Genomic DNA, 205196 nt, shown 5'->3' on the forward strand with positions numbered 1-205196 from the left:
GTAGCTTTCGATAGCCGTTTTTACTTCCTGAGGATTGGCAAAATCTGCCAGCAAAACTTCATGCCGTTGACCAAGACTGACGTCCAATTCAGCCAATACGGCCTCAAGCTTTGCCTGATTGCGGGAGAAAAGCGTCACATTGGCACCCAGCGAGGCCAATTCGATAGCGCAGGCTTTACCAATGCCTTGGCTGGCGCCGCACACCAGCGCCCGCTTGCCCTTGAGAGATAAATCCATGGAGATAACTTCCTGAAAATTGTTGTCTTTTGCTGACGATGCAGTCGCCAGGTTGTTAACAACATTGCAGAAGTTTTAACAAATGATCAACAGGTCATCTGCCCAGATCCGGTAATCCGAATCACCGAAAAATATCGCTCCTGTTCATTCAGCTTGACGCTATTGTGTCATGGGTGCCGAGCGAGGTAATCTTAGCGTGCAACTAAAGCCTTTTCCTTCTGCACTCTGGATATCGATTTGCCCACCCAACAGTTGCGTGGTGAGGTTATACACCAAGTGCATCCCCAAACCTGAGCCACCTTCTCCGCGTTTAGTGGTAAAGAAGGGTTCGAAGATTTTGTTCAGGGTCTCCTGGCCCATGCCCTTACCGTTATCTTTATAGACAAAGGTGATTAAATCGGTTCCTTGCGTCACTTCCAGCGACATTTCACCGGGTGGGTGAATATCAAAACCGTGCATCACCGAGTTGCTTATCAGATTGCTGAAGATTTGAAACAGGGCGCCGGGATAAGTGTTCATTTCGATGCCCACAGGACAGCTCCAGACAAACTTATGTTTGCCCTTGCGGTATAACGGCTCCAAAGCGTAGGAAACTTCCTGGAGGAAATCATGAACTTGAATTTCACGCCGTTGCTCACTGCTTTGATCAACCGCCAGTTGTTTAAAACTGCTAATCAGGTTTTTGGCACGTTCCAAACTACCGAGAATTAGTCGATTTGATTCGGTCACATTGCTGGCATAAGTCTGCAGACTCGATTTGGTCAGCTTGTTATTGGCCACTTTATTCAGCAGTTGCTGGGTGGCGGTATCCATGGTTGAAGCCGCTGTCACTGCAATCCCGATTGGGGTATTGATTTCATGGGCAATACCGGCGACCAGATTGCCCAAGGATGCCATTTTTTCTTGTTCTATCAAGCTCTGCTGAGTTTGTTGCAACTCTTCGGTACGCTCGGATACCAAAGAAGCCAGCTGATCGGCGCGTTTGGCAATTATGCGGGTGCGGATTTTAATCAGGGTAATTATTGAGACGACGGCAACAATGAGCAAAATGCCCAAGAACCAAGAGGTCTGCCAATACTGAGGCATGACGCGCAACATAAGGCCGAACTCCTGCTCGTTCCATTGCCCTAATCTGTTGGTTGCTTTCAGTCGAAACCGGTAGTCTCCTGGCCACAAGTTACTGTAGGAGGCAACCCGGCGCTCGGCATCGGTGCTTATCCAGTCGTCATCGAAGCCATCGAGTCGGTATTGATACTTAACCCGCTCCGGGGCAGAGTACTCCTGCGCCGCAAACTCGATACTGATGCTTTTGTTGCCAGCCTCGATGACCACTAGTTTTTCATTATCTTGCAGTGGGTGGAAAGCGCCGTCTATACGCAGATCAGTCAGCACTATTTTGGGTTGTCGCCGCCAGGGCTCAAATTTATCCGGTTCAACAAAAAGCAGGCCGCTACTGCCACCGAACAACATGATGCCATCCTGGGTTTGGCTGTGGGAGCGATACCAATTGGTACCCAGGGCCACCCCATCAGCCTGTTGCAGCGGTGTCATGGTATTATTGGCAGGATCATAGACATGTTGTGGGGTCCAGATCCTGCCTCTGCTGTCCTGCAGCAAATTTGCCCCCATAGGGCGACCGTTCAATTTGAATTTTCTGCTGATGTTAACGGCGGTGGCATCACCCTTTTCATCAAATTGGACTTTATGTAACCCTTCTGTGGTATCCAGCCACAAAAAATCGTCGGCTCCGAGCATGCCGACAATGCTCATGGTCGGCAGCGGTTGGCCACTATCGCTTTGCCCGTCCACCTGAACCAGGCCCCTGGCGCCTGCATCCAGCCGGTAAAGGCCTGTGGCGCCGGTCGCTACCCACAGCGTTCCTCGATTGTCTTCGTGCAGTGCATTGATGCCATCTTCCATGGGACTGCCGATAGCCATACCATACTTGCTGATACGATCTTCGGCCGCCGACCACTTTTGCAACCCCCTGTTGGTACCAATCCAAACGTCACCGTTACGGGAAACCCAAAGGCAACGGATATTGGCATTTTGGAAACCCTTGTCTTGGTCGTAAAGCTCAAATATTTGCTCACTTTGACGATAGCGATATAACAGGCCCGGATTGGCTCCCACCCAAATATCGCCCTGTGGACGCTGTACCATGGCAGTTATCCAGCCTCCTGCTAGCTGTCCATCCTTACCAGCATCGGGATGATAATGATCGATCACGCCCTGTTCCGGCTTAAAAACATCTATGCCATTGCCTCGCGTGCCCAGCCACAGGGTGCCGTCCTGAAGGGCCAAGGTACTGCTGATATTGGGATCAGAGAGGGAATTGGGGACGATCAAGCTATGCCTGAACATATGCAGTCCACGACTATCATCTAACTTGCGTTGCAAGCCGCCGCCAAAACCGGCAACCCAGATCAGGCCACTTTGGTCTTTTAAAATATCGCGAATATCACTGTTCGCCAGGCTGAAGGGATTGGAAGGATCGTGGATTTCCCGGCTTATCCATTGACCATTATCGAAGTTGGCGCGATCTATCCCGCCGATGCGGGCCACCCAGATTTCGTTATCGGAAATTTCCCTGAAAGCATAGATAGGGGCCGAATTCAGCTGACTATCAATACCTTCCAGCATGGGGGTAAAAGCTTTGGTATCCGGATCCAGGCGCAGTGCACCATTGTATTCTGTACCAATCCAAAGCTTGCCAAGGCTGTCCTTATACAAGGTTCTGACAAAAAGACTGTCTCCAGAGCTATCATCAGGATAGGGCACGGCAATAAAATCATCACTTCCGGGCCTATATAGGTTCAAACCGCCACGGCTGCCAACCCATAAACGTCCGGCGTTATCGGTGACCAATGATCTTATATCGCCATGTAACAGGCCCCGACTGAATCCCGGATACAGGCGATAGCTGCCATCGGCAAGCATTCTTACCAAGCCATTCCCTGTTCCCAGCCACATATCGCCATTATCTGCTTCGGCAATAGCCGAAACAGAGGCAAGCTGAGGCGCGACTTCGATATCGGCGTTGCTGAAAGGACGTTCAAAACTATCTGTCTGTGGGCGGTAAATGGAGAGACCGCCGGGTTCTGTACCTACCCAAATACTGCCATCTTTGCGCGCAACCAAGGCTCGCACAAAATTGCCGCCAAGGGACTGGGGGTCGTCCTCATCGTGTATATATAACTTAAAGCGATAGCCGTCATAGCGCACCAGACCGGCAGCGGCTCCAACCCAAATGAAGCCATTACTGCCTTGGGCCAGTGAACTGACCACATTCTCGGGGATCTGTCTGGCATCACCAACGCTGACAAATTGCGGTTGGCTCGGAGGAAACTGGGCCTGCGCCTGCCAACTGGCGGAGATCAGCGCGTTTAGCAGAACGCTATACAGGGTGATTTTGCGCCAATACTTCATCCGGATGACCTCTGAGGAAACACAACGGCGAAACAAGATATTCATCAATACCAATATAGCGAGTATTTATTGATCAAAGAACGACTAATGTGAGGAAATTTTGTGCTGATGCAAAGAAAAAAGCGCCGAGAGTCAGTCGCTTGGAAGCATTTTGCCTGCAAGCGACTGTTATAAGAACGAGACTGACCTTAATGCTGAAATACAGATTCACCGGCCAGCCAGGTTTGTAGCACCTGGGTTTGCCAAAGCGTACTGGCATCGATATTAAAGATGTCCCGGTCAATCAGGATAAAGTCAGCCCATTTGCCTGCTTCAAGATTACCCAGGATATTCTCCTGATGCGCGGCATAGGCTGCATCCAGGGTAAAAGCGCGAAACGCCTGTTCCAGCGTGAGTTTCTCTTCAGGTAGCCAGCCGCCTGGCGGTTCGCCTGCGTGGTTTTGTCGTGTTACCGCGGAATACAGGCCATGGAAGGGATTGGCCAATTCCACTGGGAAATCTGAACCTGCAGCCACCACAGTGCCCTGCTTTAAAAAGCTTTGCCAGGCATAGGCGCCTTGAAGGCGTTCTTCACCCAAGCGATCGCCGGCCATATTCATATCGCTGGTGGCATGTACCGGCTGCATGGAGGCGATAATATCCAGGGTTTTGAAGCGCGGAATATCTTCAGGCGAGACGATTTGCGCATGTTCTACGCGATTACGTAGTTCACGCCCACCGACCTTTTTATACGCCGCTGAAAAGTTGTCCATGGCCAGGCGATTGGCGCGATCGCCAATGGCGTGATAGTTAAGCTGAAAGCCGGCGCCCAATACTTTTTCAAATAGCGGGGCCAGATCCTTTTCGGCAGTCACCAGTAAACCACGGTTATCCTTATCATCGGAGTAGGGTGCCAGCAGGGCTGCGCCACGACTGCCCAAAGCCCCGTCACCAAAGGCTTTAACACTTTGGATCCATAGGCGATCGTCCTGCAGATGCTGATGACCTTTTTCCAGCATCTTATCCAATATAGGGTCGGCGGCCGAAATCATGGCGTAGATGCGTACACCCAAAGCATTGGCCTTGGCCTGATCCAGATAGAAATGGTAGGTCTCATGATCGATACCGGCATCATGCATACTGGTGATCCCCAAGGATAGCAGGTGCCCGGTAGCCGCCTTTAATGCGCGCGCTCTGGCGGCATCGTCGATTTTTGGTAAGTGTTTTCCCACTAACGGCATGGCATTGTCGATAAGCACACCGGTGGCATTGCCTTGTGCGTCTCGAACTATCTGTCCACCCGCAGGATCTTTGGTGTTTTTGTCGATGCCGGCCAAGGCTAAGGCCTTGCTGTTTACCCAGGCGGCGTGGCCGTCTACCCGTTCAAGCCAGACCGGCTTATCGGCGATTAATGTGTCGATCTGCGCGGCGGTGGGGAATTGCTTACCCGGCCATAAGACCTGGTTCCAACCCCGGCCCACGATCCAAGGCAAATCAGGATTGGCTTTGGCATATTCGGCGACTTTGGCTACAGCATCCTTCGCACTTTTAGCCTCGCGTAGCTCAACTTGCAGCAGATTATCCCCCAGGCCCAGCAGGTGCCCGTGGGCATCAATCAGTCCTGGCAGCAGGGTCTTTCCCTGGCCATCAATGCGCTTGGCATCGGGATACTTAGCCAGCAAAGAGGCATCGCCTGTGGCCAGTACTTTGCCATCTTCAAAGGCCAGGGCGGAGAAGGTGACAAGGCCTTTATCGGGCAGAATATGGTAGCCCTGGACATTCTCGATCAGGGTCGGCGCGGCACTTAGGGTGATGCTGGTCACGAGGGAAAATAGCGAAATAAATCTTATGGTTAAACGCTTCATTTTGGATGCACTATTGCAAGAAGATGCTAGTGTGATAACACAGAATAAGGCGAGTGCCAAATGCAGAGCGGTTCGTTCGCCGCTACCCGGCGTTGATAAGTAATAACTTAATTGTATTTACAGGAGAAAGTATGTGGCGTAGCCAGCAACAAAAGAACCTGGATGCCCTGAATCGTTTGATCGAAGGCACCGAAGATGCAGCTTTACTTATGGATAAGGGGAATCGGATTCTGCAGGCCAACAGTGCCGCTGCCGAGTTGTTTGCAGTGCAACAGGAGCAGCTCAGCGGTCAGACTATTGGCCAGTTAACGCAGCCCTTTCATCCCTCAATTAGGGGCACAAAGTCGGCTGAACCGGATGTGCTCACCATCAAAAGTAATCACACCTCCGTTTCTGTTATCAGTTCTTTTGTGCGTCTGGGAGATGACCAATGGCAACTGGCTTTGTTAAAGCCATGGCAACCTGATCCGCAGCAACAACTGCTTGAGCAAGTCTTGTCAAAATCAGACCAGGGCCTGCTGCTGGTGGATGACAATCATGAGGTTGTTTTTATCAATGATATGGCAGCCAGTACCTTGGCTAAAGAGAAGATAAAGGTCGGCCAGGCGCTGCCCAAGTCGGCAATGATCAGTGCACTGTTCAACATGGGCGAGGGGGAGAGCCTCTCTGAGATTGAAAAGGGTTGGCCTCAGTTATCGGTCAGGCAACACTCGCTCAACTTTGACGGACGCGCTCTTACTTTGCTCAGTTTAACGCGACTCCATCAGGGACAAGACCGATCCGATGATGCTGAAATGCTAAGTCGCGTTGTCAGTAACACCAGTACGTCGGTGTTGATTACGGATGTGAATGGCTTGGTGGAATATGTGAATCCCGGCTTTGAAAGGTTGACCGGTTACACCCTGGCTGAGGTCAAGGGTCAAAAGCCGGGTAAGTTGCTGCAAGGACCCCATACCAATAAAGACACCGTTGCCCGTATTTCCAAGAAATTGAAACAGCGTGAGCCCTTCTATGAAGAGCTGCTTAACTATGACAGAAACGGCGTGCCTTACTGGATAGTGCTGGCGGTTAATCCCACCTTTGACAAACAGGGGCGGCATACCGGCTTTGTGGGAGTTAGTTCCGATATTCGCGACCTCAAGAAAGCCGTACTTGAACAGCTGAGTCAAAAAGAAGCCATCAGTGCGCAATCAGCCGTTATGGAATTTGATTTGGATGGCAATCTTCGCAGCTCCAACAATTATGCCCTTGAAAAACTGGGGTTACAGAGCAATGAGCAGTTTGCCAAATTAGTGGGTAAGCTTTTTGATCATTTGGATGAGAAAGACAAAGACAGGGTACGAAATGGCCAATCTGCGAAGCTGACCATAAAACTCAGTGGCGAAGCAGGGCGGCAAGCGGTATTCGAATGTGTGGCCCAACCGGTGAATGACTTTACCGGCAAAGCACAAAAGTTAGTGGTGTTTGGAAATGATGTCTCCAAGCGTAATCAAGTGATTGAAAACACCCATAATGCCATGTCTCAAGTGCTGGATAGAATTCAAAGCATTGTGACCACCATCAATTCGGTGTCTGACCAGACCAACTTGCTGGCCCTCAACGCAGCTATTGAAGCGGCACGTGCAGGTGAAGCCGGAAGAGGCTTTGCGGTTGTCGCCGACGAAGTGCGGACCTTGGCGCAAAGCTCCAATAAAGCAGCATCGGAAATTGGCCAGCTGATTGTGGAAACCAAATCCCATGTGGACGATCTGTCCAAGTTTTTGGGTTAGTTCAGCAAGTTGTGCACAGAAACCCCGGTACTCTTGCGGGGATTCTTTATTGCTTGGCGAATACAGCCTGGCAGCGGTTTGACAGTATCCCGAAAGCGATATGAACGCCTTCTCAACATTGCGCTTGGTTAAGAGTCTGCATACGCTGATTTGGGCACTATTTGCCGGCGCCATCATTGCTATTCCCTTCCTGGCTCTGGCCGAAAACTTTACTCTCGCCTGGGTGCTTATTGTTTTTGTGCTATTGGAAGTGCTGTTATTAGTGGCCAACCGTATGCGATGTCCACTCACTGAAATCGCTGCACGTTATACAGATGAAAGGCAGGATAATTTTGACATTTACCTGCCGCTTTGGCTGGCCCGCTATAACAAACATATCTTTGGCGGGTTATTTATTATCGGGCTGCTCCTTACCTGCTGGCTGTCGATGTCGAGCTGAATCTGCAAGCCTTTTCATAGTGCCTCCTTAGCCTTTCAGGCCGAGCTTTGCGATTGGCTCTGTGAATCGCCCTCATGCAAAAAATACTGTTCTGCCAACTGGCTGTGGATATCTGCTAAATCTATCTGTAACTCATCGATATAATCGTGCAGCACCTTGCCTTTGAGGCTGTCCACGTCCTGCTTCTGCAGTTCATTAATGCTGTGGTCGATTCTGTCCAGCATCAGGGCGTTATTAGGGGCATCTTGCATCAGGTACTTCAATTTACTCAGACAGAATGTGACTGAACGGGGGAAGGTGCGGCTTTTAAGCAAAAATTGCAGCACATCTTCCGGGCGAATCCGTACGCCCATTTCGCGGCGATACATCTGATAGGCGCTTAAAGACCGTAATACACTCATCCACTGAATGTTTTCAAAGGGCTTGGTGCTGGGCATATCCAGTAAATTGGCCGAGCGCACATCTAATATCCTCGAGGTCATATCGGCGCGCTCCAGCAAGGAACCAAAGCGGATAAAGTCATAACCCAGGTCATGGCTGATGGTGGCATCCAGGGTGCCGAATATCTCATGTACCGATTCGATCACTTTCTCCAAGAAGCCAAAGCGCCCGCGCTTACTTAAGGCATCGGCGGCATTCTCTTTAATATAGTAATTGAGGCTATTAACCGCTTCGAAAACCTGGCGTGGCATCACTTCACGTACGGTGCGGGTGTTTTCCCGGGCGTTACGCATGGAATTGAGAATGGAGGAGGGATTGCGCTCATCCACAGTCAGGAATTTGAGAATGGACTTTTCACTAAAGTCACCCCCTACCTGCAGATAGACCTCACGTACGCCGATGATATCAATCAGCGGCTCCCAACCGGCGGAGGCGCCTTTGGGCAAATCCATCAACAACAGGTTATTGACATTAATCAGTCTGGCCACATTTTCGGCGCGCTCAACATAACGGGCCAACCAATACAGGGTTTCTGCTACTCGGGATAACATCTTAGCGCTCCTCCTCGTCCACTATCCAGGTGTCTTTACTGCCCCCTCCCTGAGAGGAGTTTACCACCAGGCTGCCTTTGACCAGCGCCACCCGGGTTAAACCGCCGGTGGTGACATAGGTACTGTCACCAGAGGACAGGATAAAAGGCCGCAGATCCACATGTCGCCCTTCAACATCTTTACCATCCAATGTCGGCACAGTAGAGAGGCTTAAGGTGGGTTGGGCAATAAAGTTGCGGGGATCGGCTTTAATCCGCTCGATGCATTCCTTCTGCTCTTTTTTGGTGGATTTAGGGCCGATTAAAAGCCCGTAACCGCCCGATTCATTGGCCGGCTTGACCACCAGTTCGCTGATATGCTCCACCACATATTTAAAATCGTCGGGCTCGTAGCAGCGATAGGTGTGCACATTGGGAATCTTGGCGTCTTCATCCAGATAATACTTAATCATCTCAGGCACATAGGCATAGACCACCTTATCGTCTGCCACACCAGCGCCAGGCGCATTAACCAGGGCCACATTACCGGCACGCCAGGCGCGCAACAGACCCGCCACACCCAATTGTGAATCGGGATTAAAGGCTTCAGGATCCAGAAACAAATCGTCGATACGCCGGTAAATGACATCCACCCGGCGCAGGCCGGCGACGGTTTTCATATACACAATGTCATCATCGCCCACAACCAAATCCCGGCCTTCCACCAACTCACAACCCATTTCCTGGGCCAGATAGCAATGTTCAAAGTAGGCCGAGTTAAAGATACCCGGGGTGAGCACCACCACTTCGGGCGTATCGCCACTTCGTGGAGACATGGCACAGAGCATATCGAACAGTTGCGAGGGGTAATCGTTGACCGGCAGTACCTGAATCTGCTCGAAAATCTCCGGAAAGACCCGCTTCATCACCGAGCGGTTTTCCAGCATATAGGAGACGCCGGACGGTACCCTAAGATTGTCTTCCAGCACGTAGATAGTGCCGTCTTTGTCACGCACCAGATCTGAGCCGCAAATATGCGCCCAGATCCCTTTAGGCGGTGAGATCCCCACGCATTGGGGGCGGAAATTCACCGACTTACCCAGCAAATCGGCAGGGAACACGCCGTCTTTGATGATCTTCTGGTCGTGATAGAGGTCGTCAATAAACAAGTTAAGGGCTTCAACCCGTTGCTTTAGACCGGCTTCTACCTGTTGCCACTCTTTCTTGGCAATAATGCGCGGAATGATGTCGATGGGCCAGGCCCGGTCAATAGAACTGCCCTCGCCATACACGGTAAAGGTAATACCCATTTCCCTGATGGCATATTCTGCCACGGATCTGGCATTGCTCATTTCTTGAGGACTGAGATTGGACAGGTACTTTACCAATGCCTCACCATGGGGGCGGGGTAGTCCCTGTTCGTCAATCAGCTCATCGAAGAAGCCTTTGTTCTGATAATTTCGCCAGTCACTTGCCATGGGTATTTGTCCCTCATTGCCTGTTGATTTTATTTACCCTTATAAAAAAGATAGTCGTGAATCTCTCTATTAATCCAACCTGTTCATATCCACCGCCACCGCCAAAGTGTGGCTGCCGCCACCAAACATTACGCCCTTGAGGGGGGTGATATCGGCAAAATCTCTGCCGCTGGCCAAGGTGACATGCTGCGAGCCCGGTACCAGGTTGTTGGTTGGATCAAAATCCTGCCAGCCCAGCCCTGGCATATACACGGAAAACCAGGCATGGGTAGCGTCGGCGCCTTCCAGTTTAGGTTGCCCCGGGGGCGGCAAGGTTTCGATATAGCCACTCACATACCGAGCCGCCAAGCCCAGGCTGCGAATACAGGCCAGGGCAAAATGGGAGAAGTCCTGACAGACGCCACGCTTATGGGCAAAAACTTCACTGACTGGGGTATTGATGGTGGAGAAGCCGGCATCAAACTGAAATTCATTGAAAATCCGCGCCATTAGATCTTCACAGGCACCCAGCATCGGCCGACCCGGTGTAAAAGACTGCAAGGCATACTGCCGGATATCCTCATTGGCCTTTGTGAACTGCGTCGGTAAACAATACTCGGCTGCCAGTAGGGAGGAGGGGTCGAAGGGGGCACGCAAACGGTCACGTACGGCTTCCCAAGGCAGTTGTTGATCGAACAGACCTTGCTGCGGACGGGACAAGACTTCCACTTCGCTGATGGCCGTGACCACCATCTTGTCGTGCAGGGTGGGCACTTCAAAAACCGACACCTGGTTGCCGAAGTAATCGCGGTAATCGGTAAGATAATCCGGTGGTGGCTCGACGCTGATCTGACAACTGATGCAGCGCTGATACTCGTCTTGCTGAGGGATCAGCCGGGCCTGATTTTGCGACAGGCTGACCTTTTCCTGATACTGATAAGTGGTGGTATGTTTGATTCGGTATCTCATGCCGGCGCTCCCTGGCTCGACCAATCCAGTTTTTTGGCCTGCTTGGTGTGCGAGAAGTACTGCACTTGCAGAGTTTCCTGAAATTCTTCCAGATGCGCGCGCGCTGCTTGCAATAGCTTTTGCAAATGTGGCCGGTGTCCATCCACCACAGCTCCCAGTTGCTCCCGCTCATTCAGGCTGCAGTCGGTCTTCAAGCGCAGCAACGCTTTGTCGGTGGCGCTTAAAAAGCCGGGGCTGGTCTTGGCAGGCAAGCGCTTGCACAGGTCAATGAGTTGATTAATTTGAAAGGCCAGAGAGCGTGGATATTCGCCATCCAGTAGCAACAACTCCAGACCAGTATCCACACTTTGATACATGCGGTAGCGGCGTCTGTGGGTGATAGAACTGACATGGGTGGTTAGTACGGCTTCCAACAAGCCGTGCTGCTCGGCTTCGGGCAATTCCTCGGTGAGCAGGCTGGCGCAGATACTCACCAGTTGCATGCTGCGCTCTACACGACGACCAATGCCCAGCATAAACCAACCGTTACTATTAGACATGCTGTCTACCACGGAGCCATTGAAGGCCATGACCTGGCCGATAATCTTATCGAGGGTGGTTTGCAGCACGTGGGTGGCCACATTGCCGCTGCTTTTCTCCAGACGGCGCTTTTCGGTTTCCAGATTCTCAATAATGCGCAAGCTGTCATACGAGAGCAGTTCGCGCACTTGCATGGCACTGGACAACAGCGCACCCAGCACGCTGACCAGGGTACCGGGTAGTAGCTTATCGGTCATGGCACTTTGCACGGTTTTCTTGCATTGGGCACTCTGACTGGCCAAATTGTCTTTTTGCATGGGGTTGAAAGGATACAGCAGTGACTGGCGATCCAATCCTGCTTTCAGCCAGGCCACCGCACTATGGCTGCGGATATCCGGATACATAGCCAACTCGGTAAACCTGTCGATAAATAAACGCAGCAGGCGACAGGCGCTCTCACAGCGCTCCAGGTAGCAGCCGAGCCAGAACAGATTTTCAGCCGTGCGACTGGGAATTAAGCCTTCTACTAAGGCCAAATCGGCGGTTCGGCGACTGGCTTTAGGTAAGGAGAATGCCTGTTCTACGGGCTCTGCGGTCAGTACCCAGGTATCTTTAATCCACTGTGGGCTGCCGCCCACCATCGGATCTCTGGCCAGACACAAGGCCGAAGGTAAAATATGCACCACCCCGTTACGCCATAGTGCAAAGAAGCGATAAGTTACCGGCCGGTTTATCAATTGCTTCTTATGCCAGAACGGGGCTTGGCTAAGTTGGGGCTTTTGTATGAAGTACAGATCATCGGTGTTTTGCCTGATTGCCTGGGCGATGGCGTTGGCGATGGCTTCTTGATCCTTGTCGCCATCAAGCAGGAAACCCGGATCCACCTGGCTTCGCAATTCTTGGCCCGCCCAGCTGCCGTTAGCCATCTGGTTCGCCGCAGCGGTGGGCATTTGCGACAGGCGCAGTGGCTCACCTAACAGCCGGCGGCAGATGGCATCCATTTGATTGCGTACCGCCGGTGCGCGTAAAACGCCGCTGCCAAAAGGATTCAGCAGCCTCACTGAACCGCTGCGGATAGCTTGCAATAGGCCGGGTACACCCAGCATCGAGTAATCTGCCTGCTCCAGGGAATCGAGGTAGCGGTCTTCCACCCAGCGTAGCAGTACATCCACTTTACGCAGGCCATCCAGCGCTTTGAGCCACAGTTTGCCTTTGCGTACCGTAAGATCGGCACTTCGCACCAGGGTATAACCCATATAGGTGGCCAGATAAGCATGCTCGGAATAATGATGATCCTCTGATCCTGCAGTGAGGATCACTACCCTTGGATCGCGCAGCCCGGTGGAGGCTTCGTTAATGGCCTGTTGTACCTGCTGGAAGAACCCGGCAATGCGCTGTACGCCACATTCGGCAAACTCTTCACTCATCACCCGTCTGGCGATGATTCGGTTTTCAAGCAACATTCCCAGTCCTTTGGGGAACTGACAATGTTCATCCAACAGATGAAATTGGCCATTATCATCGCGGCCGATATCCAGTGCTACCATGCACAGCCCGCGCTGTTCCGGGGGCAAACTATAGCTTTCCCGTAAAAAAGAGGGGTGACGTAGCAATTGCCTGGTATTGATCAGTCCACAAGTCATCAAGGTGCGTTCACCACACAGATCTTTTAGCACCAGGTCCAACAGCTGCATGCGCTGCAATATTCCCTGCTGAATGCTGTGCCAGTCTTCTTCACCCAACAGTTGCGGCAGGGCATCCAATTGCCAGCGACGGTTGTCGCTGGACTCTACAAAGCCACTGTTTCGCAGCAGCCGGCGGATCTCTGTAGTGCGATTGTAAATGTCTTCGCCGTTTAAATGATAAAGGTGCTCAAACAGCGCCTGAGTCGGCTCAGAGAGAGTCTCGCCCGCAGGAAGTCCCTGCAGGTATTGAGCTATCCAATCAGGTTGAACACCGGTGTTGGGGATCTGCATACTGCGCTTAAGCTCCCGATGGACGACGTAAGTCCAGCGTATTGGGGTAATCGTTATTAACCGGCTCTTTAGGCGGTACTGAAACAAAGGTACTGCCGTTATGGCTCACTACCGCCCTGGAATATGCCACCGCAGATTCTTGCTGCATGGTGGGGGTGAGTTCGGGAGTATGACCATGGTCCCAAAAGCGTGCAATACGCCGACCTTCTGCCTCAAAAGCATTAACCGGCATGGACGCGAAGTTGCGCCCCCCGGGATGGCTGACATGGTAGGTAAAGCCGCCTATAGAGCGGTTTGACCAGGTGTCAAAGAGATCAAACACCAGGGGGGTATGTACGCCAACGGTGGGATGCAAGGCCGAAGGCGGATGCCAGGCGCGAAAACGTACACCAGCCACATATTCGCCTTTACGGGCAGAGCGATGCAGCGGCACCCGGCGACCGTTGCAGGTCACCAGATAGCGATTTTCCGGCATATTGGTGATCCGCAGTTGCACCCGTTCCAAGGACGAGTCCACATAACGTGCGGTGCCACTGCCGGTCGCTTCTTCCCCCAGCACATGCCAGGGTTCGATGGCTGTCCTGAGCTCAAGCTTGACTTGCCCGAGCTGGCGTTCACCACACAAAGGAAAACGAAAGGCAAAGAAGGGTTCAAACCAGTGGCTTTGAATGGCAAATCCGGCACTATGCAGATCCCGACACACCTCTTCCATGTCTTCACGCACGAAATGAGGCAGCATAAATTTATCATGCAACTCTGTGCCCCAGCGCACCAGTGGCTTGTGATAAGGGGTTTTCCAAAACCAGGCCAGCAGGGTGCGCAAAAGCAACATCTGCATCAGGCACATGCGGGCATGGGGTGGCATTTCGAAACCGCGGAATTCCACCAGACCCAGCCGGCCAGTGGGCGAATCCGGGGAATAGAGTTTATCGATGCAAAATTCGGCTCTGTGAGTATTACCGGTCAGGTCCACCAACAGATTTCGCAAAAGCCTGTCAACCAGCCAGGGTTGTGGCACTTCGCCGGCGGGCATGTGTGAGAAGGCGATTTCCAATTCATATAACAGCTCATCTCGTGCTTCATCCACCCGCGGCGCCTGGCTGGTGGGACCGATAAAGAGCCCTGAGAACAAATAGGATAAGCCGGGGTGGTGCTGCCAGTAAGTAATAAAACTGCGTAGCACGTCGGGGCGACGCAAAAACGGGCTGTCGGTCACAGTGGCACCACCCATGGTGACATGATTGCCACCACCGGTGCCGGTATGTCGACCATCTAGCATAAACTTGTCGGTACCCAGACGGCTTTCACGCGCCAGGGCATACAGCTGTTGCATATTGTCCACCAACTGTGACCAGCTTGTGGCCGGGTGGATATTGACCTCGATAACGCCGGGGTCCGGGGTGACCGCAAACTTGTCAATACGGCTGTCAAAGGGTGGGGTGTAGCCTTCCAGCACAAGTGGAATGGCCAAATCTTCAGCCACAGCCTCGGCGGCCTGCAGCACCAACATGTAGTGTTCAAAGTATTGCAGCGGTGGCATAAACAGATGAATGCGGCCATCGCGTTCTTCCACCGCCAGCGCCGTTTTGATCAGTTGCTGGCCCATACGGCCTTTTTGTGTTTTGGGTAAAGCAGAGAACTGTTCCGGAATCGCAAAGGGATCGCGCTCCGGCGGCATTTCCGTGCTTTCCAAACTGGACAGGGGTAAACGATAGCCAAGCGGTGAGTCACCGGGCATCAAAAAACAATGACCCCGCCGAAACTCCCAGACGCAGCTTTGCCAGCCATTAAAGCCAAAGTCCCATTGCAGGGGCAGGACAAACCCCACAGGCTTATCCAATCCGCGCTCAAGCTTGGCCAAAAGGCCCTTGCGGGTCATGGCTTGCAACAGCTCCGGCTGATTAGGTGACAGGGTTTCAGGTAGGGTGCCTTCCTGCCACAGATGATAAAGAGTGTCCTCGTAGGCGGGAATGACAGCTTTTGCCATCAGTCCCAGCTTTTCAGCCAGCTTATTGGCCAGGTTTTGCGCATCATCGACGCTGAATTCATAAGTCTTACTGACATCGGCAAGCAGGCTGGGATTGTGCCAAAGGGGTTTGCCGTCTTTGCGCCAATAGCAGGCATATTGCCAGCGTGGAAGAGGCTCACCGGGATACCATTTGCCCTGGCCGTAATGACGAATTCCTCCTTTGCCAAAGGCATCCTGCATCTTCAGAAACAGGCTATGAGCCAGGCGGCGTTTATCCTTGCCGTCGGCGGCAGTGTTCCATTGTTCACTTTCCATATCATCAATGGAGATAAATGTCGGCTCCCCACCCATGGTCAGGCGAATATCATGGCTTTGCAGTTCCTTGTCTACTTCATCGCCCAACGCCAGAATTTGTTGCCACTCCTCTTCCGCATAGGGTTTGGTGACTCTTGGGGTTTCTTTGATTCGGGTGACCTTGTTTTGATAGATCATCTGGGATTCGCACTCATCCAGTACCCCGGTTACCGGAGCGGCTGAGGCTGGCTCCGGTGTGCAGGCCAGTGGAATATGGCCCTCTCCGGCGAATAACCCTGAAGTGGGATCCAATCCAATCCAACCGGCCCCTGGCACATAGACTTCCGCCCAGGCATGCAGGTCGGTAAAGTCCTGCTCAGGCCCGCTGGGACCATCCAGTGACTTCTCATCGGCTGTTAATTGCACCAGATAGCCGGACACAAAACGTGCCGCCAATCCCAGATGGCGAAACAGTTGTACCAACAGCCAGGAGGAATCACGGCAGGAGCCTGAGCGTTTACTCAGGGTTTCATCTATTGTTTGCACCCCCGGTTCCAGGCGAATGCCGTACTCAATCATCTCCTGGATATGCTGATTAACCGAGACCAGAAAATCCACGGTAGGGGTGGGTTTTTGTGGCTTTACCCTTTCTATCAGGCTGCTGAAGGCGTCACTAGGATCTTCAGTTTCCAGATAAGGCGCCAGATCCTGCTTAACACGTTTCTCATAATCAAAGGGGACCTTCTCGGCGTAACTTTCCAGGAAAAAATCGAAGGGATTGATGACCGTCATCTCGGCGACCAGATCCACAGTAAACCAGAAAGAGGTGGTTTTCTCCGGGAACACCACGCGGGCCAGATAGTTGCCGAAGGGATCCTGCTGCCAATTGATAAAGTGCTCTTTGGGATGGATCTTTAGTGAATAGCTTTTTATTGGTGTGCGACTGTGAGGAGCCGGGCGCAGTCTGAATACGTGGGGACCCAGATTGATAGCCTTGTCATACTGATATTCCGTGTGGTGGCTGATGGCTACCTGAATCGTCATGGTCGCTCTCCAAGGCTTGCACGATGCCCATACTCACGATGGCACCGTATGAAATGTATTCAGCAATGACGATAGTGTGATGACTAAGCCTTTGCAAGTGAATAACTTATTGCAAGCTAGGACCTGGAAGTGGCCCCATAAGAGACGGAGAACTAAAGCATAGGCGGTTGCGTCAGGTAGTCTGTTTGCCAGATACGCTGCATCATCGCCTGATCAATATTGCCGCCTGAGAGGATCACCAGCACCCGTTTAGCGCTTTCCTGCTCGGCCAGATAACCGGCTACGGCCGCCATACTCATGGCACTGGTTGGCTCTACATGGATTTTCAACAGGTGCTGTAGCCATTGGGTCCAATAGGCGATTTGCACTTCATCCACCTCGTAAAAATCATCCAGTTGCTGAATAAATGGGAAAGTGAGCTCGCCCACGCAGGGAGTTGCCGCACCATCGGCCAGAGTTTGTGGCGTCTCAGTCAATTTCACTATCTTGCCTTCCCGTAGCGACACAGCGGCGTCATTGGCATTCAAAGGCTCGGCGCCAATCACTTTGGCGTTAGGGCATAAGCCGCGAACGGCCAGCAGGGTGCCTGATATCAGCCCACCGCCGCCCACCGGCGCAACAGCGGCATCCACTTCACCAATGTCTTGAATCGCTTCAAATGCCGCGGTGCCCTGACCGGCAATAATATGGGGGTGATTAAAGGGCGGTACCCACAACACGCCTGACCGGGTAGCGGCTTCCTTTACCGCCTCATCGGCCTGCTCGCGGGTGTCAAATTGCAGGATATCGGCGCCGTAGTATTCCGTGGCCGCAGCTTTGACTTTGGACACCGAGGTGGTAGTGAAAATTGTGGCTGGCAAACCAAATTCCTGACAGGCATAAGCAATGGCCTGAGCATGATTTCCTGAGCTATTGGCTACCACATGGGTCGGCATTTCGCCTTGCTCTGCGAGTGCGGCCAGCACATTGCTGGCGCCGCGCAATTTAAAGGCACCGGTGCGTTGCATGCACTCGGCCTTAAAGAATATACGATGACCTGCGCCTTCTATGCCTTCTGGCGTCAGCCAACTGTCGAGCAGACTGGAATTGAGAATCTGCGTGCGACTGACCAATGGCTTAATGCGCTCGGCGGCCAAAAGGACATCTTCAAAACGAGGCGAAGGGAAGTGTGACATGACATTAAGAATATAGTGGCGCTGGTGAATAGAACATATCACGTCGCCCCTTGGGCAGGAAGCGCCTGTGCTTGCTCAAAATCTGCTGGAATCGACGTCAAGTTACGTCAGAACAAACTACACTTAAGGCTTGGTAAAAGGAGATCACTATGCAATGTTTTGCTAAACAAGGTGCATTTTCCCGGTCGTCCGCTTATCCACCACCCCAGTTTCAAGAGCAGCATGCCAAAGTCCGGGCTGCCCTGTCTCGGGGGAAAGGCCAACAGGCAGCCCAATTCGAGTCTCCCCCAAAAATCAACGTTAGCCGCTTTGCTATGGCGCCGCCTGCCATTCAGCCATGGGCACCACAGATTCAGGATGGGGACAAAAGTACATCTGAAACCCTGGGCGATCAGGACCAAAGTGCCGACGTCAAAAAGTTGAACAAGACAGCCAGAGGCGTTTCCATCGAAGTGGACCCACAAGGCGCCTATTCCTCACCTGAGTACCCGGATGGTTTTCGCTGGACCCAGACCATTGTGACGAACACCAAACGCGGCGGCAGTATTTTGGCTACTCCTGTCAGCTATGTGGATCCGACCCCCAATGACGACAGCAAGCCTTTTTACTGGACAGATGCAGAGCATGCCACCCACTCAGGGGTGTTCAAAGACAGTCCTTCCAGAAATCCGCGCCCAGGTGGCACAGTGCATTGGGACGCCACACTCTCACTCAACGGCGTGAATGCTAAGGATTGCGATCGCTTCGACAGCATCAGCTATGGCTTTAGTGTTACCAGCGCTGGCGATGTGAGTAAACGTGGACCCTCCGCCCCGGCCAGTATTGCCGATCACCTGTCCACATTACGCAGTGCCTTCTCAGATTGGACCTTTAACTGACTGAGACTTCACTGCTCGTCAGACTCGGTAAAAGACTTATTTCCCAACCAAATGACATTTCAATCAGGGCCGCAGATGCGGTCCTTTTCTCACTGGGCTTAACTCGGCAAACAGACAAAAAATGTACGAGTTGTGGCAGAAACTGTCATAGCTAGTGCCCTAGCAATACCTGTACATTTGCGCCCTCGGTCTCAGATTCGGCCATAACAGCCCTGTCTGTGAACATAGCCAAAGATGCCAAGTTAACAGGCTTTTTGGGTACTGGCACAAGCAGACCGTTTCCGAATAGCGTCAATTGCACAACATCTCGGTTTATTCCTTGGTGAAAAACGTTAGGAAGTGCATGGCGCTGATTCGGTAGTTACCTTCGTTTTTTAATTTTGGAGCAATAAAACAATGAAGTCTGCTGTCATCGCCCTGCTTGCCTTAGGATGTGCTCTTCTGAGCTATTCTACCTCTGCCAACCTGATTATTAATGGTGGCTTTGAGGACAATAACGTCAAAACCAATACCTGGGCCTGGTTTACCGCCGATAAAGTACCTGGTTGGGAAGGCAGCAACATTGAAATCTGGGATACTTACCAGAAATTCCAAGCCTTTGATGGGACTCAGCATGCTGAGCTTAATGCCCATGGTGGTAACGGCACCTACAGCATTTTCCAGACCTTCGCCACTGAGATTGGCGGTTTATACGAGCTAAGCTTCGCCTATGCGGCCAGAAGCAAAATCTCTGAGTCGTTCAGAGTGGATTTGAGTTCAGGAAAAGATACTTTCTGGTCCCAAGTTTTTACCTACAAGCAGGTAAAAAGCTGGGCTACTTTCGATTACCAGTTTAAAGCCTTGAGTGCGTTTACCACTTTGCAATTCACTGCTTTAACCAAAGGTACTGTGGGTAATTTTCTGGATGCGGTATCCGTTTTTCAGATCAAACCACCAGTGACTCAACAAACCTCTTCTACAAATAGTGCTACAGCAGTTCCTGAGCCTTTCAGCCTGTCTGTATTTTTAATTGGTCTGATGGCGCTGGCTTTTGCCCTATTCAGGAATAACCCCCCGGCAGTTCGCTTTTCCTAAACATTCGCGAAATGTTTTAAAGGGCAGCTAACGACTGCCCTTTTTTATTGCTACATGAACCGTCTTTGTCTTCTTCGGTTAGCCAATGCAATCCTATGCAAATGGTACGTTGCTAAAGCCTTTGCTAGGATGCTGCCTATCAGAACAACAGAGTCGATCCCATGCAAAGAGTCGAATTAGTGCCAGGTGAGTTAAGCTTTTCCCGATTTATTCAGGGCTATTGGCGTTTACCTGATTGGCAGCTTAGCCCACAGCAGTTGGTGGCCTTTATCGAACAGGGGCTGGAACTCGGTATTACCACCACAGATCACGCCGATGTATACGGTGCTTTTACGGAAGAAAGGCTCTTTGGCCAAGCGTTAAAACTGGCCCCGCACCTTCGCGACAAAATTGAGGTCGTCAGCAAATGCAATATTCTGTTCCCCTGTGAACAGCAGCCCTCGGTGGCAGTAAAGCATTACAACTCTGATCGTGACTATATCGTTGCTGCTGCAGAACGCTCTTTGCGGGAAATGGGTATCGACACCCTGGATGTGCTGCTTATCCACCGCCCTGATCCATTGATGGATGCCGATGCAGTGGCCGACGCTTTCCAAAGTTTAAAGGCAGACGGCAAGGTAAGGCATTTCGGGGTATCTAACTTCAGCAATGCACAATTTTCTTTGTTGCAGTCTCGTCTTCCCTTTGAACTGGTCACCAATCAGCTGGAAATCAGTGCCACCAGCAGTCAATACTTGTTTGACGGTACCCTGGATTATCTGCAGCAACAGCGGGTGAAGCCTATGGCCTGGTCTTGCCTGGGCGGCGGCGATATTTTCCAGGCCTATGAGTTTAAAGAATTACGCGACTGTGCGGCTAAGATGGAAGACGCTATGGGAGCAAGCCTGGATCAAATTTTACTGGCCTTTGTGCTCGCTTTGCCCAGCCAGGCCATGCCGATCATCGGTAGTGGCAACATAGAGCGGATTCGCCGTCAGATTGGGGCTGCGGATATAAAACTGGATCGCCAGCAATGGTTTGCCTTACTGGAGGCGGCGCGGGGGATTCCGGTGCCTTAGTCATGTGCCTGGCTTATGTACCCGATGTTAATTAATTTCACTGTTGTTTCAGCAATGGATTTGCTACTAATTACTCATCAAACATGGCTGTATCGAAGATGAGATTTCCGGCAGTTATTTTTAGTATCTTTTTGAGTATCACAGTCAGTGCTCAGGAAATCCTATGGCTGAGGCCAGACTTCCCGCCTGCGACCTTTGTCCGCGGACCGTTGAAAGATCAGGGCTATAACGATTTAAGCCGGCAGTTTATTGTGAAGCGCTTGCCACATTACAAACACCTGTTGGTGGAAGCAGGCTACGAACGTATTGTGCTTTTTATGCGTGAGCACAACGCCTGTATGGTCGGTCTGTATAAATCGCCAGAGCGCGAGGTCGATCTGGTGTATTCAGTCCCAAGGATGCTGGTGTTGTCCAACGGACTGATTGTCAGAACCCGCGATCTGGAACATTTCTCCCCTTACATGAAAGACGACAGCATCGATCTTTTCGCCCTTTCCCGAGATCCGGCATTAATCGGTGGAGCCGCCGATGGCCGTTTATACAAAGGCAGTATTGACCAGGTTATCAAGCAACACCGCAGCGACCCCAATATGCTGATGCGAAGCGGCCAAGATGTATTTAAGGGCTTGTTGAAGATGCTGGATAAAGGCCGAATTGACTATACCTTCGGCTTTCCGGTTGAGCTGACTTTTCAGCAGCATAGCGGCGAATTGCAACAAAGCATGACGTACCTGGCCGTTGAGGGTATGCCGCCCGCTATTCCCAGCTACGTTGCCTGTAGTCGCAACAACTGGGGGCAGGAGGTGATTCAGCAAATTGACCAAATATTGTTGGCTAACCGTTCCAGCGACGAATTTTTGGGGTTTTACCAGAGTTGGTTGGATGAAAGCAGCAAGCGTTATCACCGCAAAGTTACCTTGGAAAATTTCGGCCTACACTAATGCTCAGGGTCCATGGTTTACACTTTGAGTTTATGTTGCCTGAAAGTGGCCAGTTATAACACGAGAAGGATGTGGCAAAGGTGAAGACTCCGGTAACGTCAAGATCTGCTATTAAGACAGCATTTTGGATCTCGCTGGTTTACATTGTCTTCGGTGCAGGGTGGATCCTGTTCTCTGATCTGGCGTTGGAAAGTACCATCACCGACAGCGTCAAGCTTACCCGTTACCAGACCTATAAGGGATGGTTCTATGTCGGGATAACGGCGACCTTGTTGTTTTTTCTTATTTACCGTGCGCAAATGCATGTTCAGGGACTGTATCGGCGCGATCCGGTGACCAACCTGTCCCGTCATTACCAATTTGCCGCTTATCTGGGGCAAATGCTTGCCCAAGCCAAGGAGCAGGGCAAATGCGTGCAGTTGATGTATTTGGATATCGACAACTTTAAAGCCATCAACAGCAAGTTAGGCTTTGAGGGCGCTGATGGTTTTTTACGTACTTTCGCCGAGCGCCTCAAGGCCAGCTATTTGGCTGAAGTGCTGACTGCCAGGCTGGGTACCGATCAGTTTGCAGTGGCTGTGATGTCAAACCAAAGCACCTTGCAACAGGAACGCGAAACACAGCATTTGCGGGAATGTTTTCATGATGCTGCCGCCCGGCAAAACCTGGATGTTACTTGTTGTATTGGCGTTGCCATTGCTCCCAATGATGCCAGCAGTGGGCCAGAGCTGATAAATGCGGCGCAATCTGCATTAAAAGCTGCCCGCCAGACAGGTAAGGGCAAAGTACACCTGTTTAACCGCGCACTGTCCAAAGAAGAAAATGACCGTCAGGCCTTATTGGAAGATTTGCGTGCCACTATTGCCAGTCGCAGTTTGTCGTTGGTATATCAACCACAATTTGATATTGCCGGGGCCAGGCTGACAGGGGTTGAAGTGTTGGTGCGCTGGCACCATCCGCGCCGGGGAATGGTGCCGCCGGATAAGTTTATCCCGTTGGCCGAGGCCGATAACCTGATCTCTTATATCTCCGAGTTTGTGGTACGTCGTGCTGCGCAAGAATTATCAGAGGCAGGGCTTTTAGGAACGCTTATTCAGCGTGTGTCAGTAAACGTGTCGGCCAAAGAATTCAATACGCCGCAGCTGATGCAACTACTGACCGATAGCTTACGTAATGCCCATCAGCTAGCCCCTTATTTGCAATTAGAGATCACCGAAACAGCAGCCCTCAGCAATTTGCCAAGTAGCGTGGTACGCATGACAAAGCTCAAAGAACACGGGATCCGCTTTTCCATCGATGACTTTGGTACGGGCTTTACATCACTGGCGATGCTCAAAAATCTGCCCATCGATGAGGTGAAAATCGACAGATTGTTCGTCAAAGACATGCAGGAACATCCCAAATCTCAGAGTATTGTTGCTGCTATCAGCCGTATGGCCTCAGATTTTGGCATATCTGTGGTGGCTGAAGGGGTAGAAACGCAAAGCCAGCTTGAGCAGCTGGCGTTATGCGGTTGCCAGGAGGTACAAGGCTATCTGCTGGCCAAACCCATGGCCGTGCAGGATCTCAAAGTCTTCGTGCAAGCTCTACCCCAGCAACCGCCGCAGGAGAGTGCCTACAGCAGTTATCTGGGGTAATCATCATAGATTGCGGTCGAAGAAGCGGGTGATGGTCTGGTACAGGTGAATACTGGTTTCTTTGCCACGTAAACCGTGTTTTTTACCCGGGTAATCCATCATCTGGAAAGGGATCATATTATCTTGCAGCAGTTTATACAGACGGGTGCTGTGGCTAAACAGTACGTTATCGTCAGCCATGCCGTGATAAATCAGTAGCTCGCCTTTCAGATCCTTGGCATATGGGAACACAGCAGAGGCGGTATAACCTTCCGCATTGTCTTTGGGATGATCCAGATAACGCTCGGTATAATGGGTGTCATACAGCGCCCAATCAGTCACCGGTGCGCCCGACACGCCGGCTTTAAAATAGTCCCCTGCTTTGAACATGCTCATCAGCGCCATGTAGCCACCGTAGCTATGCCCATAGACACCGATACGTTGTCCATCCACATAGGGCAGAGTGCGCAGGAATCTGACCCCTTGCACCTGGTCGCTGACTTCCAGCTCGCCAAGCTTGCGATAAATCGCATCTTCAAAGGCCTTACCACGATAGTCAGAGCCACGGTTGTCCAGGGTAAAGACCACATAGCCTTTGTTGACCCAATGTTGGATCACCAGACCTCGGGGTCCACCCCAGCTATTGGTGACAAGCTGCGCACCGGGACCGCCGTAAAGATAAACTATCGCCGGATGTTTGCCACTGACTTGTTTGGGTGTGTAGAGGCGATAGTGCAGTGGCGTGCCGTCTTCGGCAGCAATGGTGCCAAATTCAGGCTGTACCCATTGTGCACGGTAAGGCCCCAGCGGATGTTGTTCATTCACCGCATTTTCTTCCAGGTAAGCCAGGCGGGTACCGTCAGCCTTGTGCAGGCTCACTTGCGGCGGTGTATTGACGCTGGAGAAGCGGTCTACATAGACACTGGCTTTCTTATCGAAACTGACCGCGTGGGTGCCTTTCAGCTGGCTGATACGTTTAATTTCCCCATCCGCCAGACTCAGACGATACAGATGGCGCTCAATGGGGCTGTCCTTACGTCCGGTGAAATAGACCAGATTCTTGGCCTCATCGATGGCATTGATTTCATCCACCACCCAGTCACCGCTGGTCAGCTGCTTCAGCAACTCGCCATTGGTGTCATAAAGATAAAGATGCTTAAAGCCGGCACGCTCTGAAGCCCAGATAAACTGAGGACGAGCGCGGAAAAAGCGCAAATCGTCATGCAGGTTTATCCAGGTATGGCTGGTTTCTGCCAGCAGCACCTTTTCGATGCCAGTGGCCACTTCTACCTTGCGCAGTTCCAGGCGTTTCTGATTGCGACTTTGCCACTGATAGGTCAGGTTGCGACTCCCTGGCAGCCAATTGACCCGTGCCAGATAGATATCTTTGTCATCGCCCATGTCCAGCCACTTGGTTTCGCCGCTGTCCAAATTGATCACGCCAAGCTCAATCAACACATTTGCCTTACCTGCAGCGGGGTAGCGTTGGGTAATGACATCCACTTTGTCGGCATAAATTTCACTGCGGGTGACTTCTTCCACCGGCGATTCATCCACCCGGGTCAGGGCGATGTTGGCTTCATCGGCCGCCCACCAATAGCCGGTCATACGGCCCATTTCTTCCTGGGCCACAAATTCGGCCATACCGTATTTAATGTTGCCGCCGCCGTCATTGGTCAGACGCTTTTCCTGACCGGTGGCAATATCCATTACATACAGGTTTTGCTCACGGATATAGCTGATGTAATTGCCCTTTGGCGAAAAACGGATATCGGTCTCAAACTCAGGGGTTTGTAGCAATGGGCGGACTTTCTGTTCGGACAGATTGTAGTAATAGGCGTCGCCAGCTAGCGGGAACAGCAACGCTGAGCCATCCTCGGACCAGAAATAATCGACGATGCCGCTGCCATGCAGGCGTAAACGTTCGCGTCTGGCCTTTTCTTCCTCTGAGAGATCCTCCGGGCCGCTATGCAGGCTGTCGGCATCTACCAACAAACGGGTTTGGCCGCTTTCAATATGGTACTCCCACAGGTCATAGCGTTCGTAATCGCTGGTTTTGCCTTTAAGAAAACTGATACGCTCTCCATCGGGCGAGACCTTCAGTTTCATTGGCGCCTCACCTTCCAATGAAGGCGAAGAGAAGATACGCTCGATGCTCAGTGGCTCTGACGCCATCGCCGACATTGGCAACAAGGATAAAAACGCCAATAACTGATTGAACTTAAACTTCATTCACGGATATCCAAAGACAAAATTTCCTTATTCTAAGGGGCCTTAACATCTATGACAAATCAAGCCGGTTTATCGGCCTTGGTACTGGGTGCCAGCGGTTTGGTGGGCAAGGCACTTATTTCCAAACTGCTCGATGACAATCGTTATGCAAGCGTGCGCTGCCTGTTGCGACGGCCTATGGCTGCCAATCACGCGAAGCTTGAGCCCGTGGTTATCGATTTCGAGCGCCTACAGGAATACGAAGGCTATTTTAAGGTCGATCATCTGTATATCTGCCTTGGCACCACAATTAATGAAGCCGGCAGTAAAGCGGCCTTTCGCAAAGTGGATTTTGACTATGTGCATATTGCCGCCCAACTGGCTCGGGCACAGCGAGTCAAAAGCCTGGTTTGGATTTCCTCAGTGGGGGCCGACCCCAAAAGCAACAATTTTTACCTTCGCACCAAGGGCGAATTGGAATCCGCTATTTTTTCCATGCCCGGGCTCATGGACGCCAGCGCAGTCAGACCCTCATTGTTGGTGGGAGAGAGAACCAAGCACAGAAGGATGGAGTCCATGGCTATCGCCTTACTGCAACCGCTGTCCTGGTTGATGCTTGGGCCGCTGCAAAAGTACCGGCCGGTGAAAGCCGAAGAGGTGGCTGACAAGATGATTAGCCTGCAGAAGTTCTAGCCAGATGGTGCCAGGTTTTCAGTTCAAACAATTTTTCGTTGCCCATGGCGATTGTGCCATGAAGGTTGGCACGGACGGCATTTTGCTGGGTAGTTGGGTGGAAACTGGGGCCGCCGAACAGATCCTGGATATCGGCACCGGCAGCGGCCTATTGGCATTGATGCTGGCACAAAAAAGTCGCTCCTCAAGCCGGATTACCGCGGTGGAAATTGATAACAAGGCGGCGCAACAGGCCCAGGACAATGTAAAGCGTTCTCCCTGGTCGGACAAAATACGCATTCTCTGTCAGCCGGTACAGGCAATGGATAGTCAGTCGCAGTTTGATCTGATTGTCAGTAATCCTCCCTATTACAAAGCGGGGCAGCAATTTGACCCGGCCAGAGAAACCGCTCGCCATGATGGTGCGTTGACATTGCCGCAATTGGCGCAACGGGTAAGCCAGTTGTTAACGCCAAACGGGCGATTTTGTTGCGTACTGCCCGTCGACGGGGCCGAGGTGCTATCAAAGGTCTTTAAAGGTTTTGGTATTTGGCCGGATCGCCAATGCCTGGTCTCTACGGTGGAAGGGAAACCGCCATCACGAGTGCTGCTGCAATTTGCTCGCGGACAACAACACATGGCATCGGAGTTTCTGTTTATTCGCGATCAGCAGGGTTGTTACAGCGACCTATATCGCCAACTTTGTCAGGCCTACTACTTGAATTTCTAGGTAATTTTCCGATAAATAATAAGAAGGCATTGACGACGGCGCCAACAAGGCTGCTATAGTCATAGGGCAACGCGTTTTTTCAGGTAGGATTTTTAGCGAAAGTTTAAAGCAACAAAACACAACGTCACTTTAGGGGGAGCTATGCGTACCACCAGGTTACCCGAGAGTATCGCTTCATTGTTCGACAACCTGCTACTAGTGGAGTTGGAATGGCAACAACGCTGTGTGCAGATCCCCAAATTCGCCGTCTACGCCATCCTTGATGAGCCCGTCTTTGACAGTTATCTGTACCGTGATAACCGTCGTATGGGCATTATCCAGCAGGGACGTTACCAAATCCCTATCCTCGATCCCTTTAAAGGCAGTCTGCACAAAGAGCCTAATCATGTGGTGATTATCTGCCACAGCAAAGGCAATCAATTCGGCCTGTTCGGCTACCCCGCCGACAAAGTGCGCGACAGGGTGAAAATCCCTGTTCAACATCGAATGGTGAATAACATTGTTAAGGCGTTTTGTTAGGGGGGCATTTTAAATAGGAAAAGATTATTTCGCTATCCAACGGCGTCACCGCGACTAGGCGTTGTTTATCAATGCACTGCTTAGGTGCTTAAGCTAAAGTGTCTCATTGGAATGGCAAACAGTTACTTCTTTGGTATAATCCGTACCCGGAATTGTAGGGATAGTGCAACTTAAAGGGATTTCCTACCTGTTTTTGTGGCTCCTTCCTCATCTTAATTTGATTTTTCTTTTGTTATAGCCGTGCTAAACCAGGGATAGACTTTTCGCAGTGTCTCAAGGTGGATAGCCGAGTACAGATAAATACTATGCCCACAGAAGGGCAGTTAGTGGTGATAGTTAAAAGAGCTATGTTTGGTAGCGTCGAACACAAAGCCAAATTTGTTTAGATCTTAATTGAAGGGATTCAAATTGAATCAGTGCTTTAGCAAACGGTGCCGTTGGTACCTTATCCTGTTTAAGAGCTTACTTTTGCTTGCCTCTTATTCGGTCGCCGCTGCACCAGCGGCCCCCTCTTGTATTTATGCACCGTCCTCCGCAACGGAGAATGTGGCGTATAATATCAGTTGGTGTGCAGTCAGTGGCGCTACGTACTACACCCTGGTGGGTGAGCAAAGCGGAGCGTTACTCACCACCAGTAGCACCAGCGCCAGCCGAAGTAAAACCGCAGGTACTTACTATTACAAGGTATCAGCTTGTAATAGCAGCGGTTGCGGCGGTTACAGCAGCACTACCTCCGGCACCACCGTTGTCAGACCTACGCCTCCCCCTTCGGTACCCGGTTGTATCAGCGCCCCTTCTTCAGCCTATGCCGGGCAAAACTACAGCGTCAGCTGGTGTTCGGCCAGCGGTAGTGTGTCGCATTACGAATTGGTTGGAGAGCAAAGTAGTACTATTTATTCTGGCGGTGGTTTGTCGACAACCCGAAACAAACCTGCGGGGACTTACTATTATAAGGTTCGCGCTTGTGGCACTGGCGGTTGCAGTGACTACAGTGCTACTACATCCGGCACCACAGTGGCCAATCTGCCTGTGCCGGGCACCCCGGGAATTCCTTCCGCCAGCAGTTATGTGCCGGTGAATACCAGCTATACGGTCTCCTGGAATACTGTGCCTGGCACGGTAAGCCGTTACGAACTATATGAAAACGATGTACTGAAATATTCAGGTTCTGGTACCACCCAAAGTTTTAGTCATTCAGCCTATGGCAGCCGAATCTATAAGGTAAGGGCCTGCAATAGCTCCGGATGTGGCAATTACAGCGGTAACCGTAACGTCTATGTATATACGGCACCGGGTACACCGGGTAACTTTTCCGCTTCGCCATCCAGTGTTATTCAAGGGGCAAGCACCACCCTTAGCTGGACTCAGCCTGGTGGTGCAGTGCCTGGGCTAATCTACAAACTTTATGGTACCTCGCCTGGTGGCAGCGAATCCTTTCTGGGGGATCTATCCACTACCAGCTCCGTTCGCACCTTGTCCTATGCTGGTATTTACAATTACAGGGTCAGGGCTTGTAACCCCAATAGCCTCTGTGGCGGCTCAACCAGCATAAATATAACTTCATATCCCCCAGCACCTGGAAAAGTAGGCGATATCAGTGGCCCATCAAGCGTGGCCCTGAATCAATTGGTGGCATTGAGCTGGCCCGTGGCCAGCGGCACAGTGGTTAACTACGAGCTCTATTTAGGTTCGACGTTGTTGTACCGTGGAAGCGGCCGCAGTTACAACCACACGTCAACACAAACCGGCAATCTCAGCTTTAAGGTCAGGGCTTGTAATACGGGTGGTTGCGGTACCGATAGCAATACTAAAATTGTTTCGGTTTATGGTCAGCCCGCTGCAGTGACCTCGCTGTCTGCCACACCCAATCCGCTAATAATGGATCAGAACCTGTCGCTAAGTTGGAATGCGCCAAGCGGTGCAGCATCCGGGATCACCTACAATCTGTACGCCACGCAACCTGGCGGCAGTGAAACCCTGCTGGAATCGGGGGTGACGGTGCGCCAGTCAACCCGCACGCCCTCCCTTCAGGGCACATATCAGTACGCGGTTGAAGCGTGCAATCCGGGATTACCCTGTGGCGTGAAGAGCAGTGTAGCGGTCACGGTCAATGCCCCCAGCATAGGTGTACCCGGTGTACCCTCAAGCAGCAGTGCTGAAGTAAAGGTAGGCGGCAGCTATACCCTGAGCTGGAATGCTGCAACAGGGGCCGCTAACAGCTATGAACTATACGAAGATGGCAAGTCCGTGTATTCAGGCACGGTACGAAGTTATCAGGTAACAGCGGCAATTGCCGGACAACACAAATACAAAGTCAGGGCCTGCTATAAAGCCGGGGTATGCAGTGCCTTTAGTGCCGAATCCTCTATGACGGTGTATTCCACGCCGGGTGCTGTAGTCGCTCTTTTGGCCACACCCAATCCACTGATAATGGACCAGAACCTGTCGCTAAGTTGGAATGCGCCAAGCGGGGCGGCATCCGGCATCACTTACAATCTGTACGCCACCCAGCCTGGTGGGTCACAAGCCCTGCTGGAATCGGGGTTGACGGTGCGCCAGTCAACCCGCAATCCCTCACTTCAGGGCACTTACTATTACGCCGTAGAAGCCTGTAACCCTGGTCTGCCCTGTGGTGTGAAAAGCAGCGTTCCGGTCACGGTTAATGCGCCCAGTATCGGCGTGCCCGGTGTACCCTCAAGCAGCAGTGCTGAAGTAAAGGCGGGCGGCAGCTATACCCTGAGCTGGAATGCTGCAACAGGTGCTGCTAACAGCTATGAACTATATGAAGACGGAAAGTCCATTTATTCGGGCACGGTGCGCAGCTACCAGGTATCAACGGCAATTGCCGGACAACATAAATACAAAGTCAGGGCCTGCTATAAAGCCGGGGTATGCAGTGCCTTTAGTACTGAAACCACGGTCAGCGTCTCTGCCAATCCGCAAGCTGTGGTTAATTTTGTGGCGACGCCAAACAGCATTCGCCAGGGTGACAGCGTTACCCTGAGCTGGTCCGCTCCGCAGGGCTTGCAAGCCGGCGGATTCTATAAGCTCTATGGCACAGCGCCGGCAACCGCTGAGAGCTTCTTAGGCAATCTGACGACGACCAGCTCCGTTCGCACACCGGCCCATGTGGGTACTTATCAATACCGGATTCAGGCCTGTAACGATGAGCAAAGCTGCGGTGACAGCCAATCTGTGACAGTGCAGGTGACGGCCCCGGTTCAGGTCAGGGTAAACCGCTTTGAATGGTCACCGCAGTCGGTGAAAGTCGGCCAGCCTACGGCCTTTTACTGGGACTTAGACAATATCAAAGAGTGTTTTGCCGAAACGGCCGGACAAGGTGCACCCACCAGCCGTGCCCCCAAGGGCAACACACCGGAATATCGCTATTACGAAGTCGGTGAGCATCAAACCCAGTGGTATTGCATCGACATTGAAAACCGCCGTTACCCCGCCACCAGTTACCTGGAAGCCACCAGGTCAGTGACGGCGCTGGAAGCCCCAACGAATTTTGATAAAGCACACAATGAATAATTTAAATAAGCAAGGAGAGGGAATGTCCGCTCTAAATCACAGATTTTCAGTGAAGCCTAGGTTGTACTCACTAAATGGCCAAAAAATTAAAAACCTTGTTTTAACATGCGCCACTTTCAGTGTTTTCGCTCTGCAGGCAGCAGAGGTTTCACTGGTTTGGGATAGCGTTGAAGGGGCAACCACATACAAGCTGGTGCGCGCTGATGGCAGCATTGCCCAAAACAACAGTTTTGATACGGCATTCTTTATTGATAATGGACAGTCCTATGTGGATAGCTCAATTGAAGATGGCAAAACTTACACCTACAAAGTGATTGGTTGCGTCTACAATCCGACGGATCTCACCACCCTGTGTGAAACGGTAGCGGAATTCAGTAATAGCTTAGAGGTGCTTGGCGGCGCCGATACTGCCGTGACATTAACCTATCAATATGATGCGTTGGGACGACTTATAAAAGTGATAGACCCTTACAATGGCGATCGGGATTATGAATATGATGCCGCTGGAAACAGGAAATCCGTTGTCGCGACCGGAGTAAATCAATGAGACTTACAACTACATTAGCAGTGTCATTTTTTGTCTTGCCTTTAGCATCAAACACGGCGGCAAATGAATATTTCAAAATTCCTGAATATGTGGTGAATGATTACAACCATGTTAATTATGGCAGTGGGTCAATTTACCACACGCAGCCCGATGTTAGCATAGGCGGTAAGCTTGGTATTCAGCACTCTGTTTCAAACGGCGCGATAGATAGTTTTTTTGGTATTTTGAAAGATACCCACATGGGACAGGGGAGTTCTTTAAAAACCTTCTTACAAATCTCGGGGCCGGTAAGCGCCAAATTCACGGTTGAAAGTGACGGCAGCCTGACGCCACATGATGCAGCAAGCAAACTGGAGTTTGTGCAAAATGTTGGCTACGTGCTAACTACTGCTAATGGCACAATTGCCACCTTTGGCCTAACCACTGCCAATACAGAGCCAAAGCCTTTTGGAAATGGACCTTACCGAAACAGTGACTTTAAATACGCACTGCTTACTGAAGTCCTTTATCCCAATGGCTTCAAAGTAAATATTGAGCACAAAAACCGTGACGCCGGTGCTGAATACACTATGTTCGGCTATATCACCAATGTATCCACCAACACCAATTTCCAGCTTAAATATAATTACAATATTCAATCGGGATATCAGTGGTCAAAGATGATGCCAACCAGTGTTGTCGGCATTAATTCAGCGGTGGAGTATTGCGACGCCGATGCGGTTACCTGTGAACTGGTTAATGAGTGGCCGCAGGCAAAGTATAGCTGGCCTCAAGGCATGCCAAATGTAATGCTCACCGGTCCCACAACCTATCGAATGACTAATCCACAAGGCGGGAATGTGGAATATTATTTCGATTTAAGGCAATCCAATACCTATGAAGATTGCGGTATGTTGGAGCCAATAACAGATGTCAAGCTGGTGGGGATAAAGGAGCTGACAAGTACGGTCCAAAACATTACCTATACCTACCGAGATGACCCCGGTAACAGATCTTGTGCTGAACGAAGCGCTCATTTTATTAAGTTAAACACCTCGGTCAGTGATCAAGGCACCCTTGGCTATGATTTCAACGAACCCATTAGCAACGCACACGCTACCATCGGCACAGGAAACTTTGGCGGTGGCGATTATCAGCAAATCGATCAAGTACTTTTTAACGGCTCTACAGGTGTGATAGACAAAGTCAGTAGCTGGAAGCAGTTAACTATTCTCGAACAGTCCTTCAGAAACAAGGTAAAGTCTGTTAGCGATAATCTGACAAAAGACTATTCCGAATATTCTTATGATGCTCGCGGTAACCTGACAAAAATCGAAACCTGGGCACACAACGGCACTTCCAGGGCAACGGTTTCCACCGTAAGAGAAGCAGGCTACCCCGTTACTTGCGACAATATCAAAGTCTGTAATCAACCCTCCTGGACATCTGACGCCAAGGGCAATGTAACGGATTACACCTATCATACGGAGTCCGGCCAGGTCGCCACCATCAAAAAACCAGCGAATGAGCATGGTATTCGTCCGCATACCCGTTATAGCTATGAACAAAAATTTGCTGCGGGTTCATCGGACGGCATTTATCTGTTAGCCACCGAAAAATACTGTATTAACAGCAATTACAACGGTACTGCCTGTGTTGCAAACGATGAAGTGGTTGTTTCTTATGAATATGAAAACAATAACCTCTTTATGATTGGCAAGGTTGTCACCGGCCCTGGCGGTGCGTCGCTAAGAACCTGCTATCGCTATGATATTTACGGGAATCTGATTGGTGAAACCAAACCTAAAGCCAATCTTGCTTCTTGCGCTTACTAAAAGGATTTTTTCATGATTCATTTTAAATTAATGAAAACTGCCCTGGTGGCGCAGGCACTGGCACTGGCCCTGGCTGTGGTTTCATGGTCGGCACAAGCGGCGCAGTCTGCTGCGGATTACACGGAAGCCAAAAGATACAACCTGGCGGGTCAGGTGACCGGAGTGATTTCGCCGGATCCCGATGGCCAGGGGGTACTTACCCATTTAGCCACAAGAAACACCTACAATGCCCGCGGGCTGTTAACGCTGGTTGAAAGCGGCTATCTCACCACCTGGCAGGACGAGAGCATAAAGCCCAAAAACTGGTCGGGCTTTGTCGTTCGAAGCAGACAGGCCTTTACCTATGATGCCCAAGGGCGTAAATCCACGGTAGCCAGTCAAAATGCCTACGGCGACAGTCAGGCGTTAACCCATTACAGTTATGATGCACATGGGCGGGTAAGGTGCAAAACGGTGCGGATGAACCCCGCCGCTTATGCTGCACTGCCAGCGTCGGCTTGTGATTTAGGCACCGAAGATGTGTACGGCTCGGATCGCATTACCCGCTATACATATAACGGGTTTGACCTTGTCTTAACCGAAGAGCGCGCAGTGGGCACCGGTATCGCACAAACATACCGGGATAATACCTATGATGGCGCCCGGCTGACCCACACCAAGGATGCCAACGGTAATTTAACCCACTATAAATACAATAATTACGGCCTGCTGGAATACTTACATTTCCCCAGCAAAGAAGTGGCCGGTGCCGGTACCTATAGTTCGTCCGATTTTGAGAAATACGGTTATGATTTAAACGGCAACCGTACCTCGCTGCGTAAACGTGATGGTAGTGTGATTACCTATGTTTATGACAACCTGAATCAGCAAATTGTTAAGGATATCCCCGGCTCGACAGACAAAGACGTCTACTATGATTACGACCTAAGGGGCTTGCAGCTGCATGCACGCTTTGGTGCCGATTCGGGGCAAGGCGTTGTTTATAAATTTGACGATTTTGGTCGTTTGGATAGCGTGACCGATAACTCTTTTGGCGTGTCGAGAAAGCTAAGCTATCAACATGATAAAAATGGTAATCGCGAAAAAATCACCTTCCCCGATAATCAGGCATTTGATTACGGGTACGATCAGCTAGACAGATTGTCCGGCATTCGCAAAGGAACAACGCAACTCGTCTCCCAAAAATACTATGAGGATGGTGCGCTAGAATCTCTTGCCAGGCAGGGGGAGAGCAATAATACCGCTTATCAATATGACGAAATCGGTCGTTTACAGGGGTTAAGCCAGAATATTAACTTGGCTAAGGTGGATTTTACCTTTACCTATAACCCCGCCAGTCAGGTCGCCACCAAAGAGATCAGCAATTCCCTCTACACCTATAAGGGCAATGAAAATATTACCGGTACTTACATCCCTAATGGGTTAAACCAGTATACGGAAATAAACGGCCAGGCTGTAACCCATGATGATAACGGCAATATGCTGACTTATGCCGGCTTGACCTATGGGTACGACGTAGAAAACAGGCTGGTGTCGGTGACGGGACCAACTGCAGCCACACTGAAATATGATCCCTTGGGACGATTAGCTCAGTTGATCGCCGGTGGCAAGACCATCAGCTTCCTTTACGACGGCGATGCACTGGTGGGCGAATACAACGGCACCACCATGTTAAAGCGCTATCTGCATGGTGCGGGGATTGATGATCCACTAATAGAGTACGCGGGTAGCAGCGTGACCAACAGCGCATTGCGTTATCTGCATGCGGATTACCAGCAATCTATTGTGGCTGCAACGCTTAGCAACGGCACAATGGATGCGATTAACACCTATGACGCATACGGTATTCCCTCCATCCTCAATCAGGGCCGCTTTGGTTATACCGGCCAGCTATGGCTGGACGATATTGGCCTCTATTACTACAAAGCACGGATTTATCATCCAAAGCTAGGGCGATTCCTGCAAACCGACCCTGTGGGCTATGTGGCAGACACGAATATGTACGCCTACGTTGGCAATGATCCCATGAACTATACGGATCCAAGTGGCGAGATTCCGCTAGTTGTTGTTGCGATTTGGATTCTAAAAGAAGTTGGCGGAGAGGTTTTCGAACAAACAACCGGTATCCCAGCTCCAACGGCCAAAAATATAGCCAAGTATGGCTTGAAGAAGGCCATGCGTTTTTCGATAAAAGATAGAACGAAGATTTCAGGTACTTATCGGTTTAAAGAAGGTAACCAAGACTATGTTGGTCAGTCTGAAGACGTTATGAAACGCCTGCAGCAACACGCATCAAAAAACAAGTTTAAAGAAGGGAAGGCTGGTACCCTGTCGACGAATAAGGTTGACGGAAATAAGCGTGATAGGGAAATTGCTGAACAATCTGAAATTGATACTATTACAAATGGCGTCGGTGCAAAGTCAGATTTAGTTTCAAATAAGATTAATCCAGTAAAGAGAAGTGACAATGGAATGAGTGGTGTTGTTTGGAAAGTATGCTCTGGAATGGGGGCTCAAAAAGGCGGTTGTAACTGATGGAGAGTTGATTTGGATATGAATCACAAGAAGTACGCAATCTGTAATGATGAATACTTTGGGAAAAGGTTGAATTTATATGCGCCATTTGATGATGAGATTTTATCAGTGATAAAGCAGAATGATATTAAGTCTGTTTTACTAAACTGTAGTTTCGGATGGCCAGCAGGTTCGATAGATTTTCTAGAAGAGATAAAGGGTGTTAAGGGGATATATTTATACGATAATTTGATTCAGGACTTGACGCCCTTGGAGTATTTGAGTGATCTCGAGGTGGTTTATCTTGAATGTCCCAAGGTAAAAAAATCTTGCCGGTTTGATTTTTTTGATAATTTAAAAGACCTGAGGGTTGATTGGAGGGCGTGTTTTTCATCTTTGTTTAATTGTAGTCATTTGGAGACCTTGGTTGTAAATAACTTCGCTGCAGAAGATTTAGGTCAGTTTTGTGTAAGCGAGTCGTTAACACGCTTGGATATTATTAAGTCAAAAATAATTAGTGTTGATGGTATTGGTAACTTGAGAAAATTAAAATCGCTTTGTTTGTACGGATGTTCTAAGTTGCTAGATATTAGTGCTGTATCTCAATTGGATTTGGAGAGGATAGAGATAAAATCCTGTAAAAAGGTTGAAAAACTGGATCCTATTTTCTCCATTTCCAGCATTGAGGAAGTTGACTTAGATGGTTGCGGAGCTTTTAGTTCCGATCGAAATCTAAAAAACCTTCGGTCTCTAAAATTGTTAAATTTGGGTGACGTTTATTTCGAAGATGGAGAGCTACATGAACTTCCTAGGTTGGATGGTGTAGATGTATGGCTTAAGAATAAAAAACATTACAGCCATAGTTTTAACCAATTAACAAGAAACTTTTTGAAAAAGTAACAAAAAGCAACTAAGTAAGTTAATAAGACACCCATGTTAACGGGCAGTATCACCTAATTGGTCTACACTTAAAGCAAGACTAAGCGACAAGAGGGTGGTATATGCCTAAGGCCAGAAAAGCGCAGGTAAGTTTGGAGGATACCCCCTATTACCACTGCGTATCTCGCTGTGTTCGCCGTGCTTATCTGTGTGGCGAAGATAAGCATTCGGGCAAGAGTTATGAGCATCGCCGCCAATGGGTGGAAGATGAACTTCTGCGGTTAGGACAGGTGTTTGCGATAGATATCTGTGCTTATGCGGTGATGTCCAATCATACTCATGTGGTGCTGTTTGTGGACAAAGCAATGGCCTTATCCTGGTCTGTCGAAGAAGTACTAAACCGCTGGCATAGCTTACATAAAGGCACCTTGCTGACCCGCCGTTTTATGGATAAAGATTCGCGCGAGGCGATGAGTCAATCCGAGCTGATGGCTGTGCAGGACACCGCCGAAGTCTACCGTCAGCGATTGTATGATATCAGTTGGTTTATGCGCCAATTGAATGAGAGCATTGCCCGCAGGGCCAACAAGGAAGACGGCTGTACAGGGCGTTTCTGGGAAGGGCGTTTTAAATCCCAGGCCCTACTGGATGAAGCGGCCTTGGCGGCTTGTATGGCCTATGTGGATTTAAATCCGCTACGGGCCAAGATGGCAGATACACCGGAAGCCTCAGCCCACACCAGCATTTGTCAGCGTGCGGTGCGTGCAAAACAACGCAAAGCCCAGCCCCAAGAGCTCGCCCATTTTGTCGGTAACCCCAGGCAAGTTATGCCCAAAGGCCTGCCGTTTCGATTACGAGACTATCTGGAACTCGTTGACCAAACCGGGCGATGTATTCGCGAGAATAAACGCGGCTATATCGAAGGATCGCAAAGCCCCATATTACAGCGCTTGGGGCTGGACGCCGAGCATTGGCTGACCCTGGCGCGCCAATTTGAACAGCAGTTCTGTTTTGCCGCCGGTACGGCAAAGCATATGCAGGAATACAAAGCCCATATTGGTCAAGAGCGCATTAGGGGGATGAGTGCCTCTCGAATGATGGGATAAGTTCCGCTTCCTGGCTATCTCTTGGATAAAGATTAAAGGGAAAGAACAAAATTAAACACTGAACGGGTATAAAAGTGATCTACAGGGCCTGGTGCTGGGTAACGAACGATTTGTTGAACAAGGTGAGAGCTTAACGGACCAACGGCTACATGAAGAAGAACGCGGAAGACGGATCGATTTAATTTTTTCCTGATTCCTGTGTGGGCCACTTTGCTTGACTTGGATCGTTTCTCAGTAGCGCTGGAATAAAGCTTATCGCCAAATGCCCAATGCAAAGGAAGCTCCACCGGAACAATCCTTGGGCACTAATCTGCAGGTTGTCGGCAGGCGCTTGAATCAGTGTTGAGACAGCCCGGCATCTGTTGTCCGAATAAATAAAACATCTTTCAGATTAATGGTTCCCTTTGCGAGAGACTGTTTTACAAACAGTTAATGCTAAAAAACTTTGCCATTGCAATTCGCGCTGCTAGAATTCCAGCCTATTTTTTCCGCTAAGAACTGTTAAAAGGGATTTTACGTTATGCGTGAGTTTTACGCCGCATTGGTTGTGCTTATTTCTGCATGCCAAATACGAGGGATATTCGCACAGCTATTGGCTGGCAACATTTCTCTGGTCCATGTCGCTCCAGCCTTACCCGGTACTCCCAGAGCCACTCCAAATGGCAACGTGCAAACACGGACATTAAACACTCCGATATTTTGGGATAGGGATAGTGCTAAGTGGTTCTGTACTGAGCTAGACGCCTTAAATCTCTCGTTGCGCACTCATGCATACAGTCTGCTTAGAGGACTGCACCTTAATTTTCCAGCGTGATTGCAAGGACTGCTCTATGCAAAACATTTTACTACCGCCATTTTCTTCTTTTTCCGCTAATTCATTTTTTCACACTAATGTGAAAAAAGGGCTGATAGCCCTATTGGGTCTCTTATTTTCTTTTCCTGCACTAGCGATGAATCCTCCTGTTGCTAGTGTCAACGGCACATCGGTGACTCTCACGTGGGAAAAGCCAACCTATTCCAACCCTTGGAACTACATGCTGCAGTACCGAGACGGTGATGGTGCTTGGCAGACCTCTGGTACCAAGTATTGGGGTACCAGTTACACTTGGTATGGCATTACCAGCCTTAATCAGCGTTCTTACCGAATGGCTCCTTGTAGTGATTCACAGCGCTGCTCTTCATCTTGGACTGGTCCCTCTAACGCCATTTCAATCTCGCCCATACCACCGGCGCCGTCCTTTGTGAGTGCCAGCTTGTCTGGCAATAATCTAACGCTAAGCTGGGGGGCGGCGAGTGGGGCGACTTACTACAAGTTGCAATACCGGGATGGCAGCGGCTCATGGAACACATCAGGTGGCACGTACTATGGCACCAGTAATTATTGGTCCAATGTGCCGCCATTGTCTCTGCGTAGTTATCGCATGGCTGGGTGCAACGGCTCTGGTTGTTCCGGTTGGTCTGCTGCCTCCAACGCCATTTCTATAGACCCTGTCCCTAGAACGATGAGCGCACCAACAAGCTCACTTAACGGCAATGACCACACTTTGAGCTGGTCTGCGGTAGCTTATTCAGACTATTACCAACTTGAGTATCGGGATGGCGCTGGCGCTTGGAATTTGTCTGGCGGTACTTACACCGGCACGAGTAAGCTGTGGGTTGATAGCGCGCCTGTGCATCAACGAAGTTACCGTATGCGGGCTTGTAATGAATCAGGCTGCGGAGCCTGGTCGGCGGCGTCTAACGCCATTACCATTGATCCGGTGCCTGGCACTGTGGCAACCCCCGCCGCAGGCCTGAGCGGCAACAATATCAGCTTGAGTTGGTCAACGGTGACCTACAGCGACTACTACCAGATACAGAAAAAAGACGGCAGTGGCAGTTGGGCGATGGTGGTTAATTCTATTAGTTCAACCAGTACCACGTGGAACAATGTCGCACCTGTTACTTCAAGGGTGTTCCAGGTTAGGGCTTGCAATGAATCAGGCTGCGGAGCCTGGTCAGGGGCGTCCAGTGCCGTCACTATCGATCCGGTCCCGGGCGCCATGGCCACTCCCAGCGTTTCACTCAGCGGTAACGATATCACCCTGAGCTGGGCGGCAGTGACCTATGCCGACAATTACCAATTAGAGTATAGAAACGGCAGCGGCGCCTGGACACCGGTATCTGGCACGTATACCGGCACCAGCAAGCAGTGGTTAGATGTGACACCGGTCTCGGCGAGGTCATACCGTATGCGGGCTTGTAACGAGTCAGGTTGTGGTTCATGGTCGGCGGCGTCTAACACCATTACCATTGATCCGGTGCCTGGCACTGTGGCAACCCCCGCCGCAGGCCTGAGCGGCAATAATATCAGCTTGAGTTGGTCAACGGTGACCTACAGCGACTACTACCAGATACAGAAAAAAGACGGCAGTGGCAGTTGGGCGATGGTGGTTAATTCTATTAGTTCAACCAGTACCACGTGGAACAATGTCGCACCTGTTACTTCAAGGGTGTTCCAGGTTAGGGCTTGCAATGAATCAGGCTGCGGAGCCTGGTCAGGGGCATCCAATGCGGTCACTATCGATCCGATACCGGGTGCAATGAGCGCGCCGAAAAGCTCGTTAGACGGTAATGACCACACTCTGAGTTGGACGGCGGTGACCTATGCGGATTATTACCAGCTAGAGTACCGAGATGGATCGGGTACCTGGAATTTGGCCGGTACCAATTACACTGGCACGAGTAAGCTTTGGGTTGATAGCGCGCCTGTGAATCAACGAAGCTACCGGATGCGGGCTTGCAATGAATCAGGCTGCGGAGCCTGGTCCGGTGCATCCAACGCCGTTAGCATTATCGCCATGATGCAAGCACCGACGGCCACGCTGTCGCACAACGATCTGACCCTGGCATGGACACCCCTTGAAGGGGCAGTCCACTATCTGTTGCAATTCAGGGATGGCCAGGGCGATTGGAAGAATGCAGGCACAACTTATAGCGGAGACAATAAGGAGTGGCTCAATGTCACGCCATTATTCGCACGTAGCTATCGCATGAAGGCTTGTATCGCCCAGGATGTTTGTTCCTGGGAATGGTCGGCAGCCTCCAATGCTGTCACTGTTTATGCGGCCATCGGCGCCCCCCAGGCCAAACTTGAGGGTAACGACCTTATCCTGAGCTGGACGGCAGTAAGCGGTATGGATCATTACCGTCTTGAATTTAGAGATGGTCAAGGCGATTGGCGTCTGGCAACCCAGCAGTTTTATGGTAGCAGCCAGCGCTGGGTCAATGTGGAACCCTTAAGCGACAGATCCTACCGTATGCGAGCCTGTGATACTGCCGGTCAATGCCCATCACCTTGGTCTGCGCCTTCAAATGCGGTGACGGTGGGTGCCGCCAATATCATCAAGACATTTGAATGGACACCCGCCACCGTTACGGTGGGGCAGGCGGCCACACTAAATTGGGATATTGCCGGAATGCAAGTTTGTTACGAACAGCAAGCCGATTTAAGCTGGTCTGAAATCAACCTAATGAGCGGCGCCAGGGAAGGTGAGAAGCACTACACCCCTTCCACAGTGGAAACAAAATGGTATTGCACCGATACCAGCGGTGTACGTTATCCCAGAAATGTTGGTGAGTTTATAAAGGCCAATCTGGAAGTCACGCCACTGTCGGCGCCGGGCCAGCTTAGACAGGTTAAATAGTTTTAAACGCATTGGAGCACTGGCTTTTTTGCAGGGAAGCCCCCTCCAAGGTTTTTATTCATTGGCTGCAGCGGTACAGAATGCCGCGGCAGCCTGTGCAGTATTTAAGTTTTGTCGCCTCAACAGCAGGTGGCGCCGGTTTTCGTGTAATCGCAACGGTTATTGGAATATTAGGGAATAAAAGATGCGGTCAGTAGAAAAAAGCAGAAAGACAATAAGCAACGGGCAGGGAGCACGCCGTGTTTCGTCCAATGGACTAAGAGGCGCCCTGTTCACCCTATTGGCCGCAATGCAGGGCAGCGCCCTGGCGATGCAAAACACCGTTACACTGACCTGGGGCGAAGTGGAAGGCGCACAGCAATACCGTCTGGAAGAACGGGTTAAAGACGCCACTGCATGGCCGCAGGCGGGGGAAAGCATCCGCACCACTAGCGAAACCCGCATCGAGATAAGCAAAGAAACCGGCGAATTCGAATACCGGGTGATTGGCTGCGTCATCAACCCGGCCCAGCCCGATACCCCTTTGTGTGACGAAGTGGCGGAATACAGTAATACGCTGGCGGTGGATTTTGATGCTGCTGACTTGCCCGCTGAAGTAGAGATACCCAGTGTTCCTGTTGTCGCGTCAGCACCGACATTGACAGATAACAATATAGAAACCGGCGCTATCGAAGGAAATCTTGTAGTTGATACCAGTGGCGGTGCCACTTGGTCTACCGATCTATTTGTACCAGCGGGAATTGGTGGATTTCAGCCGCAGGTATCTATCAGCTATTCCAGTCTTTCCGGAAATGGCACATTGGGGGTGGGTTGGTCTTTCTCTGCCGGGTCGGAAATTCGCCGTTGCCGCCAATATTTTGAGCAGGACGGGCAATACCGGGAAATCCAGTTCAACAATGAAGATGAACTCTGTTTAGACGGTCAGCGGTTGATCCCCGTCACCACGGCACACTTTACTAACTATGCCGAATATCGCCCACAATTCGACCCTTCTACCAAAGTACTTTACTTATCTGCAGGCGGAGGGCAGTTCGAAGTCCATCGCGCGAGCGGTGAAACTTGGTATTACGGTGCAACCACCGACAGTGTCAGCAAAGATGTCGCCAGCAATGAGGTTTACAGCTGGTTGCTGAGCCAAAAGCAGGATACGTCCGGCAACACAATCGACTATGTCTATGCCGGCAGTGATACCAATCAGCGCCTACTGGATGAGATTAACTATTCGGGCAACAAAGTAGATTTTGTTTATGCCACAAGAACCGATAGTGCCAAGCATTATTTTCAGGGGAATGGGATCATCAGCGACAAGATCCTGGACAATATTGTTATTTACAATCACAACAACCTGGCCATCAATTCTTATCACTTTGCCCATGAGCAAAGTGCCGTATCCAATCGCAGCTTGCTTAAAAGTATCACCCGATGTAATGGCAGTGAAAGTGGTTACTGTTTACAACCTACCACCTTTGAGTATGAAGAAGATATCCAACTAGGGCTGGCTCAGAATAAACTGGTCATCCCGCTAAGTGACTTTATGGCAACGGAAGGTGAGCGCTCTTCAAAATTCTGTGACGGTCATGTCAGTATTGGTGACTACTACTATTGTCTAGGCAAAGATTTAAAGCTGATAGATTCCGATGGCGACGGCATACAAGAAGTTTTTGTGGTCAACAGTGTTGGCACAAAATACTACTACCAGAATTTACATATCACAGCTGACGGTTATCAATTGGGGACTGTGCATGGCAATGCAGACCTGGTCGCCTGGAATTTTTCTGTTGGTGATGGTTACTCGCAGACGGGGTATAGCATTCAAAGCCTGATAAATGACAAAAACGGGGACGGCATTGACGAAGTTGAATTTGTGCATAATTTCCCCTCTTCTGGACTTAGTCGCGCTACTCCAAATCTTTATGCTGATTTAACTGGTGATGGATTAGTCGAGCTGGCAGGAGAGCCCAGTAATGCAGCAATTGATGATGCCTTTGATAGATGTCCGTTTGAATCTGTTAAGGAATGCAACTATGACTCAACAACTTTTGACTTTGAAATTAGCGGCTCAGTTGTCGATGTGTTTGATTTTAACGGCGATGGTTTAGTTGACCGTTTTTATAATCTAGAGGGCTTTCTTGTTGATATTTATGATGAACGTCCTAACTCGATCGGGGAGGTCTACTATTTACTAAAAAATACAACAATAGGTAGCACTTTTTCTGAAGAACCTATATTTCTCGGAGAACTAGGCGACTATGGATTGGGGCTAAAAGGGGACTTCAATGGCGACGGGTATTTGGACTTTTCTGAAGTTGGTTGCACCACTGGAAAAGGTTTTGTGTCGTGCTTGCCTGAGCACGTGGATGCCCCCCTGCAAAATACCAGACTTCGCTCAGTAGTAGATGCCAACAATGATGGCTTAGATGATTTCATCTATCTCAATGATGCTGATGGGCGATTCAAAGCAAAAACCTCTTCATACAATGCGGCAAATAGGCAGTTATTAGACTTTGGCTCAAAAGGAGCAGATGTCACAGATGTTCCTTTTAGTTCAGGAAAGTATCTTTGGGTAGATTTAGACGGCGACGGGCTGCCTGCACTAGTCTATTTCGATACCGGCACCTCCAGCCTGCATATCTACCACGATGCTAATCTAGACAATAAACCCACAGATTTACTGAGGTCAGTTAATAACGGCATGGGGCTCTCGGCCAGCTTTGAATATGAGTCGCTGGTGCACAGTGATCATTATTCCAAGTATGCCGATGCCCATACACTTAACTGGGGCTCATCGCCGGTATTCGACTCCAAAGGCTCCTTGTATGTGGTGACTGAATTTACTCAGGCCACAGCGGTTGATACCAATGGCTCTGTACTTTCAAAAACCCTGCAGTACGAATATGAGGGCTTGCGCTATCAAGCCGGTGGTCGTGGCTCATTGGGCTTTGCCAAAATTACTGAAACCGATCTGAGTACTTATCAAAGAACCGTTACCAGCTACCGGCAGGATTTCCCCTATACGGGCAAAATCAGCCAACAGCAAAAACAGGCCTTAAATGGCAACAGTGAATATGTCACTTTGTATGAGATGACTGTGACCGATTGGGCACACCCAAGTTTCCTGAATGACAAAGTAAGGCAGGTAGAGCCTAAATCGGTCAACGAGCAACGCTATACCTTAAACGGCGCTAATGGCGATCTTGGCAGTATACGCACGGCCATGAACACTGCCGTGACTACCCGTGACTGGCTGAATAAAGCCGACCATTATGCCGTGCTCGACAGTCTTAGCATCACCAAGACAGATCATCGTTCCGGTGATGTTTTGCAAGAGTCGACGGATTACGCTTACGAGCAGGAAGATACGTCAACGTGGCGCATTCAACGGCCGACGTCAGTTGCGACCACAAGAACGCTGACGTACGCCGACGCCACCAGCGACACCAAGAGTCAAACTAAGACCATCACTTACAATAGCAGTGGTCAGGTTGGTAGTGAGACCCTAGGCGCCGCCGGCAATGAGGCAGAGTACCTAAAAACTGAATACGGTTATGACGGCGTTGGAAACCTTATCCGCACCACGCAGTGTAGCAACCACTTTGCCGGTGACTGTGGCACCAGGGTAGTGCCGTCGGTGACGGAGCTGCAAACCAATAAATACAAGGTATTCAGGCGTAATATCAATAACTTTGATACTGAAGGACGCTTCTTAAGTTCAACCACTAATGGTTTGTTTACCATTGCCACTTTCAGTGATTACAACGCATTGGGTTTGCCGGGAACAGTTACGGATGCAAACGGCTTGGCTCAGTATCACTACTATGATGCTTTCGGACGTAAATATTTTACCGCCGCCGAGGACGGCAGCTACAGCCAAACCTTGCTGGATGATTGCTCCACGGGCTGCCCGGCAAATGCCACATACAGTGTGACGGTATCGACCCCCAATGCACCCGACAGCCGCAGCTATTTTGATATTCTCGGTCGTGAGGTGGCCAAGCGAACCCAGATGCTGACCGGAAACTGGTCGCAAGTGGACAGCGAATATAATGAGCATGGCCAATTGGTTGCTCAGACTAAACCCTATCTGGTGACTCCCGGCTTTACCCATACATCCAGGCTTTACTACGATGCTCTGGGGCGTAAATGGAAGGAGTCGGCCGCCGATGGCACGGAAAAATATCTAAGCTGGGAAGGTTATGCCGAATCTGAACGGGTGGTAAGTACTTATATCAGTAGCGCCGGAAGCCGGGTTAGTACCGCCAACATTGACCAAACCAATGAAAAAACACTCAATGGCTTTGGTCAAGTGGTAGTCAGTGAAGACGCCAACAGCCAACGAACCACTTACCAGTACGGGGCGCTGGGCACGCTTGTCAAAGCCACCAACCTGGACACCAGCGTGGTGACCGTGGCTTACGATAATTACGGCCGCAAGACGTCCATGACAGATCCGGACAAAGGCTATCTCATCTACAGATACAATGCGTTGGGCGAGATGGTAGAGCGTGTGGCGCCAGGTAATGTCTCCCAAGTAACTTACTACGATGCTGCTGGGCGTACGACAAAAGTAAAATCCGGTAGCTCGCATCAGGGACAATTTATCTATGTGGGCGCCTTGCTGGAAAGTGAAACCAGTACAGATAGCAGTGACACGTTAACGCGTGCCTATCGCTATGATGGCTGGGGACGTATTAACGGAACAACACACAGTGTTGGTGATAAAGAATGGTTAACCAGCACCACTTATGACCAATATGGCAGGGTATTCCAGCAGTTTGACGCCTCTGGCGACAGCCGAGGTACCCAATATGACTATCAGTATGGTTATGCCAAGGGCTTGAAAGAGGCCCGCAATCCCGAGCGGGTCTACTTCCAGGCAAACGGTATGGATGCTTTTGGCAATATTACCTTCTGGGAACTGGGCAATGGCCATTCAGGTCAGGCCGCCTATGATCCTCTGACCGGCTTCATTCAGAGCATTTTCAGCAGTAGTGGCAGTGTCGCCTTACAGGATCAACTATATGAATATGACGGCCTTGGCAATTTGCGGGCACGCACCGATAAAAGCGGTGACTTGGCCAGCAGCCAATTGCAGGAAATTTTTGCTTATGACGAGCTCAATCGCCTGACCAGTGTCAATTTCAATGGCCTGAACACCTTAGCTGTTGACTACTACGACAATGGCAATATCCGCAGTAAGTCAGATGTGGGCAATAATGGTGACTACGGTTACGGTACTAAACCCAGTCAATGCCAGGTAACTCCTGGAACGCATGCACTGAGCAGCATTGGCAGCACCCATAAGTACTGCTATGACAACCGCGGTAACCAGACTCACACTTACTTAAACGGCGCGCTAAGCCGTGAGGTGACCTATACGGCGTATGATAAGCCGTCGCGGATCTGGTCGGCTAAGGCCGAAACCCGCTTCAACTATGATGCCAAGTTCAGTCGCTACAAGCGTGTGGATAACGACACCGACGGGAAAACCAGCACCACCTATTATATCGAAGATAACGAAGTGGTGATCCACGAGGATGGCCTGACCGAGTACAAGCGTTATATCGGTGAATCCGTGCTGGATGTGGTGCGTAGCAACGGCAATAATCAGACGCACTATCTGCATCGCGACCATATCGGCTCGGTGGTGGCGATTGCCGATGAAAACGGCGACCTGGTCGCACGTATGAGCTACGATGCTTTCGGTAAACGCCGTGAAGGTAGTAGCTGGAATGCGCTGCAAAGCGCTTTTGCACAGCCCAGCATTAAAGCGGCGCTGGATATTACCGAGCGCGGCTTTACCGGCCATGAGCATGTGGATCATGCGGATATTATCCATATGAATGGCCGGATCTATGATTCGGTCACCGGGCGCTTCGTACAGGCCGACCCCATAGTACAGGCGCCGGAAAACGGTCAGAGCCTGAACCGTTATTCCTATGTCTTTAACAACCCTTTGAGCTATACGGATCCGACGGGCTATGTGGCGGTGTGCAAGCAAGCCGATCCGCGTGGCGGACCAACCCGCTGCACCGAGAGTGACAATGAACAGAAGGACAGCGCCGAACAAGGGATGCAGTCCCGGCAAGAAAGCCTGTCACCCGGCGAGACCAGTAAAATCCGTGGTAATGCTAATTCGCAGAATGGGCAGGTTTCTGATGGGGCTTTTGATACCAATGGTAAAAATGGAAGTAATAACCCTGAGAAAGATAAAGGTTGGGGATTCTGGGATACAGTCCAAACGGGCCTGACGGCAATTGGATTTGTACCTGTAGTTGGTGAATTAGCCGATTTGGCCAACGTAGGTATATCATTAGCCAGAGGTGATATGGAAGGGGCTGCATTATCTGCTGCCGCGATGGTGCCTTTTGTTGGCAACGCTGCCGGTATGGCAAGAATGGGCAAGGCTGCAGAAAGGTTGGCCGATAGTAGTAAGGTTACAAAGAGGGGACCGCTTCCAAACGGTGGCAATGCGAAGCCTCATGGAAACGCCAACCATAATAGTGCTATTGATAATCGCGTAGGTGAGTTGAAGCAAGATCCGTCGGTTTCGAATATTCGCAAAAACCAACAGCAGGTTGATGTGAACGGCAATAAAGTTGGTACTAATAGGCCGGATATTCAGTATGACCAAGGTGGGTGTCATCACTGTGTTGAGTATGATCATGTGCCTAGAAACAGCACTCGACACGGTGACCAAATAAGAGCCAATGACCCCAATGCAAAAGTTGAGTTAAACCTTTTGTGATAGGATATGAGATGGCAGAACCAATAAATGCACCAGAGCTATTAAATGATCTTGATGGCTCTGGCTCAGATAAAGAATTTTGCGCAATTAATGAACTTAGGAAGCTTGGAAACGAGCTTCCTAAATTGTTGTTAGAGAAATACAGGACTGCTAGAAAATGGCAAGTTCGAAGCTCTTGTGTTTATCACTCAATTCGCTATGCAAGATCATCAAGTGAAGCCGTTGAGTTAGGTGTGATAGCTCTTGTGGATAAATCACATGCAGTTCGTTATAGGGCTTGTATGCTGCTGGCTTATTCGCTTGATAAGAGCGTTTTATCAAGTTTAAAGCAACTGGAAAACAGTACCTCGCATGAAGAAACCCTACTTGATGTCCGTGCAGCTATTGATGCTATTGAAAATCAGAACAGTGATTATTTTGTTGATCGAGATCACTCAGGAAATATGACATTAAGAGTCAACTAAGCCCAAAATTAACAAGACACCCATGTTAACAAAATAAAAATTAAAACAATTAACAAGACACCCATGTTAAGGGACAGTACCACCTAGTTTGTCTACACTTAAAGCAAGACTAAGCGACAAACGGTGGGATATGCCAAAGGCCAGAAAAGCGCAGGTAAGTTTGGTGGATACACCTTACTTTATAAATTACGTCCTGTAATTTACTTCTGCGAAGCCAGCCTTTGGCTGTTCAAATTATATTTCCCAATTAATTTGTCACTGTGTATCCCGCTGTGTGCGCCGTGCTTATCTGTGTGGCGAAGATAAGCTTTCGGGCAAGAGTTATGAGCATCGTCGCCAATGGGTGGAAGATGAACTTCTGCGGTTAGGGCAGGTGTTTGCAATGGATATCTGTGCTTATGCGGTGATGTCCAATCATACTCATGTTGTGCTGTTTGTGGATAAGGCAATGGCCTTGTCCTGGTCTGTCGAAGAAGTACTAAACCGCTGGCATAGCTTACATAAAGGCACCTTGCTGACCCGCCGTTTTATGGATAAAGATGCGCGCGAGGCAATGAGCCAATCTGAGTTGATGGCTGTGCATGACACCACCGAAGTCTATCGCCAACGTTTGTATGATATCAGTTGGTTTATGCGCCAATTGAATGAGAGCATTGCCCGCAGGGCCAACAAGGAAGACGGCTGTACAGGGCGTTTCTGGGAAGGGCGTTTTAAATCCCAAGCCTTACTGGATGAAGCCGCCTTGGCAGCTTGTATGACCTATGTGGATTTAAATCCGCTTCGGGCGAAGATGGCGGATACACCGGAAACCTCCAGCCACACCAGCATTTGTCAGCGTGCGGTGCGTGCTAAGCAACGCAAGTCCCAGCCCCAAGACCTCGCCTATTTTGTCGGCAAACCCAGGCAAGTTATGCCCAAAGGCCTGCCATTCCGGTTACGCGACTATCTGGAGTTGGTGGACCAAACCGGGCGATGCATTTGCGAGAATAAACGCGGCTATATCGAAGAATCGCAAAGCCCCATATTACTTCGATTAGGACTGGATACTGAGCATTGGCTGACCCTAACGCGCCAATTTGAACGGCAATTTTGTTTTGCTGCCGGAAGCGCAAGGCATATGCAGGCATGCAAAGCCCATATCGGCCAGCAGCGTATTAGGGGAATGCGCGCCTCTCGCATGATGGGATAAGTTCTGCTTTCTGAGTATCTCTTGATGAAAGACAAAAGGGATAAGAGAAAATAAACACTAAACCGGTATAGAAGTCGTCCATAGGGCTTGTACCTATGCCAAGAAAGCCCCGTGTTTCCTTACCAGGTGTGCCTGAGTATATTATCCAGCGGGGCAACAACCGTCAGGTTATCTTTGCCAGTAACGGCGATATAAAAGCTCACGTCACTTGGTTAGGGGATTATGCCCGGCAGTTTGATGTGGCTATTCATGCCTGGGTGTTGATGAGCAATCATGTGCATCTATTATGTACGCCAACGGGCAGTGCCACCACCAGTTCGCAAATGATGCAGTCTGTGGGCAGACTGCTACATGAAGAGAAGCTCGGCAGACGGATTGGATGGCGGAAAAATAAAGATTGATTTAATTTTGTCTTGACCCTTTTTATCACTTTTTATCCCCGGTTCCAATTGGCGGATGGGCATATAGGCGATAATAAAAAGGGCTGACGCACCTAATGCTCAGCCTTCTTTAATAATGCAAGGGGAACGACCACACAGCGGATGTTCGTATTCCAGGTCTAGGTCGTAAAGCGCTCCCCAAATAGGTGTTGTATTGGAACACTCGCCGGTTTCGGTTTTTAACAATGATTGACGGTTTACATTGCGCCCATTAGTTGTCGTATTGAATAACTTTCCACCGTTAAAATTCTCGGAGAAGAAAGGGGTGCTGCTGTTATGAGTAAGTAGTTTTGCCGTCCCTTTGCAATCGGTTTGCTCGAAGTAAAGGTAGGGATTGATGGCAGGAGGATTGTAGCCGAGAAAGCGATAAGGATTATTGGGAGACAGATACAAGTATTGCCATGATTCGGTATTCACTATCCTGCCCAAATAAGTTTCACCATCCCCTTTATACAATTGCAATGGCTTTGCCGCACCTTGCGTGTCTGCGTTTGTTTGAGTTAAGGACAGGGTTTCAGGGCGTTCTATCCCGTCAGCGTCGGCACAATCCTGGGCACTTGTCACATCAATGGGGAGTTTACCGGACAGCGCGGTTATCAATAGGGCGTAAACGGCGCGGCCAGCTTCGGACTGAAGAGACACGGCCCACTTGTCTTGCTGGGCGCTGACCACACAGGCCGGGCTCGGGGGCAATTTACTTTCATCAGTGGAAAAGACCACCGTATTGCCCTGGATATTGAGGTAGTTCACCTGCCCACCTGCTTGGCAAGCGGCACAATATACTGAGAGGGCAAATACGCCCGTTAACCATATTTTCATTTTTTCACCAATAGAATAAAAAGCCTGGGCAATCTTAGTTATGTCCAAGAAGATGGATAGGATATCTGTTTTCTAGCTTGTCTCAAGGATCTTCCTTATTACCAAATAAAAACTAAAAGCCTCACCGAAGAATGCTGAGAACAAGGCGACGCTGTGCGAGGTATGGGCACGGTAGAAAGGTTTCAAGTAACGACGAAATTGGGCGCAATTACCCTTTCCCCTTAGCACTCCATTTGGGTAAAATCTGCGTGTTAAAAGCGCAGGGCTGATCTCGGTGTTTTCGCTAGATTTCAACCTGAGAAACCTCGCCACGTCGGACATGGACGGAGGCTTGTGCTTTTACCTACGTTAATAGATTTAAATGCTCCAGGCTTACCCCCTTTATTGTGACGGCGTGCTGGGAATGCAGTAATTAAAGGAATAGATAATGACTACGCTTAATCGATTGGGCCGGCAAGTTCTGCGGCACTCTGGTTTATTGGTTCTGTTGGCCGGTGCATTTAACGCTTATGCGGCGGCGCCTACCTTAAACTTTACGTGGAATCCGAGCACTATCTACTCGGGGGACGTTACTTATCGTACCTGGAGTTCAACTAACGCCCACACGTGTATTGGCAACAACGGCAGTTCGGTGGGCACCTCTGGCTCCAGTGTGCCTCGGTCGCAAACGTCAAGTATGTCGGTAACCATGACCTGTTATGGCACCGGCGGTTCGGTGAGTAAAACTGCAACCCTTACCGTCCTTCCTAGGCCCCCGGCGCCAACGGTATCGGTATGGTGGAGCCCCAGCGTGATTACCGAGGGTGATTACACCAGCGTTAGTCATAGCAGTACCAATGCCACCTCTTGTGTGGGGACCAATGGTAATGCGGTGCCAACTAATAAAACCGGTCCGATGATGCAGCAGAGCGCTTCTAAAACCGTGACTATCACTTGTACCGGTCCGGGCGGCACGGGCAGTGGTTCGGCTACGTTGACGGTGTTACCCAGAATTCCGGCCACACCTTCAACACCTTCGGTGCCCTCAATAGTTAACCAAAGCCAATCCTTTACGGTCAGTTGGAACGGTGTTGCTGATGCCAGTAAATACGAGCTTTACAGAGACGGCGTCAAAGTTCAGACGGTTACCGGGACCAGTGCGACCGAGTCACTGTCGTCTTTTGCCGAATATAGCTATCAGGTCAGGGCTTGTAACAGCAGCAATCAATGCAGCAGCCAAAGTGGAAGCAACAAGGTCAGGGTTAGCCGAATCAACGGCTATATCGATGGCGTTTCGCAAAGCGGCGGCGATGCCTTTATCAGCGGTTGGGCTTGTCAGATGTGGGACACGCGCTCGGTAGATGTGCAGGTGTGGGCGGGTGGTTCTTCAGCCTCAGGTACCCGCGTGGCCATTGCCAAAGCCAATAGCGCCTCATCTGCTGCGGTGGCCAGTGAGTGCCGAACCTCTGGCAGTAACTACCGATTTTCGGTATTGATCCCGAGAAGTGAGCGTGTATTACATGGCGGCAAGACACTCTATGTGCACGGTGTATCCCTGATCGGCGGCACTCACAACACTTTGGGCAATTCCGGCGCCCATACCTTGCCCGGCATTTCTGCTCCTGACAAGCCTGCATACCTGAACGGGCCATCCGAGGCGATGGAATCGCAATCTTTCACACTAACGCGACCCTCTGAAAGCTATGTCACTTATAAGTTGTATCGTAATGGCCAGTTAATCAATTCGAATATGCCCCAACAGGTTACCGAGACATTAGCGGCAGGTACTTACAACTATGAACTGGAAGCCTGCAATGAGGCCGGGTGCCAGGCGCAGCGGGCAACGCTGACGGTGATGGTCAAGGTACCCTCGGTGGTGAAAGGTCGGGTGGGCTGGTTGTCGCAGTCCGGCGATTTGCACTACGTCCACGGCTGGGCTTGCCAAACCTATGATAACGGCTCAATCAATGTGCAAGTTTGGGCCGGTGGGGCGTCGGCGCCTCAGGGCAGCTTGATTGCGCAGGGAGTGGCGAGTGAACCTTCGGAAGATGCGGTGGAGCAGGAATGCCATACCAGCAGCGCTGTGCATAGATTCAAGATATGGCTACCTGATGAGCAACGAAAGCTCTATGGTGAAAAGGCCCTGTATCTGCGCGGTGTCTCCTCTCAAGGGACGGGTGATGTGGTGTTGGATAACTCAGGTACTCTGATGCTTCCGGCCATTCCGTTGGCACAACCGGCTGCGCCAAGCGGGGCGGAAACGGTCGCCACCGGTGTCAGCTTTACCCTGTCCTGGACAGCTGACCCGAATGCAACCAGCTACAAGGTCTACCAGAATGGCGTTTTGCTGGATAGTGTTGCAGGGAATTCCTTTAGCCACGGTCTGGATCAAGCCGGGGAGTATGCCTTTCAAATCGAGAGTTGTAATACGGCTTGCAGCGTTAAAAGCCCGGAACTGACCATCACGGCTATACAGTCCATTGTTCGGGGGATTGCCGATGGATTGACCGAGGAGTCAGGCACTTATTATATGAATGGCTGGGCTTGTCAGATGTTTGATACCAATCCGATCAATGTGAAACTCTTCACTAATGGTGGGACACAAATCGGCTTTGGCAAGGCAGACATGGCATCGGAAAAAGCGGTAGATGACCTCTGCTATACCCAAGGCTCCCATCGTTTCAAGATCCCCTTGGACGCGGCCTTAATTACTCAACTTGCCGGTCTTCCTATCCATATACAGGGGCAATCCAATAATGGCAGTGGCTCGGTATATTTGTTTAACTCCGGCCAGATTTATATACCGACAGCCGGGGGGATCACCGGTTGGGACAGTGAAAACGTACGCGTAGGCGAAACCTTCAATTTGATCAATGCGCCGGCGGGTATCACGGCCTGTCAATTGGATAGCCAACCCGATTTTGTCATCTCTGTGTCCGATGGTGTAGCTATTTCCTATTCAGCATTGACTGAAACGGGCCATGCCTGGACTTGCCTGGATGGTAGCGGCCAGGAAGTGCTGAAAATGACATCGCCGTTGACTATTGGCCTATTGCAAGCTCCGACCTTGGAGAAGGAGTAGGTGCCTTTACTAGTTTTATTTACCCAGAAAGGATGCTTTGGGGAAAGGCCTAATGCAAAGCTAAACTGCGCCAGGTGATAGCAAATAATTGCTGGGGCGCTTTTAAAGCATTGGCATCAAATATATCCCCCCCAATGAGTCAGGGACCAATTGGGGGGAGGTCAGCTTATTGCTGCTTCTGTAATACCGGCGCCTGCAAGGGCACCACTTCCACCAATCGGCTTTCCGTTACGAGGGGTTTGTCAGTGTTATCGACACACTCCCAGACCAGTTGCTGTTCACCGGCTGAATAGAAAACAATACTGGTGCTGCCAGATTCGTCCAGCAGCCTATCATCCCCCTCAATCCGGCAATGTTTTGCACCCGGCACATTCCAATTTAACTCAAGTGCTTGCCCGACCAGCACTTGAGCGGGGATATCGAATTGGTAAATCAGGTTGTCTATAGACAGGTTTATCTTTGACCTGTCCCCCAGATTGTAGCTGGAGGCGTGGGTTTGGGGTATGGAACGACCGTCAGTGTGGCGTTGACTGTATTTGATGTGCCACCCGGCCCCGTGCAATAAAGAGGCACGGTTTGAGTTTGCGTTCTATTGGTGCCAACCCAGCTGCCCGAGGCCGCTTTAGTCGCCCCATTAAACAGACAAGAAGTAGCATTGGTGGAGTTCCAATTCAGGGTTGCAGATTGTCCAACGTACACTTTGTTGGGGGGCCAGCTGATTTGGGCGGTGGGCTTGGGGTGCACCAAAATGCTAATAGGGCCGACCGTTTTATAAGGCGAGCCCGGGGCGTTGCCGCTTGGCTCAATATTCACGGCATAGAGCATCAATGAGTGGGTTTGACCATCATGATATTGGGCCGGGATATTGTAGGTAAAATTGCCTCCCGAGGCGTAAATGGTACCTGTGGATTTGCCGTCTACCCAGGTACCAATGTGCACCGTATTGGTGTGGTCCGGGTCAACGGCCGTGCCTGTTACCACGGACTGCCGCTGCTGTATTGGTGGGTTACGTTGGGCAGGCTGTCTGCCATAGCCGCTAAACTGGGGGCTTGAAGGGCTAGCCCTATTATTAGGTTATCTAGTCTCCTTCTTTATCAGTAGTCTCAAGTCAGCCTTGCAAAGCTGTTGCAGGACTTTGTTGTACAGCCTTGGCAAATACCAAGGCACAACTTTCTATTACTTCTTGTTTAAAACAGGTGCTCCGAGGCCTTCGACTGTGCGAGTTGCCTCCAGATAACCACTGGCGGGATATCGGTTGCCGCTTTGGTCGGTACAATACCACTTACTGGTATGTGAGCCCGTCTCGAAGTATACCCAAGGTCCAGATTCACCTGTCGCCTGCCTTTCGGGATTGGCACCGTTGCCTGCGGTAGTGGCCGTACATCCGTTTACATTCAGAATGTTCCAATAAAAGGTGGTGGGTTGGCCTACTTTGACCTTGGCTGGAATCCACTCGAATTGCTCCACGCTAGGCATGCCTTGCGGATAGGTAAAGTATCCCCCTGGCGTAAAGGTGGAACATCTTGTACCACTTTCCAACAAGCAGGTAGCCACCAAGAATTGATAGGTGCCTTGTTGTTCAACTTTGTGCGTGATCTTGGTATCAAAGGTTTGAGTCAATAACTGACTCTGTCCACCATTAAAAGCAATGTTTACCTGATAGCGTACCTGTGCAGCTTGCCCATAAGGGGACTTTGGCCAACTGATGTGAAAGGTATCTCCATCTTGAGTCACATCAACAGCCTCAGGCGGAGTTACCGGCCCCTGGAGATCTAACACTTTATAAGTAATGGTGCCTTGTTCCGATTGCAGTCCATGCTCATCGGTTACCCAGAAATTGACGATATCCAACCCGACATAATCGGTGTCCGGCTGATAGCTAAATACTCCATGGGGCATATTGGTAACCTGCGAGATTTGGCCGTGCGCGGTCCTGCCGTCAGAGACTCCTTGTTGAGTGACAAACTGGTAACTGAATTGATCCAGTAGTGAGCCATCCTGTTTGGCATCCGGGTCGTACATCATGCCAGTGCGAAAGTGCACAGCAGATGAGGGTTGATTTCGTTCAACCGTCAGTGTGTAGTCAAAGACTTGCGGAGGATCATTGATATTGTTAACCGTGATGACTGCGCCAAATTCGGGAGACCAGTTTTTGCCGTCAAATACACGCACCGGTACGCTAAGTTGGCCGAAGAAGTCTTTCTTGGCGGTAATTTGGTTTCCTTGCGCCGAGTAATTGGTTCCTTGTGGGTTTACCGATAGGGTGAAGCTGCTGCTGTCCGGGTCAAGGATCTGAAAATCACTTACCTGTAAGGTTAAGCTGGCCTCTTCGTCCATTTGTAAGCTTCTCTGCCCCTGAATTTTCGGTGCTTGCCCCTGTACCGCGTTGACATCAAATATTAGATCGCCGCGAGTGGAACGAGCCCCCAGTTCGTCATACACAAAGAAGAAGATGGCGTCAGAGCCGACAAATCCAGGATCCGGCTTATAGGTAAACCAACCATGATCTCTGCCCACTGCCGGCAGCAGGGTGCCGTGAGCTGTCCGTCCATTGACCAGTGGCACAAATGAGGTATCCATCAACTGGTAAGTAAAGTCTTCCAGTAATTCAGGGTTCGCCTGTGCCTCTGGATCGTAGAACATGGCTCTAAAATTCAATGTTGTGCTGGCATCCTCATCTACCGGCCAACGCATCTGAGCAGGATCCCGGGGGGCATCATTGCTGGCTTCAAAGGTAATACTGGCATAATAGACCTGGGATTGATGTAAGCCGTCGGAGACGCTGACCGGGACAAGTACAGTCCCAAAGTAATCCTTGCTCGGTTGCACTTTGCCGTTAACGATACGGTAGTTTGGCCCGCTTTCAGCCATTAATGTCACGTTGAATGCTGTACTATCAGGATCTTCAATTGAGAGATGCTCAACATTGATGGTAAAGGCAATATCTTCCTGCCCGAAGATATCTTGCTGGCCAATGATCTTGGGGCCTTCATTGTTAACCGGGGTTAAGGATATATTTACCGTGCCAGCTGTGCTTAGGTCACCATCGCTGATGCTATAGCTAATGGTATCGACACCGCGGTAAGCGGAACCCAAGCGATACAACAATTTATTGTCAGTGCTGATGCTCACCTCGCCTAAGGTGGCTTGGGCTGCTGTAATATGCAGCGAGTCGCCGTCGATATCACTGTCGTTAGCCAACACATCCAAGGTATGGAGCGTGCCGCTACTGGCAAGTTCGAAGCTATCGGGCTGGGCGACTGGGGCATCGTTAACCGGGGTGACGGTAATTGTTACCTGAGCTTCTTGAGTGCCTCCTTTACCATCCGTTGCACGGTAGATAACTAACTCTTGCCCGGAGAAATTCTCAGGGGGCTGATATTGGATTTGATTGTCAGAAGTAATCTGCGCCGTGCCAATCTGTGCACCAAGCCATACCAACTTCAGGGAGTCGCCTTGCGGATCCTGATCATTGGCAAGCACATCAAGCAAGGTTGACTGGTCTTCAAAGACATCAAACGCGTCATCACTCAATTGCGGTGCTTGATTTATATTACCGTTTTCGAGTAGGTAATAAGTCAAAGGTGGTAGCCACGAGGATGTGTTGGCTACTGCTGATGAACAGGGGAAGCCTGCCAAAATCAGGCCTGTAACTATGCGAGTCAGGCAATATCCACCACTGGTAGCCGAATAAGACATTCTCATGGTTGGGATTCCCCAGTGAAATACAGGCTCAGGGCTTGCTCAACAGCCATTCCTGGCAGGCAGGCTCCAGTGGTGATGACTTCCACAGGAAGTTGTGAACTGACTGCACTTAACAAGAGTATGTAAGCTGCTCTTCCTTGAGGTTGAGTGAGATCAAAGCCCCATAGCTCTTCGTTACCTTGCTCAACACAATCCGGTGTGGTGTCGCTTTTACTTTCATCCATTGTGAACAGCAGAATAGGCCCATCAATTTGAATTGCTGTAACTTTGGCTGCCGCAAAACAATAGGGGGTTACTAATATCAATAACGCAGATAAAACTGCACACTTGAGGTTTAACATCCGGCCTCCAAGGCATTTATTCTTCTTTTATTACGCAGGGGGCAGCGCCACATGTATTGTCTTCGTAGTAGCTAAAGTCCACTTTAAAAAGATACTGGTCTTTTGGGGTGATATTTTCGCAAATATCTGGACTGGTTCGAGACGAATGAAAAGTATTTAATTGGTTGCTACCTTCGGTCCTAAAGTATCGGCTATCATTGAATCCAGGAGTGTAAAATACTTGCATCCCCCCAAAAGTATAAGGTGTTCCTAAACAATCAGGCTGAAGATAATATAATGTGGGAGATACGGCAGGAGGCTTATAAAAGCTGACATTGTAGTTTTCGCCTGGAGGTAGATAAACAAGGGTGAAATTTTTATCGTTGAAGTCTATTACTCTTCCAACAAGGGTTTCGCCATCATTTTTATATAGCTGAATATTTTTTACTACACTACTGCTTGGTATATTTAGTTGAGTTAAAACTACACTGCTTGGCCTCTCAATACCATCACTGTCGGCGCAATCCTGAGCGCTGATTACGTCGATAGGTAATTTCCCTGCCATGGCTGTGATTAGTAGCGAATATACAGCCCTTCCATTTTCCGATTGCAGAGACACTGCCCAGTTATCCTGATGTTCTACTGCAACACAACTAGGACTTGTAGTGTTTTTGGATGCGTTTGTTGAGAAAATTACTGTATTACCAAAAACATTTAAATAATCAATGTGACCCGCTGCAAAGCCTGGGGTAATCATTCCCAATAAAGCAAAAGCACCTGTTATTCGTTTATACATGCTGGCAATCCATGTTTGTTTTGAATCTTGCTGAAAATATTTTGCATTGACTAATGTGAGTGATTTTAAATGTATGAATAATCTCTTTTTATGAAATTAATTTATGTCAATCTTTGTCTTATTTGAGTTTGTTGTATAAGCGCTGACGGTGCGTTGCTAATCTTCGCGAAGAACGCAAAGTCCAAAACCATAGAAATTACAGTGCTGGATAGCAATAAGGCGAAAGCGAGCATAGACCTGTAACGCATCATTCATCCTGAAAGATATTGATTGGATTTTTTAGAACAGGCCACAAGTGGTTTAAAGTGAAGCTGCGGCAACAGTCCTTGTTTGTTGCAAATAGTAGCGCGCAATTGGGGAAGTTGTCACTATTCAGTCGAAAGCGAGGAACAAACAACTTCGGACTCGCAACTACCCCGCCTTATCGAAATACTTCATTAACGGAAGTGCGCGGATACGTTGTCCGGTTAAATCAAATACAGCATTGGCCAGGGCCGGTGCCATGACCGTCACTGCAGGTTCGCCAAGGCCGGTAGGGTCAATCTCGGACTCCACAAAACGAATGTGTAGTCTGGGTATCTGCGCCATTCTGGCAACCTGATACTGATGAAAATTTTGTTGCTCGATGACACCATTTTTCATGGTCAGCTCTTCAAACAGCGCTGTGGATAGTCCCCAAATCAGCGAACCTTCTATTTGGGCACGAGCACCATCAGGGTTGATCACCCGGCCGCAATCAATCACACAGTAGACATCTGTTACCTGCAGTTCTCCCGCATTGATCTTGACATCAACATACGCAGCCACGTAGCTAAACATGGCCCTCTGCAAGGCAAATCCTCTGCCATGATTGTTGGGTTTGGGGGAGGCAAAAGACTCCAACGTACTCATCACGCCCTGAAGCCGCTCAGGCTTGAATACCAGATGTTCAGGCAATGTGGTGTGCCAATCGGCAAAATCCAGTCGGGGTTTTCGTGACAGCAACTCTTGATGCAGTTCTATGGTTGTTACATTAAGTTTGCGTGCGACTTCATCTAAAAAGCTGTTGATGGCGAATGCGTTGGTCGGATAAAAGACGGCCCGGTGGGCCGTTGTGTCCATATCACCGGGTATGGCATTAAACTCGCAGGAGATATTCTCAATTTCATAGGGCAGTGGAACCTGACCATGCTCCGCCTGCCAGGCGTCGGCTGTTGGCGTGGTGACGCTTGTTGATGCTTGCACCATACGATGCAACCAGTCACTTATTCGGTTCTTATTATCCAATCGGGCTGCCAGCAAATGAGCACAGGGTATTTGTGGCCCACCACATTGCATGTCATCTTCACGGGTCCATTGCACCTGAACCGGGGTGCCGGGATATTTTAGGGCTATTGCCACACACTCAATCACAAAGTCATCACAATACTTGCGCCCGAATGATCCTCCCATGCGTATGGGATGCACCAGCACATTTGCCTCTGAAATCCCCAGAAATGTCGCCACCGATTTTTGCATAAATTGCGGCCACTGAATCGGTGCCCATACCGTGCATTGTTGTTTGTTCCCACTTATCAGCACCGTACTGGTCATGGGTTCAAGTTGTGCCTGGTATTGCATGGGGGTGTAGTAAGTTGCCACCAGATCCGCCTCATTTGGCGAGAGGGTACGATTCAGGTTGCGCACCTGAACGCCAGCCTGAGTGGTTTTCTCTATTAGTGCCTGTTGCTGCTGCAAGGAGTCCTGAAAATGCACCTCCCCGCTATGCCATTTTACCTGAAGAGCCTTTTTAGCCTTTAGCAGAGGCCATAGATGTGGCCCAGTCAACACCACCGCTTCTCGTGTTTGTGGCATTTCTTCCGTTAAGGGCTGTGGCGATTGAATGTAGGAGTCAATCGCTTCTGTCAAAACATTCGGGTTTAAGATCTTATCCACTGTCCCCATTAGCGTAGGACTTCTCAGCAATACCGCATATCTCATTCCTGGCAATTTGACATCAGCACCGAAGTGGATTTTTCCACTGACGATTTGCTCTGCGTCCAGGTTTCCGATTGAGTGACCGATATACCGAAACGCTTTCGAAGATTTCAAAGGAGGGTCCTCGGGGACTGGCAAGCCCGCGGCAACAGCCACTAAATCACCATAGCCAAGCGATTCTTCTGTTCCCTCTAACCAGATCTTGCCATTTCGTGCCTCACAGCGAGCAACATCCACCTGCCATGCTAATGCGGCCGCTTGCCGTAACATGAGTTTTGCCGCGGCTCCGGCTTTTCTCATCGGCATCCAACTGCGTCTTATTGCCCCGCTTCCGCCTGTCAGTTGCGTGCCAAAGTGTCCTGCACTCGCGTGAGCCTGTATCAAGGTGACCTGCTCTGGAGGATAATCCAGTTCCTCACACAGCAATTGGGCAATGCTGGTCCGAACTCCCTGTCCCATTTCCTGCTGATTGATAAAGAGTGAGACTTCACCCGACGCTGCAATTTGAATAAATGATGTGAGGTTGCCCCGGGGCTGGCTCTCAAGCAGGGAAGTGTCAATTGCCTCTGCGGCACTTAGCTTTCCCCAGGGGCGGAGCGTTGGAAGTGCAATCGCGGCGGTGCAGGTAAAGTAGATTTTAAGAAAACGACGTCGATCCATAGCAGACCCCACAAACAACGAAAGTGTTGTTTGTACCTGAATCCTCGGGCCAGCTCGTCACATATCAGGATGTGAGACAAATATTTATTAAGCGGGACGCCACTGTGATGGTGTTGAACCTGTCACTTTTCTGAATGCACGGTTGAACGCGGCTTTACTGCCAAAGCCGGCATCGAAGGCGATATCAATAAGGTTTCCGCGCTGTTGCATCTGTAAACAGGCCAACGCATAACCAATTCGATACTCATTTATCCAGTGCTGAAAAGACTGGTTGGTTTCCTTATTTATGGTTTCTGACAATAAATGCTCACCGATACCCATTTTGTTGGCGACATCTGAAATTTTCAGTCCCGATTGGCGGTACAGTTTTTCCTGCTCCATCAGCTGTTTCAAATCTTCAAGCAGAAGAATACGTGCCGATTTATCCAGACGCTGATTCTCAGAGGCCGGCATAGGAGGTGAGGTTAGTTCTGATGAAGTGTTGTCTTGCTCACCAGCCCAATTGGCTGAAAAGGCTATGAGCTTTGAGTTGCCCACCAGCGAAATAAAAAATAGCAACTGGGCAATGGCGTACACTGCTGGAACATATATCCGCCAAATATCGTCCAGTACCGATAGGGTTATTAGTCCATGCAGCAGAACACAAACAATATTCAACATAATGAATAACAACAGGCTCGATATCAGTCCTTTATGGGCCGGGCAAGTGATCAATACCTGTTTTAACCCGTGGGCTAAATAGCCGGTCAGCACCAACATAGGTATTGGGGCTGACAAGGTATTCAAGATTCCCGCAGTAATTTCATCAGTGGCATCCAGGAAAGTGGCTAGCAGCGCGACACATACCCCCATCGCAATAGACAAGAGCAGGTGAATATTGAGCTTATTATTTTCTGCTTGATTAGGGGCTATAACGCCTTTTATGGTGCCCCACAGTAAAGGACCGAAGAGATAAAAACTGCCATACATCAGCAGTTGCAGGCCATTCACCCAGGCCGTAGTGGATGGAACTAGCATCAAAGCAAAGTCGATTGCTTGCATTGACGCCACCAGCAATGCGCCTAAATATGCCTTTTCCAGGCGATACAATTTATAAAAAATGACGGCGAAAAGTACGCTTATCAATACGCCGGTTGCGACTATGTATTGCATCAACATGTTTAGTACTCACCGCCCACTTTGCTCGAAATCGCATTGACCAATTTACCCAGCGCGGTTCTTTTTGCCCAGGTTGGTTGTCTGAAAAAAGATAGGGCTAATCGAATATCACGGCATGACTGGTAAACCTTTTTGGTAGTTGTTGCTTCCCTGATGATTGGCTAGATTTTCGCAGCCAAACGTTGACACCAAGGTGAATTCCCGCAGACTAGCCTCAGATTTCAACCTGTCGTTTACTGTTGATGCCCATTGCCGTAGCTACCAAGTACCTGATTATCGTTAATCCACTGGCCAGCGATAAGAAGAATCACTATCTGCGCCGACTAACTGAGCAGCTTCAAGCGCGCGACATTGCCTTTGATATTTTCGAAACCGATGCCAATGAACTGGCTAATCAGCGCCATTTGCAGCAATGCGTCAGCGACTATTCGGATTGGGTGATGCTGGGGGGCGACGGCACCATCAATCTGATGGTGAATATGCTGGCCGGCTCTGATGTCCGTTTGGGGATTTTGCCCTGCGGCAGCGGCAATGACTTTGCCAGAAACCTCTATGCTAAAGGCGATGATCCCCTGGCCGTGGTGCTTGGCGATAAGGTGCAGCGTATCGATCTGGGGCGTTGCAATGAGCGCTATTTTGCCAATGTACTGGGTATCGGCTTTGACGGCGATATTGTCGCCCAACTTTATGACCAGCAGCCCCGGCGGTTTCGCCAAATGCGTTATCTGCTGGCGGCCTTAAGAAATCTGTTTCGCTATCAAGAGCAGATGGTTGAACTGCAATCCGCCACCCAACACCGGCGCTCCGAGGCCTTTATGCTGACTTTTGCCAATGGTCGCTATTTTGGCGGTGGTATGCAGATTGCGCCTAAGGCCGATATCGGCGATGGGCTTTTGGATTGCTGCTGGGTGGGTAAAACCAGCCTGCTGACCAAACTCTATTACCTTGGCAAAATCTTCAAAGGTAAACACTTGGCAGCAGAAGCGGTGGAATATTGGCAGGACAGCTGCTTTGACATTCCCACCGCGGATTTACCCATCGAAGCCGACGGCGAGTTTTTCGGCACCACCCCTGCGCTGGTAGAGATAGTGCCGCAAGCGCTTAATTTAAAAGTCCCCGTCTAATCTGCCTGATGCTCTTCACAACGGCGAATAAAGGCCTGCGGGTCGTCCAGCCCTAAATGGATGCGTGTCACTTGTTTGCTAATACCGGCCAAAAGCGACACTTTCTGTGCAGACTTAAGGCGAACTTCCAGGTTCACATGACCGAGCATATAGGCTCTGAGTAAATCAGGGGCCTTTTCTTCACAGCCCATGGCCACGCGAGAAACACTGTCTATCTGCTGCCAGGGGATCTGGCAATCGAACAGCAAACCGCAACGCAGAAGCATACCCTCATCGCTAAGTTGAATATGCCGGTGTTTAATAGCCATGGCTTGGGAGAGGGTTAAGAACATGGTGTATAAATGCCCTGCGGTCAGTAACCAGGCGATAAGGGGCGATATGTGATGGAAAATAATATGGCTGAAAATAATACCGGGAATATGGAACAAGGAGCTACCGATGAGCAGGCCAACGGCGCCACTTTTCACGTGGTAGCTGAAGCTGGTCTGATTATCGGCTGAGGTCTTCAGTCCCCAGCCACGAAGGGCATAGTAAAACGCCAGCCACTCTGACTGCAGCCAGGTCGTCAGGCCGAAACGACCGCCTACCGCTTCAGCCAGATAGGCCACTCTGGGCTCACCACTCAGGGCCTGACTACGATGCCAGGCAAGGGTAAAGGTAAAGAGAGTATAGGTTGCCGCCAAACTCGCTAATCCCGCCAGCACATAGGGGTAGCTACTTTTTACCGGCTCCAGGAAACTGCCTGGTGGCGTCATCCATAAGCAACAGAGTACACCAGCCATGACCAGGGGACGCATTAACAGCGCAGGCGCCAAACGCTGACGCATCAGCAAAAAGTAGTAGAGCAGGGGGACCCAAACCACCAAATCCAGCAGCATGGAGAGCGCTATCCAATCCACTTTGAGGTTACTGGGTTGAATCAGATGCAGGTTACCGAAATAAATCAGACTGCTTAGCGCAATAAAAACCGACCAACGAACAGATTTGACGGACATGTTTTTGCTCCCTACTTCACACTCCTATCCTACTGATAACTGCGGATCAAACCAACTACTTGAGCATGATTTGATCGTACTGTTCACGGATAATGTCCAGGCCTTCAGATTGTTGCCAGGCCTCAATGATGCTGCGATAAGCCTGCGACGAAACATTCTTTGCAAGGATAGTGTCGATGAGCCCAATCACCTCTTCTCCCCACTTCGAATGAGGGCATAGGATCCTGCCGATACCGATAGGGCCGGACTCGGCAAAGGGGAGGGCGACAAGTTCCTCCAGCTTGCCTTCTTCCATGGCCATATAAAAACCCGGTAAGCGCTTCTCCACCAAAAAGTCGATGCGTCCCGCCAGTAACATTTGTATGCCTTGTGCCGGATCGCCATAGGCATATAGCGAAGGGGCGCCAGCCAGCACCTTATCAATATTTTCACCATAGGCCGCCTGGCGAAGTGTGCTGGTGGTGAAGACTTTCTCGTTCAATAGGCTGGCTAGAGAAATGGGGTCGCCTGACAGACTTAATTGCTCTGCTTTGTCGCGGCGAACGAGAATGCTATGTGGCAAGTGAAACATCACCGGGCGCGACATCAAACCGATTTCACGGCGCTGTGGGTTATCGAAAAAACTCACCGTACACCATGGCTTGCCCTGGTGGATTTCCTGCAGCACCCTTGGCAAAGGGGCGACGACCTCGGCATGTTCATAGCCGCTCATGCGCTCTTGTAAAAAGGCTCTCACCCTGTCGTTGACACCTTCGCCAGCGTAGGGCCCATGGGTAATATCAAAAGGTGGGTAATTGACCACGCCCCAGGTCAATGTGTCGCCCCACGAAGGCATTGCTATCAGCGCCCAGCAGGTCATCAATAGCACCAAGGGGGTACTTATCTCTTTGGGTTGTTTGCTGGTTAGCCTTGGCATGGTTGGCGGGCGGTCCATCTGTTGCTTGCTATCCTGAGCTTATGCGTTACGGCGCACTTTGCCAGGCATATTTCACACAATCGACACCGAGATAATCTATGCGTCCTTCATACACAAGTCCAAGCTTTTTCAGCAGATGGATAGAGCCGGCATTGTCCGGCATGGCAATCCCGATAATGCGCTTAAGCCCCAACTCTTGTTTGCCAAATGCCATTACCGCTTCACCACCCTCGGCGGCTAATCCCTGGCCCCAATATTCGGGCAGCAGACGATAACCCACATCCACTTCATCCAACTCGGGCAGATATTTAAGGCCACAAAAACCGATGAGCTCGCCGCTAGCCTTGTGAATACAGGCATGGCGACCAAAGCCGTGCTTTTGATAGTCGGCCAACGGCCCTTTTTGCAAATAAGCAGCAGTAGCTGCTGCGTCTTCCTCTACCTTGCCGATATACCGCATCACATCGGGATTGCGATTTACCCGGTTCAGCGCGGCCGCATCCTCCAAGGTAAAGGGGCGCAATAACAAGCGGTTGGTTTCAATAACCTTCATAGTCCTTACTCTTTTATTTTTTCGCGAACATAAGGCAAATCACGTCACTGAGGAAATTTTTCTTGTTAGATTTTATGTGGAGATATATGCTTCTGGACGTCTAAATGTCCAAAAGGTATTTCCCCTTGTCTTCAGTTTCTTCGATGCGCGGCTTATTGGCGCTTCTGCCCCTATTGGTTTTCCTCAGTTTCTTCCTTGGCGCCGGTCTCTATTTTCAATGGCAAGGGGTGGACTATGCGTTTTATCAGTTGCCCGCACCTGTTGCCGCCCTGCCCGCCATTGTGCTGGCGGTGTGGCTGAGTCGGGCACCGCTGAATAAAGCCATTGAACAATTTATTGAAGGGGCAGGCCACAGCAATATCATCACCATGTGCATGATCTATCTGCTGGCCGGTGCTTTTTCCTCGGTGGCTAAGGCTACCGGTGGTGTCGACGCGACCGTAGCATTGGGTCTGCAATTGATCCCTGGCCAGTTCCTGTTACCCGGATTATTTATTCTCAGTGCCTTTGTGGCCACCGCCATGGGTACCTCTATGGGCACATTGGCAGCCATGGCGCCAATCGGCCTTGGCGTGGCGCAGGCCAGCGGTATCGAGCCGGCGCTGGTGGCCGGCGCGCTCATGAGTGGCGCCATCTTTGGAGACAACCTCTCGATTATTTCCGACACCACTATTGCTGCCACCCGCACCCAGGGCTGTCAGATGCGTGATAAGTTTTGGGAAAACCTGCGTTTTGCCCTGCCTGCAGCACTGATTGCCCTGGTGCTGTTTGCCCAGGCCGGTGCGCCCACCGCTGAGCTGCCGGTAGCTGCAGGCAATCCTTGGTTAGCCTTGCCTTATTTATTGGTACTGGGGCTGGCAATAAGCGGGCTCAATGTGTTTGTGGTACTTAGCCTTGGCATGCTGGCCACGGTGTTGGTGGGCTTTTGGCAGGCCGGCTATGCGGTCTCTGGCCTGGCACAGGATATCTACACCGGCTTTGGCCAGATGCAGGAGATTTTTATTCTGTCGATGCTGATTGGCGGGCTGTCTGAGTTGATGCGTCGTCAGGGCGGCTTGGATTATCTGGTGCGCGGTGTCACCAAAGTGGCCAAGGCACTGTCCAGGCAAAACCAGGCCGGGCACAGCCTGGCCATTGCCGGGCTTATCAGCCTGACCAACCTGTGTGTGGCCAATAACACCGTCTCCATTATTGTCGCCGGTGAGGCCGCCAAGCAACTGGCCGAGCATGGCGGAATTAATCCCAAACGCAGTGCCAGCCTGTTGGATATCTTCTCTTGTATCGTACAGGGACTCATCCCTTATGGTGCCCAGGCGTTGCTGCTGGGAGCGAGCTTTGGCCTGTCACCGCTGGTGATTATCCCCAATGTGTTTTATTGCTTTGTGCTGGCGCTGGTGGCCATCGCGGTAGTAACGGCCAACTTACTCTGGGTTGCCAGGACCCCAGCCAACGATTTGCGTCAGCCTTAGAAGCGGTAACGCAGGCCCGCCAGCCACTGGCTGCCTTGCTCATAGTAAGGCAGGGTATTGACCTGGCGGCGCGTGGTTTCTGGCTGCCACCACAGCTGATCTAAGGCATTTTCAACGGAAATCCACCACTGCAGGTGCTCATTCACACTGTAAGTCAGTTGAGCGCGCAAGTTGTCCAGTTGTCCGGGAGAAGGATTACGCGCGGTGGCGCCTTCAGGCTCGCTCCAAGCCGTCGCCAGCAAGTAATGCACTCCCAAAGACAGATTGTGATCCCACTGATAGTTGATGCCGGCTTTGAATAAGTGCCTTGGCATATTGCTGATATTGTCACCATCCATCCCGGCCTGGCTGTTTTGCTGGTAGCTCCATGACCCTTCCAGACGCAGGCCGCTGTCAGCAAGATTCCAAATGTTTTCCCACTCAAAGCCTTTGAAGGTCTGGCTACCGAGGTTGAAATAGCTGGCCGTCTGCCTTGGTGCAGCAGCACGGGTAATTAAATCGTCAGTCTTGCTATGAAACAGGGTGATGGCAGAGAAAACATCTTTACGCTGATATCCCAGTTGTAAGTCCCAGGTCTCAATAGTTTCGGGCTCGAGATTGGGGTTGCCGATGACTACACCCTGCAAGGCGATATCGCGTTCCAATTGCGACGGCGCACGATAAGCCTCGGCAAACTGCAATTTCACAAACCAATGGGGATCCAGCTTGTAATTGGCCGACAGCCTGGCGGAATAATGTCCGTCTGATTTCTCTGGTTTGTTCCACTGGATGCCGCCAACCAGGGTCAAATCGGCGTGCCATTGGTGAGTCAGCTCGAGGAAGGCGCGGCTATGTGTTGCGTCATATTCAGGCACGATAGTAACGGCACCATTGCGCACATGCACACCAGCGGAATCACCGCTGTTTTGTTGCCACTCCAAGCCCGCTATCAGCTGGGTTTGCTCAGTCAATTGACGTTGCCAACTGGCTTCCAGCTGCCAGTCATCGCTGTCCATATAGCTGGGCTGTGGGCCGGGATTAACGTATTGGTTGTGCATACCGTTGTAAGTCAGTGCCAACGTCATCTCCCCCTGCCACAAAGGCACATGGCCACCCACATTAAACCAGTGGCGCTCGGCTTCAATGCTGGCATCATCACTGAACAACCTGGCAAGTGGCAAGGTACCAAGATGACCTGATTCATTCCTTGTATAGAGGTAGGCAAGCTGCCAATGCTGCCACTGCAACTTGGCATGAAGCCCCAGATTCTGTTGGTCGAATTGGCGGGTGAAGCTGTTACCAGCCTCATCGGTGGCGGTTAACGGCTTCTGGTCATCGGCGAAATATTGTAAGCCAAGTTGGGCTGACCAATTGGCACCTTGATCACCAGCCGATAAACGCAACAAGCCGGCACCTTCATTGCCCTTGGCCAGAGCCAGGCTATTGGAAGCTCCCTGACCTTGCGTGGTAATAATATTGATCACCCCGGCAAAGGCATTGGTGCCATATTGCACTGAACCAGGGCCGCGGATAAATTCCACCCGTTGGATTTGGTGAATGGGGAAGGCTCTGAGCACCGCCAGGTCGGCACCGCCGTTTTGCATTTCGCGAAGTGGATAACCATCCAGCAGGATCAGCACATGGGTGTTGTATTGTCCTGGCATGTTGCCGCGCACAGAGACCGCATCCACCGGAAACATATAGGTACCGGTGGTTAAGGTTGCGGGGGCAAGCTCAATCACATCGGCCAGATCAGTAACGCCATAGGCCTGGATTTGTTCACGGGTCACCACTGACAAAATGCCAGGCGCGTCGGCTAATACCTGTTCCCGCCGACTTGAGGTAACCACCTGAATATCAAGCAGATCTTCAAGAGAAAGATCAAAAAGCTCGGTCGGCGTCTTCTGATGAGCGGTACATAACGGGCTTAACAAGCCTGCGAGTAATCCCAAAGAACCACAAATTGTTTTCAAGGAAAACCTTCTCTACTTACAGGAAGATAGGCATTTTGAAGCGGCATGTCTGTTGCAGCGGCTTCACCAAACCTTACAAGAGGAATGGTCTGTGCTTCAAAAGATAGCCAGCTTTGCGTTATACGACAATCACAACTTGGCTTCAGGGACCTAAATTATCTGACAAATTTCTCAGGCAATAAGATAGCCCAGGCGCGAACGGATAAACTCCGCCAACTTGCCGCTGGCCTGACGATGTTTACCGGGCTGAATGTAGAGGTTGATGCCTACCTGTCCGAGTGTCGGCAGGGACTTGTGTTTAAGCACCGCGAGTTCGGCCGGTAGGGTACTGCGGGCAAGGACGGTCACCCCGAGGCCTTCCTTCAGTGCGGCCGTTATCCCGCCAATATCGGCATTGGTATAGCTGATGCGCCAGGAGCGCCCGGCCGATTGTAATCTTTCCAGGGCGCGTTTGCGGTAGATACAGCCGGTGGGCGCCACCACCAGGGCTAATTTGTCTTCTTCCGGGCGGTAGTTTGGGTTGGCTACCCACACCAGCTCATCACTTAACAGCATCTCGGGTTGGTCTTGGCGGGGCTCATCGGACAGCGCCAGAATCAAATCGAATTGCTTACGTCGCTCTGCTTGCAGTAAATGCTTACTTAACTCACAGGTGACTTCCAGGGTCACATCCGGATAGGCTTTATTAAAGTCACCAATAATGCTGGGTAACAGCCTGGTGGCAAATTCGCTGGGCAAGCCCAAACGCAGCTGGCCGCTTAAGGGGGTTTGCTCAAACTGGCGGAAAATATCGTCGTTCAGGGACAGTATCTGCACAGCATGTTGATAAAGTGCCAGACCATCGGCGTTGACCAACTGACGCTGCCCGGCCTTATTAAACAGCTTTTTGCCCAACTGCTCTTCCAGGCGTTTTATCTGCAAACTGATCGCCGGTTGCGAGCGACCCAAATAGTCGCCGGCCTTGGCGTAACCGCCAAGATCCACCACCGCCACAAAGGCTCTTAAGTTATCCAGTGAGAGTTGTTTCATTTTTTAGTTTCGAGTGACGAGCCCGCTTCGCTTCGAGTTGCGAGCAGATCACAGTAATACAGTAAAGAAATTGCATATATCAAAAGACCTCCATACTCTGCGTAGCTCGTAGCTCGTAGCTCGTAGCTCGTAGCTCGTAGCTCGTAGCTCGTAGCTCGTAGCTCGTAGCTCGTAGCTCGTAGCTCGTAGCTCCATCAGCATCCTTAATCTACCCGTCAAAATACATAACAAAATGTAATCTATCCATTTATATTTCCAATTTGTTGCAGTCTTGTGCTGCTCCTATAATTTGGGCCACTTATTCTTGCCAAGGGCTAACCATGACCAACAAGACAGTGCTCCACGCCAAACACCTCGAAGCCGGTGCCAAGATGGTGGATTTCCACGGCTGGGAGATGCCCATCAATTACGGCTCCCAAATTGAAGAACACCACGCGGTGCGCCGCGATGCCGGTATGTTCGACGTATCCCATATGACCATCGTCGATGTCAAAGGCAAAGGTGCCAAAGGCTATTTGCGCCATTTACTGGCCAATGATGTGGATAAGCTCAAGGTCAAGGGCAAGGCCCTGTACAGCGGCATGCTTAACGAGCAGGGCGGTGTGGTTGACGACCTTATCGTGTATTTCTTCGCCGATGACGACTACCGCCTGGTGGTGAATTCCGCCACCCGTGAAAAAGACATGAATTGGTTGATGAGCCACACAGCGGGCTTTGAGGTGACCATCACAGAACAGCCTGATCTGGCCATGATCGCCGTGCAAGGCCCCAACGCCAAAGAAAAGGTTGCCACCTTATTAAGCGACGAGCAGCTTGCTGCCGTAGCCGATATGAAGCCGTTTTTCGGTGTACAGGCCGGCGATTTGTTTATTGCCACCACCGGCTACACCGGTGAAGCGGGTTACGAGATTATGGTGCCTGCCGAGCAAGCCCCGGGTTTCTGGGATCGTCTCAAGCAGTGCGATATTCAGCCCTGTGGTCTGGGTGCCCGCGATACCCTGCGCTTAGAAGCCGGTATGAACCTGTACGGCCAGGATATGGATGAGAATACCTCTCCTCTGGCGGCCAATATGGGTTGGACCATCAGCTGGTTGCCTGAAGATCGTGATTTTGTCGGCCGCGCAGCGGTAGAAGAATATAATCGCAGCGGCAAAGAGAAGCTGGTTGGTCTGGTAATGGAAGAGAAGGGCGTGCTGCGCTCAGGTTTGACCGTCAAGACCTCAGCTGGCGAGGGCGTGATTACCTCAGGTACCTTCTCACCGACTCTTGGTTACAGCATTGCCATGGCCCGCGTCCCCGCTGGCACGGGCGATACCGCCGAAGTGGAAATGCGCAAAAAGTGGGTTACAGTAAAAGTGGTCAAACCCAGCTTCGTGCGTAACGGTAAGAAAGTCGAACAGTAAAAAAAATGGGGTCAGAGTCAGGGGTAACCTTTCAGATTCTGATCCCTGAAAAAGTAAATGGGGTCAGGATCTAAATAGATTTACTCCATAGTAAAAAATATCAATGGGGTGCATAAATCCATACTGACCCCATTTATAAAGAGGATTCCCAATGAGCAACATCCCAGCTGAATTGCGTTACACCAACTCCCATGAGTGGGTTCGTCCCGAAGGTAACGGCGTTTTCACTATCGGTATTACCGAGCACGCCCAGGAACTGCTGGGTGATATGGTGTTTGTTGAACTGCCTGAAGTGGGCAGTGCGGTCAGCGCCGGTGACGACGTGGCGGTGGCCGAATCGGTTAAAGCTGCATCTGATGTGTATACCCCCATCACTGGCGAAGTGGTAGGTGTCAACGAAGAGCTGGAAGATTCCCCGGAGCAGGTTAACAGCGACCCTTACGGTGACGGCTGGCTGTTCAAGGTTAAGGCCGAAGATCCGGCCGAGTTCGATGAGCTGATGACCGCCGAAGAGTACGAGAACAGCATCGAAGAAGATTAATGGCACGAAAAGGGGCCGGGCTAACACCCCGCCCCTTTTTTGCATCTGAAATCACACCCTGAGCCTGACTTCTCAGGGTTTCTTTTTTCAACCGAGAATTTACGCATTATGTCTGAGACCAATCTTTCCTTGTCACAACTGGAACAAAAGCAGGACTTTGTTCGTCGTCATATCGGACCGGGTGAAGGCGAAATCGCCGCCATGTTGCAGGAAGTGGGCGCCACCTCTTTGGATGACCTGATTCAGCAGACCGTGCCGGCCGGTATTCGCCTGGCCGAGCCGCTGAAAACCGGAGAGAGCCAGACAGAAGCACAGGCCCTGGCTAATTTGAAGGCCGTGGCCAGCAAAAACCAGATTTTCCGTACCCATATCGGTATGGGCTACCACGATACCCTGACGCCCAATGTGATCCTGCGTAACGTGATGGAAAATCCCGGCTGGTATACCGCCTATACCCCTTATCAGCCGGAAATTGCCCAGGGCCGCCTTGAAGCCCTGCTGAATTTCCAGCAAATGACCCTGGATCTGACCGGCCTGCAACTGGCTTCTGCCTCCTTGCTGGATGAAGGTACTGCCGCCGCCGAAGCCATGGCCCTGGCCAAGCGTGTGTCCAAGAACAAGAAGAGCAACCTGTTCTTTATTGCCGATGACGTGCATCCGCAGACTATCGATGTGGTCAAGACCCGCGCTGAAATGTTCGGCTTTGAGATTGCCGTAGGTCCGGCCATGGACGCCGACAAGCACGATGTATTCGGTGCCCTGCTGCAATACCCCGGCACCACCGGCGCTATCACCGATTTGTCGACCCTGATTGCCAACCTGCAAGGCAGCAAAGCCATTGTCGCCGTGGCCGCCGATATTATGAGCCTGGTGCTGCTCAAATCCCCTGGTGAAATGGGCGCCGATGTGGTGCTCGGTAGCGCCCAGCGCTTTGGCGTACCCATGGGCTACGGCGGTCCGCACGCCGCGTTTTTTGCCACCCGTGATGAGCATAAGCGTTCCTTGCCTGGCCGTATTATCGGCGTATCTCAGGATACCCGCGGCAAGCCTGCATTGCGTATGGCCCTGCAAACCCGTGAGCAGCATATCCGCCGCGAAAAGGCCAACTCCAATATCTGTACCGCGCAGGTACTGTTAGCCAATATGGCCTCTTTCTATGCGGTGTACCACGGTCCCAAGGGCCTGAAAACCATCGCCAGCCGTATTCACCGTTTGGCCGACATCCTGGCCTTAGGTCTTAAGCAAAAAGGCCTGGGCCTGGCCAACGCCACCTGGTTTGACACCATCACCGTCAAAGTGGATAACAAAGACGCCATCGTGCAGCGCGCCCTGGCCAAGGGCATTAACCTGCGGGTGGATCTCGACGGTATGCTGGGCGTGGCACTGGATGAAACCACTACCCGCTGTCATGTGCTCGACTTGTTTGATGTGTTTTTGGGTGAAGGCCATAAGCTGGATATCGACGCCCTGGATGCCACAGTGACCACCGAAGGCAGCCAGTCTATTCCGGCCGAGTTGGTACGTACCTCAGAGATCCTGACCCACAAGGTGTTTAACAGCTATCACTCAGAAACCGAGATGCTGCGTTATATCAAGTCTTTGGAAGACAAAGACCTGGCCCTTAACCACAGCATGATCTCTTTGGGTAGCTGCACCATGAAACTTAACGCCACTGCCGAGATGATCCCGGTGACCTGGCCCGAGTTTGGTAAGTTGCACCCCTTCGCCCCTGTGGATCAGGCCCAGGGCTATGCGCAGATGATCAACGAGCTAAGCGAAGCCCTGATTGAAATCACCGGTTACGATGCGCTGTCTATGCAGCCTAACTCCGGTGCCCAGGGTGAATACGCCGGTTTGATTGCCATTCGTAAGTACCACGAAAGCCGCAATGAAGGTCACCGTAACGTGTGTTTGATCCCAAGCTCCGCCCACGGTACCAACCCGGCCTCGGCGCAGATGATCAACTATAAAGTGGTTGTAGTGGATTGCGATAAGCTGGGCAATATCGACCTGGAAGATCTGAAGAAAAAGGCCGAGGAAGTGTCCGACAACCTGGCCTGTATTATGGTGACTTACCCGTCTACCCACGGCGTGTACGAAGAAACCATCCGTCAGGTCTGTGACATCGTGCACCAGCACGGCGGCCAGGTGTATATGGACGGCGCCAATATGAACGCCCAGGTTGGCCTGACCAGCCCAGGCTCCATCGGCTCTGACGTGTCGCACCTGAACCTGCACAAAACCTTCTGTATCCCCCACGGCGGTGGCGGCCCCGGCATGGGCCCTATCGGCGTAAAAGCCCATTTGGCGCCTTTTTTGCCTAACCATCCTGTAGTGGCGATTGACGGCACCGGCCGTAACAACGGTGCGGTATCTGCCGCCCAGTTCGGCAGCGCCAGCATCCTGCCTATCAGCTATATGTATATCAAGATGATGGGCGGCGAAGGCCTGAAGAAAGCCACCGAAGTGGCCATTCTTAACGCCAACTATATCGCCAAGCGCCTGTCCGGCCATTTCCCGGTGCTGTACCGTGGCCGTAATGACCGTGTGGCCCACGAGTGCATTATCGATCTGCGTGATATCAAGGAAGCCTCAGGAGTGACCGAGATGGACGTGGCCAAGCGTTTGAACGACTACGGCTTCCACGCGCCGACCATGAGCTTCCCGGTAGCCGGTACGCTGATGATTGAGCCCACGGAGTCCGAAGCCAAGGCCGAGCTGGACAGATTCTGCGACGCCATGATCAGCATCCGCGAAGAGATCGCCAAGGTAGAAAGCGGCGAGTGGAACGACACTGACAACCCACTGCATAACGCCCCGCATACCCTGGACGATATCCTCGACGACAACTGGAACCGCAGCTACAGCCGCAATCTGGCCGCCTACCCGGCCGAAGCGGTGAAGCGCAATAAGTTCTGGCCCAGCGTTAATCGTATTGATGATGTGTTTGGGGATCGGAATTTGGTTTGTTCTTGCCCGGCTACGGACACCTACCGATAGCCTAAAAAGTCAGTTTTTTTTAGTAATATAGTTACCTGGATAAGCTTAGACTATAACGGTAGAATTGACGTGAAATGCCCTCTTAATCGAGGGCATTTTTGTTTGTGTTGTCTGCTGGGTTGGGCGGGTATAACCGTCATCTCGAAACACCCAACCGTCATCCCGAACTCGTTTCGGGATCTCTATCAGAAAACACCACAACCCGTCGCCCTTAACTGAAACCGTCATCCTGAGTTCATCTCAGGATCTCTTAACCGCTTAGCAAAGCGTCTTGGCATACCAGCCAAATAAACAAGCCAAAAGGCAGCGCCAGATTGGCCTTCGCAGACACGACGCAAGTACTTCCATGTAGTCTCTGCCACAGCATCCATGCTGTGGAAGGTCTGCGAAGGCCAACCCGACACTGCCTCCCGCCCTTTTCTCTATCTGTAAGTAAAAGGTTTCCAGACGGACCATCTGCTTCACAGATGGCCGCTGAAACTTGGATAGGCGTAACTGAGCTAACACGGGCTATAGACTTTGCTATCTTGCAAGGTAATCTATCTTTCAAGGATAGTGAACTTGCGCGGCAGCATTAATAATGCTGTTAGGTTTTAAGGATGTTTTGTGCCTAGAAAACAGAGGTCATTAAACCAGGTAAAAGAAGACATCTCTATCAGGGTTTTGCGGGAGAAACTGCCACTAGAATGGGTTGTTCACAGTTATGGGGCTGACTACGGCATTGATTGTGTAATTGAGCTTTTTGACTTTATTGATGAAGAAAAAAAGACTGCAGAAACGCTTGGTGAAAACTTCTTTGTTCAGCTGAAGTCCTCTGATTGTATTGAGTACGCGACCAGAAAAGTGTACAGCCGGGGAAATGTAGCGAAGGGTAAATTAAACGAGGACAAGGAGGATTACACGGAAATCGAGGTTGCTAAGTTTCAGCTTGATATGTCTGATATTTTGACAATTCAATCAATGGGTATCGCAATTCCAGTTTTATTGATTTTAGTTGATACGAACTCTGAAAGGGCTTTTTTTGTTTGTCTCAACGATTACATAGACAAGGTGCTCATACCTGAGGATCCAGATTATGCATCCAAAGGAACAAAAACGATCTTCATCCCAATGGCTAATGAGATTATGAATCATGAAGATGCGCTTGTATCTTTGAGAGTCTATGGAAAACGATCAAAAATGTATGGCGCATTCTCGTTATTTAACTATCAGCTGAAAGAAATTTTGCGTATGCAAGGTAAGGCTGCGATGCCCAATATTATACCTCTTGAATACGCAATCAACATGCTCAAGAACTTTGTTGATATAGCATTAAGACAAGATATATGGTCTGGTCATGAATTTTGGAAGCCAATGGAATGGAGCCATACAGAGCTTATAGCACTTAAGGAAAAACTGCATCGAGGCATTAAAGAAGAGGATTCTGAAAAGTTTATAACATATTGCTCTGACTACATCTGGCATAGGCTGACTAATCTATCAAATATGTACGAAGAACTGGTCAGGGAGTGGTTTTTGCCTACATATCTTGCAAAGTTGACCTCTTATCCGCCCAAAGCGGACACTGATACAGCATAGAGAATCTAACGAGAGCATGTTGTAGGACTTGTTTTCGCTGTGCTCCAAACCAGCCAAAAAATGCTGGATTATCTAAAGAGAGGAACCGAACAGTGATTGAAGTTTCTGAAAGATATCTTGTTTTTGGGAAAAACAGTTTCTTAAAGGAAGTGGCTATTCCAGTCGGCGATTTGATTGGAGAAATTGCGAAGGAGTATCCGTGTACAAATGATTCCACTATAGCGATAAATCTCCGCCCTACTGCCTTTCTTACAGGGTTAGATGCCTTAATAGGAATAGCAGTATTCTTAGGGGGCTGGGCCAGCACTAAGTTCCTTGATGAAATCTATGCTGCGAAGTTGGGGCCCGCAATTAAGGGATATTTACTGCCATATGTTGAAAAGAGTGGGATTGATAAAAAGTATTCGATTTCCATTTTGGCGCGAAAGAACGGTGCTAGAGGTGCTGTCCTAATATGCTGTGTTGGTTCTTCTATTGAGGAAATTGAATCGTCAGAAAGGCATATTCCCGCTGCTCTGAGTATTGCTGAGGAATTATTGAATTATTCATTGGATGATTTCGTATACCTATATGTAATCGAAAAAGGAAAAGTCAACCTGGAACCAGTCGCCTTTGATGGCTATGAAAGTGCCATTGAAGGGCTGAAGAAGATGTATCCTGCACGATTGCCAAACCACATTAAGTCAGATTACAAGCAAAGCTGAGCACTTGATACATGCCTGATAGAGTGATCAAGGCCTAGAAGCCGTTAAAGTCAGATCTCGAACCAATTCAAACACAAGGGCGCATTTGCAGCCCCTCTTTGTTTATAACAGTTGCAAAGTAGTGGAATCGGTCGATAATTATGTAGTTATGTATCTACATTGGGGCGAGCGCCATGCGTACCTTTACCAGCAGGGAATTCAATCAGGATCCCACTTCGGCCAAACGGGCCGCCTTAAGCGGGCCGGTGCAGATTACCGAGCGGGGCAGGGTATCCCATATCTTATTGTCCATTGACCAGTATCAGCAGATGACCCATAGCGGGCAGTCCATAGTGGATCTGCTTGCCATGCCTGATGATCTGATCGATTTTGAGCCGGATAAGCTCAGTGGCAGCGGGATCACTGCAGCGGATCTGGATTGATGTTTCTGCTTGATACCAATGTGGTGTCCGAATTGCGTAAGGCCAGGTCGAAGTCGGCCAATCCAGCCGTGGTCGCATGGGCGAGCCGCCAGGCCATCCCCAGTTTATTTATCTCTGCCATCACCGTTATGGAAATCGAAATGGGGATTCTGCAAAAGGCCAGAAAGGACGCCCGGCAGGCGGCAGTGCTAAGGACCTGGTTCGAATCTCATGTGTTAACCGCCTTTTCCGGCCGTATCCTTCCCGTAGACACCAGCGTCGCCCTGCAATGCGCCAAGCTACATATCCCCAATCCCAAATCCGAACGGGACGCCATGATCGCCGCCACCGCACTGGTCCATGGCCTGACCCTGGTGACCCGCAATCTCCAGGATTTCCAGCATATTGAGGTACGGGTTTTGGATCCTTGGGGTTAAGTAGTGACAGATCGCATGTTCCAAAAATTATCCGCAAAAGAAGTACAAATCGAATGAAACTGTTATTTTCCGCCACCAATGCGCTCAATAAATGGTTGAGGGCAGATCTCCCACGGCTACCTGCCGAGCAAGGTAAGCAAGCTGGGGTGAACAGCCTGTCATCCGATGCCAACATCTTTAGTTGGCAGGTGCATATTATCGACAACCGTTATCGGTCTTTTGAAAAGACCATTGTTGCCTGTGAAGCCAATAGTCGCTTTACGTTTTTCCTGCCTGTGCAGGAGCCTTTATCGCTACAAGAACTCACGCCGATATTGCAAATGCAATGGCAGGCAGTAATGGCGGAGACGCTGGAAGAATTTCGTTTGCTGCCTACCAGTGAGATAGCGTTGTTGCTAAGTGATCTTTCAGATATCCAGTTAGAAGCTGAGTGGGTGAGGAATACGGACCTTAGTATCAATGCTCATATCAGCGATGCCGGATATTGGGTAACCGATACCTTGAGCGATCGAAAACTTTCACGAGTAACGCCGGACTTGGCATTAGAACTGGCTATTTTCCTGAACACCCAAATCAGACGGCAAAAACAACGTAAAGAGCAGTTTATTCCGCTACAGCGGTTGTTTGAGTATTGCGTAGCGTTGATTGCTGACAATCATAGTGAGCAAGGTGTCGGTGGCGAAAATGTGATTAACCTGAGGGATTACAGAGGCAGGTAGAAAGACGCTAATATGTTCACCGTTACTGATAGACCAATATTACGGAAGTGCCAGGCCAATGTGTGCATCGTATGTGAAATATGATTGTGTATAGTTTTTTTAGGCCTTGGGGGTCAGATGCCCTTATCTAGCAGCCAATCGTCGGAGCCGAAAAAGCGTACCGACCTTTCGATCAGCGAAGCAGTATTGCTTGAGGCTAAGGCTTTGGGCATCAATCTGTCGCAATCCGCTGAAGTAGGTATTCGACAAGCCATCACCAGTGCCAAGCGCGAGCAGTGGCTGGCCGAGAATGAGAGTGCTATCAATAGTTCCAATGCCTTTGTAGAACAAAGCGGGATGCCTTTGGCGCAGTATCGTTATTTCTAATTTCACCCAGTAGAGAAATATCAGCCGCGAAATTGGTTAAATGTTTCTTAAAAATCAACAACCTGCCTGATTATATCGGCTAGTGGTTGCAGGTTTCCATTGTATCCGGCGATATAAGCCGAGACCCATACGTCCTTCGAGATTTTGGGCCAGGTGATGTCGTGACCTAGGGTAAAGAGCAGTTGTTCAAAGAAAAATCGTTGGGTTGCGGTGAAGGCCGCTTCGGCCTGTGCCAATTCCTTATCATTATGCAAATCAAGGAGATTGATAAGGATGGTGGTACCGGGATAACAATAAGGATCTTGTTCGGCGCCGTACTTATCGCGCATATTTGCGACGAAGCTCGGCAATAGACTTATTGCGATCCTCTTGTTTTAAGGCCATGCCCTCGTAAGCCAAACTGGTTTCATAGTTTTCCATTTTGGGGATGAACTTAGCGCCGTCTTTTTTTGGGGTTTTAGCGGCTGGATGTGCCATGGATAACTCCAAGTGGCAATTTGTCATTTGTTACGACAATTTTACCCTACTTTTCAAGCCTCCCAAAAAAGATTTAGTTTGGACCATGCGATCATGGGGTAAGAGTTGTTGAATCGAACGGACAACTGGCAGGGAATCAAAAACTCAGAGTCACTGAAGCAGCAACCTTGATTCAAATCCCATACGCTACTCGGGTCTTGTAATGGCAAAACCAGCCAATCATTCAAGCTGCGTCCCGCAGTGGCAGGCTCCCATCGAGGCTTTATTGGCGGCCGCTTGATTACGACCGTTCTTTTTTGATTCATACAGGGCGATATCAGCGCTTGCCGGCTTCTTTGCTGAATGGCGTTACCCCCCCATTAATGAATGAGCTCAATCTGTTGTTTGATGCCTTCTTCAAAGGAGTACATGAAGCCGTAACGCCCGGAAATGGTCAGTTCAATATTTCTGGCTATCAACGGGCCGTCAGCCACTAAAGGTTCATACCAGGTATCAATCACAAAACGTTTGATTGTTGCCAGCGTACTTGGGTGAAAAGGGTCCAGATTCGTAAAGCTCATTCTGCAGAAGCGGTTTGTGTGCTTATCAATTCGCACAAAGGCAACGAGATACTCGTCAAAGTTACTGTCCGGTTCTTCATCGTCATTGCGCTTTTCATCGTTAGCGGCTGAAGTGTAGAGGTCCATATCGCCCTTAAATACCCAGTAGTCTGCCTCCTCTTCATAGAAGCTTAACTTTAAGGTATCGATTATGGCGGGTGTCAGCACAAAGGGACTGGGTAAGTTGACGTCGGCCAATGATTTGCCGGAGACCGACACAACACGCCAGCGTGTATCCGCCGGCTGAGCAGGGTCAAAACGCATATGGGTTTGATTACCTTCTGTGTCTGATAGTGTTTTGTCGTAGGCCGTATTCTCGAGACTCTGACTCAGCGCTTGTCTGCTGATGAGGTCTTGTTTGGCAGTCTGCAATGCCGCCATCGTCTGAATTTCGTTTGCAGTGTGCGGGGCGTTTTCCGCCTGCGCCAATGATGCACAAGTCAGGCAGCAAAGCACCCAAGTCACACACAATCTGAAAGAGCGTCCAGGGAATAATAAAGAGTTCAAACTACTTGCTCCTTTGTAAACGCGGATAAGCGAAGCGATAGATAATGGTGAGCACAAACACCGTGATAATAGGCATCAACAGTACCGGTGGGGTGCGTAAGCTATCCGGCAGGACGTGATTGTTTCCAAGAAAAAAAACCGTCGTGGCGATTAACATCGACGAGCCCATTCTGGTGAGATGACGTGTAACTCGTAATCTGTTGGTTAATCTTCCCTGTCTAATTTGTTTAATGTCGCCGAAGATAAACAATAAGGCGCACACACCGATAAAGGCATAGCCCGCATAGGGCGGTTCTGTCGCAGGGTAGGGCCAGTTAAGCATGGTGCCCAAAACAGCTAACGCGAAACAAGTGGTGCACAGCAACCCACTCATGGCCAGCTCTAACTTGGCCCTGATCTGTGTTGCGGGTAGCGTAGGTCTGGCGGCGAGCCCGCCTGTTATGACTAAATAAAGCGCAAAGGCAGACAGCACGAAGGTAAACTGAAGCTCGCGCACATAAGATAAGTAAAAGCCGCTCAGGCAAAGCAGTAACATGGATGCGATGTAAACCACACCGGCTTGTTTATGGATGCGGCTTCCCTTGGTTACAAACAGTGCGGTGAATCCCGCAAAGACTGCACAACAACCGACGGCAAAGTGCAGCAATGCAACTATGTTCATTGCTTATTCCCGGCAGGCGTCTTCAGCAAGGCAAAGCCCATGCAGATAAACCACAAAATCTGAGATAAACCAAAGGCATCTTTGAGTTCGGGAAGTGCCTGAATAAGCGTTAGTACGCCAACTAAACCAACCACTACACCGAATAGGTTAAGCAACTTTGAAAGCTGTGCTGTTTTCAATCCGTAAACGCTTAACATCAATACCCACATGCCGCCGACTAATTCGATACCGCCACCCAGGCCGTTCACCACAGTGGTATAAACGTAAAACACGGTTTCGGCATGAGGGCTTCCTTGTGAAAACAAGTTAACCATGGTGTTTAAGCCAACCAGCGCCATCATCCCTGAGCACATCATTAACACCACCCAAATCAGGCCGAATGCAGTGGCAAAGTTAAGCAAGTACGACGATGTACTTTTTAGACGGGCGTGGGTGGCCTGCACCGACACTAGCAGTAAAATGCCGAATATCAGATAGCCGATGATGTTAGCGAGGCTGAGCATGGATTGTTGTGCGGCAATGTAGGCGATTTTATTGCTGACGGTGCCTGATTGAGGTATGGACAAGAGCACCCCGTAGATCAAAAACATCGCAACGTAGCAAAGCGGCATGGCAAAGTAAGCGCTTGCTCCCCATCGAAGGATTGAATGAATTGACGTATTTGGGTAAGTCGCCTCGGGATACATGGTTATCGATTCCTTATTGCTAAATTGACAATGGATGAACAGGATATGGATAACTATGTCTCAATTCGTCTTTTCCATTTAACGAGGACAATTTTTTTGTTTCTGACATGAGCGTGATTTGTGTGTTTTTTTGCACAATGTCATCTGTCAGGCTGAATGTCTGTCCGCAATACGTAGGGAAGACAAAACATCACGCCATTATGCTAATTTAACGCCATGCAGAGTCAGGATGGTTTTTATGCCTCAGGTTTTTTTGGCAATCGCTGCCATGGCAGTGGCAAGCTTTACGTTGTTAGTACTGCTGTTTCAAGGGCCGTCCCAGTCTAAAAGCCCTTTAATGCTGGTGTTGCTGTGTTTGTTTTGTGTATCAACCGGGCCAGTGGTGTTTACGTTCTTTCCATCGCTCAAGCAGCTTTATATCAGCGCACTTCCCCTGCTGTTCTTCACCTTGCTACCCGGTATATGGTTTTATCATGAAGCGCTAACGGCGCAGGGGCAGTGGGGCTGGAAGTGGGATATGTGGGAGCACATTGCGCCACTGCCGGTAGCCGGTTTGCTGGGGATCGCCCTAATATTGCTTCCCAGCGCTGCGTTTAACGCCATGTTTTTCGCTGAGTACCCCGGTGATGACAGTTGGATAACCATTCTTTCCATGGCCTTTTTTGCTGCTGTTGTCATCTGGTGCGTATTGAGCTGCTTCTATCTCATCAAGCTGAATTTGCGGAGCGCAGATTACAGAAGACGGCTAAAAGATGTGTACTCAAATGAGCAGGGAAAAAGCCTCAAATGGTTAAGCGGTATCTCCTTACTTATCGTCCTTGCCTGGGTGTATGCGCTGGTTGTACTGGCTTTTGAGGACAGATTGGCGTTTATCGGCCTGTCCGAAACTGGTGTGCTGGTGCTATTGGTGGTAATTGTGTGGGTAATCTCTGCGAATGGATTACGGCAGCGTCCGGGCTTTGAGGAGGCGTCCCTACCTGAAAAGGCGGTATCGCCACAAAAGAGCAAGAAAACTTATGAGCGCTCAGCATTAACGAGTGACGATTTATCACATATCGCCGCCAAGTTAACTGCCGCCATTCAAGGTGCAAATGCCCACCTTGATCCTGACTTAACCCTGGCGAAACTTTCCGCATTAACCGGCGAGCCACCACAATATGTTTCGCAGACGTTGTCCCAACACCTCAACACAACGTTTTTCGACTTTATTAATTTCGCCAGAATTGACCATGCCAAGCGCTTACTGGTTGAAAGCAACCAGTCGGTTCTGGATATTGCCCTGGCCACGGGGTTTAATTCCCGGTCATCCTTCTATAAAGCGTTTAAGCAATATACGGGGTTAACACCGAGTCAGTATCGTAGCGCGCAAAAAACATAATCACTGTTTCACAGGGGGCCGCCGAAACCGGGCTATGGATGCTACGTCATTTGACGACTCGGGTTTATCTTGGCAAAAACCGGCCGCGTTTTAAGCCAGGGCCTGCATTTGCAGAACCCTAGTCTTTATAGACGGTTGCCTGATTGCGGCCGTTCTTTTTCGATTCATACAAGGCGATTTTCGCTGGGTAAATTAGGGATCGACCCTAAACACATCACTATTTGTTACAGATTGTCATCAAACTGGTAAAACCTTGGCTCTACCACGTGCAGTATAGTTTCAAGAAATCCTGTTCCCTGGTGCACCCAATGCGCAAGACTCAATTGCTGTTCTTCTCCTTTCTCTTTGTTTCTGGTGGGATATTGGCTGACGCGATATCAAAGGTTCCCACAGGGAAAGTATTTCTCTATACAAAATCAAACATGGATGGAACTAACGAAGGAAATATTGCGGTTTACTATCGTGATGCCTACGAAATTGAGTCATTTAAATGGCACGACGGTAATCATTCGGCAACTGTTGTCAGGGCGCTGATTAATCCTGATACCTTAAATGTCAGGCAGTTCGAAGCATATCGGCTGAAGGCCGACGGAACCAAACAACCCGGTGCTGAGCTAACTGAAGTTAATGATAATGAACTTAAAGGCATGATTGGAAATCAAGCTTTGCAGCTTAATGTTGAAGGCCGTGCTTGGCATAGTTATGACTTTGATTTTTCCAGTCTCGCATATGCCTATCGTTTTTTGGATGATAAACAAGACGGCCTCATATTCGACATTATAGATATCGATTTCAGTGGGGAAGCTGCACAACTGAAAGTCTTTGGCAAAGTACAAATGGAGTATGCTGGCAAAATAACCCGAGATGGGAAGTCTTTGCTTGAGTTCAACATTGATGGTCCCGGTCTCGATAACCGTGGCGGCCAAATCTGGTTCAATGAGAAAACAGCAGAGATGTACGGCCTGACCATTGAGAAGCCAGACGAGTCAAGCTACAACTCAAACCTAATGCGTTTACGAATGCAAATGGATGCCAACGAAGAGCAATGGCAAGCCTATAAATTAAAACAATTGAACCCCTGACAGGACGACAGCTAATGGTACTGCCAAGCGCATGTAAGCTATCGGATCGGCGGTTGTATTTATTGCCGCTTGGGTTGGGGAAATAAAAAGGCGAGCATCCTGCTCGCCTTCTTCTGTTCGAGAATATGTCTAAGGGTGTTGGGCAGGCCTTTCTTTTACCCCCATCACCAGCAGCCACAGGCAGGTGCCAATTTCTCCCAGTGAGGCGGGTTTACTGATAAAACCGGGCAGCGAAACATCAGGGAAGAGCAGGGTGCCGAGGAACAGGGTCAGGTAGCCGAAGCAGCCCACCATCAGCAGAATGCCTAAGATTTTGGGCATACAGCCGGATTTAAAAATCAGAAAACCTAAGGGAAACAACCAAAGCCCCCAGAAGATTTGCACCACCTTTATGCCGTTGTTGTAAGAGTGCAGTAACAGCATCACTTGTGCTTGTATTTGTTCGGCACTGAGTGCACTTAGATAAGGCGCCCCGCTTAACAGGGTTAATACATCGACTTTATTGATCATATTAAATAGTGAGATGGGCGCACTGACGGCCGCCAATATCACCATTAAGATTGCCGCAGTGCGGTTAACCTCTTTGAACAGCGCAAACATGAGAAAGGGCAGTATCAAGAAAAAGATATAGCTAAACACACCGGCAACGATGCCCGAACGGTACAAAAGCTCGGATGACATAATGTTGCTGACCGTAGTGGCTGCATCCCCCCAAGCAATGAGTTGAGAGGGAACATAGAGCAGATTAAATATTCCGGTTAAAACAACGAGCAGGTAGACAACACCTGCTAATCGGGCTGTGCTTTTCTTGGTCATGCTTTGTCTCTTTAAATCTTCAAGGTTTCCACGCTGCCCACAGTAATTTCATGGGCTCAGACCGAAAGAGTGACATAACAAAAGCTGAAAAAAGCGTCGAATTCGGAATTCGACGCACATTTCTGGTGACTTTTATCCGGATTTAATACCAGCAGCCGTACATGGAGCTAGGCAGGAGCACGAGTTTTTGTGGGTAGAGCCTTTCACCACCATTTCACCAGCCCCTTTATAGACTGCGTCCCATCTTGTTAAAGACGGGAATAAACATGGCCATTGCACTGAATGTTTCGGGACTGACCCACCGCATTGATATCGGTAAGGCGCAGCCATTGGCGCTGCTGGAAAACCTGAGCCTGGAAATTAGCGCCGCTTCACAGGTGGCCATTGTCGGCGCGTCGGGCTGTGGCAAAACCACTTTGCTGAGTTTACTGGCGGGACTGGAGCCGCTGCAAAGGGGTGAGCTGCGCTTTACTTTTAATCATCAGCCACTGAGTGTTGGCGACCTTGCCCGCCATAGCGGTTTTGTATTCCAGCAGTTTCATTTAATTCCTGAGCTCGATGCCCTTAACAATGTGGCGCTGCCCCTTAAACTTCGCGGCGACCGGCAGGCGCTGGATAAAGCCGGCCATTGGCTGGAGCGGGTGGGGCTTTGGGAGCGGCGGACGTTCACTGTGGCCAAGCTAAGTGGCGGCGAGCAGCAGCGGGTAGCCATTGCCCGGGCGCTGGTGACCCGGCCCGGCATCGTCTTTGCTGATGAGCCGACCGGCAATCTGGATGAGCAAACGGCGGCGCAGGTGAGCCGCTTGATGCAGGACTGTTGCCGTGAACAGCAATCCAGCCTGGTGATGATCACCCATAACCCGGCACTGGCCGCGCAGTTGGATAGGGTCTATCGCCTGCAAAACGGGAGATTAACGCCATGTCGTTAGCACAGATGGAGTCGGGCCAAGCCACCCAAACATCGCCATCCGCCAATCAGGGGGTAAAGCGCCAGCTGCTTGGCCTGACCCTGGCCTTTTTAATCCGCCAGACCCGGCAAAAACAGAATCTGGTGCAGCTGCTGACGTTGGCGCTGCTGTTCTTTTACCTGAGTTTTATCACTTTGGTGGGTAGCGGCGCCCAGCAATTTTTACAGGCTAATCTTCAGGAGCTGCTGGGGGCGGACTCGGTGCTGCATAGCTTTCGGCCCTTGCCACAGGAGTCCCTTAGCAAGCTGCAAGCAAACGTCACCAAGCTCAGTGAAACCCGAAGTATTGAGCTAAGCCTGACCCACAAGCCGGCCGGTTCGGCGGACAAGCCCTTGGCCCAATGGACCCAGCTTAAGCTGGTGGATAACCATTATCCGGTGCATGGACAGGTGCAGATCAGTACCAGTCGCTCTTTGCTGGCGAAGCCCATTGCCAGTGGCCCCGCGCTTGGGGAAATCTGGCTGGAGCCCAGGCTGGCCTCGGCCCTTGGCATAAATCTGGGGGATACGCTGATGCTTGGTGATAGCAGGCTACGCTTTTCGGCCTTGCTGCTGGGCGAACCCGACCGTTTACTGGAAGGCCATTCCAGTGAAATGCGCGCTATGGTGACGAGGGCCAGTCTCGAGGGATTTCTGCAGGTTAAGGCCCTTAAGGCAAAAGACCATCGCTATTTAATTGCCCATGACCCTCAAGCCCTGGAAGCCCTTAAAGCCGTCACCCGGCAGCACAGCGATTTTTCCCTGATCAGCCAGGCCCTGGGCAATCATCCCCTGGCCGGGCTTTGGCAGCGGGTGGAGAAATTTACCGGGTTGGTTACCGTGCTGTTAGTGGTACTGGGCGCCATTATTCTTACCCTTAGCAACCAGAGCGTGATGGCGCCCATAAGGCGTTTTTGCGCCATTTGCCTGGCCAATGGCATGGCCAGGCGTCACTGCTATTTACTGGCCGTTACCGGCAGTGCTTTTATGTTGCTGATTAGCCTGGTGCCCAGTGTGCTGTTAGCGGTGATGGCGGCAGAGGTTAGCGAGTCACTGCTAGGTGCATTGGGCGTGGATCTTCGCCTTGACTGGCAGGTGGGCGCCTTGTTAAAGGCCTTACTGATGGCCGGATTGCTGTTTCTGTGTCTGACCCTGCCGGCCTGGCTACGGGTGGCGCTAACGCCAACCCGAAGCCTGTTAAATCTGTCTCACCAGCCCAAGGGGCTTGGGGCGCTGTCCATCGCTTTGCCGCTTGTGGCGGTAGCCGCTTTGGTACTGTGGTATTCCGACAACTGGTCCTTGACCACCTTTTTGCTTACCACCCTTGTGGCTTGTTTGGCACTTTTGGTGCTTTTAACCTGGGTCGTACTCGGTCTTGGCAAATGGACCTTAACCAGCCGCGCCCATTTGCTGGGCTTTGCGCTGTACCTGATGCAAAAACGTATCTGGGTGAAAGGCGCGCAGATAATTGCCCTGGGCCTGAGTTTGACCCTGCTATTACTATGCGCGCGCATCAGCCAGGATGTCACCGATGTGCTGGAGCAACTGTCTTATCGCGATCAGGGCAACCTTATCGTCAGCCGGGTGGACGAGGTACAAAAGCAGGCTCTGACAGAACTTGCACAGCGTCACCAGGGGAAGGTCAATCCGCTGTTTGCCTATCAATACGCCCAGCTTACCCATATCAATGCCGTCCCCTTGAAGGATACCGGCCTGTCGCCCAGTGAATCGTTGTCGCACGTGGCAAGGCCTGTCCGGTTGCACTGGCGCGATAAGGTGCCAGGCAATAACCGTCTGCAATCGGGCCAGTGGCAAGCCGGGGGCAATAACACCGACAGCGCCAAGAGCTGGCCGGTCTCGGTGGAGCAGGAAGTCTTTGAAGACCTGGGACTTCATCTTGGCGATACCCTGAGCATGCAGTTAGGCGAACAACAAGTGCAGCTGCAAGTGGCCTCTACCCATAACTTTGTGGCGGGAGGGAGTTTGGTAACCTTCTGGTTTGTGCGCCAGGCCGACTCCCCCGTTAAAGGGGCCGATGTCTGGTATATGGGCGATATGGACCTTAGCGAAGCGGCCCTGGCGTCATTGGGTGAGCTATGGCAAAGCCATCCAGGTATGCGCCTGGTGCCGGTAGAGACCTTGCTCAGCAAAACCCGTTTGTACCTGAATATACTGGTGGGGCTGGTGCTTACTCTTAGCCTGTTTATGGCGTTACTTAGCAACCTGCTGATGGCCGCCGCCATCCAGTTGCATATGCAGCAAGATGCCACCCGCAATGCCCTGATTCTAAGCTTTGGCCTGGCCAATAAAGCACGGTTGAAATTGATTGCCTATGAATGGGGCATTATCACCTTGCTGCCGGCCATCGCCGCCACCGCCTGTGTGTATTTCTCCATGCAGGCCTTCTATACCCATGAGCTGGGTATGCCCTATCAGGCCAATTTCTGGATATTGAGCCTGGAGGCGACATTGATGGCCCTGGGTATTGCTTCTGCAGGTATGTGGATGACCAGACGCCAGCTTAAGCAGCCGGTACGACAATTATTCAGCGAACAATAGGACAAACAATGAAGTGGTTATGGAAGGGATTGCTAGGTGTTGGCGGCTGCGTGCTGGTGTCTTGTGCAAGCGCCAACATGCTGGTCAGCGCCAAGCCCCTGGTGTGGGTACAGGAAAATCAGCAAAGCCGGTTGCTACTGCCCGAGAAGGAGCAGTTATTGATACTGGATCAGACGATGCATGGCTTTACCCCTGTTAGCAGCATCAACACCCGGGACAAGGGTATTGTCGCCATGGCAATGGCCCGGCTGGGGCCGGTTTCTAAGCCAGTGTTTGTGGCTGAACGGGGGATTTTAACCTTAAAGAATGGCATTCCTGAGGTATTGGTTGCCATCGAGCACCTCTATCAGGGGCTTGCCGACTATGGCTTGGGCACCTCAATGCAGCACATCGAGTTTGTTTTTGAGCTAAACGGAGATGGCTTGAGTGACTTTATCCTGCCCGGCTTTGGCACCCTTAAGCTGGCGCTGCAAAAGCCCGGAGGCCAATTTACAATACAGGAGCTGGCCTTGTCGCAACACCGTCAATTAGCGTTGCTGCGCAATGAAAGTCCGAGCCTGACTCTCTCACTGCCCCATGGGTTTACTCCTTTGGGTGCCGATGGCGGATTCCTGTTTGCCTATGGCGGGCAACTCTGGACGTTGACGGCAAAGGCAAATAAGGACGGGCAGTCCTGGCAGGTTGAGCCTTTTCCATCTGTGTTAGATGGCCCCGGTAAGCATAACCGCTTTGCCAGGTTGGCCGATATGAACGGCGATGGGCTGACGGACTTGTTGGTGCAAGTCAGCGCAGAAGGGGAAAACGACAGTAAAGGTTTGCATCTTTATCTTGGACAGCGAGACAGCCTGGGGCAATTTGGTTTGGCGCCAAAGCCCGGCGGCGCTATCTCTGCCGAGGGCGAACTGGTGGACTTTGATCTTGGCGATTTTAACGGCGACGGCAAATTGGATCTGTATACCCTTAGCGCCGATCTGGGAATAGGCAGTGTGTTATCGGTGCTGGGCGGCAGTGGTATGGATATGCAGATCCAGATCTACCTGCAAGGCCAACAGGGGCAATTCACGCCGGCGACATCGGCCAGCCAATCCACCGAGTTTGCCTTTGATACGCAGAATATGCATTTTGGCACCCGGATCGTCGCCGCGCCATTTCGAGACGTTGGCCAGGCTGATCTGCTGTATCTGTCCGACGGCCAGACCCTGAAGTTGGCCCATGGAGACCGCAAAAATGGCCTCAGGGGTAAGGGCCAGAAGGTGGCAAGTAGCCAGGCCAAGCAGGGCGACTGGTTTGTGGCCCTGGACGCTGATCAAGACGGCGTTTGGGAGTTGTATATCAAAGCTTATGAGGATGGTCGGCTGCAACGTCTCAGACAAATCACAAGCCAATAAGCTGGTGTCCGCCACTGGCTAGCAGCTCAATGCATCCATGTTTTATTAGTCTAACCGGCGCTGGCCCTTTTCCTTATGAGCCTTTTGCAGCGCCTGCAACTGCACAAGCTGCCCGGCACTTAGCTGGATGCGCGTGAGCATATCTTGCAGGCTGTTGTATGGCCCGTTCTGTTGTCTGTCTTCCAGCAAGTGGTTGATGTTTTTCTCTGAGAAGATCCCAAGTAACGTCAGTTCGGCGGCGTTGGCGCTATTGAGGTTGACCGCGAGGGAATGCTTGTTACCGCCCCAGGGGGCTGAAGCGATGGCGGTCTTCTCCTGCAATAGCCAAAGGGGCGCGCCCAGCCCAGCATGCAGTGTGACCTTGGCCGCTGTCAGTGCTTCGGACTGGCGTTTTAAGGCCTCATCTGCCTGACGATAAAGGGGAATATAAGCTTCTATATCGCCGCTGGCGCCTGCGGACAGCATGGACTCAAACAGGGATTGGTATTCGTTAGTGATGGTTGTGCCATAGGTGGTGGCTACAAAAGAATGCTGGGCTGCCTGGCCATAAGCAGCATCTGTGTCTGCCAGGCGCTGCAACAGTGCAAGATATTCACTGTCAGCGCCGTCACCTGACCATTTCAATCCTTGAAGTGCCTTAAACAGCAAGCTGAAATGGGCTTTGGCTTTGGGCAGCCAGTTAGGATCGCTCGGGTCCAAGGCAGATAATTCGGGACTGACAGCGAGACGGTAGAATAAGGTGGCAAGCACCCCTTCGGATGAGAGCATGGCCTGGCCGTTTTTAAGCTTGGACGGATAAAATTGGGAAGAGAGAATTTGCTGCCAATAAGCCTGCTTGTCATCGCTGGCTAAGGGGCTGTGTTTTTCATGCACAAACACGTTGTGCTGCACGCCCCAAAGGCGGTAGCGGCCGTCTATCCTTGAGAACCAATGATTGGCAAGGGTGGGTGTTAATCGTCCCTGATTACGTGCCTGAAATTGAGGCTGCTGCATCAATACCGATGCCAGGGTTTGCAGGTGAATAGCAAAACCCTCATCAAAGGCGGTGGCATAATCGGTTACTGCAAACACATTGTGAAATGTGGCCGAAGGGGATAGCGGGTAGCCATTCATCAGTCTGCGCAGGAAAACATGTCCCATTTCATGGGCAAATATCTCCAAAAAGGCACCTTGCTCGATGTCTTTTGTGGAGACGGTCATATCTACAAAATGCAGCTTACAAAAACTAGCCTCGCCAGAGTCGCTTTGCAGCCAAAAGCCATAACGGGCATATCCGCCATCTTCCTCAGACAGATAAAGCAAGCTGGCAGATGAGAGCCCGCCACAAGTGCGGCTGTCACCGGTCATTTGTGCAGATAGCGCATCCAGCTCCAGAATCAGCTCGGCAAAGGGTTGGCGCAGATTATCCTGGATCTGCGCTGTCAGCGCAGAGGGTGGGGCAACCTGCAGCACCGGATACTGGCCCTTTCCGTCAGGGCCGCTGCGAGCTTCCCCTGCGTTAGCCAGTATCACCAAAGGGTGGGCGGAACCAGCAAATGCGCCAAGAGAAAGTACAGAAAGTAAGGTTAAGGTTATGAATTTCAGCAACATATTAAAATTTACCGGGCCGCAATTTGGCTACTCTAAACCTGTGTCCAGCGCTCACGCCAGTAGCAAGCTGCAACTATTTGCAACCAGACATTACATCCAATAGGTTCGCTTTCGGAGGATTAGGGCACTACCTTATGTAAGCGCTAACAATTTATATTTATCAGAGGTTTAACGGCTTATGAGATGGGCAAAAATCAGTTGGATGTTGGCAATTTTGGGGCTGCTTGGTGTGCAGTACCCTGTTTTGGCCGGTGAATCCATTGGCAGTAAGCAATCGGTTATCCCGGCAAAGCTCGTTAAAACAGATAATGCCTGGACTATCCTACGCAACGGCGAGCCCTACTTTATCAAAGGGGCTGGTGGTAGCCGATATTTGCAGAAGCTGGCGCAAAGTGGTGCCAATTCAGTGCGCACCTGGAGCACGGATGATGCACAGCGCATTTTGGATGAAGCCCATCAATATGGCTTAACGGTGATGCTGGGATTACGTATGGGCAAGGAAAGGCACGGCTTTGATTACAGCGACAAAGAGGCCGTGGCCGCCCAAAAGGCACAGATCCGTGAGCAGGTATTAAAGTACAAAGACCATCCGGCCCTCCTCGTATGGGGCATAGGTAATGAGCTGGATCTTTTCTATACCAACACAAACGTCTGGTATGCAGTGGAAGAGATCGCCGCCATGATCAAGACCCTCGACCCACATCATCTGGTCACCACCGTAACAGCCGGCATCAACAAAGAGAAGGCTGCGTTGATTACCGAGCGGGTGCCGAGCATCGATTATCTGAGTATCAATATTTACGGCGGGTTGGAGAACTTGCCTGCTGATCTGCTGGAGATAGGTTATCAAGGGCCTTATGTCGTCACAGAGTGGGGACCTACAGGTCATTGGGAAATCGCCAAAACCGATTGGGGTGCTCCGATTGAGCAAAGCAGTACCGAAAAGGCCGCCATTTACCGCAAGCGCTATGAACAGGGCATTTTAGCGGCGCCCAAGCGGGCCTTGGGCTCTTACGCATTTTTATGGGGGCAGAAGCAGGAAACCACGCCCACCTGGTACGGTGTCTTTACCGAAGCGGGTAAGCCCACTGAAGTGGTGGATACCTTGTCTTATCTTTGGCGAGGTCAATGGCCAACGCAGCGTGCGCCCTCCATCTCGGCTTATACCCTGGGGGGTAAGTCAGCAACGCAAAGCCTGCGTGTTAAGCCTGGCCAATTGGTTAGTGTGGAATTGTCTTATACCACTGGCGATAAAGAAGAGGTTGCCATCCAGTGGGAAATTTTGCCGGAAAGCACAGATATTAAGGCCGGCGGCGATCCGGAACGTCGCCCCAAGGCCAGGGATATTGAGTTTGTCAGTGGCCATCAACCTGGCCATATGCAGTTTAAGGTGCCAGTACAGCCAGGTCCTTATCGCCTCTTTGTGTACGTGGAAAATGCTGCAGGTAAAGTAGCTAACGCCAATTTCCCATTTTTTGTGGAGCAGGCCATGGAGTAGGCCATAAAAAAGAACGCAAAATCGCTCTGCACAGTAGAACTGGTAGTTTTTTCTGACTTATGAAAAACTGGTAAGACCACCTTGTTGCTATCAACAACTATTTCAAGGATCTGCCATGACCCAACGGGTACTGCTGGAAAAACGCGATGCTATTGCCTATGTCACCCTAAATCGTCCGGACAAACATAATGGTCTCGATGAGGCCATGTTTGTGGAGCTGCTCGATGTCGCCAAACGCATTAAAAAGGACCGTTCCATTCGCTGCGTTATCCTGCAAGGGGCGGGCCCGTCTTTTTGCGCCGGGCTGGATTTCGCCTCGGTGTCCAAAAAGCCTGGCATGATTGTGCGTTTCTTCTTAAAGCTACCCTGGTCCAAGGATAACAGCTTCCAGCGCCTGGCCCATTGCTGGCGTGATTTACCTATGCCGGTGATTGCGGTGGTGCACGGCAACTGCTTTGGTGGCGGTATGCAGATAGCCCTGGGTTGTGATTACCGCATCGCCACGCCCGATGCCGCCCTCTCTATTATGGAAGCCAAGTGGGGCATTATTCCGGATATGAGCGCGACGGTGACCTTATCCCGATTGACTAGGGTGGATATCGCCCAGGAGCTGACCATGACCGGGCGCATTTTCAGTGGAGAGGAAGGTGCACAGTATGGGCTTATCAGCAAAACGAGTGAGCAGCCGTTGGCGGCAGCCGAAGAACTGGCCAAGACCCTTTGCCAGAAAAGCCCCGATGCCGTGGCAGCGGCCAAATACCTGTTTAAGAAAACCTGGAAAATGGATACCCGTGGAGCGCTGTTATGGGAGCGATTGGTGCAACTTCGCCTGTTGGGCCGCAAAAACCAACGTATTGCTATGCAAAATGGTTTGTCAAAAGGCAAAGATCCTAAGTCCTTTATCGACCGCACTTCTTTTTGATTCCCGCTTAAAGCATGCGGGGATAATTCTGTTTACGACTTACTGGAGTGACGGACCTCTGTATCTCCGGTTTAATTCCAGAGAAAGGGGCCGCACCTTGTCATTCCCGTGCGTAGTAAACGGGAACACACTCGAATGTTTTTATCGGGGACCAATCTGTCTTGTAAGGCAGACATTTTGCAGCTAAAAACATAAGGCGGAAAACTTTCGAAGAGCAGTAAATACTATTATGCAGGCCCGTACGTCATGGACGGCACACACCTTTACCTCGTCTAACCTTCTGTTTTGTTTAGGGATTGCTCTTCTTTATATCGTTACTGCGCGGATTAGCCAGGTATTTGCTATTGAGCCGGGCAATGTTACGCCGGTTTGGATCCCCTCCGGGCTGATGCTGGCCTTGGCATTGAAATATGGTCCAAGGATTTGGCCCGGTGTGTTTGTCGGCGCTTTTTTGGGCAATATCTGGGCTTATATCTCATTGGATACGGCAATAGGTGCAGCCAGTGCTGTTGCTTCTGCAACCCTTAATGGTATCGGTGATGTTATTGCAGTTGTGGTGTTTGCTCAGGTTATCAAAAAGCAAACCGGCTCCGATATGCCATTTCGAACCCTGCCTAATTTCATGCTGTTTGGTCTGTGGGGGGTATTTATTGGCCCGTTAACCAGTGCTTTGTTCGGTGTAACGGGGTTGACCCTCTTCGGTTTTGTTCAGGCTGAGCAATATCTGTTTGCCCTGACTAACTGGTGGGTGGGGGACGGGGTCGGTGTGGTGCTCTTCGCACCATTGCTGCTGTCCTGGCTGAACAAGTCGACATTGAAAACCAAGTATTTCTCTATTTCCTTGCTTTTCAGCATCGCCATTTTTTCTGTGTTCACCTTGTCTGTATTTGAACTGATTCATTTGCCGCGCTGGATGGTGATGGCCTGCGTCATCATGCTGCCTGTGGGCTTTGCGTTGATGCTGCAACAAGGACAGCGCGCGGTTTATACCGCTCAGGTAGTGGTTGCCTCTATTGCGGTGTTCGCTACTTTTAAACAGCTTGGCCCTTTTATTGAGAATGAGCTGTTACCGCCACTGATTGGCTTGCAATTGTTTATTGGCGCCTTCTCCAGCGTTATTTTCTGCATTGCTGTGATGCTTTATCAACGCCAGTTGATGACACTGAAATTACAAAAGCAGCAACGCAAAATGGAAAGCCTTTATCAGCATGATCCCCTTACCGGTCTTTGGAACCGCTATCGCATTGAGGAATTCTTGCAATTTGAGCTGAATCGTTCGAAGCGTCTGAATGAGACTTTCGCGGTGTTTATGATTGATATTGATGATTTCAAGCAGATTAATGATCAGTATGGTCACCTGGAGGGGGACAGGATCCTGGTAGAATTTGCCAAAGCCATTAACTCCCATATTCGCGATGTGGATCTATTCGGACGCTGGGGCGGTGAGGAGTTTCTGATTATTACCGTCGAACAGACCCAGGAAAATGCACAGCAGTTTGCCGACAAAATGGTAAAGGTAATATCCGAACACGATTTTTCGCTTGAGGAGCCGGTGACCATCAGTATCGGTTATACCCTCAGTCTTGAAGGTGACAACAAAGCCAGCATCCTGGAGCGTGCAGACGAAGCCCTCTATACCGCCAAAAAGGGCGGCAAAGACCAAGCCTTTCTGGCTTGGCCCAGGAAAGCCAGCTAGCACTTTTCCTAAATGGGGTCAGGTCTTGAAATTTGCAGAGTTCTGCAAATTTCAAGACCTGACCCCCACAGATTAAGGCATATTGACGCAACTTTTCCTGCCTTTACACCACCTTTACATTTGCCAAAGCGGCCCTGTGCTAGGGTTGCTATAGGTTGTAATTTCGCGGAGAAGAGTATGGCAAGTCCCAACTTTTATGAAGCCAGGCATCTGGCATTCCGTACCCACTTACATGTGTCTGACTCATTGTTGGACATGCTTCAACAATCCTCCAGTTTGGACAGTGCGGTGGCGGGGCTACTTGCAGCGCCGGTCGATCAAATTGAGCTACCAGATTGGCATCTGCAAGCGCCCAGGCGTCCCGGCCCAGAAGCCATCGATGCCATGCGTCGGGAGCTCATCTTGTGGTGGTTTAAGCAGCTGGCAAACTGTGAGAATCAGCTCAATGAGATGATGGTGCTGTTTTGGCACAACCACTTTGTCTCGGCGCTATCCAAAGTTAAATGGCCGCCTTTTATGCTGCGCCAGAATGTGATGTTTCGTAGTCACGCCTTAGGGAATTTCAGAACGCTGCTGGCCGAGGTATTGGCCGATCCGGCCATGCTGATTTACCTGGATAATGCCACTAGTCAAAGCGAATCCCCAAATGAGAATCTGGCCCGAGAACTGATGGAACTCTTTACCCTCGGCGAGGGTAATTACAGTGAGCAAGATGTCAAGGAGATGGCGCGCACCTTAACCGGCGCCAGTGTGTCCCGTCTGACCGGCGATTATGTATTCCGTCGGCGTTGGCATGACGCTGGTACCAAGTCATTACTGGGACAAACCGGTACTTTTGGTCCACAAGATGTGCCAGAACTGATCCTGGCCCAAAAGGCTTGTGCTGAGTTTATTGTCGCTAAGCTTTGGCACTATTTTAGCGGTGTTCAGGCAGATACTGCGCTGACTGAGGAGTTGGCGGCTACTTTCAGACAGGCTGACTATGAGCTTAAGCCGTTGGTGAGAGCCATATTGCTTCATCCTGATTTCTATAATTATGCAGGCAATCAGGTTAAGTCTCCGGTGGAGCTGGGCATTGGTTTGTTGCGCTTTTTGCCGGCAAATGATGCCCTCAATGCCGCCGTGGCCAGGGCCACCCGCGATATGGGCCAGCAGCTGTTTAACCCGCCCAATGTCAAAGGCTGGCCCGGTGGCCGCGCCTGGTACGCCGCCGGTTTTATTCCGGCAAGGGAGCAGTTGTGCTTGCGTGCTTATCGCTTTATGCACTCACTTTCTTCGCCACCTGACTGGCAGGCTGAGTTGCTGGCCGTTAGCCCTGTAGGCAAGTCTGAGATTGAGGCGTCTTCCAATCCTTTGTTGCTGGCGCTGCAAGACCCCGCCATGCAAGTGAAATAAGGAGCCAACATGCAACGTCGAACCTTCTTAAAAAGCTTAGGTGCCTTGTCGGTACTGACTTATATGCCCAGGAGCTGGGGACAGGAACAGAATGCTGACCAACAAGGCCGTTTGATATTGGTGCAATTGGGCGGCGGTAATGACAGCTTGAATACCTTTGTTCCATTTACCGATGCCTCCTACTACCAGGCGCGGCCCAATCTGGCCATCGCCAAAGAGCAGGTGCTGGCAATCACCAATAGTCTGGGACTTCATCCGGCAATGGCGCCACTGATGCAGCATTGGCAAAGTGGCGAGATGGCGTTGGTTGAAGGGTTAGGTTATGCAAATCCTAATCGCTCCCATTTTCGGGGCTATGATATCTGGCATACCGCCTCCGATGCCGAGGAGATATTGAGTGAAGGATGGCTTGCACAGGTGATGGACCTTTTGCCCATGTCACTCGATGCATTGGTGTTGAGCGGCAGCCCGGGGGCTTTTGCCGGTGGTGCCGACTTGTTTAACCTGGCAGGGCAAACTGACATCGCATCGTTTTCCCCTGCTTTTATGCCAAGCGGCAGCAGTGATATCAGCAGCCTGCAATTTATCCTCGATAGCCGAGCTCAATACAACGCTTCATTAGAAAGCCTGGAGAGCGTGCTCGCCCAAGCTCCTGAGCCAACAGTGACCTTCCCGAATACTGCCTTTGGACAGCAATGTGAGTTGATTTCGAGACTGATTACCGGTGGCTTGGATGCTCCCTTATGGCATCTGTCGCTGGGGAGTTTCGACACTCATGCCAATCAGGCCGATGAACATGCTGCTCTATTAACTGAATTGGCCGAGGGGCTGGCCGCTTTGTGTGCCGCTCTTAAAGCCGACGAACAGTGGTCAGATACCACTATCGCAAGTTACAGCGAATTTGGCCGGCGGGTAGGGGAAAACGCCAGTTTGGGCACCGACCACGGCACTGCTGCCAGCCACTTCGTACTTGGTGGAAATGTGCAGGGGGGGTTGTTCGGCCAACGCCCTTCGTTGACCGAGTTAGACGCGGGCGATCTGATTTTTACTACCGATTTTCGCCATTACTACAAGTCTTTGCTGCAAAAGGCGGGGTTGCCGATATCTGCACAATTACAGGAATATGTTTCCCTCGGTTTTTAACCAGTATCCGTTCGGGGTCAGGTCTTGAAATTTGCATAAATCTGCAAAATTCAAGACCTGACCCCCATTGTTAAGTGGCAGTCCTGAAATCCTTGATTAGACTCTGAAAAGCTAAACAAGGAGCAACCTTATGAAAAACTATTTTGTCTCGTTGATTGGGGCATCGGTACTGTCTGCTTTCTGCGGTTCTGCTTTGGCGCAGGATGGCAAAATCCAGGCCGCCGATATGGTGGCGTTATTTGAGAAGATGTCCGGCCAGCATCCTGGCCATCGTAAGGCCCATGCCAGGGGGCTTTGCGCTACGGGCGTCTTTATCCCTTCCCCGAATGACCTGTTTAAGGGGGCGCCTCTTTTACATAATGGTGAGCTGCCAGTAGTAATGCGCTTTTCACTCGGCGGCGGCGATCCCGACGCCGATGAGCGGGTGGCCGGTGTGCGCGGTGTCGGCATCCAGATAAAGTTGCCGGATGGCAGCATTCATCATTTTACCGGCAATAATTTCCCGGTCTTTGCGGGTAAGGACCCCGATACATTCCATGGCTTTCTGTCGACCATGCTACCCGATGAAAGCGGCAAGTCTGATCCGGCCAAAACCCTGGCTTATGCCGAAGAGCATCCCAGTGTCAAAGCCCATATGGCCTGGGCGCAGAACGCGCAAGCTCCTGCTTCCTTTGCCAATGTGGAATATTATGGCCTGCATACGTTTTACTACGAAAGCGCGGACAAGGAGCGCACCAAGTTTCGCTGGCGCTTGAGTCCGGACTTGGGCATCAAAAACCTGACTGCCGACGAGATCATGTCCAAACCGTCCGATTTCCTGGCCGATGCTTTGGCTGAGCAACTGCAGGAGGGACCGGTGAGCTTTACGCTGATTGCCAGTATTGGGCAGGAGGAAGACAGTACTAACGATCCTTCTGTGCAGTGGCCAGCTGTCAGAGAAAAAGTGGAGTTAGGGGCAATACGTCTGACGGACTCGGGGGGGGAGCAGTGTAAACCGCTGAATTTTGATCCCAACGTATTCTCCGCCGGTTTCTCGCCCAGCGACGATCCGGTATTGAGAATGCGCTCCGCAGCCTATGCCATTTCCTTTGGTAAACGCTTGAGTGGTCAGTAGTTGCGGATGAGAGTGGTGGCACATGCCTTTACGTTGAGCCGTCAACGCTCGCTGTGATTGGGTGCTCAAGGTTAAAGCGATTTTTGATGCTACCCTGTTAGACCAACGTAATTGTCTGCTCATTGTTATTCAGGAGACAGCCCTACAGAAGCTGTCTCCTGACACTTTTTTGCTCAATATGTTATCAATCCTACATAACCTGATATGCTGAAAATGGAATTCATTGGCAGAGTCATTTATGCATTATGTAATGCTCCTGCTGCTGATTTTCGGAAGTGCAGACGTTTACGCCAGGGATAGCTTAAAAGTAGCTTTGCTATCTGAAGATCCGTCGCAAATTGAAGCAACCCAAAAGCTGGCTGCGTTATTCGAAGCCGAGCATCCGCAAATTCATATTCAGGTTAAGTCTCTGAGTTCTCAGGCTTATTCTCGTTCTGTAGAAGATGCGCTGGAAAGTGGCGACTTGGATATCATTTACACTCAAACCGGCGCACGTTTAAAGCGCCTGGTCGATGAAGGACTGATTGCCCCGCTTGACAGCATGGTCGAGCGCACCATGCTTGAACAGCGCATTGCCTCAAAGTCCTTATCCCGGGTTAAATATAACGACTTTGTTTATGCCTTGCCTTTCGCACAATATCCCTGGGGCTTTTACTACAACAAAGCCTTGTTCGCTGAGCTTGGCGTGGCCATTCCGCAAACCTGGGCTGAATTTTTGACGTTGTGTGCCAGTTTAATGGAGAGTGGTATCAAGCCTTTGGTCCAGCCCAATGCTCAGCAATGGGAGTCGCTGGCCTGGTTCGATTACCTGAGTGTATTGGCCGGCGATGAGCGGTTACATGATCGGCTGGCGTCAGGCCCGTTGTCAGACGAGTCCGATTTAGCGCCCTTACTGGCCGCATTTGAACCCTTAATCAGCCAATCTTTTTTCTTTGCCCCCGAACACCATTGGAGCTGGCAGCAATCGATGGTGCTGCTTAAACGTAAGCAGGCGGCAATGGTTCTGTTAGGGCAATTTGCTGAGGAATTACCCGCATTGCAACAAGATGAGGAGATTGGCTATTTTGCCTTTCCCCACGCCGAAACTGGCACCGCGGTGGTGCCGGTAGGGGTATTTGCGGTGCCGACTGCCATCCCCTCGAAAGTCAATGCGGGACTGTTTTTACAGTTTATTGCTCGCGAAGATATTCAGCGTTCTTTCGCGCTGGCCCTTGGATGGTTACCGATGGAGGTCAATCAGTCCCAACAGCAGGTGATCAATACAAGGCGCAAGGCCGGGATAGAGCAAATTGCCAGCGCGTCGAGGCATATAAATTTCTTTGACAGGGAAGCCGAGTCAGATTGGGCAGTAATCCTCAACAATGCACTGACCGGTGCCATCATTAAGCAGGATATCGGTGTGCTTGCTGAGGGTCTCAAAGGCACATCAACCGACCTAAGCGCATCAACTTTTGCTGAGAATCAGGACAAGCAGCTGCATTTTTCGTCGATTGTGGGGCACAAGGGCACCTTTCTGGTCTCTCAGTTAGTCAGTGAGATATATACAGAGTTGGGATACGACATTACCGTTACCCGTTTTCCAACCATCGATGCAGCGCTCAAAGCACAGCAGTTGGGGATGGATGGCGAACTGGTGCGTACAGCTGCTTTTGCGGCACAGTCCGAAGATCTTTTGAAAATTCCAGAACCACTGGCAACGGTAGATTCCTATCTTATCAGTCGCTCAGTCGGCTGCCTGAGCGATCCTTTACCTGACTCCGTAGGCGTTGCCTCGCAAGCACTGTATTTTGGGCAATGGGCCAAGCAGCATCATGTTGAACTCGTCCGTTTCGATAATGGTTATGATATGCGCCGTGCTCTGCAGGAAGGCAAAGTCAAAGGCGTACTGTTGTTTGAGCCGGAAATAGCAGAAAGCCAAGAGACCCTGGGTAATATTTGCTTGCGGCGTATAGAAACGGTGGAGTTCTACCACTATCTCAATAAACGTCACCAGGCATTAGCAGGCCCCTTTAACGATGCGCTGAAAAGATTCAAAGCCAGCGCCGAATACCAACGCTTAATGCAACGCTACGGGGTCCATACTCAGTAGTTAGTGGCTTGCACTGGTTGCTGATGTATCGCTGATCCCCTCCGCCCGGGCCACCGGATAACCAAGGTTCATCCAGCCAAAGATGCCTTCATAAAGCACGGCGGTATTTTTAAATCCGCGAGCCCTTAGCTGATAAACCACATGGTCGGCGGCAGCGCGGGGACAGGAACAATAAGCCACTATCTGAACGTCTTTGGGTAGGTCCTTCACTGCTTTATCAATATCGGTGTAGTAGGGGAAGGGCACCGCCCCTTCAATATGTGCCCGTTGCCATACCGAAGGCACACGGGTATCTATCAGCATCATACGCTTTTTAGCCTGGACTGCCTTGTGCAGATCGGCCGAGGACACGTAAATGCCGTCCCTGAGGTTGAAATCCGGACCGCTGTTTTGTGGATTGATCACGTAGTCCTTAGGTTCAGGCAGGGCTTGAAGCAGCGGCTTGTCGTCTTGCCAATCTTTTTCTTTGCTGCGCAGATAAGCCGTAACGTTATTGATGTCTTCCATTAACAACTTTTCGTAAAAGGCCGGCATGGGGGTTCCGTCGCGGCCATTAACAATGGCATAGCGGATAAACTCGTCCTTGCTATGGGCCAAAAACGATGGGTTGGCCAGTGCCGGGGCGCTGGTCCCTTCGCCGTTTGCACCGTGGCAACTGGCGCACTCTTTTTTGTAGATCTCTTCGCCCTTGGCGATATCGCCCGGTACCGGATTTTCACTCAGCTTGACGCGCTGTGCGCCTGATTGCCAATAAAGCCAGTAGGTCAGATCCCAGATCTCATCCAATGTCATGGGGCCGCCCACTTCATCCAGATAGCCGCCCATGGCGGTGCCGGCCCGCCCGTATGAAAGGGGACGCAATACGCCGTGGGGAATGCCCGATTCCATCAGACTGAGACTGCGTAGTGAAGGCGCATGGTCGTTTTTATGGCCTTCGCGGTTCTCGCCATGGCATAACACGCAGTATTTTTTGTAGTTGGCCTGGGCGCGCTCGGCCTGGACGGCGGTCAGTTTTCTGGGGGGATTGTCTTTTTCATAGACCGGTTTGGCCAATAGAGGCAGTGTGAAGGTGAGTCCGGTCAGGAATAATATCAGGAGTTCATTCAATCGTTTCATATCGCCAGTCCTTGAGCCCTTGCCAAAAAGGCATAGCGGCCTTATCCGAAGGCCGCCATTTTTCCACCCTCACCGGTCATTAACAACCTGGATAAGACCATCTCCCAATCAGCGGCGATGACTGCCGCGGAATTAGTTGCTTTTCTTTGGCAGAGCATGAGCTGCCATGGTTTTTAGCTGCTTAAGATAAGCGTCGGATTCATAGCGAAGTGTTGCTTGCTGGGCATTTTCGGGTAATTCTAGGGTTATCAGGGTGTTACCTTCGCGGTAGGCCGCTTTGCGAGCGTTGCCGTCCGTGTCATTTAATGCAACGGGTTTATATTTCCTGGCCAGGGATGCCTCAATGTCGTTATAGACAAAGCTGAGTGTTCTGGCGTTGATGGCAACCAGCAGTCCATTTGGATCGAAGACAAAACTAATGGCAGTGAGCCCGTCGAAGTTAACCTCCATTACATCCACTTGCACCTCTTTCCATGCAGACGCAGGATCTTCCTCACTGGCACCGACACCATGCCTGGCATAAAAGTCGTCGTAGGTACTCTGTTCCAAAGTAAATCCAAAGGCCTTGGGATTGGCATGAGCGACCAGGGGGGAAAACATCAGGCAAGCGAGCAGCGCAACTTTGTTCATGACGCGTACTTATGGGTGAGCAGTGTTGCATTATTTCATAGCAAAAAGCGGCTGTATTGCTAGTCGTACAATATTTTTTACGGTGCTGTTTCGAACACCCATTTTAGTCCTTGCCTGAAAGCCTCCGGATTGGCAGACAGGTGATTGTGGCCAGGTAAGTCTGCTATCCGGCGCTGCCAATCCGGTTGACGCCGATGCCAATGGGCCCGCCAGGCTGCCATGGGGACTCTGAACTCCACGTTATCCTCCCCGGCCAATGACAGGAAGGTTTTCGGGCGATCCGCAGGTGATAGAACGGGGGCCAGAAACTCACCCGGATTTCTATGCAGGGCGGGATTACTTGCAATCACAGCATAGAAGGGGGTTTGACCATACATGCTGGTATATAGAGCAAACTGTCCTCCCAGGGATTGGCCAAACAGAATGCGTCTATCGGGCGCCATAGCGTAATCCTGTTCCAGTCGGGGGAACAGCCTATCTCGCAACTGTGCTTCGAAATGGGCGGCGCCCCCCCAGAACTCCCGCTCCTCTGAGGGTAGGGTAAAATCCTGACTGCGGTTGTTTCCCTCTCGCCAATCATCACTGCCGTAGGCTATTCCCACCAGGATCAGCGGCGGGATTTCGTTCATCAGCCGCAACAGCCGGTAATAGCTGGCCAGTAGCGGGAAATTCAGGCCTCCATCAAGCAGATACACTGTGGGGTAGTGTTGCGTTTGGCCAGCTTCATATTCCTCAGGCAGGCGAATAAAAATATGATAATCCTGCAAAGAGCCGTCGAGTTTATGGGTGGACCAAAGGCGATAGTCAACCTGGCCAAGGCCTTGCAGTTTTGACCAGGGAATATTCTGTGTAGGGGCGCCGGCACAGCCCATCAACATCAGGCAGCCGGCAAGGAGTAAGATAAAACTTTTCATTTTTTGAGTATTGACCGCTCTGCCTTGTCTTCCTAACTGAATGCGGCCAACTTCCCAATTATCTGGTTACCTTACAGAAATGCTTCCAGCGACTGGACATAGTCTGGCGGTAAAATATGCCCGCCAGGAAATTGCAGGCGCTGCTTTTGGGGGCTGGTTATAGCGGAAAACAGGCTGTCATTGTCTGCTATTGAGGCATTTTCATCGTCGTCGGCGGTAACCAGCAAGACCGGTTTATCCTCAATCAAATTCACCAGGTTTTTAGGTGCCACCATTGCTACCTTGTCGTCCAGGTAGGGCGGCACGATGGCGATGATATTATCGACTCGGTTATCCAGTGCACCCAGCAGCAGGCTAATTTGTCCACCCATGCTATACCCGGCCACAGTCACAGAACTGTTGGCAAACTGAGGCTGTTGCTTCAGATAGTCCAGCAGCACCCGATAGTCCATGGCCGTTTTTCGCACCATGTCCTCATACAGGTTTTTCTCTCCCCATAGATACAGATCCAGCATGATGCTTTTTAGTGATTTTTGTGGATCTTTGCGCTTGCCATGAAAGCGTGCATCCAGGGCGACCACCACATAGCCTTTTTGACTGGCCACTTCACCGATACGATGGACCTGGGTGACGGTGGGATTGCCATTTAACGAATCCAGCCACCATCTCGGGTAACTTCTGCCCATGGCATGCACCCCCAATAGCAGTGGATAGCTGTCTTGCACCTGTTGCGGGTACCCGAGTTGGCCAAATACCTCGGCACCGTCAAAAGAGGTAAATCGGAATTCAAGCAGGTTGTTCTCCTGTTTCAGTACCTCAAACTGGATATCGGCGGATGGCTCGTATTGGTAGGCCCGGACAATATCCTGCTGCGCCATTGGCGCGGGCTTTAAGGCAAACAGGGCATACCATAACGCTGCGCCAATAAGGGTAATGGCGGTCAGGGATAGGAAGCATTTCTTTAGCATGGTCTTACTCATAAGTTGACTATGTCATCAAGGCTAACCATGGACAGGTGAAATGGCGGTGAAATTCGTAGATCCACTGATATAACCAAATTTGTTTTTGCAATCCTATACTTAGCCAATAAGCAGGAATAAGTGAGGTGGTGCTTTGCCAATCAAAGTAGTGCTATTGGCTGCCTGGGTTGGGGCAATGTACCTGTGGCTTATGCGCCACTTTGAATATGCCTTGTCGGACGGACTATTTAATATTCCCGGGTTAAGCCTGGCCGGACTTGTCATGTTTGCCGGTGTTTTTTCACGTATTTATGCCTGGATAAGTGGTGATAGCGTGCAGGAGCGCTCTCAATCCGCGCTCAGACAATGGTTAAACAAGTCTTTGTCTTATCCTGCTCTTGGTTTGCTTTATGTACTTGCGTTTACCTTGATGCTGGGCTTGGGGACGCTAACCATATTGCCGGAAAAGTTCGGTAAATCAGCAACCTTGATGGTTAGCCCATTGTTAGTGGGGGCGCAGGATCGTACACAAATTCATAGCGTAGATGGTCGGTTGGATTTGCATTTTTTTGTTAATCCTTTCGCCAGTGAATATCGCGTCAGCCTGCAAGGATACCTGCCAGAGGTGATCCGAATACGGCCGGTCTTTGGCACGACGCTGCTTCCTCAACGAGACTTGCGACCTATCCCCACCGTGCTTTTGAGACCTTCACTGGGCAGTAAACGACTGCTGGTAAACAGCGGTCACCTGCATGTACTGCGCCAAAACGCAGATGGACAATTTATGTTGTTACGTGAACTAGCGGGCGCCAGTGCCTGGTATAGCGGTCCTGAGCGAACAATACCGGCATCGTTACTGGAAAAGTGGCGACTGGAGACTATAGTCCGGGAACTAACACAAAATGCGGCGGCGGATATGCTGCTGACATGGCGCTCGCCGAAGGCGGTGGCTGAAAATATCAGTTTGCTACCGGGTGAAACGATTTGTCTGTTAATCACCAACAAAGACCAAAAAAAGTATTTCGCCGGGGCGCTGCACCTTGTGTCGCAAGTAGCTTATCAGGATGTGTATATCGAGGATTTTGATGATGGGCAATTACAACAACCTGAAAACAGCCTGGATGCTGATAGGGTTTGTCATCAGCTCATGCAACGTGCTGGCCTCCCCTAAAACCCTCATTGGTGTTGAGGTTAGCTTGGGCGAGCACTTTGCCAGCCTGCTTGGCGAAGCGGACAGCCAGGCGGCGGTGACCCTGGCAGAGCATCAGTTGAGTGAGGTCCTTAACGACCGTATTCGTTATTTTGACTTCACCGATGAAAACGACAACAGTGGCTACCGTCTGCAATTTGTTATCGATAATCCCGCAGCTTCCGGGCAGGGCATCAATATCCATGACTATTATGTCTTTTTAAATTTGCAGGAACAGGGGCAGCCACTGGAGCCCCGGCTGACTTGGTTATTCCGAGATGCGGCGTCCAGTCTGGCCGATGCCGAATCCCCACAATCCATCGCCGATTCGCTGAGTTGGCAGGTACGTAACGATAAGCACAGGTTGATCGTGAGTCAGCTATTGCCGGTGGTCAGTTTTACCCGGGAGGCATCCTTACAGCCTCTGGGCTCAAAGGGTGGCTGGTTGATTCTGCACTCAGCCAAAGATCTTTGTTTGCGCCCTCAAAGTAAAGTTATTGTGCGCAGTGAGGTACCGGGGTTTGGCTTTATAGATGACTACAACGCCGAGGTGAAAGAGCACGAGAACGATGACAAGGTCACCTTTACCCTGGCCACCGAGGATGTCAGTTTGTTGCTGCAAGATCCGGCGCATGCGGTGGTGGTAGGCGTACGTGTGCTCGAGTACCGGCGCAGGTGTGAATCTGAGCAGGCTATCGCGCAGTCTTCCCCCAGCAGCGTCTCATTTTCAGGAGACGAGCCATGAAGGTCCTGCTATTGCTGCTTATTCTGGGGCTGGGGGGCAACGCCTACGCGCAAAGTATTGAAGCGCTGGTAGCCAATGGAGATTGGCGCTCTGCGTCGGGCTTACTGGAGCAACAACGCGCCGATTGTGCACAGAAGAAAGCTGAAGACCCCTGTCACTTACAGCTGCGTTTTACCTCTGCCTGGTTGATGACGGAACGAGCCGCCCGCCTCGTAAAAGGCGATCGGCAACGGGCCTTGCTTGAGCTGGCAAAAGCCGACTATGAGGCGATTTTGCAGGCCAGGCCTGATCATCGTGCCAGTCAGGACAATCTGATATTGGTACTTCAGGAATTAGGCGACAGTAATGGCTTACTGCGGCAGATGCGAAGCATTGATGATCCTAAGCGGTTTGCTGAGCTGGCGCAGTTGACCGCTCAGCTGTTATTGCAATCGGGAGAAGTAGATCAAGCCTTCAACCTGATGACGCGGGCTTTTGCGCAACGGGCAACAGACGAGAGTCTGACCCTGTTGTTAGATGCCTTTGGCCAAGGACCTGACGATAACAAAGCCCAAACCTTATTAAGGCTGGCTGCACGGCAACAGAACATCGCATCGGATCAATTGAGCCGGTTGTTAATGGCCATTATTGAGCAGTCCTCCAAACTCGAAACAGAAACCTGGGTAGAGGCTATGCTGGAATGGGTGGAAGCGGAAGCTTGGGAACGACAGCTAACCCAGCAAAGCGTGCAAAAGGCCAGACAAGCTGGCGACAACACTATGTGGACGGAACTTTCTCAGCGCCTGGCCGATGCCCATTTAGGAGCGCCATCCGATGAGGTTCGCTTGGGACACTGGATATTGGAATCGGGAACCGCTCAAGGGGGCTGGTGGACACAGAATGTTGTCAGAGCCCAGGTTTTGGCTGCTGCAGGCTGGAGCCAAGGCCATCATCTGTTAATTGAGGGCGATATCGCCGGCGCCGACGCCATGTGGCGCGGAGCACTTTACTATGCGCCAAATCCACAAGTCTACTGGTCTGAGTTGAAAGGTAAGCGTGCTATTCCGCTGGAGATCCTTACCGACTTAGCGCGGATTAATCATCTTTACAAAGAGCAACTTGACCCGAATGGAGAGCATTTCAGACAACTGGAAAGCCTGTTGTTTGCAAGTAAGTCCCGCGCATATGAGGTCAACGACCTAGTGGCGATTCAACGCCATCACAGTTTACTGGGAAAGCTGTACGCCGATATGGGCCGTTTTGAAAGTGGTGTAATGGGGGCAAAGTTTCAGCTGACTCATGCGATTCGCACCAGCGAAAAAATCGCCGAACGCACCGGCCACCCCGATCCGCAACCTTCTATGGCAAAGCTGTTGGCTGATGGCTACAACTGCACTTTGCCCAATCAATCGGGTTGCAATTCCGATAAGGAGCTGGCGCAGCATTGGTACATTCAGGCCACCATGGCCTATTTAGATGTGGATGCTGTGGACAGAGCAGAAATGACCATGCAGCAGGTGATCAAAATCAATCCGCAGCTTAACACCAGTCAGATGGCGCTCGAGCAGGTCATTAAAACCCGCAAGGCCGTGGCCGGCGGTGGCATGGCGGACAACGTCCAATGGTTGGAACAGCAGAACCAACAGTTGCCTCAGGCCTTTGTTGATCGTCAACGATTTAAAGTGATGTCAGACCTAACCTTGCAAGGTCAGGGGAATCAGGCCGAGAAAGCATTGGAACTTTTTGATGTTCAGAAGCAAGCAACACTGCCAACAGATTTGATTCGTATCCAGCAATTGAAGTTAAATCAAAGCAAACAGCAATAGTGAAAACGGCCTACGAGAAGCTGATGGGGCACAGCTTCTCTGCTTTAATCCAAGGCTTATATACTTGCCTAATGAATCTCTTTTTGCGTCATCTCTTCTACGGTTTGGGAAACCGCCATCGCGCCTTGATAAATCTGTTCGATGATCGCTTCCACATCCTTGATTTTGGCCAGCCCCTGCTCAGCAATATGATTAATCGAAGCAATATCTTGAGTAACTTGTTGGGTCATGCTCCGGTTTTGCGCCACCATATTTTCTATTTCAGTGGTGGAAGTAGATGTGCGTGAGGCCAAGTGTCGAACCTCATCCGCTACCACAGCAAAGCCCCTGCCCATTTCACCAGCCCGGGCGGCTTCAATAGCGGCGTTTAAGGCCAGTAAATTGGTTTGGTCGGCAATGCCCTTAATCGTGGTCACAATTTTGAAGATGTTTTCTGATTCTTTGTTCAGCTTTTCGGTTAGGGCGGTGGTTTCACTTACCTGATGAGCCATCTTACCGGAAGTATGGGTAGCTTCGTTCAGCAAGGTTTTGGCATTGCCGGTCATTTGGGTGACGTCCCCCAGGGTTTCGTATATCTCATTGGCACCACGTTGTATGGCATTCTGAAAACTCATGGCATTGGTGATGTCAGTGGCAAACTTCACCACTTTGCTGACTTTCCCGAAAGCGTCGTAAATTGGGTTATAGGTTGCTTCCAGCCATATCCTGCGCCCAGAGGCTGTTTTTCTCTCAAATCGTCCTGTTTTCAAATCGCCTTTGGCCAACTCGGACCAAAAATTGGGGTACTGCTGATAAAAGCCTTCCTCACAAAACATTTTATGGTGCTTGCCTTTGATTTCCTCAAAACGATAGCCCATGGCATCTAGGAAGTTTTTATTGGCTTTAAGAATATGGCCATCCGGCGTGAATTCGATGATGGCTTGTGAGCGGTCAAGTGCCTTGTACATGGCCTTTTGTTCAGCGAGATCATTTATCTCGTCGCTGGCGTCAGAAGCAATTTTTACAATCTTCTCAACCACTCCATGGCTGTTTTTCACCGGGAAATAGGTGGCTTTAAGCCACAATGTTTCTCCTTTGTTATTAACTCGCTCGAAGATCCCTTGCTTGCCGACACCATTCCCCAATTCAGCCCAAAAATCACGATACTGGGAAGATTCTGCGTAGCTTTTGGTGCAGAAAATGCGATGGTGTTTACCAATCAGCTGCGCTTTGGAGTAGCCCATTGCCTCTTCAAATAACTTATTTACCTCAAGAATCTCTGCTTTTGGGTTAAATTCGATATAGGCCACATTGGCTTTAATAGCAGAAAAAAGTGCTTGATAGTCCTGAATCTGATTTTGAGTATCAAGAAGCTGTTCTTTAAGCTTGGTATTGAACATCGAAAAGCCCTTTGGATTGATGAAAAAAAGCCCCGTAGGGCTGATTATTAAATACAAGTATATACGTAACTCATACTGTCTTAGCTCATAGCAATGCGCAAATGTAGGGATAATTCTTTAACGGGTATTTATCCACTAACGGAGAGCGCGTGTATATGTTGATAAGTAAGAGCTGGATATACATTTAAGGTTAGGTTGATATTGCACGATGAACTATCTCGCCCACCTCTTTCTGGCTCAGCCGTCGGCAGACTCCTACTTTGGCAACCTGTTAGGCGATTTTAGCCGGGGTATTGATGCTTCGAGCTATTCTGAGGCGGTGCAGGCGGGGCTGGCTAATCACCGCCTGGTGGACAGGTTCACCGATACCCATCCTATTGTCAGGGATGCCAGACAACACTTCAGTCCTAAGCGACGCCGCTTTGCCGGGATAGCCATGGATGTATTGTTCGATCATTTTTTGATTTGCCATTGGCAGGATTTCTCTGATCAGCTCTTTGAAAGCTTTTGCCAGCAAACCTACAGTTACCTGGGAATACGCCTGCAAGAGATGCCGCCACGCATGCAGCATGTGGTGGGCAACATGATTGAGCACCATTGGTTTGCTCAGTACCAAAGCCTGCACGGGGTTGGTCGGGCATTGGACAATATTGCCCGGCGTATTCGCTTTGAAAATGATTTTTCCGGCTGTCTTGATGAGATTGAGCGCTACCATGAGGAATTGGAAAGTTGTTTTTTGCAGTTTTTTCCCGAACTGATTCAACATGTTAAGCAACAAGGTCTGGAAGAATGGAGGTAATACACAACTATGTTGGAGGTGATATCGACTTAGTCACCACAACCCACTTTTCCAGATCCCAAGATGAAACGCTGTCTTACCTTACTTTCGTTACTCACTGCTCCCGCACTTAGCGCCGACGCTCTGCAACAGGTTTTGGAAACGCATCAAAGCAGCTTGGGGGAAGTAACGGCTTGGCAAGCTACCCAGAATATCAGTCTTAAGCTGTCCATTAAGGAGCCTGGATTTGAGGTGGAAGGCATCTACCGCGCCAGTAAGGACGGTAAAATGCGTATCGATATCTTCTCGGAGGGTAAGCCGGTTTTTACCGAGGCCTATAACGGCAAACAGGGGGGCAATGGTGGCCGGAACTACCCGAATCTAAGATTATTGGCGGCGAGAAGGCTGCCGCTTTGTGGCTCGGTGTGGAGCTTCCCGGCAACCTCTTTACCTTGCTGGATATGCCGGAAAGAGGGAATCAGTTGGAACTGCTGGGGGAAGAAATCAGAGAGGGCAAACCCGCTTATCTGTTAAAAGTGATATTAAAAGATGACCATCATAAATTCTATCTACTGGATAAAGCCGATGGCACCATCTTGGCTTCTCGTGATCTGCGGGCGTTTCATCCTGATCTGGATAACAGAGAGGTGCTGGTGGAAACTCGCTACAGCGACTTTCGGCCTGTGAAGGGTATGATCCGCCCCTTCCTCAGCGACAACTATGATCTCACCAATAAACGGTGGCTGGGCACCAGTCAAATCCTGGATATACGCACAAATATGGATTTTGGCGAGGCAATGTTTGCACCAGAAACCCTGGTCGCCACTGAATGGCCGGTCGAGAGGGATGTTTTACCGGCTAAAACTACTCAAAAGTAGTCCACATCACCGCTTTCTACTTCCTGCTCTTTGGCGATGCCCTGTTTTACCATGTCTTCGAAGAAGGTAATCCGGTTGCGGCCATTGCGCTTGCTGTAATAAAGGGCCTGGTCGGCATAATCAACCAATGTCGCGTGGAACACGTTCAGATCGAGTTCCACTACACCCATGCTAACGGAAACCATGGGCACCTTGGCGAATTTGGTATTGCAGATTTGCTGTCTGAGTCTTTCTAATACGGCTTCACAATGATCGCGGCTAAGACTGCGCAGGATAATCACAAACTCCTCTCCGCCGAAGCGGAAGAGTAAGTCTTCACTTCGAAAACTTTGTTTGAGCAAGCGGGAGAGCAGAATTAATACCTCATCGCCATAAAGATGACCGTATTGATCATTGATGTTTTTAAAATGGTCCACATCAATAATCACCAGCCAATTGTTGGAAAACTTGTAGTGCCGCTTGTCATTCTCGAAATCTTCGTCGGCAACGGAATGGCCTTGATTGCACAATTTGGCCACCGACTCTTCGAAGGTCTTTCGATTCATCAAGCCTGTCAGTTCATCGGTCTGCGCTTCTATCAACAAAGAGGTAAAGTTGCTGTAAATACTCAGCATGCCTTTTATCACGTAAAGCTGAGGCTTTTCCAAAGGCTGTCGTAGGGTGAGCACCAGGAACTGAGTAGATTGCCTGTGTTGCTTGAGCAGGTGAATACTCAAAAACAACTCATCATAAGAGCGGGTGAACTCGGTTAGGGATGCCTGATTCATGTCATTCAAGGAATCGAGAATGCTCTGGTCAATGATGATATTGCTGTAGCGGCATTGGCATTTTTTGCCTACCAGGCTGATTTCTTCGGTGGGATTACTGCGGTGGTCCAGGCTGATAATGGTGGCCTTGTCAGGTGACAACATGCTGCCGATACTCTTTAGCAGGCTAAATGCCAGTAATTCTCGGTCTCGCTGTGCAGTAAAATTTTCAATGTGACGTAAAATATTGGCCGATATACTCATCTAACCTCGCCTTGCTGACAGAACGGTTTAAGCAAGTTTGCATCCAAGAATGGCCAAACGCCGGGACATGCAAAACATCTGTTTATGCACCTAAGCATAGTGTGCGAATCGATTTTTGGTAGAAAAGACCGGGCAAAGAAAAATTGAGCAGCGCCAGGCTGATTAGTCTGCGTCTGATACTAAATGGCGTTATAATCTCGGCCTTTAGTATTTTGGGGAATAGCATGCGAGTTTGTGGCGTAGAATTAAAAGGCAATGATGCCAATATTTGTTTATTGTCTCTGTCTGACGGGGTGTTCCAAATCCCCGACTGCCGCGCCCGTCGCCTGAGTCTCGCCGGACATGACGGGGCCGGCCTTAAGCATTTCCAATCTACCTTTGCCAAGCTGATGCTGGATTACAAAGTGGATACAGTGATAATTCGTGAACGCCCCATGAAAGGGAAATTTGCCGGGGGTGCCATCGGTTTTAAAATGGAAGCGGCGCTTGAGTTAATGGACAACCTGGATGTGCAGACCATTAGCCAGACGGCGGTTAAGGAAGCGATCAACCGCCATCCGCTGACCATCGATTTCAGTGGCACAGGATTAAAAGCCTTTCAGGAACCTGCATTTCAAACAGCCTATGCCTATTTAATGACGCCCAAAGTTTAGTGAGCGCTCATTTTCAGCTGGTTTAACCGAGTTTCAATTTCCACCTGTTGATAGTAATTGTGCTGGCCTGTTTTCAGCGTCTCCAGGGCCATTAAATAGGCCCTGTCTAAAGCCTCTGACGCCGGAACGGCAATATCTGGTGTAATTCCGACCCCTTCCCAATTGGTCTTGGTAATAGGATTGATGGCTTTGGCGAAGGGGATCGCAGCGCGAAATCCGTTTCCAAGTTCAACATAGTGCCAGGGATTTGCCCCGCCTTTGCTGGTTTCACCCACTATGATGGCTTTCTGCAGTTGCTTAAAGTTATAGGTAAACTCCTCAGCGGCAGAGAAAGTGTAATCACTGATGAGAATGTAAATTGGCAGTTTTTCAGGGAACTTGGGACCTACACCATCGAACGTCCAGTACTCGATGGTTCTGCCGGATAGTCTGGAATAAAGGCTATTTAAATGGGTACGTTTGGCAAAGAAATAGCTGCTTATCAGCTGCACCATCTCCGCACTACCGCCGCCATTTTGGCGAAGATCAATAATTAAAGCGTCGACGTGTGACAAAAAGCCCAATGCATGGCTGACGGTCATCCTTGATGTTTCGCTGACATCGGCAAAGCCCCAAAAATCCACATAGCCGACATTGCCCTCAAGAATTTCGACGTGGTTAAAACCTGAGTTTTTGCGTGCCATTTTGCTGGACCAGCTTTCTTTGACTGCGGTGGCGTTTCCTTGCTCGAGGTTGGCGCGCCAAGATACCGAAAAATGGTGATCGAATTTGTCCAGTTCAGTAGACAGCATCTTAGCTATTTGTGAGGCATCACTCTCGCTGTGAAAGATCTGGCTTTGGGAAAGAGCACTAATGGATTGATGGATCGCATCGATATTTTCCGTTAGCACATATTGTTCGCTGATTGCCTCACTAAGTGCCTCAATAAGTTGGGCTTTGTGCTTCTGAGTAAGACTCTCTGCTTGTGCGAGTAACGGTAGAAGTAGCAATAGGGCAAAACTCTTCAGCTTCATTGAAAATTCTCATTCCATGCCAAAGTGGGTGTTTGAGTTACTGTACTCTTGTGACGCGCAACCAAGCTCTTAGAAACGATGGATGGACGGGTGGGCAGGACAGGATGATAGTGGCTGGGGTGATAAATAGCTCAAGTACTGTAAGAAAAAGATGAATGGGGAGACTACTAAGGGGAAGGTAAAACTATTCTTGATATTAGGAGTAACTCAATGAGCGACTTTATTAACCAATTCAGCCAGGCCTGGCAGCAAGCCGACGCACCGTTCCTGGTCGTATTCGTCCTGCTTTTTCTGCTGGTGTATTTCTTGCCAGCATTGTTGGCAGTGTTTTTTAATCGCCGCCATCTGGCCAAAATCGCTGTACTGAATATTCCGGCCGGTTTTTCTCTGATCGCTTGGGGAGCGTTAATGGTGTGGGCCGTCACGGGTAAAGCGGGGGAGTATATCCAGCAAAAACTGGCTCAGCGCGGCACTACAGCGTAGGAAGGATAAGTCTGAGTGATTGGAGAGCCCTGGGCACAGCGCACCAGGGCAAATTGAATTGAATTAGTCTTTTTCGTTACCGAAGAGGCAGTGTTTGGTGAAGTCTTTGGCTTCATTGGCCGTCCACTCGCCTTTTGGCTTTTCTTTTAGCGCTTCACACCATTCTTTGGTACCTACTTCCGGTGCACAGGCAGCAAGCAGCATGGCACTTGCCAGCAGTAATCCGATCTTCTTCATGTTGTTGTCTCCCAATTAAGTTTGCAAGCCAGACAGCAATACTCCGCCATCTGCACGGTTTTTGTGTGCTAAAACCAGCTTATGATAACCGAAATTGCTGTTGGTTCGAATGAGGAGAAGGTGGGGTTCTTCTCAGTCTATATCCTCTTCTTTTTTCTCCTTCAGTGCCTTCTTGGCTTTCTTAGCCTCCTCCTTTAAGCGTGCCTTTTCTTCTTTCAGTTGCTTCTTTTCCTCTTTGGCACGCTCTTTTTCGGCTTTCATGGCCTCTTTCTCGCGCTTGTGCCCTTCTTTACGACCTTCCCGTTCTTTTTCTTCGCGTGCTTTTTTCTCACCTCGCAACCGCTCCTCAGTCCATTTGTGCTCATCTTTGTCCATGTCATCCTTGTCTTTTCCGGTTTCATAGCGTTTTTCCTCAGCCCGTTTCAAGGCTTCCAGCTTCTTTTCCTCAGCTTGCTGGAGGGCATCCTTCGCTTGTTCTGCGCGATGCTCTTCCGCTTTTTCTGTTTGGGCTTGAGCGAGGTTTGACCCTGTCAATGAAGCTGACAGGGTGACAAGGGCGATAAAAGTGATTTTTCTCATCTATGGATTCTCCGGTTAACGCTATAGCTTATAAGCGTCCTTGGATTTGGGATTGGCCGAAGCAAACATCTTGGGTGACGGCGCTAACATTGTATTGAGCCTAGACCGACAACCTTATCGTTCGCAAGAAGAGCAACCGATGCTGCTTCGCACCACAATTTCGAGGTTGCTTGACATTTAGTTGGTGTGCCCCTGAGCATTCCAATATATTAAACACCGGCCTACAATTTTTACACACGGATGAAACATCATGTTTGACCCAAACGCTATAAAAGAAGCCGAAGAATTTCTTAAAGCGCACCCTGGCCTTACCGGAATTGACTGCTTTGTGTGCGATACCAACGGCGTGCCCCGCGGAAAACGTATAGATCGGGACAGTTTACTCAAGGTTTACAAGTCTGGCATTGCGCTGCCTGGCTCTATTTTTTCGTTAGACATCACCGGCGATACCATTGAAGACGCGGGTCTTGGTTTTGACACCGGCGACGCCGATCAAATGTGCTGGCCCGTTCCTGGAACACTAAAAATTTCTCCGTGGCAAAAGCGCTCAATGGCGCAACTGCAAATCACCATGGTAGACGCCAACAACAAGCCTTACTTTGCTGACCCACGTGCGGTGCTTAGCGGTGTCCTGGACCGATTCAAAGAACTGCAACTGACGCCGGTAGTAGCGGTGGAGCTTGAGTTTTATGTGATTGATCGACAGCGTATAAACACCTACACGCCACAACCTCCTATATCCCCATTTACAGGATTACGGGAAGAGTCAACCCAAGTTTACGCCATTCAAGATCTCGATGATTTTGATGAGCTGTTGGAGGATCTGGCGGACGCCATTGAGATCCAGGATTTGCCAGCAGACACCGCCGTTGCGGAGTACGCGCCTGGTCAATATGAAATCAACCTCGAACATCGTGCCGATGCATTGCGAGCCTGTGACGATGCGTTTTTGCTTAAACGGTTAATCAAAGGCGTTACCCTCAACCATAATTTTGAAGCGACTTTCATGGCCAAGCCCTACGACGAGCGCGCAGGGTCCGGCATGCATATCCATGTGAGCCTGGTGGATAGCAATGGTATCAATGTCTTTGCCACAAAAGACGGAAGCGTGAATGCGTTGTTGAGAAACGCCCTCGGCGGCTTGATGGAAACCATGAAAGAATCGATGGCGATATTTGCGCCAAATGCCAATAGCTATCGACGCTTTCGAACAAACTCATTTGTCCCTAATTGCCCTGCGTGGGGAGTCAATAATCGTTCTGTTTCATTACGAATCCCCGCGGGTTCCAATGATGCGTTACGTGTAGAACATCGCGTAGCCGGTGCTGATGCAAACCCTTATTTGGCGGTGGCTGCTGTTCTTGCAGGTATGCATTATGGGATCACCGAAAAATTAGACTGTGGTCCGGAAACCGTTGGCAATGCCTATGCACAACACAAGCCCACCCTACCCAACGTTTGGTCTCATGCTCTGGATATCTTTGAAAAGGGTGAAATTGTGCCTCGTTATTTAGGAAAAGATTTTTGCCGCGTTTATCTTGCCTGCAAACGCGCTGAGAATAATGAGTTTAATTTCCATGTGTCGCCACTGGAGTATCAGTGGTACTTAAGAACCGTGTAGCGGGACGTGCCATAAAAAATCAGATATGGCCTGGCCTACTTTTGTAAAATTGTCATTGAAACGCCCAGGCAAGACCTGGGCGTTTTGGTTTACAACCTATTATTCGGCGAAGTACTCTTTGGCTAGCAGACGCTTATCCTGCTCGGACTTGGCATCACAAAGTGCGAATACTGTGCCAATCGCCTCTTTGGCCGGCTTGCCTTGTGCCTTTTGGGCAAGCAGAGCGGTGACTAACTCATTGGTTCGGGGCCCGGGATTGGCCGCAACATTGACACGCCACTCTTCTTCATCTGCCTCATAAGCGCTAAGTAAACTGAGCATCAAACCACCGCATGCAGTTTTGTAGCCTTCGGTGTCCTCGTTTTCATAGAAATGCACTTGTTCTTCATCAAGAAGGGATGCAGGCATTGCCTGACAGCGGTTATTGATGCTGGCGACTATCTGCGTTTCGCTGTGGCCCTGCTCCAACCCTGAATAGGCCAATTGGAACAACTGATAATCGGCACTGCCTTTTATCAGCTGCATACCATCGCTCGCCAGATTGAAAGGGAAGTTGGTGTCATTAAAGGTTTTTGCTGAAAAATACAGATTATTGGCGCGCATTTCACAATCCAGCCCGGGCACTTGTGCCCAGGCCGAAGTTCCTGCCATCAGGATTAATAAGGAAAATATTCTTCTTACCATTGCAGTCCTCTCCCAAATAAAAAAATTCCATTGCCCTTATGCTGCGTCAGCAATGGACGCTAGCGTTGCCTAAATAATACACAGAGGTTGAGAGAAGAAAATGGCCTGGGGAAGAATTAGTTTCAAATCTGCTGCACCATTGGATGAATGGCCTGCAACCGGCTGTTGTCCTGTATGACATTGGCGAGAAGCGTGATATCCAATCTGTGATCATGATTTGGCTTTGCCGCATTTTGTCATACACTCACTCCCCGTTTTTTACTGAGTGACCAAGCCTTGAATAAAACCATTAAAAAGCTAGATGACAATGTGGTTAAGGCCCTGACTTTGGCCTGTGAAGCGGCCAAGGGCTATGCACCGGGTTTTACATGGTTGACCCATACCGCCAGCTATGAACGATTTCCCGGCTCGTTAGTGGTGACCTGCGTGTTTGATACCCAGGCCCAGTTGCAGGAAGCGATAGAAGAGGGATTGGATAAAAAGCTACGCCAGGAGATTCAGGGCCGCTTGCTACGCGCCGGCATTCGCCTTAAAGACGCCAGGCAGAATGTGCGCTTGGACAGCGAAGAGGCTTGTGCAGCAATGGATGGAGGCAATTGGATCAAACGGCTAAAACGCTTTGAAGGTTAGTCGCCGCCCAGCAGTTTACGTAGCTTTTGTTCGGCTATTTCGGCAGGTGTGAGCGGGCGCTCACTTTCTTCTTTCTTGCTGTTTTTGTCTTCAGGCGGTGCATCGCCAAATAATGCGGCCAGTTTGTCTTTAGCTGCCTGTGATTTATCTTTATAACCGCCGCCATAGGCATTGGCTTTTGGCTTAAAGTAATCGCAGAAATTAGCTTTTTCTTTATCTGTTGGCGGCTCGGCACGCTGCTCTGTGCAGTAACGACCATCGAAATGCTCACATAGCTTACAGACATGCTGGTCGGCACCACAGTGGGCACATTCTTCCCGGCGCGACATGGGCAAAATCAGCCCCTCAAGCAGCTTTCCGCATTGCCAGCAGACTATTGCTTCATTCACGATTATTTCAACGTTCTCAAAATCTTCCACAAAGCTTAGCGAAGATTGACAATGGGGAAAACGATTTTGAAGTTGTCATGAACAATAAAAAAGGCGAGTTATACTCGCCTTGATGCTATTTCTTCAAGCTCTCACAGGGAAACTCTAAGGCTCAAGGTTCGATATTGATTGTATATATCCGTGTCATACCAGCTCTCGGCTTTTGAGGCCTCGGCCGTTTTTTTCAGCACTTCAGCATAAGATATTGGCGAACCATATCCTCGCAAGGTGGTAGTAATACTCTTCGGCTCGCTGCTTTCCAGTCTGCTTTCCAGCTCTTCAGGTAAACGCAGATCCGGAATATTGCCTTTTGTGGGAGCATGAATATACCAGCCTATTTCGCCACCAGTACTGTGTATGGCTCGATACCAGATATTGAGCTTGCCAAGATCTTCATAAGCGCCAGAGAAGTCATACTCCGAGAATCCCCCCTCGGAAATTCCTTGGCCCAATTGGAACAGACTATCACTTAAAGTCTGATTGGGGGTAATGGGAAGAAATTCGCCGGCATCGCCGTTTGCATCCGTTCTTTTGATGGTGTTGGTATTAACTCTTACAGAAACATCTTCTACCATGAACCAGCCACTAGAGTAAAAACGCAAAAAGGTTTTATCGGATAGCGCAGGAAATACATGGATACCATCAGGCGATACACCGTTATAACTGTATTGTCTCCATTGCATCCTGTCCGACTCGTGAGTAATGCTGTCCCACATCGCGTACTCAATATATTCGGGTTCTTCGCCCAACCAGGCATTTACCGGCACGCCAGTTGCCGTGAAATCTTCAGGCTTAAGGGAAATCCTGGTCTGTCCCTCTACACTCACTTTACCAGCCAGGACTTCAATGCCTGTTGGTGATTTCAGTAAAACATCGACTTCTTGCTCGGCACCACAAACCTCCCGGACAAGCTCGCTGACATTCGATACTCCGACTTCCCGACCATCAGAAAGCACTTTGTATTCGTTATAGATGCCAACGAGGTTTTCGGTGGTCAGTGTGACTTCATGGCAATTACAGCCCGTGCTGTCATCAAAGTTGGGATAACGCTGGATACCCAAATCGACCGCTCCGGTATTCAATACGGTATTTATATCTGTGGTTTCTTCGGAGTTATAGATGAACTTACCGACCGTGGTCACATGGGCTGCATTTGCCGGCCAGTCTGTGGCCAATTTACCCTGGCTATCTGTCTTCAGGGTCTTAATAATTGCACCTTGTGCATCATGTATCACCACGTCAACATCCGCGAGGGGCGATTCAATGTCGCAGCTATTATATTGCACCGTTTCCAGAATCAGCTGCGGGGCCGGGGGCGGCGTTGTTGCTCCTCCTCCACCGCTAACCGGCGCATTAGCGGCAGTCTCGCCACCGCCACCACCACAGGCAACCAATACCGTCAGGCTGCCAAATAACGCAATATGTTTCAGTTCCATTTCCCTTTACCTCTTATTTATTCCACTTCCCGTTTTGAAGCGCGCGAATTATAACGAGGCTTTGTTTCCCGGCACAGTGTTTGGGAGCGAGGACACTGCATTTCAGATTGCGTCGCGTACCGGATGTTTTTGAGAATCGGACAGGGAGGTTATTCAGGGTTGCAACAACTGCAATTGCCAGCCTTGCGCCAACCGCAGGTACTTTTCCCGCAGGTGCAGGCGATTTTCCTGAAAGGTTAAAAACTCGATGGTTTGTGGGGCAATACAATAGCCTCCCCAGTTTTGTGGTTTTTCCACACCTTTGTCTCTGAATGCTTCGCTGATGGCCTCGAAACGGCTTTTTAGATCGGCCTGGGAGTCCAGGGGGCGGCTTTGGGCAAAGGCATGGGTGGTCAGCTGGGCGTCGCGGCCACGGGTTTGCCAGTAGGATTGCGCTTTAACGTCGTCAATGGCATTGGCCTGGCCGGTCACCCGCACCTGATAGCCCATATGATCCCACCAGGCGGTCAGCGCAACCTTGGGGTTATTGACTATATCCCGGCCCTTATCCGAGTCCAGGTAAGTGCAAAAGACAAAGCCTTCTTTATCCACCGCCTTAAGATCCACATAACGGCCGCTGGGAAAGCCGTCCTTATTGATGGTGGAAATGCAGACCGCGCTTTTTTGCCTAAGGGGCGAGTCCTTAACTGCGGCTTGCCACCACTGATTAAACTGCTGTATCGGGTCTTGCAAGGCTGTATGACTCCTTTTGCTCACTTGATGCGGTCGAAGCATATCAGTTCGAGGTAAAAAGATAAGGATTGCTGTCGCATCCTTATCCTCTTCGCCAGTGTTTGGCGTCGCGATTCGATTAGATATTTTTCAGTAAAAGTACGGCCTCATCAAATAAGCTGCGATTATCAATGGCTTGCTGCCGTAATTGCGTTAATTCAGCTTGGTTTAGCCATTTACCCTGTGTAATCACTGCGTTTGGATGACTCAGCACTTTTAAATCTGCCGTAGGATCTGCTTGGGTGTAGATCATATCGGCAACTTTCCCGGCATGTATCTCCCCTGCTTGCGATGCCAGCCCTAAAGCCTTTGCTGGATTGAGAGTGGCCGTTTGCAACACGTCAAAGACTGGCAGGCCGGCTTTATGTAACAGTGCCAATTCTTCATGCAGGGCGAGGCCATGAGGAGAGAGCAACACACCGGCGTCAGAGCCCGCCAGGATGGGGACACCGGCATCAAACAACCGCTTGGTGATTGTCAGCAGATAATCCAGGGTTGCTTGGTTATGGGCTGCCAACTGCTTGTCGGCATCCAGCCAGCGCTTGACCTGATCTTCACCATCAAACCAAGCTATCAAGGGAGAGATATAGTCCTGGGGCAGGGTGGTCAGAAAGTCATGCTTTTCGGCACTGATTCTGGTCAGTTGCTGATAGATATTAAGTGTCGGCGTCACCGGCACCTTGAGCTCGGCCAGCTTGGCCACGGTGCTAGCCAGTTTCCTTGGATCCTGACGATGGTTAAGCGGCCCCTGGAAGATGTCTTCCACATGTTCAAGGGATTGCAATCCTCTGAGTTGGGCCCAGTCATCTTTGGGCGGATGAGGACCGTGTTTGGCAATAGGTAGATTGGCTTGTTGCGCGAATTCTTGTATCCAGGCAAAGGCCTCGGCACTCAAACTGCCATAAACCTTCAGCACGTCATAGCCCAGCTCGGCGGCTTGCGCTACTGCATCTTTGGCTTGCGCCTCAGTGCCGATATATTGGTGCAGAGGGGCATTCTGATAACCCGACAGGATAGGGCTGCTGACTATGATGGTGCTGCCAATCAGTTGCTGATTGGCTAATGCTTGGCGCCAAATCAGGTGCTCAGGCACACCGTTCATAATACGCACGTGGGTCACGCCATGGGAGAGATTGATGGCAAAGGCCGCCGGATCCCAGGCGTGAATATGCATATCTATCAGTCCAGGGGTTAAATAGCCCTGTTTGCCGTCAATTTCTTTGACAGCTTGGCGTATCGGGCTGTCATCGGATTCGATAAGTGTGATTTCCTGCCCCTGAACCCACACTCGCTGATTTTCCAGCAAGCGTTTGTTGGCAACATCGACCACATTGATATGTCGGATCACGTAGCTTGTAAGATCACCTGTTTCATCGGCCAACGCGACACTGGCGAAGATGGCGTTCAGTAACAGGCACAATAAGAGTAATAAGGTTTTCATCTGCTTTTCTCCCGATATGAGTTGCAGATGATGTTGACTCTCAGATAAAGCGCTGGCGTTCAAGATCCTGATCTTGAACGTTCAGGATCACGGCTCCAGGCTGTTTTTATACTGACTAGGGGTCATGCCCTGGTGTTTTTTAAATGCCGTATTAAAGCTGGACTTGGCGTTAAAACCTGCGTCTAAGGCCAAAGTCAGCAGATTTTGTTGTTGATTGCCAGCGATGGCCTGCTTCACGTCTTCAACCCGCAAACGGTTGATGTAGTCATTGAAATTCAGCCCAGTGCACAGATTGACGGCACGTGAAATGTCGCGACTTTGCAAGCCACTGAGTTGGCTGAGTTGATTCAGGTTGAGTCGGGGTTGGCGGTACCAACGCTCTCGGATGAGCTGGGCTTCGAGGGCTTCGAAGATAACCTTGTAGGTGTCTGTATCCTCTGTTTGCAAAGGTTTTGGGGGGCTTTCGACCTGCAGCTGGCAACTCTCATCAAACAGGTGCATCAGCTGTTGGCTGTATTTTTGTGCCTGGTAAATCAAAATAGAGAACAACAGCAAGGTCAGGCCAGTATCGGCAGTTTGCCCCAGCACATTGGTTGTGTGACTGATATAGGGCTGCAGATTTAGCCGGATCAGATCCAGTATGCCAATCAGCGCAAATGCACCCACCAGCCAACCCAGCCAATTCAGGGAGAACTCTTCGGCATCAGAGCGATAGGATTGGAGCTTTCGGTGAAAAAGGCGGATGAGGTTAAGGGAGAAGCCGGAATATATAAGCCTTGAGAGCGTGCCGACAGCAATCACCCACTGGCTATGTTGGGTGAAGGGCAGGGCAAGCAGCATGGGGACAAAATGCAAAGCACTGAGAAGATTGATGGGTTTGCCGGTTAACTGCCTGATGCTCAGATAAATAGCCGGCCCCATGGCCAGTAAAAATATGGGTGTGACCAAATGGTACTGACGCAGACTGCCCACTTCTTCCAGCAGATTAAACAGCATGGATATAGCTACCAGCGCAAACAGCCCCTGAAGCATGCGATAGGCTCGCTGATGCCAGGTGAGTGCAATGGCAAAGAGGGTCAGGGTCAGGAGCCCGAATTGTAGAAAGTTAACAAATTGGATGGTCATATAGGTAGGTACAGGTCTGCTAAGGCTATGTCTTTTGTCTTTGTATAAAGCGGCACATGCCCTTGCCAAGGGCCTCGCCATCCCGCTCCAGATAGCCGTAACGGCGGTAGAAGGCTTCTTTGCCCTTGGCGGCAAGCAGGCCCACTGTGGCACCTGGTTTGGCTGCCCTGGCCAGATAGCTTTCAATCTTGTCCATTAGCATCTTGCCGATACCCAGGCTCTGATAGTCGGGGTCAACCACCACATCCTGGATATAAAAGTACAGATAACCATCGCCCACCACCCGGGCCATGCCAATCAATTTTTGTTGGTCTCTGACCACCACATGGAAGAGGGGGTGGGCCAGGCTGGCTTTGGCCAATGCCGGGTCAACACTGTCCCAGCCGACCTTTTCTCTTAAGGCGTTAAACTCGTCGGGCGTTGGCGGCTGTTCGGCAACGATGTAAATGGATGACATGCGCTAGTCGGCCCCATATTCAAAATAGCCTTTACTTTTAAAGGGATACTACAGACCACCTGGCGTGATGACTAGCCCAGTGCCTCTGCCAACAGGTCAAACACCAGTCGCAAGCGACGACTGGTGCTGAGTTCACGGTGGACCACCAAAAAATGTTCGATTTCCAGGGCCGGATAATTGGGTAGGGCTCTTTCCACCTGTGGCTCCATATCGCCGATTTGCTCGAGCATAAAGCCGATCCCCAGTCCCTGTTTGACCAATTGCCACTGCACCAGATGGTGATCCACATACAGAGGGATACTTCTATCGGTTAACCCAAAACCCAATTTATTCAGCTCTGGCAGCATGGCGTCCCCTTCACGAAAACCAAGGAACTGGGCCCCCTTTAAATCCTGCGGTGTCTCGCGGCGTAAAAATCGGCGCATATAGGCCTTTTCGCCGTACAAGTGAGCCGGGATGGGCGTTAAGCGCCGGGAAATTAAATCGGCCTGGGTCGGGCGAAAGGCGCGAATAGCAATATCGGCCTCGCGGGCCAGCAAGTCGCTGGCGCTGTTGCTGGCAATCAGCTCAATTTGAATGCCAGGTGCCTGACTGTGCAGGGAAGCGAGAATGGGCGGCAATACAAAAGCGGCCATGACTTCGGTGGCGCTGATACAGACCTGGCCTTCCAACTCTTCAGCGCGGCTACTGGCCAGCAGGGAAAAGCGCCCGGCAGCTTCTGCCATGGATTTGACTTGCTCCAGCAGTTCATGACCGCTGGCGGTAAGGCTTAACCCTCTGGCGGTGCGCTCAAACAAAGATACTCCCAGCTCTTGCTCCAGGGCGCTGACCTGCCGGCCCAAAGTAGGCTGGGTCATGTTCAGTGCTCGGGCGGCGGCAGAGAAGGAGCCTTCTTCGGCAGTGACCAAAAAGGCTCTGGCTCTGTTCCAATCGAAATTGATGCTACGCCAAGTCATAAAAATACGTATAGCTGAGGTGCAATTATCGCCATTGTAGCTAAATAATTGCATGGGTAGGATGTTTATCAAATTCACCGAGGGGGAATAAGATGGCCGCTACCGCCAAATTTTGGGATCGCATCGCCGACAAGTATTCAAGACAACCTATTGCCAATATGCCGGCTTATGAGCATAAGCTGGCGAAAACCAGGGCGTATTTCCGTCCCGACAGTCAGGTGCTGGAACTAGGCTGTGGCACTGGCTCCACCGCATTGCTGCATGCTCCTTTTGTGGGGCATATTCTGGCTACCGATATCTCTCCCAAAATGCTCGGCATTGCCAGGGCGAAGGCTGAAGAAGAAGGCATCGACAATGTGCATTTTGAATTGGCTTCTGTTGATGATTTGAATCCTAGGGAGCCTCTGGATGTGGTCATGGCCATGAGCCTTTTGCATTTGCTGGAAGATAAGGAAGCGTTGATTGCCAAAGTCTATAAATGGCTTAAGCCAGGCGGCGTGTTTATTACCAGCACCGTGTGCCTGCAAGAGGGAATGAATTGGCTGCGCTGGATAGCACCTATCGGTTACAAGCTGGGCCTGATGCCCTATGTCAGCTTTTTCAGCGGTGAGCATCTGGCAAATTGTCTTACCCGGGCCGGTTTTGAACTTGATTACCAGTGGCGGCCAAAGGAGAGCAAGATGACCCTGTTTATCGTGGCGAAAAAGCCGGAGTGACTTTCGGCACTGTCGTGATTTGCTGGCCATGGCCTAGTCTACAGGCCAAGGAGACGAAATGTCCGAATATATAAAGGTCAGTGAACTGACCAAAAGCTTTAAGCAACTGCGCGCCGTTGACGGCATCAGTTTTGAGGTACCCAGGGGCATTTGTTTTGGATTGCTGGGGCCAAACGGCGCCGGCAAGACCACCACTATCGAGATGATGGAAGGCATTGTCACTGCCGATAGCGGGGAAATCCTGTATGACGGAGAAGTGCTAAAGCGTGGCATGAACCAGCGTATTGGTATTCAGTTTCAGCATACCGCCTTACAGGATCACCTGACTGGCCGCGAATGTATTCGCCTGTTTGCCAGCTTTTATGCTCATGCCTTAAATGAGCAGGATCTGATAGAACTCTGCCATTTGCAGGACTTTGCTGATCAGGATCACCGCAAGCTTTCTGGCGGCCAAAAGCAGCGTTTGCTGCTGGCGCTAGCGCTGGTTAACGATCCGCATATCCTGTTCCTGGATGAGCCCACCACCGGCCTCGACCCCCATGCCAGGCGCAATTTCTGGGATTTGATCAATCGCATCAAATCACTGGGTAAAACCATTATTCTCACTACTCACTATATGGATGAGGCGGAAAACTTGTGTGATGACATCGCCATTATGGATAGAGGCAAAATCATCGCCCGGGGAGCCCCAAAAGACCTGCTCGCCGAGCATTTCTCCGGCGTGCTTATCCGCTTGCATAAGCAGAGCCTACCCGACAAGGTAATGCAGGCCTGCCGCCCCGTTCAGGAGCACGGTCATTGGTTTATCAATACCGATAAGGTGGAACAAACCCTAAAGCTGCTGGTGGAAGAGGGGGTAAACCTTGAGGGATTGCATGTGAAATCGGCCAATCTGGATGATTTGTTTTTAAAACTCACCGGTCATGGATTACAAGATAGCCGACAGCAGGAGGCTGCCCATGTTTAAGCGCTTCTGGGCCGTTTTTATTGCCCGCAACCTCGAGTTTTTCCGCGATCGTTCGTCTTTGGGCTGGAATCTGGCCTTTCCGCTGCTATTGGTGATTGGCTTTGCCTTTATCTTCAGCGGCGATGGCCGCGCCGCTTATAAAGTGGGAGTGATGGAGCCGGGCACCGACAATGCCTTCTTCCAGATGCTGCATGTAGAGTATGTGACCTATCAGGATATCGAACTGGCCAAGGCCAAGTTGCAGCGCCATCAACTGGATATTCTGGTCGAGCCGGCATCCCAAACTTATTGGGTCAACCCGTCTTCGCCCCAGGGCTACTTCGTCGAGAAGCTGCTTTTGGGGCAATTGCCAAACTATCAGCAACAGCTATTGGAAGGACGGGAGATTCGTTATCTGGACTGGGTACTACCTGGCATATTGGGTATGAACATGATGTTCAGTTGTCTGTTCGGGGTGGGCTATGTGATTGTCCGCTATCGTAAAAGTTCGGTACTGAAACGTTTACAGGCAACGCCACTGCAGGCGGTGGAGTTTATTTCGGCGCAGATCTTGTCTCGATTGTTTATTGTGGTGGCCATCACCAGCGGTGTGTTTATTGCCTGCAATCTGATGTTTGATTTTTATATGCTCGGTAGCTATTGGAATTTGCTGTTAGTTACGGTATTGGGCGCGGCCTCGATGATTGCCATGGGACTGTTGATGGCCAGCCGCAGTCAAAGTGAAGAGTTGACCGGTGGCCTGTTGAATATGATCAGCTGGCCAATGATGATGCTTTCCGGCGTTTGGTTTTCCCTGGAAGGCGCACCGCAGATGGTTCAGGACATTGCGTTGCTTTTGCCCTTAACCCATTTACTGCAGGCCGCCAGGGCCATTATGAATGACGGCGCCGGACTAGCCGACATCCAATCCCATCTCTGGGCTATGACGGGGATGACGGCTGTATTTATGGCTTTGGGCTCTGCGTTATTCAGATGGCAGGGTGAGGGACGTTAAAATTTGCGCAGCAACTTTATTCGCAATATCTATTTATCTGAGTTGAGCCGCTTCACCTGACTTTTGTGCACTTAATAGACCTAATCGAAGAGGCCGTTTAGTGCCACAAGCCGGTATTCCCACACAGACACGCCGTAAATCCATCCCTGGAGGCTCTGCCGCAACATCCATGTTGCGGAAGGTCTGCTTAGGGAACACCGGCTTATGTCACCGTCAGCATCGCTCTGCTTTTATAAAGGTATAAATAACGTTCCACAGGGACAAACTGGAAAAGCTGTTTGCCTGTGAACGGTAGGGCCGTTTTGTGCCAATCACGGACTTTCAGCAAAGCCTTTTACATAGCTCAACTTATTGATTTTGGACCACAGCCACTTGTTAAGTAACTACTCTTCGATAGTGATGTTTTCTTGCTTTAGCCTTTTCATCGCATCATCAATTTCCGTTAGAAACACCGGAAAGTAAATGCTGTTAAAAAAGCTACCACCAAATAGCACTATACTCTCAAATCCACGATCACTTTGGTGATAAGCCTTAGTTATTTGAGAAAAAGGTAGAGATTTTTTAAAGCCGAAATAATTACGACCTATAACCTCTCTGTCAGTTATTGTAATGGCTGACATTTTTGAAGCAAAGGCAACAGCTAAAGCGCATAAAAATGAAGCCGCAATAATCACTGCAACTATTATCGGAATATCTAACATCTCCATATGCTTAAACGCTTCATAAAAGTCATAATCACTTCTGACAAATTCCAAAAGTGACAAAACTATAAAAATGCCACCGAGAATAACGACAAGCTTTTTGAATAGATCCCTAAATAATGCTTTCCAATTAACCAAATACTGCATATTTCCCTATAGCTACTTAAAACTTACTATACAGACCATGCAAGGCCGTGTTTCTGGTAAGCTAGATTACCTTGCAAGGTCAAAAAGTCCAAAGTCCATCTGTTGCTCATAGCTGCCTGTCAGTTTCGACCAATACATCAAAGAAAAAGCCTCAGCTAAGAAAAAAGCCACAACAACTTATCTTGTCACCTTCGTGTTCTTCGTGCTCTTTGTGGTTAAGAACAAAAGACAGGGACTAATCACCACAAAGGACACGAAGAGAGGTGAAATAGCAGCTACTCCCCGGCTTTCCCCTGAAGAAACAGTTGGGCGTCATTGGAGAGGCATCTGTCCGATAGATAATACTTTCCTTTTCCATGGTAAAGCAGCCAACCCTGCGCCGTTTTTTCGAACTTGGTTATCTCGGACCAAGCAAGCTTTGAGTCCACATAAGCCGACTTAACCGTGACAGCCGATTCATCTATGCTCAGTGTCAGCTCATTATTTGCCGCCCGGCTAATCATTTGTCTGGCCAGCCACCAAGCTTTGTGAAAGCGCACACTAAGGGCTTCCACTCCCGCCAAGGCAATAATAAAGCCGCCCAGATAGCCGCTATTTTCCATTAATGACAATATGGCGATGCCCAAAGCAGCCAGGACAATGCCTTTCAGATAGGCCTGCCTGGCCGGCTTTGGGGTATTGGACTCATCATAGGTTTCGCTGAAATGACCTTTATCCAATACGTAGGTGGTGGAATAGGAAAAAGACATTGTCACTTCGCTTTAACGGCTAAATAGGCCGCCAGTTTACCCATCACGGCAACAATTGGATAGTGATGCCCATGGGCATGTTAGTCGCTCTAGTCATATCAAAATGAATCAGAATCAATCCGCTCACGCAGCCGGGCCAGCAAACCAGCTCGGTCGTTTGCGGCCATTTGCACCAGATCATCCGGAATCGCCAGATCTCCGGGATTATGTTTGGCGCTCCATAAAATCATCTCCAGCAATATGGGCAGTAGGTCCTTACCGGCTTCGGTAAGGCGATAGATTTGCCTTCTTTTGTCGGCCGGATCCGGCGCCTTGGTAAGGAGTTGGCTGGCTTCCAGGCTGGCCAAGCGGCTGGAGAGAATATTAGTGGCAATGCCTTCGGCAGACCCCTGCAGCGCACTGTAAGAACGCTTACCGAACAGAGCCAGGTCGCGAATAATCAACAGGCTCCATTTATCACCCAGATGATCCAATGCGTTGGAGATAGGGCAGTCCGAGCGGTTCATAAAAACTCCGATTTAACTTGCATAAAGCAAGTTACTATTATAGCTTGCAATTCGCAAGTGATGTTCGTGATGCTGTGCCGGGTGAATATAACGCTCAGGTAAGCCGAAATAAACGCCGGTATCCGGCAGGAGCAATTAAATGACAACCTCAACAATCAATTTTGAAGCACTAGATAAGGCCCATTGGTCGGCGCAAGACAGGCAAAACGTAAAATCCGTGCTGCATTTTGTGCAAAGACTAATGAACGAACATCAGCTGGACCGCATTGAACAAGAATATATTTTGGCCCCCTATAAGCAGCACAACCGCAGTATGCAGGACGGTATCAGTGGCCTGGTGCAATACTTTCAGACGCTGATAAAACGCTTTCCGGAATTCTCTTATGAGGTAAAGCAAGTGCTGGTGGACGGAAACTTGGTGACCTTGCATTCTCATGCCACGGTAAGCAAGAAACACCGTGGCAACGATAAAAAAGGCTTTAACATTATCGACACCTGGCGGATTGAAGACGGCATCCTTGTGGAACATTGGGATGCCGTGCAACCTCTGGACGGCTTTATGCGCTGGTATTACTGGATGACCGGTGGAGCCATTCGTAATAACAACGGTGTGTTCAGGTAATCAGATGATGGGATTTTCGTTTCAATCTTGCCTGCGGAAAAGATGCGGAGAGTTTAGGGAAAAGTGAGCCCTGCAAGCCCGAGACCTTGATAGGGGGGAGGCTCGAACAATTTAGCAAGGCACAGAAAAATAAAAGGCGAGACTATGCTCGCCCTGCAAACTGCATTAGTTTCAGTTTAATCTGATATTGAGATAGATGCCTTTGAAGTTGTCCATCATCCCAGCTTCATACCAGCTATTGGCACGTGAAGCTGTGACGGCACCTTTTAGATACTCTTCATAGTCACTATGGCCATAATCACTTAAGTAAAATCTAACTCTGCTGAAGTCAGCATTCTCAAACCGATTTTCCAGAGAGTCTTGAAGTTTTAAATCGGGCATTACACCAGACACCGGCGCAGTTATGCGCCAATATATCTCATCTCCATTGGCTTCATCGGCATTGACATAGATACTAAAACGATCCAAGTCCTCATCCGTGCTACTGAAGTCATAGGTGGTGGTGTTACCTGTGTCCATGCCTTCCAACAATTGAACAAAGCTATCCAGAAATTCCTGGCCCGGATAAATTGCTTCGAAAAAGCCGGCCTGACCATTGCTGGGCACTCTGCGAAGTACAGTAGAGTAGACTCTGATTTCCATATCCTCTAAATATTCAGTTTTAAGGACACTGTATTGCAGGAAATTCTGATTACTCATTTCAGGGAAAACGTAAAGGTCCGTCGCAAAATAGGGCTCGCTATCGACCAGACTCCACTGCGGAGATCTGCCGTCAAATGAAAAGCTGAACCAGTCGGTTCTGTAATCTGGCTCAATCACCCCACTTACTGCCGCTTCAATGGGTATGCCGGTAGAGGTGAAGTGTTCTTTTCTTAAATAAATGGTGTCCTCTTGACCCACAGGTACTTTGGCTGCAAAGGCTTCCCTAAATGTTTCAGATTTCAGCGTAACATCAACGTATTCATCAGAAGAGCAGACTTCTACATTTAATTCTGTGTAGGAAGATAACCACGCAAAGCGTTGAGCTGCCTTCATTTCGTAGCCATCAAATGTGGCAGCAAGATCACCCGCGTTAAGCGTAATGGTGCGGCAGTCGCAACCGCTATGATCGTTTGTATTGGCAAATTTGATCACGCCAAGATCCATGGCGCCTGTATTCAGCAGTGATTCGATAGCTGTCCTGCCACGGTTTCCTGAACTGCCCTGCCCAATTACAGATACGTGGGCAGCATTAGCCGGCCAATCAGTTTGTAGTTTGCCTAAACTGTCAGTTTGTACTGATTTGACGATACTCCCTTGAGCGTCATGAATCAGCACCTCAGCCCCAGCAAGGGGAGATTCAATATCACAATAGTTGTACTGCACTGTCTCTAATATGAGTTTCGGTGCAGCTGAAGGCGGGGTGACACTATTGCCACCCCCGTTTGCTGGTGTTGTTTGTTTGTCTCCACTGCTGCCACCACCACAGGCTGTTAATGCAGTGATGCTGGTGATGAATACAAATTGCTTTAATTCCATTTCCCTTACCTAATAGTGATTCCGCTTCCCCTTTTGAAAGCGGGTGCATTATATATATGGGGAAAAGGAAATTGGAGAAGATTTCAACAATTCCAGTACTACTGTTTACCAGCCAGTTCCTTCAAAATAATCATCCAGTGATCCAGGCCGCCATAGAAGGTGGCTTTGGGCAGGCGCTCATTTAACCCATGGGCGTACACATCATCCGGGTTCATAAAGGCGCTGGCGATACCGAAGGTGGGAATGCCCCTGGCACGAAAATACATGCCGTCGGTGGCGCCTGCTTCCATAATGCCGGTCAGGGGTACGCCGGGATAGCGGCTATGTATTGCTTTGCTGACCGCGGCCAGTACATCCTCACGTAGTTCGGAAATCGGGCTTTCCACCGGCTCGCCCAACACTTTGAAATTCACGGCGGGATTATTGACCTGTTGCTCCAGGGTCTTTTTCACTTCTGCCACCGGCGTACCGGGGAAAATCCGGCAGTTGATGGTGGTACTCGCCGACTGTGGCAGGGCATTTTCGGCATGACCGCCGCTTAGCAGGGTCGGTACGCAGGTGGTGCGGGTCATACCTACATAAGAAGGCTCCTGGGCCAGGCGCTGTGCGGCTTTTTCATCAAAAGGGTTATCTGCGAAGGCAAGCATGGCCGCGCCCAGTTCACCACCGAGCTTTTCGCCGCTTAAGCGCAGGTAATCGCGGATCATTTTGCTGTCCTGCACCGGGAACTGGTATTGCTGAATGTTTTGCAGTGCTGCCATCAGCTCATAAATCGCATTGTCGGCGCGGGGTCTGGAGCTATGTCCGCCTGGATTGGTGACGCTAAGTTCAAAGCTGGCGTAGGTTTTCTCCGCGGCCTGGATCTGATAGACCAGCGCGTTACCCTGGCTGTCCAGATCGCCGCCACCGGCATCGGTGTTTAAGGCAAACTCTGCCTGTGTCAGCTGCGCATAGTCATTGGCCAGCATTTTGGTGGTGTGCATATCGGTTTCTTCATCACCACTAAACACAATCACCAGATCGCGGTGGGGGACAAAGCCTTCCTGCTTAAGGCGGATAAAGGTGGACACCAGCATGGTTACCCCCAGCTTATTATCCAAGGTGCCGCGGCCATAGAAAAACCTATCATCTTCGGTCAGTTCAAAAGGCGGGCGCTGCCAATCCTTATCCAGGGCTTCCACTACATCCATATGCGCCAGCAGCAAAATGGGCGCTTTGCCCGAACTGCCGTCTCCGGCGTAGCGCACGACCAGGGCGGCGCTATCGTGTTTAGGCAGTATATGGATGGCTTGATCGGCAAATCCGGCAGCCTTTAGTTCGCCAACCAGATAGTTAACCATCTCTGGCACCTTGCCACGGCCCTCGACCGTGGGGATGGCAATAATATTGCGGTAAATCTCCAGGGCTTTTTGTGCTTGCGGCGAGTTTTCAGGCAGGGCCTGTAGTGGCGTACTTAACAGCAACGCGCCCACAAAAAGGGATTTCAGTGAGCTGGTTGCGAGGGCGCTGAATTGGTTTTTCATATTGTCTCTCTGCTGAAACAGGAATGCCTGGATAGGATTTTAGAGCGGTTAACCCGGTGGCATAAGATAGCATGCCGGTATGGATTGGGCTGGGTGGCCAGCAAACTTTATTTTGATCTCCCACGGCTGCCGCCAGTAAAAGTTTTACCGCAGCAGGAAGACCCTTGGTCGATTGTGAGCTCTGCTGCCGATAGCAGGCATGCTAGGTTGTGGGAATTTTTTACTAACACGGGGCAAGATCATGATAAGAAAAGCAAAGGCTTTGATATTGCTGGGATTATTCAGTGGCGCCGGTATGGCCAATCAACTGGGCGATGAAGCACAGTTGCACAAGATAGCAGAGCAGATATCCGCTGAACGTATAGAACAAGATATTCGCACCCTGGTGGCTTTTGGTACCCGTCATACCCTCTCAGAGACGAAATCTGATAAGCGCGGTATCGGCGCGGCCAGGCGCTGGGTCAAGGCTGAGTTTGACAAAATATCGGCAGAGTGTGGTGGCTGTCTGGAAGTCCGTTTTCAATCCGGCGTGATTAAGGGGGAAAAGCGTATTCCCAATGCCACCGATGTGGTCAGCGTGATTGCCATTCAAAAAGGCCAGACCGATCCTTCCCGCTATGTGGTGATGTCAGGTGACATTGATTCGCGCGTCTCCGATGTAATGGACGCCACCTCCGATGCCCCCGGCGCCAACGATAATGCTTCTGGCGTAGCTGGGGTGCTGGAAGCTGCGAGGGTGCTGAGCCAGTATCATTTCCACGGCTCCATTGTCTATGCAGCGCTGGCCGGGGAAGAGCAGGGCTTGTTTGGCGGTAAAATTATGGCCGAACAGGCGGTGAAAGACGGCTGGCGTGTAAAGGCTGTGCTCAATAACGATATGATTGGCAATAGCAGCGGCATTAACGGGGTGATGGATAACACCAGTGCGCGCCTTTTTTCAGAAGGCACCCGTGCGGTGGAAACCGCAGAAGAGGCGATGCGCCGTCGCTTCACCGGTGGTGAAGTAGATTCGCCTTCGCGAAATTTGGCACGCTACATCGATGTTATTGCCGACCGCTATATTCCTAATCTCGATACCATGATGGTTTATCGTCTGGATCGCTATGGTCGGGGTGGCCATCACCGCCCCTTCAATGAGGCCGGCTTTCCCGCCATCCGCATAATGGAAACCAATGAACATTATGATCGTCAGCATCAGGATCTGCGCACAGAAAATGGCATTGTCTATGGAGACACCATCGACGGCGTAGATTTCAACTATGCAGCCAAGTTAACTGCCCTTAATGCGGTATCCCTGGCCAGTATGGCCTGGGCACCAAGCCCGCCGGCCAAAGTAGAAATTCACGGTGCGGTAGAGCCCCATACAAGATTAACCTGGGCTCCAGCCAAAGGCGAAGAAGCCAACATGCTCAAGGGCTACAAAATTTACTGGCGCTATACCGATCAGCCGCAGTGGCAGTTCAGCCGCTTTGTGGGCAAGGTCAATGAATTCACCTTAAAGAATGTGATTATCGACAATTATTTCTTCGGGGTGGCCAGCGTAGCGCAAAACGGTATTGAGAGCCCGGTAGTGTTTCCGGGAGCGGCCGGCAGTTTCGGAGAGTAACTTCGCAAATGACCTCGTAGTTGAGGGAGAGCAGTCTTGCCACTGCTTCTCCTTCGTTCATATTTGAAAATGTAATTTGCATAGCTCAGAAAGATTTTCATCTTGAGATAATCTTTTTCCAGAACCTATCGTAATTTCTTTACTTGAATTACAGTTCTTAGCCAAGCAAAGCTTGCATATGGAAAGGACCTCTATGAAATTCAGCTTACGCATCAAAACCTGGGTTTTAGCCGTTGCCTTAGTCCCGCTTCTTCTGTCGATGGTTTTCTCTGTCTGGCGTTCCATCAATACGTTGGATGGCCTAAATGAAGATCGTCTGGTTTCTATCCGAGAAATCAAAGCCGCCCAACTCACGGGTTTATTTGAAAGAATCCAAAAAGGCCTCGAAGTGGTTACTGATGTGGCAGGCATGCATATCAATGAGTTGGATAATCCAGAGATCCACAAGCTTTTTACCGGCATCAATACCCATCTGCAGTTTTACGATATTTTTATCATCCGCCCAGATGGGTTGGTGCAATACACCGTAGCCAGGGAAGCGGATTATCGGTCCAATCTGAAAAGCGGCCCTTATGCCAATAGCGGTTTGGGCAAGATGTTTCACCGTATCCAGCAGTCCAGTGCTGAGCTGGTGATGGAAGATTTTGCCCCCTATGCCCCTTCTAACAATCATCCCGCTGCCTTTATGGGCAGGCCGATGATGGTTGATGGGCAAAAATGGGTGGTGGCTATTCAGATCCCCTTAGATCGCATCAACGCCTTGATGAACCTCCGAGAGGGGATGGGGCAAAGTGGTGAAACCTATCTGGTCGGCAGCGACTACCGCATGCGTTCAGATTCTTATCTCGACCCCAAAGGGCACTCAGTGCAGGCTTCATTTGCAGGCACGGTTGACCAAAATGGTGTCGATTCTGACGCAGTAAAAGACGCCTTGGCTGGAAATACCAGTGTCGCTTATATCATCGATTACAACGGTAACAGTGTGCTTTCGGCTTATGCGCCTTTTGAGATGTTTGGGGTGAAATGGGCGATTTTGGCGGAGATCGATGAGGCCGAAATTAAGGCGCCGATTCGGACATCCATTTCCTCAAACGGGGTGATTGTATTGTTGGCAACTGCACTGGCGGTGGTCGCCGCGTTCCTGGTTACCAAGGCGGTGATGGGACCGCTGGGCGGTGAACCGGTGGAAATGAATGCTATAGCAGCGCGTGTTGCTGAGGGTGATTTAAGCTTCCAAATGGAGCAAGGAGAGCCAGGTAGTCTGAAAGCCAACCTGAAAACCATGCTGGATAATCTTCGTCAATTGCTGCAAGGGATCAAAGATTCCTCCGAGCAGTTGTCTGCTGCCTCAGTAGAGTTGAGTGCGGTGACCGAAGATGCCGAACGCAATCTGACTCAACAAAACACCCAGCTAGTCGAAGCAGTGGCGGCGGTAAACCAGATGGCTAGCTCCATTGGCGAGGTCGCCGACAGCGCCAGTGGGGCGGCGACCGATTCGCGTAAAGCCTCTGATGATTGTCACCAGGGATTAACCAAGGTGAAGCAAACTTCTCATCAGGTAAATGCTTTGGAAGAGGAAGTGGTGAAGAGCCACCAAGGCGTGTTGTCATTGGTGGAAAGCACCAAAGCCATTACCTCCGTGTTGGACGTGATTCGTGGGGTGGCCGAGCAAACTAATTTGCTGGCACTAAATGCCGCCATCGAGGCGGCGCGTGCGGGTGAAAACGGGCGTGGTTTTGCGGTTGTGGCCGATGAAGTGCGCAATTTGGCCCATCGCAGCCAGGAATCAACGGTACAGATTGAGAAAATGATTTCTACTATACAAAGTCAGATAGGTTTGACTGTTGATGCCATGGAAAAGTCCAAAGAGCGCGTCAGTCATACCCATCAAGCCGCAATGGAAGCCGGTCAGGCTATCGAGCAGGTGTTGGAAGCCGTTAAAGCCTTGACTGATCAGTCCATCCGGGTCTCCAGCGCCACCGAGCAGCAGGCGGTAACGGCAAACTCAGTGAACGGCAATTTACTTACCATTCGCGACATTGCCACACAGACCATATCTGGTGCGAACCAAACCAGCGCCTCCAGCGCAGAATTGGCGAGATTAGCATCGGGACTTAGCAATATGGTGGAAGAATTCCGCCTTTAAAGCCGACGCACTCAGTGACGAGCGAGGCTCGTCACTGACTTTGCAGCAAGCTGGGCAATATATGCTGCTCCATCAGCATTCGCCACAGATACTGGCTTTGCTGGCCGTCTTGGTAAGCTCGTCCAAAAAGCACAACCACCGCATCCAGTGACGGCAACACAATAATATATTGCCCGCCGAAACCATCCCCACGATAACCTTCGATGGGCTGCCCATTCACCGTGAAATGGGTGATCCACCACTGGTAGCCATAGTCGCTGTTTTGCAGGTCCACGTGCATGCGGGTGGATTCACGCACCCACTCGGCGGAAATCACCTGCTCGCCATTCCAACTGCCCTCGTTAAGAAACAACTGACCGAATTTGGCAGCGTCCCTGGCGCTTAGGTATAAAGCACTGCCGGTATGCAGCTGACCATCCAACGCCCAATAGTCGTAGTTGGTGATACCAAGAGGGGCGAACAGATTCTGCTCCATAAAGCTGGTAACCGACTGCCCGCTGGCATGCTCCAACAAGCGCCCCAAGGCAAAAGAAACTCCGGTGGAATAGGCGAAGGTAATGCCTGGCTCAGTGGCCATTGGCCGGTTTAGCAGGAACGCGATGGGATCCTGCGCATTGTTCATCTGTGCATTTAAGTTGCTGCTATCCAGATAATTAACATTCCACTCGTCCCATAAATAGCCATGGCGCATGGTCAGCCAGTTTTTGAGAGTGATGTTGGATTTTGCTTCGGTCCAATTGCCGATGGGCTGCTTGTGCTGGAAATAATCATGTACTTTGACATCCACGCCAGGGATCAGGCCTTGATCGATGGCAATGCCAATCAGAGAAGACACGACGCTTTTGGTGACTGAATTCAGCACATGCAGATTGATGTCCTGGTTATTGGCCCAGCCATCGGCAATATCCAACGAGGTACGAATGGGTTCGTCAAACAGCAACTTGTTGTTTTTGACGATCAATACGTGATCGACAAAACGGTAGCCCGACACATCATTGCGGATATTGTCCATCATGGTGGTCAGGGCGTAGTCATTAATGCCAAAGTCAGCCAAGTGGGCAGTTTGCCAACCGTCATTGGCTGCTGCGGGTGCCTGGTAACTATAAGCGCTTGGCGGTGCTGATGGGGGCGTCGAGTTGCTGTCTGAGCCGCCACCACAAGCGCTCAGTACCACCAAGATACATCCTGCGCAGGCAGGTCGAATCCATTGAATAGATAGAAAATTCCAGGTCAGCTTTTTCATTTGGCACCACCTCTTTTTTCCTTAACACTCTAGAGTAGATGAGTGGGGACGATTCACTGATACAGTCTGCCGTTATTTATGTTTTAGTGCTTGACAGGGAGGAAGGGGGATTTCCCAAATCTGGCGCTCTGTATCCAGTTTGCCGCCAAGCTCTTGCACGACCACCCTGTCCACAATTTCAATCCCTTTGCTGCCCATGTTCTCAAAGGTATCCATGCCGTTCTTTGCAAAGTTTTTTCTGGTCCGGTGGATATAAAACTGGTGTGAGACTGGTTTCTCAAATTGTTGTTCAACTTTTTGTAGGCCAAGTATAAAACCCAGCAATCCCCCCCAGGTGGCGGCGGGGTTATCTGAGTCCCAACCCATCAACGTCGCCAGCTTAACGGTTTCTTTAAAGTCGCCATCGCCATAAAACAAACTGATAAGGCTGGCTCCAAAATTAATCCCGGCCGCGAAACAACCATTACAATAAAGCTCTCTGCTACTGATATCGTAGCCGTCTTGCTGCTGCACCTGATAGCGTTGGTACAATTCATCGCGGACGCTTTCCCATGGTGTCTGCTGCTTGTAGGCGGCCAATACAAAGTCGTACATGGCAGCCACATAGCTATGCTCTGGCAAATAGCCCCTGGCAAGTGCTGCCCTTTTCTGTAGCTGAGGACCAATAGGCTGCTCGGCAGATACGCTGGCCGCCAGGGCATGCAGAATGACATAAAATTCTGCCGCCCAGGCGGCGTTGTCTCTGGCCACCGTGCGAATCGGAAGGTGGGCTAAACTCAGGGCAATGTCAGGCCGATTGGGTGCAAATAACCCAAAAATCTCGGTGCTCAGTTGGGCGTCGATCATGTCATAGTGCTGGTTATTCTGCGGCGCGCTGGTATCAGGCGGTAGCATGCCCTGTTGGTGCATCAAATCGAATGCCCGCTGGTTGCTAACCCACAGGTAGTTTTCCGGCTTCCCTTCTTGGTTTTTATAGGGGGTGGCTGCATCCGTGTAGATATGGGTCAGCCATCCGGCTCTGATTTGCTCAGGTGACAGGCGTGTAACCTTGAGAGTATGCAGCAAGTGCTGGTACATATACTCGATATCGGTATCATCATCCGCCCCCCAGGCTTCGCCGGGCGGTACCAGCACAAAATCGATGGTTTCTGACAAATGGCTGGGAATTCCTTGCCCCCAAATGCTGGGCTTATCGGGCTTTCCCCAGTCGTCGCGGGTATAAAAACGGCCAAAAGGCCCTTCGCCGCCTATTTTATCCATTTCCGTTACCAGGCCGGTCCAATTGGCAATGCTTTGCCCTAACCAAAAGCCAGCCAGTTTGTCCTGATAAGCGCGCCGGGAGACAATACTGGTCTGCTGCCCCTTATCGGCTGCACAAAAAGCCGGCGCACTGGCATGGGCCGCGCTCATCACTTCCCAGGTCACAAGTATGGTTAGTAACGATGCCATAAGCGGACGTCGAATCGCGTTGTTGTTTGGGCCGTTGGCGATGGTCACGGTCAATACTCTCCTTAACAGCCAACAGAAACTTATCGCTTATCTGGCCTGCAGCAGACTGGGCAGAATATGATTTAGCATCCAACCGTCCCAACGGTATTCCTGCTGTTGTTGGTAGTTGTAGGCCCGCCCCAGGATGACGACCACAGCGTTTAATGTGGGTAAGACAATTAAATGTTGTCCGCCCAGGCCCTCGCCCCGGTAGGTGGGAACACTCTGGCCGTTTACCATGAAGTCGCTGGTCCACCATTGATAGCCATAACCACTGGTTTGCAAATCCACATGACGGCGAGTGGACTCTTCAACCCATTGAGTCGATATTACTTGCTCACCCTGCCAGTTCCCTTTGTTCAGAAACAACTGCCCTATCTTGGCAAGATCCCTGGCCGTCAAATACAGTGCGCCGCCGGTGTGTAGCTGTCCACCAACTGTCCAATAATTATATTTTTCAATGCCAAGTGGGGATAACAGGTTTTGCTCTAAAAAGCTGTCTACGGTTTGGCCGGATGTCAGCTCCAAAAGGGTACCAAGGGCATACGATACGCCAGTGGAATAAGCGAAGGTGGTGCCTGGCTCGGTACTCATTGGTCTGTTCAGCAAGAAGGCGAGGGGATCGGGGGCACTGTTCATTTGCCCCAATAAATCAGTCCCATCCCATTCATCCCATTGATAGCCATGGCGCATGGTTAACCAGTCTTTTAGCCTGATGGAAGCTTTGGCATCGTTCCAATTGGCGATGGGTTGCTTATGGCCAAAATACTGATGCACCTCAATCTCTACGTCTGAGATCACGCCCTGGTCAATGGCGATGCCTATCAGAGCAGAGGCGATGCTTTTGGTCACTGAATACAGTGTATGCACATCAATATCCTGATTACCAACTCTGTGGTCAGTGCTGTCCAGCTGGGTGCGAATACGCTCATCGAAGAGCAATTTGTTGTCTTTGACGATCAGTATATGGTCAATATGACGGTATCCGCTTTGGTTCTGACGGATCCTGTCCATCATGGTGCTCAGGGCGTAGTCATTAATACCAAAATCAGCAAGATGCGCAGTCTGCCAACCATCATTGGCTGAGGTTGGGACTTGATAGCTGTATGGTGTCGGGGGGCTGTTTTCGCCAATTCCCCCGGGCGTCTCGACGTTGGACCCGTCCGTGCTTCCACCACAGGCCGACAACACGAATAGCAGCAACAATATTGGCGACATTGCAGAGCTATGCTTGGTGTTTATCAAAGTCCATTTCATGTGCTTTCCTCAAAATGGAATATTGTGCTGATCCTTTGTCTGTTTTCTTACCTTGCGGCAGTGATTTAACTCTATTGCAACGGCGATAATTTGTACATTTCATCCTTTTGCCCAGGCACAGGTAGCCCCTTTCAGTCCTGCTTGCATTCCAGCTGGCCAATACTAGTGTTTTAAGCTATTGAATTTTTTTGGAATTGGATATGTTTTGTGAGCAATACAGCACTATTCGGGCACTCCTTGCCATCTTACCAATGATTCTGCTTGGCGCCTGTCAACCACAGGAAAAGCAGGAGGCGGCAGACTTGGTGATCAGCCAAAGTCGTATCTGGACGGCTGACGACAATAATCGTTGGGCCGAGGCGTTGGCGATTAAGGGAGATAAGATTCTGGCGGTGGGCAGCGACAAGGAGATTGCCGCCTATATTGGCGAGAACACTGTGCATTGGCAACGTCCTGGTGCCCTAGTATTGCCGGGTTTTATTGATAGTCATGTGCATTTTCTGACTGGCGGGGCCGGGCTTTCCTCAGTGCAATTGCGTGATGCCAAAACCAAAGAAGAATTTATCCGTCGCATTGCAGAGCATGCCAAAACCCTGCCACCAGGCGAGTGGATCCTAAACGGTGATTGGGATCATGAAAATTGGGGAGGCGAGCTGCCCAGCCGCGATTGGATCGATAAGGTGACACCTGATAACCCGGTATTAATTAACCGTCTCGATGGGCATATGTTGCTGGCCAATTCTTTAGCCCTGCAAAAGGCGGGGATTAATGGTGAAACCGAGCAGGTGGAAGGTGGGGAGATCGTCAAGGATGATCAGGGCCAGCCCACCGGCGTACTTAAAGACAATGCAATGAATTTGGCATTGGCTGCCGTACCCGCCAAAGGACCTGATGAACTTGAGCGGGATTTGGCGGCGGCCATGGCTTATGCCGCTAGTGAAGGCGTGACCAGTGTGCATGATATGGGCGACTGGCAGAGCCTGGATACTTACCGCCGGGCCAGGCAGGAGCAGCGCCTTAAAACCCGCATCTATGCGGTAATGCCGCTGGCAGATTGGCCACGCCTGGCGAAGGAAGTAGAAGAGCAGGGGAGAGGCGATCATTGGTTACGAATTGGTGGATTAAAAGGCTTTATGGATGGCTCTTTGGGCTCCCATACGGCCGCTTTTTATGAACCTTACACCGACCAGCCCGACGACAGTGGCTTTTTTATTAACCCTCCCGAGCAAATGCGCCAGTGGATAGAAGGTGCCGATGCTGCCGGATTACATATTATTACCCATGCCATTGGCGATAAGGCCATAGGCAGTTTGCTGGATATCTATGCGGGCCTGCCAGAAAGCGAGCGCGAGAGAAGATTGCGGATTGAGCATGCTCAGCATATCCATCCTGATGATATCGCCCGTTTCGCCAATCAACAGGTGATTGCCAGTATGCAACCCTACCATGCCATTGACGATGGGCGTTGGGCGGACAGAGTGATTGGTGAAGAGCGCGCCAAGACTACCTATGCTTTTGCTTCTTTGTTGGCATCCGGAGCCACAATCGCCTTCGGCAGCGATTGGTTTGTGGCACCTATCTCACCTATTAAGGGCATTTACGCCGCCGTAACCCGTCGCACCCTGGATGGGGCGCATCCAGATGGTTGGGTGCCTGAGCAGAAAATCTCGGTGGAGCAGGCGCTTCGTGCTTATACCCAGTCGGCCGCTTATGCGTCTTTTGATGAGGGTATCAAGGGCAGTTTGACCCCTGGCAAACTGGCGGATCTGGTCATCCTGGATAAAGACCTTTTTGAAATCCCGGCAGCAGATATTGCTGATGTAAAGGTATTGAAAACCCTGGTGGGGGGCGAAGTAGTGTATGACTTAGCAAATCCATAAAAGCCAGGTTGGTGATGATCAGAAAGCTGAGTGCTTGCGTATATCCGGTTTGTGCTGACATTTTATGCCAAACGGTGATTCCCGATGATCAGATTTTTTACCACAAAGGATGAGAGCAATTTAAAAGCTGTGCTTGACCAAGCTATTGATGCGGTTATTACCATTGATGAAGCTAACTGCGTGACGTATTTCAATGCAGCTGCCGAAAAACTCTGGGGGTACAAAGCAAAAGAAGTGCTTGGCAACAATGTGAAAATGTTAGTCCCGAGAAACATTCAGGCTAATCATGATGATTATGTCAATGCCAACAGACGGACGGGGGTTGATAAGATCGTCGGTACTTCCCGAGACATTAGGTTGCAAAGAAAAGACGGCACATGGACCTGGTGCAATCTGTCTCTATCCAAAGTGTCAATCAACGGAAAGATTTCCTACACCGCTTTTGTCAAAGATATCAGTGTGCAAAAGGCAGCAATTGAACAAATTGATCAGACATTAGAGCAATGCATAGATGCTGTGGTAACTATTGACCAGCACAATAACATTATTTTCTTTAACGCTGCTGCTGAAAAATTATGGGGTTGTAAACGGGAACAGGTATTGGGAAAAAACGTCAAAATGCTGGTTCCACAGGCTATTCAGGCAAAGCATGATGACTATGTGAATGCCAATCGCAATACTGGGAAGGATAAGATTGTGGGCACGTCCCGTGATGTGCAGGTTGAAACCCTTGACGGACGAAAAATTTGGGCAAACTTGTCTTTATCCAAGGTCAGTGTTGGTGAAGGTCATATTTATACAGCCTTTGTTAAAGACATCACCGAAGAGAAACTGCAACGTGAAGAGTTTGCCACCTTGTCTTTGGTCGCCAATGAGACCGATAACTCGGTAATCATCACAGGACCTGACCGCCTTATTGAATATGTAAATCCCGGATTCACAAGATTGACGGGTTACTCGTTGGATGAGGTCAGAGGCAAGAAGCCAAGCGACATATTGCAGGGTAAACATACGTCTGCATCGACCAAAGAGCGGATACGCAAGGCATTGAATGAGCAGCGGGCTTTCTACGAAGAAATCTTGAATTATGATAAGCAAGGCAACGCCTACTGGATATCGCTAGCTATTAACCCCGTTTTCGATGAACAGGGTAGGTTGCATAAATTTATCTCTATCCAGGCCAATATTGATGAGACCAAAAAGCGTTCTCTGGAAAACGATGTGCGCCTTGAAGCTATTAATCGCAGCAATATCGTTATGGAATGGGACTCTTTTGGAAACATTGTAATGGCCAACAGTCAGGCGCTCGCTTGTCTAGCATTTGCGAACCTAAGCGCCATGAAGACCAAACTCCGCAGCTTGTCCGACTATCTGACGGCAGAAACATGGAAAAAGGTGCAGGGTGGTCAGTTTGTTAATACTGAGCTTAGTTTGCCGGGTTCAGCTGAGGGGCATCACGCCCAGCTTGCGGTTGCCATTGCTCCGGTGCTGGATGCCGAGGAGAAGCTCAACAAGATTTTAGTCTTTGGCTCTGATGTATCCCAGCGAAATGCAGTGATAGCACAAACACATGGCGCTATGTCCCAAGTGCTGGATCGTATAGGCAGTATTGTTCAAACCATTAACGGCATTTCCGATCAGACCAACTTATTAGCACTTAATGCTGCCATTGAGTCTGCCAGAGCCGGAGAAGCGGGAAGAGGATTTGCGGTGGTTGCCGATGAGGTCCGCAATTTGGCCAAACGCACAACAGTCTCCGCGTCGGAGATTGGTACCCTTATTGAGGAAACCAAGAGCCATGTTGAAACGTTGGCCGGCTATATGGGCAAACAGAAGGGCGGTTGATACCGCCCGTTGCTCGACTATTAAAAGCTGTTTGATTACCACCAGGTAGCGTATAAGGCCGCTAAAATGATCACCACACCAAGGGCGGCAAAATTAAAGCTGGGTTTGGACGCAAAGTGAATATCCTGCAGGTGAATGGCCTTGGCTTCACCATCGCCTTTGCCCATATGAGAAACCAGTAAACCCAGCCCTAAGCAGGCCAAAAACACCAGTCCCACCCGGTCGATAAAGGGCAGTTCAGGCCACAGGATTTTTAGTGCGAATGACAACACGGCAGATCCCACTGCAGCAGTCAGTGCACCGTTGCCATTGGCCTTTTTGTAAAACAGGCCGAGCAGGAAGATAGCTACAATGCCGGGGGTAAAGAAGCCGGTAAACTCCTGAATATATTGGAAGGCTTGATCAAACTGGCCAAGCAACGGCTGGGCCACTACCATGGCAATACCCAGCGCCGAGAGGCTGACCATACGGCCCATATTCACATAATGGCGCTGGCTGCGGTTAGGCGCCAAATGGGTATAGATATCCATGGTGAAAATGGTCGAGATGCTGTTACACATGGATGCCAACGACGACACAATGGCCGCAACTAAAGCCGCAAAGATAAGACCTTTAAGGCCTGTGGGCATCAGCTTCATCATCTCTGGGTAAGCTTGGTCGGAAGCCGACAGGCTGGGGTAGAGCACCGCGGCGGCCAAGCCCGGTAAAACCACGATAATCGGCAGAAACACCTTTAAATAAGCGGCAAAGACAATGCCCTTACGCGCTTCGTTAAGATCTTTGGCGCCCAAAGCACGCTGAATAATATATTGGTTAAAGCCCCAGTAAGAGAAATGCATTACCCACATACCGCCCAATAACACCGAGAGACCAGGCAAACTGGCGTAATGGGGGTTATCGGGAGAGAGGATCATATCGAATTTCTCCGGTACCCGTTCTGTCAGGGTCACGAAGCCAGCCAGCATGCCATTGCCATCACTGACTGCATCGAGGGCAAGATAGGATAGTATCAATCCGCCAACCACCAGTAGCGTGACCTGAATAATATCGGTCAGGGCGACTGCTTTAAGGCCGCCGTATAGCGAATAGGCCACTGAGAAAAGCGCCAGGAAAACCATGCCAAAGAACATATCCACTCCGGCCACACTTTCAATGGCCAGGCCGCCCAGCCATAAAATGCTGGTCAGATTGACCAGCACATACACGCCCAGCCAGAAAACCGCCATCACCGTACGCACCCGGCTATCGAAGCGCTGTTCCAGAAATTGCGGCATGGTGTAGATGCCTTTGGCCAGGAAAATAGGTAAGAAGTACTTCCCCACCACCAATAAGGTGATTGCTGCCAACCATTCATAGGAGGCGATTGCCAGTCCAATGGCGTAACCCGAACCAGACATGCCAATAATCTGCTCTGCACTGATATTGGCGGCGATTAGCGAGGCACCGATAGCCCACCAGGGTAGGGCTTTGCCCGCCAGAAAATAGTCGCTGGTATCGCGCTGATGGCCTTTTTCGGTGCGTGACACCCAGGCCGCCACAAGCAACAGGCCTATGACGTAAACAATAAAAACGGAGGTATCCAGTTGGCTCAGATTCATGGCGGTTTATTGTTGGTTTTTTTATAGCCTAGAGGAAATTAGTTAAAGTTGGCTACTAAGAAAGCATTGCAGACGCATTTTTATTTATTGAACAGGGAAGAGGGAGCGGCCGAGGTGGCCGCCACTGCGGGTTAGTGGGAACGGCTGTTAATCCATTCCACTATCTGGTCTTTTTGATAAAGACGCTTTTTCTTCAAGCTCTCCAGATAGAAGTCATCGCAGGCGATGGCGCCTTCCTCGATGCGATGGATCTCATCATCCAGCGCATGATACTTATCGGCCAGATGAGAAAAGGTGGAACTGGACGTTCTGAGACGATTGATTTGATCTTTGTACTGCGGGAATTCGCTGAACAGATCGTGTTTAGGAATGATCATTTTGACTCCTTAAATAGTTAGTAAACAAAGGGTCAAAGCTAATTATAGTCGGTATATAAAAGCTGTTTAGAGATTATCTGGATCTGCATATTGCAGTATTTTGCGGCCAGGGAACCCAAGACAAATAGCAGTAAAAAGCAGGGCGCTAAAAGAGCGCCTTGCTTTTTACTGCTCAAGAGGGGGATTTAACAATCGTCGTCTTTGGCATCAACGCCTTCTTTAACCTTTTCGCAAAGATCTTCCACTTCATTGCCTACATCATTGGCCGCTTCTTGCAGTTCATCGCCGGCGTTGGCCATGCCCTCGGATACTTCATCGGCAGCGTCACTCATATTGTCGCCGATCTCATCGGCCGCGTCGCTGGCACCTTCTTTCATTTCATCCAGGGAATCGCCCATGCTTGCGGCCGTTTCATCTAGAGTTTCGCCAGCCTTCTCTGCAGCTTGCTCCAGTTGTTCTTTAACGTCTTTCGCCTTCTCTTCGGTTTTCTGTTCCGAACAGGCGGTTAGTCCAAGGGACAAGGAAAGTGCTGCCAAAAGACAGTAAAACGCTGTTTTCTTCATGACTCATCTCCTAAATTATTGTTTGCGTTTTATTAGCACTTTTCGTTTTGACGAATAAATCGGATAAAATTCAATGCCATAACAAGCAAAGTGCTTGTTCAAGCATAGTCGTTCTTATTCGAAGTGGGAAAAACCCGTAACATTTATTGGCTTTTTAATCGGATTGTTAGGCTGAGGGTGGAACTAACCCCGAAATCCAGGGTAGGTATTATTCAATCCGCCCTAGCGGGCGCATTGAATACAAAGGGTAGTGTAGGGCAGGGCTTCCAGGCGTTTGGGATCGATGGGGCCACCGCAATGACTGCAGTCAAAGTAATTGCTATGTTCAATACGCCCCAAGGCTAATTGAATCTGCTGAAGTTCCTTATGCATGCCGTCTTCCAGCGCATTTAATACTTCTTCATTTTCACGCTCTGCCGCTTGCTCATCAGAATCGGCACTACGGCCCAAGCGGAAATCAGCATGAATGCCTTCCAACTGCGCTTGCAGCTCTGCCTGACGGGCAATCAATGTTTCTTTGAAGTGCTCTAGTTTCATACAGTTGCTCATTTAACTTTATCTGCTTTTACACTAGTCCGCTTTTGTCACTTCGCAATAGAGCGAGATCAATGATTGTGTTTTATTGCGTTTGCCAAGATAGGTTCTACCCTGTGATGAAAGTTTTATGACAGTGAACAGCTGTAACAAAAGTGTCACTGGTCTTGGGTACTCTTGCTCGCAACTTTTTTCGCATAACTAGAATTGTTGTTTTTTGGAGAGCTCAATGGACCTTAAGAATTTATTCAAAGCATCGGCCATTGCTGCCGCCGTTGCACTGGCTGGCTGTGGTGGTGACATTAATATTAATGCCGTTGGTGAAACGCCAACCCCCACGCCGACCCCCACTCCGACGCCTACTCCAACGCCTACGCCAACACCGACGCCAGTGACGCTTCCAGGTACTGCCAGTGCTTCTCTGTCTTTGGCCGCTACTGAAGCCTTAGGTGAAGAAGTGATTGTTCAGGTGATTTCTGGCCGCATCACGGCAGATACCACCCTGGTTAACAGCACAGGCAGTGCCCGTGTAATGTACGCCCTGTCAGGTGCTACTTTCGTTGGCGGCGACAACACCAATTCTGCCACCCTGACTATCGAGCCAGGTACTGTGGTATTCGGTCGTTCAGGTAATGATTACCTGGTTGTAAGCCGTGGCTCAAAAATTGAAGCCGCGGGTTCTGCCGATGCGCCGATTATTATGACCTCTTTGCAGGATGTGGTGGGTGAAGAAACCGCTGCTGGTCAGTGGGGTGGTGTGATCCTGTTGGGTAATGCACCTTCTAACAAATGTCCAAGCGACGGCTCTGCTTGTGCCCTTCAGGTGGAAGGTGCTGAAGAGGGCGCCGTATTTGGCGGCACCAATGAAGCGGATAACTCAGGTACCCTGAAGTATGTAGTGGTTAAGCACGCCGGTTTCGAAATTGCCCCTGATAACGAACTGAACGGTATCACCTTCGGTGGTGTTGGTTCAGGTACCACTGTTGACTATATCCAGATCCACAACAACGCCGACGACGGTATTGAAATGTTTGGCGGTAATGTGAACATGAAGCACGTTGTGTTGACCGCTAACCAGGATGACAGCATTGACTGGGATAACGGTTATCGCGGCAAGATGCAGTTTGTTTTCGTTGAGCACGATAAGAATGGTCTGGATGCCAACCGTGGTATCGAAGCAGACAACGATGGTTCTACACCAGACAAAGAGCCACAGTCTAATCCTACTATTTCTAACCTGACCATCATTGGTAACAACTTCAAGGGTACCGATGAGTCTGAAGGCATCTATCTGCGTGAAGGTACCGGTGCTCAGCTGTATAACGTAGTGGTAACGGGTCCTTCTGAGATGGGCGAGTGTCTGGAGGTGGAAAGTTCTGCCGTGACTCAGGCAAACCTTGGCAATGGTAAGATCAAGATGGAAAACTCCATCATGGCCTGTACCAATGGCGAAAACTTCAAATTCAAGAGCACCGACGTAGATCTGAAAACCTGGTTTGAAGGTCAGGCGGGCAACTCGATTTCCGAGTCGGTGATGTTAGATAGCACTGGCAAGCCAATGTCTGGCTCACCTTTGCTGGGTGCTGGTCAGGACGTTGCCAACACCGTCGACGGTGCGTTCTTCGAGTCTGTTAACTTCATCGGTGCAGTGGGTACCAACGACTGGCGTCAAGGCTGGGCGTTTGGCTTTGGCGGTGGCGAAGTTGCTGCTGAAGGCGAAACGGAAGTACCTGCAGGCTGCCCTGCCGGTACCGTGGCTATCAGCCCTGCTGACGGCAACACTACTACTTGCCAGTTGGAAGGTCGTTATACTGCGAATCTGACGCTGACTGCGGGTAACCTGTACGCTATCTCTGGTCCGGTCTTTATCGGTGGTGACAATACCAACAGCGCTACGCTGACTGTTGAACCTGGTGTCACCGTATTTGGTCGTACCGGTGCCGATTACCTGGTCGTGAGCCGTGGCTCTAAGATCATGGCCGAAGGTACAGCTGCTAAGCCAATCAGCTTCACTTCCGCGGCTGATGTGCGCGGCGAAGCAACGGCTGCCGGTCAGTGGGGTGGTATGATCATTCTGGGTAATGCGCCGTCTAACAAGTGTCCTACCGACGGTTCGGCCTGTGCGCTGCAAGTTGAAGGTGCGCAAGAAGGTGCAGTGTTCGGTGGTACTATCGACACCGACAACTCTGGTGTACTGCGTTATGTTCGCGTGATGAACGGTGGCTTTGAAATCGCGCCTGACAACGAACTCAACGGTATTACTTTCGGTGGCGTAGGCTCTGGTACTACTGTTGAGTACCTGCAGGTGCATAACAACGCCGACGACGGTATCGAAATGTTCGGTGGTAGCGTTAACTTCAAGTACGTGGTACTGACCAATATCCAGGACGACAGCATCGACTGGGACAACGGTTATCGCGGTAAGATGCAGTACGTTCTGGTTCGCCAGAACCCTGACAACACTGACGCCAACCGTGGTATCGAAGCCGACAACGATGGCTCTAACCCAGACAAGCAGCCACAGTCTAACCCCATGATCGCCAACCTGACCATTATCGGTAATACCTTCAAAGGTACCGACGAGTCTGAGGGTATCTATCTGCGTGAGGGTACAATGGCGAAGCTGTACAACGTTATCGTGACTGGCCCCGCCAACATGGGCGAGTGTTTGGAAGTGGAATCTGAAGCGGTTACCCAGGGCAACCTGTCTAACGGTGGTATCGTGATGACCAACTCCGTGATGGCCTGTGAAAACGGTGAAAACTTCAAGCAGAAAGCCACTGACGTACAACTGCAAGATTGGTTCCTGGCTCAGGCCGGTAACAGCGTAGCCGCTACCCGCGCCGAAGCAGTCAACGGTATCTTCACTGTTAGCGGTGCTGCTGCCAAAGATTTCACTGGTGATGCCTTCTTCAGCAACGCCGACCATATCGGTGCAGTAAAAGAAAGCAATAACTGGACTGCTGGCTGGACTGTAGGTCTGGAGTAAGTCTCTAAGATGGACCAGCGCACTGCTAGTCGGTGCGCTGGATTTTTCCCATCTGCGGTTTGTGTTTTCGAATGTCGAAGCAAACCCGAAAAAAATTCGCCAAATTTGGTGACCTAACAGAGACACTCATGCTAAAAGCCAAGCGCTTTTAGCCTTGCACCCAGAGCGAAGCTTAAGGTGCAGAGCACAAACAAGAGGTAAGAGATTATCATGCGTGCCAACAGGTTTCCCTTAGCGAGTCTGACAGCCGCAGTGCTTGCCGCCATCTCCGCCCAAGGCGCGGTGGCGCAAGAGACTGAAGATCAAATGATTGAAGAAGTAGTGGCCACGGGTACCCGTTTAAAGGGCACCGCCACTGCCGTGTTGCAAGAAAGAAAAGAACAGGCCTTTGTGGCCGACATCATGGGTGCAGAGCAAATTTCGCGTACCGGTGATGGTGACGCCGCTGCGGCGCTTCGCCGTATTACCGGTTTGACCCTGGTAGACGGCAAGTTTATCTATGTGCGTGGTTTGGGTGAACGATACTCCAGTACCCAGTTAAACGGTATGACCGTACCCAGTCCGGACCCGACGCGCTCGGTTATTCCATTAGACTTGTTCCCCTCTGATATCATCGAGAGCCTGTCCGTTCAGAAATCCTTCTCACCTTCCATGCCCGCCTCCTTTGGTGGTGGTAACGTGGATATTCGCCTGAAGACCATCCCTTCTGAGAGGTTGTTTAACATCAGCGGTAAGCTGGGGACTAACAGCGATAACTGGGATGATGCCTTTTGGTACAATGGCGGCAGTAGCTGGGATGGTAAAGATGATGGCACCCGCGCAGCGCCTGACGCTTTGCAGTCGCTGTGGGATCAGCGTACTTTCCTGGATGACATCACGGTTGAGCAAAACCGTCAGGTTGCCCTTGATCTGAATCGTGACTATGACCCGGTCCTTGAATCTGTTGATCCAGACTATGGTTTCGACGTGGCCTTTGGCGACAGCACCGATATCGATGATTTTCGTGTCGGTTACTTAGGCACAGTCGGTTATGACAACGGCTGGGAAGTCAGTGATCAATACCTGGGAGAAGACTTCCGTCGTGATCCGGACGGCACCTATACCTTGGTGCGTGGTTGGGATGATGTAGAGTCTACCGAGCACTCTGTGAAATGGTCAGGTATGTTCAGTGTGGGTGTGGATTACAACCGTAACCACAAAGTGGACTTCACCACTGTCATTCTCAACGATACCAAAGACGAACTGCGCGAGAAGTTGGGCAATAACAACAACATCAACTTCGGCTCTGATCAGCGCATTCGTGAATATGATGTTTCTTATGAAGAGCGCCGTATGGTGGCCAACCAGATTAAGGGCATGCATACCTTGGTTGACTACCATTTCCTTGGTTTTGATTGGTACTACTCCAAGTCTCGTTCCAGCCGCTATGCACCCGGCAATATGCAGGCTCGTTTTATCCTGAGTGACAGAAACGAAGATGGCATCTTTGACAAGGTTGCAGAAAGCTCGCTGAATAACGCTACCACCGCCGCTCGTTACAACTTCCAGGACTTGGATGATGAGGTCGAAAACTACGGTTGGAACCTCAATCTTCCGCTCGGTGTTGGCAAGTGGGAAATCGAACTGAAAACCGGTGCCGATTTTATTCAGAAAAACCGCACTGCGACTAACCGCCGTTTCGATATCAACACTCGTGCCCTGACCGATTCCAGCTTGCTGACCGGTTCAGAGCTTAATGATGTGTTATCTGATAGCGTGATTGGCAGCACACCATTGCGTTTCTCTTTGCTGAATGACACAACCATCGCCGGTGACGATTATTTGTCTGCACAGATGGTCGATGCCTATTACTTCGAAGGGGACTTCTTCTTCGATAATAAATGGCGTATCAGCGGCGGTTTGCGTTGGGAAGACTTCCGTCAGGCCGTAGTGCCGTTGGTTCCCCAGGATGGCACCATCGATTTGCCTTCTGATGCCACAGCAGATGACCTTGCTGACCTGGCCTTCCAGGAAGATGCCCTTTACCCCGCGTTAGCCCTAACCTATGTGATGGACCAGGAGATGCAGGTACGTTTAAGCTACGGCGAGACTGTGGTGCGTCCAGACTTGCGTGAAGTGTCCCGTTCGACCTATCTGGATCCACTGACGCTGTTCCCTGTAGGTGGTACCCCAGGGTTGGAAACCACTGACGTGAAGAACTATGACCTGCGTTGGGAATGGTATGTGGACAACGGTGACAACCTGTCGGTTGGCCTGTTCTATAAAGACATGACCAATCCGATTGAATCGGTGCAGTCACCTGCTCAGGATGGTCCGCCGCTGGTTCGTATTGCCAACGCCGAAACTGGTGAAGTCTACGGTGTGGAAGTGGAGTTTCTGAAAGAGCTGGGCTTTATCGGTGACTTCGGCCGTAACTTCTTCGTATCCGGTAACGTGACCTTGTCTGACTCTGAAATTCAGTTGGATACTCAGCGGATTGTTGAACAGACCGGTGTTTCTGCGGCAATTACCAATACCACCCGTCGTCTGACCGGACACTCAGAGTACGTTGTTAACATGCAGTTGGGTTATGACTCAGATAATGGTAACCACAGTGCGTCCTTAGTGTATAACGTATTTGGTGAGCGTATCATCATCCCTGGCATCGAAGGCCGTGATGATTCTTACGAGCAACCTTTCCACTCACTGGATTTGGTTTACACCTACTATCCGGATTTCAATTCGAACCTGAAGTTCCGTATTGAAAATATCCTCGATGAGAAGAAAGAAATCTCTTTTGAAGACACCTTGATTCGCTCGGAGACCCGCGGAATCGGTTTCAGTGTCAGCTATAAGTATGAGTTCTGAAGATATTTCTTAAAAAGCTTCTATATTACAAAGGGCTGCGTTCGCAGCCCTTCGCTTTTCATAATAATCTGCGGCCAGTCACTTATCTGTAATAAAACCGTCACAGATTCCGCCTATCCTGTGCCCGAATTCTAAGATCAGTATCCCGCTGGTCTTTTTTTTAACTAGGGTTTGACAGTATGACGCTTTCGAAACTACTTCCGCTGGCGTTTCTCGCCACTACCATGGCAGTAGCCAATCCAGCACTGGCGCAAGAAGACAAGTATCTTGAACCTGCCGTGAAAGCCGCGACTCAGATCAATGAATCTGCCGCCGGCTCTCAGGAAAAGATCGACAAGATGACCGATCAGATTGACAACAAGCTGCAGCGTTTTAAAACCATCAACAAAGAAATTGATGGCCTGCTGGTATACAACAGCCAGTTGCAAAAGCAGATCGACAACCAAATGAAAGAGATGGAAGAGCTGCGCGCTGCTATTGATGAAGTGAGCGTTGTTGAGCGTCAAATCACGCCCTTGATGCTACGTATGATTGAGGGTCTTGAGCAGTTTGTGGCGCTGGATGTGCCTTTCCTGCCAGAAGAGCGCAGCAAGCGTCTGGCTGACCTCAAGTCGATGATGGACAGAGCCGATGTGGCTGTGTCAGAGAAGTTCCGTCGCGTGATGGAAGCCTATCAGGTGGAAATGGACTACGGTCGCACCCTGGAAGCATACAGTGGCCTGCACACCATCGATGGCCAGGAGCGCGATGTAGAGTTCCTGCGCGTTGGCCGCACTGCATTGATTTATCAGACCCGCGATGCCGGTATGCAAGGTATTTGGAACAAGCAAACCCGTCAGTGGGAAGAGCTGGATTCCAGCTACCGCACTCAGGTGACCAAAGGTCTGCGTATGGCCAAGAAACAATTGGCCCCTGATCTGCTGTCCCTGCCTGTAGCCATCACCGACTAAGAGAAGCATGACAATGAAAAACGTTATTAAGTTAATCACTGGTGCCCTAATGGCTTCTTTGGTGAGCACAGCGGTGCTGGCCCAGGACAAAGCTCTGGATCTGGATGCGCTGCTGAAGCAACTGGAAGAAGGCAAGATTGCCCAGAGCAAAGACAATCAAGCCCGTGAGCGAGAGTTTGCTGCCAAAGTGGCTGAGCAAGACCAGATGCTGCGTGAAGTGGCAGCTCGTCGCGACCAGCAACTGAAAAACAGCGAAACCCTGGAGCGGGGTTTCCAGGAAAATGAATTTAAACTGGCCGATCTGAACGAAGCCTTGAACACCCGTCTGGGTTCACTCAAAGAGCTGTTTGGTGTGCTGCAGCAAGTGGCCGGCGACACCAAAGGCAAGTTCCAGAACTCTGTTATCTCTGCCCAGATCCCCGGTCGCGCTGCCTTCTTGGATGAGTTGGCACAGTCTATGGGCTCAAGCTCTAAGCTGGCCTCTATTGAAGAAATAGAGCGCGTATGGTTTGAAATCCAGCGCGAGATGACCGAATCCGGCAAAGTCACCAAGTTTAATACCGATGTGGTGGAAGCCTCTGGTAACAAAGTGGCTAAAGAAGTGGTGCGTGTGGGCTCTTTCGCTCTGGTATCAGACGGTAAGTATCTTGATATGAACCCTGCCACCGGCACCGTTGCTGAATTGTTGCGCCAACCCGCTTCGCGTTATGGTGAAAGCGCTGGTGAACTGCAAGCCTCCAATGGTGAACTGGTTGAATTCGGTCTTGATCCGACAGGCGGTTCAATTCTGGGTCTGCTGGTACAAGCCCCTAACCTGCAAGAGCGCATCGAGCAGGGTGGTCTGGTCGGTTATATCATCCTTGCTGTGGGTGCCATCGGTTTGTTGTTGGCACTGGAGCGTCTGATCAGCCTGACGCTGATCAAAACCAAAGTGGACAAGCAGCTGAAGTCCAAGCAAATCAATACCAATAACCCGCTGGGCCGCGTACTGAAAGTGCGTGAAGACTTCCCCCAAGTGGATACTGAAACCCTTGAACTGAAGTTAACCGAAGCCATTTTGGGCGAAGTTCCAAAGCTTGGTCGTAACCTGACCATTATCAAGATTATCTCTGTGGTGGCGCCGCTGATGGGTCTTCTGGGTACCGTTACCGGTATGATCAATACCTTCCAGGCCATCACCCTGTTTGGTACCGGTGACCCCAAATTGATGGCGGGTGGTATCTCTACCGCGTTGGTTACCACGGTATTGGGTCTGGTTGTCGCCATCCCCATGACCTTGCTGTACGCCATGCTGAACACTCGTAGTAAGAACATCGTGTTCATCCTTCAAGAACAAGCTTCTGGTGTTATCGCCGAGCGCGCTGAGCGCAGCTGATAACGGCGGCGGGCAGACTCTGCCCGCCTGACGCTGACTGAGGTCGGCCCAGAGTAGGTTTAAGTGCGTGGCGCTGCCACGCCGTAAGAGGAGCGACTAACAACATGTTTGTCGAGTTTTTTGAAGCGATACGTGATTTCACCGAAACCGGTGGCCAGGTACTGCTGGTAATCGGTCTGCTGATCTTTGTGATGTGGCTGCTGATCCTGGAGCGCGCGCTGTTCTACAGCGTCTGGTACAAAGGGCTCAAAAAGGATGCCGTTGCCCGCTGGAATGCCAGACAAGACAGAGCGTCCTGGGCGGCAGAACAAATTCGCCAGGCCATGATTTCCAGACTGACCATTAAGCTTAATGGCAGTATTCCGGTTATTCAGGCACTGGTTGCTTTGTGTCCGCTGCTGGGTCTGATGGGCACAGTAACCGGCATGATTGAAGTGTTCGATGTGATGGCCATTTCCGGTTCGGGCAATGCCCGCTCCATGGCGTCCGGTGTGTCTAAAGCCACTATTCCGACAATGGCGGGCATGGTGGGTGCACTGTCCGGTGTGTTTGCCTCAACCTGGCTGACGCGCATGAGCAAGCGAGAGAAAACGCATTTAGAAGACGCCATGGCATTGGATCATTAAGGCAGGGCCTGTGCCCGCTTTTGCAGAGAGAATTTTATGAAACAGCATTTTCAGAACCTGGTAGACGAAGAAGAAGCCACTATCGACCTGACGCCCATGCTGGACGTGGTCTTTATTATGTTGATCTTCTTTATCGTAACCGCCTCTTTCGTTAAAGAAGCCGGTATCGATGTAAACCGCCCTGAGGCCGCTACCGCGGTGAAAAAAGATCGCGCCAATATCCTGGTGGCTATCAGTGACAAGAATGAAATTTGGATCAACAAGCGCCGTGTTGATGAGCGTGCCATTCAAGCCAACATCGAGCGTCTGTATGCGGAAAACCCGCAGGGTAGCGTGGTGATCCAGGCCGATAAGAAAGCCACTACTGAGACCTTGATCAAAGTCATGGATGCGTCGCGCGCCGCTGGTGTGTTTGACGTATCCATCGCCGCACAAGAGTAAGAAACAATGCCAAGACTTCTGATAGCACTGATATTGGCCGCCGCGGTAACGCTGGGACTCTTCTATTTGATGCAGTCCCTGATCCAAAGCGGTGGCAGTGCCCTGACGGAGCCGCCGGTGGGCAGTGTGCTGGACTTTGTGCGGGTGAAAGAAGACGAACAGGTTCAGCAAAAAGATCGCAAACCCAAAAAGCCACCAAAGCCGGAGGAGCCGCCTCCGCCCATGGAGCAGCCGCAGATGGACAGCCCCACCCCGAATGCTGAAGGTGGTGCAGGGATGGATTTCAGTGCCGATGTGGGCGGTGATATGGCCTTAAGCGGCGGGTTGGCTCTTGAAGGCGGTGACGGTGAATATTTGCCTATCGTTAAAGTGGCGCCGGTGTACCCCCGTAGGGCCTTGCAGCGCGGTATTGAAGGTTATGTGATAGTCGAGTTCACCGTGACTAAGCAAGGCTCTGTGCGCGATCCCATTGTGGTAGAGGCCAATCCAGAAGGGTTGTTTGAACAAGCGGCTATCGATGCCGCTCTGAAGTTCAAATACAAACCTCGCGTGGTAAACGGCGAAGCCATGGAAGTGTCCGGCATTCAGAACCGCATTACTTTCCAGATTGATGGTTAAGGTGAGAGGCATGTATAAGCAGACATTAAGTAAACTGGCGTTGGCAGTGATATTGGCTGCCGGCACCTATACTGCCCCGGTCGCCTTGCTTGATGGCAAGGCCTATGCCCAGGAACAGCAAGAACAGAAAACGCGTCGTGTGCCTACTTTGCGTGGCAAGGTTTATGAGCAGTTGGCTCGCGCTCAAGCATTAGCTGATGAAGATAAGGTCAGCGAAGCTATTGCTGTGCTGGATGAGGTCAAGTCCAAAGACCACTCCATGAACAGCTATGAATTAGCCATGATGTATAACTTCTATGGCTTTATTCATTACAACGCCGAGCAATATGACAAGGCCATTCAGGCTTTTGAGGATGTAGTAAAACAGCAGCCTATTCCGGAAGCGTTCGAGATGAGCACGCTGTTCAGCCTTGCGCAGTTGCATATGATGCAGGGTAACTACGATAAGACTCTGGCGTTTTTGGAGCGCTGGGAAAAGCTGAATCAGGGCGATATCCCAGCCAAGAACTATCTGCTTAAAGCCCAGGCTATGTATCAGAACAAGGACTACACCAGAGCCCTTGGTTTTATCAATGAGGCGATTGCCTTGGTTGAAAAAGAGGACAAGGTACCCGAGGAAAACTGGTTTATTTTGCAACGCGCCATTTATTACGAGTTGAAACAGCCAGAGAAGGTCAAGGATGTGCTGGCTAAGCTGATCAAGCACTACAACGACGGTAAATACTGGGTGCAGTTAGGTGGCATGTACGGCGAGCTGGGACAGGAAAAGAAACAGTTAGCCATACTGGAGTCTGCCTATCAGCAGGGCTATATCACCAGCGGTTCAGATGTCTTCAACCTGGCGCAGCTTTACTACTACCATCAGGTGCCGGTTAAAGGTGCACGCCTGATGGAACAGGCCATGAAGGAAGGTGTGCTGGAGCGTAATCTGCGTAACCTGAAGTTCCTGGCCAGCTGCTGGTCTTTAGCTAAAGAGAATGACAAGGCCGTACCTGTCATGATCGCTGCAGCCGAAATGAGCGAAGACGGTGAATTAGATGCGCAGCTGGGACAGATGTACCTGAATATGGAAAAGTACGATCAGGCCATCGCAGCTTCTCAGAAAGCCCTCGAAAAAGGTCAGTTACGTAACCCCGGATTGTCTCATCTGGTGTTGGGTATGGCTTACTTCAATAAGAAGCGCTTCAACGATGCCCTGAATGAACTGGCCAAGGCCGAGAAGTTCGACGCCGCCAAGCGTATGGCTCAGCAATGGAGCAAATACGTGGAAACGGAAAAAGTCAGCCACGAGCGCTTACAGGCAGAACTCTCTTCTTAATCTCAGTATGTTGGAATTACAAAGCCACCTTCGGGTGGCTTTGTTGTTTTTGATGGGGCCTGGATGACAGGTCAGACCAGATCTGGCAGACTGCTGCAAAATCGTGAACAGAGAGCGCAAATGAAAGCCCGTTGGTTCAAGCTGATGATGAACTGTTACCCACCTTTTATCGGTGCCGGTATAAAGGTGGCAAAGATAGAAGACAGCTATCGCTACCTGCGTGTAGAGATGCCGCTACGCTGGTACAACCGCAATTATGTGGGCACCCATTACGGCGGTAATCTGTCCAGTATGACCGATCCCTTTTATATGCTGATGTTGCTGCAGAATCTGGGCAAGGATTATATCGTCTGGGATCAGGCCGGCACCATCGAATACTGCTTGCCTGGCCGGGGGAGGGTGAGTGCCGACTTTGAGATTAGTGACGATTTGCTTTCTGAAATCAAATCGGCCACCGCCAGCGGCGAAAAACTTCTGAAAGTCCTGCCGGTCAATATTCATAATGAGCAAGGAGAGGTTGTCGCCAAAGTCACCCGCACCTTATACATCCGCCTGAGAAAGAAAAAGCGTTAGCCTGGAAACAAGCAATCTGTCATTGAACCGCTACCATTAAAGAAGACGCCCAGCGAATGGTTTTAATGATAGGTTTTTTGCATGTTTAAAAGACGGTGTGCATACGCTTGGTATTTTATCTTTGGGCTTTGTGCCGGCTCATATCAGGTGACAGCGGCAGAGCCGCTAAGTATTGGTCTGGGGGACGTGGATTATGGTCCTTTCTACTACAGTCGCAACGACAGGACCACCGGAATTTCTATCGAAATAGTGGAGCAGGTGCTTGCAAGCATTGAGCAACCCTATGTAATCAAGCGCCGGGCCTGGACGAGGTTATTGAGCGAACTGGAGGCGGGCCAGGTGGATTTGGTGACCGTGATCTACGAAAACCAGGAACGCTTACCTAAATTCCAATATGTGCACCCGGCGTATTTACTGGACATGATTTCTCTTCTCTGCGCCAGCCCTTGTCCTATCAACTATCAGGGCAAATTGGAGAGTGTTGCACCTCATTATATCGGTGTGGTGCGAAACTACTCGTATGGTCAGGTCATCGACGGCAATTATTCTTTTCAGCGCCAGGAAATAGAGAACGAAAAGTTATTATTTAAGCTGATGCAACTGGGAAAATTAGAGTTGGCGTTGGCGGCTAAGAGCCGGCATCGCTGGTTTTCCCGATCTTATGGTCCAAGTAAGCAGATTGAGGCACTGGCCGATGTTGAGCCTATCCCTGTTTATTTTGCTTTCAGCCCTTTAGTGGATAAAGCGCTGGTGGACAAATTTACGGCTGCATTAGAGCCGTATCTGCATAGCGACAGCTATCAGTCCCTGCTAAAAAAATATCAGATGCAATCATTCTCCATCACTCACTCCCCGACTCAGGAGCAAAACGGGAATTAACCTTGTTTGAGCAGCTTGATGGACAGCTTGACGAAGTCAGAGCTGGTAATAATCCCTTTTAATTTGTCTTCTTTGTCCACCACCGGCAGACAGCCGTGTTTGTGGGACAGGAAATATTCAGCCACTTCCAGAAGCGCTTGCTCTTCATTACGCCTGTCACAGTCCACAACGGCCACATCCATAATTGGAACCCGGCTCTCTTGTTCATCCAATTCGGCCTGTCCATACAGGTTGGCCAGCTTCATCACGCGGGACACCAGCGCTTTTTGTGTGACTACGCCAACAAATTTGCCACTGTTGGCATCGAGCACCGGAATATGACGAATGCCAAACTCACGACTCATTTTATGGGCATCCTGCAAGGTTGCCTGGTTGGTGAGTGTATGTAACTTGGTGGTCATAATATCTTTAACAAGCATCTTTGGCTCCAATGGTTCGATGACTTCCACAGTTAATGCAGAACAAAAAATGAGCGGCACGTATTGACAAAGAATTTTTGCATGGTTATTTTTAACCTCAATCGGTTATTTTAGCTTGAAAGTGAAGCGTCAAGGAATGCTTGCTTTTGGAAGTGTTTATAGCTGATGAAATACGTGTTTTTTGTTCACCAATAGTAAATGGAGGTACATGGTGATTCGCAAGATCTTTTTTATTTCCTTTCTTTTACATTCTGTTAGTTCCTTCGCCGATATCCTCTCCCCTGAAGAGCTTAGAGATGAGTTCGGCAACTACCCGAATTTTCATCTGTATGAAAAGTTAAATAAGGAAATTGATATTGGTGACTATACCTTTTGTGAATTTGATAGGGGGGATGATCTTTGTTTGCTTGGTCTGCAAAGAGAAAAGTATGCTGTAGATATAAAAAATCCCGATGCAATGGAAATAGTTTGGAAAGAGAATGAAAAGGGGGAACTGGTACCTGACAGACTTAAAAGTCTGAGTAAAGTCGAACATGAACTGCTGAGTCACTTTGGCCTGCTGGTTAGTCAGAAGATTTTGCAGTTTAATATTGGGAGAGTAGAGGGAAATTATGTAACTGAATCATTTTCATCCATTCAACCAAATGGATGTGGTACTCCAGAAAGTTGGACGCATGCCTATATTCCTGATGCCCCTTTTTAACCTGCATGCAATAATCACGATATTTGTTACACATCATTTAGAAATAAGTCTTATTGTGATGCTGATTTTTTATTTCAGATGAGAAGTATTTCCAATAAAGTGGCAGGGGAAATATATCAGGATTTTCTAATTCCCTATGAAATTGCGTTCGGCACGTTGATGTCAATGGCATATGTTTATCATGAGTTTGTTGTATCTAATGAATTGGCCCTGTTAGCATATTGCGGTAATAAGGGATGGAATTGCATGGCGCTAAGAGGGGAGCTAAATGTTGTAAATGCAAGTGGGTCTGCTGTAACTGGTTCTGGAGATGGTGGTACAGGATCTATATTTCCACCTGATTTATATGAAAGAGGTTTTTGTTTTATGCCAATTTATTACAAAACCTGTGCTTACGGCACATGTATTCCAGATGTTCTATACCTTCCCTGTCCTTAAGGAGAAAGGTCATGCCTCATTGGTTCGTTGCGCTAGCAAGTGTGTTGTTTTCTCTATTTTTGCTTAAGGTTAAAAGCCTGCCCATAAGGATCACCTTGTTGTTTTTGGTGCCTCCGACACTGCTGTCGGCGATTTTTTTTACTCAAGCTCCTACTGAAGGAATAAATGACGCTCCAATGATTGAGGTTGGAATCATTTTTGCGTCGCTTTTTTCTATAACAATTTGTTTGTTAACTTTGTTAGTGGCTAAGCTTGTCAGCCTTTTGAAAAGTAAATTCAGAGGTTGACGCTTCAATAAGGTACTCTCAAGATTGCCTTCCCGGCCCCGGCCGGGTAGGGGCATGCGTTAAGACTGGCGACGAATTTTCAGGCTGGATTGTCACCACACGGCCGGTGGCGCGAAACTGCTGAAAACCTTAACTCTGACTGAGTAATTTTATCGACAGCTTAACAAAGTCAGAGCTGGTAATAATCCCTTTTAGTTTGTCTTCTTTGTCCACCACCGGCAAACAACCATGCTTATGAGATAGAAAATATTCAGCCACTTCCAGAAGCGGTTGGTCTTCGCTGCGTTTGTCACAATCGACTACCGCTACTTCCATGATAGGCACCCGTTTTTCCTGCTCATCCAGCTCGGACTGCCCATATAGATTGGCCAATTTCATCACGCGGGACACCAGCGCCTTTTGGGTGACCACACCCACGAATTTACCACTTTTGGCATCCAGCACCGGAATATGACGAATGCCAAACTCACGACTCATTTTATGGGCATCCTGCAAGGTTGCCTGGTTGGTGAGTGTATGTAACTTGGTGGTCATTATATCTTTAACAAGCATCTTCGGCTCCAATGTATCTGGCTGACTGCTTCTTCACAGTCTGTACTAAGCGCGGTCTGTACTAGAATAGCCAGAGCAAGCACATTTCGCCTTGTCTTAGATCAAGCCACAAGAGGTGTCATGCAGACCATCGATTTTTGGTTCGACTTTGCCAGTCCTTACAGTTATCTGGCGGCAATGCGGGTAGAAAAACTGGCCACAGAGGCCGGCGTTTCCCTTCGTTGGCGTGCGTTTTTGTTGGGGGCCATTTTCAAGTCTCATGGACTGGATAACACGCCTATGCTCAAACATCCTCACAAAGCCAACTATATGTGGCGCGATATGCAGCGGCTATGTGCGGACATAGAGCTTGTCTGGCAGCAACCTAGTGAATTTCCGCGTAATGGTCTGATTGCTGCACGCATTGCTTGCTGGTACGAACAGGCATCCTGGCTGCCTGAGTTTGTGCGCCAAGTATATTGCGCCAACTTTCAGCAGGATAAGGATATTGCGGATACCACGGTATTGGCTCATCTGCTGATAGGGTTGGGATTAGATCCCCAGCAAATACTGACCAATGCCCAATCACAAGATGCCAAGGATAAGTTGCGTCAGTCCACTGAGGAGGCCATGCAAAGCGGCGTTTTCGGCGCGCCTTTTTTTATCGCCGCTGAAGAGCCTTTTTGGGGGCAGGACAGACTTGAGCACGCAGTGGCTTGGTGTCAAGCAAGACGAAGATGACTGACACCGCATACCTTATCGCCGCTGATTTGCTGTTGATGTTACATGTGCTGGTAGTCCTATTTGTGGTGTTAGGCCAACTGCTGATCATGTTTGGCGCATGGCGCGGCTGGCAGTGGGTTCGGCATGGTGGTTTTCGCTTCTTTCATTTGTTGGCCATTCTGGTGGTGGCCTTGCAGGCCTGGCTGGGACGTTTATGTCCGTTGACAGTTTGGGAGATGGCACTCAGGGAAAAAGCGGGGGAAGTATCTTATGGGGGCAGTTTTATTGCCTACTGGCTGGGGCAGCTTATTTACTACCAGGCACCGTCCTGGGTATTCACCCTGATATACAGTTTGTTTGCCCTCTTGGTATTATTAAGCTGGTTTTATGTAAAACCGAAGCGCTAACTCTGTTAGCTCGCGGGTTGTCCCGACAACGTTTGATGTCGCCTTGCCTGAACGTCCTGACCTCTGATTTCTTCGAGCATTATCTTTATACTCTCACTGGTGTTGTGGGCGTGGGCCTCTCGCATCAGTATGGAAAAGTGATCGGCTGCGTCTAGACGAATATGTTTTCCTTGCTTTGACATTTTTGAAAGTTCTTCGTGCAGACTATTTACCTGCTCTGAAAATCCGACTGATTCTCTTGGATCAGCCGAAGCACTCAATACTGTCAGTGGCATGCTACCAAAGTTCATAAAGCGGCTGGCTTCTGCCATCGTGGTTTGCCAGTTACTTATCTCCTGAACAGAGCGATCAATATGAGTGGAGGAGGAGGCAAACAGGCGGGCCACCCGGTAATCCACCTCTGGAAGATCCTTGGCTTTATCTCCTAGATAATTGGTCAATCTTAACAATCCGGTGGGAGCGAGTAAGCTACTGATTTCCAGCAACTCATAAAACTGCACATACTTTTCACGGATATCCGCAGAAAAACGCTCCATTTGCTGGGGATGAGCAGGATCTACCAGGATCAGCCCGGCAACCTCGTCCGGATAATGGCCGGCAAAGATCTGCATCAGTGGGCCCCCCATGGAGTGTCCAACCAGCAGATAGGGACCTTGTTCGTCAGCCGCATCGAGCAGGGATTTCAGATGCTTCACCAAGGAGAGCCCATCTGCCGGCAGGTCAGAAGATTGACTCCAGCCCATACCCGGACGGTCGTAGGAGCAAACTCTGGCGGTGTCACTCAAGGAAGATTGCACCCAAGCCCAGGTTTGGGCGAAACCAGTAGCACCGGCTTCGAGCAGGACAGTGGGGTGGCCCTGACCTGTGCAAAAGAGATGGTTTTTAACACCATCGACCTGGACAAACTTGCCCGGCGCGGAAACCTGCATGCGGTCTACCATCTGGCCAATTTGCTGATAGATAACGCCACAAAGAAGCAGCCCAATGCAAAGCTGGGCGGCAATCATAAAACCGTGATAACGGGATTTGCTTGGAGATTGTGATGACATGAATACAGCACCTTCTCTTAATATCAGTTGCGCTCCTGTTGTTGTTATTGTTGTTGCGCCTGTTAACCAGTATGGCCACAAATTGCGATCGTGGCGTACAAAAAACGAAATCTGTATATACAAATATTATACGCCGCTGGCATATTCACCGCATAATTCGTGCCGTATGCAGAAATACTGGATGAGATAGCTGTCAGCCTGTTCTGTTTATACCCAATTTTGTGTCATTATATGCAGCAGTTTGTCACCCTGAGAATTGCGATGCCCACCGATAAGTTCGAGCACGAGATCCCTAACCTCGTCCTGGAAAAAGATGATCTTCATTCCCACCGCCGAGACCGTACAGTGGGTAAACCCTCGTCAAGTAAGCCAGATGCTACACCAGAGCCCGTAGTGCAGGTGAAATCAGGCGGTGGAACGTTTTTGGGTGTGATTGCTTTGCTGGTGGCGCTTGGCGCTTGCGGCGGCGGGTATTGGTTGTTCCAGCAAGGTGAATTGGCCCGTCAGGATCTGAGCAAAGCCAACAACAGAATTAGCGAACTTGAGCGTATGCTCTCTGCCACCGATGCAGAAATGGGCCAATCCACCGTGGCCTTGCAGGCCAAGGTAGGACAACTGTCGGAAAAAACCGAAGAGTTGTGGACGCAAATGGACAAGCTTTGGGCTTCTGCCTGGCGTCGGAATCAGGAAGAGATCCAGCAATTGGGAACGCAACTCAAGTCATCCGGCGATCAGACCAATAAGAAGTTCACTGTGCTTGAATCGGATCTGGCCTTAGGCAATGCTAATTTGGAAGCGGTTAAAGAGCGTCTGGAAAGCCAGCAGCAGACTGACAGCGAGTTGTCTAAAGCAATACAAACCTTAGACAAAACAGGGGCCGAGCGTGCCAAGGCGATGGCCGCGTTGCAAAAACGTCTGGATAATCTGGCATTGGACAATCAGGCATTGGCCAGGCGTATAGCGGAATTAGAGAAAGCTGGCCGGGCGGTTCCAAGTGTCGGTCAGGCGCCTTCAGTGGGCGGTATGCCTTCCAACTAAGGTTACACTTTGCGCTAAGAGGCGGACATTGTCCGCCTTTTTTGTTTCTGTGATTGCCTCTTTTCGCATCGACGCTTTCCAATATCATTAAGGATTCTCTGTCGGCCGCTGTAAAAAAAATTCTGCATGCCTGGAATTCCTTGTCTAGCCTTAGAATTGAATGCAGTCACACTCCTTAACACAATGATAAGCCTAAAAAATTTACAGCTTAAAACACTGCTGACCGGGGCTATGGTGCTGGCGCTGGTGCTAACCACCCTGATCGGATCCTTAATTAATATCAGCCAGTTTTCCTCGATGTTTTACGAGGTCACAGAAAGCGAGCATCTGACCAATGTGGTGGCTCGCGCTAAGTCACAAATCCGAGCTGAATTGCAGACGCCGATAACCTTGTCTAAAAGCATTGCCAATAACCACTATTTGCAAAAATGGGTAACAGAGGGGGAACCTCAGGCCCAGTTGCCCGAATTGCTGGCGTATTTCTCGCGGTTTATTAAAGACTACAACGCTAAAGCTGTTTTCTTTATCTCCAACAAAAGTTTTGGCTATTACAATCAGGACGGTTTGTTTAAGACCTTGTCCCCCGATGCGTCAAGGGATGCTTGGTTCTTCGATCTGATGCGCCAGAAAAAAGAGCTGGATCTGGCTTTGGATGTCAGTGAGGCCACTGGGCAGTTAACCGTTTTTGTTAATGCACTGGCTCGCTCACCTTCGGGGGATATCCTCGGTATTGGCGGCATGGGCCTGGACGTGTCGGCCATTGTTAAGTTAGTGGAAACCTACCGGGTCGGAGAGTCGGGTTATATGTTCCTGCTAAACGGTCAGGGGAATATTACCGCGCATAAAGACAAGTCTCTGCTTGGAAAAGCACTGAAGGACACCGCAAACTACGAAAGTATTGCCGCACAGATTGCCGGTAGCTCCGGTGACTTCAACCTGATTCATGCCGATATTGACGAAGAGCAAGCCTATATTGCGGTTACCGACCTGGATGAGGTAGGTTGGAAACTGGTGACGGTGCTTCCCAAAGCCGAAATCACCGACAAGGTTAATGGCGTGATCAGCTTGTCACTTTGGTCGAGTCTGTTAATCGCACTTGCCTTTATTGCCTTGTCGGTTTTTATTGCCCGCAAGGTCAGTGGCACCATCACTGCGGTGGGTAACAACTTATTGGATATGTCCAAATCTGGCGGTGACCTGACGCAAAGGTTGGATGACAATGCCAACAATGAATTGGGTTATCTGGCCACTGGCTTCAATGCCATTATGGCCAGATTTGCCGATGTAGTCAGGGAAATACAGGCGGCAGAGCAAGCTATTCGGCAAAGCGTGTCTTCGGTGCGCAACAAATCCAGCGCCTCTGTGGATTTAGCCAAGAGTCAGCATCATCAGACAGAAGAAGTGGCCACCGCCATTACACAGATGGGACAAACCATTGGCGAGATGTCCGCTGTCGCTCACGATACCGCTCAGGAAACCACCGAGGCGGTAAAGGAAGTGCATCAGACCAATGACCTGATGATGCAAGTCGCTGAAACCATGAATCAACTGGCGGTGTCCATGGGGCAAACCGAAGGCGAGATCACCAGTCTGGCCGGGCAAGCCGAAGCCATTAACTCGGTGGTGGATGTGATAAACGGGATTTCCGAGCAGACCAATTTACTGGCCTTAAATGCCGCCATTGAAGCCGCCAGGGCCGGAGAAATGGGCCGGGGATTCGCGGTGGTGGCCGATGAAGTCAGAACCCTGGCCAGCCGAACGCAGACCTCCACCTCGGAAATTCGTGGGCAAATTGAAGCTCTGCAAAAGTCCGCTCTGGGCTGTTTGCAGGCCATTAAAGCCGGTGCGCAAAACAGCAAGGAGCTGGCAGAGCGGGCGCAACAGGCTACCGGTGCTTTAAATACCATTCGCAGTAAATTCGATCGCATCAGCGATGGCAACCATCAGGTTGCTACTGCAACAGAGGAGCAAAGTACAGTGGTGGATCATATCAATGAATCTGCGCAGGCCATTGCCGATATGTCTGCCAGTATCCATGCCAATGCCGAGAATCAGATTCAGGAAGTGGATGCGCTGTTAAGCAAAGCCAAGCAGATGGGTGAACTTGTTCGTCAATTTAAGGTGTAACTATGAAAAAACTGTTGCCAATTTTCGCTCTGTGCCTGGTTTCCAGTGCCCAGGCAGAGACGCTCTGGTCTGATTTCAGTCTGACTTATTTAAACGGCTCACATTATCAGGTGGGGGATAACGAGCGACAGGTGGGGACCTTCGAATATGTCACGGGTACAACGTGGGGGGGGGCATTTTTATTCGTTGATCGTTTAGAGTCCAGCAATGGCGATACCGAGACCTATGGTGAGTTTTCCCCTAAATTCAGCTTGCACAAGTTTAAGTGGGAGGAGCAGGACATCAGTCTGGCGGCGGCTGGGACCATAGAATTTGGAGAAGGTTTTACCCACTATTTGTACGGCTTAAGTATTGGCACCAAGCCTCGCTTTTTTAACTTTCTGAACGCCGCCTTTTATCGTCGCAACAATGACAGCGGTAAAGACAATTGGCAGATGACATTGACCTGGGCAACCCCTTTTGAATTAGGAGAGACCAAGTGGATGTTTGATGGTTTTCTGGACTGGGCTTCGGCCATTCCAGAGCAAAACCAATCAGCCACCATGAACTGGACCTCACAGGTTAAGTGGGATCTCGCTCCTTATATGGGCTTGAAGGCGCCACTCTATATTGGCTTTGAGTATGCCTACTGGAACAGTAAATTCGGCATTGAAGGGGTAGATGAGCGTAATGCCAGCTTTTTGCTGAAGTGGCATTTCTAGTGCTTAATCGTACCGTTTTATTGATAATGAATACCAAGAGCTTTCGCCACTGGAAATGACCGACATTCATGTACAGACTCCATATCGCCAATAAAAACTATTCCTCTTGGTCACTACGCCCCTGGGTATTGTTGAAAGTACAGGACATCGATTTTGAGGAATCCTTGCATCCTTTTAGCGCAGATAACCGCAAGCTATTTCGCAGTTTCAGCCCAACTGGTAAGGTCCCTTGTTTGCAGCATGAAGGGCGAGCAATCTGGGATTCTTTGGCCATCATTGAGTACCTGGCCGAGCGCCATCAGGGCGTCTGGCCAGAGAATATTGATGCCAGAGCCTGGGCACGTAGCGCGTCGGCAGAAATGCATTCCGGTTTTACTGCACTGCGTAACGAGTGCCCGATGAACTGTGCGCTGAGGATAAGCAAAAAACAGCTATCTCAGCCGCTACAATCTGACCTTGCTCGTCTCGAAGAGCTTTGGCAGGAAGGCTTAACTCGCTTTGGTGGGCCTTACTTGGCTGGCCCCTCATTTACCGCTGTGGATGCCTTTTTTGCACCCGTTGCTATTCGTATTCAAACCTATGGCTTGCCACTTAGTAATAGTGCTCGGGCATACGCCGGTAGATTGTTGCAGTTGGAGGCCATGGGCAATTGGCAGGCGCAAGCATTGGCTGAGCCCTGGCGAGAGGAAAGCCATGAACAGGAATCAAGGCAATCCGGCGAGGTTCTGCAAGATCTCCGTTAAAAAGTTAACTTAGCTGTCCGAGACTCTATCTTATTGGTTGCTAAAAGCTTTTTATAAGAATTGCCGGATTGGTGGAATTCCAGTTAAAGCAGGATGATTGAAATTCTGGCCTGAATTATGTATTTCTACAGGCAGACGAAGGCCCCAAGAAAGAGGGCAACGCTGGTCACTTGGCACTCGCACCAGAGTAAAAAGTGAGAAGTGATAATAATATGTGCAGGTTGGAGTGAATATGAAAAGCGGTCGCTCATTTTCCAGATTGATGTGCGTTATGTGTTTGCCCATTTTGCTATGGGCGACTTCGTCTATGGCCTATGTGGATATGGTCAAGGTTGTTAAATCGCAAAACCGCATGCTGCTGTTAAATGGCGATCGGGTGGTCAAGGAATTTCACGTAGCCCTGGGGACGAATCCTAAAGGGCATAAGCGCCGTGAGGGGGATGCCAGAACACCAGAAGGCTTATATACCCTTGATTTAGTAAAGGAAAACTCTGACTTTTATCGTGCCATACGCATTTCCTATCCCAATGACAAAGACAAAGCCAATGCCAAAAAGCACGGGGTAAAACCCGGCGGTCAAATCATGATCCATGGTCAGCGTAACGGCTTTGAGTGGGCCGCTTCGGTGAGGCAAAAGCGTAATTGGACAGAAGGTTGTATTGCGCTGACCAATGAAGAAATGGATGAGTTCCTGGCACTGGTGGACGTGGGAACACCCATTCATATTGCGTGGTAATAGTGGTAATAAAAACGGAGGGCAAGCCCTCCGTTTTTCATCATCGCCCTTTTCAGGGCATGCTTTTCATAAAACTATTGAAACGTTCCTGACCCTTGACCACCCATCTTGGTGATGCTTCCCCGGTGCCGGCTAATTTGAGTTTGGGATGGTTTTCAATGACATCTTTCAGAACATCTTGCTTGCTTTTGTCGACGTCCACAAAAAGCACATGCTTGCCTTGTTTCAGCAGCTTCTGGAAGCGTTTGAATTGGTAATTGGGGATTTGGATCCCAATCAAACCGCCTTCCCAGGTACAAAAACCTAAAACCACAACAGCCAAAAAGGCAAAGGGTAACCACCCCACTGCTGATTCTGTCCAGCCCAGCAAATACGCTGTTCCCAGTACCAATGCCGCACCTATACACCCAATTAAAGCACCGACTTCGGTAGAATGCACCACGTCCTTTTTAAGCACTGGTTCAATGGCGTTTAAGTGTCGCTTCTCTACTTCCGCGTCCCGCTCGCTAAGCACATGAAAATGCGGTTTGCTCATCCCATTGTCTTCGAGTTCTTTCTCGATGGCTTCCAACTCATCTAAGTTATCGCTGATGTAGTAATGCCTTAACATGGACTGACCCTCTTTCAAAGAATGTCACAGGTTATATGTCGCTAACCTGCAAACGGTTCAATGAAAGTATAGTTGGTGCAGCTAAAAGACGCTTTTTTAAAGAGAAATCAGATGTTACTGATAGTACAAACAAAAGAGATTATTTCTTGCTGGTAAGGTTTTTTACCAGGTTCAGATAGTTGTCCGATTGGATATAGGTCAGCAAATCATCTGCCGCCATCGGCTTGCCAAACAGATACCCCTGAATATAGTCGCAACCCATGGCGTGTAAATGCCAATATTGCTCCTGTGTTTCTATGCCTTCAGCCACTACATTAAGCTTAAGGGAATGTCCCAGGGAAATAATGGCTTTGCAGATTGAGCTGTCTTCCTGATTGGCGGGTAAGCTTCTGACAAAGCTCTTATCAATCTTTACTGTGTCCAGTGGCAGGCGACTTAGGTAACTAAGCGAGGAGTAGCCTGTACCAAAATCATCAATGGAGATAGCACAACCCAAATTCCTCAGGCTCTTTAATACCGTCGTTGCACTCTCTACGTTGTGAATGATGGCACTCTCTGTAATTTCAAACTCCAGACAATCAAAGTGCTCAAAATCCGGACCAACCGTTTCTAGAATACGATCTAGCAAATTACGGTCAAAAAGCTGAACCGGCGACAGGTTAATGGAAACGGTGACGCTGTGTTTTTTCTTCGCATGCCAGTGCTTGAGGAAGTCACATACCTTACGTAGAACGCTTTCGCCCACATTGACGATCAAGCCCGTTTCTTCGGCAACGGGAATAAAATCCAGCGGAGAGACCAGTCCCAACTCTGGATGCTTCCATCTGACCAGGGCTTCAAAGTGCGCTTGTTCGCTATATCGGCATGGCACTTTGGGCTGATAGAACACATCCAGTTGGTTTTCGTTGATACCGCGTTCAAGATCAGAGATCAGTTGCCGACGGTATGCCTTCTCGCGACTGAAGTCGTCCTGATAAAAGAGAAAACGGTTCTTACCGGACTCTTTGGCTTTGTACATGGCCATATCGGCCATTTTGATAAGATCCTGGGCAGTTTTTCCGTCATGAGGGTAGAGCGCAATGCCAACACTGGCAGTAATTTTGTAGCGGTAGGCGCCGTACTCTCTACTTAAGGATAAGGCGTTGAGTATTTGGCTGGCTTGTTCTTCAATGTCATCGATGTCGCCTGACTTGTACAAAATCACAAAATCATCGCCACCAAACCTGGAGATCAGTGCAGAGTCACCCAGTGCTTCTGTAAGTAATTGAGAAATAAGCAAAAGTATACGATCGCCCTCGGCATGACCCTGGGTATCATTTATCTCTTTAAAGCTGTCAATATCCACAAAAAAGATCGCAAAAGCGCCTTTTTCCGCTTTGTCGGCCTCGATGATTTCCGTGGTTTTCTCAATAAAGTAGCTGCGATTGAAAAGCGAGGTCAGCGGGTCGTAAATCGACAACTTCTTTAATTGTTGTTCGTAGAGTTTGATACTGGAGATATCGGTCAGGGTTATTACAAAGTGCTTTGTGTCCCGATCCAACTCATCTTCGACCTTGGCGATTGACAGGTGAGCGGGGAAAGTTTGCTGATTCTCACGAACACAGTTCAGTGAACCTCGCCAATGTCCATCGCGCATCACCTGGTTGAGAATGTCGCCTTCTCTGAGGGCCGGTACAATCTGGCCCAGAGGCATCCCGTACAGAGTCTCATTGTTATACCCGCTGATGCGCTCAAAGGCCGGGTTGACTCTGAGAATTTTTAGTTCATGGTCGGTGCTGACCGCCCCATCATAAGCATGCTTAAAAACCGAATCGGCCAGCTTTAACTGGATTTGATGGTGGTATTCGTCGGTGACATCCTGCACTGTGCCAATCATTCTGATTGGAGTGCCGACGGTGTCGCGGTATATTTTTGCCCGCTCTACTACATATCTGGTGGTTTTATCCTGACGGATAATGCGGTGTTGAACAAAGTAGGGCACATCATAAGTCAGTGCGCTATTGACTGCCTGTACGACATTCTCCCTGTCTTCAGGGTGGACAAATTGCAGGAATGCTTCATAACTAGCGCCAAAATGCTCTTTATCGACGCCAAAGATGGAGAATATTTGATCAGACCAGTGAAGTGCACCGGTTTCCACATTCCAATCCCAAGCACCAATCTTGGCAATAGCCTGAGATTCATCAAACAGGCTTTTAACTTCCTCAAAGGTTCTCTCGTAAGCTGGAGGAAATGTTTCTTTTCTGATGATGGCCAACACACCATGCTTTTTTTGCCAACGCACAGGGGAAAGCTGAATATGGACATGTATCTGTTTTCCAGACTTACATAGAATTGGCAAAGAGCGGTTGGGGCTCATTACTCGTTTTCTCGGTTTGCTGAAAAAGTCTTTCATAAAGCCGCGATGAGGTTCGCGAAATTCGTCGGGGACCAGTGCGTCGAGCGCTTGTCCAACCAGTTCAGACTTAGAATATCCCAATAAAGCAGAGACGTTTTCACTCACCCATTCAATGTAGCCACTGTCATTGACTACAACGAGAGCGTCAGGCAATGCGTCTAACAATGTGTGTAGATCAGCCGTTTGCATTCAACTGAGTATTCCATTATGCAATATGCACATAACATTACTGATTAGTTTATGATTTTTCTACATAAACGCATGGATTTATGACAGAGAATTTAGATAACTACATCAGTGACTTAGAGGGTGAACAGCGCTTTCCCCTAGCCTTCCATGAAGACTAGGGAATAACAAACAGCTCGGGATTCATAATTATCAGAATCTTGTAGGCTTCGATGCGGGCAAACCGGGTGGCCTCTTCTATCTCCCGGTCCGTGAGTTTGAGGCAGTTAAGCAGGTCTTCGCCAACCAGCTGCTGATAACGGTACTTATCTCGATGAACGATGGATAAGGCAATACGCACCGCCAGATACAAAATGGCCACATCGGTTTGTTTAAGCGCCAAACCCAGGTCGTGCTGTTTGCTAATAGGGGTAAAGAGGTTGGAAGGCAGGTTCCACAACATCAGGATCTGCGAACTGCATTCGGCGTAATCAAAGCCCATTACTTTGGTTTGCAGCTCCCAGGGTAAGATTTCTTCATCGTAGGCTTCGCATTGCTTGGCCAGCTCCGGGGCTTTGTAGGCAACGGCCAGTTCGCCAAAGTTATGCAATAAACCAATTAAGAAAAAACGTTCTTCATCTTTGCAATGCAACTGATGGGCAAGTTGCTTGGCAATCAGGGCGGCAAACACGCTCTGTTGCCAGAAGCGCTCCAGATCGATGGCATTGTTCTCAAAATGCTTAAAGGCACTGCTGGCGGTTTCGGTCATTACCAGGCTATACAGGGCTTTACCGCCTATGACGTTGACCGCACGGCTGATGGTGCTGATCTCAGAAGTAAAGTTATATAACGCACTGTTAGCCAGTTTCAGCAGCTTTGAGCTCAATGAGGGATCCAAAGACACCACGTCGGCAATGTCTTGGGCAGTGGAGCTATTGTCATCCAATAGTTCCTTAATGCGGGTGCAGGCATCGGGAAGCGCAAAGGAGTCTGTCACCGCCATGGCGTAGTCTGTTGCTTGCATATTATGTCGCGCGTATTTAATTGGCTGATCCAGCATAGCATTGTTTTATTTGAGGATAGCTGCTCTATTCAATTTTTGGTGCTCGAATAAACAGCTTTTTAATTAGGTGTGGGAGAATAGCACCAAAAAGCAGTTGCTGGCCTCTCTCTCTTTCCTCAAAAGGTCTTATACTTCATACCTTTAGTTGCTGCACTATTCCTATCCTGCACTATTACCAAAACTAGTGTTGGCTTTCCGAAAACTGTTGTTTCAGATAATGACCTCACAGGGGAGAACATTGTTTGCGCCTGCCTTTGGCAGTGGATATAGTCAGGCTGCGTGAAAGGAGACTGTTATGCGCAAGTATGTGATCACAACCATGATATGTGGCGTTTTTTTTGCTGCGGCTCAAGCCGATATAGTGCAGCCGGCCCCGCTGGTGTCTGTTGCCAGCCAAGATGCTTTTTTCAATCAGTTAAAAGCCCTTTGTGGAAAGGCTTTTGGCGGCAAAGTCAGCGTCGATACCGCAAAGACGGACGGATTTTCCGGGCCGCTGGTAATGCATGTACGACGCTGCAGCGATACGCAGTTGCAGATCCCCTTTCACGTTGGCGACGACCATTCTCGTACCTGGATTATTAGCAAGACTGGTTCTGGTTTAAGTCTGAAGCATGACCATCGCGAAGAAGACGGCAACTATGCCGCCTCCACCATGTACGGCGGACATACACAAGATGCGGGTTGGGAGAATGTGCAAAGCTTTCCTGCCGATCCATATTCCAAGGCGCTTTTCGTCAAATCCGGGATCCCACAATCCAACAGCAATATCTGGCAGATGTTTATCTATCCGCAGCAGTTCAGTTACCGTTTGGTGCGTGAAGGACGTGAGTTTCGCGTCGACTTTGACCTGACCAACCCGGTGGCTGCGCCTCCTGCTCCTTGGGGTTACGCAGACTAAAAAACCTTGGCCTCCCGGCACATAGCCGGGATGGGCTGAATGTTGGAGGCATCAAGCATACCAATCCGCCGCCGCTTTCAGTAAAATCCCGCCTTTCACTTTTTATTGTCGTTTTAGCCGGCCAGATGAAGGCCAATATGGAGCTTAGCTCCGATAATAAAGGATGCCTATGCCAGGACTCGTCCGCATTGTTCTTATCGATACTCACCTGCCCGGGGTGGTAGAACTAAAATTAGATGGCCACACCAACATTTGTGGTACCAACGCCTCCGGTAAAACCACATTGCAGCGCCTTATCCCCGTCTTTTACGGCGAATATCCCAGCCGTGTGGTGCCGGCCACCCGGGATAGTTTTGAGCGCTGGTATTTGCCTCGTGATTCCAGTTTTATCATTTATGAATACCGCAATGCCGAGGAAGAGCTTTGTCAGTTGGTGCTGACCTCAAGTGGCACAGGCGTTAACTATCGTTTTATCGCCAAAAGCTTCGAGCTGGATGATTACCTGTTTCGCAACAATAACGGTCAGCACAGCAGCCTGCCTGCGATAGAACAGGCCCGCAGCCTCGCCCGCAGTGGCTATACGGTCAGTAATAAGCTCAATACCAAAGAATTTCGTGCCGTTTTGCAAAACGACAGGGCGGTGATGAATACCAGCAGTAACAGCCGTGAACTGCTCGGTTATTCGCGTTTATTTGCTATCTGCCAACAAAGTCAGAGCCTGCGCCATATTGAGAAGCTGGCCAAAGCCGTGCACTCCCGTGAAGGCAAGATGGAAACCATCAAGGCCATGATCGCCGCCATTCTGGAAGAGGATGGCGTACAGCCCCCAAGTTCCAGTCTCAGCCGCAACAAAGTGGAGGACTGGATCAGCGAATGCCATCTGATTAAAGAATTTGATGCCATTCGTCCCGATTTTTCCCGTTTGGAGCAGGCTAATCATGAGCTGGGCCGCAATGAATTGCGTTTGGCTGAGCTTCGTCAGTTGTTTTCTCATGATCTCACCAAACTGGCTGCCACCCTGGTTACCCAACAGGGCAAACTGGAAGAAACGCTGCTGGCCATTAAGGGGCAGGAAGGTGAATGGGCTGCACTTCGTGATGGTCTTAATCAGAAGCTTTCGGAAGCACGCTCTGATGTGAAAACCTATGAGGCCGATCTTGAGCGGGTAGAGCAGGAATACCAGGATTGGCAGGATAAAGATATTGAGACCCTGCAGAAGAACCTGCAAAGCCTGGGACAATGGCAAAGCCAGCTAGAGGGCGCCCAGTCCCGCTACAGCCTGCTGACCGACCAGCACCAGGATGTGGAATCCAGTTTCAATAAACGCCTTGCCGCCATTAGCGAAAAAGTCAGCCAGGAACTCGAACTCTACCAAGAGCAACAGCAGGATCTTAAGGACAAGCTGGCCGATGCCCGTGCTGATGAGCAGCGCAAGCTGGCTGAACTACGCCAGGATTACCAGCAGCAACTGACCGGCGTACAGCAGGAATATCAGCAGAATATTCAGGAACTTAAAGTTCAGCAGGCAGAAATCAACAGCTTGCTTAGAAACGCCGGATTCAATGAGTTTGAGCAAAGCCAACTGGTATTGCTCGATGAAAGTATCCAGGAAGCCGCCACGCTGGAAGATGCAGGCCGCGACAAGCTGCGCAGGGTATTGCAGGAGCTTTCTCAGGCACAAAAAGGCCGTAGCCAGGCAAGCTTAGAGCTGGAGCAGGCCACCAAGCAATTTAACCGTCAGCAACAGCAAGTACAGCGTATTGAAAGTCTGCTTTACCCTGGTGAAGGCAGCCTGCTGGAGTTTGTTCGCCGTGAAATGCCAGATTGGCCAAGCCATCTGGGTAAAGTGATTAACGCTGAACTATTAGCCAGAAAAGATCTTAAGCCGGGTCTGGATGCCAAGCAGGAGTCGGTTTTCGGTTTGCGCCTGGATTTGTCGGCGCTCAGCACGCCGGAGTTTGCGCAAAGCGAAAAGCAACTGCAGGGTCAGCTGGAGCAAGCACAGCGTGAACTTGCTGCAGCACTGGAGCAGCAAAATCTGGCCGAGCAAACGTTGGCTGTTGCGCAGGAGCAATTGCGCAATCTGGAGCTTAAACAAGCGCAAGCAGAAAGCGAATTGCGAACCCTTGAAGCCAACCGAAGGCGTTTGCAGCAGGATAAAGACCAGCTGTCGCAGGAATACCGTCAGGCCCTGGCCGAGCGCAAACAGCAAAACAAAGACAGACTCAAGGACAACGAAAAGCGTCAGCAGCAACTGGTGGCCCGTCAGCAACAAGCGCTGGATGAGATCAAAGATCAGCAGCGCGATGCGGAGACCGAATTGCAGTTCCATTGGCAGCAATTGACCGGTGAATTGCGTCAGCAAATAGCGCAAGTGGAACAACATATAAGCCAAAGCCGCCAGCAAGCTGCTAATGATAAGCAACAGGCGCAGAATTGGTTGCAAAATGAACTGGCAAAACGTGGTGTAGACGTAGAAGAAATCGGTCAGTTGCGTAAGCAGATTGACCTACTGAAAGCGGATATTCTGAAGTCAGAGAATTATCGTTCTTTAGTCAAAGATTATGAGCATTGGCATGCCACTGTATACCTGCAACATAAGGTGACCTGGCAGCAAGGTCTGGCCAGGGCCAGAAAATTGCTGGGTGAAGCCGAGCGCGAATTGGCCAAGGAAGACGCGGCGTATAAAGAAAAACGCAGCGCCCTCAAGGCGCAACAAAGTGAATGTGAACACAGATTGAAAACGGCCAAAGAGCAGGAAATCGAGGTCCAGGCCATTCATCGCCAATTAGCCAAACTGAGCCTGCCCAATTGCGAGTTGCCCACAGATAAACACAGCATCAGTCAACGTCTGAATGAAGGACAAAGTCTGCTGCAAAGTCGTGAGCGTTTGCTGACCGATATCAAAGCTTATGTGGAGCATTTCGATTCCCTGATCGCCAGCCAAGCCGGAACCGGACTGTCCGATACCTGGGAGCGGGCGCGCCAGGAATGTTCGCTGGTCAATGCTCAGGGAGTGAGAATGGTAGATCACCGCCGCTTGGTGGGGCATTTGGATCAGCTGTTAAATGTAATTGTGCCGCAAAAACTTCACGGTTTACGCGAGCAAGGCCGTATCTTTGGTGCCGATCTCAGCCAATACTACAAAGTGCTGGAAGATATCGACAAACGCATCGTTTCGCAGAGTCGTCGCATCAGTCAGGAAGTTGAAGAAGAACTGTTCTTGGATGGAGTATCCGATTCGGCGGTGCGCATTCGTTCAAGAATAAGTGAACTTGAATTCTGGCCCGAGTTGTCCCAGTTCTATCGCCTCTACCAGCAGTGGTTGGAAGACGGTGCTACCGAACTGCCTCGGGATGAGTATGCGCAAAGCATGCGCCGGGTAATGGATATTCTTGGCCGAGCCGCTCTGTCTGGCGGTATTGGCAAGTTGCTGGATATCGAACTGAAACTAAAAGAAGGCAAGAGTGATCTGGTGATCCGTACCGATCGTCAGCTGAATGAATCCTCCAGCCATGGTATGGCTTATCTGATTTTGTGTAAGTTCCTGCTGGCCTTTACCCGTCTCCTTCGTGGCGAGGCCGATGCGGTCATCCACTGGCCTATCGACGAGTTGGGTACCTTGCACCAAAGTAATGTGAAGAAGATCTTCGATGCCTGTCAAAACAACAATATTAGCGTTGTGGGTGCGTTCCCTAATCCGGAGTCTGAAGTATTGACCCTATTCCAGAACCGTTACCTTATCGATAAGCAGACCCGTCAGTTGCAGATAGTACAGCCCAAGGTTAACGCCATCAGCGCCAAACTGAGAAGTCGGCGGCAACAGCAAGAACAGGAGGTGGTCGCATGATGACTGAACAAGGACGAGTATTGGAGCGCCTGCTGGCCGGTGAGTTTATCTGTGAAGTGAGCGACGAGGACGGATGGCGATTCTTAAAGCAATCTGCCAATGCTGAGACAGTGAATCAGTATCTGAGCACCCTAAACCGCAGCTTGTCTTCTGCGGCTGATGGGCAGGTGTTTTTTGCCGCCTATCAAAGCCTGGGGGAGACCGAGCGTAAAGCCCTGGGCAGCCAGTTTCAGGAGATTGCTGCCGGTTTGATGCCCTTAGTAGAGTGGTTATTGCTGGTGCAGCAAAGCAGCGGCAACGATGTGCCTATTACCCAAGGTAGTACGCTGCGCTCCAATGAGCTGCAAACAATCATTGAAGATACGCCAGCCTTTAAGGAGCAGTTAGCCAAGATTTCCCGTTATCGGTTGTTTAATTCCAATAGCCTGGAAGTGGTGGGGCAGCTGAATCTGGTCTTTAAGCGCCTCACTGAATTGGGTTATCTGATTAGGCCTAACCCTGAAAAGCAAATCTATATCGCCACGGGGAAGGTGGAGTATTTGTACGAAGTGCTGCGCTTTATTGATGAAACCGAAGCGCTGTCATTGGCAGAGCAGGCGGAAAGCGCTATCCAGCAAGGTAGCCTGCTATGAGTCAGAACCTGCATCAGGCTGGGGTAAAGTTGCTAAATGCCTTATCCCGCCATGCCGATTTGATCATGCAAGTCTACTTAAGTGGAACCCTGCAGGAGGCAGACAGCAATGCTGCGGTGGTGGATAACCTTAAGAAGCTGGGTGTATTTTGGCGCCCGGAGCCTGGTGCGCCGCTGCGCCTGAAAAAGGCCATCCGAAATCTGCTTGAAGCCAGTCTGCATGACGAGCGTAATCGTCAGCTGGATGCCAATATCGGGTCCGCCTTGGCCAGCTTGAAAACCCTTGCCCAGCACTATAAAGAAGCGCTGCACCATCACCGTTATGCTGAAGCACAGGCGCATTTGAATGATTTGACCGAACATGTCTATGGCCTGACAGAATCGCTGTCTAATAATGTGCGCTTGTTGTTTAGCCGTATCAATAACGAGTTTGGCTATGTGGCCAGCATTGATGCAAAAATCCGTGAGAATGAACTGGCGCAAAGCCAGGTTTCCGAATTGCTCAACCAATTGGAAATGTTCCGCTTCGATGAACTGTCAGAAGTGGCCGGTGGCATCCGTGAGCTGCGTCATTTATTGGTTGTGGCCTTGCAGCAAAGCTTCTCGCGTTGTACCCAGGAACTTAGTATTGCCCAGGCCAGATTACTCGAGCTGTTAGGGCGATTCCGCGAATTCCGCGGCCGCACCCGTTTACTTAAAGGTTTTGTGCTGCATATGGAGCAGCACCCGGACTTCCAGCCCTCAAGCTATGTCAGTCATAGCCAGGTGCCGGCGCTCTTTAATATCGCCGCAGCGCTTTTACAGCCTGCGGCCGTCGATGTTAATAGGGTGGAGCATGAGCAAGATTTGCTACAGTTGGTTGGGCGCATTAAAGCACTAGGCCGCAGTGACAAGCCGCGCAATGAAGAGCGTGTCGCACAGCCGATTGACGTTCAGCAGCAGGCCAGTGTGGAGCTAACTGACAAAGCCATTCATCAGGCTGTAGAACAGTACTTCTGTGAAGTGATCGATACAGGTAAACGTTTGACTGCCTTGGAATATTTTAAAAAGCAAAGCTTAGAGTTTGACCCGGAAGTCTGGATCTATCAGGTGATTGGCGGCTATCAGGGCTTGCCTGAAGAAGATCGTCAGTACTTTGAGCTGGGCACCGAACTGGAAGATCATCCCATTTTCAGCGGCAACAAAATCGTACGCGATGTGGAATTAGGTCTTCGTTAGTCAAATACCAGGCAACAGCGTCACATGGATTATTACGGCACCAGTTTCGGGCGCCACATTGGAACATAGCGATGCAAAGACTAAAACTCAATACGCATATTTCAGGCCGTTACAATACCGAGTTGGAAAATCTGAAAAACTCTATCCTCACCATGGGAGGAGCTGTGGAGCAGCAGCTTTGTGATGCTTTGGCTGCACTTCGGGACAATAACCGGGGGCTGGCCGAACGGGTCATGCTTAACGATATTATGGTCAATTCCATGGAAATGCAGATTGATGAGGAATGCATGCGTATTATCGCCAAACGTCATCCTGCGGCCGGGGATCTCCGATTAGTTTTGACCATTATCAAGGTGAATACTGATATAGAACGCATTGGTGATGATGTGGAGCGGATTGCCAGGTTGATAGTGAAAGGTAACTTACCTGTGTCCGAAGACATTAAAACAGGTATGATCGACACAGGTCATCACGTAATGGAAATGTTGCGCCAAACTTTGAATGCCTTTGCTCGCCTGGATGAGCAAGCCGCACTAAAGTTACATCTTGAAGATCAGGAAATTGACGAGCAGTACAAACAGCTGTTGACCCAAGCGGTGCTTGAAATGCAGCAAGATCCTGATTTGATGCCCCATTGGTTAGAAATACTCTGGGCTATGAGAGCTTTGGAGCGTGTGGGTGACAGGTGCAAAAACATCTGTGAGTACATTATTTACATGGTTAATGGCAAGGATATACGCCATGTTTCAAGGACGGCCATAGAAGAGAAGCTTAAAGAATTACGCTAGCTTCTTGCAGAATCTGTTGTCATAAAACTGCAATAATTTGTTCATAAAATTCAGCGATTGCTTCGCCAATTTATAGTACTAAGGGGTAAAGAAGTGCCATTTATGTCAAACAATTCCTTCCTGGAGGTCTTTGCGAAGTCACCGCTAAAACCTCTTGAAGAACATATCGATACCGTGCATTTGTGTAGCCAGGGACTTATTCCCTTTTTTGATGCCGTGTTCAGATGTGATTGGCAGGAAGCCGCTAAGCAGCAGAAAGACATTGCTGATCTTGAACGCAAGGCAGATGACCTCAAGCGTGAACTGAGAGTGAATTTGCCCGCAGGTATTTTCATGCCTATTCAGCGCAACGACTTGCTCGAGCTGCTAAGTAAGCAAGACAAGATAGCCAATCGTGCTAGAGACATTGCTGGTCGTGTATTAGGACGTGAATTAGAAGTACCGGCAACATTACAACCTCAGTTTATGGCCTATGTAGCCCGTTGTGTTGATGCTACTCAGCAAGCTAAGAATGTGACCAACGAACTGGATGAATTGCTTGAAACCGGATTCAAAGGTCGCGAAGTGAAAGTGGTCGAGCATATGATTGAAGAGCTCGACAGGATTGAAGACGATACAGACAAATTACAAGTCCAGCTACGTAAGGATCTGCGAGCCATTGAGACGCAGCTCAACCCGGTTGATGTGATTTTTCTGTACAACATCATCGATTGGATCGGCGATCTGGCCGATATCTCTCAACGTGTAGGCTCCCGCCTAGAATTGATGCTCGCTAGTTAAGGAAGCACTACAATGGATATTCTATCTACATACGGCTTCATGCTGATAGCCACTGCTGCGGTTGTGGGTTTCCTAATGGCCTGGGGTATTGGTGCCAATGACGTGGCTAACGCCATGGGCACCTCTGTGGGCTCCAAGGCACTTACGGTCAAGCAGGCCATTATTATTGCCATGATTTTCGAGTTTGCCGGGGCATATCTGGCCGGTGGTGCGGTAACCGATACCATCAGAAAAGGGATAATCGACAGCGGCTATTTTGTCGCTCATCCTGAACTCTTGGTCTTTGGTATGATTGCCTCATTGCTGGCTGCCGGTATTTGGCTGGTCATCGCTTCATATCTTGGTTGGCCGGTCTCCACCACTCACTCTATTATCGGTGCTATCGTCGGCTTCGCTGCAGTGGGCGTTAGTATTGATTCTGTCTCCTGGGGGCAAGTCGGTGGTGTAGTCGGTAGTTGGATCGTGACACCCGCAATATCCGGTATCCTCGCCTATATGATATTTATGAGTGCGCAAAAGCTGATTTTCGATACCGAAAACCCCTTTGCCAATGCCAAACGCTATGTGCCTTTCTATATGGCCTTTGCCGGTTTTGTAATGTCATTGGTGACCATTACAAAAGGTTTGAAGCACGTTGGCCTAAAGTTAGGTACAACTGAAGCCTATTTAATCTCTTTGGGTATTGCTATCACGGTAGCCATAGTCGGTAAGTACTTTATTAACCGCATTAAGATTGATGAAAAGGCCGACCGCCGCATGCACTTTGCCAGTGTAGAAAAGGTTTTTGCCCTTCTGATGATTGTAACAGCTTGTTGTATGGCCTTTGCTCATGGTTCAAACGACGTCGCCAACGCCATCGGGCCTTTGGCCGCAGTGGTGAGCGTGGTGAACTCCGGTGGTGAGATTGCCAAAAAAGCGGTACTGGAATGGTGGATCCTGCCATTGGGTGCCTTCGGTATTGTATTGGGCTTGGCCATTTTCGGTACCCGTGTAATGCAAACCATTGGTAAGGGTATTACTCATTTGACGCCCAGCCGTGGCTTTGCCGCCGAATTGGCTGCAGCCTCAACCGTTGTTGTGGCTTCTGGTACCGGCTTGCCAATCTCCACCACCCAAACCCTGGTGGGTGCCGTGTTGGGGGTGGGAATGGCTCGTGGTATTGCCGCATTGAATTTGGGGGTTGTGCGCAATATCGTAGTGTCTTGGGTGGTAACCTTACCGGTCGGCGCAGGACTCTCGATCATTTTCTTCTTTATGTTGAAGGGAATCTTTGCCTGAGAGCAATAACGACTCCAATTCACCAAATCCCGGCCTCGTGCCGGGATTTTTTTTCCGGATTTCTGTGTATATCCTTCCCTTGCTCGTGAATGACTGACTTTCGCCAGTCTTTAAAAATTCATAAAAATGTCACATTTCTGTCATAATATCGCCGCTTTGCAAAAATCAACCTGCTGTTCAAAGAGCAGCACTTCGCTTTGGGGCAACTAAATGAAGAAACTCGTTTTATTGGCTGTCGCCACATCTGTGTCCACGACACTCTATGCGGAAAATACAGCGCTTGAGGTGTATGGCAAGGCAAACCTGTCATTTCAGATGGCCGATGAAGGGGAAGGATCTTTTTCAGAACTAAAAAGTAATGCGTCAAGGGTTGGCGTTCAGGGACAGTATGCGTTGGAGGGCAATCTGGAAGCCTTCTATCAGATTGAATGGCAAGTAGATCTGTCTGATATCTCAGGAAGCGACAATATCAGTGCGCGAAACCAATTTGTGGGGTTGCGTGGCGATTTAGGTGAGTTGACCTTAGGGCGAAGGGATACCATGCTCAAGCTCTCTCAAGGCAAAATTGATCAATTCAATGACTATGAAGCGGACATAAAAGCCGTATGGAAAGGTGAAAATCGCCTCGGTGACAATGTTAGTTATATCAGTCCTGCCTTTAATAACTTTCGTGTCGGTGTGACCTATCTGGCAGAGGATGAACCAGAGGGCGATAGTGGGGTATCCGCCGCCGTATTTTATGGTGATGAAGAGCTCAAGCAGGGCAATTTGTACGCATCACTGGCCATGGATGAAGATGTGGCTGGCTACGATATTGTGCGACTGTCCGCACAGTACAAGTTCGATAGTCTGGTGCTGGGAGCGATGCTTCAGGAGCAGGAGTTACAAGACGGTGGATCTGAGAAGCAAGGCTGGATGGTCAGCGGTGCGTTCAAGCACGATAAGTTAACTTATAAAGCTCAATATCAGGCACTGGAAGATGATTACACCGCTTCGGTTGGCGCTGACTACAAATTGGGTAGCAAGACCAAGGCCTTTATTTTCTACACTGCGCAGGAGTGGGACAGTAAGGAAGATAAATCTTGGTTGGCCGTTGGCTTGGAGCACAAGTTTTAATAAGCTCGGTTCTTGCTTATGTGAGGTTTGTCATTTCCCACAATATAACTGATTTTCAAAAGAAAATAGGCGAATTGAGTTAGCTCGGCTATCTTCAATTAATGAAAAGCTCTGCTGCATTCCTAGGATATGTAGTAGGGCTTTTTTGTTTACGGGTGTTTCCCCCCGGTTATGACTTAGGATCACAAAGCAGGTGTTGGTGATGACAATCAAAAACCGTTTATATGCCAACGGCGCCATTGTATTGGTCGCCATCTTCATGATGTTTCTGTTGCTGAGGTACGCCAGCGGCAATCTTTCCCGTTTGGCAGATGCAGCGGTTGAGGCCGAACAGCTTAATTCATCCATGTTGATGTTACGCAGACATGAGAAGGACTTTCTGGCCAGAAAAGATCTTAAATATATCGAGCGATTTGAGAAGGAAATGGCCAGCATCAACGAGCTGATAAACAGTTTGCGTGGGCATTTTTCGGCATTTTCCATAGCTACCGACAATCTCGAAAAGCTGAGTAAGACCTTTGCCAGCTATCAGCAAAGCATGCGGGAGTTATCGCAACAACAGCAACGTATTGGGTTAGACCATAAAGATGGTCTTTATGGCGCGCTGCGAGATGCTGTGCATCAGGTGGAAACCGAATTAGAGAAAGATCAGTCTTATCCAACCCTTGCTGGTATGTTGCAACTCAGGCGAAACGAAAAAGATTTTATGTTGCGCAGAGACAGCAAGTATATAGACACCTTCAACAGCAACCTGGCGAAGCTGAAGAAGGAAGTGCAATCTGCAGATTGGTCTGATGCCAGACGCAATATGGTCAATGGATTACTGGATGATTATGCCGCTAAGTTTTTTCAATTGGTCGACAGCGAGGTCCGGATCGGTCTTGATGAAAATAGCGGTATCAGGGGACAACTGCGAGCAACTATTCATACAACGGAAGAGGCCTTAAAGGCCACCACGGCAGATGCGCGGGAGAAAATTGCGGAACATCGGAGTTGGAGCAACGGCCTGGCTACGGTGTTGACGCTGATAGTTTCTCTGATTGTGGCCTTTTTGGCCTGGACCCTTTCCAGAAGTATTTTGCTGCCTATTCAGGCTGTGTGTGACACCGTTAACCGTATTCAACGAGACGATAATTTTACGCTTCAGGTGAATGTCGCAGGTAAACACGAATTGGCGACAATGGCTAAGGACGTCAACCAATTAATAGCGTCATTTCGTCATTTGGTAGTGGAGATAAACCAATCTGTAGAAATGCTAAGTAGCGCTGCCACCGAACTGGCGCAAAGTGCCGATAAAACGTCGTCGGATATGCAGATGCAACTACAGGAAACCGATATGGTAGCGGCTGCCGTCACTGAAATGGGGCATGCCATAAATGATATTTCAAGCAATACCGATATCACAGCCAGAACCGCACAGGAAAGTGGTCAGAATGCCGAATTGGGCGCGCAAGAAGTGACTAACAGCATCCAAAAAATCCAGTCACTTTCCAGCCAGTTGGCGCAATCGGCTACGGTGATTGCTGAGTTGGAAAAAGACAGTGAAGTCATAGGCTCGGTATTGGACGTTATCAGAGGTATAGCAGAGCAAACTAATTTGCTTGCCCTCAACGCTGCAATCGAGGCTGCCAGGGCAGGAGAGCAGGGAAGAGGATTTGCGGTTGTGGCCGATGAAGTAAGAAATTTGGCGATGCGCACACAAACCAGTACGACCGAGATCGCCAATATAGTGGAGAACTTACAGCAACGCACACGGACCATCGTTGGAATGATGACCGTCAGCCGTGAGCAGGGCAGTGAAAGCGCCCAACAAGCCGCCAGAGTGGGAGAAGTATTAACCAGAATCACTCAGGATGTGCATAAGATTATGGATATGACAACGCAGGTGGCTACTGCTATCGAAGAACAAAGTGCCGTCTCAGCTGATGTAAGCAAAAATATCGTACGTATCAGAGATTTGGCCGATGAAGCTAATCATGTATCTGATCACAATAAAGAAGCCAGCGATATGGTTGCTGAACAGGCGGCGAGACTGCGTATGTCAGTTAATCGGTATAAAGTATCTTGATTAGTATTGCTCAGACATCGGATGGTTAAACTTGGTCTGGCCAAGTCCCATCTGCCATCTTTTTGATCCCGGCCCGTTGCCGGGATTTTTTGTTTGAGGTCTTGTTTGATTTGTTAAATTGAACAATATTAAAAATGTTAATCGGTTTTTGTGGGGTACTAGACCAATATGAAATGGCCCAATCTTAAGCACTTACATTACCTTGTGGTCTTGCACGAGGAGCAACATTTCAACCGCGCTGCCCAGCGCTGTTTTGTCAGTCAATCGACATTGAGTACCGCTATCCAGAACCTGGAAGAGCAGTTGGGATGTCAGTTGCTGGAGCGCGATCACAAAACCTTCTTGTTTACGACCCTGGGGTTGGAAATGGTCGAGCGCAGCAAAGCGCTCTTGAATGCGGCTAATGAATTGCTGGAATACGCCGGTAGTGCCGGTGACTGGCAGGCTGGCAAGCTGAAGCTGGGGATCATTCCTACTATTGCCCCCTTTCTGTTGGAAGGGTTGATTGACATTCTGGGTGACGCACTGCCTAAGCTCAATCTGCAGTTGCAGGAGAATACCACGGCCAATTTGCTGAAGGAGCTGAACAATGGTGAGTTGGACCTGTTGATCCTGGCGCTTCCCATGGAGACGCCGGGCTGCAAGCAAATGGTCATCGGTCACGACCCTTTCCATCTGGTGGCGCATCCTCAAACCTGCAAATTGCTCCCTTCACCTATGGATTACAGCGCCCTGCCTAAAGACAGCGTTTTTTTACTGCAACAAGAGCACTGCATGACCGGCCATGCGGTCAGTGCTTGTGGTCTGAAACACAAAGAACAGGTCAGCGCCCTGGCCGCCAGCAGCCTGTTTACCTTGGTGCAACTGGCAAACAGTAAACTGGGGATCACCTTCCTGCCGGAGTTAGCCCTTAAAAGCGACATCCTGGCTCACTCACAACTGGTTTCTTATCCGGCTGAAGATAAAGCTTACCGGGAAATTGGCCTGGTGTGGCGCAGTGGCACCACCCGTGTGCGTCTGTTCAGACGTATTGCCGAGCTGCTGCAACCACTGATGCCAAAACCTGCATTGCAATAGCTGTAAATTTTTTTCTCAGCGGCCAAACTTTTTTTAAAGTCACCTCGACTTTAATAACAACAACGGAATTTGACACATCGACTAACAGGGGCGCGCCTTGTTCGAACAGACAGATGAGAAGTTAATAAGCAAGGCATTGGATGGTCATCAACGGGCATGGCTTAAATTAGTGCGCCGCTACGAAAAGCCTATTTACAACTACGGCTTGCGTATGACCGGAAATGCCGATGATGCCATGGATCTGATGCAGGAAGTCTTTATGTCGGTATTTCGTAATCTGGCGTCTTACCGTGCACAAGGCAGCTTCAAGAGTTGGCTGTTCAGTATCGCCCACTTTCGCTGTGTGGAGTTTTATCGACGCCGACGCCATTACCAACCCTTGGATGAGATTACCGAGCCGGTGGCCGAGGGGGATTGTGTCAGTGAGGTGCTGAATGCCAACGGACGAAAACAGGAGCTAATTGGCGCTATGCAGAGTTTGCCATTGGAGCAGAAAGCAGTGCTGGAACTAAAGTTTTTTGGTCAGTTTACCTTCGAGGAAATTGCCGCCCAGTTGGGGGTATCCAGCAACACGGTAAAGTCCCGGCTGTATGCAGCATTGGGTAAGTTAAAAGTGCAGTTGGAGGTGGATTATGTCTGATAAGCAAATGCTGTTTAGCCTCTATCTGGAAGGGCGTCTGACGAGCGCACAGCAGGCCGAATTCGATGCACTTTGTGAGCAAGATGAAGCGTTGGCGGCCAGGGTAGCCACTGCTGGTTGGGTTAAAACCCAAGCTGAACAATATCAGGAGCAACCCGTGCCGTCCTGGGATCCTGCCCGCATTATGCCCAGGGTGTCGACTGGGCAACGTTGGTGGCAGTGGTCTGGTATGGCACCGCTGTCTATGGCCATGTCGGTCTTTGCCTTGGCGCTGATACTGCTTCGCGTGGAGGTATTGTGGCAGAACGATAGCCTGACTATCAGTTTTGCCGGCAAGGGTCGGCAAATGGAAATCGAACAACAGGTAGCCAGTCAACTGGCTGACTTTAAAACCCAGCAAGAGAGCTTGCTGGTGCAAAGAGTTAAAGATTGGCGGGAGGAACAGCAGCAGGTTAACAGCCAGTTCGCCACCTATTTACTCAGCGCCAGCCGTACTGAGCGGCGGGAAGATTTTGCTGAGCTGATCAAATACGTGAACGAACAACGGGAAGATGATCAGCTGTTTTATGCCCGCCAGTTGAACCAACTGCAAGATGAAATCCAAACCAGCGCCGATGGCAGCGTAACTGCCCCCATCAGGACGCCAGAGCAAAAGAGGTAAGATATGAGACGTACGTTGATGGCCATTGCACTGACGGCCCTGACGGTGCAAAGCGCAAATGCAGCAACGGATTTGCCCGCACTGAATAAAGAGCTGCAGGTGATGTCGGGGATCCTGAATACGGTCCTGAAGCAGAATCGGGACAAAGAAGATATTCGTATTCGCTCACTGGATACCACCTATCTTGCCGGGCAAGGTGTGCTGGTGGATATCAATACCAGCAAACGTGGCCTTGGTTTGCAGTTTAACTTTGGCAAGTTGATGGAGGTGTTGCCAGTGGCACCGGTTCCGCCCGGTATGGATGATGGTGATTATGAATTTCATCTTTATATGGATGATGAAGTGGACGCCATCACCGAAGATGCCATGCGTATGGCCAAGGAAGCGCTGCAGGCCTCCTCAGAAAAGCTACGTGAGCTGCGGGAGCAGGAGCGGGAACTGAGTTGGGAGATGCGCGAATATGAGAGACGTCGTAAGGACCTCGAATTTGAACGCCGTCATGCCGACAAGGATCGCGCCAAGGATCTGGATGAAGAGAGTAAAGAGCTGGAAAAGGAACTGGCCAGACTCAAAGAGCGCCAACAGCAAATCAGCCAATATTCTACCGAGCTTGAAAAGGAACGTAACCAACAAGCCGAGCAGCAACGCAAAGCCAAACAAGCTCAGCACAAAGCCTTCCTGGCTTGGTTTGAGGAGAGCGTTGCCGATGTACTGTGTAAATATGGGGCGGGCTTGCGGGCTATGCCTGAAGGAGAGCATCTGTCCATTGCTTTGCGTGATTTCGGCAACGCAGAAGAGAGTAGCAAACAGGATAAGATCTACATCTTCAAGCGCCAGGACATCATGAGCTGTGTGACCGGTAAGCTGAATGCCTCCAAGCTCTTACAGCAGGCCAACACATACCTCTTCTAAAGCAGTTGGGGGGCTAGCCCCCCATCTTTTCCTCTGTTACCAACCTCTTAGCTGTTCGAATAGCCCTTTACATCCCCGCCAGCTTTACTGATACTGACCACAAACTGTCATGTTTTCAGACTAGGTTAGTACCCTTACCACAAACTGGTGAACATTGGCCCAGCCCGGTTGCCGTCTCAGGTTGCCGGAAAAGCATAACATCTGTGGCAAGGGTATATCGGGCCAAAAAATAGAACTTAGAAGAACTTAACAACTACCAAGGAAACGCTATGTCTGCGCAGAACAAGTTCAAGTATGGATTATTAGCCCTGTTTGTCGGCGCCGCACTCACAGGTTGTGGACTCGACGGTGACGATGGTGCCGTAGGGCCGGCAGGGGCTCAGGGCCCGCAAGGTGAGCAGGGTACGCCCGGTCAGGATGGGCAAAATGGTACCGATGCTTCGATGGGCGTCAGCCTGTCAGTGGTCGCCCGTGCGGCGCTTAACCCCTCATCACCGGCTGGGGCCGCCGAGATTGTGCAATTCCATGCGGCCACCAATACCATTTATGCTTTGAACAGCGCAACAGCAAATCCCAGCGTTTCTTTCATGAGCATTGCCGGGCTGCCCACAACGGCCATGGCCGATCCCATTAACACTGTTAACCTGGCACCTTCCAACCTGGCGCTTCGCACCGATGTAAGGGGTAAGACCCTGGTAGCGGCCAACAGTATCGCCATTAGCGGCGACATCATGGCCGTGGCTATGGTACCTGCTGACAAGGGCACCAAGGGTGAAGTGTTGTTTTACAACGGCCTTAATGGTGGCACGCCAAATTATGTGGCTTCCGTAGAAGTGGGCTATCTGCCCGATATGGTCACCTTTACTCCTGATGGCAGTAAGCTGATTGTGGCCAACGAAGGTGAGCCCCGCAGCGATTACTCTATGGATCCAGAAGGCTCTGTTTCTGTTATCGAGATTCTGGTTAATGGCTCACCCGAGTCCACTGCCGACCATATCACTTTCACCTCTTACAATGACAAAAAGGCCGAGTTGGAAGCCATGGGTATGCATTTCCCTAACCCAACCGGGCGTACCATCAACGGCAATGCGATCAATACCACCGTTGCCCAGGATTTAGAGCCGGAATACATCACTGCCAGCAATACCAAAGCTTATGTAACGCTGCAGGAAAACAACGGTTTGGCGGTGGTTGATTTAACCGATATGACGGTGACCATCACCGGTTTGGGCTTCAAAGATTGGAGCGACTACATGCTCGACGGCACCGAAGATGGCACTGTCAGCTTTGGTCAATACGACGATGTGTACGGCATGTATCAACCTGACTCTATCGCTTCCTATCAATGGAAAGGCGCCAGCTTCCTGGTCACTGCCAACGAAGGCGATGCCCGCGAATACTTCTTCAGCGCTACCGATGAAGCTGATTGTACTGCCAAAGGCGGTCAGGATTGGGATGACGACGATGGTTGTCTGGCGTTTTCTGAAGAGACCCAGGCCCGTCGCCTGAACTTTGCTCCCGGCAGCAATCTGGAAACCATTGCCGGTGGCGACCCGGAGGCTAGCAATTTTATGGACTTCCCCTTGGGCCGTCTGACAGTCACCGATGCCTTGGGTGATGCCGACGGTGATGGAGAATATGAAGCCCTGTACGCCTATGGTGCTCGCTCGTTCACCATTTGGGATACCAATGGTCTGGTGGTATTCGACTCAGGTGATGATTTTGAGCGCATTACCGCCTCTGTACATGGCAATGCCTTCAATAATGATAATGACGTTAACGAGGGGGACTCCCGCTCTGCCAACAAAGGCCCAGAGCCGGAAGCGCTGACCGTGGGTAAAGTGGGTGAGCGTACCTATGCCTTCATCGGTCTGGAGCGCATGGGCGGTATCTTCGTGTATGACATTACTAACCCTTACAACACGCAGTTTGTAGACTATGTGTTTAACCGTGGTCTGACCGAAGGTGCTACTCCTACGGGTGACTTGGCGCCTGAAGGTATGGTGTTTGTACCTGCGGCAAACAGCCCCAGTGGTAATGCGCTGTTGGTTGTCGGCAATGAAGTCAGCGGTACTGTTACCGTATGGCAAATTGCGCAAAACTAATTGATTATTTTGTTTTAAAAAGCGGCGCTTCGGCGCCGTTTTTTTGTTCTTGTTAAGCTCTGAAGAAGCGACCGATTCTGGGCTTTGGATCGCTGGCAGAAACTGACCACAGCTAACTAACTCCTCTGGTTTGCCCTTCTTCGGTGCAAGCCCATGACAATTCTTTCCTCAGCCGGTAAGCTAATAGAGTCTATCTATTTGGAAATTTCCCATGTCCCAATCTGTCGTCATCAGTGGCAGCGGTCTTTGGACCCCGCCCTTTAGTATTAGTAACGAAGAGTTGGTGGGCGCTTACAACGCTTGGGCCGAAAAATTTAATGCTAAACACCAGGAAGCCATCGAAAATGGTGCGGTGGCGGCAAAGCCCTTGTCTAGCGCTGAATTTATCGAAAAAGCCTCGGGCATTAAAAGCCGCTTTGTGTATACCAAAAAAGGCATTCTTGATATTGAGCGCATGCGCCCCTTGATCCCGGAGCGCCGCGACGATGAGCTCTCACAGCAGGCCGAAATGGCGGTAAATGCTGCTAAGCTGGCGCTTGAGGCAGCCAATAAGTCTGCTGCCGATATCGATGCGGTGATCGTGTCTTGTGCCTATACCCAACGCGCCTATCCCGCCATTGCCATCGAAGTGCAAAACCGATTGGGTATTAAGGGTTTTGGCTTTGATATGCTGGTGGCCTGCTCGGCTGCGACCTTTGGCCTGCATCGTGCCTATGAAATGGTTAAAGCAGGTACCGCCCGCGCGGTGCTGGTGATTAACCCGGAACTGACCTCACCTCAGGTCAACTACTGTGACCGTGACAGTCACTTCATCTTCGGTGACGTGGCCACGGCCATGGTGGTGGAGCAGGGTGAGAACTGCAAAGGCGAGCATGCCTTTGAAATTCTAAGTACCAAGGCTGTTACCCAGTACTCCAATAATATCCGCTCTAACTTCGGGTATGTGACCCGCGCCCAGGATGTAGAACCTTTCTCTGCGGACAAGCTGTTCCACCAAAATGGCCGCAGTGTATTCAAAGAAGTTTGCCCGATGGCTGCCGAGCATATTCTTGAACATATTGGCCAGCACGGATTAACGCCCGAGGGCGTGCGCCGCTGGTGGTTGCATCAGGCCAATATCAATATGAATCTGCTGATTGCCAAGCGTCTGCTGGGACGTGACGCCTCGGCCGATGAAGCACCTATCGTATTGGATCGCTACGCCAATACGGCCTCGGCAGGCTCTATGATTGCCTTTAGTCTGCATCATCAGGATATGCAATCGGGTGACTATGGCCTGCTGTGCTCCTTCGGTGCCGGTTATTCCATTGGTAGCCTGGTTGTCAGAAAGAAATAAGAGAGGAGGGAGGCATAAGGATTTTGATTCCTTATGCCTCACTTTGATTTTTACTTTTTAAGCGCCTTCATTTCTAAACGCTTCTTATGCAGTACCGGCTCGGTGTAGCCGCTGGGCTGGGAATGACCTTCAAATATCAACTCACTGGCGGCCTGGAAGGCGATGGTGTCGCTGTAGTTGGGACCCATGGGGATATATTCCGGATCATCGGCATTTTGTTTATCCACCAGGGCAGCCATTTTCAGCAATGAGGCTTCCACCTGTTTGATGCTGACAATGCCATGCTTAAGCCAGTTGGCGATATGCTGACTGGAGATACGCAAGGTTGCGCGATCTTCCATCAGCCCCACGTTATTGATATCCGGCACCTTGGAGCAGCCCACACCCTGGTGCACCCAGCGCACCACATAGCCCAGAATACCCTGGCAGTTATTATCCAGTTCACGGCCAATCTCATCGGCTGTCAGAGTACGGCCTTTTTCCATCAGCGGTACTTGCAGGATCTGGTCACGGCCATCGAATGACTCTTTGGCTAGTTCCCTTTGGATAGCGAATACATCCACCTGATGGTAATGCAGCGCATGCAGTGTTGCCGCAGTGGGTGAGGGTACCCAGGCGGTATTGGCACCGGCTTTGGGATGACCGATTTTCTGCTTCATCATCTCTGCCATCTGATCAGGAATGGGCCACATGCCCTTGCCGATTTGCGCCTTGCCGGACAGACCGGCAGACAGACCAGCCGCCACATTGGCGCGCTCATAGGCCTGGATCCAGGTCATGGTTTTAAGCTCGGCTTTAGGCGCAAAGGCACCGGCCAGCATACTGGTATGAATTTCATCGCCGGTTCTGTCCAGAAAACCGGTGTTGATAAAGATCACGCGCTGGCGCGCGGCCTGGATACAGGCGCGTAGGTTTAAACTGGTGCGGCGCTCTTCATCCATAATCCCCATCTTCAGGGTATTAGGCGCAAGTCCAAGCAGACTCTCCACGCCGTTAAACAAGCGGTCGGTAAAGGCCACTTCTTCGGGGCCGTGCATCTTGGGTTTGACAATATACACGCTGCCGCTACGGCTGTTTTTAAAACGGCCAAGGCCCAGTAAGTCGTGCTTGGCTATCAGGGACGTCACCACCGCATCCATAATACCCTCAGGCACGTCCTTGCCTTTATAGCGGATAGCAGGGTTGGTCATCAGGTGGCCAACATTACGCACCAGCATCAGGCTGCGACCGGACAGGGTCAGTTCACCACTTTGAGGAGCTTTATACTGGCGATCATCGGCCATGTCGCGCACTATGGTTTTACCGCCTTTGCTAAGCTCGGCAGTCAGGGTGCCGCGCATCAGGCCAAGCCAGTTGCGATAAACCAGGGTTTTGTCTTCACCGTCTACCGCCGCCACTGAATCTTCACAATCCATAATGGTGGTCAGGGCAGACTCCAACAGAATGTCTTTGATAGCGGCCGGATCGGTTTTGCCCACAGGGTGGGAGGCGTCAAATTGGATTTCTGCATGCAAGCCATGATGACTAAGCAAAATGGCCTCAGGTTTACCTTTGCTACCGAGATAACCGGCAAAAGCGCCGCTATCTTTCAGGGCGCTGCAACTGCCATCGGCCAGGGTCACTAATAAATCATTGCCAACAATTTCATAGGCAGTGGAGCCCACATGGGAGCCTCTTTCCAGCGGCGCAATATTGTCCAGCCATTGGCGGGCAAACTCGATTACCTTTTGGCCACGCACCGGGTTATAGCCTTTACCACGCTCGGCGCCATCGCTTTCTGCCAGCACATCGGTGCCGTAGGCTGCATCATACAGGCTACCCCAACGGGCATTGGCAGCGTTTAAGGCATAACGGGCATTGTTGATGGGTACCACCAACTGTGGACCGGCGAGGCGGGCAATTTCATCGTCCACATCGGTGGTCTCAATCTGGAAATCACCCGGCTGCGGCTGCAAATAGCCGATATCTTGTAAGAAGGCTTTGTAATGAGCGGCATCCAGGGTGGGATGCTCACGATGATAATTATCAATCTGTGTCTGCAGGTTGTCGCGCTTATCCAGCAATGCCTTATTCAGTGGCATCAATTCCTGCAGCAATGACTCAAAGCCTTGCCAGAATTCACCGCTGTCCACCTGAGTGCCCGGCAAAGCATCTGTTTCAATAAAGTCATACAGGCCGCTATCAATGCTGAGCTGGCCGATTTGGGTATAGGCTGCCATGGTCGGGTTCCTTCTTGCTTATCGGTGGTCGGAATGGGTTTAGCCGCACTCCGCGGATAAGGCCAGTCTAGACAGGTCCGCCCACTTTGTTGAGCCTATGGAAACTATGTTCAACATTCATCGTGTTTATAGTCCTTAGCTGCCTTCAAGATCCCGAGCCGTTTCCATAATCAGGCGGCGCAGCCAGATATGACCGGCATCATGCTGCAATAGTGCACTCCAGGCCATTTTCAGGGCGATAGGCGGAATGTCGAAAGGCGGCTCCAGAATAGCCATATTGGGATCATCCTGGTAAATCTTAGCAGCACGACTGGGCAGGGTGGCAATCAGCTGCTGCTCTTTGGCCAATTGCAGCGCCACATGGTAATGGCGGGTAAACACACGGATACGACGCTTACGCCCGAGTTTATTCAGCTCCACATCCACCCAGCCAAGCTTCTGCACTTCATTGGGGTCGATGCCTACACCCACGCCATAGCCGGTCTTACTTACCCAGATATGCTGGGCCTTGAGATAATTGTCCAGGGTAAACTGTTTAAGTACCGGGTTCTGGCGGTTGACCACACAGGAGAAGGTGTCATACCACAGCACCTTTTGGTGAAAGGACAGCGGCAACTCCTCAAAGCGGTTAATGGCCATATCCACTTTGCCATGCTCCACATCGTGGAAGGTTACATCACTTGGCGTGATCACATCCAAACTGATATTGGGCGCCTGATGGGCCAGTTCCCGCACCACCTCCAGAAGAAGGGTGGATTCGGCATAGTCGCTGGCCATAATCCGGAAGGTACGCTCACTGGTCAGCGGATCAAACTCGGTTTCCGGCTGAATAGCAGCTTCGAGGCGGGAAAGCGCATCACGTACCACGGGCTGCAGCTGCAATGCCCGCTGCGTCGGTGTCATGCCTTCGCTGGTGCGCACCAGAATCGGATCGCCAAACACTTCCCTTAAGCGCTTTAAACCATTGCTCATGGCCGGCTGAGTAATACTGAGCTGAGCGGCGGCTTTGGTGACGCTCAGTTCACGCATCAGTACATCGAAGTAGACCAGCAGATTCAGGTCCATCTTAGATATATTCATGGAATTAATGCCCGGTATGATTTTTATAAATTGGTTGAATTGTATGGTGCCTGGCTATGCTTGTCAGCAACAGATTCGCCAACAGAAATCTGCCGATGCGGCAAACGTGCCTTCCAAGGCCTGCCCATACCAATCAGCAAAGTGTGAACAGATGGGGCCAAGGCCCGCATTGAGAAAGATGGAGAACCCTATGTCAGCCCAAGATATCGCCAGCTTCAAAGCCCTGATCGAAAAGAACCGTACCTGGAGCGCCATTGATCCTGAATATGCCGCCCGCATGGCTTCACAGAACCGTTTTAAGACCGGTCTGGACATTGCCCGCTACACTGCATCCATTATGCGTAAGGATATGGCTGAATACGATGCCGATCCAGCTGCTTACACTCAGTCGCTGGGGTGCTGGCACGGTTTTATCGGTCAGCAGAAGCTGATTGCCATTAAAAAGCACCATGGCACCACTAACAAGCGCTATTTGTACTTGTCTGGCTGGATGATTGCCGCGCTGCGTAGCGAATTCGGTCCTCTGCCGGATCAGTCCATGCACGAAAAATCTGCGGTACCTGCACTGATTGAAGAGCTGTACACCTTCCTGCGTCAGGCCGATGCCCGTGAGTTGGGTGGTTTGTACCGTCAATTAGATGCGGCCCGTGCCGAAGGCAACGAAGCCAAGGCCGCCAATATTCAAAGCCAGATCGATAACCACCAGACCCATGTGGTGCCGATTATCGCCGATATCGATGCCGGTTTTGGAAACGAAGAAGCCACTTACTTGCTGGCCAAGAAAATGATTGAAGCCGGTGCCTGTGCAATTCAGATTGAAAACCAGGTATCCGATGAAAAGCAATGTGGTCACCAGGATGGCAAGGTAACGGTTCCTCACGCTGACTTCCTGGCCAAGATCAACGCCGTGCGTTATGCCTTCCTGGAACTGGGAGTGGAAGAGGGTGTGATTGTCGCCCGTACCGACTCTCTGGGCGCCGGTTTGACCAAACAGATCGCCGTGACTAATGCGCCTGGCGATCTGGGTGATAAGTACAACAGCTTCCTGGACGGTGACTACATCAACAGTGCCGAAGACATTCAAAACGGTGATGTTGTGGTTAAAGCCAATGGCAAGCTGCTGAAGCCCAAGCGTCTGCCTTCCGGTTTGTTCCAGTTCAAGAAAGGCTCTGGCGAAGATCGCGTGGTGCTGGACTGTATCACCAGTTTGCAAAACGGTGCGGATCTGCTGTGGATTGAAACCGAGAAGCCGCATATCGGCCAGATTGCCGGCATGGTCAAGCGTATCCGTGAAGCGGTACCTAATGCCAAGCTGGTGTACAACAACAGCCCGTCCTTTAACTGGACACTGAACTTCCGTCAGCAGGTATTCGATGCCTGGACCGAGCAGGGTAAGGACTTAAGTGGTTATGATCGCGCCAGCCTGATGAGCGCCGAGTATGACAGTTCAGAATTGGCGCAGGAAGCCGACGCCAGGATTCGCAGCTTCCAGCGTGATGCTGCCCGAGAAGCCGGTATTTTCCACCACCTGATCACACTGCCGACTTACCACACTGCGGCCCTGTCTACCGACAACCTGGCCAAAGGCTACTTCGGCGATGAAGGTATGCTGGCTTACGTACAAGGTGTACAGCGTCGCGAAATCCGCGAAGGGATCGCCTGCGTTAAGCACCAGAATATGGCCGGCTCCGATATCGGTGATGATCACAAAGAGTACTTCTCTGGTGATGCGGCACTGAAAGCTTCTGGTAAAGACAACACCATGAACCAGTTCTAATCGAACTTTAAAGAACAAAGCCGGGTCCGCCCGGCTTTCTTTTTTCTTTTAAAGATATAACCACAGAGACACGAAGAGCACAGAGGATTGAAAAGATTAAGCTCTCTGTGCCCTCTATGCCTCTGTGGTAAGACTTTCTGGAGCGCCAAAGCTGTCATACTGGTGGCGAAGCTTAAAAGAAAAGGACGTAATGCATGACACAACCCGTGGTGCTGATTACCGGTGCCGGTCGCGGAATCGGCGCGGCAACGGCCAAATTGCTCGCGCAGCAAGGTTATTTTGTTGTGATTAACTATGTGCATGATGAAGACAGTGCACAAAAGCTGTTGGCCGATATCCGGTCCGGTGGCGGTCAGGCCATGTTGGTTCGGGCCGATCTTGGCGAGGAAGCCCAGATACTGGCCATGTTTGCGCAAATTGATAGCCACTGCGGCCGCCTGGACGCGCTGGTCAACAATGCCGGTATCTTAATGACCCAATCCCCTGTGGTGGAATTAACCAATGTCCGCTTGGAGCGGGTGTTTAAGGTGAATGTGATCGGCGCTTTTCTGTGTTGCCGCGAGGCGGTAAAGCGCATGTCCAGCTTATCAGGTGGGCAGGGCGGGGCCATAGTCAATGTCTCTTCGGTGGCGGCCCGTACCGGATCGCCGGGGGAATATGTGGATTATGCTGCCTCCAAGGGGGCTATCGACAGCCTTACCAGGGGATTGGCGTTGGAGGTGGCGGGACAGGGTATCAGGGTAAATGCCGTACGCCCCGGCTTTATCCATACCGGCATTCATGCCGATGGTGGTGAGCCTGATCGTGTTAAGCGTTTGGCGCCCCGTATTCCTTTGGGCCGTGGTGGTGAACCTGCCGAGGTGGCCGAGGCCATTGCCTGGCTGCTTTCAGATAAAGCGTCTTATGCCACAGGCACCATTATCGACTTAGCGGGTGGCATCTAGATGGAATCGCTGCTTTCGTTGATGCTCTTTACCGCGCTTATACTGGGTTCACCCGGACCCGCTCCCATTGCCCTGGCTATGGTGGGCTTGAGCTTTGGTGTTAGGGCCGGTGTGCCTTTTCTGGCCGGGATCCTCTGCGGTTTGCTGGTGGCAATGCTGACCGCCTATTGGGGATTGGTGCAGTTGTTTGCGCTTTGGCCTGGTGCACAGATAATCGCCCAACTAATCGGGGCCTTGTACCTGGGCTATGTGGCGTTGAAGATAGCCCGAATGCCGGCGCCTGATCCTGACAATCAAGGTCAGTCAGCGCCGGGTTTTAAAGTGGGATTTATCTTTAATCTATTGAATCCCAAGGCCTACGCCGCGTTTCTAGCCATCTTTTCCAGCTTCGCACTGGAAAATACCGAGGCTTATTCGGTAGCCTGGTTGCCTTTAGCGGCGGTGATGCTAAGTGCAACCCTGGTGGACAGCCTATGGCTCGGTCTGGGCGGTTTGCTGGGTCCCAGGCTTAGCAATCCCACTTACCATAAGCGTCTGCGCCAGGGATTTGCACTCTCCTTGCTGATGCTCCTGACGTTGGGGTTGTTCCGTGCACTACAGACCCATCAGGGTCTTTAGCACGGCGATTTCCATATAGCCTTCCTGTGCGAAACGGTTGAGGTCTTCAGTGCTTAACTCGCCCTTAAAGCGCTCTGTCGGAACGACCCTGGTATCCGAGGTAAAAAACACCCGGATCAGGCTACCGCCTTCTTTGTCTTCACTGCCAAGTAAGGCGAAATGGCTGTGACCCAGTTGCTCACCGATGCTGATAGCGGCCTGAAGGACAGCGAAGGGCACTTTTTGTTGATTGCCTTCCGATACCACCAATAGCAGAGAGTAATCTTCGCCGCGTTCCTGCTCCTGGATCACCATGCGTAAGGTCTCATCATCGATAAAATTGCTGTATAGGTTGGTGGCTGACAGGAAGCTGGAAAAGCTAAGAAGCAGTGCTGCGAATAAGGTGCGAAATTGCATGGGGGTTTCCATTTAAGTGCTGTATTGGCGGTGGCGTTCAGTAATCCCCGCGATTATCATTAAATTTTTGACTTGAACCCTTCTGTACCCTGATGACCAAGATCCTTGATTCCGTCGATCAACGCACCAAATTAGTAGGTGAAAACCGGCTGGAACTGCTGATGTTCAGGCTCAACTCGCGTCAGATCTTCGCTATCAATGTGTTTAAGGTCAAGGAAGTCATTACTCGCCCGCCGATGAATAAAATGCCGGGCAGCCATCCAAGTCTTTGCGGCATTATCAACTACCGTGGTAAATCGGTGCCGGTCATCGATATGCGTGCAGCCATCCGTATGCCTGCCAAGGCTGAGGATCCGGCCGGCGGTAATGTGATTATCACCGAGTACAACCGCACTGTGCAGGGCTTTTTGATTGGCTCTGTGATCAATATCGTCAACACTTCCTGGTCGGATATTATGCCCCCTCCGAGTACCGCGGGAAGAAAACATTTTCTTACCGCCATCACCCACTATGAGCATGAAGGACGCCAGGAAATCGTCGAGATAGTGGATGTGGAAAAAGTGCTGGCGGATATCATCTCCTATGATGTGGAGATATCGGAGGAAGTTCTAGAAGATGAAGTGACGCCGCTATTAAGAGGCAAGAAAGTCCTGATCGTGGATGACTCCAGTACGGCCCGCAATCAAATTCGCGAGACTCTGCAACAGGTGGGGCTGCAAGTGATTGAGCGTCAGGACGGCTTACAAGCCCTGAAGCTGCTGCAAAGCTGGGCGGATGAGGGCAAAACCGTAACCGACGAAATCCTGATGATGTTTACCGATGCGGAAATGCCGGAGATGGACGGCTATCGTCTGACCGCTGAGGTGCGAAACGACCCGCGTATGAGCAATCTCTTTATCTGCCTTAATACGTCGTTAAGCGGCAGCTTTAACCAGGCCATGGTAGAGAAGGTGGGCTGCGACCGATTTATTTCGAAATTCCAGCCGGATTTGCTGGTGCAAACCGCGCAGGAGCGGATGCGTCAGTTGATTAAGCTGGACTAATCGGTAGTGGCTTATATCCCATCTGATACTTTTTCTAGACGGTTTAGGCTAAATCTGACAGGTAGCAAGGGGCCATAGACGACAGTCGCGTTAAAGCCTACTTTGCTTTTATTGAAGATAAGGGGCAATCTGGATAGGAAAACTGGATGAGGTCTGTTTATCACGCTCTTTTTTATAACCAACGTATTAGCTTAAAGTACTGGTTTTGAAGTTTGGATGTTAATGTATACAGGCACTTTGATTGTGGAAAAGGAAGTTATTAATGACAAAGAAAGTCTTTATTAGTTATGCGCATAAAGATGAAGCATTCAGAGAAGAGCTTGAAGATCACCTGTCGATGCTTAAAAGGGATAAGTTAATCTCTGTTTGGCATGACCGAAAAATCGATGCCGGAGATAAATGGAAAAACGATATCGATGAAAACCTAGAAAGTGCGGACATCATTCTGTTTTTGATCAGTTCTAAATTTCTAGGGTCTGAATATTGTATGGACATAGAAGTAGCAAGAGCTATTGAAAAGGAGAAGGAAGGCTCAGCAAAACTTATTCCCATCATAATACGACCTGTAGATTGGGAGTCTTCTGATTTATCACAATTTCAGGCACTTCCCAAGGATGCATTGGCAATCACTAGCTGGAGCAACCAAGATGAGGCTTGGGTCGATGTAACTAAGAAATTAAGATCCATAATGACCCAGTTTGTTCCCAACATTGTACCTGTGCAAAATGAGCTTAAGTTTTCCGATAATATAAGGGTGTCTGAAAGTACATTAGAATGGTTGAACTCAACTGAGATATCTTTTTCACATAGAAGTGTCGACACTGTGAAACTGGATGACGTCTTTGTCTGGCCTGATCTGCTACTGGACCAAGATGTTAAAGAAATTGAAATTATTGAATCCAAAAAACTAGCCTCACAGAAAGGGCGTTATTTTTTGACTGGAGAAGAACAGCAAGGCAAGACGACACTGCTGAAGGCTCTATATAAACAAGCCCTATTGAATAGTGTTATTCCAATTTATATTGACGCAAGAGATCTCAAAAAATCTGATTTAAAATCATTAGTAGATACTGATCTGCACCAGTAAAAGTGGACACCGGTTAAGCTGCTAGTTTTTTCTCATAGTTTTCCGGGCTCAGGTAGCCCAGAGCACTGTGCCTTCTTTGCCGGTTGTAATCAACTTCAATGTACTCG

172 protein-coding genes (1 of these 172 cut by a window edge) are annotated in these 205196 nt (G+C 50.2%); 104 read left to right on the forward strand and 68 right to left on the reverse strand.

The features are described from left to right. From P2G88_RS00955 to P2G88_RS00965, 3 genes are all read right to left on the reverse strand, one after another. Positions 1–237, reverse strand: partial view of an SDR family oxidoreductase gene (locus tag P2G88_RS00955; protein WP_275793729.1) — the 5' portion only. 549 nt of this gene lie to the left of the window's left edge; the window shows 237 of its 786 coding nt (coding positions 1–237); its start codon is at positions 235–237; its stop codon lies beyond the left edge, outside the window. A 159-nt stretch (positions 238–396) separates the two neighbouring features. Next, the gene (locus tag P2G88_RS00960) at positions 397–3666 is read right to left on the reverse strand and encodes a sensor histidine kinase (RefSeq protein WP_275793730.1); all 3270 of its coding nucleotides are present in this window, start codon (positions 3664–3666) and stop codon (positions 397–399) included. A 188-nt stretch (positions 3667–3854) separates the two neighbouring features. Next, positions 3855–5510, reverse strand: coding sequence for an amidohydrolase (locus P2G88_RS00965; RefSeq protein WP_275793731.1), 1656 nt, complete (start codon positions 5508–5510; stop codon positions 3855–3857). A 131-nt stretch (positions 5511–5641) separates the two neighbouring features. On the opposite strand from P2G88_RS00965, the gene P2G88_RS00970 reads away from it, so the two are divergent. Both P2G88_RS00970 and P2G88_RS00975 read left to right on the forward strand, forming a co-directional pair. Then, positions 5642–7279, forward strand: coding sequence for a methyl-accepting chemotaxis protein (locus P2G88_RS00970; protein ID WP_275793732.1), 1638 nt, complete (start codon positions 5642–5644; stop codon positions 7277–7279). A gap of 100 nt (positions 7280–7379) precedes the next feature. Continuing rightward, positions 7380–7718: a hypothetical protein gene (locus P2G88_RS00975; protein ID WP_275793733.1), complete on the forward strand. Its 339-nt coding sequence runs from the start codon at positions 7380–7382 to the stop codon at positions 7716–7718. Between the two features lie 35 nt (positions 7719–7753). Here the strand turns inward: P2G88_RS00975 and P2G88_RS00980 are convergent, their stop codons facing one another. The 6 genes from P2G88_RS00980 to P2G88_RS01005 form a co-directional block, all read right to left on the reverse strand. Then, on the reverse strand, positions 7754–8710 hold the full coding sequence (locus P2G88_RS00980) for an alpha-E domain-containing protein (protein ID WP_275793735.1): 957 nt from the start codon (positions 8708–8710) through the stop codon (positions 7754–7756). Position 8711: 1 nt separating this feature from the next. Further along, positions 8712–10166, reverse strand: coding sequence for a circularly permuted type 2 ATP-grasp protein (locus P2G88_RS00985; protein ID WP_275793736.1), 1455 nt, complete (start codon positions 10164–10166; stop codon positions 8712–8714). Between the two features lie 69 nt (positions 10167–10235). Next, positions 10236–11114 (reverse strand): transglutaminase family protein, encoded by an 879-nt coding sequence (locus P2G88_RS00990; RefSeq protein WP_275793737.1) that lies wholly within the window; start codon positions 11112–11114, stop codon positions 10236–10238. Further along, positions 11111–13609 (reverse strand): circularly permuted type 2 ATP-grasp protein, encoded by a 2499-nt coding sequence (locus tag P2G88_RS00995; protein ID WP_275793738.1) that lies wholly within the window; start codon positions 13607–13609, stop codon positions 11111–11113. Before P2G88_RS00995 ends, P2G88_RS00990 begins: the two co-directional genes overlap by 4 nt. 7 nt (positions 13610–13616) lie before the next feature. Beyond that, positions 13617–16916: a transglutaminase family protein gene (locus tag P2G88_RS01000; protein WP_275793739.1), complete on the reverse strand. Its 3300-nt coding sequence runs from the start codon at positions 16914–16916 to the stop codon at positions 13617–13619. A gap of 152 nt (positions 16917–17068) precedes the next feature. Beyond that, positions 17069–18091 (reverse strand): serine/threonine dehydratase, encoded by a 1023-nt coding sequence (locus tag P2G88_RS01005; RefSeq protein ID WP_275793911.1) that lies wholly within the window; start codon positions 18089–18091, stop codon positions 17069–17071. A gap of 149 nt (positions 18092–18240) precedes the next feature. On the opposite strand from P2G88_RS01005, the gene P2G88_RS01010 reads away from it, so the two are divergent. The 5 genes from P2G88_RS01010 (at position 18241) to P2G88_RS01030 (ending at position 23679) form a co-directional block, all read left to right on the forward strand. Next, positions 18241–18969: a hypothetical protein gene (locus tag P2G88_RS01010; protein ID WP_275793740.1), complete on the forward strand. Its 729-nt coding sequence runs from the start codon at positions 18241–18243 to the stop codon at positions 18967–18969. Positions 18970–19365: 396 nt separating this feature from the next. Then, positions 19366–20043, forward strand: coding sequence for a DUF642 domain-containing protein (locus P2G88_RS01015; protein WP_275793741.1), 678 nt, complete (start codon positions 19366–19368; stop codon positions 20041–20043). A 161-nt stretch (positions 20044–20204) separates the two neighbouring features. Next, positions 20205–21101 (forward strand): aldo/keto reductase, encoded by an 897-nt coding sequence (locus tag P2G88_RS01020; RefSeq protein WP_275793742.1) that lies wholly within the window; start codon positions 20205–20207, stop codon positions 21099–21101. 131 nt (positions 21102–21232) lie between these two features. Further along, positions 21233–22042, forward strand: coding sequence for a TIGR02285 family protein (locus P2G88_RS01025; protein ID WP_275793743.1), 810 nt, complete (start codon positions 21233–21235; stop codon positions 22040–22042). Positions 22043–22113: 71 nt separating this feature from the next. Beyond that, the gene (locus P2G88_RS01030) at positions 22114–23679 is read left to right on the forward strand and encodes a bifunctional diguanylate cyclase/phosphodiesterase (RefSeq protein WP_275793744.1); all 1566 of its coding nucleotides are present in this window, start codon (positions 22114–22116) and stop codon (positions 23677–23679) included. A gap of 3 nt (positions 23680–23682) precedes the next feature. Here P2G88_RS01030 and P2G88_RS01035 read toward each other — a convergent pair whose 3' ends face one another. Then, positions 23683–25890, reverse strand: coding sequence for a DPP IV N-terminal domain-containing protein (locus P2G88_RS01035; RefSeq protein ID WP_275793745.1), 2208 nt, complete (start codon positions 25888–25890; stop codon positions 23683–23685). Positions 25891–25941: 51 nt separating this feature from the next. On the opposite strand from P2G88_RS01035, the gene P2G88_RS01040 reads away from it, so the two are divergent. The 14 genes from P2G88_RS01040 (at position 25942) to P2G88_RS01105 (ending at position 50669) form a co-directional block, all read left to right on the forward strand. Beyond that, positions 25942–26562: an NAD-dependent epimerase/dehydratase family protein gene (locus tag P2G88_RS01040; protein ID WP_275793746.1), complete on the forward strand. Its 621-nt coding sequence runs from the start codon at positions 25942–25944 to the stop codon at positions 26560–26562. A gap of 58 nt (positions 26563–26620) precedes the next feature. Continuing rightward, positions 26621–27271 carry a methyltransferase gene (locus P2G88_RS01045; RefSeq protein ID WP_275793747.1) on the forward strand — a complete coding sequence of 217 codons (651 nt, stop codon included), beginning with the start codon at positions 26621–26623 and terminating at the stop codon, positions 27269–27271. A 141-nt stretch (positions 27272–27412) separates the two neighbouring features. Next, positions 27413–27790 carry a hypothetical protein gene (locus P2G88_RS01050; protein WP_275793749.1) on the forward strand — a complete coding sequence of 126 codons (378 nt, stop codon included), beginning with the start codon at positions 27413–27415 and terminating at the stop codon, positions 27788–27790. A 546-nt stretch (positions 27791–28336) separates the two neighbouring features. Then, positions 28337–31324 (forward strand): hypothetical protein, encoded by a 2988-nt coding sequence (locus P2G88_RS01055; protein WP_275793750.1) that lies wholly within the window; start codon positions 28337–28339, stop codon positions 31322–31324. 22 nt (positions 31325–31346) lie between these two features. Further along, complete coding sequence (locus P2G88_RS01060; protein WP_275793751.1) at positions 31347–31871, forward strand: RHS repeat domain-containing protein; 525 nt, start codon at positions 31347–31349, stop codon at positions 31869–31871. Next, positions 31868–33685, forward strand: a complete 1818-nt coding sequence (locus P2G88_RS01065) for a hypothetical protein (RefSeq protein WP_275793752.1) — start codon at positions 31868–31870, stop codon at positions 33683–33685. The genes P2G88_RS01060 and P2G88_RS01065 overlap by 4 nt, the downstream gene beginning before the upstream one ends. 12 nt (positions 33686–33697) lie before the next feature. Next, positions 33698–36220 carry an RHS repeat-associated core domain-containing protein gene (locus P2G88_RS01070; protein WP_275793753.1) on the forward strand — a complete coding sequence of 841 codons (2523 nt, stop codon included), beginning with the start codon at positions 33698–33700 and terminating at the stop codon, positions 36218–36220. A 12-nt stretch (positions 36221–36232) separates the two neighbouring features. After that, positions 36233–37099 (forward strand): hypothetical protein, encoded by an 867-nt coding sequence (locus P2G88_RS01075; RefSeq protein WP_275793754.1) that lies wholly within the window; start codon positions 36233–36235, stop codon positions 37097–37099. 101 nt (positions 37100–37200) lie between these two features. Further along, complete coding sequence (locus P2G88_RS01080; RefSeq protein WP_275793755.1) at positions 37201–38184, forward strand: transposase; 984 nt, start codon at positions 37201–37203, stop codon at positions 38182–38184. A gap of 1034 nt (positions 38185–39218) precedes the next feature. Beyond that, positions 39219–41870 carry a hypothetical protein gene (locus P2G88_RS01085; RefSeq protein WP_275793756.1) on the forward strand — a complete coding sequence of 884 codons (2652 nt, stop codon included), beginning with the start codon at positions 39219–39221 and terminating at the stop codon, positions 41868–41870. A 184-nt stretch (positions 41871–42054) separates the two neighbouring features. Further along, positions 42055–48615, forward strand: a complete 6561-nt coding sequence (locus tag P2G88_RS01090; protein ID WP_275793757.1) for an RHS repeat-associated core domain-containing protein — start codon at positions 42055–42057, stop codon at positions 48613–48615. 11 nt (positions 48616–48626) lie between these two features. Beyond that, positions 48627–49079: a hypothetical protein gene (locus tag P2G88_RS01095; RefSeq protein ID WP_275793758.1), complete on the forward strand. Its 453-nt coding sequence runs from the start codon at positions 48627–48629 to the stop codon at positions 49077–49079. Between the two features lie 238 nt (positions 49080–49317). Next, positions 49318–50268, forward strand: a complete 951-nt coding sequence (locus P2G88_RS01100; RefSeq protein ID WP_275793912.1) for a transposase — start codon at positions 49318–49320, stop codon at positions 50266–50268. Positions 50269–50363: 95 nt separating this feature from the next. Continuing rightward, positions 50364–50669 (forward strand): transposase, encoded by a 306-nt coding sequence (locus P2G88_RS01105; protein WP_275793759.1) that lies wholly within the window; start codon positions 50364–50366, stop codon positions 50667–50669. A gap of 99 nt (positions 50670–50768) precedes the next feature. Here the strand turns inward: P2G88_RS01105 and P2G88_RS01110 are convergent, their stop codons facing one another. Beyond that, positions 50769–51527 (reverse strand): hypothetical protein, encoded by a 759-nt coding sequence (locus tag P2G88_RS01110; protein ID WP_275793760.1) that lies wholly within the window; start codon positions 51525–51527, stop codon positions 50769–50771. Positions 51528–51954: 427 nt separating this feature from the next. Between P2G88_RS01110 and P2G88_RS01115 the strand changes: the two genes are divergently transcribed. Continuing rightward, positions 51955–54588 carry a hypothetical protein gene (locus tag P2G88_RS01115; protein WP_275793761.1) on the forward strand — a complete coding sequence of 878 codons (2634 nt, stop codon included), beginning with the start codon at positions 51955–51957 and terminating at the stop codon, positions 54586–54588. A gap of 166 nt (positions 54589–54754) precedes the next feature. Here the strand turns inward: P2G88_RS01115 and P2G88_RS01120 are convergent, their stop codons facing one another. Beyond that, positions 54755–55150, reverse strand: coding sequence for a hypothetical protein (locus P2G88_RS01120; RefSeq protein ID WP_275793762.1), 396 nt, complete (start codon positions 55148–55150; stop codon positions 54755–54757). A 275-nt stretch (positions 55151–55425) separates the two neighbouring features. On the opposite strand from P2G88_RS01120, the gene P2G88_RS01125 reads away from it, so the two are divergent. Beyond that, a complete protein-coding gene (locus tag P2G88_RS01125; protein ID WP_275793763.1) occupies positions 55426–55641 on the forward strand; it encodes a hypothetical protein in 216 nt (71 codons plus the stop codon). Between the two features lie 123 nt (positions 55642–55764). On the opposite strand, the gene P2G88_RS01130 is transcribed toward P2G88_RS01125, so the two are convergent. The 5 genes from P2G88_RS01130 to P2G88_RS01150 form a co-directional block, all read right to left on the reverse strand. Then, a complete protein-coding gene (locus P2G88_RS01130; RefSeq protein WP_345798865.1) occupies positions 55765–58293 on the reverse strand; it encodes a tandem-95 repeat protein in 2529 nt (842 codons plus the stop codon). Further along, complete coding sequence (locus tag P2G88_RS01135) at positions 58290–58634, reverse strand: hypothetical protein (RefSeq protein ID WP_275793764.1); 345 nt, start codon at positions 58632–58634, stop codon at positions 58290–58292. Before P2G88_RS01135 ends, P2G88_RS01130 begins: the two co-directional genes overlap by 4 nt. Before the next feature lie 16 nt (positions 58635–58650). After that, positions 58651–59409, reverse strand: a complete 759-nt coding sequence (locus P2G88_RS01140) for a hypothetical protein (protein WP_275793765.1) — start codon at positions 59407–59409, stop codon at positions 58651–58653. A gap of 411 nt (positions 59410–59820) precedes the next feature. Next, on the reverse strand, positions 59821–62025 hold the full coding sequence (locus tag P2G88_RS01145; RefSeq protein ID WP_275793766.1) for a molybdopterin cofactor-binding domain-containing protein: 2205 nt from the start codon (positions 62023–62025) through the stop codon (positions 59821–59823). Positions 62026–62112: 87 nt separating this feature from the next. Beyond that, positions 62113–63066: a helix-turn-helix transcriptional regulator gene (locus tag P2G88_RS01150; RefSeq protein ID WP_275793767.1), complete on the reverse strand. Its 954-nt coding sequence runs from the start codon at positions 63064–63066 to the stop codon at positions 62113–62115. Between the two features lie 359 nt (positions 63067–63425). Here P2G88_RS01150 and P2G88_RS01155 point away from each other — a divergent pair, with 359 nt between their 5' ends. Next, complete coding sequence (locus P2G88_RS01155; RefSeq protein ID WP_275793768.1) at positions 63426–64307, forward strand: diacylglycerol kinase family protein; 882 nt, start codon at positions 63426–63428, stop codon at positions 64305–64307. Here P2G88_RS01155 and P2G88_RS01160 read toward each other — a convergent pair. The 3 genes from P2G88_RS01160 to P2G88_RS01170 are packed head-to-tail and all read right to left on the reverse strand — an operon-like array spanning position 64304 to position 66771. Beyond that, the gene (locus P2G88_RS01160) at positions 64304–65302 is read right to left on the reverse strand and encodes a hypothetical protein (protein WP_275793769.1); all 999 of its coding nucleotides are present in this window, start codon (positions 65300–65302) and stop codon (positions 64304–64306) included. The two genes, P2G88_RS01155 and P2G88_RS01160, sit on opposite strands and share 4 nt — an antisense overlap. Before the next feature lie 55 nt (positions 65303–65357). Then, positions 65358–66236, reverse strand: coding sequence for a transporter substrate-binding domain-containing protein (locus tag P2G88_RS01165; protein ID WP_275793770.1), 879 nt, complete (start codon positions 66234–66236; stop codon positions 65358–65360). Between the two features lie 28 nt (positions 66237–66264). After that, complete coding sequence (locus P2G88_RS01170; RefSeq protein ID WP_275793771.1) at positions 66265–66771, reverse strand: GNAT family N-acetyltransferase; 507 nt, start codon at positions 66769–66771, stop codon at positions 66265–66267. Between the two features lie 104 nt (positions 66772–66875). Here P2G88_RS01170 and P2G88_RS01175 point away from each other — a divergent pair, with 104 nt between their 5' ends. Beyond that, positions 66876–68240, forward strand: coding sequence for a Na+/H+ antiporter NhaC family protein (locus tag P2G88_RS01175; RefSeq protein ID WP_275793772.1), 1365 nt, complete (start codon positions 66876–66878; stop codon positions 68238–68240). On the opposite strand, the gene P2G88_RS01180 is transcribed toward P2G88_RS01175, so the two are convergent. Then, complete coding sequence (locus P2G88_RS01180; protein ID WP_275793773.1) at positions 68237–70192, reverse strand: TonB-dependent receptor; 1956 nt, start codon at positions 70190–70192, stop codon at positions 68237–68239. The two genes, P2G88_RS01175 and P2G88_RS01180, sit on opposite strands and share 4 nt — an antisense overlap. A gap of 171 nt (positions 70193–70363) precedes the next feature. Next, positions 70364–71221, reverse strand: coding sequence for a LysR family transcriptional regulator (locus tag P2G88_RS01185; protein WP_275793774.1), 858 nt, complete (start codon positions 71219–71221; stop codon positions 70364–70366). A gap of 320 nt (positions 71222–71541) precedes the next feature. On the opposite strand from P2G88_RS01185, the gene gcvT reads away from it, so the two are divergent. From gcvT to P2G88_RS01230, 9 genes are all read left to right on the forward strand, one after another. Next, positions 71542–72624, forward strand: a complete 1083-nt coding sequence (gene gcvT / locus P2G88_RS01190; RefSeq protein WP_275793775.1) for a glycine cleavage system aminomethyltransferase GcvT — start codon at positions 71542–71544, stop codon at positions 72622–72624. A 151-nt stretch (positions 72625–72775) separates the two neighbouring features. After that, entirely contained in the window at positions 72776–73165 is a 390-nt protein-coding gene (gcvH, locus tag P2G88_RS01195; protein WP_275793776.1) for a glycine cleavage system protein GcvH, read from the forward strand. A gap of 108 nt (positions 73166–73273) precedes the next feature. Beyond that, entirely contained in the window at positions 73274–76165 is a 2892-nt protein-coding gene (gene gcvP, locus P2G88_RS01200; RefSeq protein WP_275793777.1) for an aminomethyl-transferring glycine dehydrogenase, read from the forward strand. Between the two features lie 606 nt (positions 76166–76771). Then, on the forward strand, positions 76772–77743 hold the full coding sequence (locus tag P2G88_RS01205; RefSeq protein WP_275793778.1) for a DUF4365 domain-containing protein: 972 nt from the start codon (positions 76772–76774) through the stop codon (positions 77741–77743). A 92-nt stretch (positions 77744–77835) separates the two neighbouring features. After that, entirely contained in the window at positions 77836–78447 is a 612-nt protein-coding gene (locus tag P2G88_RS01210; protein WP_275793779.1) for a hypothetical protein, read from the forward strand. Positions 78448–78620: 173 nt separating this feature from the next. Then, positions 78621–78869: a type II toxin-antitoxin system Phd/YefM family antitoxin gene (locus P2G88_RS01215; protein WP_275793781.1), complete on the forward strand. Its 249-nt coding sequence runs from the start codon at positions 78621–78623 to the stop codon at positions 78867–78869. Then, positions 78869–79285, forward strand: a complete 417-nt coding sequence (locus P2G88_RS01220) for a type II toxin-antitoxin system VapC family toxin (RefSeq protein WP_275793782.1) — start codon at positions 78869–78871, stop codon at positions 79283–79285. The genes P2G88_RS01215 and P2G88_RS01220 overlap by 1 nt, the downstream gene beginning before the upstream one ends. Positions 79286–79338: 53 nt before the next feature. Next, positions 79339–80004: an amino acid adenylation gene (locus P2G88_RS01225; protein ID WP_275793783.1), complete on the forward strand. Its 666-nt coding sequence runs from the start codon at positions 79339–79341 to the stop codon at positions 80002–80004. A gap of 117 nt (positions 80005–80121) precedes the next feature. Beyond that, on the forward strand, positions 80122–80370 hold the full coding sequence (locus tag P2G88_RS01230) for a type II toxin-antitoxin system CcdA family antitoxin (protein ID WP_275793784.1): 249 nt from the start codon (positions 80122–80124) through the stop codon (positions 80368–80370). Positions 80371–80417: 47 nt separating this feature from the next. On the opposite strand, the gene P2G88_RS01235 is transcribed toward P2G88_RS01230, so the two are convergent. The 5 genes from P2G88_RS01235 to P2G88_RS01255 all read right to left on the reverse strand — a co-directional run bounded on the left by P2G88_RS01235 (position 80418) and on the right by P2G88_RS01255 (position 83204). Next, positions 80418–80699, reverse strand: a complete 282-nt coding sequence (locus tag P2G88_RS01235) for a hypothetical protein (RefSeq protein ID WP_275793785.1) — start codon at positions 80697–80699, stop codon at positions 80418–80420. Next, positions 80689–80847 carry a hypothetical protein gene (locus P2G88_RS01240; RefSeq protein ID WP_275793786.1) on the reverse strand — a complete coding sequence of 53 codons (159 nt, stop codon included), beginning with the start codon at positions 80845–80847 and terminating at the stop codon, positions 80689–80691. The genes P2G88_RS01235 and P2G88_RS01240 overlap by 11 nt, the downstream gene beginning before the upstream one ends. Positions 80848–81206: 359 nt before the next feature. Next, entirely contained in the window at positions 81207–81953 is a 747-nt protein-coding gene (locus tag P2G88_RS01245) for a hypothetical protein (RefSeq protein ID WP_275793787.1), read from the reverse strand. 1 nt (position 81954) lies between these two features. Further along, positions 81955–82614 carry a hypothetical protein gene (locus P2G88_RS01250; RefSeq protein WP_275793788.1) on the reverse strand — a complete coding sequence of 220 codons (660 nt, stop codon included), beginning with the start codon at positions 82612–82614 and terminating at the stop codon, positions 81955–81957. Beyond that, positions 82611–83204, reverse strand: coding sequence for a hypothetical protein (locus tag P2G88_RS01255; RefSeq protein WP_275793789.1), 594 nt, complete (start codon positions 83202–83204; stop codon positions 82611–82613). Before P2G88_RS01255 ends, P2G88_RS01250 begins: the two co-directional genes overlap by 4 nt. Positions 83205–83538: 334 nt before the next feature. Between P2G88_RS01255 and P2G88_RS01260 the strand changes: the two genes are divergently transcribed. Both P2G88_RS01260 and P2G88_RS01265 read left to right on the forward strand, forming a co-directional pair. Beyond that, on the forward strand, positions 83539–84678 hold the full coding sequence (locus P2G88_RS01260) for an AraC family transcriptional regulator (RefSeq protein WP_275793790.1): 1140 nt from the start codon (positions 83539–83541) through the stop codon (positions 84676–84678). A gap of 308 nt (positions 84679–84986) precedes the next feature. Next, positions 84987–85760, forward strand: a complete 774-nt coding sequence (locus P2G88_RS01265) for a hypothetical protein (protein ID WP_275793791.1) — start codon at positions 84987–84989, stop codon at positions 85758–85760. Positions 85761–85889: 129 nt separating this feature from the next. Here P2G88_RS01265 and P2G88_RS01270 read toward each other — a convergent pair whose 3' ends face one another. Further along, on the reverse strand, positions 85890–86576 hold the full coding sequence (locus P2G88_RS01270) for a DUF4386 domain-containing protein (RefSeq protein ID WP_275793792.1): 687 nt from the start codon (positions 86574–86576) through the stop codon (positions 85890–85892). A 266-nt stretch (positions 86577–86842) separates the two neighbouring features. Between P2G88_RS01270 and P2G88_RS01275 the strand changes: the two genes are divergently transcribed. Genes P2G88_RS01275 through P2G88_RS01285 form a run of 3 tightly spaced genes read left to right on the forward strand, consistent with a single transcriptional unit; the run spans position 86843 to position 91469 of the window. Beyond that, positions 86843–87505, forward strand: a complete 663-nt coding sequence (locus P2G88_RS01275) for an ABC transporter ATP-binding protein (RefSeq protein WP_275793793.1) — start codon at positions 86843–86845, stop codon at positions 87503–87505. Beyond that, positions 87496–90081 carry an FtsX-like permease family protein gene (locus tag P2G88_RS01280; protein ID WP_275793794.1) on the forward strand — a complete coding sequence of 862 codons (2586 nt, stop codon included), beginning with the start codon at positions 87496–87498 and terminating at the stop codon, positions 90079–90081. The genes P2G88_RS01275 and P2G88_RS01280 overlap by 10 nt, the downstream gene beginning before the upstream one ends. Before the next feature lie 8 nt (positions 90082–90089). Beyond that, positions 90090–91469: a VCBS repeat-containing protein gene (locus P2G88_RS01285; protein ID WP_275793795.1), complete on the forward strand. Its 1380-nt coding sequence runs from the start codon at positions 90090–90092 to the stop codon at positions 91467–91469. A 45-nt stretch (positions 91470–91514) separates the two neighbouring features. Here the strand turns inward: P2G88_RS01285 and P2G88_RS01290 are convergent, their stop codons facing one another. Next, the gene (locus P2G88_RS01290; RefSeq protein WP_275793796.1) at positions 91515–93059 is read right to left on the reverse strand and encodes a hypothetical protein; all 1545 of its coding nucleotides are present in this window, start codon (positions 93057–93059) and stop codon (positions 91515–91517) included. A gap of 178 nt (positions 93060–93237) precedes the next feature. On the opposite strand from P2G88_RS01290, the gene P2G88_RS01295 reads away from it, so the two are divergent. From P2G88_RS01295 to P2G88_RS01325, 7 genes are all read left to right on the forward strand, one after another. Next, complete coding sequence (locus tag P2G88_RS01295) at positions 93238–94557, forward strand: glycoside hydrolase family 2 TIM barrel-domain containing protein (RefSeq protein WP_275793797.1); 1320 nt, start codon at positions 93238–93240, stop codon at positions 94555–94557. Between the two features lie 115 nt (positions 94558–94672). Further along, positions 94673–95479, forward strand: coding sequence for a crotonase/enoyl-CoA hydratase family protein (locus P2G88_RS01300; RefSeq protein ID WP_275793799.1), 807 nt, complete (start codon positions 94673–94675; stop codon positions 95477–95479). A gap of 229 nt (positions 95480–95708) precedes the next feature. Next, positions 95709–97175, forward strand: coding sequence for a diguanylate cyclase (locus P2G88_RS01305; protein ID WP_275793800.1), 1467 nt, complete (start codon positions 95709–95711; stop codon positions 97173–97175). Positions 97176–97352: 177 nt separating this feature from the next. Continuing rightward, positions 97353–98570 carry a DUF1800 domain-containing protein gene (locus P2G88_RS01310; RefSeq protein ID WP_275793802.1) on the forward strand — a complete coding sequence of 406 codons (1218 nt, stop codon included), beginning with the start codon at positions 97353–97355 and terminating at the stop codon, positions 98568–98570. A gap of 9 nt (positions 98571–98579) precedes the next feature. Beyond that, positions 98580–99713: a DUF1501 domain-containing protein gene (locus tag P2G88_RS01315; protein ID WP_275793803.1), complete on the forward strand. Its 1134-nt coding sequence runs from the start codon at positions 98580–98582 to the stop codon at positions 99711–99713. A gap of 130 nt (positions 99714–99843) precedes the next feature. Beyond that, on the forward strand, positions 99844–100827 hold the full coding sequence (locus tag P2G88_RS01320; RefSeq protein WP_275793804.1) for a catalase family peroxidase: 984 nt from the start codon (positions 99844–99846) through the stop codon (positions 100825–100827). A 238-nt stretch (positions 100828–101065) separates the two neighbouring features. Further along, positions 101066–102916 carry an extracellular solute-binding protein gene (locus P2G88_RS01325; RefSeq protein WP_275793805.1) on the forward strand — a complete coding sequence of 617 codons (1851 nt, stop codon included), beginning with the start codon at positions 101066–101068 and terminating at the stop codon, positions 102914–102916. Here the strand turns inward: P2G88_RS01325 and P2G88_RS01330 are convergent, their stop codons facing one another. From P2G88_RS01330 to P2G88_RS01345, 4 genes are all read right to left on the reverse strand, one after another. Further along, positions 102917–104032: a c-type cytochrome gene (locus P2G88_RS01330; RefSeq protein WP_275793806.1), complete on the reverse strand. Its 1116-nt coding sequence runs from the start codon at positions 104030–104032 to the stop codon at positions 102917–102919. It lies immediately after the preceding gene. Positions 104033–104164: 132 nt separating this feature from the next. Further along, on the reverse strand, positions 104165–104662 hold the full coding sequence (locus P2G88_RS01335) for a hypothetical protein (protein ID WP_275793807.1): 498 nt from the start codon (positions 104660–104662) through the stop codon (positions 104165–104167). A 77-nt stretch (positions 104663–104739) separates the two neighbouring features. Beyond that, complete coding sequence (locus tag P2G88_RS01340; RefSeq protein WP_275793808.1) at positions 104740–105576, reverse strand: alpha/beta hydrolase-fold protein; 837 nt, start codon at positions 105574–105576, stop codon at positions 104740–104742. A 71-nt stretch (positions 105577–105647) separates the two neighbouring features. Beyond that, positions 105648–106544, reverse strand: coding sequence for an alpha/beta fold hydrolase (locus P2G88_RS01345; RefSeq protein WP_275793809.1), 897 nt, complete (start codon positions 106542–106544; stop codon positions 105648–105650). Between the two features lie 145 nt (positions 106545–106689). On the opposite strand from P2G88_RS01345, the gene P2G88_RS01350 reads away from it, so the two are divergent. From P2G88_RS01350 to P2G88_RS01360, 3 genes are read left to right on the forward strand one after another with little or no spacing between them, the layout of a single operon-like run. Further along, positions 106690–107706: a hypothetical protein gene (locus P2G88_RS01350; protein WP_275793810.1), complete on the forward strand. Its 1017-nt coding sequence runs from the start codon at positions 106690–106692 to the stop codon at positions 107704–107706. After that, positions 107690–108469 (forward strand): hypothetical protein, encoded by a 780-nt coding sequence (locus P2G88_RS01355; protein ID WP_275793811.1) that lies wholly within the window; start codon positions 107690–107692, stop codon positions 108467–108469. Before P2G88_RS01350 ends, P2G88_RS01355 begins: the two co-directional genes overlap by 17 nt. After that, positions 108466–110274, forward strand: a complete 1809-nt coding sequence (locus P2G88_RS01360; protein WP_275793812.1) for a hypothetical protein — start codon at positions 108466–108468, stop codon at positions 110272–110274. The genes P2G88_RS01355 and P2G88_RS01360 overlap by 4 nt, the downstream gene beginning before the upstream one ends. A gap of 68 nt (positions 110275–110342) precedes the next feature. On the opposite strand, the gene P2G88_RS01365 is transcribed toward P2G88_RS01360, so the two are convergent. Then, on the reverse strand, positions 110343–111653 hold the full coding sequence (locus tag P2G88_RS01365) for a PAS domain-containing methyl-accepting chemotaxis protein (RefSeq protein ID WP_275793813.1): 1311 nt from the start codon (positions 111651–111653) through the stop codon (positions 110343–110345). 208 nt (positions 111654–111861) lie between these two features. Here P2G88_RS01365 and P2G88_RS01370 point away from each other — a divergent pair, with 208 nt between their 5' ends. The 3 genes from P2G88_RS01370 to P2G88_RS01380 all read left to right on the forward strand — a co-directional run bounded on the left by P2G88_RS01370 (position 111862) and on the right by P2G88_RS01380 (position 113309). Then, on the forward strand, positions 111862–112452 hold the full coding sequence (locus P2G88_RS01370; RefSeq protein ID WP_275793814.1) for an ACP phosphodiesterase: 591 nt from the start codon (positions 111862–111864) through the stop codon (positions 112450–112452). Positions 112453–112515: 63 nt separating this feature from the next. After that, positions 112516–112965, forward strand: a complete 450-nt coding sequence (locus tag P2G88_RS01375; RefSeq protein ID WP_275793815.1) for a hypothetical protein — start codon at positions 112516–112518, stop codon at positions 112963–112965. Next, complete coding sequence (locus tag P2G88_RS01380) at positions 112857–113309, forward strand: hypothetical protein (protein WP_275793816.1); 453 nt, start codon at positions 112857–112859, stop codon at positions 113307–113309. Before P2G88_RS01375 ends, P2G88_RS01380 begins: the two co-directional genes overlap by 109 nt. On the opposite strand, the gene P2G88_RS01385 is transcribed toward P2G88_RS01380, so the two are convergent. Further along, positions 113300–114319 (reverse strand): GGDEF domain-containing protein, encoded by a 1020-nt coding sequence (locus P2G88_RS01385; RefSeq protein ID WP_275793817.1) that lies wholly within the window; start codon positions 114317–114319, stop codon positions 113300–113302. The genes P2G88_RS01380 and P2G88_RS01385 overlap by 10 nt on opposite strands. Before the next feature lie 224 nt (positions 114320–114543). On the opposite strand from P2G88_RS01385, the gene P2G88_RS01390 reads away from it, so the two are divergent. Beyond that, positions 114544–114972, forward strand: coding sequence for a DUF3010 family protein (locus P2G88_RS01390; protein WP_275793818.1), 429 nt, complete (start codon positions 114544–114546; stop codon positions 114970–114972). Here P2G88_RS01390 and P2G88_RS01395 read toward each other — a convergent pair. Further along, on the reverse strand, positions 114969–115985 hold the full coding sequence (locus tag P2G88_RS01395) for a S41 family peptidase (RefSeq protein ID WP_275793820.1): 1017 nt from the start codon (positions 115983–115985) through the stop codon (positions 114969–114971). The genes P2G88_RS01390 and P2G88_RS01395 overlap by 4 nt on opposite strands. Positions 115986–116195: 210 nt before the next feature. Here P2G88_RS01395 and P2G88_RS01400 point away from each other — a divergent pair, with 210 nt between their 5' ends. Next, positions 116196–116468, forward strand: coding sequence for a superinfection immunity protein (locus P2G88_RS01400; protein WP_275793821.1), 273 nt, complete (start codon positions 116196–116198; stop codon positions 116466–116468). Positions 116469–116531: 63 nt separating this feature from the next. Here the strand turns inward: P2G88_RS01400 and P2G88_RS01405 are convergent, their stop codons facing one another. Next, positions 116532–116705 carry a DUF3012 domain-containing protein gene (locus P2G88_RS01405; RefSeq protein WP_275793822.1) on the reverse strand — a complete coding sequence of 58 codons (174 nt, stop codon included), beginning with the start codon at positions 116703–116705 and terminating at the stop codon, positions 116532–116534. A 132-nt stretch (positions 116706–116837) separates the two neighbouring features. After that, positions 116838–117284, reverse strand: coding sequence for a hypothetical protein (locus P2G88_RS01410; protein WP_275793823.1), 447 nt, complete (start codon positions 117282–117284; stop codon positions 116838–116840). A 250-nt stretch (positions 117285–117534) separates the two neighbouring features. Here P2G88_RS01410 and P2G88_RS01415 point away from each other — a divergent pair, with 250 nt between their 5' ends. Then, positions 117535–118905, forward strand: a complete 1371-nt coding sequence (locus tag P2G88_RS01415; protein ID WP_275793824.1) for a glutamine synthetase family protein — start codon at positions 117535–117537, stop codon at positions 118903–118905. 99 nt (positions 118906–119004) lie between these two features. Here P2G88_RS01415 and P2G88_RS01420 read toward each other — a convergent pair whose 3' ends face one another. Beyond that, positions 119005–119589 carry a hypothetical protein gene (locus P2G88_RS01420; RefSeq protein ID WP_275793825.1) on the reverse strand — a complete coding sequence of 195 codons (585 nt, stop codon included), beginning with the start codon at positions 119587–119589 and terminating at the stop codon, positions 119005–119007. 276 nt (positions 119590–119865) lie between these two features. On the opposite strand from P2G88_RS01420, the gene P2G88_RS01425 reads away from it, so the two are divergent. Beyond that, positions 119866–120219 carry a Fis family transcriptional regulator gene (locus P2G88_RS01425; RefSeq protein ID WP_275793826.1) on the forward strand — a complete coding sequence of 118 codons (354 nt, stop codon included), beginning with the start codon at positions 119866–119868 and terminating at the stop codon, positions 120217–120219. On the opposite strand, the gene P2G88_RS01430 is transcribed toward P2G88_RS01425, so the two are convergent. The 7 genes from P2G88_RS01430 to P2G88_RS01460 form a co-directional block, all read right to left on the reverse strand. Then, positions 120216–120608, reverse strand: coding sequence for a hypothetical protein (locus P2G88_RS01430; RefSeq protein ID WP_275793827.1), 393 nt, complete (start codon positions 120606–120608; stop codon positions 120216–120218). The genes P2G88_RS01425 and P2G88_RS01430 overlap by 4 nt on opposite strands. Positions 120609–120739: 131 nt before the next feature. Further along, the gene (locus tag P2G88_RS01435) at positions 120740–122083 is read right to left on the reverse strand and encodes a hypothetical protein (RefSeq protein ID WP_275793828.1); all 1344 of its coding nucleotides are present in this window, start codon (positions 122081–122083) and stop codon (positions 120740–120742) included. Between the two features lie 153 nt (positions 122084–122236). After that, a complete protein-coding gene (gene pdxH, locus P2G88_RS01440; protein ID WP_275793829.1) occupies positions 122237–122857 on the reverse strand; it encodes a pyridoxamine 5'-phosphate oxidase in 621 nt (206 codons plus the stop codon). A gap of 76 nt (positions 122858–122933) precedes the next feature. Next, a complete protein-coding gene (locus P2G88_RS01445; RefSeq protein WP_275793830.1) occupies positions 122934–124295 on the reverse strand; it encodes an amidohydrolase family protein in 1362 nt (453 codons plus the stop codon). An 87-nt stretch (positions 124296–124382) separates the two neighbouring features. Further along, complete coding sequence (locus P2G88_RS01450; RefSeq protein ID WP_275793831.1) at positions 124383–125420, reverse strand: helix-turn-helix domain-containing protein; 1038 nt, start codon at positions 125418–125420, stop codon at positions 124383–124385. A 25-nt stretch (positions 125421–125445) separates the two neighbouring features. Beyond that, positions 125446–125877 carry a GNAT family N-acetyltransferase gene (locus P2G88_RS01455; protein ID WP_275793832.1) on the reverse strand — a complete coding sequence of 144 codons (432 nt, stop codon included), beginning with the start codon at positions 125875–125877 and terminating at the stop codon, positions 125446–125448. 71 nt (positions 125878–125948) lie between these two features. Beyond that, positions 125949–126833: a LysR family transcriptional regulator gene (locus P2G88_RS01460; protein ID WP_275793833.1), complete on the reverse strand. Its 885-nt coding sequence runs from the start codon at positions 126831–126833 to the stop codon at positions 125949–125951. 92 nt (positions 126834–126925) lie between these two features. Here P2G88_RS01460 and P2G88_RS01465 point away from each other — a divergent pair, with 92 nt between their 5' ends. From P2G88_RS01465 to P2G88_RS01475, 3 genes are read left to right on the forward strand one after another with little or no spacing between them, the layout of a single operon-like run. Next, positions 126926–127549 (forward strand): class I SAM-dependent methyltransferase, encoded by a 624-nt coding sequence (locus P2G88_RS01465; protein ID WP_275793834.1) that lies wholly within the window; start codon positions 126926–126928, stop codon positions 127547–127549. A 58-nt stretch (positions 127550–127607) separates the two neighbouring features. Further along, positions 127608–128516 (forward strand): ABC transporter ATP-binding protein, encoded by a 909-nt coding sequence (locus P2G88_RS01470; RefSeq protein WP_275793835.1) that lies wholly within the window; start codon positions 127608–127610, stop codon positions 128514–128516. Further along, positions 128509–129510, forward strand: a complete 1002-nt coding sequence (locus tag P2G88_RS01475; protein ID WP_275793836.1) for an ABC transporter permease — start codon at positions 128509–128511, stop codon at positions 129508–129510. The genes P2G88_RS01470 and P2G88_RS01475 overlap by 8 nt, the downstream gene beginning before the upstream one ends. 383 nt (positions 129511–129893) lie before the next feature. Here P2G88_RS01475 and P2G88_RS01480 read toward each other — a convergent pair whose 3' ends face one another. The 3 genes from P2G88_RS01480 to P2G88_RS01490 all read right to left on the reverse strand — a co-directional run bounded on the left by P2G88_RS01480 (position 129894) and on the right by P2G88_RS01490 (position 131613). Continuing rightward, positions 129894–130358 carry a hypothetical protein gene (locus P2G88_RS01480; protein WP_275793837.1) on the reverse strand — a complete coding sequence of 155 codons (465 nt, stop codon included), beginning with the start codon at positions 130356–130358 and terminating at the stop codon, positions 129894–129896. Between the two features lie 275 nt (positions 130359–130633). Next, positions 130634–131107 carry a YcxB family protein gene (locus P2G88_RS01485; RefSeq protein WP_345798866.1) on the reverse strand — a complete coding sequence of 158 codons (474 nt, stop codon included), beginning with the start codon at positions 131105–131107 and terminating at the stop codon, positions 130634–130636. A 98-nt stretch (positions 131108–131205) separates the two neighbouring features. Next, complete coding sequence (locus P2G88_RS01490; RefSeq protein ID WP_275793839.1) at positions 131206–131613, reverse strand: helix-turn-helix domain-containing protein; 408 nt, start codon at positions 131611–131613, stop codon at positions 131206–131208. 139 nt (positions 131614–131752) lie between these two features. Here P2G88_RS01490 and P2G88_RS01495 point away from each other — a divergent pair, with 139 nt between their 5' ends. Then, positions 131753–132235: a nuclear transport factor 2 family protein gene (locus P2G88_RS01495; protein WP_275793840.1), complete on the forward strand. Its 483-nt coding sequence runs from the start codon at positions 131753–131755 to the stop codon at positions 132233–132235. 171 nt (positions 132236–132406) lie between these two features. Here the strand turns inward: P2G88_RS01495 and P2G88_RS01500 are convergent, their stop codons facing one another. Both P2G88_RS01500 and P2G88_RS01505 read right to left on the reverse strand, forming a co-directional pair. Then, a complete protein-coding gene (locus P2G88_RS01500) occupies positions 132407–133753 on the reverse strand; it encodes a hypothetical protein (protein ID WP_275793841.1) in 1347 nt (448 codons plus the stop codon). 98 nt (positions 133754–133851) lie between these two features. Further along, complete coding sequence (locus P2G88_RS01505) at positions 133852–135276, reverse strand: M20/M25/M40 family metallo-hydrolase (protein WP_275793842.1); 1425 nt, start codon at positions 135274–135276, stop codon at positions 133852–133854. Between the two features lie 295 nt (positions 135277–135571). Between P2G88_RS01505 and P2G88_RS01510 the strand changes: the two genes are divergently transcribed. Beyond that, positions 135572–136882 (forward strand): M28 family metallopeptidase, encoded by a 1311-nt coding sequence (locus P2G88_RS01510; RefSeq protein WP_275793915.1) that lies wholly within the window; start codon positions 135572–135574, stop codon positions 136880–136882. 193 nt (positions 136883–137075) lie between these two features. Further along, complete coding sequence (locus P2G88_RS01515; RefSeq protein ID WP_275793844.1) at positions 137076–139028, forward strand: methyl-accepting chemotaxis protein; 1953 nt, start codon at positions 137076–137078, stop codon at positions 139026–139028. A gap of 31 nt (positions 139029–139059) precedes the next feature. On the opposite strand, the gene P2G88_RS01520 is transcribed toward P2G88_RS01515, so the two are convergent. The 3 genes from P2G88_RS01520 to P2G88_RS01530 all read right to left on the reverse strand — a co-directional run bounded on the left by P2G88_RS01520 (position 139060) and on the right by P2G88_RS01530 (position 143016). Beyond that, a complete protein-coding gene (locus tag P2G88_RS01520; protein WP_275793845.1) occupies positions 139060–140271 on the reverse strand; it encodes a serine hydrolase in 1212 nt (403 codons plus the stop codon). Positions 140272–140343: 72 nt separating this feature from the next. Further along, complete coding sequence (locus tag P2G88_RS01525; RefSeq protein WP_275793846.1) at positions 140344–141768, reverse strand: ADP-ribosylglycohydrolase family protein; 1425 nt, start codon at positions 141766–141768, stop codon at positions 140344–140346. A gap of 39 nt (positions 141769–141807) precedes the next feature. Further along, positions 141808–143016, reverse strand: a complete 1209-nt coding sequence (locus tag P2G88_RS01530) for a serine hydrolase (RefSeq protein WP_275793847.1) — start codon at positions 143014–143016, stop codon at positions 141808–141810. 200 nt (positions 143017–143216) lie between these two features. Here P2G88_RS01530 and P2G88_RS01535 point away from each other — a divergent pair, with 200 nt between their 5' ends. Beyond that, a complete protein-coding gene (locus P2G88_RS01535) occupies positions 143217–144896 on the forward strand; it encodes an amidohydrolase (RefSeq protein ID WP_275793848.1) in 1680 nt (559 codons plus the stop codon). Between the two features lie 84 nt (positions 144897–144980). Beyond that, on the forward strand, positions 144981–146741 hold the full coding sequence (locus P2G88_RS01540) for a PAS domain S-box protein (RefSeq protein WP_275793850.1): 1761 nt from the start codon (positions 144981–144983) through the stop codon (positions 146739–146741). Between the two features lie 35 nt (positions 146742–146776). On the opposite strand, the gene P2G88_RS01545 is transcribed toward P2G88_RS01540, so the two are convergent. From P2G88_RS01545 to P2G88_RS01560, 4 genes are all read right to left on the reverse strand, one after another. Next, positions 146777–148339: a sodium/sugar symporter gene (locus tag P2G88_RS01545; protein WP_275793851.1), complete on the reverse strand. Its 1563-nt coding sequence runs from the start codon at positions 148337–148339 to the stop codon at positions 146777–146779. 131 nt (positions 148340–148470) lie between these two features. After that, positions 148471–148716 carry a YdcH family protein gene (locus P2G88_RS01550; RefSeq protein WP_275793852.1) on the reverse strand — a complete coding sequence of 82 codons (246 nt, stop codon included), beginning with the start codon at positions 148714–148716 and terminating at the stop codon, positions 148471–148473. 185 nt (positions 148717–148901) lie between these two features. Then, the gene (locus P2G88_RS01555; RefSeq protein ID WP_275793853.1) at positions 148902–149279 is read right to left on the reverse strand and encodes a hypothetical protein; all 378 of its coding nucleotides are present in this window, start codon (positions 149277–149279) and stop codon (positions 148902–148904) included. A 222-nt stretch (positions 149280–149501) separates the two neighbouring features. Beyond that, complete coding sequence (locus P2G88_RS01560; protein WP_275793854.1) at positions 149502–149816, reverse strand: TraR/DksA C4-type zinc finger protein; 315 nt, start codon at positions 149814–149816, stop codon at positions 149502–149504. Between the two features lie 226 nt (positions 149817–150042). Here P2G88_RS01560 and P2G88_RS01565 point away from each other — a divergent pair, with 226 nt between their 5' ends. The 10 genes from P2G88_RS01565 to P2G88_RS01610 all read left to right on the forward strand — a co-directional run bounded on the left by P2G88_RS01565 (position 150043) and on the right by P2G88_RS01610 (position 162429). Beyond that, the gene (locus P2G88_RS01565; RefSeq protein WP_275793855.1) at positions 150043–152802 is read left to right on the forward strand and encodes a hypothetical protein; all 2760 of its coding nucleotides are present in this window, start codon (positions 150043–150045) and stop codon (positions 152800–152802) included. Positions 152803–153012: 210 nt separating this feature from the next. After that, entirely contained in the window at positions 153013–155649 is a 2637-nt protein-coding gene (locus P2G88_RS01570; RefSeq protein WP_275793856.1) for a TonB-dependent receptor, read from the forward strand. 179 nt (positions 155650–155828) lie between these two features. Beyond that, positions 155829–156599 (forward strand): DUF3450 domain-containing protein, encoded by a 771-nt coding sequence (locus P2G88_RS01575; protein ID WP_275793857.1) that lies wholly within the window; start codon positions 155829–155831, stop codon positions 156597–156599. A gap of 13 nt (positions 156600–156612) precedes the next feature. Continuing rightward, positions 156613–157974 (forward strand): MotA/TolQ/ExbB proton channel family protein, encoded by a 1362-nt coding sequence (locus tag P2G88_RS01580; RefSeq protein WP_275793858.1) that lies wholly within the window; start codon positions 156613–156615, stop codon positions 157972–157974. 104 nt (positions 157975–158078) lie between these two features. Then, positions 158079–158600, forward strand: coding sequence for a MotA/TolQ/ExbB proton channel family protein (locus P2G88_RS01585; RefSeq protein WP_275793859.1), 522 nt, complete (start codon positions 158079–158081; stop codon positions 158598–158600). Between the two features lie 36 nt (positions 158601–158636). After that, a complete protein-coding gene (locus P2G88_RS01590; protein WP_275793860.1) occupies positions 158637–159041 on the forward strand; it encodes a biopolymer transporter ExbD in 405 nt (134 codons plus the stop codon). A gap of 6 nt (positions 159042–159047) precedes the next feature. After that, positions 159048–159659: an energy transducer TonB gene (locus tag P2G88_RS01595; protein ID WP_275793861.1), complete on the forward strand. Its 612-nt coding sequence runs from the start codon at positions 159048–159050 to the stop codon at positions 159657–159659. Between the two features lie 10 nt (positions 159660–159669). Continuing rightward, positions 159670–160977, forward strand: coding sequence for a tetratricopeptide repeat protein (locus P2G88_RS01600; RefSeq protein ID WP_275793862.1), 1308 nt, complete (start codon positions 159670–159672; stop codon positions 160975–160977). 120 nt (positions 160978–161097) lie between these two features. Next, complete coding sequence (locus P2G88_RS01605) at positions 161098–161550, forward strand: DUF4442 domain-containing protein (protein WP_275793863.1); 453 nt, start codon at positions 161098–161100, stop codon at positions 161548–161550. Between the two features lie 81 nt (positions 161551–161631). Then, positions 161632–162429 (forward strand): transporter substrate-binding domain-containing protein, encoded by a 798-nt coding sequence (locus tag P2G88_RS01610; RefSeq protein ID WP_275793864.1) that lies wholly within the window; start codon positions 161632–161634, stop codon positions 162427–162429. Here P2G88_RS01610 and P2G88_RS01615 read toward each other — a convergent pair. Next, the gene (locus P2G88_RS01615) at positions 162426–162848 is read right to left on the reverse strand and encodes a CBS domain-containing protein (protein ID WP_275793865.1); all 423 of its coding nucleotides are present in this window, start codon (positions 162846–162848) and stop codon (positions 162426–162428) included. The two genes, P2G88_RS01610 and P2G88_RS01615, sit on opposite strands and share 4 nt — an antisense overlap. A gap of 208 nt (positions 162849–163056) precedes the next feature. Here P2G88_RS01615 and P2G88_RS01620 point away from each other — a divergent pair, with 208 nt between their 5' ends. From P2G88_RS01620 to P2G88_RS01630, 3 genes are all read left to right on the forward strand, one after another. Continuing rightward, positions 163057–163551 carry a hypothetical protein gene (locus P2G88_RS01620; protein WP_275793866.1) on the forward strand — a complete coding sequence of 165 codons (495 nt, stop codon included), beginning with the start codon at positions 163057–163059 and terminating at the stop codon, positions 163549–163551. Between the two features lie 78 nt (positions 163552–163629). After that, positions 163630–163989, forward strand: coding sequence for a hypothetical protein (locus P2G88_RS01625; RefSeq protein WP_275793867.1), 360 nt, complete (start codon positions 163630–163632; stop codon positions 163987–163989). Between the two features lie 11 nt (positions 163990–164000). Next, complete coding sequence (locus tag P2G88_RS01630; protein ID WP_275793868.1) at positions 164001–164276, forward strand: hypothetical protein; 276 nt, start codon at positions 164001–164003, stop codon at positions 164274–164276. A gap of 129 nt (positions 164277–164405) precedes the next feature. On the opposite strand, the gene P2G88_RS01635 is transcribed toward P2G88_RS01630, so the two are convergent. Then, positions 164406–164828, reverse strand: a complete 423-nt coding sequence (locus tag P2G88_RS01635; protein WP_275793869.1) for a CBS domain-containing protein — start codon at positions 164826–164828, stop codon at positions 164406–164408. Positions 164829–164948: 120 nt separating this feature from the next. Here P2G88_RS01635 and P2G88_RS01640 point away from each other — a divergent pair, with 120 nt between their 5' ends. Together P2G88_RS01640 and P2G88_RS01645 are read left to right on the forward strand one after the other, a co-directional pair. After that, on the forward strand, positions 164949–165548 hold the full coding sequence (locus tag P2G88_RS01640; protein WP_275793870.1) for a 2-hydroxychromene-2-carboxylate isomerase: 600 nt from the start codon (positions 164949–164951) through the stop codon (positions 165546–165548). Further along, positions 165545–165937, forward strand: coding sequence for a DUF2784 domain-containing protein (locus P2G88_RS01645; RefSeq protein WP_275793871.1), 393 nt, complete (start codon positions 165545–165547; stop codon positions 165935–165937). The genes P2G88_RS01640 and P2G88_RS01645 overlap by 4 nt, the downstream gene beginning before the upstream one ends. Positions 165938–165942: 5 nt before the next feature. Here the strand turns inward: P2G88_RS01645 and P2G88_RS01650 are convergent, their stop codons facing one another. Continuing rightward, positions 165943–166986: an alpha/beta hydrolase gene (locus tag P2G88_RS01650; RefSeq protein ID WP_275793872.1), complete on the reverse strand. Its 1044-nt coding sequence runs from the start codon at positions 166984–166986 to the stop codon at positions 165943–165945. A gap of 231 nt (positions 166987–167217) precedes the next feature. Here P2G88_RS01650 and P2G88_RS01655 point away from each other — a divergent pair, with 231 nt between their 5' ends. From P2G88_RS01655 to P2G88_RS01675, 5 genes are all read left to right on the forward strand, one after another. After that, positions 167218–168024, forward strand: coding sequence for a hypothetical protein (locus P2G88_RS01655; protein ID WP_275793873.1), 807 nt, complete (start codon positions 167218–167220; stop codon positions 168022–168024). Positions 168025–168207: 183 nt separating this feature from the next. Beyond that, entirely contained in the window at positions 168208–170151 is a 1944-nt protein-coding gene (locus tag P2G88_RS01660) for a methyl-accepting chemotaxis protein (RefSeq protein WP_275793874.1), read from the forward strand. A 2-nt stretch (positions 170152–170153) separates the two neighbouring features. Beyond that, on the forward strand, positions 170154–170852 hold the full coding sequence (locus P2G88_RS01665; RefSeq protein ID WP_275793875.1) for a nucleoside-binding protein: 699 nt from the start codon (positions 170154–170156) through the stop codon (positions 170850–170852). A 68-nt stretch (positions 170853–170920) separates the two neighbouring features. After that, positions 170921–171595, forward strand: coding sequence for a glutathione S-transferase family protein (locus P2G88_RS01670; protein WP_275793876.1), 675 nt, complete (start codon positions 170921–170923; stop codon positions 171593–171595). A gap of 232 nt (positions 171596–171827) precedes the next feature. Then, positions 171828–172331 carry a L,D-transpeptidase family protein gene (locus P2G88_RS01675; protein ID WP_275793877.1) on the forward strand — a complete coding sequence of 168 codons (504 nt, stop codon included), beginning with the start codon at positions 171828–171830 and terminating at the stop codon, positions 172329–172331. Positions 172332–172383: 52 nt separating this feature from the next. Here the strand turns inward: P2G88_RS01675 and P2G88_RS01680 are convergent, their stop codons facing one another. The 3 genes from P2G88_RS01680 to P2G88_RS01690 all read right to left on the reverse strand — a co-directional run bounded on the left by P2G88_RS01680 (position 172384) and on the right by P2G88_RS01690 (position 176528). Next, positions 172384–172941 carry an NAD/FAD-utilizing enzyme gene (locus P2G88_RS01680; protein ID WP_275793878.1) on the reverse strand — a complete coding sequence of 186 codons (558 nt, stop codon included), beginning with the start codon at positions 172939–172941 and terminating at the stop codon, positions 172384–172386. A gap of 139 nt (positions 172942–173080) precedes the next feature. Next, on the reverse strand, positions 173081–175528 hold the full coding sequence (locus P2G88_RS01685; RefSeq protein ID WP_275793879.1) for an EAL domain-containing protein: 2448 nt from the start codon (positions 175526–175528) through the stop codon (positions 173081–173083). A 154-nt stretch (positions 175529–175682) separates the two neighbouring features. Then, positions 175683–176528: an HDOD domain-containing protein gene (locus tag P2G88_RS01690; RefSeq protein ID WP_275793880.1), complete on the reverse strand. Its 846-nt coding sequence runs from the start codon at positions 176526–176528 to the stop codon at positions 175683–175685. Positions 176529–176886: 358 nt separating this feature from the next. Here P2G88_RS01690 and P2G88_RS01695 point away from each other — a divergent pair, with 358 nt between their 5' ends. From P2G88_RS01695 to P2G88_RS01765, 15 genes are all read left to right on the forward strand, one after another. After that, on the forward strand, positions 176887–177465 hold the full coding sequence (locus P2G88_RS01695) for a hypothetical protein (protein WP_275793916.1): 579 nt from the start codon (positions 176887–176889) through the stop codon (positions 177463–177465). Between the two features lie 169 nt (positions 177466–177634). Further along, entirely contained in the window at positions 177635–181315 is a 3681-nt protein-coding gene (locus tag P2G88_RS01700; protein ID WP_275793881.1) for an ATP-binding protein, read from the forward strand. Continuing rightward, positions 181312–181947, forward strand: a complete 636-nt coding sequence (locus tag P2G88_RS01705; RefSeq protein ID WP_275793882.1) for a hypothetical protein — start codon at positions 181312–181314, stop codon at positions 181945–181947. The genes P2G88_RS01700 and P2G88_RS01705 overlap by 4 nt, the downstream gene beginning before the upstream one ends. Then, a complete protein-coding gene (locus P2G88_RS01710; RefSeq protein WP_275793883.1) occupies positions 181944–183164 on the forward strand; it encodes a phosphoenolpyruvate carboxylase in 1221 nt (406 codons plus the stop codon). The genes P2G88_RS01705 and P2G88_RS01710 overlap by 4 nt, the downstream gene beginning before the upstream one ends. Positions 183165–183235: 71 nt before the next feature. Continuing rightward, positions 183236–183952 carry a phosphate signaling complex protein PhoU gene (phoU, locus tag P2G88_RS01715; RefSeq protein WP_275793884.1) on the forward strand — a complete coding sequence of 239 codons (717 nt, stop codon included), beginning with the start codon at positions 183236–183238 and terminating at the stop codon, positions 183950–183952. Between the two features lie 102 nt (positions 183953–184054). Further along, entirely contained in the window at positions 184055–184732 is a 678-nt protein-coding gene (locus P2G88_RS01720; protein ID WP_275793885.1) for a TIGR00153 family protein, read from the forward strand. 12 nt (positions 184733–184744) lie between these two features. Then, positions 184745–186010 carry an inorganic phosphate transporter gene (locus P2G88_RS01725; protein WP_275793886.1) on the forward strand — a complete coding sequence of 422 codons (1266 nt, stop codon included), beginning with the start codon at positions 184745–184747 and terminating at the stop codon, positions 186008–186010. A 210-nt stretch (positions 186011–186220) separates the two neighbouring features. Further along, complete coding sequence (locus tag P2G88_RS01730; RefSeq protein ID WP_275793887.1) at positions 186221–187126, forward strand: porin; 906 nt, start codon at positions 186221–186223, stop codon at positions 187124–187126. Between the two features lie 202 nt (positions 187127–187328). After that, positions 187329–189194 (forward strand): methyl-accepting chemotaxis protein, encoded by a 1866-nt coding sequence (locus P2G88_RS01735; RefSeq protein ID WP_275793888.1) that lies wholly within the window; start codon positions 187329–187331, stop codon positions 189192–189194. Positions 189195–189362: 168 nt separating this feature from the next. After that, on the forward strand, positions 189363–190271 hold the full coding sequence (locus P2G88_RS01740; RefSeq protein ID WP_275793889.1) for a hydrogen peroxide-inducible genes activator: 909 nt from the start codon (positions 189363–189365) through the stop codon (positions 190269–190271). A gap of 97 nt (positions 190272–190368) precedes the next feature. Continuing rightward, entirely contained in the window at positions 190369–190911 is a 543-nt protein-coding gene (locus P2G88_RS01745; RefSeq protein ID WP_275793890.1) for an RNA polymerase sigma factor, read from the forward strand. After that, positions 190904–191572 (forward strand): hypothetical protein, encoded by a 669-nt coding sequence (locus tag P2G88_RS01750; protein ID WP_275793891.1) that lies wholly within the window; start codon positions 190904–190906, stop codon positions 191570–191572. The genes P2G88_RS01745 and P2G88_RS01750 overlap by 8 nt, the downstream gene beginning before the upstream one ends. Positions 191573–191575: 3 nt before the next feature. Next, the gene (locus tag P2G88_RS01755) at positions 191576–192484 is read left to right on the forward strand and encodes a hypothetical protein (RefSeq protein ID WP_275793892.1); all 909 of its coding nucleotides are present in this window, start codon (positions 191576–191578) and stop codon (positions 192482–192484) included. 269 nt (positions 192485–192753) lie between these two features. Then, entirely contained in the window at positions 192754–194589 is a 1836-nt protein-coding gene (locus P2G88_RS01760) for a choice-of-anchor I family protein (RefSeq protein ID WP_275793893.1), read from the forward strand. Between the two features lie 211 nt (positions 194590–194800). Further along, positions 194801–195925 (forward strand): beta-ketoacyl-ACP synthase III, encoded by a 1125-nt coding sequence (locus P2G88_RS01765; protein WP_275793894.1) that lies wholly within the window; start codon positions 194801–194803, stop codon positions 195923–195925. Positions 195926–195975: 50 nt separating this feature from the next. Here the strand turns inward: P2G88_RS01765 and P2G88_RS01770 are convergent, their stop codons facing one another. Further along, complete coding sequence (locus tag P2G88_RS01770; protein ID WP_275793895.1) at positions 195976–198144, reverse strand: malate synthase G; 2169 nt, start codon at positions 198142–198144, stop codon at positions 195976–195978. A gap of 135 nt (positions 198145–198279) precedes the next feature. After that, positions 198280–199224 (reverse strand): LysR family transcriptional regulator, encoded by a 945-nt coding sequence (locus tag P2G88_RS01775; protein ID WP_275793897.1) that lies wholly within the window; start codon positions 199222–199224, stop codon positions 198280–198282. A gap of 190 nt (positions 199225–199414) precedes the next feature. On the opposite strand from P2G88_RS01775, the gene P2G88_RS01780 reads away from it, so the two are divergent. The 3 genes from P2G88_RS01780 to P2G88_RS01790 all read left to right on the forward strand — a co-directional run bounded on the left by P2G88_RS01780 (position 199415) and on the right by P2G88_RS01790 (position 202563). Further along, entirely contained in the window at positions 199415–201001 is a 1587-nt protein-coding gene (locus P2G88_RS01780) for an isocitrate lyase (protein ID WP_275793899.1), read from the forward strand. Between the two features lie 194 nt (positions 201002–201195). After that, positions 201196–201945 (forward strand): glucose 1-dehydrogenase, encoded by a 750-nt coding sequence (locus tag P2G88_RS01785; RefSeq protein ID WP_275793900.1) that lies wholly within the window; start codon positions 201196–201198, stop codon positions 201943–201945. Continuing rightward, on the forward strand, positions 201946–202563 hold the full coding sequence (locus P2G88_RS01790) for a LysE family translocator (protein WP_275793901.1): 618 nt from the start codon (positions 201946–201948) through the stop codon (positions 202561–202563). Here the strand turns inward: P2G88_RS01790 and P2G88_RS01795 are convergent. Continuing rightward, complete coding sequence (locus P2G88_RS01795) at positions 202540–202959, reverse strand: hypothetical protein (RefSeq protein ID WP_275793902.1); 420 nt, start codon at positions 202957–202959, stop codon at positions 202540–202542. The two genes, P2G88_RS01790 and P2G88_RS01795, sit on opposite strands and share 24 nt — an antisense overlap. A 92-nt stretch (positions 202960–203051) precedes the next feature. Here P2G88_RS01795 and P2G88_RS01800 point away from each other — a divergent pair, with 92 nt between their 5' ends. Further along, positions 203052–204002, forward strand: a complete 951-nt coding sequence (locus P2G88_RS01800) for a chemotaxis protein CheW (protein WP_275793903.1) — start codon at positions 203052–203054, stop codon at positions 204000–204002. Between the two features lie 262 nt (positions 204003–204264). Beyond that, a complete protein-coding gene (locus P2G88_RS01805; RefSeq protein WP_275793904.1) occupies positions 204265–205089 on the forward strand; it encodes a toll/interleukin-1 receptor domain-containing protein in 825 nt (274 codons plus the stop codon). A 13-nt stretch (positions 205090–205102) separates the two neighbouring features. Here the strand turns inward: P2G88_RS01805 and P2G88_RS01810 are convergent. After that, positions 205103–205196: IS3 family transposase (locus P2G88_RS01810; protein WP_275793917.1), on the reverse strand; the 94-nt coding region annotated here is incomplete at its 5' end.

Source organism: Aliiglaciecola sp. CAU 1673, from assembly GCF_029223185.1.
Taxonomy (GTDB): Bacteria; Pseudomonadota; Gammaproteobacteria; order Enterobacterales; family Alteromonadaceae; genus Bowmanella.

Bases quoted from the DNA above. Each gene is read 5' to 3' on its own strand.
- P2G88_RS01450 (WP_275793831.1), bottom strand. From the start codon at position 125,420: ATGACCATCCAATTTGTTAACTTTCTACAATTCGGGCTCCTGACCCTG.
- P2G88_RS01240 (WP_275793786.1), bottom strand. From the start codon at position 80,847: ATGGCACATCCAGCCGCTAAAACCCCAAAAAAAGACGGCGCTAAGTTC.
- P2G88_RS01580 (WP_275793858.1), top strand. From the start codon at position 156,613: ATGAAAAACGTTATTAAGTTAATCACTGGTGCCCTAATGGCTTCTTTG.
- pdxH (WP_275793829.1), bottom strand. From the start codon at position 122,857: ATGCTTCGACCGCATCAAGTGAGCAAAAGGAGTCATACAGCCTTGCAA.
- P2G88_RS01235 (WP_275793785.1), bottom strand. From the start codon at position 80,699: ATGCGCGATAAGTACGGCGCCGAACAAGATCCTTATTGTTATCCCGGT.
- P2G88_RS01540 (WP_275793850.1), top strand. From the start codon at position 144,981: ATGATCAGATTTTTTACCACAAAGGATGAGAGCAATTTAAAAGCTGTG.
- P2G88_RS01170 (WP_275793771.1), bottom strand. From the start codon at position 66,771: ATGAAGGTTATTGAAACCAACCGCTTGTTATTGCGCCCCTTTACCTTG.
- P2G88_RS01600 (WP_275793862.1), top strand. From the start codon at position 159,670: ATGTATAAGCAGACATTAAGTAAACTGGCGTTGGCAGTGATATTGGCT.
- P2G88_RS01290 (WP_275793796.1), bottom strand. From the start codon at position 93,059: ATGTTGCTGAAATTCATAACCTTAACCTTACTTTCTGTACTTTCTCTT.
- P2G88_RS01095 (WP_275793758.1), top strand. From the start codon at position 48,627: ATGGCAGAACCAATAAATGCACCAGAGCTATTAAATGATCTTGATGGC.
- P2G88_RS01435 (WP_275793828.1), bottom strand. From the start codon at position 122,083: ATGGAACTGAAACATATTGCGTTATTTGGCAGCCTGACGGTATTGGTT.
- P2G88_RS01410 (WP_275793823.1), bottom strand. From the start codon at position 117,284: ATGAGAAAAATCACTTTTATCGCCCTTGTCACCCTGTCAGCTTCATTG.
- P2G88_RS01610 (WP_275793864.1), top strand. From the start codon at position 161,632: ATGTTTAAAAGACGGTGTGCATACGCTTGGTATTTTATCTTTGGGCTT.
- P2G88_RS00980 (WP_275793735.1), bottom strand. From the start codon at position 8,710: ATGTTATCCCGAGTAGCAGAAACCCTGTATTGGTTGGCCCGTTATGTT.
- P2G88_RS01755 (WP_275793892.1), top strand. From the start codon at position 191,576: ATGAGACGTACGTTGATGGCCATTGCACTGACGGCCCTGACGGTGCAA.
- P2G88_RS01445 (WP_275793830.1), bottom strand. From the start codon at position 124,295: ATGAAAACCTTATTACTCTTATTGTGCCTGTTACTGAACGCCATCTTC.
- P2G88_RS01785 (WP_275793900.1), top strand. From the start codon at position 201,196: ATGACACAACCCGTGGTGCTGATTACCGGTGCCGGTCGCGGAATCGGC.
- P2G88_RS01260 (WP_275793790.1), top strand. From the start codon at position 83,539: ATGCCTCAGGTTTTTTTGGCAATCGCTGCCATGGCAGTGGCAAGCTTT.
- P2G88_RS01345 (WP_275793809.1), bottom strand. From the start codon at position 106,544: ATGCTAAAGAAATGCTTCCTATCCCTGACCGCCATTACCCTTATTGGC.
- gcvH (WP_275793776.1), top strand. From the start codon at position 72,776: ATGAGCAACATCCCAGCTGAATTGCGTTACACCAACTCCCATGAGTGG.
- P2G88_RS01635 (WP_275793869.1), bottom strand. From the start codon at position 164,828: ATGCTTGTTAAAGATATAATGACCACCAAGTTACATACACTCACCAAC.
- P2G88_RS01310 (WP_275793802.1), top strand. From the start codon at position 97,353: ATGGCAAGTCCCAACTTTTATGAAGCCAGGCATCTGGCATTCCGTACC.
- P2G88_RS01230 (WP_275793784.1), top strand. From the start codon at position 80,122: ATGCCCTTATCTAGCAGCCAATCGTCGGAGCCGAAAAAGCGTACCGAC.
- P2G88_RS01480 (WP_275793837.1), bottom strand. From the start codon at position 130,358: ATGCAGTATTTGGTTAATTGGAAAGCATTATTTAGGGATCTATTCAAA.
- P2G88_RS00970 (WP_275793732.1), top strand. From the start codon at position 5,642: ATGTGGCGTAGCCAGCAACAAAAGAACCTGGATGCCCTGAATCGTTTG.
- P2G88_RS01325 (WP_275793805.1), top strand. From the start codon at position 101,066: ATGCATTATGTAATGCTCCTGCTGCTGATTTTCGGAAGTGCAGACGTT.
- P2G88_RS01630 (WP_275793868.1), top strand. From the start codon at position 164,001: ATGCCTCATTGGTTCGTTGCGCTAGCAAGTGTGTTGTTTTCTCTATTT.
- P2G88_RS01145 (WP_275793766.1), bottom strand. From the start codon at position 62,025: ATGGATCGACGTCGTTTTCTTAAAATCTACTTTACCTGCACCGCCGCG.
- P2G88_RS01595 (WP_275793861.1), top strand. From the start codon at position 159,048: ATGCCAAGACTTCTGATAGCACTGATATTGGCCGCCGCGGTAACGCTG.
- P2G88_RS01700 (WP_275793881.1), top strand. From the start codon at position 177,635: ATGCCAGGACTCGTCCGCATTGTTCTTATCGATACTCACCTGCCCGGG.
- P2G88_RS01605 (WP_275793863.1), top strand. From the start codon at position 161,098: ATGAAAGCCCGTTGGTTCAAGCTGATGATGAACTGTTACCCACCTTTT.
- P2G88_RS01720 (WP_275793885.1), top strand. From the start codon at position 184,055: ATGTCAAACAATTCCTTCCTGGAGGTCTTTGCGAAGTCACCGCTAAAA.
- P2G88_RS01495 (WP_275793840.1), top strand. From the start codon at position 131,753: ATGACAACCTCAACAATCAATTTTGAAGCACTAGATAAGGCCCATTGG.
- P2G88_RS01110 (WP_275793760.1), bottom strand. From the start codon at position 51,527: ATGAAAATATGGTTAACGGGCGTATTTGCCCTCTCAGTATATTGTGCC.
- P2G88_RS01685 (WP_275793879.1), bottom strand. From the start codon at position 175,528: ATGCAAACGGCTGATCTACACACATTGTTAGACGCATTGCCTGACGCT.
- P2G88_RS01575 (WP_275793857.1), top strand. From the start codon at position 155,829: ATGACGCTTTCGAAACTACTTCCGCTGGCGTTTCTCGCCACTACCATG.
- P2G88_RS01340 (WP_275793808.1), bottom strand. From the start codon at position 105,576: ATGAAAAGTTTTATCTTACTCCTTGCCGGCTGCCTGATGTTGATGGGC.
- P2G88_RS01750 (WP_275793891.1), top strand. From the start codon at position 190,904: ATGTCTGATAAGCAAATGCTGTTTAGCCTCTATCTGGAAGGGCGTCTG.
- P2G88_RS01050 (WP_275793749.1), top strand. From the start codon at position 27,413: ATGCGTACCACCAGGTTACCCGAGAGTATCGCTTCATTGTTCGACAAC.
- P2G88_RS01135 (WP_275793764.1), bottom strand. From the start codon at position 58,634: ATGTTAAACCTCAAGTGTGCAGTTTTATCTGCGTTATTGATATTAGTA.
- P2G88_RS01175 (WP_275793772.1), top strand. From the start codon at position 66,876: ATGTCCAAAAGGTATTTCCCCTTGTCTTCAGTTTCTTCGATGCGCGGC.
- P2G88_RS01395 (WP_275793820.1), bottom strand. From the start codon at position 115,985: ATGAAGCTGAAGAGTTTTGCCCTATTGCTACTTCTACCGTTACTCGCA.
- P2G88_RS01680 (WP_275793878.1), bottom strand. From the start codon at position 172,941: ATGTTAAGGCATTACTACATCAGCGATAACTTAGATGAGTTGGAAGCC.
- P2G88_RS00965 (WP_275793731.1), bottom strand. From the start codon at position 5,510: ATGAAGCGTTTAACCATAAGATTTATTTCGCTATTTTCCCTCGTGACC.
- P2G88_RS00985 (WP_275793736.1), bottom strand. From the start codon at position 10,166: ATGGCAAGTGACTGGCGAAATTATCAGAACAAAGGCTTCTTCGATGAG.
- P2G88_RS01060 (WP_275793751.1), top strand. From the start codon at position 31,347: ATGTCCGCTCTAAATCACAGATTTTCAGTGAAGCCTAGGTTGTACTCA.
- P2G88_RS01115 (WP_275793761.1), top strand. From the start codon at position 51,955: ATGACTACGCTTAATCGATTGGGCCGGCAAGTTCTGCGGCACTCTGGT.
- P2G88_RS01740 (WP_275793889.1), top strand. From the start codon at position 189,363: ATGAAATGGCCCAATCTTAAGCACTTACATTACCTTGTGGTCTTGCAC.
- P2G88_RS01500 (WP_275793841.1), bottom strand. From the start codon at position 133,753: ATGGAATTAAAGCAATTTGTATTCATCACCAGCATCACTGCATTAACA.
- P2G88_RS01045 (WP_275793747.1), top strand. From the start codon at position 26,621: ATGAAGGTTGGCACGGACGGCATTTTGCTGGGTAGTTGGGTGGAAACT.
- P2G88_RS01225 (WP_275793783.1), top strand. From the start codon at position 79,339: ATGAAACTGTTATTTTCCGCCACCAATGCGCTCAATAAATGGTTGAGG.
- P2G88_RS01295 (WP_275793797.1), top strand. From the start codon at position 93,238: ATGAGATGGGCAAAAATCAGTTGGATGTTGGCAATTTTGGGGCTGCTT.
- P2G88_RS01070 (WP_275793753.1), top strand. From the start codon at position 33,698: ATGATTCATTTTAAATTAATGAAAACTGCCCTGGTGGCGCAGGCACTG.
- P2G88_RS01375 (WP_275793815.1), top strand. From the start codon at position 112,516: ATGAAACGCTGTCTTACCTTACTTTCGTTACTCACTGCTCCCGCACTT.
- P2G88_RS01280 (WP_275793794.1), top strand. From the start codon at position 87,496: ATGTCGTTAGCACAGATGGAGTCGGGCCAAGCCACCCAAACATCGCCA.
- gcvP (WP_275793777.1), top strand. From the start codon at position 73,274: ATGTCTGAGACCAATCTTTCCTTGTCACAACTGGAACAAAAGCAGGAC.
- P2G88_RS01385 (WP_275793817.1), bottom strand. From the start codon at position 114,319: ATGAGTATATCGGCCAATATTTTACGTCACATTGAAAATTTTACTGCA.
- P2G88_RS01510 (WP_275793915.1), top strand. From the start codon at position 135,572: ATGGCCAATCAACTGGGCGATGAAGCACAGTTGCACAAGATAGCAGAG.
- P2G88_RS01585 (WP_275793859.1), top strand. From the start codon at position 158,079: ATGTTTGTCGAGTTTTTTGAAGCGATACGTGATTTCACCGAAACCGGT.
- P2G88_RS00960 (WP_275793730.1), bottom strand. From the start codon at position 3,666: ATGAAGTATTGGCGCAAAATCACCCTGTATAGCGTTCTGCTAAACGCG.
- P2G88_RS01705 (WP_275793882.1), top strand. From the start codon at position 181,312: ATGATGACTGAACAAGGACGAGTATTGGAGCGCCTGCTGGCCGGTGAG.
- P2G88_RS01775 (WP_275793897.1), bottom strand. From the start codon at position 199,224: ATGAATATATCTAAGATGGACCTGAATCTGCTGGTCTACTTCGATGTA.
- P2G88_RS01315 (WP_275793803.1), top strand. From the start codon at position 98,580: ATGCAACGTCGAACCTTCTTAAAAAGCTTAGGTGCCTTGTCGGTACTG.
- P2G88_RS01490 (WP_275793839.1), bottom strand. From the start codon at position 131,613: ATGAACCGCTCGGACTGCCCTATCTCCAACGCATTGGATCATCTGGGT.
- P2G88_RS01650 (WP_275793872.1), bottom strand. From the start codon at position 166,986: ATGTCATCACAATCTCCAAGCAAATCCCGTTATCACGGTTTTATGATT.
- P2G88_RS01270 (WP_275793792.1), bottom strand. From the start codon at position 86,576: ATGACCAAGAAAAGCACAGCCCGATTAGCAGGTGTTGTCTACCTGCTC.
- P2G88_RS01780 (WP_275793899.1), top strand. From the start codon at position 199,415: ATGTCAGCCCAAGATATCGCCAGCTTCAAAGCCCTGATCGAAAAGAAC.
- P2G88_RS01015 (WP_275793741.1), top strand. From the start codon at position 19,366: ATGAAGTCTGCTGTCATCGCCCTGCTTGCCTTAGGATGTGCTCTTCTG.
- P2G88_RS01020 (WP_275793742.1), top strand. From the start codon at position 20,205: ATGCAAAGAGTCGAATTAGTGCCAGGTGAGTTAAGCTTTTCCCGATTT.
- P2G88_RS01565 (WP_275793855.1), top strand. From the start codon at position 150,043: ATGGACCTTAAGAATTTATTCAAAGCATCGGCCATTGCTGCCGCCGTT.
- P2G88_RS01035 (WP_275793745.1), bottom strand. From the start codon at position 25,890: ATGAAGTTTAAGTTCAATCAGTTATTGGCGTTTTTATCCTTGTTGCCA.
- P2G88_RS01090 (WP_275793757.1), top strand. From the start codon at position 42,055: ATGCGGTCAGTAGAAAAAAGCAGAAAGACAATAAGCAACGGGCAGGGA.
- P2G88_RS01335 (WP_275793807.1), bottom strand. From the start codon at position 104,662: ATGAACAAAGTTGCGCTGCTCGCTTGCCTGATGTTTTCCCCCCTGGTC.
- P2G88_RS01160 (WP_275793769.1), bottom strand. From the start codon at position 65,302: ATGTCCGTCAAATCTGTTCGTTGGTCGGTTTTTATTGCGCTAAGCAGT.
- P2G88_RS01710 (WP_275793883.1), top strand. From the start codon at position 181,944: ATGAGTCAGAACCTGCATCAGGCTGGGGTAAAGTTGCTAAATGCCTTA.
- P2G88_RS01405 (WP_275793822.1), bottom strand. From the start codon at position 116,705: ATGAAGAAGATCGGATTACTGCTGGCAAGTGCCATGCTGCTTGCTGCC.
- P2G88_RS01220 (WP_275793782.1), top strand. From the start codon at position 78,869: ATGTTTCTGCTTGATACCAATGTGGTGTCCGAATTGCGTAAGGCCAGG.
- P2G88_RS00975 (WP_275793733.1), top strand. From the start codon at position 7,380: ATGAACGCCTTCTCAACATTGCGCTTGGTTAAGAGTCTGCATACGCTG.
- P2G88_RS01010 (WP_275793740.1), top strand. From the start codon at position 18,241: ATGCAATGTTTTGCTAAACAAGGTGCATTTTCCCGGTCGTCCGCTTAT.
- P2G88_RS01140 (WP_275793765.1), bottom strand. From the start codon at position 59,409: ATGTATAAACGAATAACAGGTGCTTTTGCTTTATTGGGAATGATTACC.
- P2G88_RS01275 (WP_275793793.1), top strand. From the start codon at position 86,843: ATGGCCATTGCACTGAATGTTTCGGGACTGACCCACCGCATTGATATC.
- P2G88_RS01000 (WP_275793739.1), bottom strand. From the start codon at position 16,916: ATGACGATTCAGGTAGCCATCAGCCACCACACGGAATATCAGTATGAC.
- phoU (WP_275793884.1), top strand. From the start codon at position 183,236: ATGCAAAGACTAAAACTCAATACGCATATTTCAGGCCGTTACAATACC.
- P2G88_RS01130 (WP_345798865.1), bottom strand. From the start codon at position 58,293: ATGAGAATGTCTTATTCGGCTACCAGTGGTGGATATTGCCTGACTCGC.
- P2G88_RS01320 (WP_275793804.1), top strand. From the start codon at position 99,844: ATGAAAAACTATTTTGTCTCGTTGATTGGGGCATCGGTACTGTCTGCT.
- P2G88_RS01370 (WP_275793814.1), top strand. From the start codon at position 111,862: ATGAACTATCTCGCCCACCTCTTTCTGGCTCAGCCGTCGGCAGACTCC.
- P2G88_RS01155 (WP_275793768.1), top strand. From the start codon at position 63,426: ATGCCCATTGCCGTAGCTACCAAGTACCTGATTATCGTTAATCCACTG.
- P2G88_RS01615 (WP_275793865.1), bottom strand. From the start codon at position 162,848: ATGCTTGTTAAAGATATTATGACCACCAAGTTACATACACTCACCAAC.
- P2G88_RS01795 (WP_275793902.1), bottom strand. From the start codon at position 202,959: ATGCAATTTCGCACCTTATTCGCAGCACTGCTTCTTAGCTTTTCCAGC.
- gcvT (WP_275793775.1), top strand. From the start codon at position 71,542: ATGACCAACAAGACAGTGCTCCACGCCAAACACCTCGAAGCCGGTGCC.
- P2G88_RS01645 (WP_275793871.1), top strand. From the start codon at position 165,545: ATGACTGACACCGCATACCTTATCGCCGCTGATTTGCTGTTGATGTTA.
- P2G88_RS01470 (WP_275793835.1), top strand. From the start codon at position 127,608: ATGTCCGAATATATAAAGGTCAGTGAACTGACCAAAAGCTTTAAGCAA.
- P2G88_RS01655 (WP_275793873.1), top strand. From the start codon at position 167,218: ATGCAGCAGTTTGTCACCCTGAGAATTGCGATGCCCACCGATAAGTTC.
- P2G88_RS01185 (WP_275793774.1), bottom strand. From the start codon at position 71,221: ATGAAACAACTCTCACTGGATAACTTAAGAGCCTTTGTGGCGGTGGTG.
- P2G88_RS01770 (WP_275793895.1), bottom strand. From the start codon at position 198,144: ATGGCAGCCTATACCCAAATCGGCCAGCTCAGCATTGATAGCGGCCTG.
- P2G88_RS01150 (WP_275793767.1), bottom strand. From the start codon at position 63,066: ATGCAAGCAATCGACTTTGCTTTGATGCTAGTTCCATCCACTACGGCC.
- P2G88_RS00995 (WP_275793738.1), bottom strand. From the start codon at position 13,609: ATGCAGATCCCCAACACCGGTGTTCAACCTGATTGGATAGCTCAATAC.
- P2G88_RS01460 (WP_275793833.1), bottom strand. From the start codon at position 126,833: ATGACTTGGCGTAGCATCAATTTCGATTGGAACAGAGCCAGAGCCTTT.
- P2G88_RS01670 (WP_275793876.1), top strand. From the start codon at position 170,921: ATGTACAGACTCCATATCGCCAATAAAAACTATTCCTCTTGGTCACTA.
- P2G88_RS01660 (WP_275793874.1), top strand. From the start codon at position 168,208: ATGATAAGCCTAAAAAATTTACAGCTTAAAACACTGCTGACCGGGGCT.
- P2G88_RS01535 (WP_275793848.1), top strand. From the start codon at position 143,217: ATGTTTTGTGAGCAATACAGCACTATTCGGGCACTCCTTGCCATCTTA.
- P2G88_RS01730 (WP_275793887.1), top strand. From the start codon at position 186,221: ATGAAGAAACTCGTTTTATTGGCTGTCGCCACATCTGTGTCCACGACA.
- P2G88_RS01105 (WP_275793759.1), top strand. From the start codon at position 50,364: ATGCCAAGAAAGCCCCGTGTTTCCTTACCAGGTGTGCCTGAGTATATT.
- P2G88_RS01305 (WP_275793800.1), top strand. From the start codon at position 95,709: ATGCAGGCCCGTACGTCATGGACGGCACACACCTTTACCTCGTCTAAC.
- P2G88_RS01360 (WP_275793812.1), top strand. From the start codon at position 108,466: ATGAAGGTCCTGCTATTGCTGCTTATTCTGGGGCTGGGGGGCAACGCC.
- P2G88_RS01800 (WP_275793903.1), top strand. From the start codon at position 203,052: ATGACCAAGATCCTTGATTCCGTCGATCAACGCACCAAATTAGTAGGT.
- P2G88_RS01725 (WP_275793886.1), top strand. From the start codon at position 184,745: ATGGATATTCTATCTACATACGGCTTCATGCTGATAGCCACTGCTGCG.
- P2G88_RS01625 (WP_275793867.1), top strand. From the start codon at position 163,630: ATGAGAAGTATTTCCAATAAAGTGGCAGGGGAAATATATCAGGATTTT.
- P2G88_RS01505 (WP_275793842.1), bottom strand. From the start codon at position 135,276: ATGAAAAACCAATTCAGCGCCCTCGCAACCAGCTCACTGAAATCCCTT.
- P2G88_RS01215 (WP_275793781.1), top strand. From the start codon at position 78,621: ATGCGTACCTTTACCAGCAGGGAATTCAATCAGGATCCCACTTCGGCC.
- P2G88_RS01300 (WP_275793799.1), top strand. From the start codon at position 94,673: ATGACCCAACGGGTACTGCTGGAAAAACGCGATGCTATTGCCTATGTC.
- P2G88_RS01485 (WP_345798866.1), bottom strand. From the start codon at position 131,107: ATGTCTTTTTCCTATTCCACCACCTACGTATTGGATAAAGGTCATTTC.
- P2G88_RS01690 (WP_275793880.1), bottom strand. From the start codon at position 176,528: ATGCAAGCAACAGACTACGCCATGGCGGTGACAGACTCCTTTGCGCTT.
- P2G88_RS01695 (WP_275793916.1), top strand. From the start codon at position 176,887: ATGATATGTGGCGTTTTTTTTGCTGCGGCTCAAGCCGATATAGTGCAG.
- P2G88_RS01285 (WP_275793795.1), top strand. From the start codon at position 90,090: ATGAAGTGGTTATGGAAGGGATTGCTAGGTGTTGGCGGCTGCGTGCTG.
- P2G88_RS01590 (WP_275793860.1), top strand. From the start codon at position 158,637: ATGAAACAGCATTTTCAGAACCTGGTAGACGAAGAAGAAGCCACTATC.
- P2G88_RS01665 (WP_275793875.1), top strand. From the start codon at position 170,154: ATGAAAAAACTGTTGCCAATTTTCGCTCTGTGCCTGGTTTCCAGTGCC.
- P2G88_RS01790 (WP_275793901.1), top strand. From the start codon at position 201,946: ATGGAATCGCTGCTTTCGTTGATGCTCTTTACCGCGCTTATACTGGGT.
- P2G88_RS01085 (WP_275793756.1), top strand. From the start codon at position 39,219: ATGCTGCAGTACCGAGACGGTGATGGTGCTTGGCAGACCTCTGGTACC.
- P2G88_RS01040 (WP_275793746.1), top strand. From the start codon at position 25,942: ATGACAAATCAAGCCGGTTTATCGGCCTTGGTACTGGGTGCCAGCGGT.
- P2G88_RS01530 (WP_275793847.1), bottom strand. From the start codon at position 143,016: ATGAAATGGACTTTGATAAACACCAAGCATAGCTCTGCAATGTCGCCA.
- P2G88_RS01545 (WP_275793851.1), bottom strand. From the start codon at position 148,339: ATGAATCTGAGCCAACTGGATACCTCCGTTTTTATTGTTTACGTCATA.
- P2G88_RS01265 (WP_275793791.1), top strand. From the start codon at position 84,987: ATGCGCAAGACTCAATTGCTGTTCTTCTCCTTTCTCTTTGTTTCTGGT.
- P2G88_RS01570 (WP_275793856.1), top strand. From the start codon at position 153,013: ATGCGTGCCAACAGGTTTCCCTTAGCGAGTCTGACAGCCGCAGTGCTT.
- P2G88_RS01520 (WP_275793845.1), bottom strand. From the start codon at position 140,271: ATGAAAAAGCTGACCTGGAATTTTCTATCTATTCAATGGATTCGACCT.
- P2G88_RS01640 (WP_275793870.1), top strand. From the start codon at position 164,949: ATGCAGACCATCGATTTTTGGTTCGACTTTGCCAGTCCTTACAGTTAT.
- P2G88_RS01165 (WP_275793770.1), bottom strand. From the start codon at position 66,236: ATGGACCGCCCGCCAACCATGCCAAGGCTAACCAGCAAACAACCCAAA.
- P2G88_RS01735 (WP_275793888.1), top strand. From the start codon at position 187,329: ATGACAATCAAAAACCGTTTATATGCCAACGGCGCCATTGTATTGGTC.
- P2G88_RS00990 (WP_275793737.1), bottom strand. From the start codon at position 11,114: ATGAGATACCGAATCAAACATACCACCACTTATCAGTATCAGGAAAAG.
- P2G88_RS01065 (WP_275793752.1), top strand. From the start codon at position 31,868: ATGAGACTTACAACTACATTAGCAGTGTCATTTTTTGTCTTGCCTTTA.
- P2G88_RS01400 (WP_275793821.1), top strand. From the start codon at position 116,196: ATGAGCGACTTTATTAACCAATTCAGCCAGGCCTGGCAGCAAGCCGAC.
- P2G88_RS01465 (WP_275793834.1), top strand. From the start codon at position 126,926: ATGGCCGCTACCGCCAAATTTTGGGATCGCATCGCCGACAAGTATTCA.
- P2G88_RS01005 (WP_275793911.1), bottom strand. From the start codon at position 18,091: ATGTCACACTTCCCTTCGCCTCGTTTTGAAGATGTCCTTTTGGCCGCC.
- P2G88_RS01760 (WP_275793893.1), top strand. From the start codon at position 192,754: ATGTCTGCGCAGAACAAGTTCAAGTATGGATTATTAGCCCTGTTTGTC.
- P2G88_RS01475 (WP_275793836.1), top strand. From the start codon at position 128,509: ATGTTTAAGCGCTTCTGGGCCGTTTTTATTGCCCGCAACCTCGAGTTT.
- P2G88_RS01420 (WP_275793825.1), bottom strand. From the start codon at position 119,589: ATGGTAAGAAGAATATTTTCCTTATTAATCCTGATGGCAGGAACTTCG.
- P2G88_RS01515 (WP_275793844.1), top strand. From the start codon at position 137,076: ATGAAATTCAGCTTACGCATCAAAACCTGGGTTTTAGCCGTTGCCTTA.
- P2G88_RS01620 (WP_275793866.1), top strand. From the start codon at position 163,057: ATGGTGATTCGCAAGATCTTTTTTATTTCCTTTCTTTTACATTCTGTT.
- P2G88_RS01550 (WP_275793852.1), bottom strand. From the start codon at position 148,716: ATGATCATTCCTAAACACGATCTGTTCAGCGAATTCCCGCAGTACAAA.
- P2G88_RS01560 (WP_275793854.1), bottom strand. From the start codon at position 149,816: ATGAAACTAGAGCACTTCAAAGAAACATTGATTGCCCGTCAGGCAGAG.
- P2G88_RS01390 (WP_275793818.1), top strand. From the start codon at position 114,544: ATGCGAGTTTGTGGCGTAGAATTAAAAGGCAATGATGCCAATATTTGT.
- P2G88_RS01765 (WP_275793894.1), top strand. From the start codon at position 194,801: ATGTCCCAATCTGTCGTCATCAGTGGCAGCGGTCTTTGGACCCCGCCC.
- P2G88_RS01330 (WP_275793806.1), bottom strand. From the start codon at position 104,032: ATGAAACGATTGAATGAACTCCTGATATTATTCCTGACCGGACTCACC.
- P2G88_RS01455 (WP_275793832.1), bottom strand. From the start codon at position 125,877: ATGTCATCCATTTACATCGTTGCCGAACAGCCGCCAACGCCCGACGAG.
- P2G88_RS01365 (WP_275793813.1), bottom strand. From the start codon at position 111,653: ATGTTCAATACCAAGCTTAAAGAACAGCTTCTTGATACTCAAAATCAG.
- P2G88_RS01415 (WP_275793824.1), top strand. From the start codon at position 117,535: ATGTTTGACCCAAACGCTATAAAAGAAGCCGAAGAATTTCTTAAAGCG.
- P2G88_RS01805 (WP_275793904.1), top strand. From the start codon at position 204,265: ATGACAAAGAAAGTCTTTATTAGTTATGCGCATAAAGATGAAGCATTC.
- P2G88_RS01255 (WP_275793789.1), bottom strand. From the start codon at position 83,204: ATGTTTTTGATCTACGGGGTGCTCTTGTCCATACCTCAATCAGGCACC.
- P2G88_RS01250 (WP_275793788.1), bottom strand. From the start codon at position 82,614: ATGAACATAGTTGCATTGCTGCACTTTGCCGTCGGTTGTTGTGCAGTC.
- P2G88_RS01555 (WP_275793853.1), bottom strand. From the start codon at position 149,279: ATGAAGAAAACAGCGTTTTACTGTCTTTTGGCAGCACTTTCCTTGTCC.
- P2G88_RS01080 (WP_275793755.1), top strand. From the start codon at position 37,201: ATGCCTAAGGCCAGAAAAGCGCAGGTAAGTTTGGAGGATACCCCCTAT.
- P2G88_RS01675 (WP_275793877.1), top strand. From the start codon at position 171,828: ATGAAAAGCGGTCGCTCATTTTCCAGATTGATGTGCGTTATGTGTTTG.